Raw genomic sequence first — 230,686 nt, forward strand, 5'->3', positions numbered from 1 at the left:
TGATCGCCGACCATGTCGTTGGCCTCGATGAAGCCCACCCACAGGCAGAAGAAGACCGGCAGCACGATGCGGAACCGCCAGCCGAGCACGAACAGCACGGCCAGCGCGGCGAGCAGCAGGTACAGCGCCGTGTAGGCGAGATCGTTGCCCATCGCCGCGTGGAACGCGCTGAAGATCCAGATCTTCGGGAAGTCGCTGACCGGCTGAGCGAGCTCGCCGTTCCACGCGGAACCCGAGCCGAAGGTGTACAGGCGGGTGCCGAAGTTCGAGGCGAGCAGGCCGAGGGCCGTGACGCCGAAGAGGATGCGGGTGACCGCGAGCCCGTAGAGGGCCTTCTTGCCGTTGAACAGCCAGTCCGAGACGAACGCGGAGATCTTGTCGACGGCCGACAGCAGCATCGCCCAGAATCCCGAGATCATCGACGCGACGAAGGTCAGCAGGCGCGCGGGGAAGGACGCCTGCGGCGCCTCGGGGGCGGATGCCGGAGCGTCCGTCTTCTTCACGGTCTTGGGCGCCTTCGGCGGCCGGGTGTCGACGCTCACTGCTGGGTCCTCTCGAACTGTGCACGGAAGACGTCGGCGAAGTTGCCGCGGTTCTGTCCCTCTTCCTCGATCGGTGCACGCCACCCGGTCGTGGAGAACGTCGGATCGGGACGCTGGGCGTTCGGGTTGTTGCGCTCGGCGTAGGGGACCACGTTCTGCCGGCTCACCCGGTACTGCACCTTGACGACGGCATCCGCTCCCCAGATCGCGTAGGCGACCTGCGTGGCGTAGGCGGTGGCCAGGTGCTCGGCCTTCATGTACTCGACCGTTGAGGGCTTGTCGTCGCCCTCGAGCTTGTCGAACGAGCCGACCATCCAGTCCTCCCAGCCGTCCTTCGCGAAGTCGAGGGCGGCGACGGCCTGCTGCTGCTCGCTGAGGTCGTTGTACGCGTTCATCTGCCCGCTCGCGACCTCGCTGGACTGGATGCCGGCGCGCGGCGGGAAGAGGTTGTAGCGGATCATCGAGAGCTCGACGTCGGTCGCGCTGACCCAGCCGGTCTCGACCTCCTCGCCGTCCTTCTCGATGACGGCGCGGACGTTGAAGTGGTAGTCCCCGTTGATCGGCTCGGGGGCGAAGACGCTCCACGACTGGCCGAACATCGGCAGCATGTAGCTGGCGAGCACGTCCTGCGTGGGGATCTCGCGCAGCGCCGAGTACGGCGCGATCCACAGGAACGACGCGAACACGTGCCACAGGGTGAACAGGCACGCGACGAAGGCGATGAGCTTCACCCACCAGGTCGGTCGTGGTCTGGTCGCGACAGCGACGGCATCCGCCTCCGTGTCGCTCGGAGCCTGATCGGTCTTCGTGCTCATAAGAGTCCTTCTCATCACTGAAGGCCGGGGCCGCCCGAAGAGGGCGACCCCGACCTGTGACAGCGTTTCTGTCTTACTCTGCTGCGACCGTCGCACGCTTGCGTGCGACCAGCGCCGTGCCCAGACCGAACATCAGGAGCAGGGCTCCGAGAACGATCCAGCCGTTGGGCGCCGTGCCGCCGGTGGCGGCGAGGCCGGTGGCCACGACCTTGAACGTACCCGCGACGCTACCCGACTCGGGGCCGGTGAGCGTGACGGTGTGCGTGCCGAGGTCGGTGCCGGCCGGGATCGCCCACGTGAACGTGACCGTGCCCTGAGCGTTGGCCACCTGGGTGCCCAGCGCCAGCGGGTCGGAGTTCATCACGCCGGTGACGACCTCGCCCGGCTTGAAGCCCGTGCCGACAGCGGTCTGCTGCTGGCTGCGCTCCAGGACCGGCGACTTGATCGTGATGCCGAGCTTGCCCTGCGGGTTCGCGGCCGCCGAGGCGTTCGCGTTCGTCGAGGCGGTTGCCGTGGTGGTGGCGGTGGCCTCAGCGCTCGCCGCCGACGTCGCATCAGCCGCGGCCGTCGACGAGGCGTTGTTCGACGAGGTGGCGTTCGCTGCGACCGCAGCTGCGGCGTTCGGGTCGGCGGTCGCCGAGGCGTCCGTGTTCGCTGCGCTGGTCGACGTCGCGTCGGTCTGCGCAGCCGCCTGAGCCGACGCTGCCGCTGCAGCATCCGCCTCGGTCGTCGCAGACGTGGACGCATCCGCGGATGCAGTTGCCGTCGCGGCCGACTGCGCAGCCGCGCTCGCAGTGACATCGGAATCCGCTGTCGCCTGGCTCGTCGCGTCCGCGAGAGCTGCCGCCTGCGCGGCGGCGACTGCCACTGCGTTGTTGTCAGCATCCGCCTGAGCCGACGCTGCGGCGGAAGCCGAGGCGTTGGTGTTCACCTGCGCCGAAGCGTTGGTGTTCGCCTGTGAAGCCGCACCCGGATCAGCCGCAGCCGATGCACTCGCCGCAGCCTGCGTCGAGGCGTCGGTCGATGCGTTCGAGAGCGACGCCGCCTGTGCGGCTGTGCTCGCGTTCGCATTCGCCGCCGCAGACGTGTCTGCGTTGGTGGTCGACGTCGAATCGGCCTGCGCAGCTGCCTGCGCAGCGACCGCCGCATTCGCATTCGCCGCGGTCGTCGAGTTCGCTGAGGCCGCCGTGGACGCATCAGCGATCGCTGCGGCCTCTGCCGCACCAATGGCTGCTGCGTTGGCTGCCGCACTGAACGAGGCGTTCGCGTCGGCGTCAGAGTACGCCGCCGCCTGAGCTGCCGCCTGAGCAACCGCCGCGGTCGACGCATCAGCATTCGCGGACGCAGAGGCCGAGGCCGCCGCATTCGCGCTCGCGGACGCGTCCTGCGACGCATCCGTTGCCGCGTTTGCGATTGCTGCGGCCTGAGAAGCGACAGAAGAGTTGATCTCTCCCGACGCCGACCCGGTCGCACGCGTGTCGTCCGATGCGTCCGCCTGGGCTGCAGCCTGCGCAGAGGCAGCGGCTCCCGCGTTGTCATCTGCATCGGCCGTGGTCGATGCGTCGACCGACGCATCCGCGGTGGCAGCAGCCTGAGCTGCCGACTCCGCGTTCGCGGTCGCTGCGGCCGAAGCCTGAGACGTCGCGTTGGCGAGGGCCGCGGCAACAGCCGCCGCCTGTGCAGACGGGTCGCCGTCTGCAGTCGCGTCTGCCGATGCCGATGCCGATGCCGATGCGTTCGTGTTGACCTCACCCGTGCCGCCCGCGGTGATCGAGACGGTGTCGGTCGCGACGTTCTGCGGGTCCTCGTCGTCAGCCGCGGTCAGCACGTAGTCGGTTCCGACGGCGGTACCCGCGGGGATCGCGTAGACCGTGTTCGCCGGGAAGCTGCCGTCGGCCTCGACCGTGAACGTCACGGGCGTGCCGATCGTGTCGTTCGAGGCGTTGCGCAGCGTGAGGGTCACCGTGGATCCGGGAACCCAGTTCGCACCGACCACCGGCAGGTTGCTTCCGGCCTGAACCGGATCCTGCGCATCGACCGTCGGGTCGACCGCCGCGATCTCGGCCGCGCGCACCGTGGAGGAGGCGAGGTCGAGGTTCAGCGCACCCAGCCCTGGCAGGAGCTCGAAGCTGATGGCGTTGACCGTGAACGATTCGGCGCCGAGGACTCCCGGCTCCTCCTGCTCGTTGATCGTGATCTCGACGACCTCGTTCAGCGCGTCGAACAGCGGGCTCAGCGCGGCGACGACCGGGTTGAGGATGCCGTCGAGGGCCGGGGCGAGACCGCTGGTGACCGTGGTGAGCAGCGTGCTGATGACCGGCGCGAGCGTGGTCGTGAGCAGGTTGATCACCGGCGTCGTGACGAGCGAGAGAACGCCGCCGAGCGGAATGCCCAGCAGATCTCCGTCGACGCCGACGACCGGGCTCCCGGGAATCGCGCCCGTGAGCTGGCCGAGCTTCACGTCGACGGTGATGTCGACATCGGCGTTCAGCAGGAGGGCGGTGACGTGCGCGCCGAGCTCGATGTGGAGGCTCAGGTTGTTGATCAGGTCGGTGACGACCGTCGTAACCTTGGTGGTCAGCGTCCCGAGGGCCGCGGTGACCGCGGAGGTGATCGCCGTGATCGTGGTGTCGTCGAGGACGAGCGTGTTCGGGTCGAGACCGTTGAGGTCGGTCGCCGCAGGCCCGTTGACGATCTTCGCGAGGTCGACCGAGACGAGGCCGTTCGCGAGGTCGATCGAGACGATTCCGTTGGGGTCGGCCAGCGGCTCGGTGATCAGGGTGTTCGTCGCGGCGGTGATCGCCGCGTCGAGTCCGTCGATCGCGATCGTTCCGCCGCCGATCTGCACCTGCAGGACGGCCGGAACACCGAGGTTGAGGTTGACGGCGCTGACCACGGAGTCGAGGACTCCGCCGGTGCCGACGGCCGCGTCCAGCGTGTCGCCCACGCCGTTGAGGACGCCGCCGAGCGACGTCGCGACGGTGCCGACGAGCGGGCTGGAGACGTTGAGCTCCAGATCCGCGACCGTGTACTCCGAAGCGAAGGTCACGTCCGACGCGGTGCCCGTGGCGGTCGCGGTCGATGCGATCGCGCCGAGCTCGATGCCGAGGTTGTCGACGACCTGGTCGGTGATCCCCGCGACACCGAGCTGGTCGAGCACATCGGTCAGGTTGAGCTTCGCGTTGCCGTAGGCGCCGGGGTTGTTGATGTCGGTGGCGATCGTGCCGTCTTGGCTGATCGCACCGGCGCTGGCCGTCGAGGTGTTCGCGGTGGGCGACCCTGCGAAGGAGTTGAGCACGCCGAGCTGACCGAGGTCGAGGAGGCCTGCGCCACCCGGACCCGAGATCAGCGGAAGCTGAAGGCCGCCGCCGAGATCGACGGTCAACCCCTGGAGCAGAGTGACGTTGAGCGGAGTGATCTCCGGCCCGATGTCGCTCGGGTTCCCGCTGACGGCCTGCGAGACATCGAGGATGTCTCCGCCGAGCAGCTCGGTGCGGATGATCTGGCCGAGTGCCTCGGAATCATCGCTCGGTGCGGCGGTGGCGCCCATGGGCACCAGCGCGCTGGTGAGGATGACAGCGCCCGCGGTTGCCGCGGCGATGCCCCCTCCGATTGCCCTGCGTCTGCGCAGGGTCTTCCCCTCAATGTTCTTCATTCGCCTCTCCCGTGTGATGCAGAACTTCGTTCGCGTCACAAGGCCCTCCCCAGGTATCGACATCGAGTCGACAGAGCGCATGCCATGCCAGTATTCCGGTACAACTCTCAGAATGTCCAGCGAATGCACAGAAAACTTCAGAAGTGAAGGATTGTGACGCGGGATGCATCGGCGCAGAGGATCGGCGTTTGTTCTCCTGAGACGAAGAGACGCCCCGCGGGCCGAAGCCAGCGGGGCGTCTCTTCGCGCACGATTACAGGGACAGACCGTGCCCGAACCGGAACAGCGGGTCCGCCGTGTCGAACGGGACGTCGGGGCGCGACGACTCGACGGCGGCCATCGAGCTCGGCACGTCGAACGGCAGCTTCCCCGTCGCGGGGACGGCTCCCGTGAGCACGTCGAGCAGCGCGTCGGCGCCGGCGCCCCAGTTCGCGACGACGGCGCCTGCGGCCTCCACGATCGGCCCGAGGATGGCGGGGCGGTCGAGGAACACGTCGACGACGGTCGGGACGGATGCCGCGACCTCGGCGACGTGGGCGATGACGTCCTCCGGGAAATCGAGCGAGCCCGCGTGGAAGAAGTTCTCGAACATCGAGGCGCGCTGCTCGTACGGGGCCTGCAGACGCAGGATCGCGGCATCCGCCTCCTCGGGTGTCGCGACGACCTCGCCGTAGCGCGCCGCCGCCTCGGGCGCGATGCCCTCGACGTAGAGCTTCAGCCCCGTCCGCAGCGGAAGCACCCCGTCGTTCGACAGCACCGCGACCGAGGCGCGCTGCGCCTGCTCGCCCGCCGCGCGGAACTCCGCGGAGCCGACGATGGCGTCCGCGGCATCCACGTCGACATAGGGGTCCTCGAAGAGCCCGAGCTCGAACTTCTCGCGCAGCAGGCGGCGCGCGGAGACGTCGAGACGAGCCTCCGCGACATCTCCCGAGCGCACGAGGCCGATCAGCAGCTCCGTCTCGTTCTCGCCGCCGAACTGGTCGGCGCCGGCGTCGAGGATCTTCACCATGCGCTCGGCCGGGGTGAGGTGCTCGACACCCCAGGCGCGCGCGGCGAAGTCCGTGCCCATGATCGGGTGGTCGGTGACCAGACCCCAGTCGGTGCAGACGATGCCGTCGAATCCGAACCGCTCGCGGAGCAGCCCCGTGAGCACGCCCTTGTTGAAGCCGAAGCCGACCTCCTCGTACTGCGTGCCGACCGGCATGCCGTAGTAGGGCATGATCTGGCGACCGCCGGCGGCGAAGATGTCCTCGAACGGAAGGAGGTGGTGCTCGAAGTTGTCGCCGGGGTAGACCTGCTCGCGTCCGTAGTCGAAGTGCGGGTCCTCGCCGTCCTTCTGCGGGCCGCCTCCGGGGAAGTGCTTGGTCATGGTGGAGACCGAGCCGGGGCCGAACGACGCGCCCTGGAAGCCGCGCACGTAGGCCGCTCCGAGCTCGCCCGCGAGGGCGGCATCCTCGCCGAAGGTCTGCAGCTGCCGGGCCCAGCGCGACTCGGTGGCGAGGTCGACCTGCGGGTGCAGGGCGACGCGGATGCCGACCGCCGTGTACTCCTGGCGGGCGATGTCGCCGAAGCGCTCGACGAGCGCGGCGTCACGCGTGGCCGCCAGACCGAGGGGCTCCGGCCACTGCGAGAAGGGCCCCGCGAGCATCGTCGCGCCGGGGTTGTCGCTGAACGAGTGCCGCGGGTCGGTCGAGATCGACACGGGGATGCCGAGGCGGGTGGACGCCGCGAGCTCCTGCAGCCTGTTGTGCCAGGCGGCGATGTCGCTCGCCTTCGGCGCGACCCCGAGCAGGTTGAAGTGGTTCATGTGGCGGCCGACCACGTATTCGCGGTTCGAGGGGATGCCGAAGTTCGCGTCGCCCTCGGAGAGCTCACCGCCCTCGCCCATCACGATCATGGTCTGGAAGAAGAGCCCGGCCTTCTCCTCGAGGGTCATCTCGGAGAGCAGCAGCTCGACGCGCTCGTCGACGGGCAGATCGGCGTCGAGCCAGGGGCGTTCGTTCCGTTCGGACATCGTCACTTGACTCCCTTGATGCGGTAGACGAGCACGGCGCCTGCGAGCGCGACGACCGCGCCGAACAGGTACCAGGTGGGGTAGCCGCCGAGCGGGGTCGCGGCACCCAGGGCGATGATGCCGGGGGCGACGGCGGGGGCGATCGACTGCGGAAGGGCGTTGGCGATGTTCAGCACGCCGAGGTCCTTCGCGACATCGTCCGGGTTCGGCAGCACCTCGGTGGCGAGGGCGAGGTCGACCGAGAAGAACGAGCCGGCGCCGAGGCCGATGATGGCCTGGCCGATGATCACGACCGGGATGCTGGGGGCGATCGCGAGGATCACGAGACCGACGACCATGATCACGCCGGCGACGGCGACGAACGGGCGTCGCTTGCCGATCTTGTCGGAGAGGAACCCGCCGAGGGGCGAAGACACGGCCATGGCCGCCATCGAGGCGAGGTTGGCGGCGAGGATGATGCCGACGGCGCCCTGCTCGTCGAGGCCGAACTTGGTGACGAGGTAGAGCGGCAGGAAAGTCGCGATGCCCGCGTAGCCGAACATCACCATGAACTTGGTCAGCCACGTCCAGCCGAAGTCGGGGTGCTTGCGCGGGTTGAAGACGAAGGAGCCGAAGAACATGCCGATCGTGAAGCGCTCGGCGGGCTTCTCGGTGAGCACGCGGTCCTTGAGGATGGCCACGAAGACGATGGCGAGGATCAGGCTGATCACGCCGGGGACCACGAAGCGCTCGAAGTCGCCGGGGAGGAAGTTCACCAGGAAGCTGCCGGCGAGGATGCCGATCGGGGTCGTGATGCCGACGAGACCGGAGACCTTGCCGCGGCTGGAGACGGGCACCTGGTCGGGCAGCGTGGCGTTCGCTGCGGCGAGGACCGCGTTCATCGAGGTCTGCACCAGGCACCAGGCGAGCAGCACCATCCACACCGACGACGCGGCGCCGATGAGGGCGAACCCGCCGAGACCGACGATCGAACCGCCGAGGATCCACGGACGACGCATCCCCCAGCGCGAGGTGGTGCGGTCGGAGAGGCGACCGACGAGCGGGTTGGCGATGAGGGCGAAAGCGGCGCCGACCCCCATCACGAGGCCGAGGCTCCCCTCGGTGTTGGTCGGGTCGAGGTGCTGGACCTTGAAGGCCATCGAGACCATGACCGGGGTGAGCAGGGCGAGGTAGACGCCGAAGTTCACCGCGGCGAGACCGGGCGTGTAGCCGCGGGGGGTCTTCTCGGGGGTGGTTCCGGGGAGCTTGAAGCCGGTGGTTCCGGCGGCTGCGGCGTTCGCAGCCGATGACAGCTCTGTCATGGGAGATCCTTTCGGGCAAGGTTCGGCCGGTCTTCCGCGATCGGCGCGGACTCGACGATACACGAATCTCGACCGTTTGGTAAGTGAATCTCGACCGGTTGGTAATGAGCGAAGATAGAGTGTCCTGGGAGGATGCGATGACGAACACCCGGCATGCTCGTGCCGCTGCCACGAGGCAGCGCATCCTCACGGCTGCCCGCGAGCTCTTCGTCGCCCAGGGCTACCGCTCCACCTCGCTGCGCGACATCGCCGCCGCGGCATCCGTCAGTCATCCCGGTCTCCTCGGCCACTTCGCCTCGAAGGACGACCTGCTCGCCGAGGTCGTCGCGCAGTTCGAGGAGGAGAACGCGGAGGCCGTCAGCGTCCTCACCGCCGCCGCCGAGCCGGGGTCTCTCGTGCTCTCCGAGCTCGCCACCCGCAACGCGGAGACCCCCGGCTACCTGGAGCTGTACGCCGCACTCACCGGCGAGGCGTCGGCGCCGGCCCACCCCGCTCACGAGCGGATGCGCGAGCGCTACGCCACCATGCGCGAGCTGACGGTCGACGCGATGCAGGATGCCGTGGACCATGGCGTGATCTCCGCGGATCGCGAGCTCGAAGGCGAGACGATCCGCCACATGGCCGGGTGGGACGGCCTGCAGCTCATGGCGCAGTACCTCCCGGAGCGCGTCGACGTCGTGGAGATGCTCGAAGAGCGGGAAGGGCTGTGGGCGACGCCGGTCGGATGGCGCGACCCCGAGGAGCCCGAGCCGCCCGCCGAGCCGTCGGGCCCTCTTCCCGAACTGGCGCTCAGCGGCCTCGCCGACGAGGACCAGGCCGGCTACGCGGCCGGCCGCCGACGTCGAGCGCAGATCCTCGTCGACGCCACGCAGCTCTTCGCCCGCAGCGGATACGGAGACACCAGCCTGCGCGACATCGCCGAGGCGGTGGGGGTCTCGAAGTCGACGCTGCTGCACCACTACGCGACCAAGGAGGCGCTGCTGAGCGCGGTGCTCACGGAACGCGACGACGCGATCCGCCTCCAGGACCACGCGACGACCCCCTGCCGCGCGGCCGACCTCCTGCGCGGGATGCCCGCGGGCGCCGCGCACAACGCCGAGGTCGAACCCGGCCTCATCGAGGTGTACGCGGTGCTCTCGTGCGAAGCCGTGCCCGCAGGCCACCCCGCCCACGACTACTTCATCCGCCGTTTCGAGCGCAGCCTGGACTACTTCACCGAGGTGTTCCGGCTCGCTCAGCGCGATGGCGACCTTCCCGAGCATCGCGACCCCGAACGCGAGGCGATCTGGCTCATCGCCCTGTGGGACGGACTGCAGTACCAGTGGCTCTACGACCGCGACGCGGTGGACGTCGCCGTGCAGCTCCGCGCCCACCTGGACGACGTGCTTCCGGCACGCTGAGACGCGTCCCCGCACCTCCGTCCGTCGAGCACCGCCTCGCTCTGACAGGATCGTTCCCATGAGCACTGCGGGGGGCCGAGCGGCACAGAGGGCGAAAGGGCGCCCTCATCGCGGCGGGAAGGGCACGGGGCCCGGTCTGCTGAAGAGCTGGATCATCGTCGCTGCCGTGCTGGTAGGCATCTGGGCGGCGTTCTTCGGCATCCCCTCCGTTGTCAGGATGCTGAACGCCCCGCCCATCTCCGCGGACTTCGGCCTCGAAGACGCCGTCGTGGCCCTGCGCCTGCACGCCGGCGACCACGCCTATCTCGTGCTCGTGAACGAGGCCGGAGAGACGCGGTCGGTGGAGCTCGAGGAGCGGGGTTTCGAGGAGTCGAGGATCGCGTGGTCGGAGGCGGGGCTGAGCGTCGGCGGCCCCGCAGACGAGTACCTGATCCACGAGGACGGGCTCACGAAGCTGCCCCTATCGGGCGCGAAGGAGTCGTCGTCGGAGCGGGCGAGGCTCGCCGTCGCCGACGGCTTCGCGGTGTACACGGGTTCGGCCGAAGGCCAGCAGCTGGCCTTCGTGGATGCCGCCACGAAAGAGATCACCACGATCGACCTCGGGTACGTCAATCCCGCGCTGACCACGTGCGGCGATGATCTCGCCCTGGTCGACGAGTCCGGTGTGCGCATCGTGACCTCGGAGTCGCGCGACATCGACGGGCTCGGCGTGTTCACCGGAGTCCGCACGCTCGTCTGCGACCAGGACCGCGCGCTCGGCCTGGGCGAGATCGTCGACGAGGAGACCTCGGCGCACCAGAGCCTGCAGATCTGGGACCGGGCCACAGGGGACAGACAGGAACTCGAGATCCACTACCCCGAGTCGGTGCTGGGGTGGGAATCGGGCACGCCCTTCGTCTGGGAGGGACGACTGCACTGGGCCGCCGGGGCCACCCTGTGGTCGATCCCGCTCGCCGAGATCGCGGAGTCGAGGTCGGTGGACGCCGAGCCGGCGGCGGATCTGGGCGGGTTCGTGGGTGAGCTGAGCCCGGTCGTCCGCACCGACCAGGGTGCACTGGCGCAGAGCGGAGGCCGCGTCTTCGGCGTCGCCACGGAGGAGGATTTCATCAACCCGAACCGCGGCGAATCGTACGACAAGCTCCTCAGCCTCGCGATCTTCAGCGCGGACGCCATCAGCGGCGAGCGGCGGATCGAGATCGACGTCGACGGCATCGACTTCCCCCGGCGCGACCTCCACGTCACGGCGATCGCCGTGAACCCGGAGTGGGCCGCCGGGCGCTGAGCACGGTCAGCGGCTGACTCCTCCCTGCGATGGAGGGAGTGCACCGAGCATCCGCCACCGCGTTTCGTCTCGTCGCTGCGCTCCTCGCTCAACGACCAGAACCCGACCTCCGAGCGAGCCTCGAACCCGCCCGCCGACACGCCTTCGCCTCGTCGCTGCGCTCCTCGCTCAACGACCGGAACACGACCTCCGAGCGAGCGCGGCTCAGCCCGCGGCGATCACGGCGAGCACGCCCTCGCCGTAGGCCTCGCGCTTCTTCTCACCGATGCCAGTGATCCCGTCGAGCGCCCCCATCGACGCGGGCCTATGCTCAGCGAGGGCACGCAGCGTCGCATCGCCGAAGACGATGTACGCGGGCACACCCTGCTCCCGCGCGGTCTCCGCACGCCAGGCGCGCAGCGCCTCGAACAGCGGGCGATCTCCGGCATCCAGCGCATCCGCCGCACTCGCCTTGCGGGCGCGAGGCGCCGACGTCGGCCGGCCGATGGTGTCTTTGCGCAGCGGCACGGGGGTCTCGCCCTTCAGCACCCCCACCGCGAGCTCGCCGGGGGCCAGAGTGCCGTACTCGCCCTGCGCGACGAGGATGCCGCGGGCGAGGAGCTGCCGCACCACGCTGCGCCAGTCCTGATCGGAGAGGTCGGCGCCGATGCCGTAGGTCGCGATCTTCTCGTGGCCCTGCTGACGGATGCGCTCGGTCGACGCGCCGCGGAGGATGTCGATCAGGTGACCGGCCCCGAAGGCCTGGTTGCGCTCCTTCTTGAGACGCACGATCGTCGAGAGGAGCTTCTGCGCGGGAATGAGGCCGTCGAAGGTCGCGGTGTCTTCGAGGCACGTGTCGCAGTTGCCGCACGGTTGCGACTCCTGACCGAAGTAGCCGAGCAGGTTCTGCCTGCGGCACTCGACGGTCTCGCACAGCGCGAGCATCGCGTCGAGATGCTGCCCCATGCGCATCTTGAACGTGCGGTCGCCGGGGCTCTGGTCGATGAGACGGCGCTGCTGCACCACGTCGCCGAGGCCATAGGCCATCCAGGCGACGGAGGCCTCGCCGTCTCGGCCGGCACGACCGGTCTCCTGGTAGTACCCCTCGACCGACTTCGGCAGGTCGATGTGGGCCACGAAGCGCACGTCGGGTTTGTCGATGCCCATGCCGAACGCGATCGTGGCGACCATGACCACGCCGTCGTCGCGGAGGAACCGTGACTGGTTGGTCGCGCGGACCTCGGCCGGAAGCCCCGCGTGATACGGCAGCGCGTCGAAGCCCTGCGCGGCGAGGTACGTCGCGGTCTGCTCCACCGACTTGCGGCTGAGGGCGTAGACGATGCCAGCGGCGCCCTCCGGCATCGAGCGGATGAAGGCGACGAGCTGCTTGCGCGGATCGACCTTCGGCACGATCCGGTACTGGATGTTCGGGCGGTCGAAGCTCGCCACGAAGTGCCGCGCGGCGTCGAGGCGCAGCCGCTCGGTGATCTCCTGGTGCGTGGCCCTGGTGGCCGTGGCCGTGAGCGCCATGCGCGGCACCCCGGGGAACCTCTCGCCGAGGTCGCCGAGAGCGAGGTAGTCGGGACGGAAGTCGTGACCCCACTGCGACACGCAGTGGGCCTCGTCGATCGCGATGACGCTGAGGGTGCCGCGCTGCAGCAGCGCGGTGGTCTGCGCACTGCTGAGCCGCTCCGGCGCGACGTAGATGAGGTCGAGCTCGCCGGCGACGTACGCGCGCTCGACCTCGCGCCGCTCGTCGATCGACTGCGTCGAGTTGAGGTACGCCGCGTTCACGCCGTTGGCGCGCAGGGCGTCGACCTGGTCGTGCATGAGGGCGATGAGCGGGCTGATCACGAGTCCGGTGCCTTCGCGCACGAGCGCCGGCACCTGATAGGTGATGCTCTTTCCGCCGCCGGTCGGCATGAGCACGACGGCATCCCCGCCGCCGATCACCTGCTCCACGATCTCGGCCTGGTCGCCGCGGAACTCGTCGTAGCCGAAGACCGTGTGCAGCGCCTCCCGCGCGGTGGCGAAGCGGCTGGGCGTCGCCCTGCGCACGGGCGCACCGGATGCCGGGGCGGATGCCGTCACGGGCGTCTGCGGTCCGGGGCCCCAGTCGAGCGGAGGCTCGTACCCTGAGCCCTGCGGCTCCCAGTCCATGGGCTCCGGCGGCTCGCTCGGCTCCCACCCGTCGCCCCAGGGCTCGTCTGCATACGGCAGATCCTCGTACGGGTCACGGGGAGTCTGCGGCATCCCTCCAGCGTAACCACCCCCGCCGACGTCACGCCCCGCGTTCTCCACAGGCGCGGACTCGACGACGCCTCGACCTCCCGCTCAGTTCACGCGCGGGAGGCCAGCCCGGCGTACAGCATCTCACCGGACTGCGGGTCGGTCAGGACCAGCACCGTCTCCCCCACGCGCGGGATCTCCAGCCTCGACACGAGCGCCTGGATCGCCACCGCCTGCGCGCCGACCTGCAGCGTCAGCACGATGCTCGGGTTGTCGTTCACCGTCTGCCCGGTGTCCTGCATCCCGAGCACCGTCGCCTCCTGCGTCGGCACCCCGGCAGCGCGCAGCACGGCGACATTCTCGGCCTGGTGGATCGAGCCCGCCGCCTGCCCCACTGCCGCAGTGAACTCGCTACCCATGAACGCCTTGGTCATCTTGCCCATGAGTCCACGCCCTGCGGCGATGTCGTCGGCGAGCTTCAGCCCCTCCTCCTGCCGTTCCTGCTGTGTCTTCCTGGTGAAGAGTCCCATGATCACTCCTTCTCGTGTTCTCTCTCGCGAATCGCAGGTCAGACGGCACGACGCCTACGCGACGAGCGGAGCGCGACGAGCACAGCGCCCGCACCCAGCAGCAGCGCAGAGGCCACGACGCCCGGGAGCGCCTCGGCGCCGGTCTGAGCGAGCTCACCCTTCGCCGTCGTGTCGGGCTTCTGCGGCGTATCCGGCCGCGGCTCGGGCGCCACCGCCGGCGTCACCGTGATCGTCACCTTCGCCACGTCGCTCTTGTGATCGTGGTCGTCGCACACCCAGTAGAAGAGCTCTGCGACGCCGGTGAAGGCCGCGCCGGGAGCGAAGACCAGGCTCCCGTCGGCGTTCACGGCCTCGAACATCGAAGGGTCGTCAGCGGCCCAGTCGCAGACGACGATCGGATCGCCGTCGGGGTCTGAGTCGTTGCCGAGGATCCCTGCCGGACCGACCGTGAGTCGCGTCGGGGCCTCGGCGCCCTGGCTCACTTCATAGGTGTCGTCTTCGGCGACGGGCGCGGCGTTCTCGGGCTCGGCGGCCGTCACGGTGATCGTCACCGTCGCAGCACCATCGCTGTCCCTCTGAGAGTTCACCGCGTGCACCCGATACGTCCACACGTACGTGCCGACGAAGTCTGGAGCGGGCGTGAAGCTGAAGGCGCCGTCGGCGTTCATCTGACTCAGCAGGTTCGAGTTGGTGAGCGTGGTGACCTGGAGCGGCCCCGCACCGGGTGCCCCCTCGTCATCGTTGATCAGCACGCCGTCCTCCGCGGGGACGGCGAGCGTCGAGCCCTGCACCATCGTGTAGTCGTCGTCTGCAGGGATGGGCGGCGGGATGACGACGACGGCGGCGGCGGGTCCCGTGCCGATCATGAGAGCCACCGAGGCGAGCGCCACGGCACCCACCGTCGTTCCGGCATATTGCTTCCGCCGCGAACGGATGCTGATCTTCATTCTTTGTCCTTAGAGATCGAGGGTCGCGCGGCGAATCTCCCATGTCCGCCCGCTGAGACGTGGCCGGTGATACAGTGGCACACTTTTGATACAGTGGCACATTTCTCGGTCACCGTCAACCGATAGGAAGCGTCTGAGAGCATGGAGGGGCAGCGCACGCGAACGAGGAGGAGGACGCATGGACGCCGACCAGACGCCCATTCCCCCCATCTCGCTCCCCCCAGAGGGCTCGCGCGCCGAGAAGATGCTGCTCGACGTCGTCGCAGAACTGCGACGCCAGGGCAACGTCAACCGATCGTTGCGGCAGATCGCCACCGGGATCGGCACGAGCCATCGGATGCTGCAGTACTACTTCGGCACCAGGGAGCACCTGCTCAGCCTGGTCATGCTCCAGCTGAGCAAGGAGTACATCGCCAGGCTCAGCCCGATCCCGCCCCAGAACCGCGCCGAGCGCATCCAGCGCACCTGGGACATGTTCCGCGACCCGAACAACCGCCTCCAGACGCAGTTGCTCTTCGTCCTCGCATCCTCCGCCGCCGAGCGTCCCGACGTAGAACTCCCGGGCCTCCGCCACGACCTCGACGCCTTCGCACACTACCTCGCCCGACTCGGCGAGGAGGAAGGCCTGTCCCGACAGATCGCCGAGGAGGAGGGCCGCTACATCATCGCGAGTCTGCTCGGCCTGTATCTCGACTTCTTCATCTCGAAGGACAGTGCGCGCGTCGACGAGAGCTTCGCGACGCTCAAGAGATGGGTGCAGAACAGCACGGATGCCGCCGCGCGCCGCTGAACCACTGCGCTCGCACACGACATAGCCGGAGGGAGTGCAGCTCGGACAGGCGGGCGGCTCAGTCCGGAGTCGAGCGGTCGTAGGCGCCGATGAGGTCGTCCAGGAATCGCGAGACGACGGCGCGCTCCTCCTCGCTCATCGCCGAGATCACGTCCTCGACCTCGTCGATGAGCGGCGCGACCATCCGCTCTGCGTCGGCGGCTGCGGCATCCGACACCGTCACGATGAGCTTGCGGCCGTCGGACGGATGCCGCTCCCTGCCGATGTGCCCTCGATCCTCGAGCCTGTTGAGCACGAGGGTCATGGCTGCGGTCGAGATCTCGACCCGATGCGCGAGCTCGGTCGGCGTCGTCGGCCCGGACGAGATGAGATGGTCGACGACCTCGAGTCCGGCGGCATCCAGGTCGAGCCGCTTCGCGAGCGACCTCTCGAATCGCTGCTGCCGCATCGTGAGCTGCTGCACGCGCGACCGGAGGTCGCGCTCCTCCGCTGGTTCGGTCTCGTGGCGCCTCGACGGCGAGTAGCCCCCTCGTCCAGCCGCACGCTGGTTCGACGTCGCATCCATGTCTGTCATAGTAGTATGAATAATTGCTAATTCTATTGATTATCAAGATGTGAGATGACATGGCCGAAACGACCGAACCTCCCTACCGCTGGCGCTGGGCGATCCTCGGGGTGATGCTCGCCGCCGAGATCATGGACATGCTCGACGCGACCATCGTCAACGTCGCCGGACCCTCGCTGGAGACGTCCCTCGGGGTCACCCCGCTCGGACTCCAGTGGGTGATCGGCGGCTACGCCCTCGCCCTCGGCGCCGGACTCATCCTCGGCGGCCGGCTGGGCGACCGGTACGGGCGCCGACCGATGTTCCTGCTCGGGCTCACCGTGTTCACGGCGGCATCCCTCGCCTGCTCGCTCGCGCCGAGCCCCGAGACCCTCATCGCGTTCCGACTCGTCCAGGGCGCCGCGGGCGCATTGCTGCTCCCCCAGGGACTCGGACTGCTGCGCGAGAACCTCTCGGGCGCCGAGCTGGCGACCGCGTTCGGCGTGTTCGGGCCCGCGCTCGGACTCGGCGGCATCCTCGGTCCTGTCATCGGCGGCGGACTCATCGAGGCCGACCTGTTCGGACTCGGCTGGCGCTCCGTCTTCCTCGTGAACCTGCCCATCGGGATCGCCGCGCTGATCGTCGCCTGGCGCATCCTGCCGAAGCGATCCGGCGACCGCAGGGTCACGATCGACCCCGTCGGGGGCGCGCTCATCATCCTGTCGTCCGGCCTGCTCGTGCTCGCCCTCACGTTCGGCCCCGAGCTCGACTGGCCGGTCTGGGCCTGGGTGTGCGTGGTCGTCGGCGCTCTCGGCTTCGTCGTGTTCGGCTGGCAGCAGCACAGCCTGCTGCGTCGAGGAGGGGTGCCGCTGGTCACCGCCACCATGTTCACGCGGCGCGCCTACACGTTCGGGCTCGTGGGCATCGCCCTGTTCTTCAGCAGCCTCACCGGCACGCAGCTCGTGCTGACGCTGTTCCTGCAACAGGGCAACGGCTTCACCGCCGGCGAGGCCGGGCTCGGCAACCTGCCCCTCGCGATCGGGTCCGCGATCGGCGGAGCGCTCAGCGGCGCCTGGCTCGCCGAGAAGATCGGCCGCTCCGTGCTGCAGCTGGGCGCCGTGACGCAGCTCGCCGGCACCGCTCTGCTGTGGTTCGAGCTCCAGCAGCCGGGAGACTTCAGCATCTGGGGGATCGCCCCCGGCATCGTCTTCTTCGGCATGGGCGGGGGAGCGATCATCGCCGCCCTGTTCAGCACGATCCTCGCGGCGGTGAAGGATGACGAGATCGGCTCGGCATCCGGAGTGCTCACCGCGGTGCAGGCGATCGCCAGCGCCGTGGGCGTCGCGATCTTCGCCTCGGTGTTCTTCGACGCCGCAGGGTCGGGATCGCCGTCGGAGGCGTTCCAGCACACCCTCATCGTGCCGGCGATCACGCTCACGATCTTCGTCGCCGTGAGCTTCGCCTTCCCCCGCACGAGCCGGGAGGACGCGCACGGTCTCGCCGACGCCGAGCCCGTGCACTGAGCCCGCTCCGTCACGCCCGGCCCCGTCCGCGCCCGCGGCCCCCCTACGAGACGACGCCCCGTCTGAGAGACGGAGGCCAGGCCGGGCGTCGGCGCGCGGAGCGAGCCCTCCCGCTCCCGGCGGGCGTAGGTTGGACGCAGACCGCAGAAGGAGCTACCGATGACCGATATCGCCGTCACCCGCAACGACGACGCCTCCCGCTACGAGATCACGCTCGACGGCGGCCTCGCCGGCTTCGCGGAGTTCGAGCTGCGCCCCGGCGCGATCCGCTTCACGCACACCGAGATCGATCCGGCGTTCCAGGGGCGGGGGCTCGCCGGCATCCTCGCGAAGGACGCCCTGACGGATGCCGCGGCATCCGGCGAGGCGATCGTGCCGCTGTGCCCGTACATCGCGAAGTACCTCGAGACGCACGAGATCCCCGGGGCGGAGATCCGCTGGCCCGGACGCCGCGACTCATGATCGGTCAGCACCGGCTCATCCTCGAGCCACGGGAGGTGCCCCTCGGCGGCGTGCGCGGCATGAACGTGCTGCGCGCCCTGCCGCACCGCAACCTGCCGACGATCGGCGCCTGGTGCTTCCTCGACCGGTTCGGTCCCGCAGACACGAGGATGCGCGTCGAACCGCACCCCCACATCGGCCTGCAGACCGTGACCTGGCCGCTGGTCGGGGAGATCCGTCATCGCGACTCGCTCGGCAGCGACGCCGACCTGCGCCGCGGGCAGCTGAACCTCATGACCGCGGGGAACGGCATCTCGCACTCGGAGTACTCGATCGGCGAGGAGCCGATCCCGCTGGACGCCCTGCAGTTCTGGGTCGTGCTGCCCGAGTCGGCACGGCACGGCGCCGCCGGATTCGAACGCCACACCGCGCTGCCGGGCGTCACGCTGCCCGCCGTCGACGGAGCGGATGCCGCGGCCACCGTCGTGCTCGGCGAGTTCGCGGGGGCGACGTCTCCGGCGACCGTGCACACGCCGATCGTCGGCGCGGAGATCGTGGTGCCGGCCGGGACGGCCGTGCACCTGCCGCTGCGCGCCGACTGGGAGCACGGGATCATGCTCGTCGAAGGCGCGGCGACCGTGGCGGAGCATCCGCTCACCCTGAACGACACCCTCTACCTCGGCGACTCGCGGGAGAGCGTGGAGGTGTCGAGCGCCGAAGGGGCGCTACTGTTCCTGCTCGGCGGCGAGCCCTTCGAAGACGAGATCGTGATGTGGTGGAACTTCGCAGGCCGCACGCACGACGAGATCGCCGCCGCGAGGGCCGACTGGGAGGCCGCGTCAGCCCGCTTCGGCGAGGTCGAGGGACACGACGTGCGCATCCCCGCCCCTCCCCTGCCCGACGTGCGACTGATGCCACGGGGCCGCCGGATCTGAGGTCGCCTCGCGGGAAGCGTTTCGACTCGCGGCGGGCGTCTCGACTCGCGAAGATCAGCACTGAGCGAGCGAAGCGAGTCGAAGTGTCGCTCAACGGCCCGGGGGCGGTCGCGAGGCCGCGAGTCCCGGGCGTTGAGCGAGGAGCGCAGCGACGAGACGAAACGGGGTGGGGCCCCGGAGGACCCCACCCCGTTCCGACGTGCTACTGCGCGTCGACCGTGAGGATGGTCGACACCGCCGACTCGCCGTACTGCACGAGGCCGAGGTAGCGGGTCCCGGCGGTGAGGCCGCTCCATCCGAGCTGGAAGCTCGTCTTGGTGCCGCGCGTCGCCGCGATCGGGTTCGGGGTGGCCGTGAAGGCGCCCTCTCCGCTCGGCTGCACGTTGGCGACGGTCATGTCCCACGTCATCGGCGCCGAGGTCGAGTACACGTTCGCGACCACCAGGTAGGTTCCGGCCTTCGGAGCCTTCAGCGTGACCTGCTCGTCGGCCGAACCCGTCGCCGACTGCCACTTGTCGTAGTAGCGCAGGTCGTCAGGGCTGACCACGCGGTAGACCGCGAGGTCGAGGTCGCTGCCCGCGTCATCCGACGAGTCGAGGTCGAAGCGCGACAGCGTCGTGCCGGCCGGCACGTCGACCAGCCAGGAGACGTTCTTGTCGGCATCGCCCGACGCCTCGTCGCCCGAGTGCCCATCGACCCGGCCGTCCGGGTCGGCGAGGAGCTCGAACGGGGTGAGACCCGACAGCGTGAGGGCGAGGTCGCCGGTCACGCCGGGGACGATCTCCACCGTGGCGGATCCGTCGACACCGGTGCCCGAGGCCTCGGGCGGAGCGTCCGCCGTCACCGGGAACACCGCGATCGGCGAGCGCACCGTGTTCTTCTTGCTCGTCCACGTCAGCGAGCCGGTGGCCCACTGCTCCACCGGAGCGCTCTGGTTGTCGAAGGTCACCGTGAAGGTGGCCGTCTGCCCCGCACGGTCGAACTTCAGCGTCGACGGCGTCACCGTCGTCTTGACGCCGGGCAGATCGACGGATGCCGTGAACGTGCCCTTCTCGGTGGCCGTGACGGTCCTCGTGACGGTCTGCGCGCTGGCGAGCGAGCCGATCGAGAAGGACGCGATGTTGAGGTCGCTGCCGTCGATCGGGTCGACGCCGTCGAAGGCGCCGAGTCCCTTGCCCTCCAGGAACGCCGCCCAGTCCTTCGCGCCGTTGAGGTACAGCAGGCCCGGGTTGAAGTAGCGCGTCGGATCGACCTGACCCGCGCCCTGCTCGAAGGGGTTCCGGTTCTTCGAACCGTCGGCGTTGACCGTGTCGTAGGCGGTCGTCATCATCGCGGACTTGATCTCCGCCGGCGTGGCCTTCGGACGCTCGCCGAGGTACAGCGCCGCGAGTCCGGCGATGTGCGGCGCCGCCATCGACGTGCCGGAGAGGATGCCGAAGGTCGGCTTCTCGTCCGGCGCGTTGTTCGTCGCCGCGAGGATCGCGACGCCGGGCGCTGCGATGTCGGGCTTCATGATGTCGCTGCCGTCGGCGAGCATCGGGCCACGGCTCGAGAAGCCCGCGATCTGCGGGACGGGAGTCGTGACGCCGGTGGTGTTCTTGCCGACGAGCGAGATCGGACGGTCCTTGCCGCCCTGCACGTAGGCGAGCACGGCCGCACGATGCGCGGAAGCGAGGTGAACCGTCGGAACGGCGTGGAAGTCGTTGTCGAGCGAGTCGGCTCCACCCGGTACGTTCACGAGGACCATGCCCTTGCCGCCGGCGTCCTTCACGACCTGCGACTTCTCGGCGCGGGCGTTGTTGCCGCGGTCGCAGACCACGATGTGCCCCGTGACCTTCGTCGGGTCGAGGGTGCCTGGGAGGCACTGCTGCGCGTTCGCCGCACCCGCTGCCGCGGCATCCCCCGCGTAGATCGACGGACCGGTCACGGTGGTGCCGAACGGCACGCTGACCGAGGCGCCGGCCTGCGCGAACCCGTCGAACGTGACGGTGCCCTCCCAGGTCGGGATGGTGGATGCCGCCACCGTCGTGTACCAGGGCGATGCGTGATCGGCCGTGACGGGGTCGGGGCCGTCGTTGCCGGCGCTCGCCGAGACGAACACGCCCGCGGCCGCCGCGTTGAAGAACGCGATGTCCTCGGGGGCGAGCACGGTCTTGGCCGCTCCGCCGCCGATGGAGTAGTTGATCACGTCGACGCCGTCGGCGACGGCCTGATCGATCGCCGCGACGAGGTCGCTCAACGCGCAGATGTCGTCGGTCGTGACGGCGGGGTCCGGGCCCTCGTAGCAGGCCTTGTACGCCGAGATCTTGGCGCCGGGCGCGACGCCGGAGATCTTGCCGAAGTCGACGTTCTCGATCGACGCCTTCACTCCGAAGTTCCCGGCGGCCGTGCTCGCGGTGTGCGAGCCGTGGCCTGCACCGTCACGCGGAGACAGGTAGTCGTACTGGAAGTCGAAGCCGTCGGCCTGCGCACCGGTGTAGAAGTACTGGCCGCCGATGATCTTGGTCGAGTAGTCGCCCTTGTCCCAGCCCTGGCCTTCGACCATGAGGGACTTGAACTGCCCGCCGTCCGACTTGTCGAAGTAGACGTAGGTGCCGTCGGTGTAGGGCTGGTTGCCCTTGTGGCGGGTGTGGTCGCGCTTCTGCTTCTTGAGCTTCTTGCCCTCGAACGAGGGGTGCTCCGGTGCGATGCCCGTGTCGATCACACCGACCACGATGCCCTCACCCGCGCGGTCGACGCCGCCGGTCTGCTGCCAGAGGCCGCCGCGCCCCTTCTTGTCGTCGCCGAGTCCGAGGAAGGACGTCGACGTCTGCGCGTCGGGGTGACGGATCTCGTCGGGGAACACCTCGTAGACGTCCTTCGACGCGCGGAGCTTGTCGACCTGCTCGCCCGTGAGCTGAGCGCTGAACCCGTTGAGGACGGTCTGGTAGGTGGTGTCCGGCGTGACGCCGACCTCCTGCGCGAGGGTCTGCTGCTCGGTCTCGAGGTGCTGGATGTAGCGCTGCGAGTCCTCGGACTCCGTCTCCAGCTGCTCGCCCTCGACGGGCTTGGTCGCCTTGAGTCCCTTGACCTCGCCGGTGTAGCTCGCCAGCGGGTCGGACTTCATCACGACGATGTAGTGCCCCGGAGTGCCCTCGACGGGGGTGGGATGCGTCACCTCCTCTACTCCTGCGTAGCCGGCGGTGGCGGTTGAAGCGATGAACAGCGTCGCCAGGGTGGTGGCTGCTGCCATCCGGAGGGGTGTTCGACCCATTGGTGCTCCCGATGTCCTATGGTGCAGCCGCGTTGCCGCACCGTCGCTCAAAGTAGTCCCGGAATCCGACTCTCACCAGATCCACAGCCGGTTCCTAGACGATCGGCCAGCCGTCGCCGCCGTTGGTCGACAGTAAGCTGGAGACGTGGCATCCTCCCGCTCCCCCCTGCCGACCCGCGTCCTGCTCGTGTGCGCCGCGATCGGTGTGGCGACCGGCATCCTGGGAGGCATTGCGGGCTGGGTGACCGTCCCCGTGCTCGCCGGTCCCGCCTTCCTCTACGGACTCGTGCTCGGCTCCCACGTGCTGCCCGGCATCATCGCGCAGGAGGTGCTCCGCCGCCCCCTCGTCGCCATCGTCACGCACGTGATCGCCGCGCTCATAGCGAGCGCCTTCAACCCCGCGTGGGCGCTGCGCTTCATCGGCACGGCGCTGCTGTTCGGCGCGATCCAGGAGGGCGTCGCCGCGCTGACGCGCTACCGCTCGTGGGGCGCCTGGCGCTTCTTCGTCTCCGCAGCGGTGATCGGCGTGTTCGTCGCGGTCGTGGTGTTCTTCGCCGCGCACCTGTCGACCATGGAGCCGTGGGCGCAGATCGCGTACCTCGTCATCTCGGTCCTCGGCCCGGTCGCCTGGACTGCGGTGGGCCTCGCCATCGGCGCAGCGCTCAGCCGCGCCGGCGTCGCACGCCGCTAGCGCGGGTCCGCTCCTCCTCGGCCGGTCTCGACGCCAGTTCCCTCGTCCGAGTCTGCAGAACAGGCCGCACCGGTCGAGCGGCCTCATTCGGTCGTGAGCAGCACCTTCGTCGCACGACGCTCATCCATCGCCCGATATCCCTCCGCGGCTTCGTCGAGGGACAGCGTCAGATCGAAAACCGCACCAGGATCGATCTCGCGATCCCAGATCAGTCGGATCAACTCGGGCAGGAAGCGCCGCACCGGCGCGGGCCCGCCGTGCAGATGCACGCTTGAGAAGAACAGCTCGAGCCCATCGATCGAGACGCCATGCGAGACCCCGACGAACCCGACGTGGCCTCCAGCCCGCGTCACGCGGATCGCCTGGTCCATCGACTCCTGTGTGCCGACAGCCTCGATCGTCGAGTGCGCACCGAGCCCGTCGGTGAGCTCCTTGATCCGAGCGACACCTGCTTCTCCGCGCTCCTCGACGATGTCGGTGGCGCCGAAGCGCCGGGCAAGCGCCTGCCGGTCGGCGTGCCGCGAAATCACGATGATCCTCTCGGCGCCGAGCCGGGCAGCGGCGAGGGCGCCGAGAAGTCCGACTGCACCGTCGCCCACCACGGCGACGGTCGTGCCCGGACCGGCCTCGGCGGCGACGGCCGCGAACCAGCCGGTGCCGAGCACGTCGGAGGCCGCGAGCAACGACGGCACCAGATCTGCCGGCGGCTCGCCCGGGATGACGACGAGCGTGCCGTCGGCGAGAGGAATGCGCGCGTACTGCGCCTGGGTGCCGACCGAGCCCATCATCACCTGGTGCACGCAGCGGGATTGATACCCTGCTCGGCAGATCTCACAGGTGTTGTCCGAGGCGACGAACGAGCCGACGACGTGATCACCCGGCGCCACGAGCGAAACCGCGTCGCCGACGCTCTCGACGACACCGATGTACTCGTGCCCCATCCGCTGCGGGCCGTGCAGTTGTTCGATGCCGCGATAGGGCCACAGATCCGAACCACAGATGCAGGTGGCGGTGACGCGGATGATCGCGTCGGTCGGCTCGACGATGACGGGCATCTCGAGTTCTTCGGTGCGCACGTCGCCGGGGGCGTGCATGACTACTCCGCGCATGACGGATCCTTTCGATGGATGGTGATGAAGGTCTCCGACTCGACTCGACGCGGGATCTGTGCGGGCCGGATGAGAAGGACGAAGGCGAGGGCGGAGAGCACGACGGATACCACCGTCACGAGGCCGAGTGGAAGGATGCTGGCCGCCCCGGCGATGCCCACGAACGGAGCGGCGACGCCGCCGAAGCCGAAGCGCACCATCCCGAGCAGCGATGAGGCGGTGCCGGCGATGTCCGGGTACTCGACGAGAGCGATCGTCGTGGCGGGTGGCGAGGTGACGGCGACGCCGCCCGCGAGCAGGAACAGCGACACGAGCACGACCCCCAGCGGCATCCGCGTGAGGCCTGCCGCCAGCAGTCCGAGCGCGCCGACCGCGGTGACGGCGATGCCTGCGATCAGCGTGCCTCGCAGCGAACGCTCTGAGGTCCGGCCTGCGACGAATCCGAGCACCATGAATCCGGCCGAGTTCGCGCCGAAGGCGAGCGCATAGTCGAGAGGCGAGAGTCCATACACGTCTTGCAGCACGAACGTCGCGCCGGAGAGATACGCGAACAGCGCTGCGTAGAGGAAGCCCTGATTGAGGATCGCGCCGAGGAACACGCGGTCGCTGAGCAGCACTCGGAAGTCGTGCAGGGTGCGACCGAGGCCGCCGGTGGTGCGGGAGTCGGACGGCAGGGTCTCCTCGAATGCGAGGAGCGTGATCACGAGGATCGCGGCGCCGATCATCGCAAGGAAGATGAACAGACCACGCCAGTCGGTGACGCTGTTCAGTAGTCCGCCGAGCAGAGGACCGACGATCGCCGCGAAACCGCCGACCACGGTCAGCCGCCCGTAGAAACGGATCAGCGCCCCTCCCGTGTAGACGTCGCGTCCCGCCGCCTGGGCGATCACGATGCCGACACCTCCCGTGAGACCCTGGACGAGGCGCGCTGCGATCAGCAGTTCGATCGAGGGGCTGGCGGCGCACAGCAGCGAGGTCCCGATGTAGGCGATGATCCCGATGAGGAGGATGCCCCGACGGCCGTACCTGTCGGAGAGCGGACCGGCGATCAGCTGTCCTGCGGCGAGGCCGATGAGGCAGGCCGTGACCGTGAGCTGCGCGACCGAGGTCGCCGCTGAGAGCTCCTGCGTCAGTGCGGGCAGCGCGGGAAGGTAGAGGTCCATCGAGATCGGACCGAACACCGTCAGCAGGAGCAGCAGAGTCGGCAGGATCCGGTGCGCGAGCGATCGGGTCGAGGCGGTCATGCTCTTCAGCATCCGCGTGCGCGTGGACTCGTGGGAGTCCCTGTGAAGGGGTGTACCGCCAGGGCGTCCCTCGAACAGCGCGGGGCGGTCTAGCCTGCTGTGCATGGACAATCGAGCCGAGGTGCGGGAGTTCCTCATGTCTCGCCGAGCCCGAGTGACCCCGGAGGCGGCCGGGCTCAGCTCCGGTGGCAACCGTCGCGTCGACGGGCTCCGCCGCAGCGAGGTCGCCGCGATCGCGGGAGTGAGCGTGGAGTACTACGCGAAGCTCGAACGCGGCGCCGTCGCCGGCGCCTCGGCATCCGTTCTCGACGCCGTCTCGCGCGCATTGCAGCTCGATGAGGCCGAGCGCTCTCACCTGTTCGATCTGGCCCGCGCCGCTGACGGGATTCCCACGAGCGGACGGTCTCGAGGCCGTGCGGCGAAGCCCTCCGTTCCACGGCAGAGCCTGCATTGGGCTCTGAATGCGATCGTCGATGCGGTCGCATTCGTGCGCGATCCGCAGCAGAACATCCTCGCCGTGAACGATCTCGGTCGCGCTTTCTACTCTCCCGTGATCGGCGAGAGCGGTCGGACGCCGAACCTCGCACGCTTCCAGTTCCTCGATCCCGCAGCGCACGACTTCTACCCCGACTGGGACATCATGGCCGGCATGTGTGTCGGAGTGATGCGCGCCGAGGCCGGGCGCGACCCGCACAACAAGGCCATGCAGGACCTGGTGGGCGAGCTGTCGACGCACAGCGAGACGTTCCGCCGGCTGTGGGCAGCGCACGACGTGCGCACGCACGGAACAGGAACGAAGAGGTTCCGACATCCGCTGGTGGGCGAACTCGTGCTCGCCTACGAGGAGCTCGCGCTGACGGCGGAGCCGGGGAACGTGCTGCTCATCTACACTGCGGAGCCAGGGTCGCCCTCTGCCGAGCGCCTTCGTGTACTCGCGTCATGGGAAGCCACAGAGTCGCGTGGCGAAATAGGTAAGGCTCAGCTAAGTTAGTAGGGTCCGATCCGCTGACCCGAGGCCGTGCTAGTGCGCCCATCCGCGCCCCTTCTGCGCGTGCGTGACCTCTCGATCACCCACGCGGATGCCGCGCACCCCTCCCCGGGCGACGTCTCGTTCGACATCGCGGCCGGAGAGGTCGTGCTGCTGCTGGGACCGTCGGGCTCGGGCAAGTCGACGCTCACCCTGGCGCTCAACGGGCTCATCCCCCATGCCGTCCCCGCGACCATGACCGGCACAGTGACCGCGGGCGACCTCGACACCGCCGAGACGACGACCGCGTCGCTGAGCACCCGGGTCGCGATGGTGTTCCAGGATCCGGATGCCCAGATCGTCACGGGCACCGTCTACGACGAGGTCGCCTTCGGGCCGGAGAACCTGCTGCTGCCGCTCGCCGAGGTGGAGCGGCGCACCGAAGACGCGCTTCGACGCGTCGGCCTGTGGGACCGGAAGACGGACAACCCCGATCTGCTCTCGGGCGGAGGCCGCCAGCGCCTCGCGATCGCCTGCGCGCTGGCGATGGGCTCGCCGCTGATCGTGCTCGACGAGCCGACCGCGAACCTCGACCCGCAGGGCATCGACGACGTCTACGCGGCCCTCGCCGACGTCGTCGATGCTGGCGACAGGGCGATCCTCCTCGTCGAGCACAACCTCGACGCCGCGATGGGGTTCGTGACGCGGGCGATCGTGCTCGACCGCGACGGACGCGTCGCGTTCGACGGGCCCGCCGCATCCGTGGTGCGCGAGAACGTCGATGAGCTGCTCTCGATGGGGGTGTGGCTTCCGTCGGCGACGCTGGCGGCGCTGCGGATGCGGGATGCCGGCGTCGTCCTCGAACCGCTGCCGCTGACACCCGGCGAGCTCGGGGCCGCGCTCGCCGCCGCCCCCGGGTCGTCGAACGAGGCCTCCCGGTCGTCGAGCGAGGAGCGCAGCGACGAGACGAAAAGCTTCGCGCCGCGCACGACAGGAGTCGCGACGCACAGCATGTCGTCTCGCTCCGCTCGCTCAACGGCCGAGGCGATCGAGACGACCGCGCAGGACGCGCCGCCGATCATCACGGCCAGCGGCCTGACCGTGCGGAAGGGGAAGCGGGAGATCCTGCACGGCGTCGACCTCAGCATCCCCGCCGGCAGCCTCACCGCGATCGTCGGCACGAACGGTGCGGGGAAGACGACGCTGATCCAGGCCCTCGCGGGGGTCGTCCCTCCGCCACGGCGTCGGGTGGATGTCGCGGGCGTCGACCCGGGCACCGCCTCTCCGCGCGAGCTGTCCGCCCGCATCGGATTCGTCTTCCAGAACCCCGAGCACCAGTTCATCGCACCGACGGTGTTCGACGAGCTCGCCCACGGCCTGCGGCTGCGGCGCACGCCAGACGACGAGGTCGAGAGCCTCGTCGCCGAGATGCTCGCGCGCTTCGGCCTCGAGCACAAGGCTCACGTGCATCCGTTCCTGCTGTCCGGCGGCGAGAAGAGACGCCTGTCGGTGGGCACCGCGCTCATCACCAGGCCGCGGGTGCTCGCTCTCGACGAGCCGACGTTCGGGCAGGACAGGGCACGAGCATCCGAGCTGCTCTCACTCCTCGACGACCTGCGCGCCGAGGGCACGACCATCGTCATCGTGACGCACGATCTGCAGCTGGTCGCCGAGCACGCCACTCGCACCGTCATCCTCCGTGACGGGCGCGTGCACGCCGCCGGCCCTACCGCTGAGCTCTTCGACGACGGTCGCGCCTTCTCCGAGGCGGGGCTGCGCCTCCCCGCCCTGCAGCGGATGCTGGCGGGCAGATCATGAGCGCCGCGTTCGATCCGTACGCCGAGATGACGGCGACCTCGCCGCGGCAGTTCCTGTACGGGCTGAACCCCCTCTCCAAGGTCGTGGCCGTGCTGCCCGCGATCCTCGTGCTCGTCTTCGTGCGGGACCTCGCGACACCGGCCGCGTTCCTCGCCCTCTCCTACGTCGTACTGCTCGTCGGCGCACGTCTCACTGGCCGCACCGCGGCGATCCTGTTCGCGGCCGTGCCCCTCGGCATCCTGCTCATCGGCTTCGGGTTCTCGATCTGGGTGGATGCCGGTCTCGTGAGCGACACCGCACCCCTGCTCCGCGTCGGCGACTGGACGCTCTACCAGGGCGCCCTCGCCATCGGCTTCGCCACCGGCCTGCGCCTCGGAGCGATCATCGCGCTGGCGCTGATCGGGGGGCTCACCACCACCGGTCCCGACCTGGTGCGGGCGAGCGTGCAGCAGCTGCGGGTGCCGTACCGGATCGGCTACACGGCCCTCGCGGCGTTCCGCTTCGTGCCCCGCTTCGGCCACGAGCTGTCGGTGATCCGCGCGGCGCACCGCGTGCGCGGCCATCACGGAGGGCGCGGTCCGTTCGCCAGGATCGCACGCGGCTGGGGCTACATCGTCCCCCTGCTCGCCGGCGCGATCCGGCACGCGGAGCGTGTGGCCCTGGCCATGGACTCCCGTGCCTTCGGCGCCCACCCCACGCGCACCGAGCGGCATCTGGTGCCGTTCCGCGGGCGCGACCTCGTCTTCATCGTGGTGGGGATCGCGGCCTCCGCGACGATCCTCGCCCTCTTCTTCCCCTGGAACATCTGAAAGGCGCACCGATGGCGTTCAGCAAACTGGTCAAGCCGCTCTCCTCCGACCTCCTCCACGTGACGGTGCTGCGCACCGAGCGGCTCGCACCGCACTGGGTGAGGGTCACCCTCGGCGGCGGCGAGATCGAGAGGTTCCGGCCGATGGGCTTCGACCAGTGGTTCCGTCTCTTCCTGCCGATCGGCGGCGAAGCGGGGCTCGATCGCGTGCCCGCGAAGGCGAACAAGATGTTCGGATACCTGAAGTTCCTCCGCATCCCCGATGGCGAGCGTCCGGTCATGCGCAACTACAGCGTGCGCGCGTACCGCCCCGCGACCGCCGACGCCGGGGCGGAGATCGACGTCGACTTCGTGCTGCACGGGTCAGCCGCCGAGGGCACCGCCGGCCCCGCGTCGCGGTGGGCCGAGACGTGCGAGCCCGGCGAGCACGTGCTGATCATCGACGAGGGACTCACGTTCAACCCCGAGCGCGGCACCGATCGCGTCGTGCTGGTCGGCGACGAGACGGCGCTGCCCGCGATCTCCTCGATCTGCGCCTCGCTGCCGGCCACGGCATCCGGCACCGCCCTCATCGAGGTGCCGAGCGAGGAGGACGCCCTCGACTTCCCGCACCCGGCCGGCATCGACGTCACCTGGATCGTGCGACCGCACTCCACGGCTCCCGGCACGCTCGCGCTCGCGGCGCTGCGCGAGGGCGACCTGCCCGCGGCCCCCTTCCACGCCTACGCCGCCGGCGAGCAGGCCCTCGCCTCGGGGGTCCGCAAGCACCTCGTCGGCGAGCGCGGAGTCGACAAGAACACGGTCAGCTTCTGCGGCTACTGGAAGATCGGGGCGGCATCCCCCGCATCGAAGGCTGCGCGCGAGGCCTCGGCGGAGCCGCTGGTATGAGCGCGACGGACGGCGGGGCGCACACCCCGGAGACGGATGCCGCGGCCGCCGCTGCGGCGACGGAGAGGCAGCCCTACAACGGTGCAGGATCGGGGACCGCTGCGGCCCCGACCGATCGGCCCCGCGGGGCGAAGGGCGCGCGCTACTCCACGGCCGTGCTGCTCACCTGTGCCGCACTGGGCGTCGCGGGCGGCCTGCTGCTCGCCCCCGCGAACTGGATCTCGACGATCCTCTTCCCCGGGCTGCCGTTCGTCAGCGTCGCGCTGGCGGGGCTGTGGCTCCTCCCCTCGGTGATCGCGCTGCGCCTGCTGCGCCGGCCGCTCGTCGGCATCCTGGTCGGGCTTCTCGCGGGACTCGTGATCGTGCCGTTCTCCGGATACGGATTCGCCAGCGTGCTCACGAACCTGTGGTGGGCGGCGTTCACGGAGCTGCCGTTCGTCTTCGTGATCTGGCGCTACTGGGGCACGTGGATGCACTACGTCGGCGCGATCGTCGTCGGCGTCGTCTACCCGGTGCTGGCGTGGGCATCGTTCAACCTCGGGAGCATGACCGTGGGCCTCCAGGTCACGTTCTTCGCCGTCACGCTCGCCAGCTGCGTCGGCGCGACCGCCCTCGGCATCCTGATCGCCGACCGTCTGCGCCGTGCGGGAGTCGGAGGCCGGACTCCTCAGCCGCGTCCGTAGCCGCGGCGACCGGATTCGGCCTGCACCGGAGCCATCGCGTGCCCCCCTTCTGGGGCACAGCTGCGGATCTCGAGGCCGACACGCCGCTCACCCGGCATCCTCGCCGGCGTGTCGCGTCGCCGCTCCGAAATTGTGCCCGGTCGCCGCTCCGAAGATGTGCTCGGGTGCCGCTCCGAAGCTGTGCCTGACCGCGCGGTCAGAGCGACAGGTGGAGCCGCAGCGCCTCGTCGACCGCACCCAGCAGCTCCGCCGGCACCCAGCCGACCGGCCGCATGATGCGGGCGACCGAGACCGTGCGGATCTGCTCGGCCTGCGCCTTCGAGTCGCGATCGAGTCCCGTCGCGCCGGCGGGGAGGAGCACCTGAAACGGGAACACCTTCTCGGTGCGGGAGGTCAGGGGCACGACGGTCACCGTCGCATTCGAGCTGCGGCTCGCGACGGTGTTGGCGGTGTTGTTGCTCACCACGACGGCCGGGCGAGTCTTTCGCACTTCGGACCCGACTGCCGGGTCGAACGACACGAGGACGATCTGCCCTCGACGCAGCAGAGGGATGGATGCCGCGCTCACGCCGACGCGAGTCCGTCGCTGTCGGCGAGGTCCCACTCGGGGTCGTACCCCTCGGCATAGGCCTCGGCGTAGGCATCCGCGAGGCGGCTCTCACGGAGCAGACGGACGGCATCCTGCACCGCCGCCGATCGCGACGCGTACCGTCCGCTGAGCGCCTCGAGGTCGAGGAACGCCAGATCGCTCTCGCTCAGGCTGAGACTGACCTTGCTGTTCATGACTCCATGCTACTCGGGTAGCAAGGAGTCTGCTACCGGAGTGCCCACCCCGCGACGAGCACAGCTGCGGAGCCCGCTCCCGACACGCCGCTCTACAGCATCCACCCCTCGGCGCGCCCCGCCCCCGCTCCGAAGCCGCGCCCGCCCCCGTGCACGCCCGACGGGACGATGGACATGCAGAAGGGCCCCGGATGCAACATCCGGGGCCCTTCGTGCAGCGTGCGTCAGCGCTTGCCGGCGATCTGACGTCCGACGAGGTCGCGCATGATCTCGTTCGTGCCGCCGTAGATGCGGTGCACGCGGGCGTCGGTGAACGCGCGAGCGATCGGGTACTCCATGATGTAGCCGTAGCCGCCGTGCAGCTGCACACCCATGTCGAGCACCTCCCACTCGCGCTCGGTCGCCCAGAACTTGACCTTCGCGGCGTCCTCGGCGGTGAGCTTGTTGTCCTTGTAGGCGAGCAGCGCGCGGTCGATGTACGCCCACATCGCGTCGGTCGTCGCCGACATGTCGGCGAGGCGGAAACGCGTGTTCTGGAAGTCGGCGATGCGCTCACCGAACGCCTCGCGGTCCTTCGTGTAGGCGGTGGTCCAGTCGAAGGCGGCCTGGGCGGCCGCGGCTGCGGCGACGCCGATCGAGAGGCGCTCGAGCGGCAGGTTCAGCATCAGCTGGATGAAGCCCTGACCCTCCTTGCCGCTGATCAGGTTCTCCTCGGGGACGAACACGTCGGTGAAGCTGAGCTCTGCCGTGTCCCAGCCGTGGAAGCCCATCTTGCTGAGCTTCTTGCCCTGGTCGAAGCCCTCCATGCCCTTCTCGACGAGCAGCAGGCTGAACGCGTCGGGCCGGTTGCCCTCGCCCGTCTTGACGAAGGTCACGACGACGTCGGCCGTGGTGCCCGACGAGATGAACGTCTTGGCGCCGTTGAGGATGTAGCCGCCGTCGACCTTCTTGGCGTTGGTCTTGATGCCGCGAAGGTCGGAGCCGGCGCCGGGGTCGGTCATGGCGAGCGCGCCGAGCACCTCACCGGTGGCCATGCGGGGCAGCCACTTCTCCTTCTGCTCCTGCGTGCCCATGTGCACGAGATACGGCACCGCGAGGTCGTCCTGGATGCCGAAGGCGCCGGCGAGCGAGCCGGCGCCGGCCGCGATGACCTCTTCCATGACGATCGTGCGGAAGCGGTAGTCCTGCAGCATCCCCGCGCCGCCGAACTCCTCGGGCACGGACAGGCCGATCAGGCCCGCCTCACCCGCGGCCAGCATGGTCGCGCGGTCGATCTCTCCTGCGGCATCCCACCGCTCGATGGCCTCGTTCGTCACGTGGCGCTTGACGAAATCCTTGACGAGGTCGCGGAATGCCTCGTGATCCTCTTCGTAGATGTCGCGTTCCATTGCGTCCTCCTGAGCATGTCGTGCGTCTTTGCTCCGGTGATTCTATGCCGGAAACACGGGGCACGGCAGACCATTGTGAGAATGCATCCCACAATCCGTGAGACTGGGTACCGCGATTGTCGGATGCCGCAACAGGGCGTCTCAGTGGGGGTAGTCGGGCGCGGCGGGGAGGCCGAAGAACTCCTCGAGCGTGTGGAATCCGCCCTGGTGATAGGCCGCGGCGAGCTCGACGCCGATGTAGCGCACGTGCCAGGGCTCGGGCTTGTAGCCGCTGATGCCCGTCGCACCGGCCTCGTACCGCACGATGAACCCGTACTCCCAGGAGTGCTCCGCGACCCATGCCCCCTGGGGCGTTCCGCCGAACGCGTCGATGCCGCCGCACGGCGCACACGCCACGAGATCGAGGGCGAGTCCGGTCTGGTGCTCGCTGTGCCCGGCTCGGGCGGAGGCGGCGTCGGCGCTCTGCTGCCCCTCGGCGCGCACGTGCGTGGCGTAGGTGCGCACCTGCAGGTCGTACGAGCGGTAGCCGTTGTTGGCGCCGATCTGGCCGACTCCATCAGCGGCTGCGGCCGCCGCGAGCTCCCCCACGGCCTGGGCGACGTCGGTGCGCGCCTGACCCGATCCGGTGGTGATCTGCAGCGGCGCATCGGTCAGCGACGCCGGCGCGAAGTCGATGGGGTTGAGTGGGCGCGCCTTGTTCACCACGACCCAGACATGCGCAGGGTCATCGAGGGAGATGCAGGGCGCATTGCCTGCGACGACGGCCGCACGGAACCTCTCCCCTCCGCCGAAGCCCGCGATGATCGCCGCGTCGTCGGCGGCGGCGATGGCGTCGAGAACCGCGGGGTCGGAACACGGATCAGCGGCGGGGATCGCGTCGGTCTCGACCGGCGGCACCTCCTGGACCACGCTCGGCTCGGGCATGGCCTGCGGGGCGGACGCGTCGCCCGACGGCACGGTGGCGAGGGAGAGCAGGATGCCGAGCGCCGTCACCGCCAGTCCGACGGGAAGGGCGGGCCCGTGGATCGGGGAGCGCGGCCGTGCATGCTGGGGCTGCCGCGCGGAGTACATGGCTCCATTCTCCCCCATCGCCGTTTCGAACGAATATCCCATCGTGGTTGACGCGAGTGTCGTTTCTATGTTCGAATGAATCATGCGCTGGCAGGGTCAGAAACTCGGAGAGACGGATGCTGCCGCTCTGCCGGGGCTCGAAGACCGCAGCAGCGTGCTGCGCACGGTGACCACGCCCGAGTTCGCGGGGATGACCTTCCACGAGGTGCTGTCGCGCTCGGCGCTGAACAAGGTCCCCGGATCGTCGCGGATGCCGTTCGGGTGGACGATCAACCCCTACCGCGGATGCAGTCACGCCTGCGTGTACTGCATCTCTCCCGACACGCTCATCCTGTGCGCGGATGGGCGCCAACGCCCTCTGCGTGAGCTTGAGATCGGCGATGAGATCATCGGCACCGAAGTGCAGGGCTTCTATCGCCGATATGTGCGCACGACCATCACGGCGAAATGGAGCACCCGAAAGCCGGCCTACCGCGTCACCCTCGCCGACGGCACTCGACTCGAGGCCAGCGGGGACCATCGCTTCCTCACGGATCGAGGCTGGAAGCATGTCACGGATGCCGAGACGGGGCAGCGCCCTCATCTCACCCTGAACAATCGACTGATGGGGTTCGGCATCGGTGCGGACGACCTGTCGATCGAGCATTCGGGCGAGGAGTACCGTCGCGGCTACCTCGCCGGGATGATCCGTGGGGACGGGATGATCTTCCACGGCTCCTATCCGAGCCCACGGCGGACTCGGAGGATTCACCGGTTCCGTCTCGCCCTCATCGACGACGAAGCCCTGGACAGGTCACGCGAATTCCTCCTCGATGAAGGCGTGCCGACGCGGACCCGACCCTTCGCGGTCGCGTCCGCGACCAGAAGCGCGTCGCAGGCGATTCACACGGCAGCGCAAGCACACGTCGAATCGATCGAGACCCTGATCGAGACGCCCGCACACGCAGATCGTGACTGGTATGCAGGTTTTCTCGCCGGCATCTTCGATGCAGAGGGGAGCTGCTCACGCGGTGTGCTTCGGATCTCGAACAAGAATGACGAGATCATCGCCCTCATCGAAGAAGGGCTGCGCGAGATCCGTATCCCCTACGTCGTCGAGGCTCCTCGCGCCAACGGGGTCCGTGCCGTCCATGTCATCGGCGGCCTCCCCAGCAGGCAGCGGTTCTTCGCCGCCGTCCGTCCCGCGATCACCCGGAAGATGTCCATCGAGGGCACGACGGTCAAGACCGTCGCGGATCTGCGTGTGGTCGAGATCACGCCTCTTGACGGAGAACGGGATCTGCTGGACATCACGACGGGCACCGGTGATTTCATCGCCAACGGAGTGATCAGCCACAACTGCTTCGCCCGCGGCACGCACGAGTACCTCGACCTCGACGGAGGAGCCGACTTTGACTCCCAGATCGTGGTGAAGGTCAACGTCGTCGAGGTGCTCGAGAAGGAGCTGCGGCGGGGCAGCTGGCAGCACGAGCTCGTCGCGCTCGGCACGAACACCGACCCCTATCAGCGGGCAGAAGGGCGGTACCGCCTGATGCCGGGGATCATCGAGGCGCTCGCAGCATCCGGCACTCCGATGTCGATCCTCACCAAGGGCACGCTGATCCGACGCGACATCCCGCTCCTCGTCAGAGCGGCCGAACGCGTGCACGTCGACATCCAGATGTCCATCGCGATGTACGACGACGACCTGCAGAAGGCCATCGAACCGGGTGCGCCGACGACGCAGGCCCGCCTCGACACGGTGAAGGCGCTGACGGATGCCGGATTCCGCGTGACCGTGTTCCTGATGCCGATCATGCCGCACCTGACGGACTCCGTCGACGCGCTCGACACGGCGCTGGCACGGATCAGAGCGGCGGGCGCTGCGCGCGTGATCTACGGGGCGCTGCACCTCCGGCCCGGCGTGAAGCCGTGGTTCTTCCAGTGGCTCGGCGAGTATCGGCCCGACCTGCTGTCGTCCTATCGCGGCCTGTACCCCGGCGTGTCCGCGGAGGCCCCCAAGGCCTATCGGCAGTGGCTGGCGAAACGGGTGCGCCCCCTGATCCGCATGCACGGACTCGACGGTCGACACGAAGACGACTATCCCGTCCGCGGCACGCGCCCCGGATTCGCGCCATCGGCGTCGACCGCGGCATCCGCCCCTGCGCAGCCGATGCTCTTCTGAGCGCGACCTCCTCGTCCGGCGGCGACCGCCCTGGCCAATAGGCTCGACCCATGGCAATCGGATCGACGATGCACACCTTCGAGGTGCAGCTCGCAGACATGGACCGCGGCGTCTTCGAGGAGTACGCGTTGCGCGTCGCACGGCATCCGTCGGAGACAGACGCCTACATGCTGACCCGCGTGATCGCGTACGGACTCGAGTACGCGGAGGGCATCGTGTTCGGCGGCACCGTCTCACAGTCCGATGAGCCCGCTGTTCTCGTGCGTGATCTCACCGGTGCGATCACGGTCTGGATCGAGGTGGGCGCGCCGGATGCCGAGCGCCTCCACTACGGCAGCAGGCTCGCGGAGCGCACCGTCGTCTACACGCACCGCGATCCCGCGAAGGTCATGGCCCCCTGGGCAGACAAGCGCATCCACCGCGCCGAGGACATCCGCGTCTACAGCTTCGACCCCGGGTTCATCGACTCGGCGGTGCCCCTGCTCGAACGCCGCAACATGCTGTCCCTGACGGTGACCGAGCAGACGCTGTACCTCTCGCTCAACGGCACGATGCTGACCACCGGGGTGCACGAGCACGAGCTCGCCTAGCGGACGGCATCCGCTCTCTTCGCCACTCCCTGCCCGGCGCGGCCGCCTGGCTGCGCGCTCGGGAGGAGTTCGCACGTTCGGGAGGAGTTCGCACGCTCGGGAGGAGTTCGCACGCTCGGGAGGAGCGACTCGGCGGATCTCTCCTCCCGATCGTGAGATCTCCTCCCGCACGGACGAGATGTCCGTGCGGAAGGCGCGCGCCGCGCATACGAAAGTCGAGGCACGCAGACCGAAGGCCCCGCCCCGCGGATGCGGTGACGGGGCCTTCGATGCGGAGGGTCAGGCCGTGAGGTCGGCCGCCGTCGGCACGCGGCCGGCGATCTCCTCGATCAGGTCGTCGTCCACGCGGGCGTTCTCGAACGGCGCGTCGATCTCGGCGCGCTGCAGCAGCTCGGTCATCCGACGCTGACGCTGACGCGTGATGAGCGTGACGACGCGCCCAGAGCGGCCGGCCCGACCGGTGCGGCCGGAGCGGTGCAGGTACGTCTTGTACTCATCGGGAGCATCGGCCTGGACGACCAGATCGATGTCGTCGACGTGGATGCCGCGGGCGGCGACGTCCGTCGCGACCAGCACGTTCACGCGACCGGAGGTGAGGCGTTCGAGGTTGCGCGTGCGCTTCGCCTGGTTCAGGTCGCCGTGCAGCGAGACCGCGGGGATGCCGGCGTCGTCGAACTGCTCGGCGAGCATGTCGGCGTACGCACGGGTGCGGGCGAACACGAGCGTCTTGCCGGCGCGGTCGACGAGCGACGTGAGGATGTCGGCCTTGTCGCGGTGCTCGATCACGAGCACGCGGTGCTCGATCGTGCTGGATTCCTGGTCTTCACCGGCGACCTCGTAGACGGCCGGGTCGACGAGGAACTCGTCGACGAGGGCCGCGACCTCACGGTCGAGCGTCGCCGAGAAGAGGAGCTTCTGGCTGCCGTCGGCCGTGTGACGCAGGATGCGCTGCACCGGCTCGACGAACCCGAGCTCGCACATGTGGTCGGCCTCGTCGAGCACCGCGATGCGGCAGTCCGAGAGGTCGAGCTTGCCCTGGTTGATGAGGTCCTCGATGCGACCGGGGGTGCCGATCACGATGTCGACGCCCTTCTTGAGCGCACCCACCTGGCGTCCCTGCGGCACGCCGCCGTAGATCTGCGTGGTGAAGAGACCGACGCTGCGGGCGATCGGCTGGATCGTGCGGTCGATCTGCAGCGCGAGCTCACGCGTCGGAGCGAGGATGATCGCGCGCGGCGACCGACCGAACTCACGGCGCTTACCGGCCTGAGACTGCAGCACGCGCTCGACGAGCGGGGCGCCGAAGGCGATGGTCTTGCCGGAGCCGGTGCGGCCGCGGGCGAGGACGTCACGGCCCTCGAGGACGGCCGGGATGCTGGCGGCCTGGATCGGGAACGGCGTCGCCGCGCCCATGCCGACGAGGGTCTCGACGATGTTGGAGCCGAGACCGAGGTCGCCGAAGGTCACGCCGTCGACCTCGACCGCAGCGACGGACTTCGCCTCGAGGCGCTCGTGCACGACGTCATCCGTCGGCTCGAACGCGGCCTTGGGCTTCGCGCTCCAGTCGTTGCGGCTCGGACGCTCGTCACGGCTCGGACGCTCGTCACGACGCGGACGGTCGGTGCGGTAGGCGCCGCCGGTCGAGGGGCGGCTGCGCTCGCCCGGTGCGTCGTAGGAGCGCTGCGTGCGGTCGCGGTCGAACGCGCGACGAGCGCGGTCCGCGTCGTAGGAGCGGGCCGGACGCTCGGCGGAGCTGGCGTCGTTGAAACGGGGACGCTCGGCGCCGCCGCGGTCGTCACGGCGCGGACGCTCGTCACGATCGAACCGAGGACGCTCAGCGCCACGGTCGTTGAAACGGGGACGCTCGTCACGGCCACCGGCACGGTTCGGACGCTCATCGCGATCGAAACGAGGACGCTCAGCCCCACGGTCGTTGAACCGCGGACGCTCGGACGAGCGGTCGTCACGGCGCGGACGCTCGTCACGATCGAACCGAGGACGGTCAGCCCCACGATCGTTGAAACGGGGACGCTCAGCGCCGCCACGGTCGTCACGACGCGGACGGTCGTCGAATCGGCGGCCGCCGCTCGGACGCTCGTCGCGGTAGGTGCCGGGACCGGTGGGCCGCTGGCCTGCGCGGTCGTTGAAGCGAGGGCGCTCCTCACCGCGGTGATGGGGAGCCTCGCGGCGTCCGGACTCGGCGCGGTTGCGGATGCTGCGGGCCTCGTCGCGACCGGCGCGCTCCTGCGCACCCCAGCGCTGCTTCGGGGCGCCGGACTCGGCCTCGGCAGGGCGGTAGCCGCGGTGGCCGGCGCTGCGGCTGCCCGGGCGACGGTCGTATCCGCCGGCTGCGGGTGCGCTGCGGCGGTCGCCGGCATCCGCGCGTCCGCCGCGCTCGTCACGGGCGCCGTCACGCGCTCCGGCGTGGCGGTCGTGGAAGGAGGTCTTCTTGGCGCCGTAGCGCGGCTCGAAGTTGGCGGACGGACGTCCGCCTCGGGGCTTCTTGTTCTTGGGCATGGGGTATGTCCTTCTGAGTTCTCGCACGAGAACAGCGCCGCGCACACGCGCGAGCACCAGCGCCTGAGCGCGGGTCCGGACTGTCAGCGGCCGGGGCCATTCATGTGATGGTTGATTTGCGTCGATCGACGCTCACCATCGGCCCCTGGACTCACACTTCTTGCACAAAAACGTCCGCGCCATGCGCGGGTGTCCGAAGCCGACCGAACGAGTCTACCGGTACAGGCTGAGAGAGTGCTCCGGAGAACCCGGCAGGGCTCACACGCGCGTCAGCGGGAAATGTGGCGGGGGCGGGAGCTCGACATCGATCGTGTCTCCGGCGGCCACCCGCCCGCCCCGGGAGACGATGCCCATCACCCCGGCGAGACGGATGACACGGCCCTCCTCGTCCGTACGGACCACCTGCTTGAGCAGACCGGACTGGAAGTCGTTGATCTGCTGGCACGGATTGCGCAGCCCCGTGATCGTCACGACCGCGTCGCCGAAACGCAGCCGGGTGCCGACGGGGAGCCCCAGCAGATCGATGCCTCGAGTGGTGACGTTCTCACCCAGATCCCCCGGCGCGACCGTATGGCCGTTCTCGCTCAGCGCGTCCAGCAGCTCTCCGTGGATCAGATGCACCTGCCGGACGTTCGGCTGCGACGGGTCCGCGGCCACACGCGACCGGTGCTGCACGGTCGCACCGCAGTGCGCATCGCCTTCGACTCCGAGGCCCTCGAGCAGAGTGATCGACTCTCGCGTCGACTTGCTGAATCCGTGCGCGGCGTTGGAGTGGACGGCGACGACACGAGACGGCATCCCCTCATTGTTCCACCTCGAGGTCCCCTCTCCGGAGTTCCGGTGCCACCGAGACCGTACGATTGCGGAGTGAACTCCGCACTCCCCACCGGCACGCAGGTGCAGCTCCAGCTCGCCGACGTCACCGCCCAGATCGCGCAGGTCGGCGCCTCCCTCCGCTCTCTCCGCATCGGAGGGGTCGACGCGGTCGCCCCCTATCCGCTCGACCAGCCGACGCCGTCCTGCTCCGGAGTGGTGCTGACCCCCTGGCCCAACCGCGTGCGCGACGGCCTCTGGAACGACGGCGACGTCTCCCGTCAGCTCGCGATCACCGAGCCCAAGCTCGGCAACGCGAGTCACGGGCTGCTCCGGTTCACCTCCTACGTGATCGAGCAGACGGATGCCGCCAGCGCCACCCTCCGCGCGACGATCGTGCCGCAGACCGGGTACCCGTACCTCATCGACACCGCTGTCGCCTATGCGCTGCAGGCCGACGGCATCCGGGTCACGCACACGCTGACGAACCGCTCGTCCGAGGCGGCGCCCGTCGCACTCGGCACCCACCCGTTCGTCACGATCGGCGACGTCGACCCGCACGACCTGGTGCTGAGGATCCCCGCGTCCACCGCCTTCGACACCGATGACAGGATGCTGCCCACCGGCACCCGCCCCGCCGATCCGGCCCTGAGCGACGGGGTCCGCCTGGGCGATGTCGCCCTCGACACCGGCTTCACAGACCTCGCGCGCGATGCAGACGGGCTCGTCCGCCACTCGCTCACCGCACCGGACGGACGCCGCGTCACGCTCTGGCAGGGCGCGGGCTTCGACTACGTGCAGGTCTACACGACGCCGGGCTACCCCGGTCAGTCGCTCGCCGTCGCGATCGAGCCGATGACCGCACCCGCCGATGCGCTCAACAGCGGTCTCGGCATCCGCCGACTCGCGCCAGGCGAGACCTGGACGCTCGAGTGGGGCATCACGCTCGGCTGAGTCTCCGTCGGCGTGCGCGGGAGCACCCGTTCACAACTCCTCACAGAACGTGCGAGAGGGGCCCGGATCCTCAGGATCCGGGCCCCTCGCGTCATTTCATGAGGAGTTGTGAACGCGACGCGGAGGTCACTCCCCGCGTTCGCGCAGCTCCCGCCGCGTCAGCTGCGGTGCGTGCGGCAGCCCGTCGGAGGTCGCGGTCGCGGTCGCTCCAGCGGATGCCGCGTCGGACTCCCCGCCGATGCCGGCCGTCGCGGGCGTCCCGCCGACTCCGGCCGTCACCAGCTCCCGGTCGTCGCCGGCCGCGCCGGCATCCGGGCCCGACTTGCGCGCCCGGCGGCGCTCCTTCGCACCCTCGACGAGGTTGTACAGCGTCGGGAGCACGATGAGCGTCAGCACGGTCGACGAGACGAGTCCGCCGATCACGACGATCGCGAGCGGCTGCGAGATGAAGCCGCCGTGCCCGGTGATGCCGAGCGCCATCGGGATCAGCGCGAAGATCGTCGCCAGCGCCGTCATGAGGATCGGGCGCAGACGCTTCTCGCCACCGGCCATCACCGCCTCCGCGGTCGACAGCCCCTTCTCCCGATACTGGTTGACCAGGTCGATGAGCACGATCGCGTTCGTCACCACGATGCCGATGAGCATCAGCACGCCGATCAGGGAGGCCACGCCGAGCGGCACCCCGGTGATGATCTGCAGCAGGATCGCACCGGTCGCCGCGAACGGCACCGACACGAGCAGCAGCAGCGGCTGACGCAGCGACTTGAACGTCGCCACCATCACCACGTACACGATGAGGATGGCCGCGAGCATCGCGAGGCCCAGCTGCGAGAACGAGTCGGCCTGCTGCGTCGCGACGCCGCCGACCTCTGCCGCTGCGCCGTCGGGCAGCTCAACCGCGGCGAGCGCGGCCGAGACCGAGGCGGTCGCGACGGCGAGGTTATCGGATGCCGGGGGCACCGTCACGGTGGCGGTGCGCTTGCCCTTCTCGGTCGTGATCGAGGTGGGGCCGTTGCGCTCCTCGACGGTCGCGATGTCCTGCAGCTGCACGATGCCGGCCGGGGTCGGGATCGCGAGCTCCTTCAGGGCCAGCGCCGTCGTGGGCGGCTCGGGCGCCGCGATGTACACGGTCAGCGCGGTGTCGTCGATCTCGACGGATCCGGCCTGCTGCGGACGCATGGTGTTCGACACGATGGTGCCGACGGCGACCTCGGAGAGACCGCGTTCGGCCGCTGCCTGACGGTCGACGACCACGGCGAGGTACGGCAGAGCGGCGGCGAGGTTGTCGGTCACCTGTCCGACGCCGTCGCGTCCCTTGATCTCGTCGACGACCGCGGCGGTCGCCTTCTCGAGGTCGGCGGAGTTCGACGCGGTGACGGAGACCTCGATGTCACTCGACCCGAGACCGGCGGATGCCGCGACGGCGACGTCTCCGACGTCCTTCAGACCGTCGATCGACTTCTGCACCTCGGCGCGCAGCTTCTCCTGATCGGCGTCGCTGTCGGTGAGCACCGAGAACGTCACTCCGGCGCCGCCGGAGAACGCATCGCGCAGCGCCGATCCGCTGGAGCCGATCGAGGCCTGCACGTGGGTGATGCCGTCGATGTCGAGGAGGGCCTTCTCGACCTTCATCGCCGCGTCCGACTTCGTCTCGAGGCTCGCGGTCGGGCCGAGATCCTGTGTGACCGTCATCGTGTTCTGGCCGGAGTCGCTGAGGAAGTTGACCTTCATCAGCGGGGCCGCGGCGAGCGTGGCGCCGAGGACGACCACCGCGATGATCACGGTGATGCCGGAGTGCTTGAGCGTCCAGCCGAGGATCGGCCGGTACGCGCGCTGCAGTCGCGTCGGAGGAGCGTCCGGGTGCTCGGGGTCGATCTGCACGCCCTGCTCGTCGAGCAGCGGCTTGCCCGGTCGGAGGAACCAGTAGGCCAGAACGGGCACGATCGTGAGGGCGACGAGCAGCGATGCGACCATCGCGATCGTCACCGTCATGGCGAAGGGTCGGAACAGCTCGCCGACCATGTCGCCCACGAAGACGATCGGCAGGAACACCGCGACGGTCGTGATGGTGGATGCCGTGACGGCCGCGGCGACCTCGCGCACGGCGAGACGGATCGCGTCGCCCTTGTCGGCGTCTCCGACGTAGTGGCGCTTGATGTTCTCGATGACGACGATCGAGTCGTCGACCACGCGCCCGATCGCGATGGTGAGCGCGCCGAGGGTGAGGATGTTGAGCGAGTAGCCGAACGCCTGCAGCCCGATGAACGTGATCAGCACGCTGGTCGGGATCGAGATCGCGGTGACGAGCGTCGACCGGATCGACAGCAGGAACACGAGGATGATGATCACGGCCATGACGAGGCCGAGGAGTCCCTCGGTCGCGAGGGTGTCGATCGACTGCACGATGAACGGCGCCTGATCGAACACGATCGTGAACTTCGCGTCGGGGAACGCCTCCTTGATGTCGTCGAGGGCGGCGATCACGCCGTGCGAGACCTCGACGGTGTTGGCGGCGGGCAGCTTGGTGATCGAGATGGAGAGTGCGTCCTTGCCGTCCACGCGCGAGATCGAGGAGACGGGGTCGTTCTCCTGCACGACGGTGGCGACCTCGCCGATGGTCGTGTCGGTGCCCACGAGCGGGAGTGCGGCGATCTCGTCGACGGACGTGATCTTCGCACCGGTCTGCACGGTGAGGGTCTGGCCGTTCTCGGTGATGTCGCCACCGGGGAAGAGCGTGCCGTTCTGCTGCAGGGCGGAGCTGATCGCCTGGGAGCTCTCGCCCGCGGCGGCGAGCTTGAGGAGGTCGGGGGTGATCGTGATCCGCTGTCCGACGCCGCCGACGATCTGCGCGGCGTTGACGCCCTTGACGTCTTCGAGCTTCGGGATCGCGACGCTCTGCAGCTCGGCCTGGGCGTTGTCGGCATCCGCGAATCCGGTCACGGCGACCTGGATCACCGGGAAGTCGTCGATCGACACCGACAGCACCTGCGGGGTGACGTCGTCGGGCAGCGTGGAGGAGATGCGGTTGATCGCCTGCTGGATCTTCTGCTCCGCGGTCGCCAGGTTCGTGCCGTAGGTGAACGTCGCCTGCACGATCGAGGCGTTCGTCGTGCTGGTCGCGGTCGTGCCCTCGAGCCCCGGGACTCCCTGGATGGCCGACTCGATCGGAGTGGACACGTCGTTCTCGACCACCTCGGGCGATGCGCCGGGGTAGGTCGTCATGACCATGAGGTTGGGGAGCTCGAGAGAGGGGATGAGCTCCTGTTTGAGGTTCGTCAGCGCGAGGCCGCCGAACACCGCGGCGACGATCGTGATCAGCGCGATGAGCGCGCGGTTCTTCAGGCTCAGGACGGCGAGTTTCGACAAGGCGGTTCTCTCGGTTAGGCGGATGCTGCGGCTGGTGTCAGGATTCCGGCGAGGGCGTCGCGGATGAGGCCCTCGCCGAGCGGTTCGTCGTGGATCTGGGCGTGCCAGAGTACGCCGTCGATGAAGACGGCAGCTGCCCTGGCTCGGTCCGGACCGTGAACGGGTGCGATGAATCCGACCACCTCGTCGGACCAGTGTCGTGCGAGTTCGCGCACGCGGGGATCGTGGACGGCCGCGGTGACCACCGCGCGGTCGGCCTGCACGGCGCGCGCGTCTTCGAGCCCCTGATGGATCAGGTGCGCGAGACCGGCGGGGGTGACGCCGTCGGCGACGACGGCCTCGCGCGTGATCTCGATGCGCTCCTCGACCTCGGCGACGAGCGCGCCGAGGGCCGCATCGCGCAGGTCGTCGAGCGTGGCGAAGTACTGGGTCGTGGCGCCGAGGGGCACTCCGGCGCGCGCGGCGACCTTGCGGTGCGAGACCGCGTCGACCCCGATCTCGACGATGAGCTCGGCGGCGGCGGTCACGATCTCGCGACGGCGCGCCTCAGGGTCGCGTCTGCGGCGCGTTCCCTCGGTCATCCGAACCCCCTGTACGTGCGTACATGTACGTTTGTACAGTTTCGGATTGTGAGGACGCTGGGAGATCAGGTTCGAGAGCACCCGGTCGTTGAGCGAGGGAGCGCAGCGACCGAGACGAAACGCCCGCACCCGCACGACACTCCGTTTCGTCTCGCTGCGCTCGCTCGACGACCGGAGAAGGGCAGCACTCCCGGTCGTTGAGCGAGGGAGCGCAGCGACCGAGACGAAACGCCCGGGAGTGCTACGCCACCTGGCCTCGTTCGAAGTAGGCGACGAGGTCGGGATCGAGCGCGGGGACCTCGATGGCCGAGCCGTCACCGCGGAGGGACTGCGTGGCGAGGATGCCGGCGGCCACGGCCTCACGGGCCGCGACCGGTGACGTCTCGGTGAGCCCGCCGTCGCGCACGAACCGCAGGAACTCGGCCACGAGCAGCGCGTCGGCGCCGTCGTGTCCGGCATCCGGCACCTCGGGGACGATGAACGTCTCGTCGGCGTCCGCGGCGCCGCGGTGGCGTCGGTTCCACAGCCTGACCTCGCTGCCCGCGGTGTCGCCGAAGTTCTCGATGCGCCCCTCGGTGCCGATCACCGTGTAGTTGCGCCAGTAGTCGGGCGTGAAGTGGCACTGCTGGTACGAGGCCATGATGCCGCCGGTGAGCCGCATGTTGACCATCGAGATGTCCTCGACGTCGACCACGGGGTGCAGCCCGGTGAGCGAGGCGGGGGGCCAGTTGTCGAGGCTGAACCAGTCCGGCATCCGCTCCCCCGTGCGCTCCCGGCGGTCGGCGATGTCGCCGTACACGCTGAGCTCGCCCATCGCCGCGACCCGCTCGGTGTAGGCGCCGGCGAGCCAGTGGATGATGTCGATGTCGTGCGCGCCCTTCTGCAGGAGAAGGCCCGTGGTGCGCCGACGGTCGGCGTGCCAGTCCTTGAAGTAGTAGTCGCCGCCGTGCCCGACGAAGTGGCGCACCCATACGGCCTTGACGTCGCCGATCCGCCCGTCCTGGATGAGGCCGCGCATGAGCGTGATCACGGGCATGTGCCGCATGTTGTGGCCGATGTAGAGGCGGCTGCCGGTGCGGCGGGCGGTCTGCAGCATGGCGTCGGCGTCGGCGAGGTCGATCGCGAGCGGCTTCTCGCAGAACACCGCGACGCCGGCTTCGAGCGCGCGGATGCTGAGCGCCGCATGCGTGTCGTCGGGGGTCAGCACCATCACGGCGTCCACGCCCGAGGCGAGGAGCTCGTCGAGGGAGTCGGTCACGAGAGCGTCGGGGACGAGGCGGCGGGCGTCGACGCGGGCGCGCTCCGACGGGTCGCAGATCGCGGTGATGCGCGACCCCTCGTCGGGCCGCTGCACCTCCTCGCGGAGTGTGGCGCGCGCGCCGAAGCCGATGATGCCGATCTTGAGATCCACAGTGGTCCTTCTGAGAGTGATGCGGGCTGAGGCGCGACGCCGTCAGCGGGTTGCCGGGGCGTCGAGGTCGGTCGACCCGCCGGGGAAGAGCGACCATTCGAACTCGTGGAGCCGGCCGGGCCGGTCGTCCACGCCGAGAGCACGGTCGATGATGATGCGGGCCTGCCGCTCGTAGAAGTCGGTCGGGCCGACGGTGGTGAGCGTGGGGGCGATCAGACGCGCGTCCGGGGTGTTGCCGACGCCGATCACCGCGACGTCGTGGGGCACGCGCAGGCCCAGCATGTGGGCCGCGTTGATCGCCGCGATCGCCGCGAAGTCGGTGGTGGCGTAGATCGCGTCCGGCCGGTTCTCGCCGGAGAGGAGCCGCACGGCCGCCGCGAAGGCACTGGCCTGCGTCTCGGCGTAGGTCTCGACCCAGCGCGGGTCGACCTCGATGCCCGCCGCAGCCATCTTCTCGACGTACGGCGTGTACCGCGTGACCTGCGTCGACGCGAGGCGCACGGCGCCCTCCGCCGCGAGGCACCCGATCGCCGTGCGCCGCTCGAGGAGGTGGTCCATGGCGATCTCGCATCCGGGTATCGCGTCGGAGCGCACGACGTCGAACCCCTGCGGCTCGAGGTGCTCCGAGAAGACGACCAGCCGCTGACCGCGGCTCACCAGATCGCGCAGCTTCTGCGTCGCGGCCTCGTCGAGGCCGACGCCGTCCAGGTAGGCGACGTCGCTCTCGACGCGGTCGAGAGCCGCATGCCAGTCGCCGTCCGCGAGGATCAGCGTCGTGAGGCCGTGCCTGTTCGCCTCGACGTTCACGGCATCCGCCACCGCCAGCGACCACGGGTCGCTCAGCATGTGCAGAGACAGCTGCACCATGCCGCTGCGACCGGTGCGGATGGCCCGCGCGGCGCTGTTGGGACGGTAGTTGAGCTCTTCGGCGGCGGCGAGCACCCTGGCGGCGGTCGCCTCGGCGGCGCCTGCCCCCGAGGCGCCCGCACGTCCGGACAGCACGTACGAGACCGTGGCCGTGGAGACCCCCGCGCGCTCCGCCACCATCCGCAGCGTGGGGCGGCGGGAGTCGTTCTTCGTGCGCGGCATGTGTCAGCCCTTCGATCCGCTGAACGCGATGCCCTGGATGAACTGCCGCTGCAGGATCATGAAGGTCACGAGCATGGGCAGGGTCGCCAGCAGCGAGCCGGCCATCAGCACCGGGTAGTCGGTGCCGTGGATGCCGACGAGCTGCGAGAGCCCCACCGACAGCGGCATCTTGGCCGGGTCGGTCGTCACGATCAACGGCCAGAGCAGATCGTTCCAGGACCACAGCACAGTGAACACCACGAGAGCGATGATGCCAGGCTTCGCGAGCGGAACCATGATCCGCCAGAAGGTCTGCCACGGATTCGCCCCGTCGATGCGCGCCGCCTCTTCGAGTTCGGCGGGCATCGACATGAAGAACTGGCGCATCAGGAAGGTGCCGAAGGCGCTGAAGATGCCGGGCACGATCAGCGCCTGCAGGGTGTTGAGCCAGCCGAGCGACTGGACGATCTCGTACTGCGGCAGCAGGTAGAGCTGCGAGGGGACCATCAGCACCGACAGGAACACGACGAACAGCGCGTTGCGACCGGGGAAGGGGATGCGGGCGAACGCGTACCCCGCCATGGTGCACAGCACGACCTGTCCGACCGTGCGGCCGACCGTGAGGAGCACCGAGTTCAGGAACATCTGCGCGAACGGCATCGAGTCGAAGACCTCGGCGAAGTTCGTGAAGACCCACTCCCTCGGCAGGAACGACGGCGGAACCTGCACCGAGTCGGACAGCGTCTTGAACGAGGTCAGCAGCTGCCAGATGAACGGGAACACCATCAGCACGGCGCCGACGAGCAGCACGATGTGCACGGCCCAGAGGCCGGGGTTCTTCGGCTTCCCGACGCGGCCGCTCGCACGGCCGGCCGGTGCGCCGATGACGGCGCGGGTGTCGAGCGAGACGTCACTCATAGTGCACCCACCTCTTCTGCAGACGGAACTGGACGACCGTGAGCAGCAGGATGATCACGAGGAGCAGGAAGGCGATGGCCGCGGCGTACCCGCGGTCGTTGTCGAGGAAGCCCGCTTCGTAGAACAGGTAGACCACGGTGCGGGTGTTCGGCATCGCCGGGTTGCTGCGGCCGAGCATCATGTAGATCAGGTCGAACACCTGCAGCGCGCCGATCACGCTGATCACGCTGACGAAGAAGATCGACGGCGACAGCAGCGGGATCGTGATGGAGAAGAACTTGCGCACGGGGCCGGCCCCGTCGAGGTCGGCAGCCTCCATGATCGTGTCGGGGATGCCCTGCAGCCCCGCGAGGAAGATCACGATGTTGGTGCCGAGCCCCGCCCAGATGCCGACGACGGCGATCGCGACGAGGGCGGTGTTCGGGTCGGTGAGCCAGCTGCGGCCGTCGATGCCGATCGCTCCGAGCGCCGCGTTGAGCACTCCGTAGTCGCCGTTGTAGATCATGCGCCACACCAGCGCGATCGCGGCGGGCATCGTGACGACGGGGATGAAGTACAGCGTCCGGTAGGCGCTGCGCCCCTTGAGCCCGGTGGTGTTCAGCAGGGCCGCGATCGCGACGGCCAGGGGGATGCCGATGAGGGCGATGACCGTGTAGATCGCGGTGTTGCGGAGGGCCCCGATGAGCTCGGGGTCCTGGAAGAGACGGGCGTAGTTCTCGATTCCCACCCACTCCGAGCCCCCGAAGGGTCCCGACTTCGTGAACGAGATGATGAGGGTGCGCACGGTCGGCCACAGGTAGAAGACCGCGATGCCGAGGGCGGTCGGTCCGATGAAGACCAGCGCCCACCAGGGGGAGGCCCCGGGGTTGCGCCGTCGGCGGCGGATGCCGGGGCTGGGGACCGCCGGCATCCGCTCTTCCGACGTGCGCGCGTGGGGCGCGACGACGCTCATGCGCGGCTACTTCTGCTCTGCGTCCAGCGCGGCCTGCATCTTCGCGGCGAGGTCCTTGAGGCCGGCCGCGGGCGTCACGGCGCCCGACCAGACCTGCGACAGGATCTCGCTCTCGATGCTCGTCCACGCCGACGTGTTCTTCGAGACCGGGTAGGGCACCGCGGTGTCGAGGGCGTCGATGTAGACCTGCAGGTCGTACTGCGGCAGGGCGTCGACCCAGGCCTGCTGGGTGCCGTTGAATGCGGGGATCACGGTGCCGGTCTCGGCCTGGATCTTGGCGGCCTTCTCACCGGAGGCGAAGGCGGCGAACTCCTGGGCCTCTGCGAGGTGCGCGCTCTTCGCGTTGGCGACGTTGCCGACGCCGTGGATCACGCTCTGGTTGCCCTCGGGGCCCGCGGGGAGCGGTGCGACGTTCACCTTCGCGCCGATGTCCTTGTTGTCGGCGTAGGCGATCGCCGCCCAGGAGCCGTTCTGGAACATCGCGACCTTGCCGGAGAGGAAGAAGTCCTCGGGGTTCGTGTCGGTCATCTGCTGCGCCGTGGGAGACGACCCGGCCTCGATGAGGTTGGTCCAGAGCTCGATGCCCTTGAGCGCCTCGGCCGAGCCGTAGCCGCTCTTCGTGCCGTCGGCCGAGATGACCTCCCCGCCCGCCTGGGCGATCGAGTTGTAGTAGTTCTCCTGGCCGTACTGGCTGGCGGCGACGCCGTACTGGCCCTTGGACGGGTCGGTGAGCTTCGCGGCGGCGGCCGTGAAGTCGTCCCAGGTCCAGCCCGCGCTCGGGTACGCGACCCCGGCGGCGTCGAAGAGCTCCTTGTTGTACCAGAGGGCGACGGTGTCGAAGTCCTTCGGGGCGCCGTAGAGCTTGCCGTCGTAGGTGTAGAGGTCGATGAGGCCCTGCGGGTAGTCGGAGGCGTCGATGCCCGAGTCGTCGAGGGGGGCGAGCTGCCCGTTGGATGCGTACAGCTGGAAGTTCGGGCCGTTCATCCAGAACACGTCGGCCGCGGATCCGCCGGTCGCCGCGGTCTGGAGCTTGGTGAAGTACTCCTTGTACGGCGTGACCTGGATGTCGATCGTGACGTTCGGGTGCTCCTTGGTGAACGCCGTGGCGATCTCCTCCATCGCGGGCTTCTGGTTCTCGTCCCAGATCCCGTAGCTGAGGGTGATGTCGCCGCCCGACGATCCGGAGTCGCCCCCGGTCGAGGGCGAGCACGCGCTGAGCGCGAGGACGGCGACCGCGGATGCGGCGAGGGCGCCGACGGTGCGGCGGGGAAGGCGAGCCATGGTGTCTCCTTTGACGGTGCGTGGGTGCGCGGGGGTTCGGGTTTCTGGACCCGGGCGAAGAGGTCTGTTAATCGATTAGCAGTTAAACGATTAGCAAGAATGTACCCGGTCACGCGTCACGAGCGCAACCATCAGTTGCAGGGGCCCCGCCCGCGGCATCTCCTCCTGCCGCCGACGCCTCACCCGGCAGGCGGGGCATCGAGCAGGAAGAGGAGGGACGGCGGCGCTAGAGGGCGGCGCCGAGGGCGAGGCCGAGAGCGGCGGCCAGGAGGCCGAGCAGCAGCATGCCGATCGCGTTCAGAGCGGATGCCGGGCGCTCGCCGTCGCGCCACAGCGCGACCGTGTCGAGCATCGCCGTGCTGAACGTCGTGTAGCCGCCGAGCAGACCCGCCCCGAGCAGGAACGCCTGGTCGGGAAGAGCCGAGGTCACGAGCCCGAGGGCGAAGGAGCCGCTGAGGTTCACGACGAGGATGCCCCACGGGAACCGGCGTCCGGCGAACCGGGCGACGCCGAGGTCGACGAGGTAGCGCAGCACCGCTCCGACCCCTCCGGCGAGCGCCGCGGCGGCGAACATCAGCGGGTTCATGCGGCGACTCCTGCCCGGGGTCGGCCCAGCCTGAGCCCGAGGGCGACCGCCGCGACGCCGAGCACGAGGGATCCGGCCGCGTACGCGACTGCCGCGAGCGGAGCATCCGTCCAGAGCTGGACCGTGCCCGTCATGAACGCACTGTAGGTCGTGAAGCCGCCGAGCACGCCGGTGCCGAGGAGCAGCCGCAGATCGGTGGCGCGCGGCAGCCGCGCGGTGAGGATGCCGATCAGGAACGCCCCGACGACGTTCGCGATGAGCACCGGGAGTACACCGGCATCCGTCAGCAGGAGTCCGAGCGCGAGCCGTGCCGCCGTGCCCACGGTGCCGCCGAGGGCGACGAAGAACACACGGCGGAGGTTCACCCGTGCAACTGTAGTCGCGCGGACCAGGGCGCGTTTCGTCTCGTCGCTCAACGACCCGGCAGGGAGACACCCCACCGGTCGTTGAGCGAGCGCAGCGAGACGAAACGCACCCGGCGCGGGCCCGAGTCGTACGCAGCATGAAACGTCTCGTCTCGTCGCTGCGCTCCTCGCTCAACGACCGGCGGAGCAGCGCGGACTACAGGTTCGCCTCCGCGTAGACGCGCAGCGCGTCGCGGACGAACTCCGCGCCCTGGGCGCCACCGGCCGAGGTGGCGTAGTTGGCGCCGAAGCGCGGGTCGGCGACGTACATCTCACCGAGCCCGATCACGTACGCCTTCACGTCACCGCCGGGAACAGCCGCGGGGGTGCCGGGGATGCCGGTCAGCCACTCGACGTGGCGGCGCGCGACGTCTTGAGCCTCGGCGGATGCCGGGTCGATGCCGCTCTCCGCGGCGGCGATCCAGTCGCGTCCGAGATCGGACACGCGACGCTGCCAGTCGGAGCGCTCGGCGTCCGTCATCCCCCGCCACCAGCGGTCGCTGTCGGCGTAGGCCTTCTTGCCCCAGCGCTCCTCGACTTCGTCCTTGTACTGCGTGTGGTCGAAGCCGTCGAACATGTTCTCTGCCATCAGTTCTTCACCTCCTCTCAGTGCGTCGATGGTCGATTCGACCGACGCGATCTGCCGCGCCAGCCTTGCCTGCTCCTCGCGCAGCAGCGCGAGGTGCGTCTCGAGCGCGGAAGCCTCGGCCCGCTCCTGGGCGAGCACCTGCGCGATCTGCGGCAGGCCGAGGCCGAGCTCGCGCAGCAGCAGGATGCGCTGCAGCCGCACGAGCGCCTGCTCGTCGTAGTGCCGGTACCCGTTGGACGCGATGCGCGACGGCGTCAGCAGCCCGATGTCGTCGTAGTGACGCAGCGTCCTGCTGGTGGTGCCGGCGAGACTCGCGATCTCCTGGATGGACCAGTCACGAGCGGTCATTTCGCCCTCCTTCCGTGTCGATGCCTCCACGATAGAAGTTGACGCAACGTCAATGTCAACCGCACGTCAGAACCGGGATGCCGGGATGTCACGCAGACAACCGAAAAACGTAACGTCTTCGACATGTCCTCGACCCGACGGGGTCGCTACGGTCGAGGAGTGACCACCACGCACCCGCTCGACCTCGCCCCCGCGCACACTCCGGACGCCTTCGCCCACGAGTTCCTGCTGAACCTGAACTTCGACCGGGGCGTGACCCTCGCCGAGTCGAGCGCGAACGACCGCTATCTCGCCCTCGCCCACACCGTGCGCGACTATCTGATGGCCCGTTGGCTCGACGATCTCACCCGTCAGAAGCAGACCCAGGCCAAGGGCGTCTGCTACCTCTCGGCCGAGTACCTGCTCGGCCGTCAGCTCGACAACAACCTCCTCGCCGGCGGGCTCACCGACATCGCCGCGCAGGCCCTCGAGGGACTCGGCCTCAGCCTCGACGAGCTGCGCGGCCACGAGGTCGAGCCCGGTCTCGGCAACGGCGGGCTCGGCCGCCTCGCGGCCTGCTTCATCGACTCGCTGGCGACACTCGGCGTGCCCAACATCGGCTACGGCATCCGCTACGAGTACGGCATCTTCCGGCAGACGTTCATCGAAGGTCAGCAGGTGGAGCAGCCGGATGCCTGGCTCGCACTGGGCTCGCCGTGGGAGTTCGCCCGCCCTGAGGACGCGCAGACCGTCTCGTTCGGCGGACGCACCGAGAAGTACGACGACGACGGCGTGACCCGCTCCCGCTGGATCCCCGCGTGGAACGTGCAGGCCGTGCCGTACAACTACATGGTCCCCGGCTTCGAGAACGGCCGCGTGAACACCCTCCGCCTGTGGAGCGCCGTCGCGACGAACGCCTTCGACCTGCGCATCTTCAACTCCGGAGACTACGAGGAGGCCGTGCGCGCGCAGACCTACGCCGCGAACATCTCGAAGGTGCTCTACCCCGAGGACTCCACCCCGCAGGGCAAGGAGCTGCGCCTGCAGCAGCAGTACTTCTTCGTGGCGGCATCCATCCACGACTTCCTCGACAACATGCTCGCCGAGGGGTACGACCTGAACCGGCTGCCCGAGCGCGTGATCTTCCAGCTCAACGACACCCACCCGGTGATCGCGGTGCCCGAGTTCATGCGCGTGCTGATCGACGAGAAGAAGCTGGAGTGGGATGCCGCGTGGGCGATCACGCGGCAGTGCTTCGCGTACACGTGCCACACGCTGCTGCCGGAGGCGCTCGAGGTCTGGCCGGTCGACCTGCTCGGCAGGCTCCTTCCGCGGCACCTGGAGATCATCTACCGCATCAACGAGGAGTTCCTGGATGCCGTGCGCGAGCGCTACGGCGACGACGAGCTCCGCATCCGCAACATGTCGATCATCGCCGAGCATCCGGTCAGGTCGGTGCGGATGGCGTACCTCGCCACGGTCGCCGGAGCACGCGTGAACGGCGTCGCCGAACTGCACTCGCAGCTGCTGCGCGACAAGGTCCTCTCCGACTTCAGCGACTTCTACCCCGAGAAGTTCACGAACGTCACCAACGGCGTCACGCCGCGGCGGTTCCTCCGGCTCGCGAACCCCTCGCTCTCCTCGCTCATCACCGAGACGATCGGCGAAGGCTGGGTGACCGATCTGGAGCGCCTGCGGGAGCTGGAGCCCTTCGCCGACGACGCGTCGTTCCTCGCACGGTTCGCCGAGGTCAAGGCGGCGAACAAGAGGCGCCTGGGCGAGGTGCTGCGTGAGCGCGACGGCGTCGACGTGAGCGACGGGCACATGCTCGACGTGATGGTGAAGCGCCTGCACGAGTACAAGCGGCAGATGCTCAAGGTGCTGCACATCGTGTCGCAGTACGAAGGGGTGGTCTCGGGGCGGCTCTCGGCATCCGACCTGCAGCCGCGCACCGTGATCTTCGGGGCGAAGGCGGCGCCGGGGTACGCGATGGCGAAGCGCATCATCCATCTGATCAACGCCGTGGGCTCCGTCGTGAACGCCGACCCGCGCCTCGACGGCCGCCTGAAGGTGATCTTCCCGCCGAACTACAACGTCACCCTCGCCGAGCGGGTGATCCCCGCAGCCGACCTGTCGGAGCAGATCTCCCTCGCCGGCAAGGAGGCCTCCGGCACCGGCAACATGAAGTTCGCGCTCAACGGCGCGCTCACGATCGGCACCGACGACGGTGCGAACGTCGAGATCCGCGAGCTGGTGGGCGATGACGACTTCTTCCTGTTCGGCATGAGCGAGCCCGAGGTGTCGGCGCTGTCCGACCGCGGCTACCGGCCGAGCGAGTTCTACCAGGCCGACGAGGGGCTGCGCAGGGCGATCGACCTGATCGCCTCCGGAGCGTTCTCGCGCGGAGACCGCTCGGTGTTCGAGCCCGTCGTCTCCAACCTCCTCTACGAGGACCGCTTCATGGTGCTGGCCGACTACGCCTCCTACATGACGGCGCAGGAGCGGGTGGATGCCGCGTACCGCGACGCCGACGGATGGAACCGCTCCGCCGTGCTCAACGTCGCCCGCACCGGGTTCTTCTCGTCTGACCGCTCGATCCGCGACTACATCGACCGCATCTGGCATACGCCTCCCGTGATCTGACCGCCGTCTTCTCGGTCGTTGAGCGAGGCAGCGCAGCGACCGAGACGAAACGTCCCACTTGACAGACTCGCGTTATATCGTGTTACTCTTCTTAGACGCGATATAACGCGATTCCGAACAAGGAGAAGCACATGACCGAGAAGTGGCTCATCGCCCCTGGCGAGGAACGCGTCATCGACATCGAGAACATCAGCCGACTGAAGATCGGGCTCGTCGGCGGGCAGGTCGACGTGATCGCCCACGACGAACCCGGCATCCGCATCGAGGTGCACGGCGTCACCATCAAGGACCTGCGCATCGAGTCCTCCGACGGCGAGGTCGAGATCGACCACCCGCAGCTCGGCTGGGACAACTTCCTCGAGGTGTTCCGCAACTTCGGCTCCGGCGGCCCCAAGGCCGAGGTCAGCGTGGCGGTCCCCCGTGCGATCGCCCTCAACCTCGGCGTCGTCAGCGCGGGCGCGCTCGTCTCCGGCATCCGCAACGACGCCCGCCTCAACACCGTGTCCGGCGACATCATCGTCGACACCCTGATCGGCGACCTCACCGTGAACTCGGTCTCCGGAGACGTGCAGGTGCGCGGCCTGACCGGCTCGATCAACGCCAACAGCGTCTCGGGCGACGTCGCCGCCACGGGCACGATCCGCAAGGCGACCGTCGACAGCGTCTCCGGCGCGACCCTGATCGACGCCGCGGGAGACGTGAACTCGATCAACGTGAACACCGTGTCGGGCGGCACCACCGTGCGCCTCGACGAGTCGCTCGCCGCGAACTACGTGGTCCGCTCGATGAGCGGTCGGATCCTGATCGACGGCGTCGAGCGCGGATCCTCCGGCCCCAGCAACTACACCGGTTCCACGGGCGAGCTCGCCGGCCGCTTCGTCGACCTCCGCGCCAACTCGGTGTCGGGCGGCGTCACCGTGCTGCGTCGCGCGACCGCGTCGATCGCGAACGACGAGGAGTGGGACTCGTGAGCCCCGCGGTCTTCTCCCACGGCGACCTGCGCCTGTACCTGCTGTCACTCCTCGCGGAGTCCCCGCAGCACGGCTACGGGGTCATCCAGGCGCTGACGGATCGCACCGGGGGCACGTACACCCCGAGCGCCGGCACCATCTACCCGCGACTCGCGAAGCTCGAGGAGGAGGGCCTGGTCACCAAGACCGTCGACGGCCGCACCACGATCTACGCGATCACGGATGCCGGACGCGCCGAGCTCGCATCGCGCGAGGGCGACCTCGCCGGCATCGAGGCGGGTCTCACCGACTCCGTGCGGCTGATCGCGAACGAGGTGCGGCAGAGCGTGAAGGAGGCGATGAAGAGCCTCAGGGCCGACCTCGCCAGCGCCGAGCACGACGACCGCCAGGCGTCCAAGTCGCGCCCCCGCACGCCCGTTGACGACGAGCGCATCCTCAGCCGCGAGGAGATGCACAGGGCGGATGCCGTCATCAACGCGTTCCGCGCACGGGTGCGCACCGACCTCCGCACGCACATCGCGAAGGGCGGGACCCTTCCGGCGTCCGTCGTCTCCGATCTCGAAGACGGCCTGGATGCCGCCGCGAAGGGCGTGACCGCCGCCCTCGCCGGCCTGGGGCGCTGAGCGTCAGCCCCACACCGGTCGTCGAGCGAGCGCAACGGCACGAGACGCGGATTCAGTCGTATGACTGGATCCGCGTTTCGTCTCGGTCGCTCAACGGCCGAAGCCGAGGCGGGCTACTCGACCCAGATCTCCTTCTGGTCGTCGGGCACCGGCTCCTCCAGCGGGACGACGAGCACCGAGCGGTGCTGCCGGTGCGCGAGCCGCGCGGCGACGGAACCGGTGAAGAACTCCCTGATCGACTCGCCGATCCCGCGCTTGCGGGTTCCGACGACGATGAGCTGGGCATCGAGCTTGTTCGCGAGCTGCTTGATCGCGAGCGCCGGGTCGCCGACGAGCTGCCGTGCGGTCCAGGTCAGTCCCGTGCCGTCGAGTGCGGCGGAGGCGGTCGCCTGCACGGCCTCGAACTCGGCGGCTCCCGCTTCGAAGTTGATGTCGATCGGCGCCGAATGCACATAGCCGTCCGGGTCCTCGTACGTGACGAAACGGGTCACGTCGACGTGCACGACCACGAGCGGAGCGCCGAGCAGACGCGCGTACTTGACGGCCTCATCGAGGACGTGCTGTGACTGTCCGGGCTGCAGCCCGACGATCACCGCCTTCTGCAGGGCCGCGTTCTGCACGGCTTCCTCTCGTGGAGCAGAGGTGTTGTCGGTCATGAGGATCGCTCCCTTCACCAGGCTGGCCTCGGCCAGAGGGTCTTACCCGCGTGCTATTCTGAATGCTACTCTTACCGGCTTCAGGCCGGTGTCCTGAAACGCGTCGGGCCCCGTGTAGCCCGCAGCTAACTCGTGAGGGGGTCTCGCGCATGGGCCGTGGCCGTCAAAAGGCGAAGCACACCAAAATCGCCCGCGAACTCAAGTCGTTCAGTCCGTCAGTGAATTACTCGGCACTGGAACGCGAGCTCGGGCACCCGAGCGACGACTCGGAACCCGAGTACGTCGACAAGTGGGCAGATGAGTATGCCGACGAAGACGAGGACGAGCTAGAGAAGGCCTGACCGCCTCAGCTCGTCGTCTCCCCCGTGCGTTGCGCGGGGGTTTCGTCGTGCCCGGATGCCGGAGCGGATGCCGTGACCCGCGGCATCCCCTCGCCTTCCGGCCCCGTTTCGCGCCGACTCGTCGGCCGGGCTGTTCACGCCGCTCTGCCGCCCGGCCCGTTCGCGCTGCTCATCGCTGCACACGCTGTCGACACGTCTGCCGCGCCTACAGACTTCCGCAGCGCAACTCGCAAACCGACCGCGCGTGCGGACTCCCGCAGCGCAACCCGCGACACCTGCCGAAGGCACGGCATCCGGCACTATGTCAGCGCTCCCTTCCGTGTCGGGGAGACCGCATGTTTCGATTGCATTTCACAGCTTGTGAACGCAAACATTTTCTGATTTGATGTGCAATGTGATCGACGCCGCCCGCGGCGCCTGGCCCCCGCCCTGGGGCGATCCGCATGAACCTGACCTCAAAGAGGAGAACAGCATGGCACTCACCCCCCGCTTCACTCGCACCGCGGCGATCGTCGCGGTCGGTGCGGTCTCGGCCTTCGGCCTCGCGGCGTGCTCGTCCGGTGACACCGGCAGCGACGCATCCGGCGAGCCGATCACGATCGAGTACGTGCACCGCCTTCCCGACGGCGACGGCATGACCAAGGTCTCCGACATCGTGAAGCGCTGGAACGACGACCACCCCGACATCCAGGTCAAGGCCACGAAGTTCGACGGCAAGTCCAGCGACATGATCCTCAAGCTCGAGACCGACATCAAGGCCGGCAACGGCCCGTGCCTCGCGCAGACCGGCTACTCCGAGGTCCCCCAGCTGTACGTCAAGGGCCTGCTGCAGGACGTCGCATCCGAAGCCAAGAAGTACGAGGACAAGTTCTCCGCCGGCGCGTTCAGCGGCATGAAGGTCGGCGACGCGATCGTCGGACTCCCGCAGGACACCGGACCCCTCGTGTACTTCTACAACGAGACCGCGTTCGCGGCCCTCGGCCTGGAGGCCCCGAAGACCCTGGACGACCTGACCGCCGACTCGGCCACCGCCGCCGCCGCAGGCAAGTACGTCACCGCGTTCACCCCCGACGAGGCGCTGAACTGGCTCGCCGGCCAGTCCGCCGCCGCAGGCGACACCTGGTTCTCCACCTCGGGCGACAAGTGGAAGGTGGATGCCGAGGGCGAAGGCTCGCAGCGCGTCGCCGCGTTCTGGCAGGGCCTGCTCGACAACAAGCAGACCCTCGCGACCGAGCGCTGGGGCGAGGGCTTCACCGCCGCCCTCAACGACGGCAGCCTGATCGGCCACGTCGGCGCGGCCTGGGAGGCCGGCTTCCTGCTCGACTCGCTCGACGGCACCCCGGCCGAGGGCCAGTGGCGCGTCGCGCAGCTCCCCGACTTCGGCGCAGGCGCGCTGAGCGGCCCCGACGGCGGCTCCGGCGTCTCGGTCATGAAGGGCTGCAAGAACCCCAAGGAGGCCATGGAGTTCAACGCCTGGCTCAACACCCAGGTCGACGACCTGGCCTCGCAGGGGCTCGTCGTCGCCGCCAAGGGCAGCGTGAAGACCCCCGAGAAGATGCTGCGCCAGTTCGGCGGACAGGACGTCCTCGCCGAACTCGCGACCGCGACCGAGAACCTCAACCCGGACTTCCCCTACGCTCCGGGCTTCTCGACCCTGTCGACGATGAACGAGACCGCGGCCGCGGCCGTCGCCGGCACCGCGAAGGTGGCCGACATCTTCACCACCGCCCAGGAGACGGCCGTCGCCTCGCTGAAGGACCTCGGCCTCCCGGTCGCGGAATGACCCTCGGACAAGGCATCATCTGATGATCGACGGCGGAGTGCACACCACCACGGTGCACTCCGCCGTCGTCATGAAGCGAGAGGCGAAAGCATGGTCACCGTGACCGACAGCAGGGTCATCCCGAAGACCCCGACCCCGGCATCCGCACCCGCACGACGGCGGCGCTCCGGCATCCGACGCGAAGGACTCACCGGCTGGCTGTTCATGCTGCCGTTCGCGATCCTGTTCGTCGTCGTGTTCCTGGTCCCGATCATCGTGTCGGTGCGCTCGGCCTTCTTCGCCCAGGTCCCCGCGGGCGACGGACTCTACGGCGGCGGCGAGCTCGTCGACACCTTCGTGGGACTCGACAACCTGGTCATGGCCGCGACGAACAGTGCGTTCTGGGCCGGCATGGGCAGGGTCGTGCTGTTCGCGGTGATCCAGATCCCCGTCATGATCATCGGCGCCCTCGCTCTCGCGCTGCTGCTGGACTCCTTCATCGTGCGGCGCCCCGCACTGTTCCGTCTCTCCTTCTTCCTCCCCTACGCGGTGCCTGGCATCATCGCCGCGATGATGTGGCTGTACCTCTACACGCCCCAGGTCTCGCCGTTCCTGCCCTACCTCCCCGAGGGCACCGACCTGATGTCGCCCCAGACGATCCTGTTCTCGATGGCGAACATGACGACCTGGACCTACATGGGCTACAACATGCTGATCTTCCTGTCGGCGCTGCAGGCCGTGCCGCGCGACCTGTACGAGGCCGCGCGTCTCGACGGCGCATCCGGGTTCCAGGTCGCGATGCGCATCAAGGTCCCCCTCGTCCGCGGCGCCGCGCTGCTCGCCGTGCTGCTGTCGATCATCGGCACGATCCAGCTGTTCAACGAGCCGGTCATCATGGAGGCCGCGAACTCGTGGATGGGCAAGGACTTCACGCCGATGATGCTCACCTACAACTCGATGATGGGCGAGATCTCGCCGTCGGGCAGCGGCCCGGCATCCGCCTACTCCCTGCTCATGGCCCTGATCGCGGGCGTGCTCGCGGTCGTCTACGCACTGCTGCAGCGCCGGAAGGGTGACGCCTGATGACCACCACACGACTCCTCACGGTCGCCCCGGCATCCGCTCGCCGAGCGCGCAAGCCGCAGTCGGCGGATGCTCCACCCCCGTCGATCGCGCCCGGCCCCCTCGCGCGGACCTTCGGCATCATCGCGCTCGTCATCGCGACGCTGTACTTCCTGGTGCCGGTGTACTGGCTCATCGTCGCCTCGACCAAGAACAACACCGACCTCACGTCGACCTTCGGCTTCTGGTTCGCCGACTGGAACCTCGGCACGAACTACGACAGCCTCATGGGCTGGACCCAGGGGCTGTTCTGGCGCTGGGTGGGAAACTCGCTGTTCTACTCGGTGAGCGCCGGCGTCATCGGCACCCTGTTCGCGGTGATGGCGGGCTACGCGATCGCGAAGTTCGCGTTCCCCGGCAAGAGGATCGCGGTCGGCGTTATCATGGCGGGGCTGCTGCTGCCTGTCGCCCTGCTGACCGTGCCGCTGTACATCGAGTTCCACTCGCTGGGGCTCACGAACACGGCCTGGGCGATCATCATCCCCTCGGCGGTCTCGCCGTTCGGCGTGTTCCTCGGCATGGTCTACGCGCAGTCGTCGGTGCCGACCGAGCTGCTCGAGGCCGCGCGCATCGACGGCGCAGGAGAGGCGCGCATCTTCTTCACGATCGTCCTGCGCCTGCTCGGGCCCGCGATGGTGACGATCTTCCTGTTCATCTTCGTGGCCACGTGGAACAACTTCCTGCTGCCGCTCATGATGATCTCCAGCGCCGACCTGAAGCCCGTCACCCTCGGCCTCTACGGCATGATGAGCTACTTCTCCCCCGACAAGGGCGCGGTCATGCTCGGCGCCCTGCTCGGCGTCATCCCGCTGATCATCCTGTTCTTCACCCTGCAGCGGTACTGGCGCTCCGGCCTCGCGGCCGGCGCCGTGAAGGGCTGAGCCCCCTCCCCACGTGCGTGGCGGGGAGACCCTCCCCTCATCCCCGCCACGCCGGTTCGGGAGGAGAACGCGCGTTCGGGAGGAGAAAGCACGTTCAGGAGGAGCCTCCGCGCGGGATCCTCCTCCCGAGCGTGAGAACTCCTCCCGAAGCAGCGTCTCCTCCCGAGGGGGAGTTCTCCTCCCGAGCAGGGGCTCCCCTCCCGAGCAGGAGCTCCCCTCCCGACAGGGCGGATGCCGCGGCATCCGGCTCCTGTTAGAGTCGGGCTGTGGGAACAATATGCTCTGCGCCCGTGACGGGGCGCTTCTTCACCTTCCGCGACCGCCGCGCCTGACGGCGCGCTCGCATCCGCTCGATTGAGCGCGCCGTCCCTCCGAGACGTCATCACGCACCTCGGACGGGCGCTTCCGCATACCCGCGACCCGGCCTCTCCGCGGTGCTCCAGAACCTTCCCTTGGAGCGCTCCCATGCCTCGTTCCCTTCACGGCGGCCGCCATGAACTCGGCCAGAACTTCCTCATCCACCGACCGACCATCGACACCGTCATCGCCCTCGTCGACGCGACCACCGGGCCCATCCTCGAGCTCGGGGCTGGTGACGGCGCCCTCACGCGCCACCTCGCGTCGACCCGCCGGCCGCTCACGGCGATCGACCTCGACGAGCACCGGGTGCGGCGCCTCGCACGCGCCCTCCCGCGCGTGCGCGTCATGCACGCCGATGCGCTGAGGCATCCGCTCGACGCGCCCGTCGTCGTCGGCAACGTCCCGTTCCACCTCACGACGCCGATCCTGCGGCGCCTGCTCTCGGAGCGCCGGTGGGATCACGCCGTGCTCGTCACCCAGTGGGAGGTCGCCCGCAAGCGCGCCGGCGTCGGAGGCGGCACGATGATGACAGCGCAGAGCGCGCCGTGGTTCGAGTTCTCCCTGCGGGGGCGGGTGCCCAGTTGGGGATTCGCGCCGCGCCCCGGCGTCGACGGCGGCATCCTCACGATCACCCGTCGCGGATCGCCCCTCGTGCCGCACGCCGAGAGACGCGCGTACGAGAGGTTCGTCCGTGACGTGTTCACCGGGCGCGGCACCGGCATCGAGAGCATCGTCAGGCGGATCGCGCCGGTGAGTGCCATGACCGTTCAGCACGCCCTCGCCGCGGCGAAGGTGCCGCCTCGTGCACTGCCCCGTGACCTGGCCGCCGCGCACTGGGCATCGCTGTGGGCGGCGGTGCGCGGCGCGCGATGACCGCCTCCTCGGTGCGGCGTGGTGCGGTGCGGTGCGGTGCGACGGATCAAAAGTGCATCCGCCGGGCCAGCCCCAACGGCATTTCTGATCCATCTTCGCGCGACGCGGGAGCGGGACGGAACGAGACGGGACGGGACGGAACGAGACGGGACGGAACGGGACGGAACGAGACGGAACGAGACGGAACGAGACGGAACGGGACGGAACGCACGACGCGGCCCGGAGGAATCGTCCTCCGGGCCGCGTCGTGCTGCGGATCTGCGGGTCAGCTCAGCCGACGCCGCCTCGTCCACAGCACCGCACCGAGGGCCAGAAGACCCAGAGCGGATGCCGCCACGGCCGACCACAGCGAACCATCGGCTCCCGTCGTGGCGAGACCCGCCCCGGAGCCCGTGCCCGCACCGGGCGCGGACGTGACCGCCAGCCCGGCCGATGCGAGTTCGACGCCCTCGGCATCCGTCGCGACGAGCGTGTGGGCGCCCGCCGGGGTCGAGGCGGGAACCGTGATCGACAGCACCGCCTCGCCGTCATCGGACACCGTCGCCTCGCCGACCTTCACCGGCTCGGAGTGCAGCCACAGCTGCACGAGCTGACCGGGCTCGAATCCACCCAGCTGCACGGTCAGCGTGCCGCCGGAGCGCACCGTCCCGACCGACGGGGTGACCTTCGGGTCCTTGGCCGGCTTGGCCTTCTTGACCTTCAGCTCCGCGCTCGCGAGCTCGGCTCCAGAGCCGTCCTTCACGATGACGCGGTGCTTCCCGACTGCGGCATCCGCAGGGATCAGCAGCGGGGTGGTGAGCGCTCCGTCGGCGTCGACCGCGGCATCCGCGATCTTCACGCCGTCGAGCCAGAACGACACGGTCGAAGACGGGGCGAAGCCGGTCAGAGTGGCCCCGACCGTCTCTCCCGCCCGCACCGAATCGGCGTCGAGAGCGAGCGCCGGGTCGGTCGCGGGGGTGCACTCGCCCAGGTCGTCGGCCGGACGCGCCTTCGGGGCGTGGCCGTCCTTCGGCGCGGGCGTGCCGTAGATCGCCATCTCGGCGATCGCGGCGAACTGCGTTCCCGAGATCGACGAGGTCGCGGTGACCCTGACGTACCGTGCCGACACGGAGGCGAAGTCGACGTCCTGCCAGTCGGCGACGTTCTTCCACTCCCCCGTGGCGACGTCTGTGAACGTCGCGCCGTCGGTCGAGACCGCCACCTGGAAGCCCTTGATGGGGCCGTTCTGGTTGGCTCCGCGACGCAGGTACGAGATGCCGTCGACCTGCTCGGCGCTGCCGAGGTCGAAGGTCACCACGTGCGGGTACGACGTGGCGTTCGCGCTCCAGCGGCTGTGCCAGAAGGTGCCGGCCTCGCCGTCGAGCATGTTCGCGGCCTTTCCGTCCTCCCCCTCGGTCTCCTCGGAGTTCGCGGATGCCGTGATCTGCGCGTTCGGGATGCGAGCACGTGACGCGACCGAGGTCTGCTGCACGGTCGACACGGTGCGCACGTCGCAGTCGACGAGGTACGTCGCCGAGATGCCGATGTCGACCGCGGAGCCGGCCGCCGCGGCGGGCGCCGTGATCAGCCAGGTCGTCTCGACGCTCGCGCCGGGGGCGACCTCGTCGAACAGGTTCGACGAGCCGTCGGCCACCTCGACCGTGTACCCCTCGGGCAGCGCGAGCTGCACGCCGATGTTCTCGGCGGTCAGCGCCTCGCTGTTCGTGAAGGTCGTGGTGAACGTCGCCTGCGCTCCGGGGCTCAGCACGGCGGTGCCGCCGGAGACCGTCGCGCACGGCGTGCCGCCCGCGGTCGGTCCGAGGTCGGTGACCGTGAAGTCGTCGAGCACGAAGTCGACGTCGGGTCCGCCCGTGCGCTCGAGTCCGACCCAGGTGTAGTCGCCGCATCCGACGATCACGTCCTGGCTGAACGCCGTGGTCTCCAGCGCCTGGGCGATCGGCGTGCGGCTCAGCGTGGTCGAGGCGACCTCGCCGCCCGCGACGACATCCGTGCCGGTGAGCCAGCGGTAGGCGCCGCTCGCTCCCGCCTGGTAGTCGAAGCCGATGCGGTACGTGTGCCCGGCCTGCAGCGGCACGAGCGTGGGGTCGGTCCGGTAGACGATGCCGTTGTTCTCCGAGTGCGACATGAGCGAGTGCTCACCGGTCAGGGTCGAGTCGACCGCGAGACCCGCGAGCGCACCGCCGGGGGCGAACGGGGATGCCGTGTTGCGCCAGTCGCTGCTCGTGTACGGGTCGTGACGGCGGGAGATGCTCGTGCGGGGGTCGTTGATGCCGCCGGAGCTCCCCTTCACGAACGGCCCCCACCCGGCCTGGTTGCCCTCGAAGTCGTTCGAGTAGACGGTGCCCGCGGCTGCGGGAGCCGTGGTGTCGGTCATGATGCGCGCGTTGTCGATCCGCACCTTCGCGTCACCCGCGGCCGCAGACACCGAGACCGTCACCTGCCCGGAGGCCGGAGCGAGGAACGATGCCGTGCCGCGCTGGTAGTACTGCCCTGCCTTTGAGTCCGCAGCAGTGTAGTTGAACGTCGGGGAGAGGTTCCAGGTGCGCTGCACGGCGCCGGCACCGGTGTCGACCGCCACAGTGACGTCACGCGTCGCCGTCGGGTCGATCTGCACCTGCGCGGAGAACGAGTAGCGCTGGCCGGGGGTGAGCCCGGTCACGGTCTGGCTGATCGACGAGGCCGCCGCACCGAAGACCGCGATGTTGTCTCCGCGCGACTTGTTCTTGGCCGTGCCCTCGTTCGTGCGGGCCAGGGTCACATCGCCGCTCGGGTGCCAGACGTCGAGCGAACCGGAGTTGAAGCCGGGGTCGTCGAGGCCCGCGTCGTGGTACGTCACCGCGGCGCGCTGCGCTCCGCCCTGAGGCACGACGACGTAGGCCACGCCCTTGTCGCCGCTGATGGTGAGCTTTCCGCCGACCGCGTTCACCGTGCCGACCTTGACGCGGCCCTGGTCGCCCAGAGTGAAGACGTCGAAGGCGGTGTTGCCGCTGAAGGCGTCGGTGAGGCCGAACGTCTTCTCCCCGCCCGATGCGGAGTAGAAGTACATCTTGTCGGCATCTACCGGGGATCCGGCATCCGCGTTGGAGGCCAGCGACTGCCACGGCAGCAGGTAGGAGTCGCCGCGGAGCACCGTGGCGCCGTCCATCGTGATGACGCGCGTGCTGCCGTCCATCGAGATCTTCACGTCGTCGGTCAGCGTCGCGGCCTGCCCGGCCGTGTAGCTGAGCAGATCGAAGTGCTGGATGAACTTCGTCGGCAGGCTCTGGGTCCAGACGTTGTCGATGAAGCCGTCCCAGTTCTGGTTGCCGACCCAGCCCTCGGCGTCGACCAGGCGCTGCTGGCCGAGGAGGGCGTCGTTGTTCCAGATGTCGGCCTGGCCGTTCTGGATGAAGCGCACCATCGTGGAGTTGATGCCCTTGTTGGTCACTCCGCCATAGCTGAGGTCGTTGGGCCAGTGCGACCAGACCGTGTTGTCGACGAACTTGTCGCCCCACTCGGTCGCGACCTCGAGGCCCATGCCGTGCAGCTCGTCGGCGAGTTCCTCGGCGACCCAGCCGTTGGAGAAGTAGACGTCGATGTACACGCCGCTGAGGCCGGGGACCGCGTCGCGCAGCTGCTGGAACCGGTCGAGCACACGGCCCGAGCCGAGGTCGGCCTGCTGGTTGATGTAGTACGACTGGTCGAGCCAGTTCCAGCCCGGCTTGTAGGGTGCGGCGCCGTCGATGATGGCCGAGTCGAAGGCGTTCGCCTGCGGGTACATCTCGGTCGCGTTGACGTGCACGCTCATGTCGGCGTTGAGCTTCGCGCCCTCGTCGACGAGGTGGTTGAGGTCGCCCACGCCGCCGGCGCGCTCGTTGAAGTTGTCGCCGTAGTCGGTGTTGGCCGAGTCGTGGCCCTCGCTGCCGAAGCCCTTGTTGAGCACCCACTGCCCCAGGCCGTCGGTCTGGTTCGCGATGCGCTTGGTGTTGTCGAGCGTGAGGTCGAAGTAGTTCGTCGCACTGGAGGCGAAGTTGAACGGGATGCGGCTGACGACGCGCTCCGCGACCCTGTCGGCCCCGAGGCGCGGGGTGTCGACCTCGCGGTAGCGGATGCCGGCGTCCTGCCAGTCGACCGCTCCGTCGCCGTTGCGGTCGCCCGCGAACAGCACGGTGACCTTCGGCAGCTCGTATGTGGTGACGCGGCCGTCGACCGCGGTCGTCGGGTGGATCAGCCACGTGTTCGAGCCGATCTCGGCCGTGCGCCCGTCGGCCTCCGTCACGCGGGTGAGGAGGCGGCTGTTCCACGAGGGGGTGCTGCCTGATGCCTGCGTGGTGGCGTTGGTGATGACGCTGCCGACGACCTCGCCGTTGCCGAGGAACGCGAAGGACGCGCCCTTCTGCCCCGTCGCCGTCGTGCCGCTCAGAGCGATGTGCTCGTCGGCGTTCTTCGTGCTGTCGGGGCTGATCACGGTGCGGTCGAGCACCGAGCCGGCATCCGATGCGCTGGTCGACAGGAACGCGTTGTCGGGCAGGCCGAGGGTCGTGACCGGCGCGGTGCCGTCGACGCCCGTGACCGCGAAGGCGACGGTGCCGTCAGCGGCGACGCGGATGCTGCTGCGCACCGTCACGTCGACGCCGGTCAGGACCGAGACGTAGTCGATGCCGGATGCCGTCGACGTCGCCGTGGTCGTCGAGGCGTAGGAGGTGCCGTTGACGGCCCACTTGCCGCCCGACGTGCGCTGGCCGCCGATGGACGAGCCGCCGACCGCGTACCCCAGGATCTGCGGGAAGGTCTTCGACACGGTGGCCGTGGTGCCGCCGTTCGCGATCTGCACGGTCGCTCCGGCCGGCGGGGTGCCGGGGTCGGTGACGATCGGCGGAAGGGCCTGGTCGGAGAGGACCTCGATCTCGCCGGCGCCGCCGCCGTTGCCCGCGGGGTCCTGCGCGTCGAGCACGACGAGGGCGACGTAGCGCCCGGTCTTCGCCGTCGCGAGCTCGATGCGCTGCTTCTCGGTGTTGGCGGTGGGGGCGTGCAGGGTCGCCGTCCCCACGGCCGCACCCCACCCGCCGTCCTTCGGCGAGGTCGTCGCGACGGACGCGTCGTCTGTGACGTACACCTCGACGTTCTTCGCGTCGATGCGCTGGCCCTTCTTGCCCGAGTAGTCCAGCGCCTTCACGGAGATCGACCGCTGCAGGTCGATCGCCAGCCAGTGCGGAGCAGGGGCCGGGACCGTGTACCGCGAGACCCACTGCGTGGCGTAGTCGCCGTCGAAGGCCCCGAGGGCGGTGCCGTCGAGAGCAGGGGGCGCAGGGTACGCGTCCGACTCGCTGGACACCGCCGCCAGGCGGTACTCGGTCTTGGGCACGGGGATCAGGTCGGCTGCCTGTGCGGGAATCGCCTGCACGGCGACTCCGCCGAAGACGAGCACGCTGGTCAGCAGTGAGCTGACCGCGCGCGTCGCGCGGGGTGGTCGGGTATGAGTCGACACGTCTTACCTCTCGAACGGGAGGTGCTCGGAGAGAAAGACGCTCCGATGCGCCAGGGTGGAGTCATCGCTCGCACGATGTTTGCGCAATCACTCTATGGGAGCGGGTATTGATATTTCAATACTTTCCGGGGACGCGAGCGCAAACATTTACACGATCGACATCGGCCGCCTCGCACGTCGGGGCTCGCACGGCATCCATCGTTCGACGGAGAACGTCGTCAACCGTCCTCGCGATGTCACCGCTCTCCCGCCCCTGTGGAGTGGAGGACATGACCGACTCCTCCGCGCGCCAGCGCCTCTCCGACCGTCTGACCTCACGACGAGGGGCCTGGATCTCCCTGGGGCTCGTCCTCCTCATCATGACCCTGCTCTTCGGCGCGTTCGGCTCGGCGAAGGCGCCAGGGGGCAACGCCCAGGCGCCCGCCGCATCGGAGTCGTCCGAGGCGGCGGCGCTCCTCGACCGGTTCCCTGACGCCGACCGGCAGTCGGTGCTGGTGGTCGCGTCACGCGACGACGGACGCGCGCTCACCGACACCGACATCGACGATCTGGAGAACCTCCTCCCGGTGCTCGAGCCGCATGCCGACGCCGAACCGACGGGCCCGATGGTGAGCGACGACGGCAAGGCCGCCGTGATCGCGACACCGGTCCTCGTCGGCGACACGAATGCGGAGACGGCGGAGACGATCGACGCCCTGCGCACCGCCATCGCCGGAGACGCGCCCGAAGGGATGAGCCTGCAGGTCACGGGAGGCCCGGCCTTCGGGGCCGACGTCGCCTCCTCGTTCGAGGGAGCCGACTTCACCCTCCTGCTCGTGACGATCCTCATCGTCGCCGTACTGCTGATCGTCACCTACCGCTCGCCGGTGCTGTGGCTGATCCCGCTGGTCGTCGTCGCGCTCGCGGACGGCCTGGCCGGACGCATGACCGCGGCGGCGGCATCCCTGTGGGACCTGCAGTTCGACGCCGGCATCATCAGCGTGCTCGTGTTCGGCGCGGGCACGAACTACGCGCTGCTGCTCATCTCGCGCTACCGCGAGGAGCTCCTGCTCTCCGACGACCACCGGCAGGCGCTGAGCACCGCCTGGCGCAAATCCGCCCCGGCGATCGTCGCCTCGAACGCGACCGTCGTGCTGGCGCTGCTGACCCTGGTGCTCGCGGTGATCCCCGGCACGCACGGCCTCGGCATCACCTCGGCGATCGGGCTGCTCATCGCCCTCGGCTCCGTGCTGCTCCTGCTGCCGCCCCTGCTGGCCGTCTGCGGTCGCGGGGTTTTCTGGCCCTTCGTCCCTCGTCCAGGAGCCGCCGTCCGCCACGGCGGCGGCTGGCGACGGGCGGCGACGCAGGTCGTGCGGCGCCCCGTGGTGAGCCTCCTGTCGGGAGTCGCCCTGCTCGCGGTCATGGCGGCCGGCCTCTTCGGCACGGCGGTCGGGCTCGACCAGCTCGACAGGTTCCGCGTGCAGTCCGAGTCGGCGACGGGACTCGCGGTGGTCTCCGCGCACTTCGCGCCGGGGGAGGCCCAGCCGATCCTCATCGTCTCGCACAGCGACGAGGCCGACGCCGTGATCGCCGCGGCGGAGGACGTCGACGGCGTGGTGCGCGTGAACCCCGCGGGGACCACGGATGACGGCTCGCTGACGAAGATCAGGGTCATCAGCGAGTACGGCCCGAGCACCACGCAGAGCCTGGATCAGATCGCCGCACTGCGCGACGCGGTGCACGCCGTGGACGGCGCCGACGCGGTGGTCGGCGGTGCGGTAGCCACCGACCTCGACGCCAGAGAGGGCGGCCAGCGCGACCTCCTGCTCATCGCCCCGCTGGTGCTCGCCGTGAGCGTGGTGGTGCTGCTGGTCCTCCTCCGCTCCGTCATCGCCCCCGTGCTGCTGCTCCTCGTGAACGTCGCGAGCGCCCTCGCCGCGATCGGCGCCGGCGCCTGGCTGAGCCGGGTGCTCTTCGGGCAGCCCGCGCTCGATCTGCAGGTGCCGCTCCTCGCGTTCCTGTTCCTCGTCGCTCTCGGCATCGACTACACGATCTTCCTCGTGCACCGTGCGCGCGCCGAGGCGTCCATCCACGGCACCCGCGACGGCATGGTCGAGGCGATCGCCCACACCGGAGGCGTGATCACGAGCGCCGGGATCGTGCTCGCCGCCGTGTTCGCCGCCCTCGGCGTGCTGCCGCTCGTCACCCTCGGTCAGCTCGGGCTCATCGTGGGCGTCGGCGTGGTGGTCGACACGCTCGTCGTGCGGACCGTGATCGTCCCGGCGATCTTCGCCCTCGTGGGCGACCGCATCTGGTGGCCGGGGCGGCCTGCGGTCAGGAGCCGATGAACTCCTCCGGCGGGCCGAACGACGGCTGCTCGCGGATCTCGACGGCCGCACCCAGGCCGTCGAGATCGAGCACCACGACCTCGTTGGCCCCCTCGCGCCAGAGCGGCGCCGGCGCGTACAGCGTCTCCTGCGGACCGATCTTCCAGTAGCGGCCGAGCAGGAAGCCGTTCAGCCACACCATGCCCTTCGAGCCGCCGGGGAAGGCGAGCCACGCGTCGAGGGGTTCGGCGACGTCGAGGCGGGCCACGGCCACTCCGTCGGAGGAGGGGGTTCCGGACGCGGCATCCGGAGCCCCCTGCGGCACGATGCGGTGGGTCCAGCCGTTCACGAAGCGGCGTCCGACCATGACGGAGCCCATGATGCCCTTGCCCTCGCCCGTGCGGGGGCCGTAGTTGATGCGGCCGAGGCTCTCCACGATGATCGTGAGCACGCCGCGACCTCCGGAGGCTGGAAGCGCGAGCGACGTCTGCGCATCGCGGTCGAGGGTGCCGAGCCGCGCGTCATCGAGGAAGACCGTGGCGCGGTCGTGCAGCCCGTCGATCGTGAGCGTCGCATCCGCGGGGAACGACACGGGAGCCTCGTAGACGACCAGGCCGTCTTCGGCGCCGAGCTGTTCGAACGTGCGCGGCATCGGCGTCGAGCCTCCGGCCGTCGGAAGCGCGCGCACGACATCGAGAAGAGAGCGCACGGGCACGAGCGGTGCGGATGCCGCGGCCTGGCGTCGCGGGTCCGCGGGGATCTCCGGCAGCTCGCCGTCGTGGAAGGGGGCGAGCATCGCGCGCAGCGCATGGAACTTGTCGTTCAGCGTGCCGTCCTCGCCGATCGGGGCGTCGGAGTCGTAGCTGGTGACGGTCGGCTGCAGCACCCGGTCATGGTTCGCGCCGTTCCACAGCCCGAAGTTCGTGCCGCCGTGAGCCATGTACAGGCTGACCGAGCCGCCCTCGGCGAGCAGATCGCCCACGGTGCCGCCCATGCTGGCCGCGGAGCGGACGTGGTGCCGCTCGCCCCAGTGGTCGAACCAGCCGCCCCAGAGCTCGCTGCACATCAGCGCCTCGTCGCCGCGGCGCAGCTCGACCGCCTTCGCCACACCGGTGCCGAAGGTGAAGGTCGTCATGGCTCCAGGGACGCTGCCGTGCTCGATCATGTCGGACGTGATGCCGTCGGCCGTCGTGAGCATCTCGACGATGCCGCGCGCGCGCAGTCCGTCGCGCAGGTGCACGAGGTGGGCCGCGTCGCTGCCGAAGGAGCCGTACTCGTTCTCGATCTGCACCGCGACGATCGGCCCGCCGTGCGCCGCCTGCAGAGGGGCCAGTCGCGGGATGAGCTCGTCGTACCAGGCGTCCACCGCCGCGAGGTACGCGGGGTCGCTGGTGCGCAGGGCGTCCACCCGACCGGAGAGCCAGAACGGGATGCCGCCGTTCGACCACTCGGCGCAGATGTAGGGGCTGGGCCGCACGAACACGTCGAGGCCGACCTCGCCGGCGAGGCGGATGAAGCGCTCGATGTCGCGCCAGCCGTCGAACCGCACATCGCCCTCGGTGCGCTCGTGGAAGTTCCAGGCGACGTAGGTGTCGACGGTGTTCGCGCCCATCGCCGCGAGTCGGCGGAGGCGGTCCTCCCACTGGTCGGGGTGGACGCGGAAGTAGTGGATCGCGCCGGACAGGATGCGGTGAGGCGCACCCCGGCGGATGAGCTCACCGGCGCGCCAGGACAGGGCGGGACCGGAGGAGGGTGCCGCGGGCGCCGGGTCGGCGAGAGTCGCGGTCGGGCCGTCGACAGCGGCGGCGAGAAGGTCGGACATAGCGCTCCAAAGACGAGTGTTTGCGTTCACATTATCGCATCATGACCCGCCTGAGTTACTGAGATTCCGCCGATTGATCGCTACCATTGAGACATGTCACCTCGCCGTCACCAGGAAGACAGGGCCCCGAGTCAGGTCGATGTCGCCAAGCTCGCGGGCGTCTCGACGCAGACCGTGTCCCGCGTGATGTCCGGCCAGGACAACGTGCGGGCCGACACCGCCCGACGGGTTCTCGCCGCCGTCGACGAGCTCGGCTACCGCGTGCACGCCGCCGCGGCATCCCTCGCATCCGGGCGCACCCGGGTGCTCGGCGTGATCGTCGTGTCGACCGACCGCTACTCCTCCGCGGCGCTCGGCGTCGGCATCCAGCAGGCCGCCGCCGCCAACGGCTACACCGTGTCGACCGCCGCCGTCGCCGACCACGCATCGACCGAGGCCTTCCTCGAGGCGTTCGACCGGCTGGAGCGGCAGGGCGCCGAGGGCATCATCCTCGGCGTGCCCGTCGAGCTGGAGACCCCCGCCATGCGGATGCGCATGGAGCGCACTCCGGCCACGCGCAGCGAGCGCACCTCGCTCGACGAGGACGCTCCCCTCGCCGTCGACCAGCGCGCCATCGCCAGGCTCGCCGTCGAGCACCTGCTCGACCTCGGCCACGAGACCGTGTGGCACGTGTCCGGCGACGACTACTGGACCGAGACGCAGCAGCGCAGCGAGGCCTGGGAGCAGACGCTCCGCGACCGCGGCATCGTCCCTCCGCCCGTGATCCCCGCCGACTGGACCCCAGAGTCCGGCTACCGCGCCGGCCGCACGATCGCGGCGATCCCCGAGGTCACCGCGGTCTTCGTGTCCAGCGACGAGATGGCCTTCGGCCTCATCCGCGCCCTGCACGAAGCGGGCCGCAGCGTGCCGGAGGACGTCTCCGTGGTCAGCGTCGACGACATCGCCCTCGCGGCATACGCCTCCCCCGCCCTCACGACCGTGCGTCAGCCGTTCGAAGACATGGGCCGCGCCGCCGCACTGCGCCTGATCGCGCAGATCGAGGGGCACGACGCGATCGGGGACATGCCGTCCACCGATCCGCAACTCGTCGTCAGGTCGTCGACCGCTCCGCCGCGCGCCTGACCGGGCGCACCGTCACCAGCGCCCGTACCGGCGCTCCCACTCGTCCTCGATCGTGCGACGACGTCCGGCGATCCAGCCGAACGGGCACGCGACGACGAGCGCGCCGGCGAGGAGCAGCAGCGGAACCTGCCACCCTCCTGTCGTCTCGTGCAGCAGGCCGATCGTCAGGGGGAACAGCGCGGCCACGCCGTAGCCGAGGCTCTGCACGAAGCCGCTGAGGGCCACGGCGCTCTCGGGAGTTCGGGCGCGGATGCTCAGCAGCACCAGGCTCAGCGGGAACATGATCGCGGTCAGTCCGAAGATCATGACCCACAGCGCGAGGGCTGCGGTCGGGAAGAGCAGGAGGCCCGCGAGGCCGACGAGCCCCGCGCCGACCGCGAAGAAGAACAGCGGCCTGGTGGCCTGATACCGCACCACGAGGATCGGCACGAGCATCGAGCAGGGCAGACCGACGAGCGCGAACGCCGACAGCAGGAAGCCCGCCGTCGCCGGGGTGACGCCGCCGATGTCGACGAGCATCGTCGGCATCCAGGCGAACGACGCGTACGCCATCGACGAGGATGCCGCGAACACGACCGCGAGCGCCCAGGCCAGCGGCAGCCGCCACAGCCTACCGAAGATCCGCGGGTTCGCCGACGCCGTGGTGATGGGGCCGGTCGCGACGGCCACGGCATCCTGCGCCGACGCCTCGCGGACGATCGCCGGCCGGTCGCCAGCGGGCTCCTCCGCCACATCCGGGGTCGTGCGGTTCGTGACGAGCATCGTGATCCACGGGATGAGCGCGACCGCGGCGAAACCGCCCCAGATGCCGAGCGACACGCGCCAGCCGAGCGTGTCGGCGATCGGCACGGCCACCAGCGGCGGCAGGAAGGTCGAGACCGCCATCGTGGTCGAGTAGACCGTCATCATGACGCCGAGACGGTCGGGGAAGTACTTCTTCACCAGTGGCGGGAGCAGCACGTTGCCCGAGCCGACGCCGGCGAACACCACGGCGGTCGCGGCGAGCAGCGTCGTCGAGTCCACCGCGAAACCGCGCAGCAGGAGCCCGGCGGCCATCAGCCCGATCGCGAACACCGCGACCCGCTCCAGCCCGAAACGACGCTCGAACAGCGGGGTCACGATGCCGAAGATCGCGAAGCACACCGGAGGCGCGGCGCCGATCAGACCGACGACGACGGGCGACATCGGGAAGTCCCGTGCGATGTGGTCGATCACCGGAGACAGCGACGCGACCGCGGATCGCAGCGAGAACGCGACGAGCACGATCCCGAGCAGGGCCAGTGCCCGACCCTCCCAGAGCGGCCGGCTCGCAGGCGTACCCAGGGATCCGGTCATCAAGAGGTCTGCGACCCCTCCACCCACGCGAGGTACTCGTCCGACACGGTGCCGGTCACGTAGCGTCCATCGAAGCAGCTCATGTCGAGCTCGGTCACCGCCGAGCCCTCCGTGATCGCGGCCTTGAGGTCGTCGACCTCCTGGTACACGAGGTGGTCGCAGCCGAGCACCTCGGCGATCTCGGGGATCGTGCGGCCGTGCGCGATGAGCTCCTGACGCGACGGCATGTTGATTCCGTAGACGTGCGGATGCCGCACCGGAGGCGCCGCGGAGGCGAAGGTCACCGAGCTCGCGCCGGCATCCCTGGCCATCTGGATGATCTCCTTCGACGTCGTTCCCCGGACGATCGAGTCGTCGATCAGCAGGACGTTCTTGCCCTGGAACTCGGTCGACATGGCGTTCAGCTTCTGCCGCACGCTCTTCTTGCGCACCGCCTGGCCGGGCATGATGAAGGTGCGGCCGACGTAGCGGTTCTTGTAGAAGCCCTCGCGGTACTCGATGCCGAGCTTGCGGGCGACCTCCATCGCGGCGGGGCGCGACGAGTCGGGGATCGGCATGACGACGTCGATCTTGTCCATCGGCACGTGCTTGGCGATCGTGTCGGCGAGGCGGTCGCCCATGCGCAGGCGCGACTCGTAGACCGAGATGCCGTTCATGACCGAGTCCGGACGCGCGAGGTAGACGTACTCGAACGCGCAGGGCGCCAGGGTCGGGTTCTGCGCGCACTGCCGGGAGAACAGCTCGCCGTCGTTCGTGATGAACACGGCCTCGCCGGGCTCGACCTCGCGGACGACCTCGTAGTCGCCGTTCTCGAGCACGAGCGACTCGCTGGCGACGACCCATTCGTCGCGGCCCTCCGCGCCCTCCACGGTGGACGGACGGCGACCGAGGATCAGCGGACGGATGCCGAAGGGGTCACGGAACGCGAGCAGACCGTAGCCGGCGATCACGGCGATCACGGCGTACGCGCCCTCGATGCGCTCGTGGGTGCGCTCGACGGCCTCGAACACGCGCTCCGGGTCGAGGTCGACCGTCGAGGTGGTGTTCTGCAGTTCGCCGGCGAGTACGTTGAGCAGCAGCTCGGTGTCGCTGGAGGAGTTCAGGTGGCGGCGGTCGCGCTGGGCCATGTCGGCCGTCAGCTCGCGCGTGTTCGTGAGGTTGCCGTTGTGGATGAGGATGATGCCGTAGGGCGCGTTCACGTAGAACGGCTGCATCTCCTCCTCGTTCGACGCCGTGCCCTTCGTCGCATAGCGCACGTGGCCGAGGCCGACGTTGCCGAGGAGCGCGCGCATGTCGCGGGTGCGGAACGCCTCGCGCACCATCCCCTGCGCCTTCGCGTTGTGCATGACGCCGTTCGACTCTGCGGTGGCGATGCCCGTCGCATCCTGGCCGCGGTGCTGCAGCAGGAGGAGAGCGTCGTAGATGTCCTGGTTGACCGGGGCCGTTCCGACCATTCCGACGATGCCGCACATGGGGTGGTTATTTCATCCGTTTCTTCAGTGGGAGGAGTAGGCGCCCACGAGGCGCACCGCTCCGCCGTCGACGCCCTTGGCGCCCTGTTCGAACTCGCCGGCCGGACGCGCGCCGAAGCCCACGGTCGCGACCTGCCAGGCGGGCATGCCCTCTGCGGCGAGCGCAGCGATGGCAGCATCCTTCTTGTCCTGCGCGATCACCGCGAGGAAGCCGATGCCGAGGTTCCAGGTGCCCTCCGCCGACTCGAGCGTGGAGCCGGCGATGTCGCTGAGCACGCGGAAGACGGGGCTGGGCGACCACGTGCCGCGGTCGACCTCCGCCCAGGTGCCCTGCGGGAGCACGCGCGCGAGGTTCGCCGCGATGCCGCCGCCGGTGACATGGCTGAGCGCGTGGACGCCGCCGCCGAGCGCGTCGATGAGGCGCAGCAGCGGGAGCGTGTAGAGGCGCGTCGGCTCCAGGAGCGCTTCGCCCCAGGTGGTGCCGAAGTCGGCCGCGGTGTCGGCGTAGCTGATGCCGGCGCCGGTGACGATGTGGCGCACCAGGGAGTAGCCGTTGGAGTGCAGGCCGCTGGACTGCACGGCGAGGACGACATCGCCGTCCTGCACGCGCTCGGCGCCGAGGATGGCGTCGGCCTCGACCACACCGGTCGCAGCGCCCGCGACGTCGTAGTCGCGCGGTCCGAGCAGACCGGGGTGCTCTGCCGTCTCGCCGCCGACGAGCGCGGTGCCCGTGGCGGAGCAGGCCTCGGCGATTCCGCGCACGATGTCGGCGATGCGCTGCGGCACGACCTTGCCGCACGCGATGTAGTCGGTCATGAAGAGCGGCTTGGCGCCCACCACGACGATGTCGTCGACGACCATGCCGACCAGGTCCTGCCCGATCGTGTCGTGCTTGTCGATCGCCTGGGCGATCGCGACCTTGGTGCCGACGCCGTCTGTGCTGCTGGCCAGCAGGGGCCGGCGATAGCCGAGCAGCGCGCTGGCGTCGAAGAGGCCGGCGAATCCGCCGACACCGCCGAGCACTTCGGGTCCGTGCGTCGCGCGCACGGAGGACTTCATCAGCTCGACGGCGAGATCGCCTGCAGCGGTATCGACGCCGGCTTCGGAATAGGGATTGGTGGGGGAGGCAGCCACCCCTCGATCCTACCGTCAGCCGCGACCCCCGAACTCCGGAAGACGAAGAGCGGATGCCGCGCTCTCCCCATACGATGGGGCCATGTCCGACAAGCCGCAGTGGCTGATCCGCGAAGACGCGAGCGTGCCGGTGCTCGTCGCGCTCGCGCTGCGGCAGTCCCTCGGCATCCGCACGCCCTCCGACCTGCCCAGCCTGCGGGATCTGCCGGTGCGCGCCCCGGATGCGGTCGACGCCGCTCCGCTCGTCGAATCGCAGTGGCGGGACTACTGGGATATGACCGTCGAGCCGCGCGCGCATCACTCCGGCGTCCCGCTCGAGCTCGTCGACGGGTTCGACACGCTCGTCGCGCTCCCCGCGACCGGCGCCGAGGAGCTCACCGCGGCGATCACGCCGTTCGCGGCATCCGCCCTCGACTACGCCAGATCGGCGCACGACCGCTACGTCTCGTCGCTGCACGGCCCCTCGGCGGGCAAGCCGGGCACCGGCGGAGACTCCTACCGGGCGTACGCCAGCGCCATCGCCGAGTTCGAGCGCGAGGTGGGGCGCCGCGCGCACTCGTTCGAGCTGAACGTGCAGGTGCTGCCGCTCTCGCAGCGGGGCATCTGGTGGATCGGCGCGCTGTCCGTCGCCGTGACCGACGGTCTGCGGCGCGACGTGGTCGCCTTCGACGGGGCGATCCGGCCGATCATCGCCGAACTCGCCTGAGGCGAGGGTCTCGGGTCAGTCGTTCTCGATGATGGTCTCGCGCTCGACGCGGACCACCCGGTCTCTGCGGCGCGCGACCCGCTCCGCGATGAGACCGGCGACGCCGCCGAGGGCGAGGCCGATCGGCGCGGTCCACAGCAGCAGGAATCCGAAGACCTGGCCGGGAGGGTAGACGACGTCGAGGGCCTCCGAGGGCTGGAAGCTGCCCGCGAACGTGAGGATGCCCGCGACGATCACGCCGACGACGACGCCGATGCCCATGAACACGCCGTAGCGCGGCACGCGGCGCACGGTCGCTTCGACGGTCTGCTCGGATTCGCTGGGGGCCATGCATCCATTGTCCCACCGCGGGGCCGTGGTGCTCGCCCCCTTCTCCGTGCCGTCGCGGCGCCTCCGTCGGAGCCGCACGGGCCGAGGAGCCGGATGCCGACGCGAGTCGCCCTCCCCGCGCGGGCGAGGAGGGCGACTCGCGGCGCTCAGGCGTCGGCGGAGGCCTCGACGGCCGCGGTCTCGCCCTTGCCGCGACGGGCGATCAGTACGCCGCCTCCGGCGATCAGTACGACGAGCACCAGACCGCCGACGATCCAGGGCCACACCGGCGCCCCCTGCACATCAGGGACAGCCGTGACCGCGGTCGCCGCCGCACTGCCCTCCGACTCGCTCTTCTCCGGGGCGACGGGCGCGGAGCCGCAGTCGGCGCCCACGGGGATGACGGCGCTCACCGGGTCGAGCTCCTCGCCGGCCGCGTAGGTGCCGAACGCGGCGGCTCCGGCGTCGGTGAGGGTAGTGGGCACGGCGTCGAGCGTGATCACGCCGTCGGCGAGCGCGGCATCCGGCACCGCGAACTCCGCGAGGCGAACGCCCTGCTGATCGACGACCTCCCCGGACTGCGTGGTGCCCGCGATGTCGAACACGAGGTAGCCGGTGGATCCGGCGAGCTCGACCCTAGCGTTCGACAGCGTCGTGTTCAGCGCGCCGTCGTGACCGGTGAAGGCGATGCCGCCGCCGTAGCCGATGAGGCCGGCACCGCTCTCCCCGTCGAAGGTCCCCGTGCCGTTCGCCCACACGAACTGCGGGTACTCGTACGCCACGTCGGTGAGTGTCCACCCGCCCCTGGCGATGCCCTCGATGTAGGTGCGGAACGACTCCTTGTAGCCCCAGTTCAGGGTGGCGCCCTCGACGGTGCACGCGCCGATCGCCGCCGTCGTCCTGGCCAGGGTGAACGCCAGCCCGCGGTCGACCGAGCCCTGCAGCGTGAGGGTGTGGTCGCCGTCGGCGAGGGTGGCCGGGAGGGTTCCGGTCCACGAGGCGATGCCCGCGGCATCCGCCGTCACGGTGCCGAGCACGACCGGAGTCGAGTACACGACCACCTTGATGCCGGTCTCGCCCGGTCGGAACCCGGATGCCGAGATCGTGGCCTCCTCGCCGGCCTGGAGCGCGGCGAGGTCGTCGGCGCTGATGTCGATCCCGGTCGACGTCGGCGGGGTCTGCGGAAGCGGCTTGGCCTTGACCACCGCGGCGGCGACGACGGTCCCAGTGGTCCCGGCCGGTGCGGCCGCGGCCGATCCGATCGTGAACGTCACGGGGTCGAGAGCTGTCGAGTAGCCGGCGAGCACCTGGTCGCGCCCTGCGGACGTGAGCGCCGCGGGCGCCGCGCTGTACGTGACAGCGCCGTTCGCGGAGATCCGCGCCGCCCGCGAGAGGTCGAGCGTCGCGAAGGCGACCTGCGTGCCCCCGCTGGTCACGAAGAGCGTCGCGGCATCGGCCGAGGTTATCCGGATCTGCGGCTGCGAGACCGTCACGTCGAGCACGCCGTGGTGCCCGGTGAACCGCACAGCGCCGACGTACGAGACCGTGCCGAGGCCGGTGCCCTGGTCGTAGGTGCTGCCCGTCGCCTGACCGAACTGGAACTGGCCGCCGGAGCGGGTGGCTCCACCCGACACCTCGATCGCACCCTGGGCGATCGGACCGGTGACGTAGCTCGTGAAGGAGGAGGAGACGGCCCACTTCAGCGCGCCACCGGGGACGGTGGTCGGCGGCGTGGTCGGGGTGGTCGGGGTCTCGGGCTCCGGCTGGGTGAGAGCCTTCCACTGCTCGGGACTGATCGCGACCGTGGAGCGCGCGAAGATCGTCGCTGCCGACGGCACCGAGTGCTGCCGCCACACGATCACCTCGTAGGTCTTCGCCGGGTCGAGCTCGGCGGCCTTCGCCGTGAGGTCGACGGAGAAGGCCCCGGCGGTGATCTTCTGCACCCACTGCATCGCGAGGAATCCACCGCCGGCCGTGACCTCGGCCTCGGTGCCCGCCTCGATCAGCGCGACATAGGCGCCGGTGACGTCGCCGAGTCGGGATCCGGATGCCGTGACGGTCAGACCGTCAGCCGCCGTCGCGCTCTTCACGCTCGTCGAGAGCGAGGAGGCGAGGCCGTAGTCGAGGGCGACGCTGCGCTCCTGGTCGGCGTTGACGACCCCGCCCGCGCCGTACGTGTAGACACCGTACGAGCCCGGAGTCGCGGGCGTGTCCTTCAGCGTCAGCGTCGCCTGGAACGACCCGTCGGCGGCGATGTCGGCCCACTGCGCCCGGATCGTCGGCTGGTACTGAGCGGGCACCTGATTCAGCACGCTCTCGGCGAGAGCCCACGCCTGCGTCCCCACCGAACGGGTCGAGGACGCCGCACCCTTCGACGGCTGCCACGTCGCGGCGAAGTTCCCGAACACCACATACGTGCCCTGCGGCAGCGTCGACGGAATCGGCGCCCCACGACCACCCACATTCGCCGCCGGGTCATACCCCGTGCCCTTCACGACCACCCTGTCACCTGCCTTGAGCGCGACACCGGTCGCCGGGGTGACACCGTCGGCGAGGAACACCGAGAGAGACGGAGATGCCGGAGGCGTCGTACCCGGGTCGGTACCGGGGTCAGTGCCCGGATCGGTACCGGGATCGGTCCCGGGGTCAGTGCCCGGATCGGTTCCAGGAGCGGGGCCGAAGACGGCATCCCACTGCGCGCCGCTGATGCTGACGGCGCCGCGGCCGTAGATCGTCGTCGCGTCGGGGTTGGAGTGCTTCGCCCAGACGAGCACCTCGTAGGTCTGGGTGCGGTCGAGCGTGTCGGCGGATGCGGTCAGCGTGAACGCGCTGGCGCCGGTCGTGACGACCGGCATCGTGAACGCCGCGTACCCGCCGCCTCCTGTCAGCCCTCCTTCGGTTCCCGTCACGATCAGCGCCGCATACGCTCCCGTGGCATCGGCGGGGAGGCCCGAGGCCTGCACCTGCACGGAGACGCCGCTGGAGTCCGCCGAGCCGACGCTGACGGAGACGATCCCGTCGGCGGCGAGCGCAGGCTGCGCGGCCGCGAGTCCGGCGACGATGAGGAAGAGCGATATCAGGGCGGCGAGGCCTGCGCGGAGGCGCGTGCTCGCCGTGGGGGCTGGGGCTGTGTCGTTCACGGATTCTCTCCGGACTCCGGGGCGCGCGGGCACACGCGCCGGCGGTGCCGCTGTGCAGTCGGGCGGGAAGGGTAGATGTTGGTTAGGCTTAGCTAAGTTGCATCATCTCCGACAGTAGACGGACGGCGCAGGGCGCGTCAACTTTTAGGTTAGCCTTGCCTAATGCGTCGTACTCTCGTCGTCCTCCTGGTCTCCACGCTCGCCTTCGGCCTCTCCGCCTGCGACGGCACCGGAGCACCGGCCTCCCCCGCGGTCTCACAGGACGACTGCCCCGCGGCATCCGTACCCCTGGCCTCGCTCGACCTCGTGAAGGACGTGCGCGCCGCGAAGGGGCAGTCGACCGCCTGCCTTCCCAGCCACGCCATCGAGCCCGTCGCCGACGAGACCGCCCCGAAGCTCCCCGTGACGGTGACCGACAGCGAGGGGCGCGAAGTGACCGTGACGGATGCGGACCGCATCCTGCCCATCGACATCTCCGGCACGATCTCATCGACCGTGTTCGCCCTCGGCCTCGGCGACCGCGTCGTCGGACGCGACTCGTCCACCGACTTCCCCGGCACGGAGGAACTGCCCGTCGTCACGAAGTCGGGCCACACCCTCAACGCCGAGGCCATCCTCGAGCTGGCGCCCACCGTGGTCCTCACCGACACCACGATCGGCCCGAAGGAGGTCAGGCAGCAGCTGCGCGACGCCGGCATCGCGGTCGTCGTGATCTCCAGCGATCGCAGGCTCGACACCACCGACGAGCTCGTCACGGAGATCGCCGCGGCGCTCGGCGTCCCCAGCCGCGGGAACGCCCTGATCGAGCGCCTCGACGCCGGACTCGACGACGCGATCACCCAGATCGCCGAGGTGACCCCCGCTGCGGAATCCGACCGGGCGCGGATGCTGTTCCTCTACGTGCGCGGCAGCGCGAACGTCTACTACATCTTCGGTGAGGACTCGGGCGCCGATTCGCTCATCGACGCGGTCGGCGGGATCGACGTCGCGGGCGAGATCGGCTGGCAGGGCATGAAGCCGATGACGGCGGAGGCGCTCGTCGAGGCGCAGCCCGATGTGATCGTCATGATGACCGACGGACTGGAGTCGGTCGGCGGCGTCGATGGCCTCATCGAACGCATCCCCGCCGTCGCCCAGACCCCGGCCGGCGCCCACCGCCGAGTGATCGACATGGCCGACACCGAGGTGCTCAGCTTCGGCCCGCGCTCCGCCGACGTCGTCCTCGCGATCGCCCGCGCCCTCTACGCCCCCGAGACGACGAAGTGACCGGAGAGGTCGTCACCCCGACGCCGACGACGCACCGGGGCCTGCGGTTCGCGCTCGTGCTGATCGGGCTGATCGCGGCCCTCGTCCTCACGTGCGTCGCGTCGATCACGAGCGGTCAGTACCAGCTGTCGCCGTCGGGCCTCGTCGGGGTGCTCCTGCACGGCATCGGCATCGACACCGCGTGGGCTCCCGACAGCGCCACGGACTACGGCGTCATCTACAGCATCCGACTCCCCCGCCTCGTGCTCGGCCTGCTCGTCGGCGCCGCCCTCGCCGTCTCCGGGGTGCTCATGCAGGCGATCTTCGGCAACCCGCTGGCGGATGCCGGAGTCGTCGGCGTCTCCTCCGGCGCGGCCCTGGGCGCCGCGGCGAGCATCACCCTCGGGCTCGCGTCGTTCGGGATGTGGACGACACCGGCGTTCGCATTCCTCGGCGGGCTCGTCGCCGTGATGGCGGTCTACCTCATCAGCCGATCCGGCGGGCGCACCGAGGTCGTCACGCTGCTCCTGACCGGCATCGCGATCAACGCGATCGCCGGCGCCGGGATGGCCTTCCTGACGTTCCTCGGCACGACGTCGACGCGCGAGCAGATCGTCTTCTGGCAGCTCGGGTCGCTCAACGGCGCGCTGTGGTCGCACTCGGCGCTCGTCGCCCCGCTGGTCGCCGTCGGCGTGATCGTCGCGCTCGTCGTCGCACCGGGCCTCGACCTCTTCGCACTCGGCGAGCGCACGGCCAGGCACCTCGGCCTCAACGTCGAGCTGCTGCGGATCGTGGTGATCGTGACCGTCGCCGTTCTCGTGTGCGCGGCCGTGGCCTTCGCGGGGATCATCGGGTTCGCCGGACTCGTCGTGCCGCACCTCATGCGCATGATCATCGGCCCCGCGCACCTGCCCCTCGTGATCGCATCGGCGTTCGGCGGGGCGCTGCTGATCTCGCTGGCCGACCTCGTCGCGCGCACCGCCGTACCTCTCGCCGACCTTCCGATCGGCATGATCACGGCGCTCGTCGGCGGCCCGTTCTTCCTCTGGTTGCTGGTGCGCACCCGACGGCGCTCGGGAGGTTGGGCATGACCGTGCGTCTCAGCGGCACCGGCATCACGGTGCGCGTGGGCGAGGGGCGGACCATCCTCGACGACGCCGCGATCGACGTCAGGGCTGGCGAGGTGCACGCGCTGGTCGGGCCCAACGGGGCGGGCAAGTCGACGCTGTTCGGCGTGCTCGCCGGTGACGTCTCCGCCGCGGGAGCGGTGGCGCTCGACGGACGCCCGCTCGGCGGCATCCGTGCGCAGGAGCTGGCCAGACAGCGCGCCGTGCTGCTGCAGGAGAACGCGGTGACCTTCCCCTTCACCGTCGAGCAGGTGGTGCGGATGGGGCGGGCGCCGTGGGCGCGCACGCCCTCGTCCGCCGAGGACGACGACATCGTGATCGCCGCGATGACGGCGACCGAGGTCCTGCCCCTGGCCCTCCGCGCCGTGACGTCGCTCTCCGGCGGCGAGCGCGCTCGGGTGGCCCTCTCACGCGTGCTCGCTCAGCGCACCGGCATCCTGCTCCTCGACGAGCCGACCGCCGCCCTCGACCTCAAGCACCATGAAGACGTGATGCGCCTGATCCGCGAGCAGGCCGCCGACGGCGCGGCGGTGGCGATCGTGCTGCACGATCTGAACGCGGCCCTCGCCCACGCCGACCGCGTCACCCTCCTCTCGAACGGACGGGTGGCGGCATCCGGCATACCGTCCGAAGTGCTCACCGCCGCCAGGATCGAGCAGGTCTACGGGCAGCCGGTCGACGTCTTCCCCCACCCCTCGACGGAGATTCCCCTGGTGGTGGCGCGGCGCTGAACCGGGCGGGTGCGACCGGGTCAGGGACGCAGGGGCAGCACCTCGCCCAGGTCGGCGCGGGTGCCGGATGCCTGGACACGACCGGATGCCGCGGCATCCGCCCATCGCTCCGTCCCGGTCGCGACGGCGATCCAGGTGGCGGCGTCCATCTCGACCACGTTCGGCGGGGTCCCGCGCGTGTGCCGTGGGCCCTGGATGACCTGCACGGCGCCGAACGGCGGGACGCGCACCTCCACGGTGCCTCCCGGCGCCTTCTCGTCGAGCAGCTGCAGCAGATAGCGCACGGCCGTCGCCAGGGCGGTGCGCGGCGGCTTCTCACCCGCGGCATCCGCGGCGCCGACGGCGGCGAGCGCCGCACGTCCGTCGATGATGTCGATCCTCTTCGGGGGCATGGGATCAGGGTACGCGGCGGGGGCGCCCGCTCGGCGGCGCCGGCGCTTGTCGGGAGCGCACAAGATCCGCGCCCCGTCCCTGCCCGCAGGCTTAGGCTCGAAGCGATGACTCCGAACGAGACCCTGCACGGGGCGCGCGCCGAGCTGATCGCGGCGGCGCAGCGCAGCGCGCGCTGGGCGGCGCCGTTCCCTCCGACCGACGACGGCGCGCACGCGGCATCCGTCCTGGTGCTGTTCGGCATGCTCGACAGCATTCCCGCCCGCACCGACGAGCTGACGGTGGCGGCCGACCTCGACGTGCTGCTGCAGCGACGGGCGGCGACGCTCTCGTCGCACCCCGGCCAGGTGTCGTTCCCCGGCGGGCGCAGGGAGGAGCAGGACGCGGATGCCGTCGCCACGGCGCTGCGCGAAGCCGAGGAGGAGACCGGACTCGACCCGGCAGGCGTCGAGGTGCTCGCGACACTGTCGGAGCTGCCCCTCGCCGCGAGCAACCACCTCGTGACCCCCGTGCTCGGCTGGTGGCGGTCGCCGTCGCGGGTCGTCGCGGTCGATCACGCCGAGACCGTCGAGGTGTTCCGCGTGCCCGTCGCGCACCTGCTCGACCCCGACATCCGCTTCACGTCGACGATCAGCCGCATGGGCCGCACGTGGAAGGGCCCGGCGTTCGACGTGGACGGCACGATCGTGTGGGGCTTCACCGCGATGGTCTTGGACGCGCTGTTCGACGCCACCGGCTGGACCATCCCCTGGGACCCCACGGTCGAGCGGCCCGTCACGGTCTGAGCCACCCGCTCGGGGGCTTGAGCCGCACCGGGCCGAAATCCGGACGCGCGGCCTCGGTAGTCTGGACGGGTGAAGATTCTCGTCCTCGGTTCCGGTGCCCGTGAGCACGCGATCATCCTCGCCCTGCGGGCCGAGCCGACGGAGCACGAGATCTTCGTCGCCCCAGGCAACGCCGGCATCGCGCAGGACGCGACCCCTGTCACGGTGGACCCGCTCGACGGCGCCGCGGTGACCGCGTTCGCCAACGAGCACGCGGTCGACCTCGTCGTCGTGGGGCCTGAGGCTCCGCTGGTCGCCGGCGTCGCCGACGTGCTCCGCGCGCACGGCGTCCCCGTGTTCGGACCGGGCAAAGCCGCAGCCCAGCTCGAGGGGTCGAAGTCGTTCGCGAAGCGGATCATGGATGCCGCGGGCGTCCCCACCGGCCGCGCCGTGCGCGCCGCCACCGTCGCCGAGGTCGAGGCCGCGTTCGACGAGCTCGGCGCCCCGCACGTCGTCAAGGCCGACGGTCTCGCCGCCGGCAAGGGCGTCATCGTGACCTCCGACCGCGCCGAGGCGCTCGCGCACGCGGAGCACTACCTGCCCTCCGGCCCCGTGCTCGTGGAGGAGTTCCTGTCGGGCCCCGAGGTCTCGCTGTTCTTCCTCAGCGACGGCGACACCGTGCGCGCGCTCAGCCCCGCGCAGGACTTCAAGCGTGCTCTCGACGGCGACGAGGGCCCCAACACGGGCGGCATGGGCGCGTACTCGCCGCTGCCCTGGCTCGATGAGCAGTTCGGCAGCGAGCGCGCCTTCGTCGAGGAGGTCACGCGCGACGTGGCCCTTCCCGTCATCCGCCGGCTGGATGCCGAGGGCACACCGTTCATCGGACTGCTCTACGCGGGCCTCATCCTCACGCCCGCCGGGGTGCGCGTGATCGAGTTCAACGCGCGGTTCGGCGACCCCGAGACGCAGATCGTGCTGCCGCGCCTGGTCACCCCGCTGTCGGAGCTGCTGTTCGCCGCGGCATCCGGCACCCTGGAGGACCAGCCGGAGCCCGTGTTCAGCGACGACGTCGCGATCACCGTCGTCCTCGCGAGCGAGGGCTACCCCGAGGCGCCGCAGACCGGGCGTCCGATCGAGGGCCTGGCGGATGCCGCGGCCGTCGAGGGCGTCCGCCTCGTGCACGCCGCGACCGCCAGCCCCGACGCCCCCGGGGGCTCGCTCGTCGCGACGGGTGGCCGGGTGCTGAACGTCGTCGCCGTGGCATCCGACTTCCGCACCGCGCGCACCCGCGCCTACGAGGCGATCGCGAAGATCTCCCTCGACGGGTCGCACTACCGCACCGACATCGCCGCCCGCGTCGCGGAGTAGGCGCGCGGCGCCGTGCCGCGGCATCCGTTCTTCGGATGATCGCGCGTTTCTCGGAGGATTCCTGCCTGATCGTCCGAGATTCCTGCCATTCTCCGAACTCCCGCACGCTCACTCTTGACAGCCCTGGCTTTCTTCAAGAAAGTTAGCGGATGCCGCTCCGCTCCGACTGGTCCTCGGCGACCTGCCCGATCGCCCACTCCGCCGACGTGCTCGCCGACCCGTGGGTGCTGCTGATCCTGCGCGAGATGTTCTCCGGACGCACGCGCTTCGACCAGCTGCGCGCGGCCACCGGAGCCGCCGACTCCGTGCTCTCGCGGCGACTCACGGCCATGACCGACGCGGGTCTCGTCGAGCGCGAAGACCCCGCGGCGGCGCGCGCCGGCTATCGGATGACGGATGCCGGACGCTCCACGCTTCCGATCCTGCACGCCTACGCCCGCTTCACCCAGGCCACCGACCCCGATGGGCCCTGGGGCCTCACGGTCACGTGCGGCCGGTGCGGGGCGACCGCGGCATCCGTCGACTGGTGCGCGGTCTGCGCCGCTCCCCTCGACGCGGACAGCACCCGATGGTCACGTCGCAGCATGGGCGGAGAGCCCTTCGCCCTCACCGGATCGAGCACGGCACCCGGCTCCACCGGGGCGAGCTCCCCCTCCGAAGTCACCGCATCGAGCGCCGCATGACCGCCGAGTCCGTCGAGGAGCCGACCGGCACCCGCCGCCGCATCCACCCCGCCTGGATCGTCGCTCTCGTCGCCCTGATCGCGCTGATCGGCGCCGCGGGATTCCGCGCCGCCCCCGGCGTGCTGATGCTCCCGCTCCAGGAGGAGTTCGGGTGGACCACGGCGGAGCTCTCCCTCGCCGTCACCGTCAACCTCCTGCTGTTCGGCCTCACCGCTCCGTTCGCCGCCGCGCTCATGCAGCGCTTCGGCATCCGCGCCGTGACCGTCACCGCGCTGCTGGTCATCGGCGCGGGGTCCGCGCTCAGCGTCTTCGTCGCCACCCCGGCGCAGCTGATCCTGACGTGGGGTGTGCTGATCGGCCTCGGCACCGGGTCGATGGCCCTCGTCTTCGCCGCCACCATCACCGACACGTGGTTCGCCACCCGTCGCGGACTCGTCTCCGGCGTGCTCACCGCGGGCAGCGCGACCGGCCAGCTCATCTTCCTGCCCGTCATCGCGGCGACCGCCGAGGGCGTGGGCTGGCGGGCGGCGTCGCTCATCATCGCGGGAGGCGCTCTCGCCGTGGTCCCGCTCGTGTGGATCTTCCTGCGCAATCGACCGGCCGACCTCGGCGTCGGCCGGTACGGCGAGACGGCGCCGGTCGCGGCATCCGCCCCTGCTCCCCGCGGTAGCGCCTGGGGCGCGGCTCGACTCGCCCTCACGACGCTGCGCGACGCCGCCCGCACCAAGACGTTCTGGGCGCTGGCGATCGGCTTCGCGATCTGCGGCGCCACCACCAACGGCCTCATCGGCACGCACTTCATCCCCAGCGCCCACGACCACGGGATGCCGACGACCACGGCGGCCGGCCTCCTCGCCGTCGTCGGCGTCTTCGACATCGCGGGCACCGTGCTCTCGGGGTGGCTGACCGACCGGGTGAATCCCCGCATCCTGCTCGCGGCGTACTACGCGCTGCGCGGGGTGAGCCTGCTGTTCCTGCCGAGCCTGCTGTCGGCGTCGGTGCAGCCCAGCATCGTGGTGTTCATCGTGATCTACGGCCTGGACTGGGTCGCGACCGTGCCGCCGACGATCGCCCTGTGCCGCGAGGTCTTCGGCGAGCGGGGTCCGCTGGTCTTCGGCTGGGTGTTCGCCGCGCACCAGGTGGGTGCCGGCATCGCGTCGGTGCTCGCGGGCATGGTCCGCGACCACACCGGCCAGTACACGATCGCCTGGTTCGCCGCCGCCGGCCTGTGCGCCGTCGCGGCCCTCGTGAGCGGCACGATCCGCCGGCATCCCACCCCCGAACCGGACCCCGTGACGGTCGACACGACCCCCTGACCCGCTCCGCTGCGCACCCGAGCACAACTTCGGACCCCGCCGCTCCCGTGCACAACTTCGGACCCCACACCCACACCACCCCGGGCACAACTTCGGACCCCACACCCGACACGCCGCCCGGACCGACCTCATGCCCGGCGTGCCGGCCCGGATCTCCGAAGCCGTGCCCGACGACCGAGCCCACCACCTCCGAAGCCGTGCCCGCAGGCTGGCGGAGCACGCCAGGGATGCCGCGGACGCGGCTCAGAGCACCTTCGAGAGGAAGTCCTTCAGGCGCTCGTTCTTCGGGGATCCGAACAGCTCGGAGGGAGGAGCCTCCTCCACGACCACGCCGCCGTCCATGAACACGGTGCGACCGGAGACCTCGCGGGCGAAGCCCATCTCGTGGGTGACGAGCACCATCGTCATGCCACCGGACGCGAGATCGCGGATGACCTGCAGCACCTCGCCCACCATCTCGGGATCGAGGGCGCTGGTCGCCTCGTCGAAGAGCATGATCTCGGGATCCATCGCCAGCGCGCGGGCGATGGCCACACGCTGCTTCTGACCGCCGGAGAGGGATGCCGGCTTCGCATCCGCCTTCTCCTTGAGCCCGACCCGGTCGAGCAGGGACAGCGCCCGTGCCCGGGCATCCGCCTTCGACAGCCGACCGAGCTCGATCGGCGCGAGTGTGATGTTCTCCAGCACGGTCATGTGCGGGAACAGGTTGAAGTGCTGGAACACCATGCCGATGCGCTGGCGCACCTCGTCGAGCTTGACGCTCTTGTCGGTCAGGTCGACGCCGTCGATGATGACGTGACCCGAGGTGGGCTCCTCGAGCTTGTTCAGGCAGCGCAGCAGCGTGGACTTGCCCGAGCCGGAGGGACCGATCACGGCGATGACCTCGCCGTCCTCCACCCGGAGGTCGATGCCCTTGAGCACGTGGTTGTCTCCGAAGGACTTGTGCAGGTCCCGGACTTCGATCTTGCTCATGCGGTGAACTTCCTCTCCAGGCGGTTGGCGAGCAGCGTGAGCAGCGTGATCACGACGAAGTAGATGAGGGCGACGATCGTCAGCACCTGTGCAGACAGGTAGGTCGAGGCGATGATCTGCCGCGACTGGAACGTCAGCTCGGCCAGGCCGATCACGCTGATCAGCGACGTGTCCTTGAGGGTGATGATGCCCTGGTTCACGAACGACGGGATCATGATGCGGAACGCCTGCGGCAACACGACCTTCTGCATGGTCTTCCAGTGGCCGAGGCCGAGCGAGCGCGAGGCCTCGTTCTGGCCCGGGTCGACGGCCTGGATGCCACCGCGGATGATCTCGGTCATGTACGCGCCGGTGTTGAGCGACAGGGTGATCGCTCCGGCGACGAACGGGTTGAACGTCAGCCCGGGGAACAGCTGCGGGATGGCGAAGAACACGAAGAACGCCTGCACCAGGATCGGGGTTCCGCGGAACACGAAGACGTACGCCGTGGCGAGCCAGCGGAACAGGAAGAACCCGGAGATGCGGCCGAAGCCGAAGACGATGCCGAGCACGAACGCGGCGACCAGCGCCACGAGGGTCGCGAGGATCGTGAGCCACAGACCGCTCATGAGCGCCGGCCAGTACTTCACGGCCACCGAGATGATGTCGGTCGGCTGCGCCGACTCCTCGCCGCCGGAGAGGTACCGGTCGACGATCGTCTCGTACTCGCCCGACTTCTTGAGGTTCGCGAGGCCCTTGTCGAACATCTCGACCAGTTCGGGGTTCTGCCCCTTGTTCACCGCGAAGCCGTACTCGCCGCCGAGCTCCGGGTCGCCGACCAGACGGAAGCCCGACCCCTGCTGGATGCCGTAGGCGAGCACCGGGAAGTCCTCGAAGTAGCCGACGGCCTGGCCCGCCTTGACGGCGTCGACCATGTCGGTCGTGTCCTGGTACGGCGTGATGGTGAAGCCGTACTTCTTCTTGTTCTCCTCGGCGAAGGTCTGCCCCTGGGTGCCGGTCTTCACGGCCACGGTCTTGCCGTCGAGGTCCTCGAGCGACTGGACGTCGCTGTCCTTCATCACTCCGAGCTGGATGCCGCTGGTGAAGTAGGGGTCGCTGAAGTCGAAGGTCTTCTTGCGCTCGTCGGTGATCGACATGCCGGCCATGACGGCGTCGACCTGGTTCGCCTGGAGCGCCTGGACGGCGGCGTCGAATCCGAGCTGACGGATCTCCACCTCGAAGCCCTGGTCCTTCGCGATCGCGCGGAGCAGGTCCATGTCGATGCCGACGAGCTGGCCGTCGGAGTTCGTGAACTCGAAGGGCGCGAAGGTGGTGTCGGTGCCGATGACGTACTTCTCATCGGCGGCGGTCGCCGCGGTCGGCGCGACGAGGAGGGCGCCGACGGCGAGGAACGCCGTGAGGACGGCTGCTCCCGCGGTGCGCCCGAACCTGCGCAGGCGCGCGGAGGCGGAGGAAGGATTGCGGATCACGACGGATGCTCCCGGGATCGACGACGACGACCGGTTGGCCGCCGACCAACAACCCTAGCCTCCGGTCGCGTTCTCGCACGCAGAACCGGCACAAGGGCCGGTGGGCTGACTACAGCGTGATCCAGTAGCGGCGCAGCAGCGCGTGCCCGCGCTCGGTCTGGTCGCTCACGTCCTGCAGCACACCGCCGGCGCCCTCGATCGTGCGGGCGGAGGCGACGTTATCGTCATCGCAGGTGACCAGCACGCGGTCGAGCCCGATCTCGCGTGCACGGTCGAGCGCGAGGGCCAGCGCCTTCGACGCGTAGCCCTGGCGGCGACGCGACTCCCGCACCGCATAGCCGATGTGCCCGCCGGCCTCGCGGAGCCACTCGTTGAGGTCGTGGCGGAACGAGAGGAATCCGATCACCTCGGCGTCGTCGACGATCCAGTAGAGGTCGTTGTGCACGCGATCCTCGGGAGGCGCGATCGAGGTGTCGGCGAGCCGTGCGGCATCCGCGATCAGCTCGTCGAGGGTGACCCGCCCCGGGATGACAGGGGCCTGCAGACCCGAACCGTCGATGTGACCTCCGCCGAACTCCGCCACGGCGGCGGCCCAGCTGTCGTAGAGGTCGGTCGTTGGTCGGATGAGCGCGATCGTCATCACCCGATGACATCACACGCGCTCGCTCCTGCCAAACCCGTCCGCCCTGCCGGCCGCCGACGCCCCACCCGACACCGACGCCCCACCTGTCTGTCGTGCGTCAGGTGGGGCGTCGGAACTCGGAGGGGGACGTCGAGACGCGGATGCCGGGAATCCGGTGCCGCGTCAGGGCGTCAGCCCTTCCCTCCCGGTGCGGCCGCGGGCTCGGACTCGTAACGCCCGAGGAACAGCGACGCGACGAGGGCGACGACCATGACGCAGGCCGGCAGCAGGATAGCCTGCGCCATTCCCGCGGAGAACCCGTCGGCGACCTGCGGGGGCAGCGCGCCTCCGGTGCCGATGCCTCCGGCCGCGTCGGACAGTCCGGGGAGGTTGGCCTCCAGCCGCGACTGCATGAACGCCGCGATGGATGCCGAGCCGATCACCGATCCGATCGTGCGGGTGGTGTTGTAGATGCCCGCACCGGCGCCGGCCTGGCGCGGCGGGAGCTTGCGGGTCGCCGTCGTCGCGAGGGGACCCCACATGCCGGCGTTGCCGATGCCCATCAGGGCGGACGGGAGCAGGAACATCCAGATCGGGGTGTCCATGTTGATCAGCGCCGAGTACCACACGAGGGCGACGCCGACGCAGAGCAGACCGGGCACCAGGATGATGCGCGGATCGACGCGATCGAGCAGCTTGCCCGCGAGCGGCGCGAGCGCGCCGGACAGCACCGCCATCGGGATCATCAGCAGCGCCGCCTCGGTCGGGGTGAGGCCGCGTGCGATCTGCAGGAAGAACATCATCGGCAGCGACATGCTCGTCACGGTGAAGCCGACCGCGGCGATCGCGACGTTGGCTCCCGAGAAGTTGCGGTCGCGGAACAGGTCGAGGGGCACCAGCGGCTCGCTGCGCGTGCGCGCCTGCTGCACGATGAACAGGGCCAGCACGACGAGGCCCGCGATGATGAGGCTCCACACGGAGATCGGGCCCCAGATGACGCCCCACTTGAACTTCTCGCCCTCCTGCAGTCCGAAGACGAGGAGGAACAGGGCGACGGCGCTGAGCACGACGCCGAGCACGTCGAAGCGATGCGGGTGCGTGGCCAGCTTGGGCACGTAGATCCACGCCAGCACGAAGCCGATCACGCCGACGGGCAGGTTCACGAAGAAGATCCACTCCCAGCCGAGGCCGTCGACGAGCAGGCCGCCGACGAGCGGGCCGACGAGCGTCGCCACACCGGCGGTCGCGCCCCACAGCCCCATCGCCGCTCCCCGGCGCTCGGCGGGGAACGTGCGCGTGATGACCGCCATCGTCTGCGGCGTCATGAATGCGGCGCCGAGCCCCTGCACGGCGCGGGCCACGATCAGCCCTTCGAGCGTCGTCGACAGGCCGCACCACAGGGAGGCGAGCGTGAACACCGCGAGGCCGATGAGGTAGATGTTCTTCGGCCCGAAGCGGTCGCCGAGGCGCCCGGTGATGAGCAGCGGAACGGCGTAGGCGAGGAGGTAGGCGCTGGTGACCCACACGACGTTGTCGAGGTTGTTCGTCGTCGGGTCGAGCGCGGCCTTGATGGCCGGGTTCGCCACCGAGACGATGGTCGTGTCGACGAGGATCATGAAGAAGCCGATGACCAGCGCCCACAGAGCGGGCCAGGGGCTCTTCGGCCGGTGGCCGACGGAGTAGGTGCCGGTGGACGGCCCAGAAGACGAGGGGGCGGATGCCGCGGCCCCGGTGGATTGAGATTCAGTCATTGCTGTGCGGCCTTTCGCTGGGCGAGATAGCGTTCGGTGTCTTCGAAGGCGTGCGGTCCCCAGGGGAACGCGGCGGCCTCGAGACGGGTGAGGAGGGAGTCGAGCCAGCGGAGCTCTGCGTCGAGCAGCATCTCCTGGCGTTCGAACTCGACGAGGACCTGTTCGGGGACCCCGTTGGCGCGGGCCCCGCGCAGCCCGTCGCTGTGCTGCGTGTGGGCATCGGCGAGAGCCGCCCGGCGGATGCGGAGGCTGTCGATCGCGTCTGGTCGTTCGAGGTTGTGCGCCTCGGCGAGCGCGATGCGGAAGTCGGACGGACGGTCGATGCGCGACAGCTCGCGCCGCACCCAGCCGATGACCGCCTCACGGCCCTCGGCGGTCAGCGTGTACGTGGTGCGCTCCGGCCTGTTGCCGTCGCGGTCCACGCCGACCTCGTCGAGCAGCCCTGCCTTCTGGAGGCGCGCGACCGTGTGATAGAGCGTGCCGTTCGTGATCGTGAGCAGACGGTCGTCGCGGCGCGCGCGCATCAGTCGCACCATCTCATAGGGGTGCATGTCGCCCTCGCGCAGCAGCGCGAGCACCATCACCCCCATCGGGGTGAGCTTGTCGACGGCATCCGGCATTGTTAGTCCATTCCAATTAGTCCACGTGGACTATACGCCCGAAACGGCCCCGACGGCAAGCTCGGATCAGCGCAGCGCCACCTCGAGCTGCGCCTCGGTGAGCGGACGGTCCGCGTAGACCAGACGCATCACCGCGGGGTCGGGGTTTCCGGCATCCGGACCGCGGTGCACCAGCTCGAGCCCCAGCTTCTCCGCGACATGCGCCGACGCCGCGTTGTGCTCGACGAGATAGGCGATGAGCGGCCACTCCGGAACGCGTTCGCGCGCGAGCTCGACCCCCGCCCGCGCGAGCTCGGTCGCATACCCGCGCCCGTGGTGGTCGGGCGCGATCCGGTACCCGACGTTCCACACCGCGCCCTCGGTGCCGAACCCCCGCACCGAGCTTCCGCCGTTGCCGACCATCTCCCCGGTCTCGCGCAGCCGCGCCACGAAGGACCCGAGTCCGGCATCCGCCCACCCCTCCTCCCACCTCCGCATCATCGCCAGCGTCGGCTCCATGTCGAGATGCCGCAGGGACGGGAAGTGGGTCCACACGCGGGGGTCGTTGTGGATCGCGAAGACCTCATCGAGGTCGCTGGGTGTCGGTCGCGTGAGCACCAGACGCTCGGTGAAGAACTCCTCAGGCATGCCCTCACGCTACGACCACCCTCCGACACCGGGATAATGGCTGGGTGAGCGAAGCACAGAGCATCCCCGGCTGGCGGCACGTCTACTCCGGCAAGGTCCGCGACCTGTACGCCTCGGAGGATGCGGCGGACACGCGCATCCTCGTCGTGGCGTCCGACAGGGTGAGCGCGTTCGACTACGTGCTGTCCCCCGGCATCCCTGAGAAGGGAGCCCTGCTCACCCGCCTCAGCCGCTGGTGGTTCTCCGCTCTCTCCGATGTGCCGAACCATCTCGCGGAGGGCGAGATCCCGGCGTCCGTCGCCGATCGCGCCATGCTCGCGCAGTCCCTCGAGATGCTGCCGATCGAGTGCGTCGTGCGCGGCTACATCACCGGCACCGGCTGGGCCGAGTATCAGGAGAGCGGCACCGTGTGCGGCATCCCGCTGCCCGCCGGTCTGCAGAACGGCGACCGCCTGCCCGAGCCGCTGTTCACCCCCGCCTACAAGGCGCCGATGGGCGAGCACGACGAGAACATCACCTTCGAGCGGGTCGTCGAGCTGGTCGGCGCCGAGCGCGCCGCCGAGCTGCGAGACGTCTCGCTGGCCGTCTACGGCCGGGCCGCCGCGATCGCCGAGGAGAAGGGCCTGATCCTCGCCGACACCAAGTTCGAGTTCGGGACGGATGCCGACGGCGTCCTACGCCTCGCCGACGAGGTGCTCACGAGCGACTCCTCCCGGTACTGGGACGCCGAGGCCTGGGCCGTCGGCACCACTCCGAGCGCGCGGATGGCGAGCTTCGACAAGCAGATCGTGCGCGACTGGCTGGCGCTGCACTGGGACAAGCAGGGCGAGCCGCCCGCCCTCCCGAAGGACGTCGTCGAGCGCACCGCGGCCCGCTACCGCGAGCTGATCGAGCGCCTCGGAGCCTGAATCGCGGCATCCGGCGTGGTTCCTGAGCGAGCGGAGCGAGTCGAAGGACACCCAGGCAACACTCAGGAATCGGTAGTGTGGCTCCAGCACTCCGACACCCCCGACCCTGAGGAGCCCGCAATGCCCCTGTGGAAGCTGCACGGAGACGGCCGCACCGTCGCCCCCGGCGCCGTCGTGCGCCCCGATGAGCGCCTGAACTGGCCCGGCACGATCGCGATCGGCGTCCAGCACGTCGTCGCGATGTTCGGCGCGACGTTCCTCGTCCCCATCCTCACCGGGTTCCCGGTGTCGACGACCCTGCTCTTCTCGGGCGCGGGAACCCTGCTGTTCCTGCTGCTGACCCGCAACAGGCTGCCCAGCTACCTCGGCTCGTCGTTCGCGTTCATCGCGCCGATCACCGCGCTCAACGGCGGCAAGGCCCTCGAGTCGGCCGAGCAGATCACCCAGGCGCTCGTCGGCGTCGTCGCCGCGGGTGTGCTGCTCGCCGCGATCGGCTTCCTCGTGCAGGCCGTCGGCACCGGCTGGATCGACAAGCTCATGCCCCCGGTCGTGGCCGGGTCCATCGTCGCCCTGATCGGCTTCAACCTCGCGCCGGCCGCCTGGGGCAACTTCCAGAAGCAGCCGGAGCTCGCGACGGTCACCCTCGCCGCCGTCGTGCTCTTCAGCGTGCTGTTCCGCGGGTTCCTCGGCCGCATCTCGATCTTCCTCGGCGTGGTCGTCGGCTACATCGTCGCCCTCTTCACCGGCCAGGTGAAGTTCGACGGCGTCGCGGAGGCCGCCTGGATCGGCCTGCCCGACTTCCACCTCGCCGCCGTCGGCGACCCGAAGGCGTGGGCGCTGGTGCCGATGTTCCTCCCCGTCGTGCTCGTGCTCATCGCCGAGAACGTCGGCCACGTGCGCGGCGTCGCGACCATGACGAACGACCCGGAGATCAACAAGCACACCGGGCGCGCCCTCGTCGCTGACGGCCTCGCGACCACCCTCGCCGGCGGCTTCGGCGGCTCGGGCACCACCACCTACGGGGAGAACATCGGCGTCATGGCGGCGACCCGCGTCTACTCGACGGCGGCGTACTGGGTGGCCGGCATCGTCGCGATCCTCCTCGCGTTCTCGCCGAAGGTCGGCGTCATCTTCAACAGCATCCCCGCCGGCGTCCTCGGCGGCGTGACGACGGCGCTGTACGGCCTCATCGGCGTCATCGGCATCAAGATCTGGGTCGACAACCGCGTGGACTTCTCGCGTCCGGTCAACCAGTACACGGTCGCCGTGTCGTTCGTCATCGCGATCGCCGGCTTCATGATGAGCTGGGGCACGTTCCAGCTCGGCTCCATCGTGCTGGGCACGGTCGCCGCTCTGGTCATCTACCACCTGGGCAACGCGATCGCCCGCTGGCGCCGGAGCGGCGCCGACGACGGCGGCCCCATCCCCGCGGTCGGCCCGCTCGGCGGCGACCCCGCCTGACCCGCCTGGAGGGGGACGGATGCCGCGGCATCCGTCCCCCTCCACGCACCTCAGGCCACCGTGCCCGTGTCGGGGCACACCGCACCGGACGCGCGCGGACGCGGCTCGCCCCGCCGCGGAGGCATCGCCAACGGCAGCGGCTCCTTCGGCTCCGGCAGCCCGTAGCTGCGGCGGACCCAGCGCCGAGCGTCCTCCAGCGGATAGGTGTCTCCGAAGACGGCGAACTTCACGAACACGCCCTCGAGCAGGCTGCGCAGCATGACCTCCTCGAGACCAGGGTCTGCCGCGCCGCGCGCGCGGAACAGGTCGCGCACGGCGTCTTCCGTCGCCGTCACCGCATCGGCGTGACGCCGCTCGGATTCGGCGAACAGCCGGTGCGTCGCGGGCTGCTGCTGCATCGCGAGGACAGCCCGCTGCAGGGGCACCGCGAAGGCCGTGGCCATGAGGGCGCCGTCGATCACGGCGGCGAGCGCCTCGTCCGGCGTGCCGTCGACGCGGGCGAACGAGAGCACGGTCTCGAACCAGCGGTCGATCACGGCGGAGACCAGCTGCTCCTTGCCGCCGAAGTGGTAGTTCACGAGCCCCTGGGCGACGCCGGCCCTGGAGGTGATCTCGGCGATGCTGGCGCCGGCCACTCCTCGCTCGGAGAACACGGTGATCGCGGCCTGGAGGATGTTCTCCCGCGCCCTCTCCCTGGCGATGCGGTTCTGCTCATCGGAGCGTGCCACGAGGCATCCTCCTCTGCGATGCGGACGAGTGTCTTTGCTGAACGGCCCCCACCGTATAGATTACTCACTGAATAATCGTTCAATCTATGAGGATCGGTCAGATCCCCCACTTCCAGGAGCCCCCATGCATCCCCTCGCCCGCGTCGATCTCAACGACCTCGGCTCCCTGATCGAGTGGCTCATCTCGCAGTGGTGGGTGTGGGCGATCGTCGGCGCCGTGGTGCTCTTCTTCATCGTGGTCTGGCTCATGCCCGGCTTCAAGGTCAAGGCCGATGAGAAGTTCTCCACCACCGACACCGAGGCCAACGAGATCGCTCTCGGCCTCCTGCAGATCGTGAACCTCCCGTCCGGGCACTGGAACGACCCGACGGCGTCGATCCTCGGCGACCGCGAGAAGAAGGTGCTCGTCGACCAGTGGGGCGTCCCCACGCGCCAGGACTGGCTCGACAACATCGAGCGCCTCGTCACCGTGCGCCGCCGCCGCGAGATGTGGGTCCTCTACCTCGCCGTGCGCGCGCAGCTCGCCGAGCAGCTCGGCCGCGTCCCCAAGGCGAAGGAGTGGCTGAACGCGATCGTCGCCGAGGGCGGGGACAAGCGCGATGCGCGCACGTTCGTCACCTCGATCGAGTACACCGAGGGCCTCATCCGCAAGCGCGTCGGCAAGGACATCGTCACGCCCGACCTGTTCGTGAAGACCCTCGACGGCTACGCGCTCGGCCAGGCCGTGGGCATGACCACGTGGGGTGTGGCGCTCGGACACGGCGACGTCGCCGAGGCGCGCCAGATCATCCACCGCATCAACGTCGAGGGCCGCCCCGCCTTCTCGTCGTGGGCGGACTTCGGCCTCAGCTACATCGCCGGCCGCGTGATGCACTGGAGCGACGGCAAGGTCGAGGAGAAGTCCTTCGACAAGTTCGGCGACGGGTGCGTCGACTTCCAGGCCGCGGCGACCGCGAAGCGCAACGGTCCGTGGGCGACGCTGTCATGGAGCCTGTGACCGTAGACCTCGACCCCCTTCGACGAGGGGCCGGCTTCCGCGACATCCTCGCGTACGAGCGCATCTGCCGCACTCCGCTGCACCGCCGCTTCGTGTTCATCCTCGTCGCGGTGCTGCTGTTCGCCGTGGCGATGCTCGGGGCGCTCTGGTTCCTCGGGCGCAGCGACATCCTCGCCGTCGCGCCGATCCTCGGGGTGTTCGTGGTGGGCTACACGGTGCTCGCCGCCGTGGGGTTCGTCTGGTACGCGATCGGGCTGGGCCGCAGAGTCAAGGTGGCGGCGTTCGCCTGGCGCAACGGCTGGGCCTACGCCGATCTCCTGGAGAGCACGCGGCGCCCCGGCGCGGCGTTCGCCCGCGTGAACCGAGGACAGGAGCGCGCGGTCGTCGCCTGCGACGACGAGCGGATGCCGTTCGAACTGGGCATGCACCACTCGGTGGCGCGCGGCCAGGAGGCGGCGACGATCCAGCGCCCCTTCGCCTTCATCGAGCTGCCGCTGCCGTCGTCGGTGCCCCACATCGTGCTGGCGAACCGCCGACGCAGCATCATCCCCACCCTCGGTCTCGGCCGTGGCGCGGCGAAGATGCAGCTCGAGGGCGAGTTCGCGTCGGTGTTCCGCCTGATCGTGCCCGAGGGATACCAGCAGGACGCGCTCTACATCTTCACGCCCGACCTCATGGCCCGCGTGCTCGATCTCGGCTCCGGCGCGGAGATCGAGCTCGTCTCCGACCGTCTCTACGTGTATCTGCCGGCGCGGACGCGCTTCGACCGCGCCGACACGATGGCCGCGGCCGTGGTCCTCGCCGAGGAGTTCCACCGTCGCTTCGCCGCGCGCACCGAGCTGTATCGCGACGACAACGCCGGCGAGCTCGCCGCCAGGGCCGGCGTCTCGGTCGGCCTGCGCGGACAGCGCCTCGGCGGCAGCGGCGTCTCGGTGATCGCGATCGCCGCGACAGCCGGCGTGCTGCTGCTCTCCGCCGGGGTGACGGCGTTCTCGCTGTTCGGCGGAGACATCCTGCGCACCCTCACCGGGTGATCATGACCCACGGGTGCGGACCTGCCTGGAGGGGCGTCAGGTCCGCACCCGTGTTCCCCCCTCTTCCTCGACGGACGTCAGACTTCGACGTCCGTCGAGCCCGGCCGACACCTTCGGCCAGGCTGAGCGCACGCAATTGTTTACCTGAGTACAAGAATTCGAGGGCACGCCGTCGCCGACCTTGACCCGCTCGAATCGACGCGGTTACCGTGAGCGGGCTTCGGCACGGCGGCGGCGCAAGGAAGCCCGTCCTCCGGATCGGAGTCCGCTCGCCGACCGGGCGTGCGGCATCGCTCAGATCGAAAAGGATCATCCATGCGACTCACGAGAACACTCGCGCTCGCCGCCACCGCGGCAGCAGCGCTCTGCATCGGCGCGGTCATCCCGGCCGCCGCTGCGACCAGTCCGGACGACGGCTCCGACGTGCCCACCTTCCAGGAGTTCGCCGCGTCGACCTTCCGGGACGTCGACGGCAGCTACATCGTCAACGGAGACGAGGTGATCTCCAACCGCGGCGAGCTGCGGAAGTTCTACGACGTGCTCGTGGGCCCGGCGACACCCATCGACGGCCTCATCGTCAACACGGTCAGCGGCACCGACGACAAGTGGTCGGCGCAGCAGGTCGGCAACCTCACATACTGCGTCAGCACCGCCTTTGGCACCCGTCACGCAGACGTCGTGAACGCCATGGCCAGCGGCGCCGCGCTCTGGGAGGCCGCATCGTCGAAGATCAAGTTCCAGTACGTGAGCAGTGCCGACGGCAACTGCACGACGCGCAACAAGTCGGTCGTGTTCTCGGTCGAGCCCGTGCAGACGACGCAGTACATCGCCCGCGCGTTCTTCCCGAGCACGCCGGACCGCCAGCAGAACGTCCTCATCGACGACTCGATCTGGAGCTCGGGCTCCTGGACCCCGACGAACATCCTCGGCCACGAGCTCGGGCACGTCCTCGGGTTCCGGCACGAGCACACCCGTCCGGAGTCCGGCACCTGCTTCGAGGACAACAACTGGCGCCCGCTGACCCCGTACGACTCGGCGTCGATCATGCACTACCCGCAGTGCAACGGCTCGTCCGACGACCTGTCGATGACCAGCACCGACCGCGCGGGCATCGTCGCGCTGTACGGAAACTGAGGCTCATCGCCCGAACACGGCGTGACGTCTCAGCGGGGTCCGGCCCATTCGGCCGGGCCCCTTCTGCGCGCAGACGCGGAGAGACCGCCGCCGGGAGCGCCGCTGCCACGCCTCACGCCGAGGCGCGCACCACCAGCTCGGTCGGCAGGATCGTCGACCGCGGAGCCTCGCGCCCCGCGAGCACGTCGAGCAGGACGGATGCCATCGCCTCGCCCTGCGCGTACATCGGCTGCTGCACGGTCGTGAGCGGCGGGTCCACCGCGACCGCCACCTGAGAGTCGTCGAACCCGACGATCGCGACGTCTTCGGGGATCCGGATGCCCGCCGAGCGGAGCACGCGCATCACGCCCCTGGCCATGAGGTCGCTCGCGACGAACACGGCATCGGGGAGCGGCGAGCCCGCGGCGAGAAGACGTCGGGCGGCTTCCGCCCCGCCTTCCTCGGTGAAGTCGCCGTCGAGCTCTGCGGCCGGGGGGATGCCGGCATCCGCCAACGCGTCCCGGAAACCCTGTACGCGGTCGACCGCCGCGGGCATGCTGAGCGAACCCGAGATCGTGGCGATCCGCCGGTGGCCCCGGTCGAGCAGATACTGCGTCGCCATGCGGCCGCCCAGCACGTTGTCGACGTCCACCACGTAGTCTCCGGGACGCGCGCGCACCGGGCGTCCGCCGAACACGACGGGGACGGCCTCGGCGATGCGGTCGACGAAGGAGTCGCTGGTGTGGTGCGACACGATGATCGCCCCGTCGACGCCTCCGTTGCGCACGAATCCGGCGGTCTTCGCGCCGCCCTCCTCGCTCGCGATCAGGAGGTTGAGGATGTAGTCGGACCTCGTCATCCTGGCGCTGATGCCCGAGACGATCGTCGCGAAGAACGGGTCTCCGAAGAAGCGCGTGGTGTCCTCAGGCACGACGAGGGCGATCGCGTTCGTCTGCCTGCTGGCGAGCGTGCGGGCCGCGGGGTTGGGCACGTAGTGCAGCTCGGCGATCGCGTCCTGCACCGCGGCGAGCGCCTCGGGGCTCACGGACGTCGAACCGTTCACCACGCGGGACACGGTCGAGCGCGACACCCCCGCCGCCGCTGCGACTTCCTCGATCGTCGCCCTGACCATCGCCTGCTCCCCGCTCTGATGCTGTCGCGGCGGCAGCCTCAGACGGCGCGCGCTGCGATGATCCGAGCGTACTGGAGGCCGGAGTCCTTGACGACGCGCTCCTGGGTGTCGTACTCGACCCGCACGATGCCGAAGCGCTTCTCGTACCCCCACGCCCACTCGTAGTTGTCGAGCAGGGACCAGTAGAAGTAGCCGCGCACGTCGACGCCCGCATCGATCGCGTCGCGCACCGCCGAGACGTGCGCGACGAGGAACGCGGTGCGATCGGCATCCGGCACCGTGTCGCCCTCGCGGACGTCGTCGTAGGCGGCGCCGTTCTCCGTGACGTACAGCGGGATGCCGGGGGCGTACTCCGACCCGACCCGCTGCAGCAGACGCGTCAGGCCCTCGGGCTGCACCTCCCAGCCCATGCCCGTCCGGGGCAGCCCGCGCTCGACCCAGTGGATGCCCTCGTGCGAGGGGAACGGGGAGGCGACGGCCCGCTCGGTCGGGGCGTCTCCCGCCGGCGGCTCCTCGGCCGGGGCGGTGCCGGCGAGCAGCTCGCCGTGGTAGTAGTTCACGCCGAACGCGTCGAGCGGAGACGAGATCGCCTCCATGTCGCCCGGCTGCACGGCCTGCTCCCACCGGGCCACAGCCGAGGAGTCGACGGTGCGGAAGTCGCGGATGACGTCGGCGGGGTAGGCGCCGCGGAAGATCGGTTCGAGGAACCAGCGGTTGAACTGCCCGTCGATGCGGCGGGCGGCGTCGACATCGCCGGGGGCATCGGGGTCGGCCGGATCGGCCACCGTGAGGTTCAGCGTGACACCGAGGTCGAGGGAGGAGTCGCGCGAGCGCAGCTCCTGCACGGTCTTCCCGTGGGCGAGCAGCAGATGGTGCGCGGCGAGCATGCCGTCTCCGACATCCATCCGCCCTGGGGCGTGGATGCCGGCCGTGTACGACAGGAACGACGAGCACCACGGCTCGTTGAGCGTCGTCCAGTACCGCACCCGGTCACCGAGCGCGTCGTGCATGGTGCCCGCGTACTCCAGGAAGCGGTCGACGGTGTCGCGGCTGGTCCAGCCGCCCTGCGCCTCCAGCGCCTGCGGCATGTCCCAGTGGTACAGCGTGAGCCAGGGCACGATGTCGGCATCCAGCAGTTCATCGACCAGCCGACTGTAGAAGTCGACGCCCTTCTCGTTGACCGCGCCGCCGTCTGGCCTGACCCGCGACCACGACGTGGAGAAGCGGTACGTCTGCAGCCCGAGCTCCTTCATCAGCGCGACGTCCTGCGGGTAGCGGTGGTAGTGGTCGCACGCGACGTCGCCGTCGTCGCCGTTGATCACCGCGCCGGGCACGCGCGCGAACGCATCCCAGATCGAGGCCGTGCGGCCGTCCTCGAAGGCGGCGCCCTCGATCTGATAGGCCGCAGTGGCGGCGCCGAACAGGAACTCCTGAGGGAAGGGGCGGGTCATAGGGGTCATCCTTTCACCGCGCCCGCCATGATGCCACTGACCAGCTGCCGACCCGCGAACACGAAGAGCAGCAGGAGCGGGATGGTCGAGAGCAGCACTCCGGCGAGCACGATCGAGTAGTCGACGAAGTGGTTCGACTGGAGCAGGGAGAGCGCGACGGGCAGGGTCGGGTCCTGCCGGTCGAGCACGATGAACGGCCAGAAGAAGTTGTTCCACGCCGACACGAACGTGAACAGCGCGAGCATGGCCGCAGCGGGACGGGCGGCCGGCACCCCGATGGTCAGGAACGTCCGGAACGAGGAGGCGCCGTCCATGCGCGCCGCCTCGATGAGCTCGTCCGGCACGGCCTGGGTGAGGTACTGGGTCATCCAGAAGACGCCGAATGCGCTGGTGAGAGCGGGAACGATGATCGCTCCGGGAGTGCCGGTCCAGCCGAGCTCGCTGAACAGCACGTACAGCGGCACCACGCCGAGCTGCGTCGGCACGGCCATGGTCCCGACGACGAAGGCGAGCAGCCAGCCGCGGCCCTTGAACTTCAGCTTCGCGAACGCCCAGCCCGCGAGCGTGGAGAAGAACACGACGGATGCCGCGATCAGGGCGGACGTGTAGATCGAGTTCCACAGCGCGCGCCAGAAGTTCACGGCCGGGTCGTTCACGACCTCCAGGGCGTTCTGGATGAAGTTGCCCCCGGGGATCCAGGAGCGGTTCGGGTCGCGCAGCGTGTACGCGTCGCCCGAGCCGATGAGGAAGGACCAGTAGAAGGGGAAGAGGCTGCTCAGCAGCACCACCCCGAGGGCCCCGTACACGAACCACCCCGGTCGGGAGCCGCGGATGCGGCGGGTGCGACCGGCTCCTCTCCTCGGCGACACGGGCGCCCGGTCGTCTGCGGCGTCGCCGGCGGCGGCATCCGTCCTGTCGATCACGGTCATGAGCGCTTCCCCTCGCTGCGCACCAGGGCGCGGGTGATGAGCAGGTTGATCGCGCCGATGACGAGCACGATGAGGAACAGGATCCAGGCGAGCGCCGAGGCCCTGCCGAAGTTCCACTCGCCCCAGCCGATGTTGTAGAGGTACAGGGTGATCGTCAGCCACTGGCTGTCTGCGCCGCCGGTGCCGTACTGGTCGTACATGCGCGGTTCGTCGAAGATCTGCAGCCCGCCGATCGTGGAGGTGATGATCACGAAGATCAGGGTCGGCCGGAGACTCGGCAGCGTGATCGCGAAGAACTGGCGCACGGCGCCGGCCCCGTCGACCGTCGCGGCCTCGTAGTAGTCGCGCGGGACGGCCTGCATCGCGGCGAGAAGGATGAGGGTGTTGTAGCCCGTCCAGCGGAAGTTCACCATCGTCGCGATGGCGATGTGGCTCGCGAAGGCGTTCGAGTGCCACGGCACGGGGCCGAGGCCGATGCCCTCCAGCAGGCTGTTCACCAGACCGTACTTGTCGCCGAAGAGATTCGAGAAGATGAGGGCCACGGCGACCGGCGCCATCACGTAGGGCACCAGCACGCCCATGCGCCAGAAGGTCTTGGCCCGGATGTTGCGGTCGAGCATCGCGGCGATGAACACCGCGGCGATGAGCTGCGGGACGCTCGACAGCACGAAGATGCTGAACGTGTTGCGCAGCGCGATCCAGAACTTCGGCTGGCCGAGCACATAGGCGTACTGCTCGAAGCCGATCCAGGTTCCGGTGCCGCGCACCTGATCCCAGTCCATGAACGAGATCACGGCGGTGTAGGCGATCGGGAACAGCCCGACGATCAGGAACAGGATGAAGAACGGGGAGATGTAGAGGTAGGGCGAGAGCCTCAGGTCCCAGCGCGAGAGCCGCGCTGACCCGAAGCCGAATCGCCTCGGCGGTGCAGTGGTGGTCATGTCGAGTCCTCAGTCGTGGGGTCCGGGCCGTCGGGCGGGGGCAGTCTCCCCGCGGGTCGTCGAGCGAGCGCAGCAGACGACACGCGCCCGCTCGACGACCCGGGAGTCCGGCTACTTCAGCGCCTTGACCTCTTCGGTCCACTGGGTCCAGGACGCATCGGCATCCTGCGTGCCCTCCTCGACACGGGTCAGGGCCTTCTGCATCGCGTCGTTGATCTGGAAGTAGAAGGCGCCCTTGAACGGGGCGACCGTGACGGCCTGTGCGCGCTCCGAGAGGATCTGACCGGTCGGGGCGTCGTTGAAGAACGCGTTGGTGGCGCCGAGCAGCGCGTCATCCGTGAGCGCGTCGTTCTGGCTCGGGAAGGTGCCCGCGTTCGAGAACGCCTTGATCTGCTGCTCGGGTGCGGTCAGCCAGTCGGCGAGCTCCTGCGCGGCCTTGACGTTGGCGCCGTTCGCGGGGACGGTCAGGTACGACCCGCCCCAGTTGCCACCGCCGCCGGGGAAGACGTTGGCGATGTCCCAGCCGGTGACGTCCTTGGCGTTGCCCTCGATGACGCCGAGCATCCATCCGGGGCAGAGCATGGTCGCGAAGGAGCCGTTGGCGAGCCCCGCCATCCAGTCGTCCGACCACTGGCCGAGGTGCGCGGACTGGGTGGCGGATGCCGTGAGCACCTGGTCGTAGATGTCCTTGACCTCGTCGTTGTCGGTGGCGATGATGTCGCCCGACTTCGGGTCCTCGTAGGCCGCCTCGACCTGGTTGATCATGCCCTGGTAGGTGCCGCCGGCCGAGTCGAAGAAGGCCTTGCCGGTGGCGTCGGTGTACTGCTGGCCGACCTCGAAGTAGCGCGCCCAGTCGCCCTCGAGGAGCTTGGCGACCTCGTCGCGGTCGGTGGGGAGCCCCGCGGCGGCGAACAGGTCGCTGCGGTAGCAGACGCCCTCCGGGCCGATGTCGGTGCCGTAGCCGATGAGGTTGCCGTCCTTGTCGGTGGCTGCCGCGGTCTTCCAGTCCAGCCAGCGGTCCTTGAGGCCGTCGTCGACGGGTGCGAGCAGGTCGGAGTACTTCATGACCTCCGGCAGCCAGTCGACCTCGATGGCCTCGATGTCGGCGAGGCCCTTCTTGCCGAGCTTCTGGAAGTAGTTCTCGCGGGCCTCGTTGCTGGTCGCGGCCCTGTTGTGCACGATCTTCACGTTCGGGTGCTCGTCCATGTACTCCTGGAGGAGCTCGTCGGTGTAGCCGAAGTCGTTGAAGGTCGCGACGGTGAGGGTGATCTCGCCGCCGGATCCGCCGGACTCGGCGGCGCCTCCGGCGCAGCCGGCGAGAGCGAGGGCGGAGACGGAGGCGACGGCGGCGACCGTCGTCAGTCTGCGTGCATGCGTATTCACGGGGCACTCCTTTGTGTGCGTGGTGGGGATGTTCGTGGTGCGGGGTGATCCGTTCGTGGGAGCGCTCCCACGAACTTCTGAGCACTCTATGGGAGCGCTCCCACGAGTGTCAAGCGCGGACCGGTGCCTCCGAGAGCCGGTCACTCGCCCGAGATCCGGTCCTTTCCCCCGCCGTCATCCGCATCTCGGGCCAGCATCCGGATTCCGGCGGATGCCGGCGGATGCCGGCGGTTCCGGCGGATGCCGGCGGATGCCGGCACGCCGAGTAGCCTTGACCGGTGCCCGAACTCTCCCCCGCCCTCACCCGTGCAGAAGCACTGATCCGCTCCATCCCGGACTATCCGGAGCCCGGCATCGTCTTCCGCGACATCACGCCCCTCCTGGCCGACGCCGAGGCGCTGCGCGTGACGACCGAGGCGATCATCGAGCCCTTCGCTGGACAGTTCGACGTCGTCGCCGGCATCGAGGCGCGCGGGTTCATCCTGGCCGGGGCCGCGGCGATCGCGGCCGGAGTGGGGCTCATCCCGATCCGCAAGGCCGGCAAGCTCCCTCGCCCAGCGGCATCCGTCGACTACGCCCTCGAGTACGGCACCGCGACGATCGAGATGCACGACGACCTCCCCGCGGGGTCGCGCGTGCTGCTCATCGACGACGTGCTCGCCACCGGCGGCACCCTCGCGGCGGGCCGCGAACTGGTCGAGCGCCTGGGCAGCCACGTCATCGGCATCTCGGTGCTGTTCGAGATCGACGGGCTCGGCGGCCGCGAGGCCATCGGCGACCTGCACACCGTCTTCCACGCCTGACCCGCCCTCCACCCAGCGGCGTCGACGTCGCGTGCACTCGCCGAGTGCACGGCATCCTCGCGTCAGCATCCCGTCCATTCGGCGATATCCCGTTCCCTCGGCGACATCGCGTGAGGTCGGCGGGGGCCCGCGAAAAGGCGGTGCGCGCGAGCCGGTAGACTGAAACCGCCCGTCCTCCCACGACTTCCGGAGCCGTCATGCCCACCATCGTCGTCGACGTCATGCCCAAGCCCGAACTGCTCGACCCGCAGGGGAAGGCCGTGTCCGGAGCATTCACCCGCCTGGGCGTCGAGGGCTTCACCGCCGTTCGCATCGGCAAGCGCTTCGAGCTCACCGTCGAGGGCGAGGTCACCGACGAGGTCCTCGCCGAGGCCCGACGCATCGCGGACGAGGTGCTCTCCAACTCCGTGATCGAAGACGTCGTCGGCATCGAGGTCGCCGAGTGACCGTCCGCATCGGGGTCGTCACCTTCCCCGGTTCGCTCGACGATCGCGACGCGCAGCGCGCCGTCCGCATCGCCGGCGCCGAGCCCGTCGCCCTCTGGCACGGCTCGCACGATCTCGACGGCGTCGACGCGCTCGTCCTCCCCGGCGGCTTCAGCTACGGCGACTACCTGCGTGCAGGCGCCATCGCCGCGCTCTCGCCGATCATGTCGGAGGTCAAGGATGCTGCGGCCAAGGGCATGCCGATCCTCGGCATCTGCAACGGATTCCAGATGCTCGTCGAGGCGCACCTGCTGCCCGGCGGCCTGATCCGCAACGACCACCAGCACTTCGTGCGCCGTGACCAGCGGCTCACGGTCGAGAACTCCGACACCGCGTGGACGAACACGTTCCGCACGGGTCAGGAGATCGTCATCCCGCTGAAGAACGCCGACGGCGGCTACATCGCCGACGAGGAGACGCTCGACCGCCTCGAGGGCGAGGGCCTCGTCGCCTTCCGCTACGCGGGCGTGAACCCGAACGGATCTCTCCGCGACATCGCCGGCCTCACGAACGAAGCCGGCAACGTCGTGGGGCTCATGCCGCACCCCGAGCACGCCACCGAGCCCGGCTTCGGCCCCGACACGGCGGCCGCCATGCGCTCCGGCGTCGACGGCGTCGGCTTCTTCGCGAGCGCGATCGCCGCGGTCGCGCGCGTCGCCGCCTGATCAGCATTCCGAAGACGGATGCCGCAGCTGCGGCATCCGTCTTCGTCGTTGCGGGGCCCGGTCAGTAGGTCGGGAGGCTGCTCGTCGGCGGGACCCGGCCAGTCGGCGGAGCCCGCTCAGTCGGCGGGGCCCGGTCAGTCGGCGGAGCCCGCTCAGTCGGCGGAGCCCCCGGTCAGTCGGCAGGGAGGCGGAAGGGATCGTCGCCCGCGGCCGCGAGCAGGTACCACGCCGTCGTCCCCGTGTGCAGGCTCGCGTAGTAGAGGTCGCCGAACCCGGAGTCCAGGCCGTCGCTCGAGGTGGCGACGATGCCCTTGCCGTCGCCGTTCGGGGCGTCGCGCTGCGCCAGGCGGATGCTGCTCAGCAGACTCTCCGCGCGATCGGCGTCTCCTGCGCCGGCGCGGAGCCGGAGCGACAGCGCCAGGTGACCGGCACCCTCGAACCACACCTTCGAGACGTCGACGTCGCTGATCGAGGGCCCCTGGTACGGACCGTCGGTCGCCATGAGGTTCGTGAGGGTCCAGTCCAGCGCCGCTCCGTAGCGGCTGTCTCCCGTGGCGAGCGAGCTCCAGGTCTGCGCGTCGAGCGGTATCGGATGCGTGTTGACGGTGGAGCCGTCGAGAAGGGTGCCGGTGTCGACGTGTCCGTCCTGCCCCTGCATCGCGGCGACGAATCCGGATGCGACGGCCGCCCTGTCGGCCCACACCGCGTCGCCGGTGAGCTGCGCCAGCTGGGTGAAGAAGCCCGCCACGTCGGCGTTGTGCTCCGTCGACTTCCAGGTCAGGGAGGCGCCGGCATCCGTCTGCCCTCCCGTGTACCCGTAGGGGGCTCTGGTCATGTCGGCCGTGTTCGTCTGGATCCACCCGCCGATCCGCAGCGCCCCGTCGAGGTACCGCTGGTCCCCGGTCGCGTGGAAGAGCCGAGCGAGGGCCATCCCGACCCAGGCCTCGTTGCCGGTGAAGGTTCCGGGCCCGGTGATCTCCACCCGCCCCTGTCGGATCCCGTGCGGTTCGTAGGAGGTCCTGACGCGGCCGTCGCCGATGGGGTCGTTCGCCTGCACGAAGAGCAGCGTGTCGCCGATCGTCCGCGCGCGGCGGAGGTCGTCGGGCAGCCCTCGGGCGGTGTATGCGATCACGACCAGGGCGTCGTCATACACGAACGACGGCGTGAAGTCCCAGCTCGGGGTGGTGAAGAACCCGCCCTGGTAGCTGCGGGGCAGGCAGTGTCCGTCGCCGTCGCAGAACTCGTCGACGCGCGCATCGAGGAACTCGTAGGCCCGCGCGACCGACAGCGCGGGGTCGAGCGGGGTCACGTCGGCCGCCGAAGGGTCGTGCATCGTGACGACGGCGGATGCTGCCGGCGCCGCTCCCCCGACCGCAGCCGCGACGACGAGCGCGGCGACGACGGCCCACAGCGCGGAACGACGCGGAGAACCCGGCATGGAGACCTCTCGGACTCAGCCGCGGTCCACGGGCGCGGACGCGCGGACGACCAGGAGGTCGTGTTCAGAATCCTGGCATGCTGGTTGACAACGGGGTAGCGGCGAAGGTCCAGCATCCCCTGTCCGTTCGTCGAATGCCGACGCCGCGACCGAGGAGACGCCATCGCGATCAGTTCTCCGCGGACTAGCCGAGTGCGGGCGGCCACACGCCGATCAGCACGGCCATGACCACCACGGTCACGAGTTCGTGCGCAATGTTCATGGTGGTCAGCGCGGTCGGGCGCCCCTCGAACGCGTCGTGGGTGATGAAGCGCGCGGCGGTGAATCCGGCCCACAGCGTGACCGCGGTGATGATCGCGCCCCAGAAGAACAATCCTCCGTAGAAGTGCCAGGCGATGGCGGATGCTCCGGCCAGCACCCACGCCGTGATGAAGCTCACGATCACGGTCGTGATGATCGCCATCGTCGCGCTCGATCCGGGGCGGTCCATGTCGACGTTCGCCAGCTTCGACCACCGCGTGCCGAACACCTTCGGCGCGTACCAGATCGACCCGACGAGCATGCTCGACGCGGTCGCCAGAAGGACGGCCCAGTAGTTGATCTCGGGAACCATGACAGCCTCCACTCGTCGGATGCCGCCACACTACTCCCCGGCATCCCCCTGGCCGCGGGTCGCCTCGCCGACGGTGGGACACGCCTGCACGATCCCGCGACGCCGTCCCGCCTGCGCGATCCCGCCTCCACTCCGCCCACACGGATGCAACAAGCCCCTGACCCGCGGCGGAGAACCCCCCGTCGAACCGATTCGATTCCTGCTCTGGCGAGAATGTAAGCGTTTGCACTAGCCTGATCCCATGGCACAGCTTGAGCAGATCGCAGCCCCCGGTTCCGAGTGGTGGCGCAGCGCAGTCATCTACCAGATCTACCCCCGCTCCTTCGCGGACGCCTCCGGCGACGGCATCGGCGACCTGCCCGGCATCACGAGCCGCCTCGACTCCCTCAGGGAGCTCGGCGTCGACGCGATCTGGCTGAGCCCGTTCATGACGAGCCCGCAGCGCGACGCCGGCTACGACGTGGCCGACTACCGCGACGTCGACCCGCTGTTCGGCACTCTCGCCGACTTCGATGAGATGCTCGCGCAGGCCCACTCCCGCGGCATCCGCGTCGTCGTCGACCTCGTCCCGAACCACTCCTCCGACCAGCACGTCTGGTTCCAGGAGGCCCTGAAGGCGGCCCCCGGCAGCCCCGAGCGCGCCCGCTACATCTTCCGCGACGGCAAGGGCGAGAACGGCGAGCTCCCCCCGAACAACTGGGAGTCCGTGTTCGGCGGCGGCATGTGGGAGCGCATCACCGAGCCCGACGGCACGCCAGGCCAGTGGTACCTGCACATCTTCGACGCCACGCAGCCCGACTTCGACTGGACCAACGAAGAGGTCCGCGAGGAGTTCCGCTCCATCCTGCGCTTCTGGCTCGACCGCGGCGTCGACGGCTTCCGGGTCGACGTGGCGCACGGCATGATCAAGGCCGAGGGGCTGCCCGACTACACGCCCCCCGCAGACGCCGACTCGATGGGCGGCGGCGAATCGGACGTGCCGTACTGGGGTCAGGACGGCGTGCACGACATCTACCGCGACTGGCACAGGGTGCTCGCCGAGTACGACGGCGACCGGGCGCTGTGCGGTGAGGCGTGGATGCCGACGCTGAAGCAGACCGCTCTCTGGGTGCGCCCCGACGAGATGCACCAGACGTTCAACTTCCCGTACCTGATGACCCCGTGGGACGCGAAGGCTCTCGGCGACGTCATCCGCGAGTCGCTCGACGACTTCGGCGCCGTCGGAGCCCCCAGCACCTGGGTGCTCTCCAACCACGACGTCGTGCGGCACGCCTCGCGCCTCGCGCTGACGGCCGACAACCCGCAGGGCGAGGGCATCGGCCCGAACACCCCGCACAAGCCCGACACGAAGATCGGCCTGGCCCGCGCCCGCGCGGCGACCACGCTGATGCTCGCCCTGCCCGGTTCGGCGTACCTGTACCAGGGCGAGGAGCTGGGTCTGCCCGAGGCGATGGAGATCCCCGACGAGTTCCGTCAGGACCCGACGTGGTTCCGGACCGACGGCGAGCGCTATGGACGCGACGGATGCCGCGTGCCGCTGCCGTGGGAGGCGGATGCTCCGGCGTTCGGCTTCAACGACACCGGCCTCTCGTGGCTGCCGCAGCCGGCCGACTGGGCGAGCTACGCGCGCGACACCGAGGAGGGCGATCCCGTCTCGACCCTGTCGCTGTACAAGGAGCTGCTCGCCGCGCGCCGTGAGCACGGCTTCGGCTCCGGCTCGCTGGTGTGGGAGGACGCGGGGAAGGATGCCGTGGCCTTCCGCCGCGGCGACGTCCACGTGCTCGCCAACCTCGGCACTGCGCCGCTGCCCCTGCCCGCCGGCGCCGCCGTGGTCCTGAAGAGCCAGCCCTTCACGGGCGACGCCCTCCCGGTCGACACGGCCGTCTGGTACACCACGGCCTGAGCCGACTCCCCCGTTCCGGTCGCGAACCAGGTCCTCTGCACCGTCAGATCACGACCGGGTCCGCGACCGGAACGAGGAACCCCGAAAGGAACACCCATGGCGAGCATCGATGAGGTCGCCCGGCTCGCCGGGGTCTCGACGGCGACCGTGTCGCGCGCGCTGAGCGGCCGCGGGCACGTCTCCGAGTCCGCGCGCCTGCGGGTGCAGGAGGCGGCATCCGCCCTGGGCTACGTGGTGTCGTCGCGAGCCTCCAGCCTGGCGTCCGGACGCACCCGCAACATCGGCGTGATCGTGCCGTTCCTCGACCGGTGGTTCTTCAGCACCGTGCTCTCCGGCGTCTCCGCGGCGCTGATGCGCGAGGGCTACGACATCACGCTGTACAACATCACCGCCGACAAGGACGTGCGTCGCCACGTGTTCGACACGTTCCTGCGCCGCCAGCGGGTGGATGCCGTCATCGCCGTCTCGATCGAGCTCGACGACGACGAGACCCAGTACCTGCTCGACCTCGGCCTGCCCGTCATCGCGATCGGCGGTCCGAACCCGAAGCTCGACACCCTCACGGTCGACGACGTCGCCGTCGCGCAGCTCGCCACCGAGCACCTGATCGGCCTCGGCCACCGCGACATCGCGCACATCGGCGCGAACCCCGAGTTCGACATCGACTTCCACATCCCGACCAACCGGCGCCTCGGCTTCGAGAAGGCGCTGGCGAAGGCCGGCATCCCGCTCAACCCGGCGTTCCTCGAACCCGCCGACTTCACCGTCGAGGGCGGATACCGCGCGGCCAAGCAGCTGCTCGGCCGGCCTGGTCCTCGTCCGACCGCGGTGTTCGCGGCATCCGACGAGATGGCGATCGGCGCGATCCTCGCCGCGCGCGACCTCGGGTTCGGCGTGCCGGAGGACCTCTCGATCGTCGGCATCGACGGCCACGAACTCGGCGAGTTCTTCCGCCTGACGACGGTCGACCAGTTCCCGCTGGGCCAGGGCGAGAGGGCGGCGGATGCCGTGCTCGCCAAGCTCGCCGCCGACGGCGCCACCCGCGCGCCCGTCGCGCTGCCGTACGAGCTGAACGTCCGCGGTACGACCGCGCGCCTGCTCTAGCCTGTGCGAAGGAAGGGGAATGGTGGGGCTGCGCTCCCCCCGACGCGCAGCCCCACAGCTGTCCCCCACCCCAGCGGGGACAGCGCTGGATTCCAGCAGATGACTAGCCCTCCGCATAGTCACCCGCTTAACAGATACACGTGGCGCGCGTCCATGACGCGAAAGTTCGAATCTCGCTCTCCGCAGCGTCGAAGAGCCCGCGCGGCGACCCCGGAAGGTGGGCGTGAGCGTGTCCTCGGCTAGGATGACTGTGCGTCTCGTGGGGATTCGCATGCGTGGGGAATGAAATCTGGGGGGTTTCGTGAAGCTTCATTGGAGTGCGCGAAGAAGCACTGATCCGCTGTCTTCGACCGGCCGCGTGAGCCGTCGAGCCGTTCGCGTCCGACAAGGGCTGGCCATCATCGTCGGGGCGATCTTGGCGGCGTCCGCGTTGGCGTCGGTTCCGACATCCGCCACGGCTGAGGTGACGATGCCGAAGGCGCCGCTGCTGGAACGCACGTCCGACGTGGTGACATCCGATCCGCTGCCGACCGTGCAGATCGACTCCGGGTACGTGTGGGCGCAGGCGACTATCGGGAACGTGGTCTATGCGGGGGGCAGCTTCTCGAACGCCAGGGCACCACTGGCTGATCCCGGCACGAACCTCACACCGCGCAGCAACATTCTGGCCTACGACATCACCACCGGGGGCCTGCTGCCGTTCGCGCCGCAGGTGAACGGAGTGATCAAGGCCGTTGCGGCCTCGCCTGACGGCAGCCGTCTCTACATCGGCGGCACGTTCACGCAGGTCAACGGCGCGACGCGATACAACTTCGCGGCGCTCGACGCCAAGACGGGCGAACTCGTCCCCGGGTTCGCGCCGGCGGTCGGCGGTACTGGCGTCTACGCCATCGCGGCGACGACCGACAGCGTCTACGTCGGAGGCTTGTTCACGCAGGCCAACGGCGTGGCGCGCAAGAACTTCTCGGCTTTCGCGACGACGAATGCCGCGCTGCGTCCGTGGGCACCCACCAGTGACCGGCAGGTGGACACGATGATCATCGAACCCGGCGGGCAACGTGTGCTCGCCGGCGGGCGTTTCGACAGCGTCAACGGCTCGATCCAGCGCGGTCTCGTCGCGCTCGACCCTGTCACCGGCGGGACCGACACCGCATGGGCTGCCCCCAAGACGGTGAAGAACTCCACGCCGATGAGCGTGAACACGACCGGCTACTCGGGGATCTTCGGCCTCACTGCCGATGCCACGACGGTGTACGGCACCGGCTGGTCGATGGGAGACAAGCCCGAGGTGCGAGGAAACCTCGAAGGCGTCTTCGCAGCCGAGGTGGGCAGCGGCGCGATCCGCTGGGTGGCCGATTGCCACGGAGACAGCTACGGGGTCTACTCGACGGGCAAGACCGTCTACACGACGAATCACACGCACACCTGCGAGAGCGCGAATCTCTGGCCCGAGCAGAGCCCGCGGACGTGGCGCTACTTCACCGCGTTCACCCCCTCCGCGGAGGGCACGCTCTCTCGAAGCCAGTTCCTCAGCGGCACCTACTCCGACTGGAGTGGCACCCCTTCCCCTTCGGCGTATGCCGTCACACCCGACTTCGCCGTCGGGACCGCCACCGGCCTCGGCCAGGCGGGGCTGTCGATCACGGGCTCGGGCGACTACGTCGCGGTTGCAGGCGAGTTCACCAGCGTGAACAACAAGCGCTATCAGGGCATCGTGCGCTTCTCGACGAAACCGGCGGGCGGGGCCGCTCAGGGCCCGTACCGGAAGGACGCGGCCTGGGCTACGCCGAAAGTCTGGTCCGATGTTCCGGTCCGGGTCTCGATCGAGACGAACTGGGATCGCGACAACCGCGATCTCACCTATCAGCTGATGCGTTCGGGCACGGCCGAGCCCGTCGCACAGACCGTCGCCACGTCCGTCTGGTGGGACAAGGGCACGGTGACGCTCGACGATCCGACCGCGGTCGCGGGCTCTACCTACACGTACACCGTCCGAGCCGTGGATGCCGATGGGAACTCCGCGCTGAGTCTTCCCGTCACGGTCACGGCGACGAACGCCGACACGTCGACCTATGCGAAGATCGTGCGACGTGACGGCGCTGACGCCTACTTCCCGCTCGGCAACGCGAAGACCGACTACATCAGCGGCGCCGCGCTTCCGTTCGGCACCGGCGTCACGACCACGACAGCAGGAGCTGTGGCGGGGACGACTCCGGCGGCCTCCGTCTTCAACGGCACGACGAGCGGTCGCGTCTCCTCTGCGACGCCGGCGAAGGGCGACGACAACTTCTCCGCGGAGGTCTGGTTCAAGACGACCACCACCAAGGGAGGGAAGCTCTTCGGCTACGGCTCGTCGCAGACGGGAACCTCGAGCTCCAGCGATCGCAACCTCTACATGCAGAACAACGGACGGCTTCGTTTCGGGGTGTATCCGGGCAGTGAGCGAGGGACGCTTGCCAGCACAGCGGCGTACAACGACGGCAAGTGGCATCATGTCGTCGTGTCCATGGGGCTGAAGGGCACGGTGCTCTACGTCGATGGAAAGGTCGCGGCCCAAGACGAGGCGATCACCGCCGCGCAGAAGAACTACAGCGGGTACTGGCGGCTCGGCTGGGACGGCAGTCTCGCGTCGTGGCCCACCCCTCCGACGTCCGCTGCATTCGCCGGGAGTCTCGACGAGTTCGCGGCCTACCCGACGACGCTGAGCGCTGCGCAGGTGACGCAGCACTACGCCGCAGGCATGGGCTTCAAGGCCCCGCAGGCGTCGTGGACGACGACGACCGCCGGGCCGGAGATGACGTTCAGCGGCGAGGCGACGTTCGTCGACGCCGGGCAGAAGATCGTCAACGCCGCGTGGGACTTCGGGGACGGCACGACCGGAACCGGGCTCCCGACTGCGACCCACGTCTATGCCGTCTCAGGCTCCTACACGGTCACTCTGACCCTCACCGACAGCCGAGGGCTGACCGGGAGCCTGAGCAAGCAGGTGACGGTCACTGCAGCGAACGTTCTCCCGACCGCCGACTTCGTGGCGACCGCCTCGGAGTTGTCGGTATCCGTCGACGCATCCGCATCCGTCGACTCTGACGGGTCGATCTCTTCGTACGCCTGGGATTGGGGCGACGGCGGTGCCGCGGGAGTCGGCGCGACGGCGACCCACTCGTACGCGACGGCCGGCACCTACACGATCACGCTCACCGTGACAGATGACCGCGGCGGTGAGGCCGTCAAGACCGCCGATATCGTGGTCGCGGAGACGCCGTCGATCGCACGCGACGCGTTCGAGCGCACCGGCGCCTCTGGCTGGGGCACCGCCGACATCGGCGGCGCGTGGACGCTGACAGGCGGCGCGGCATCCGCGGCATCCGTCTCTGACGGCGTTGGCAGGCTCACACTCGGCGCGGGCAGCACTCGCAATCTGACCCTGAACGCGGTGTCGGCAAAGAACGTGACCCTCTTGGCCGACTTCAGCCTCGATGCAGTCCCGGCGACGGGTTCGACGTATGTCGGGCTGATCGCCCGGTCGAGCGCGACCGACGGCTACACGACGCGAGCCTGGCTGAACGCCAACGGGACGGTGTCGCTGGTGATCCAGCGCGGCTCGACAGTGCTCTCCAGCTATCTGGTGCCTGGGCTGACCCGGGGCGCGAGCGACGTGTTCACCCTGAAGGTCGACGTGTCGGGAGACACCTCGACGAAGATCTCCGCGAAGATCTGGAGGCAGGGTACGCCCGAGCCTTCGGCATGGCAGATCGAGGCGACCGACGCGAAGGGGATCCTCACGGCCGGCGCCGTGGGAGTGCACGGAAGCCGAGCCGGCTCGGCCACAAGCACAGGGGTCGTCACCGTCGACGGTTTCCGTGTGGCCGACAACGGATGAGCGCCCTCTCGATTCGAGCATCGTTGCCCATCGACTCGCCGTCGCTCGGCGCTGTCCACACTCCACCGAGCGACGGAAGAGGGAACTTTCGCGAGATCGCGTCACGTTCTCGTTCTGCCGTGATCTTGTTCTCTGTAAGGGGCCAAACCCCGAGCCCGATTCCCCGATCGGATACCGCACAGGCTGTCCCCGCCAGTGCACATCACCGGCCTTCACGCCCGGGGGGAGGGGGCGACACGTCGCCGTGTCGCCCCCTCCTATCTCTCGAGGCCGCGTAACGCGGGCCTACTCGGCGGTGAAGCTCCTGCTCATCCAAGGACCGTAGTCGCCTGTTGCGGGATTCGCGTAGCGAAGTCGCATCTCATAGGTGCCGGGGTTGACAGCGAGATACTCGTTCCAGACGCCGCTCGACGGCACTCGGATGGTCTGCACAGGTGTGGCTCCGACGATCTCTCGCTGCAGGACGGTTCCGGGGACGTCTGCCAATCCGAAGTGGAAACGCGCTGCCACGACAGTCGCTCCGGATGCCGGATCCGTTGGCGTCGGCGCCTGCGAAACGGTGTAGGAGAGCGAGGCGCCGGTCGGCGACTGCACGCCGTTCGCTGTCTGCCGGGCCGCGACCGAGTAGCCACCCGGGGACTCTCCGACGAGGTGAGCCTTCCATGAGCCATCGCTTCTCGCGGTCGCCGAGGCGATGACCGTCCCGCCGCTCATCACCTCGACGCGTGCGCCGGGCACGGCGTCGACGCCTGCCACCCATGGGTACATGCGTCCGTCGAATTGCGTGAGCCCGGCAGTGGGCGCAGGCGGAGCAGGGGCGATGGGAACCACGGGAGCCGGCGGGTTCGTTCCACGCTGCGGAGGGCTCGGGATCGCCGAAGGGGAACCGAAGGATGACGGCGATGGCGAGGGCGTCTGTGACGCCGTGGGTGAGGGCGTGGCCGAGGGCGAGGGAGAGGGCGGGTCGTCCGATGCAACCTCCGCCGGCCCGGCGCTCTCACCGATCTCGCCATCGACGCCCGCTCCGGTGAACGTGCGCACGCCGAGATAGACGGCTCCCGCGATCATCACCGCCACAAGGGCCCAGATGAGGAAGACGAGCCACGGTCGCCTCTTGCGGTCCTCATCCTTCACATCAGGCGTCGTGGCAGATGGAGCGATCGCTCCCTCCGCCGAGGCCAGCGCCGCCGACATAGGCGGCGCCTGAGTGGCGGCGACGTAGCCCGCCGCCCCTGCGGTGCCGGCGACAGCGGGCACCACGGTGAGCGCGAGGGTGGCGAGGTTCTTCGCCTCCGTCAGCGCGCTGGGACAGGTCGCACAGGTGGCCAGATGGCGATCGAGAGAGGCTGTCGCTCGCGCGGAGAGCGCACCGCGCGTATACGCGCCCATGTCCTTGAGAGCCGCCCGGCAGTCCGGCGTGCTCGCACTCGTCAGCTGGGCGCTGATCCACGCATCGCGCAGGCCCCGCTTCGCCCGGACGATCAGCGCCGATACCGCATTGGGGGCAAGACCGAGGAGCACGCTGATCTCCCGCGGCTTCAGCTCGTCGACCTCGCTGTACCAGAGGACCTCCTGCCACCTCTTGGGCAGCTCCTTGAACGCGGCGAGGGCGGCTCCACCCTCGAACTCGGCAACCGCCTCGAGCTCCCCCTCTTTCGCATCGGGGTCCACGACGTACTCAAGCTCGGAGATGTTCACCGAGGTGTCGCGGTTGTACCAACGCCGCCCGACGTTGCGGACCGCCATGATCAGATACGGACGAAATCCCGAGGTCGGCCCGCCGCCCGCCCTGATGGCGCGCAGCACCCTGGCGAACGCCTCGGAGACGATGTCCTCCGCGTCGAGGGACACGAAGGTCCTGGCGACGGAGAACGCCGGCCCTGCATGGCGCTTCCAGAGTTCGCCGTAGGCGCGCGAGTCTCCTGATCGCACCAGCTCCACGAGATGATCGTCTGAGTCGACGACCGCGCCCTCACCTGTCATCCCCGACCTCCCCGTCGCAGAGCGTCTCGCACGTTGCCCGAACAACCGCCGATGAGAGGTCACTGAGGGCGAACCCCCGAACCGCTGCACTTAGTATACCGGTACTCATTCTCCCCTGACCTTGATCGGCGTGACCCATGACGAGCGGCCGGGCGGTGCGCTCTGGCACCCGCCCGGCCGGTTCAGCCCTTCTCGTAGCCTCGTCAGACTCGACGCGCCCGCCTGCGCTGCCATGCGATGCCGCCGACGGCGATCACCGTCATCGCCACCGCCGCCACCCAGAACGAGAACGACCCGACGCCGCCCGTGAGCGGGATCTGCGGGACCTCGGTGAGCTGATTCACGATCCCCGCGCCCCCCGCGACCGCGGTGCCGTCGACGTACACGAAGAGCGGCGCCGAGAGGAGCGCATAGCCTGCGGGCGCCTTCGTCTCGGTGAGCCGGTACCAGCCGTCTTCGAGTGCGGTCACCCTGAACCGCCCGGTGCGGCTGTCACGATCCGCGCCCGTGCAGTCCGCATCGGATGCCGCGACGCAGTCGACGACCGTCGACTCCACGGCACCGGCGACCGGTGCACCGCCATCGGACTCGACCTCGACCAGTGCCCACTCCGACCCTGCGAGGAAGTCCGTCGTCAGATGCGGCCCGATCTTGTTCCAGGACAGGCTCGAGAGAGTCCTCACTCCGGCCGGGTCGCAGACCTCCGCCGGCAGAGTCGTTCCGGTTCCCGGGGCGACGCAGGCCGTGTTCACGAGCGTCTCGGACTCACCCACCAGACCCTGCAGCGGGAGGTCGTACTCGACGACCGCCTCGCCGCCGACGGGGAGGGAGGGGATGGTGAGACCGCCGGCGCCGTCGGTGGCGAGCGGGACCGAATGCGAGAGCTGGCCGTCGTCGAAGAGCTGAGCGAGGTCGGCCTTGTCATCGGTCAGCGGCAGGTCAGAGAGGTCCACGTTGCCGATGTTCGTCACGACGATCCGGTATCGAGGGCTGTCCTCCACCGTGAACACCGGAAAGTCGCTCGCGTCCTGGGCGTCGTGCCAGGCGCCTGCGGCATCCTGTACGTACTTCTTGAGCGTGACCGCCGGATTCGGCGTGACCGCGAAGGCCGCGGACGTGCGCATCCTCAGCTGAGTGTCGGAGGAACGTCCGACCGCGAGGTTGACGAACGTGTCGCTGCCCTCGCTGCCCGTCGTGACAACCGGCACCGTGAAGCTCTGCGTGGCGCCGTAGGCGAGCGACGGGCCGATCACGCGCACCGCGGTCGCCGACGCGGTGAAGGTGGTCGTCCACCCGACCGTGTTGCCGGTCACCGTGGCGAAGCCGCCGTTGCTCGGGTCCTTGGGATCCTCGTTGAGCGTCGCCGGAGCGGCCGTCGTGTAGTACACCGTGGCGCCGGCGACCGCGGTCACCGGTCCACTCAGCGCATAGGTACCGTTGAACAGCGTGCCGCGACCGTCGCCGTTGTAGGGAAGGATGTCGACGACATCCGTCTTCGCCGCCGCGACCGGGTCGAAGGACTTCATCTCGACCGTCCACGAGTCAGAGGCCACGCCGTTCACCGAGGGCACCGACGCACTGGCGGCCGTCTTGGTGAGCGTCGTGTATCCGGCCTTCGGCACGACGAACTGTGCGGATGCCGTCGCGCTGAGGCCCTGGCTGGTCGCCGTGGCGCTGTTCGTGTAGGTGGCCCCTGGGGTCGCCGAGGCGGGGACCGAGGCCTTGAACGTGATCACGTCGAGCGGCGACTTGTTCACCGTGACATTCGGGATCGTCCACGTCAGCGTCACTCCTGTGGCTGGCGTGCCGGAGACGACGGGTGTGAGCGTGGAGCTCCCCGCCACGTAGTCGAGACCGATGGGAAGGGTGTCAACGACGACGACCTGCGCGGGATTACCTGTGCCGGCCGGCGAGTAGAGCCCGTACCGCAGCACGTAGTCGACCACGGAACCAGGACCCGCCTCCTTCTGCACGACCTCCTTCTCGAGGAGCGGCGTCGACCCGATGATCCGTAGCACGTCGCGACCGGCCGCCGCATAGGGGTAGCGCGCGCCGGGAGTGGCCGTGCCGGACGCGGGCTTGTCGGCGACGTTCAGGGATCGGTTCGGGGAGTTCCAGGTGCCGTCGAGCTTGTAGGAGCCCCAGGACCAGACGTCCATCCCGACGGGAGTGGACGCCTTGATGGTCTGGTCCACGCGCAGGCTGATGAGGCCGCCAGAGGAGGTGAGGCCCTGATCGATCATCGACTGCGTCTGTACGACCATGACGGCCTTCACCGTCGTCAGGTTCGCCGGAAGAGTCGTCGTCCATCCGTTGAGCGCCGGTGCGTCGCTGCCGCAGCCCGTCCAGGCGTTGGGATTGTAGCTCGCGCTCGCCGGATCGAGCAGGCCGCCTGCCGTGCCGGTGTAGTACCAGTAGGTGACACCAGTCACCGGTGTGCTCGGATCGGGGTCATTCATGTACGCCGAGTTGAAAGTCACGTACTTCGTGTCGAGAGCGATGCACATCGCGTTGCCCACCTTCGCCGCGACTCCCGCGTTCGACGTGACCGTCGCCCCGGCATACGTCCGGTACGTGTCAGTCCACACCGTGCCCTGTGACAGAGCCCCGATGGAGACGAAGCCGTGCGTCCATACACCGCGGGTGTATGCCATCTTGTTCGTGTTGTTCGCCGCGCTGTCGACCGACGTCACAGCCGGGTTACCCGCGGCGACATAGGTCGGCGCCGTCGCGCTCAGGTTGAAAGTGCCCGGACTTGAGTAGGTGAATTTGAACTTGACGACACCCGACGCGATCACGTCCATCCCCGGCGGAAGCGCCGCACCCGTGCTGTCCGTTGTAGGGAACGGACCGGAGTAGTTCAAGTTGGACAGCGTCATCCGGTACTTCCCCGCGCCGAGCGACGTGAGGCTGCAGGTGGGGAAGCGCGTCGTCTGGGACGCAGCATGGGTCGCATCCGAGTAAGGGAACCCCATGTACGTGGTGTCGATCGGCGCACACCCCGTGCCGTCGAGCGAGATCGTCTCGCCGTTGGACGCGGAGAGGGTCAGGTCGTAGCTCACCGATGACGGGCCGGGAAGAGAGCCCGTCGAATGACTGAGCGACCAGCCGAACGACAGGAGCTGCTGCGTGCCCGACTGCGTGCTCTTCGCACCGCCATCGAACTTCGCGTCCATCACGAACTTGTTGTCGATGGGGATCTCGGGCAGCGTCGCCGTCTTGCCGAGGAACGATCCGGTGACCGTGACCTTGTCGCCGCTGTTCCCCACAGGGACGAGGCCGGTGAAGGCGACCTGCGCCGTGCCGAGATTCCGCGTCCCGATGTTGCAGACGAGCGTCTTGCCGTCGGCCGACACGCTGGATGCCGGTGTCACACCGCTCGTGAGACAGATGTCGGGCAGCCGCGTGAAGGTCGCGTTCTGGGCGACGAAGGTCACCACATTGTTGTCGACGGGAGCGTTCGACGGCGCGGGGCTGTCGTCGTTGATGTCGAACCGCCACACGGCCGACAGGCTGCTGGACCCCGAGGTGACCGTCGCCGGCGGGTTCTCCCAGGCGCCCGTGAACTCGTACGCCACGATCGCAGCCTGCGCCGACGACGTTTGCCCGCCGAGCGCCGCCAGGGCGACGATCATCATCACCGAGAACGCCGAGATCGCACTCCGGACGAGGGCGCGACGCCGCGTCATCCTCTTCCTCATCATTTTCCTGCTCAACATCACTCTCGCCCCTCCGGCTCGAAAATCTGTGTCGTCTCTGCTGTCCCGCGTCTCACTCCGCGCCTGCGGTACGGCGGTCGGGTAGATCCACCCGCGGGCTGGTCCTCGTCGACGCCATGCTCGCTGGCCATGTCGCCCTCTGGGGTCGTCCTCCGGGCCTTCGCCTGGCGAGCGTCGACGTAGCCCTGCCAGATCACGTAGGCGGCGATGAGCACGAGACCGAGCCCGCCCCAGACCGCCCACCATGGGAACCCGGGAATGGACGGGGCCTCACCCGCGTTCCGGATGTCGTGCTCCGGCGTCGGAGTGATCCTCTCCGCCGTGACGACGATGCGATGCGTGTTGATGCCCAGTGGCGTGCAGGTGATCAGGGTGAGGAGGTCGGAGCCGGCCTCCGCACGGATGGTGCTGTTCTCCTGCGGCTCGATGATCGTGATGTCGCGCACGCGATATGTGAGCGTCTTGCCGAACGTCTCGACGATGATGCGGTCGCCCACGACCACCTTGTCGAGGTCGGTGAACATCGTGGCGTTCGCCAGTCCCCGGTGCGCGGTGATGACCGAGCGGGTGCCCTCTCCGCCGATCGGGAAGTGCGAGCCCTCCAGATGACCCGCACCACGGCTGAGCACCGCATCGCTCGTGCCGTGGAAGACAGGGAGATCGACGTCGATGGCAGGGATCTTGACTCGTGCCATGAGACCTTCGGCGTTCGCACTGAGGATGGAGTCGTAGTCGAACTCTCCCCCGTCGAGTGCACCATCGCCGACGGGGACGTTCGCGTTCTTGTTGAGCTGCACACCGGCGCTCAGCGCGTCATTGTACGCGCGAGCCTCTCGCAACTGCTCGCTCGCGTCGGGCTTGACATCGCGGACCTCGGACTCGTAGCTCACGAGCACCCGCGACTGGTTGTATGAGGAGACCCAGGCCGCCGTCATCGGGTACAGTCCCGCGACCACGCCGCCGAGGGCGAGCATGGCGATGCACAGCGTGAGCCAGCCCGGCTTCCACCTGCGTCTCACGTCAGGAAAGGCGTCGAGAGCCCCGCCGTCATCCTGCAGCGCGACGCTCCCCGCGTCTTCGACTATGGTCATCTCCCCATTCCTCCCCGGATGGTTCGTGTGATCGACGGTTCTCCGGGTCGGGCGGATATCCACCCGACCCGGAGGTCCGCTGACTAGTTCTTCGCCTCAGAGCGGCGACGGTGCTTCAGCAGGAGCAGGCCGATGGCCACGCCGAGAGCGCCGATCCCCGCGGTGATGAGGATGACCTGGCCTGCGGCACCGGTCATCGGGAGCGAGGGCACCGTCTGCTGGGTGTTCTCGATCTCGACGTTGTCCGCCGGCGTCGTGGTTCCGATCTTCACGGCGACCGCGGTGAACGGGTCGGCCGGCAGGACGAATCCTGCCGGTGCCGCGATCTCCTTGAGCACGTAGCAGCGCTGCTGGGCGTCGATCGCGGGGTTCACGCTGTCGCTGACGAACAGCCCGGCGATCGAGATCAGACCGGTGCCCGCCGAGGTGAACTCGGTCTGGCCGCTGACGGTGATCGCCGATCCGGTCGGCTGCGCCGTGGAGCAGTCGGCCGCGTACGGGTCGACCGCGTTGTACACCTCGAAGACCGCGCCGTTCAGCGTGCCCTGGGCGCCGGTCGTGCCCGCGACGCGCTTCTGCACCTCGAGGCTGCCCCAATAGGTCTTGACCTCGTTGGACGGCAGCGGCGGCTGACCTGCCGGGTCGAATCCGGGGTTGTTCGGCCACAGTTCAGCCTGGTTGGTGATCGTCCCGTCGCCGACCGAGACGACCTTCCCGGCGAAGATGACCTGGATCTCCGAGCCCACGTGAGCATTGGGACCCTCGTTGAGCCAGGCGATGCCCGCCGCGGTGAAGTTCATCGTGACCTGCTGGCCCACGACATCGATCGTGTAGAACGACGGGTCGAGCGCCACGCCGTCTGCGGTGACGACAACATCGGCCGCAGCGACGGGCTCTAGTCGGGTGTCGAGCGTGTCGCGGATGGCGAAGCCCGTCCATGCCTGCTGCATGGTCGGCACCGGCACGGTCACCGGGAAGCGGATGACGGAGCCGAGGCCCGTGTCCTGCTGCGGGTCGACGGTCTTCTCGATCGTGCCTTCGCCGTTCTTCGGGTACGCGTGCACGTCGTACACCCATCCGCTCTGATAGGGCATGGGGACGGTGAGGATGAACGGGATGGCGCGGTCGACGATCTGCGCCGGTGCGGAGGTCTCGCAGACCTGGTACGCGCCGATGGGGAGCGACACGGTGGCGGTTCCCTGGGCGTCGGTCGCCGGAAGGGCCACCGGCGCGCCGAGGGTGTACCCCGCCGGCGCGGTGCATGCCGTGCCGGGGGTGATCGCGTTCAGCCCATCCCAGTTCGACGCCACGTTCAGGTCCAGCGGCGTGCCGTTCAGCAGCAGCGGGTACGCGGTGAAGACGACATCGGCGACCGGATCCGTGAAGTCGCCAGCGGCAGGCGCCTGGCTGATGTCTCCCTCGACGGTGCCGTTCTGGTGCAGGTACTTGTGCACGGTCAGCGAGCCGGTGCGGCTCGGGTCGATGTTGCCGTAGTCCTGGGGCGCAGCGTAGGCGGCTGTGCCTGCGCTGAGCAGCGCCCCCAGTCCGAGTGCGGTCGCTCCCAGAAGCGCCAACGCACGACGTGTGTTGTTTCGTTCAGTCACCTGAACCTCTCCCTCCCTGTTGGCCGTTCGGCCCTTCACGGCCCTTGCGTCATGAGCGCGCAATGAACCTCTTCGCCGTACCGGATACCGAGTGGAAGAGATCGTGACGCGACTTCTCCGTTTTCATCGTCGTCAGAGAACTTCCGGATTTGCTTCGTCAACCACGTCACGATCTCCGCGGGAGCGGATCGTGTGGAGTAGGCGTGTTCCTCTCCCCGGCTACACGCCCTCCGGGCGCTGGGGCGCCCCGAGCGACCGGGGTCCGGGTCAGTCTCCCCTGGACGGATCCCGGTCGCTCTTCTTCGTCTTCTCCTCGCGAGATCGCGTATGCCCTGCACTCGACGGCAGCAGAAGGGCCCGGCGCCTCCGTATCGGAGGCACCGGGCCCTTTGCGCACGTCAGCGGCGACAGGTCTTTCGACAGCGAAGCGGTCAGAGCGCGGGCGCTGTGGCAGCGTTCTGGCAGGAGTTCGCGGCACCGTCGCCGCCGCCACAAGACGCGAACCTCGTGAACTGCTCCAGTATCTGCGTTCGTTTCGCCTCTGGGAGGGCATCCCAGGCGAGAGGGAGATTCACACGACCGTTCGCGGTGTCCTGCACGCTGTAACGGGAGACGGAACCGCGATCGTCACCCGTTACGTGCTTCACGTACAGTTCGCCGTTCGCGCGGAGCGAGAAGAACCCGTCCTGCACGAGCGTGCCAGGCTCGGAATCCGGTCCCGCGGTGCTCGGATCGGAGACCTTCGTGTGGACCGAGTACACCCACTGGCGCCAGTTCGTCACTTCCTGGCCGCGGATCAGAGGCAGGAGGCTCAGACCGTCGTGATCGCTGAAAGTCGTGTTCTTCTCCGAGATGCTTGGCTGCATCGCTGCGAACGTCGGCATCAGATCGACAGACTGGGTGAGTTCGGTGCGAACGATGCCCGTCGCCGTGTCCGCTCCCGCGACGACGAGCGGCACCCGCAGATCTGTCTCGTATGGCGAGCCCTTGCCGATCTTGTAGCCGCTTGCGCCGTTGTCGATCAGGCCGAGATCGACGCCCTGACCCAGGTGGAATCCGTTGTCCGACGTGAACATCACATAGGTCGACTCCCACAACCCGTTCTTCTCCAGCTCGCTGCGCACGGCTCCGATCAGCTCGTCCAACGACTGGGCCATCCGCACTCGGTCGCGCAGATACTGCTGCAGCTCACATGCGTCGTCCTTGCCATCAGGTTTGGCGAACGGAATCTCACGGAGATCCTTCGCGCAGTTCAAGCCCTCGTTTCCGGGGAGGGATTCGATGAGGATGCTGGTGCACGTCCTCCGCGAGCCGCTGGGCTGCGTGCCGCAGTCTCCGCCAGGGAACTCTCCCGCGGGGTTCATGCCCTTCGGGAGATCACGGGGGGCGGGCACGAAACTGCGCACGTCCGTGCGGTTCAGGTTGCCCGCGTGCGTCGTGAACGGGACGAAAGTGGCGTTGAAGCTCTGGCCCGTACGCGCCATATACGGGATGAACGCATGAGCACGCGCGATCTGAGTGTCTGTGCCGTACAGCTCGTTCTTGACTGCCGCTCTGCCGGGAATCCCGATAGCGAAATCCATCTCGCCGTAGGCGCCGTCGCTGTACGGGCGCCACATGGTCCATCCCGGAGGCCGCCGCACCACATCACCGACGCCGAACGCGCTGTTGTAGCCGTTCAGGTACTTCCCCTCCAGCATTGTGTAGTACCCACGGTCCTGCGCTTGAACCGCATAGGTGAAGCGCTCGTTGTCACGGTTGGCGCCGGACTGCTGGAGCCCCCTGCGGAAGGCTTCGACACCTCCCATCGTGCCCGCGTTCTGATACACACCCGTGTTGTGCGGGAAGCGTCCCGTCAAGATCGAGGAGCGCGACACGCAGCACAACGAGTTCGTCACGTAGTAGTTGTCGAACGACACTCCATCGGCCATGAGCCGCTGCAACTCGGACATGTAGGGCACAAGGTCCCAGGAGAAGTCGTCAGCCATGATCATCACGACGTTCTTCGGCGTAGCGTCCGCAACGGCAGGCACAGCAGTGATGGTCCCACCGCCGACCACCGACAGAATCGCCGTGATCATCGCCAACCACACGGGTCGTCTGCGGCGTCGAGCGCCGCGAGTTGTCGTCCTCACGTGGATTCCCCTCTCGTCCGGGGAAGCACGTCTTCACGCCCAGGGAGAGTCCCCTGTTCATCGCCCGGGCTGTACAAGGATACGGTGCCTGTCGCCAGGCACCTCCTGCGCAGGGAACCCCTTGGCCGGATATCCACTCCCGCGGAGGACACACTGATCGGGCTCGTCGACCTGCAGGTCGACGAGCCCGATCAGTTAGTCAGAGCGCGTCATCGCATCGCCTCTCGCCGCCGTCGCGACAGGAGCAGGAGCCCCAGGCCCAGCAGCGCCGATCCGCCGATGCCCCCTGCAGCCCACACGACGCCACCGGTGATGGCGAGGCCTGCTGCAGACACCTTGGTATCGGTGCGGCAGTCGGCATCGGTCGCGCCCGTCGAGCAGTTCCCTCCCGACCCCGGCGGCGTCACGACGACGTTCTTGATGTCGCCGATCTTGCGCAGGGTGACCGAGTACGAGACGGTGACGCTCTGTCCCACGTCGAGCGCGCCCTGCCAGCTGAGAGCCGGAGCGCTGTAGGTCGCCCCGCTGCTGGCATCGGCGTTGTAGGTGCCAACGGCGAGCGCCGAGCTCAGGTCATCGGTGAACGATGCGGGGCGTGCGTTCGTGTACGGGACACGACCGGTGTTCGTCACGGTGATCGTGAAGGTGACCTTGTCGCCCACCCACGCCTGCGTGGTCGATACATTCTTGTCGACACGGTAGGAGGCGACGGGGGTCTCCGTCACGCATCCGCCTGGCTCCGCGCAGCCGCCGCCGGGCCCGGAGGCCGTGACCGCGTTGCGCAGGATCTGATCACCGGTAGCGGGCTGGTTCACCGTCACCGAGTATGTGACCGTGACCGTCTCGCCCACGGCCAGAGCCCCCGTCCACGACAACAGGCCACCAGCGACGATCGCTCCGCCGGTCGCGTCGCCGTTGTACGTGGCGTCGTCCAGCACACCGGAGAGGTCGTCGTCGAAGACGGCGGGAGCGGCATCGGTGTAGGGAACCTGCCCGATGTTGGTGACGGTCACCGTGTAGGTGACGACTCCGCCGATGACGACGTCAGCGACGTCAGCCTGCTTCTGCACCGTGTACGACGCGATGGGCGTCTCGGTCGCGCAGGCATCCGGCACGCACTCACCACCGGGCGCCGACGGGGCGACGACGTTGCGGAGGAGGAAGTCTCCGTCGACCGGATCGTCGACGGTGACCGAGTACGTCACCTGGAGCGTCTCGCCGACCGCGAGGGGACCCGACCAGGTCAGCGTGTCTCCGGCGATGGAGCCACCCACCGACACATCGCCGTTGTACGAGGCGTCGTCGAGGACCCGCGAGAGATCGTCGGTGAAGGATGCGGGAGCCGCGGCCGTGTAGTCCAGGGCGCCGGTGTTCGTCACCGTCACCGTGTAGGTCACCACGTCGCCGGGACCGGTCGTCGCCGGTTCCGCGGTCTTCTCGATGGAGTAGGATGCCGCGGGGACGTTCGCCACGCAGGCGGGATCCGTCGAGCCCGCCGCACAGTTGCCACCCGAGCCCGGAGGCGTGAGAACGGTGTTCGACATGCTCCTATCACCGGTGGCCGGGCTGTTGACCGTCACGGAGTAGGTGATCGTCACGGTTGCTCCGACGGCCAGCGGCCCCGACCAGGAGAGCACCGGAGCGGTGTAGCCCGTCCCTGCGCCGCTCGAGCTGGCCACGTCGTTGTTGTACGTCGCATCGTCGAGCACGGCGGAGAGGTCATCGGTGAAGGATGCGGGATCAGCCGCCGTGTACGGCACCTGGCCTGTGTTGGTGACGCTGATCGAGTAGGTCACGACGTCGCCCGGAACCACGCTCACGGCATCCGCCTGCTTCACGACGCGGAACGAACCCAGCGGAGTGGTCGTGGTGCAGACGCCGTCGCAGCTGCCGCCGGGACCCGTCGGGACGACGACGTTCTGCAGGGAGAAGTCGCCGGTGATCGGATCGTCGACGGTGACGGAGTACGTCACCGTCTCCGTCTGCCCGGCCGCGAGGGGTCCGGACCAGGTCAGAGTGTTACCGGCCACGCTGCCGCCGGTGGTGACGTCGCCGTTGTAGACGGCGTCATCCAGAACACCGGAGAGATCGTCCGTGAAGGATGCCGGATCGGCATTGGTGTAGTCCACGTCTCCGGTGTTCGTCACCGTGACGGTGTAGGTGATGGTCTCGCCCGGTCGGGCGGACGCCGCGCTGGCGGTCTTGGCGACCGTGTACGAGGCGACAGGAGTGTTCGTCACGCACTCGGCGGCCGGGTCGCAGCTGCCGCCCGGCGTGGTCGGAGTGACGACGTTCGCGAGGTCCTGGTCTCCGGTGAGCGGATCGTTCACCGTGACGGAGTAGGTCACCGTCGCCGTCTCGCCGACAGCGAGCGGACCCGACCAGGTCAGGAGAGAACCGGCGACAGAGCCGCCCGCGGAGACGTCGTTGTTGTAGGCGGCATCGTCCAGCACTCCGGAGAGGTCATCCTGGAACGATGCAGGGGCGGCCGCGGTGAACGCCGACTGACCCGTGTTCGTCACCGTCACCGTGTAGGTGACGGTGTCTCCCGCCATCGCTGAGGCGACATCCACGGTCTTGGCGACGGTGAACGACGACACCGGGGTGTCGGTCGTGCACGCGCCCTCGGGGTCGCACTCGCCCCCGGGAGCCGTGGGCACGACCGCATTGCCGAGGATGAGATCGCCGGCAGGGGGATCGTCCACCGTCACCGAATAGGTCACAGTCACCGTCTCCCCGACCGCGAGGGGCCCGGACCAGGTGAGAGTGTTCCCGGCCACACTGCCGCCGGCGGTGACGTCGCCGTTGTAGACCGCGTCATCCAGAACCCCGGAGAGGTCATCCGTGAAGGAGGCGGGATTCGCCGCCGTGAACGCGACCGCCCCGGCGTTGACCACGGTGACCGTGTACGTGACGACTCCACCCGGAACCACGGTGTCGACGTCGGCCGCCTTGGCGACCGTGTACCCCTGGATCGGAGTCACCGTGCACTGCTCGGTGGCGGGGTCGCACACCGGCCCCGGCGGTGTACCGGGCGGGACGAGGAAGTTCGCCGCCGAGTTGTTGCCGCGGTCGCCAAGCGGGTTCACGGTCACCGTGTAGGTGACCGTCGCGGTGGCTCCCGGAGCGAGGGTCCCGCCCAGGCTGAGGATGCCGCCGGCAGGGCCCGTGGCTGTCACCGAGGGGGTATCGGATGTCGGGCCGCTCGTGAGCGTCGCGTCATCGAGGACGTCACCGAGGTCGTCGTCGCGGAGCACGTCGACCACAGTGGCTCCGGTGTTGACGACCGTGATCGTGTAGGCGAGCTCGGTGCCCGTCCGCACGGGCGTCTCGGACGAAGACACCGTCTTGGTGTAGGTCACGCCGGTGATCGGCGTGGACGTGCAGGTCGGCGCCTGCGGGTCGACCGGGGTGCAGACTCCGCCGGGAGGCGGATCCTCCCCCGGAGTGAGGAGGAAGTTGGAGGCGACGCTGTCGGCGCGCTGGTCGTCGGGCAGGATCGTCACCGTGTAGACGACGGTGTACGTCGCGCCGACGGGGACCGATCCGGTGATGCTGATCTCCGCCCCGTTGCGGACCACGGCGAGGCCGTTCGGCGAGGTCGGCTCGGTCGTGACGACGGCGTCATCCAGGACATAGGTGAGATCGTCGATCGCGTTGACGGTCGCCGCAGTCTGGCCGTCGTTGTCGAAGAAGAGGGTGTAGGTGATGGTCGAGCCCGCGACGACCGGGTCCGACGACGGTGTGGCCGTCTTCCACTGCGTGAGCGCGGCGCCGGGGATGCGGACCGTGTCGCAGCTCGGCGAGCCGGGGACGGTGTCCCCGGCGGGGATGCACGCGGAGTTCCGCAGAACCTGGTCACCGTCGCCGGTGTACGTCACGGAGTAGGTGATGGTGGCCTGCTGTCCGGCCCCGAGTGCTCCGCTCCACGACATGGTGTTGCCCGTGCGTGTGGCGGTGCCTGACGAGGCGGTCAGAGTGGCGTCCTCGAACGTCGCGTCGTCGAGGACTTCGGTCAGGTCGTCGGTCGCCGTCGCCGGGGCGGCGGCGGTGTAGACGCCGGGGCCGGGGTTGGTCACGACGACGGTGTAGGTGACCGTGTCGCCGACCGCGGGGAGGTCTGTCCGGTCGGCCGACTTGTCGATCGTCAGGCGGGGCAGCGGGAAGCTCGTGACCGCGCAGGGCTGTCCGGTCGCGGCATCCACCCCGCCCGGGGCGGGATCGCAGGTCGGAGGAGTCGGGTCGCCCGGGTCGTTGGGGCGCCACGCCACGTTGCGGGCCGTTCCGTCGCCACCGCTGCCGATGGTGACGGAGTAGGTGAGGTTCACGGAAGCGCCGGAGGCCAGTGCGCCCGACCACGAGAGCAGAGGCTGCACGTAGTCGATCGTGCCGGGCACGCTCGAGGTCGCGTCGTTGTTGTAGGTCGCGTCGTCGAGGACTCCGGTGAGATCGTCGAACACGGTGGCCGGGTTCGACGGTGTGAATGCGCCTGCACCCGTGTTCGTCGCCGTCACCGTGTAGGTGACCACATCGCCGGGGCGCGTGTCGGCGCTCGCGTTCGAGGTCTTGACGAGGCTGAGGCCGAGATCGCATGACGTCGTGGCCGACTGGTTATTGCTGCTCACGGGGTCGGCCTCGTTGCCCGCGACCGATGCGGTGTTCGTGAGACACGTGCCGAGAGGGGTGTTCGTATCGGCCGCGATGGTGAATGTCACGCTCTGGCCAGGGTTCAGGCGCCCACCGCTCGCCGTGATCGTGCTCCCGGCGATCGTCGCGGTGACGCTTCCGGTCACGGTCGGATTGCTCAGCCCCGCGGGCAGCGTGTCGGTGACCGTCCAGCCGCTGGAGACGCCGGCGCCGTTGTTGGTGACCGTCACCGAGTAGCTGATCCGATCGCCCGACTCGTACGTGGGCGGGCCGGTCTTGACGACGGCGAGGTCTGCCGGGAGGCCGGGGATCGACGTGCCATCGTTCAGGGTCGAGCTCGGCCCGGGCACCACGGAGACCACCCGGAAGGTCGGGGTGGCGGTCGCGCCGTTCAGCACCTCGAGCTGCACGACGTCGCCCGTCGAGTTCGAGGAGAAGCCGAGGTTGCCGTTGCCAAACGTCCACACTCCGCCGTATCCGCCGGCCCCAGGCGGTATCACCGCGGGGAACACCGCGATCGCACCCGTGGTGACGTTGAGCCGCCTGATGTCGCCGGCGGCGTTCGCTCCCCAGGCGAATCCGTCCTTGAAGGCGAAGTCCTGGACACCGGGCTGCTGTCCGAAGTCGATCGTCTGCACGATGGCGCCGGTCGTCGCGTTGATCACCCGCATCGTCGTGTTCGGTCCGGAGTCGGAGACGTAGTAGAGACCGGTGGCCGGGTTGAAGGCGCCGGCGAAGAAGCGGGTCGATCCGGTCGCCGGGTGGGTGTAGATCGTCGTCCCCACGCGAGTGACCACGCCGCCCTGCCCGATGCGTACGAGTGCGCCGATAGGCAACGCGGCTGTGCCGTTGCCGCTGACGATGCCGTACATGTAGCTGTTCGCCGGGTTGAATCCGATGGCGTTGTACGAGACAGGAGCGGGACCGCCCTCGTCCGTGAACGCGAAGGTTCCGGTGCCGGTGGTCTCCGCGCGCTGGAGTTGGGACGGCGCCCCCTGCGCGATGTACACCACCGGCGCCGCAGGATCGAACGGGTCACCTGGCGCAGCCTGCGCGGCAGAGGGGAGCACGAGACCTGCAGCGACAAGGCTGCTCGCCAGTAGTGCGCTCGAGAGTACGCCTGAGGTCACCGCCCGGATCCGCGCGCGGAAGGACTTTCCGCGCGCACCGATCACTGCCTTCTTCGCCATGTCAAAGCTCCCCACTTCGCACGATCGCCTGTGCCGCTGGGGGCTCACACAGTCAATCCTCAGGTTTTATGAAGTTGGCCTCAAGCTACACCGAAATGCCGATATCCGAAATGGGAATCACACAGTTGTTATCCACGCGACACTCTCGGATCAGACCTGCGTGCCGATGTACGTCGCGAGGTCATTGGTGCTGTCGACGTCTACAGCGGGAGCGGGGACGCTGACGGAGATCGTCGTCGTCGATACGTACGGCAGAGGGTTCACCGCGTCGGGCACGGGCGCCGCCGCGGCATCCAGGACGATGGCGCTGCTCGCCCCGATCGTGATGGGCGCGATTACCGTGCAGGAGAAGGAGAAGTCCGTCGAGTAGTACGGGCTCGGATTGAGCGCGACGGCAGGCACGACCTGGCCGACAGACACCGTCGGGCAGCTGAGATTCGCGTCGATCGAGGAGATCACGAGATCGCCGCCGACGAAGTGCGTGGTGATCTGGACGGTCGAGCCCGCCGGCACCGCGGACGTCGCGGACGGGCCGTTGTCGACGGTCAGGACCATCGAACCCGCGTTGCCGTTGACGATGTTCGAGGGCGTCACAGCGGCACGGGCATCCACGGTTCCGGCGGGCTCTGGCGTCACAGTGGGTGTGGGAGTCGGGGTGGGAGTCGCCGTGGGGGCGCTGGTGACGGGGGCGATGGGCTGCTCCATTGTGCCCTCACTACACTGCTCGGTCTCGGCGGTCGCCGCGGATGCGGAAGACGGCGACAGGGAGGACATGCCGACCACCGCGATGGCACCGATGATGAGCGCACCTGCGATCAACGGCCTTCTCTTCCGCATCAGCGGATACAGGAGAGCGGCCACTCCGAGAACCAACAGTCCGACCGCGAGGAGCACGAGCGGGGTGAGGTCGCGCGGACCAGTGTTCGCAAGGCAATCGATCATGAGGGGCTCCTGTGGCTCAGCGCTGGCCCGGCCCCGTCGTGCCGACACCGGGTACGAGCCACGTGGCTCTGACGACAGAAAGGACACTGGCGCTACTCACTAGACCCGCGCATCCGCCGTTCATGACGCGAAAGCCCCCGACCGATCGCTCCTCACCCCGTCCGACCAGGTGCGATACCCGCCATCGAGGTTGCGCACATCCCGACCGTGCTGGAGGAGCATGCGGGTCGCGATGTGTCCGCGCAGGCCGACCTGGCAGTGCACGACGAGCGGGCCCGCCGGGAGCTCTCCGAGGCGCTCCCGCAGTTCGTCGAGGGGGACGTTGATCGCTCCGGGCATCGCGCCGGCCGCGAACTCCGCCGGTGTTCGCACGTCGATGAGCGACGCGCCCTCCTCGCGCGCGGCGGCAAGCTCGTGCCACTGCACCGAGGGAGTCGTCCCCGTCCTCGTGTTCTCGGCCACGTATCCGAGGATGTTCACGGCATCCTTCGCCGAGCCGAACTGCGGCGCGTAGGCGAGCTCGAGGTGCGCGAGCTCCGACGCGACGAGTCCGGCGTGCACCGCCGTGGAGATGACGTCGATGCGCTTGTCGACGCCATCGCGTCCCACGACCTGCGCGCCGAGGATACGATCGGATGCCGGATCGGCGAGCAGCTTGATCGACAGGGTCTCGGCCCCCGGATAGTATCCGGCGTGCGAGCCGGGATGCACGTGTACGACGTAGAAGTCGCGGCCCTCCGCACGCAATTGCTTCTCGCTCCGCCCGGTCTTCGCCGCCGCGAGACCGAAGACCTGCACGATCCCCGTCCCGATCGCGGGCCGCGCGGATTCTTCGCGCCCCGCGATCACGTCGGCGACGAGCCGCCCGTGCCGATTGGCCAGCCCTGCCATGGTGATGAGCGCCGCACCCCCGCCGATCAGTTCCGCCTTCTCGACCCCGTCCCCCACGGCGAACACATGCGGATCGCTCGTCCGGCAGTTCTCGTCCACGCTGATGCCGCCCGTCTCGCCGAGGAGCAGGCCGGCGTCGGCGGCGAGCCGAGTCTCGGGCACCACACCCGACGCATCGACGATGAACTCCGCCTCGACGACAGAGCCGTCGCTCAGTTCGACGGCGTCGTCGTGCACCGCGATCACCTCGACGCCGAGACGCACATCGACGCCGCGACTCCGCACAGCCTCCATGACGGGCGCGGCCATCTCCGGGTCGAGAGGCGCCAGCAGCTGTCCCCCTCGCTGCACCAGGGTGACCTTCGCCTCGCGTGCCACGAGATTCTCGACGGCTTCGAGACCCGTGTACCCGCCACCCACGACGACGACACGAACCCCCGCACGAGAGACGGCGGCCTCGATCGCGACGGCATCCTCGACCGTGCGGAGACTGCGCATCGGAACACCGCCAGCCGGCTCGTCGCGCCGCGGACGGGCTCCGGCGGCGAGGACGAGCAGGTCGTAGCCCTCCTCGATCGTGGCTCCGTTCGCGAGATCGAGTACCTCGACGACCCTGCGGTCGGTGTCGATGCGGGTCACCTCGTGACCGACCCGCACGTCAAGGCGGAAGCGCCGGTGCAGCGACTCGGGAGTCTGCAGAAGCAGCGCCTCGCGATCGGTGATCACCCCTCCGACGAAGTAGGGCAGCCCGCAGTTGGCGTACGACACCTCGGGTCCCCGCTCGAAGACGACGATATCCGCCGTCTCGTCGAGACGTCGGAGGCGAGCGGCCGTCGACATCCCTCCGGCTACACCGCCGACGATGACGACCTTGAGCCCCCGTTCCGCGCTCATCGCTGGAACAGCCTGGAGAAGAGGCCGCCCTGACGCTGCTCCTTCTCATGACCAGCGCACCACTGGGACGCGGGCACCGTGCGTCGTACGGAGTCGACGTGCTGTCCGCACCCTGCCCAGGTCGTCTTCCCGCACGTCTTGCAATCAACTGGACGACACATGATCCCTCTCCGCTCTTATACCCCCATGGGTATCTCCTGATATACCCTAAGGGGTATAGTTGCACCTGTCCAACCGAGCGAAAGGCGAGCATGACCAGCACAGATCCCGAGGTGCAGCGGAAGATCCTCAACCGTCTCAAGCGCGCGCAGGGTCAGCTCGCCGCGGTGATCGGTGCGGTTGAACGTGAGGAGGACTGCAGAACCGTCGTCACTCAGCTCTCCGCGGTGAGTTCGGCCCTCGACCGGGCGGGGTTCCAGATCATCGCCACGGCGATGAAGGACTGCCTCGGCGAACAGGGGGAGGATGCCGACGCCGACGCCCTCGCCGACGGTACGATGTCCCTGAACGAGCTCGAGAAGCTCTTCCTCTCACTCGCTTGAGTCCTACCCCTGGAGCCACTCCATGACCGCCTCCGTGCCCTCCGTCCTGTTCGTCTGCGTGCACAACGCCGGGCGCTCGCAGATGGCCGCCGGCTTCCTGCGCGACATCGCGGGCGACCGCATCGAGGTCCGCTCGGCAGGCTCCCTGCCCGCCGAGCAGATCAACCCGATCGCCGTCGAGGCGATGGGCGAGCTGGGCATCGACATCACCGCGGAGTCGCCGAAGGTGCTCACCACCGAGGCGGTGCAGGACTCCGACGTGGTCATCACGATGGGATGCGGCGACGCGTGCCCGTTCTTCCCCGGCAAGCGCTACGAGGACTGGGCTCTCGACGACCCGGCCGGTCAGGGCATCGACGCTGTGCGGCCGATCCGCGACGAGATCCGCCGCCGCATCGAGGCCCTCGCGGGAGAGCTCCTCGCCTGACGGCCTCGGCCGCCGAGAGCCTCAGGCGCGCAGCGCCGACGCGACGGACCTCGGCCCCACCGCGAGGTGCACGAGCGTCGTCGCCGCCAGCACGACGGCCGAGATCAGCAGCAGCCGATCGGGGGCCACGCCGATCTCCAGGGCAGCCCCGCCCAGGCCGCTGCCCAGCGCCGATCCCAGCGCCATCGCGCTGCCGTTGAGGGCGAAGACGAGCGCCGCCGAGTCCGGAGCCATCGCGCTGAGGCGAGCCTGCAGCGGAACGCCGGAGCCGCCGTTGCCGACCGCGCACGCGAAGAACCACACGATCGCGGCGACCGTGCCCAGCGCGCCGGGCAGCAGCAGTCCGAGCGAGCCGAGCAGCGCGGAGGCGATGAGCAGCCCCAGGATGCCGGTGACGACCTGCACGGGCGGGCGTCGGTCGGTGAGCCTGCCCGTGAGCACGTTGCCGACCAGGCTCAGCAGGCCGTAGCAGAACATCACCAGGACCATGACGAGCCCGCCGCCCACCCTCGGACCCACGATGAGCGTCGCATAGGTGAAGCAGAGGTAGCTCGCGCACATGATGCCGACGGGCACGACGAGCGCGGCCAGAAGACGCGGCTCCCGCAGCGGCTGCAGCGTCTCCCGGAGCGAGCGCGGAGGCAGGCGCAGCCGCGGGACCCGGAGCAGGATGCCGACGAGCGCGGCCGAGCCGACGGCGACGACGAGGAACAGCGGAATCCGCCAGTCGCTCTGCCCGAGCAGCAGGCCGAGGGGCACGCCGAGCGCCGTGGCGGTCAGCCACCCGCCGAGGACGAGCGAGAGGGCGCGCCCTCGGCGCTCCGGAGGCGTCTTCGCCACCACGTAGGCGCTGATCACGGCGTTGAGCAGAGCGCCGCCGAGCGCCGAGACCACCCGCCCTGTCATGGCGATCGCGTAGGTGGGGGCGAGCGCGACGACGAGGTTGCCGATCACGAAGACCCCGAGTGCGCCGACGATCGTCGCCTTGCGCTCCCACCCTCCGGTGATCGCGCCGAGCACGGGTCCGGCGAGGGCGCTCGTCAGGGCGAACACCGCCATCAGCTGACCTGCCGCCGCCGGTCCGACGCTCAGGTCATCGGCGATCTGCGGGAGCAGGCCCGCGAGGACGTAGCCGTCGATGCCCATCGAGAACGTGGCGACGGCGAGCCACACGAGCGCTCCGACGCCTGCGCCACGGGCGCCATCGGCCCTCTCCCCCTCGACGTCGCGCACCCCGCCATCCAATCAGAGTCGGCGCCACCACGACCGCGACGCCCCGACGTCAGGCGTCCTGCTGATACACGTCGGGCACGCCGTCTCCGTCCTCATCGAGAGCCTCCCTCTCGGAGATCGCACGGTAGCGGCGGTTCCTCAGGCCGAGGAGGACGGATGCCGCGAGCGCCGCGATCACCGAGGCGCCGAGGATCGCCGTCTTCGCCGCATCGTGCGCGACCCCCGCGGGGAAGCTCAGCTCGCCGATGAGCAGCGACACCGTGAACCCGATGCCGGCCAGCATCCCCACCCCGACGAGGTCGACCCAGCGCAGTCCGTCGCTCAGGCGGCTCCGCGTCACGGTCGTGGTGATCCAGGTGGCCGCGACGATGCCGAGCGGCTTGCCGATGACGAGAGCGCAGACGATCGCGATGGTCACCGGATGGGTCACGGTCTGCACGAAGCCGTCGCCCACCACCGTGACCCCGGCGGCGAAGAACGCGAAGACGGGCACGGCGAACCCCGCGGAGAGCGGGCGGAACCGGTGCTCGAACTCCTCGGCGAGACCGGCGTCGGAGGAGCCGTCTGCGGGCTTCACCGGGATCATGAAGGCCAGCGCCACGCCGGCGATCGTCGCGTGGATGCCGGAGGCGTGCACGAACGCCCAGACCGCGACGCCGATCGGGAGGAGGACCACCCACGCCGCGAACCGGTGACGGAGGAAGAAGCCGCGGCGGCGCTGCGCGAGCGCCGCGTAGAGGGCGAGTCCGAGGAGAGCGGCGGGCAGCGGCATCGGATTGAGGTCGTCGGTGTAGAAGACGCCGATGATGACGATCGCGATGAGGTCGTCGACCACCGCGAGCGTGAGCAGGAAGAGCCTCAGCCCGCTCGGCAGGTGTGAGCCGATGATCGCGAGGACCGCCACGGCGAAGGCGATGTCGGTCGCCGTGGGGATCGCCCAGCCGCGCAGCAGCACGGGGTCGGGGCCGACCACGGCGAGGTAGATCACGGCCGGAACGACGACCCCGCCGACGGCCGCGATCACCGGCACGAGCGCGGTGCGCACGTCGCGGAGGTCGCCGACGACGAACTCGCGCTTGAGCTCGAGCCCCACGAGGAAGAAGAAGACCGCGAGCAGCCCGTCGGCGGCCCACGCGCCCAGGCTCAGCTTGAGGTGCCAGGGCTCGTAGCCGATCTCGAGGTCCCGCAGGGCGAAGTACCCGTCGGCGAAGGGCGAGTTCGCCCATACGAGGGCGATGCCCGCCATGACGACGAGCAGGATCCCCCCGACGCTCTCCTTGCGCAGGAGCGCGCCGATGCGGCGGGCTTCGCGGTGACTGCCGCGCGCAGGGAAGGTCTGAGGGGCGACGTGCGGAGGGATGGTCATGGGATCTCCCGGGGTCTCGACAACGATGTGTCGACCAGGCTTCCCGACTCTCCGCCGCCCAGCTTACCGGGCGCCGAGCGGCATTCCCTGGGAGGTCATGCGGCGGCGATCACGCGGAGGGAAGCGCGCGCACCCTGTTGTTGCGCGGGTTGTGCTCCAGCTCGACCAGACCGAGCGCTTCGAGGAGCGGAGGCACGTACATGCCGAACCGGCCCCGGTACCCCTTGCGCTGCCCGTACCAGCCACCCACCGGGTTGTCGGCGGAGCGACCCCACGCCTCGACCGTGTCGGGCGCGGCATCCTTCTTCTCGTCCGCTGCCCCCAGCGCGACCCAGTCTCCGCGGCGCAGCAGCTCGGCGTGCAGGTCGTCGACCGCACGGGCGAGGTACGTCAGCTTCGTGGAACCGACCTGGCACACGAGGAGCGCGGGATCGGACTCGTCGTCGCGATGGATCGTGTACTCCGACGAGAGCGGAGCGGTCTTCAGCCGCCACGGGTCGGATGCCGTGCCCGTACCGGACCAGTGCTGCTCTGTCATGCGCGATTCCTCTCGACGGCGTACTGCCGGGGATCGGACGGACCCCCGGCAGTACATTGTGCTCCTCCGGACCGCTGCGGCGGCAGCATCCGGAGGGAATCCGTCACTTCGCGACGATGAGCCCCTTCGTCGCCTCCTGCGCGCGCTGGAACCGGCGCTGCACGTCGGGCCAGTTCACGATCTCCCAGAACGCCGTGACGTAGTCGGCGCGCACGTTGCGGTAGTCGAGGTAGTAGGCGTGCTCCCAGACGTCGAGCTGCAGCAGCGGGGTGACGCCGAGGGGCGCGTTGCCCTGCTGGTCGAAGAGCTGGAAGATCACCGGACGCGCGCCGACGCCGTCCCAGGCGAGTACAGCCCAGCCGGAGCCCTGCACGCCGAGAGCCGTGGCCGTGAAGTGCGCGCGGAAGGCGTCGAGCGAGCCGAACGCGTCGTCGAGGGCGGCGGCGAGCTCGCCCTCGGGGGAGCCGCCGCCGTCGGGCGAGAGGTTCTCCCAGAACACCGAGTGGTTGATGTGGCCGCCGAGGTTGAAGGCGAGGTCCTTCTCGAGCTTGTTCACGGCGGAGAGGTCACCCGTCTCGCGTGCGGCGGCGAGCTGCTCCAGGGCGGTGTTCGCGCCGGTGACGTACGCCTGGTGGTGCTTGGAGTGATGCAGCTCCATGATCGTTCCGGAGATGTGCGGTTCGAGGGCCGAGTAGTCGTACGGCAGTTCGGGGAGGGTGTACGGAGCGGACATGCGTCTTCCTTTCGATGGAGGTTCGGGGGTCAGTGCTCGCCGCCGGGAGGCAGCGCGTGGAATCGACGGTCGACGTAGACGAGCGGACGCCCTGGGCGGCCGTGCCGCACCTCGAGCACCTCGGCGATGACGACGGTGGAGGAGCCGACGGGGACGCTCTGGATCGGACGGCAGCGCAGGGCGACCCTCGCCTCCGGAAGATACGGCTCCCCGGTCGGGAGCGTGCGCCATCCTTGCTCGGGGGTGAACCGCTCCGACCCGCTCACGGCGAAGTTCTGCGCCAGAGCGGAGTGCTCGTCGTCGACGAGGTGGACGACGAAGCCGTCGGCCGCGAGGATCGCCCCCGCGCTGCCGGTCGCCCTGGTCACCGAGAACACGATGGCGGCGGGGTCGACGGCGACGGAGGCGACGCTCGACGCGGTCAGGCCGACGGGCCCGGCGGGGCTCGCCGCCGTGATGATCGCGACGCCGGCCGGATGCTGTCGGAAAGCGGCTTTGAGGCCCTCGCCGACCTCGGTGGGGACCGGAGCCGCCGGTCGCGTGTCGTTCATCGTCATCGGGCGCGCACCGTCCGATGCGGGGCGCGTGCTTCTCGTGTTCGGGTCACATCTGCAACGCTAAGACCTCAAGTACACTTGAGGTCAAATCGAGCGAAGGACGCCCCGATGAGCGCAGACACGGACCGCACGCCGCACGGCCCCGACGAGCCCCTGACGATCGGCGAGATGAGCAGACGCACGGGCGTCGCCCCCTCCGCGCTGCACTTCTACGAGGGCCTCGGACTCATCGCCTCCACCCGCACCTCCGGCAACCAGCGCCGCTACGCCAGGCACATGCTCCGCCGCGTCTCCCTCATCACCGTGGCGAAGCGCCTCGGCATCCCCCTCTCCGACGTGCAGGAGGCGTTCGCCGACGTCCCCCTCACGCAGACGCCGAGCCACGCCGACTGGCAGCGCGCCTCCCGCCGCTGGAAACGCGAGCTGGAGAAGCGCCGCGAGGGCATCGAACGGCTCGAACGCGAACTCACCGGATGCATCGGCTGCGGCTGCCTGTCCATGAAGGCCTGCGGGCTGCTGAACCCCGACGACACCCTCGGCAGCCAGGGCGCCGGCCCCCAGCGCCTGCGCGAGGACTGAGCTCGACGCTCGCCCCGGGCGCCGTCGAGCGCACCCGACCCGCCGGTAGGCTCGGGCCATGACGATCGACCTCGAAGCGCTCTACATCGACCTGCACCAGCATCCTGAGCTGTCGTTCCAGGAGACCCGCACCGCCGGCATCGCGGCGCAGCACCTTCGAGATCTCGGCCTCGAGGTCGAGGAGGGCGTCGGCGTCACAGGCGTCGTCGGCGTGCTGCGCAACCCCTCGTCAGGCTCAGGGGAGTCCGGAGACGGCCCCGTCGTCTGGATCCGGGCCGACATGGACGCCCTGCCCGTCGAGGAGCAGACCGGACTGGCGTACGCGAGCACGGCGAAGGGCGTCGACCCCGCGGGCACGACCGTCCCCGTCATGCACGCGTGCGGCCACGACATGCACGTGACGGCCATGATCGGCGCGGTCGAGAAGCTCGTCGCCGAGCGCGCCGACTGGAGCGGCACCCTCGTCGTGCTCATCCAGCCCGCCGAGGAGTACGGAGCAGGGGCGCGCGCCATGCTGGACGCCGGCATCCTCGACCGCTACCCGAAGCCCGACATCGTGCTCGGACAGCACGTCACCCCGCTCCCCGCCGGGATCATCGGCGTGCGCGGCGGCACCCAGATGGCGGCATCCGACGGCCTCACCGTGACCCTGCACGGACGCGGAGGCCACGGCTCCCGCCCGCACGCGACGATCGACCCCGTCGTCATGGCGGCCGCGACCGTCATGCGGCTGCAGACCATCACCTCGCGCGAGATCGACCCCCAGGGCGTCGCGGTCGTGACGGTCGGCTCGATCCACGCCGGCCTGAAGAACAACATCATCCCCGCAGAGGCGAAGCTCGAACTCAGCCTGCGCTACCCGGACGAGGACGCGCGGGAGAAGGTGCTCGCCAGCGTCGAGCGCATCGTGCGCGCCGAGGCCGCGGCATCCGGCGCCGAGCGCGAGCCGGAGATCCGCACCGACCACACGCTGCCCGCCACGATCAACGACGAGGAGGCCACGGCGCGTGTGACCGCCGCGCTGCAGCGGGTGCTCGGCGAGGCGTCGGTCATCGACCCCGGCATGTTCACCGGCAGCGAGGACGTCTCGTGGTTCGCGAGGGATGCCGGAGTCCCGCTGGTGTTCTGGTTCTGGGGTGGCGCCGATCCGGCGAAGTTCGCCGCGGCGAACGCCGCCGGACGTGTGGCCGAGGACATCCCGACCAATCACTCGCCCTACTTCGCCCCCGAGATCCACCCGACCATCGAGGTCGGCGTCACCGCCCTGTCGACGGCGGCGCGCGAGTTCCTGGGCTGAACGGTCTCCCCGCCCGGTCGTTGAGCGAGCGAAGCGAGACGAAACGCCGCACCCCGTTTCGTCTCGTCGCTGCGCTCCTCGCTCAACGATCGGACGGGGGACGTGTCGTCGCGCTCTCGCCCAGCGCGACGACACACCCGTCGCGTCATCCGGCTACTGGATCTGCCACTTCTGGACGGCGCTCGCCGACACGGCCTGCTGCGTCAGCCCCGTGCCGTTCGTCGACGCCGTCGCGGTGAGCAGGAGCCCGCTCTTCACCGACGTGAGCGTATACGTGCCGTCGGACTGAACGGCCGCGGTCCAGCGCTGGTTCGTCCCGCCGCTGCAGGTCCACTGGATGATCTTGGCCCCCGCGGCGACCGACCCTCCGTCGACGTCGGCGCACATCCCCGACTCGACGTTCTTCACCTCGTACGAGCCGTCGGCCTGCCGGGTGAACTGCCACTTCTGGTTCGCTCCCGTGTTGCTCGTCCAGATCACCAGCTGCGTTCCGGCCGTGGTGCTGTGGTTGGGGTTGTCGATGGACTTCCCGCCCGAACTGATGGTCCGGATGCCGTCGAGCGCTCCCGTCGATGCGACCGGGGTCAGGGAGAGCGTCTGCTCTGCGGCGCTGCGGGTGCCTCCGACCGCGGTTCCTGCGGCGGTCCAGCTGCGGACCGGGGTGGTCTCGGCGAGGCGTCCGGTCGTGGCGGACACCGAGATGACGAGTCCGCTGTAGCGGTTGACCAGACGGACGGTGCCGTCCGGCGCATTCGTCGTGGCCGAGCGGTTCTGCACGACCCACCACTGCTGACCCGCAGACGGGGATGCCGCGGCCACGGCCGTGAGCGGGGCGCCCCAGGCGCGTCCGGCCGACGACTGCGACGACACCCCGAGCAGGGCGCCCGTTGCGTCGTTCGCGACGGTGAACGCCCCGTCTCCCGTCGGCGAGAACCTCCAGGTCGACCGGCCGTTGTCGGCTGTCGCGGAGGTCACGCTCGTGTCGGAGGTCGACTGCACCAGCATCCGTCCTCCCGAGCCGATGCGGTAGGTTTTCGTCGTGTCGACGGGGGTCGCGACCGTGCCGCCGAGCGAGACGTTGACGTACTCACCCGACTTGCCGCCGGAGCATCCGAACGAGCAGTACATCCGGAAGTCCTTGCCGACGATGGCCGAGCTGGTCTTGCTCACGGGGTCGAGGAACCAGCGGTACCAGGATGCCGTGTGATACGCCCCGGTGTCTCCGATCAGGGTCCACTTCTGCGAGGACAGGTCGTCGGTCGCGTAGATCTGCTGCGGGGCGTTGCCGCTCTGATCGACGGCCTGCGGCTCGCCGATCCAGAGGCCGAGGTAGGCGTTCCAGGCGACGTCCATCACGAAGAGCGGAGAGGTCGGCGGAGTCGTGCCCGCGGCGACCTGCTGGGCCACCGTGCCGGGGGTCGACGGCGAGTACTCGGCGCCGACGGGCGTGTACCCGTTGGCGTTCGAGGTCGTCACCGGCACCATGTTGCTCTCCTTGCCGCCGATGCCCGGCTGCGACCACTGGCCGTCGTACCACTTCTGCCAGCTGCTCGGGGCCATCTTTCCGGAGATGGGGGCGCGAGCGACGTGCGCATGGAATGCCGCCCAGCTGCCGTTCTTGTTCACGATCCGCGAGCCGTAGAAGACGTAGAAGTAGCCGGACGCGGCATCCACGACGAGCCGGGGGTCGCCGTCTCCGTAGTGGTAGGTCTGCTGCGGGAAGTCCGTGCTGCTGCCGCGTGTGGTTCCGAACGGCGAGGTGATGATCCGGTCGCTGATGGTCCAGGTCCTGCCCTGATCCCTCGACACGGCGAGGTCGATGCCGTCGAAGTGGATGCCGTCGCCGTAGGGCTGCGGGGTGAACTCGTTGTGCACGAGGCCGTACCAGTCGCCCGAGTCCGGATCGACCCAGACCCCGGCGAGGTCGCAGAAGTTGCGCTGGGAGTACGTGGTCGTGCTCGGCGCGTACGAGGACACGAGTCCGGTGGGGCTGTTGTTGCAGCGCCAGGTGGTGTCCTTGTTCGAGTCGTTCGCGTTGGCCGGATTCACCGAGTCGGTCAGCGCGCTCGACAGGGTCGCGGTGTCCATGTTCGTGCCGGTGTAGAACGACCATCGTCGCTCCTGTGTCGCACCGTAGAGGGCGTGCGCCTGTTGGAAGTAGTAGGTGCCGTCCTTGTCGATGTAGCTCGCGGCCGGGGTGTCATCCGGCTTCGTCCAGGTGCCGGTGCTGCCCACCGTCACCGTGTACGTCCCGGTCACGGCCGCGCCCGCCGGCACGGACGCGAGGCCCGCCAGCAGAATGCTCGCACCCGCGGCTGCGATCAGTGAAAGTCGTCTTGTCCACGCCATCGTGTCCCACTCTCCGTTGAATGTTTGCGTTACCACTGAGAGCGCGATCTTCTCGCTGTTTTTGGACTGTGTCAATGTTTGAGAAAGGCTAAGCGCAAACAGTTTCTCGAACACCCGCCGTGACGGCACCTGTGAGGGCGCGGCATCCGTCCGGCATCCATGCGTTTATCGGACGGATGCCCGTTTCTCGGACGATCCTGCGCGGATCGTCCGAGAAACGGGGGATCACCCGAAGAGCGGATGCCTGTCGTCAGCCCTTCGAGACCAGGAACTCCCTGAAGTCGGCCGCGGCGAGCATCGCGCGGACTCCGGCGGTTCCACCGGTCGCGCACGACGGATCCGTCACCGACACCCTGGCCTGGTCCCACGACGAGGTGCGCTGCCCCGTCGCGGTGATGGTGCAGCCCGAGGTGCGGAGCGTGACCCGGTACCAGGAGTTCACCTGCACGCCGCCGGGCACCCCGGTGTCGGCGAGCGGCGTCCACGACCCGTTCGCCTTGCCGAGCGACAGCCGTCCGGTGCTGCCGTCGACGCCGGCGAAGTAGCCCGTGTACGCATCGGGGCCGACTCCGGGAGAGGTCATCCGCGCGAGCACGCCGGCGTTTCCGCTCGGCGCGGTCAGCGACGTGAGCCGCACGTCGGACGACACCGTGTACGCGTCACCGGCGATCGGAGACGCGAACTTCGGACCGTCGGTCGCGGATGCCGACTGACGTTCGATGCCGCCGGCGATCGTCGACCAGCTGCCGCCGTACCCCGTCCACCCCGTCGAGGCGCCGGATGCCCACGAGTCGGCGTAGGCGGCCGCCGTCGACGCGCCGGCCTGGGTGACCTGGAGGTTGCGGAACGACGCCGAGCTCAGGTGCGTGCGCACCCCCGCCTGACCCGAGGCGAAGCATCCGGCGTCGGTCGCGGTCGCCGTGGTGGATGCCGTGCCGTTGTCGGGCTTGATCGTGGCGGTGATCGTGCAGCCGACGATGCTCGCCGTGAGGTGGTACCAGGTGCCGGCGCTCACGCCGCCGGTCACGTTCTGCAGGGCGAGTGAGGTCCAGTTGTTGTTCTGCTTGCCGATGAAGATCGTGCCGTTGGTCTCGACGCCGACGTAGTACCCCGCGTGCGCGTCGGCGCCGACCGCTGGTGCGCGGGTGCGCAGCAGCACGCCGGCCTGACCGGTGGTGTCGAGGCGGATGTCGGTGTCGAGCGTCACGTCGGTCCATCCCGTCGAGCCCACCAGGGACTTCGGTCCGCTGGAGGCTCCGGCCTGGGAGTAGACCCCGCCGCTCACCGACCATGCGCCGCCGTACGTGGACCAGCCCATGTCGTTGCCGGAGTCGAACGGCGCATAGAGGGGAAGAGCGCCCACCGGGCCGGTGCCGAACCGCACGTCGCACCTCGTGGTCGACCCGGCGACGAACTTGGGGGAGACCATCATGATCGCCGACCCGGATGCCGTCGGCACGATGCTCGGGCTGTAGTTGGCGCAGTGCTTGCCCGGTCCGTTGTTGTAGTCGCCGGTGGGGTCGATCGTCATCGGCGCCGATACCGCCTCCCAGGCGCCGACGCCGAGGTTGGTGTTGGTGAACACCACGCGTCCCGACTCGGGCTTGACGACCGTCGTCGGACCGTCCGCCCCCGTGACGACCCGCTGGCCGGACATGATGAGGGTGCCGTTCGGACCTCCGGCCGGACTCCACGCGAGTGCGGGGGTGTGCAGCAGCTGACGGCCGTCCGCCGTCTGCACGAGGGTGCCGAGGTCGGTCGCCGACCCCCACGAGGCTCCGTCCGGCGAGGTCTTCAGGTAGACGCGACAGGTCTGGTCGGCGTTGCCCACCGAGTCGCGGCACAGCTCGTAGCCCAGCGCGTAGGTGCCGTTGGGCAGCTTCCGCACGATCGGCATGCCGGGGCGCGAGCTGCTGTCCCCCACCGCGACGACGTCCGTCTGGCTGCCCCAGGTCGCGCCGCCGTCGGACGACGTCGTCATCACGAGCTTCTGGCTGTAGCCGGAGGAGCGCAGACGCTCATCGGAGAAATGGCAGGCGAGGTCGCCGTTGGCGTTCAGCACGATCTCCGGCTCCCACAGGCCCGTGGACACCTGGTTGGGCGCCCCCGACTTCGTCACGCAGTTGCCGCGGCGGATCCAGGTGGCTCCGTAGTCGGTGCTGATGAAGGTCTGCACCTCCTGATTCGACCAGTTCACGTTGTCCCAGGCGTTGCCCGCGGCGATGATCGTGCCGGCGGGCAGACCTCCGGCTGCCTGCGGCAGCTCGTACATCGATCCGAAGTAGATGCCCCACCCGGCGGTCGGCGAGTAGAGGGTGCTCAGCGTCGACCAGGTCTGGCCGCCGTCGGTGCTCCGCTTGACGACGGAGTGGGTGCGCACGCCGGTGTCGTTGACGCTGTACATCACCAGCAGGTCACCCCGCCGGCTCTGGTCTGCGCTGGCGCCCAGCCGGATGATGCGCGGGTAGTCGTTGTTCTCCGCGCCGCTCGGCGACGACGGCGCTGCGACCACCGAACCCGGTGAGGCCGAAGCCGCCGTGGGGAGGGCCACCAAGCCCGCCGCCCCCAGCACCGCCGCCGCGAGGACGGCCGTCAGACGGGAGGGTCGTCGCCGCCCCGTGGATGATCTCTGCATGACGCTGCTCCTTCTCTTCGTCGAGACGGACGTTCGCCGTCCCGGTCTAGGTGTGCGCGATCCCGCGCACCACGAGCCCTTCTACGCGGAGATTTCCGCCCGCCGCACGGATGCCGGTGGCGCCCGTGGCGTGAGGGAGGACGTCCGCGACGTCGATGATCGGCACGCCGTCGAGTTCGACGGCGATGCGCTCTCCGCGCAGCCTCACGACGACACGGTGCGGCACCTCGGAATCGATGTCCGCCGCTGCGGAGGCGAGGATGCGCTCGTCGTAGTCGTGCCGGGCCAGCACCACCCGGTCGACGTGCAGCTGCACGGAGTACCCGAGCAGGAAGTTCACGCCGAGTCGGGTGTCTGCGCCCTCTCCCCCCTCGGAGAGGGCGCTCGCCCTCACCAGGAGGTCTCCGTGTCCGCCGCTCTCGGTCGCCGTGAACACGAGCGCCGCCTCGATGTCGACGTCCGCGCGCGGGGTCGGATCGAGGAGGGCCTTGCCGTAGCCCGAGAGCGCGCCGTCGACCGGGCCCGCGTCACCATCGCCGAGTCCCGGCGAGACCGTGATCAGCTCGATGACGGGCCTGCCTGCCACGGCGGAGATCCGCAGCGGGTTCTCCCCGTGCGTGAGGCGGATCTCCGTCGTCACGACGTGACCGTCGTGCCGCACCGGAACGCGGGTGCTCTCCCCTCCGGCATCCACCCCGATGACGTCTCCGGCGGAGAACACCCCCGCGAGCTGCAGGGAGAACGCGCCCCCACGCGCGGCGTGCAGGCGGTAGCCGGCGGACTCCCCTGCGGCGAGCGCGAGGCTCTCGCCCTGCGTCGACGGGGCGTCGGGCGTGAGCGCGGCCCAGAGCCTCCCCGGCACCGGAACGACGGCCCGGCGATCGGACTCATCGGGAGTGGTGTCGGTGAGGGCGACGTGGCCGATGCGCACGCCGCCGCCCCGCGCATGCACGCCGACGAGGGCGGGGGCGTCGAGCGGCGCAAGCTCCAGCGGCTGACGCCGTCCGTCGAGGAAGACCTCGATGCGGTCGTGGTCGGCGACGATCCTCCACGTGTGCAGCGCGGCGTGCGCGAAGCCTGGCGGGAGCGGTGCATTCCCTACCGGCTCCCCGCCGTCGATCGCGTGCACGCGATGCGCGTCCCGATCGATCCCGACCACGATCCGACGGCCGTCCTCCGTCTCGAGCATCACTCCGTGCTCGGCGGCATCGAGCACCGTCAGCGACACCTCGGCGGTGAGCGCGGGCACGGCCCCGATGCGCCAGAGCGCAGCGGCGTCCAGCGCGCCGGTCAGCACGGCGGAACGATGACCGGCGGCCAGCATCCCTCCCTCGACCTCCCAGGACGCGGCGTCGCCGTCGTTCCAGGCGCAGCGGTGCGTCGGCTCCGCGGGGGCGGGGGCCTCGCGCGACGGCCCGAGCACGAGCAGCCGACCGCCGCCCCACACCTGACGGTCGATGTTCAGATGCCGGGTCAGGTCGGGGTTCATGTTGTGGAACACGAGGTACGTCGACACCAGGTCGGGGCCCACGATGCTGCAGCTGTGCCCGAGCCCGGTGTACTCCGGGTCGGTGCTGACCACCAGCGGATTCAGCGGCCCCGGACTCCACCCGGTGAGCGGATGATCGCTCGACGCCGCGTCGATCCGGTAGCCGGCGCTCAGGTAGTGGTTGCCCGTGAGCGTCATGTGGTACCTGCCGTCGCGCTTCGCCACGAAGGGACCCTCGGTCCAGCCGTTCATGTGGATGCCGGTGAGCACGGGCTCCCCGAACTCGGTCGGCGAGGGCATCTCGCACCCCCAGATGCCCTCGTCGCCCGCCCAGTAGAAGTACCGGCGACCGTCATCGTCGATGAGCACGTTGCCGTCGATCGCGTGCCCGACGTTCCCGCTCACGTCGACGAACGGACCGGTGGGGCTTTCGCTCCGCAGCACGTGGTGTCCTTGACCGGACGGCGAGGTGTACATGTGGAACTCCCCGTCGGCGTAGACCACCTCCGGCGCGAACGGGACCAGTCCGGGGAAGACGTCCGGCGCGATCGTCGGGCCCTCCGGCGCCCAGTGCAGGAGGTCGTCGGAGCTCCAGCAGTCCACCTGCGGGGTCGTCGAGTAGAGGTAGTAGCGGCCGTCATGGCGGAGCACGAAGGGGTCGGCGTAGTCGCCGTCGCGGGCGATCGGGTTCTCGTAGACGGCCACGGTCACTTGATCCCGCTGATCGCGAACGAGTCGACGAAGTGCCGCTGCATGAGGCTGAACAGCACGACCACGGGGAGCACGGCGATGACGGACGCCGCCATCACCATCGGGAAGTCGGTCTGCTCGGCGTAGTAGCCGGTGAGCGAGGCGACCACGAGCTGCACGGTCGACTTGTCGGGCGAGTTGGTGAAGATGAGCGGACCGAGGTAGTCGTTCCAGGTCGCCATGAAGACGATGATCACGTTGGCGGCGATCGCCGGTCGGCACAGCGGGAGGAAGACGCTCCAGTAGATGCGGAAGTACCCCGCTCCGTCGAGCTTGGCGGCGTCGAGCAGCTCGGTGGAGAGTCCCATCATGTACTGCCGCAGGAAGAACAGCATGAGCACGTTGCCGAGGGTGCCCGGCACGATGAGCGGCAGCAGGGTGTCGATCCAGCCGACCTCCGCGTAGACGAGGAACTGCGGGATGAGCGTGACGATGACCGGCACCATCATGGTCGCCAGCAGCAGGGTGAACAGCAGCCCCTTGAGCGGGAAGCTCAGCTTGGCGAACGCGAACGCCGCCATGGTGGTCGAGAAGGTGCCGATCGCCACGACGAGCAGCGTGACGATGGCGCTGTTCAGCAGGCCCGAGGCGAGGGGCACCACGTTCCACACGTCGACGTAGTGCGAGAAGTCGAACGGGTCGGGGATCCACTGCGGCGGGAACTCGAAGACCATCTTCGACTCCTTGAGCGAGGTCGACACCATCCACAGGAACGGCAGCACCATGGTGAGCGCCCCGAGCAGGACGAGCACGAAGAAGACGACGGTCGTCGCGCGACGTCGCGCCGTGAGGGTTCGCAGAGTGGCCATGTCGGTTCAGTCCTCCGTGTGTACCCAGCGCCGGGACACCCGGAACTGGATCAGTGTGATGACGAGGATGACGAGCGCGAAGAACACCGCGACGGCCGAGGCGTAGCCCATCTGATTCGAGGCGAAGGCCTTCTCCCAGATGTAGTAGGTGATGGTGGCCGCGCTGTAGTTCGGCCCGCCGTTCTTGGTGAACAGCTGCACCTCGACGAAGGTCTGCAGTGAGCCGACGATGCCGACCACGATCAGGAAGAAGGTCACGGGGGAGAGCATCGGCAGGGTGATCGAGAAGAACGTCCGGATGCCGGATGCGCCGTCGAGCCGCGCGGCCTCGTAGTAGCTGTCGGGGATGTTGTTGAGGGCGGCGAGGTAGTAGATCGACGTGATGCCGATCATCTTCCAGACGATCATGATCACGATCGTGACCTTGATCCAGGCGGGGTCTCCCAGCCAGTCGGGCCCGCGGATGCCGAACCAGTCGCTGAGCCCCTGATTGATGGGACCGAACTGGTAGTTGAAGAGCCACTTCCACATCACCACGAGCGCGACGATCGACGACACGTAGGGCAGGAAGTAGAGCACCCGGAAGACCTTGTTGCCGGGGGTGCGGCGGTGGCTGGCGATCGCGAAGAACAGCCCGAACACGAGGTAGAACGGGATCGGCAGCAGCATGAAGAGGGTGTTGCCCGAGGCGATCCAGAACTTGCGGTCGGAGAGGAACGCCGTGAAGTTGTCGACTCCGACGAAGTGCTGCTCGCCGCTCAGCACGTTCCAGTCGGTGAAGCCGGCGTAGACGGCGACCGAGACGGGGACGACGAAGAACAGCAGCAGCTGCAGGGTGATCGGCGCGACGAAGACGACGCTCCAGGTGCGCTCATGGCGCGCCTGTCTGGACGCTCTCCTGGGTGCCGTCATGGGCGGGCCTCTCTCGTGAGGGGTCGTCCGGGCCGGTGCACGGCCCGGACGACCCTGTCCGTCTGGTGCTACTTCGCCGTCGCGATCGCGTCGTCGAGCGCGGTCTGCATCTCCGCCTCCACCGACTTCGTGTACTCGGCGGCGGTCACCTCGCCCCGATAGACGCTCGCCACGTTCGACGAGAACACGTTCCACCAGTCGCCGTTGTAGGTGAAGGTCTGAGTGGGTCGGTGGCCGACCTCCTCGATGATGCGGATGAACTGCTGCTTGTTGGCCGGCGGCTTGTCCATCGCCAGGTATTCGTCGTTCGTCATGTCGATGAGGTTGGGGACCGCCTGGCCCTTCTCCATGTTCGTGCGCTGCGCGTCTTCGTTGAAGGCGAGGAACGCGGCGAGGTTCTCGGCGTCTGTGGGGTTCTTGCTCGCCTTCGACACCGCGAAGCCGACGCCTCCGTACCAGGTCGCCTCCGACGAGGTGGGCGTCGGGACGGGCCACGGCATGAGGTCCCAGTCGAACGTCACCTCGTCCCAGAACTGCCCCTGGCTCCACGGGCCGATTCCCATCATTCCGATCTTGCCGTCGATGAACCGCTGGAAGCTCCCCAGCGAGCTCTCCTCCTCCGAGCTCGGCGCCACTCCCTCCTTGAGGGAGAGGTCGGCGACCCACTGCAGGGCCTCGACGAACTTCGGGTCGGTCACGGAGACCTTCGTGTGATCCGCGTTCAGCCAGTCGGCGTCGTTCGACCACACCGCGGACTCGAGCGAGTACGGGGCGGTGCCGTAGGTCTTGTCCGCGCCCTCCCCTGAGGTCAGCTTCTTGGCGTTGGCGACGAACTCGTCCCAGGTCCAGGGGACCTCGGGGTCGGGATCGGGGATGCCGGCCGCCGCGAAGAGATCCTTGTTGTAGGCGAGGGCGAAGGGGCCGATGTCCTTGGGCAGCGCGTAGATCGCCCCCTGCCCCGGCGTCGTGCCGTCGAACTTCCAGAGGTCGATCGCGTTCTTCCACACGTTGTCGGCGTCGAAGATCTCGTTGTCGGCGACGTAGTCGCTGAGATCGGCGATCACGCCGTTCTTCACGAGCGGCTGCAGGTTCTCGCCCACCATGTAGAAGACGTCCGGCGTCTTCTTGGCGGCGATCATGGTCTGCAGCTTGGTCTGGAAGTCGGCCGCGGGCACGCTGATGTAGTCGACCTTCACCCCCGGGTACTTCTTTTCGTACTGCGCGATCATGTCCTTGAAGACGTCGACCTCCTGCGGGGACCCCCACCCCATGAAGGTGACCGTGCGGTCGCCGGACTGCTCTCCCGAGCCCCCGCCGGAGCATCCGGCCAGAACCAGGGCGGTGGCCGCGACCAGAGCGACTGCTGCGGTGCGTGTTCTCATCTGCCTCTCCTGAATGTGTGAGGAGCCGCCGGTCTCCCTCGACCGCGGCGCTGCGGGTATCCGGCCTGGGAGGACCGGCGGGAACTGCTCTGTTCGGGACGCTAATGTATAGCGCTGTAAATGTCAAAGGATTCTTCCTCGCGTTCGGCCCTAAGATGGCGGAATGGCGACAGGCAGGTCCGGCGGACGGGTGCGATTGCAGGACGTGGCGACCCTCGCCGGCGTCTCGATGAAGACCGTGTCGAACGTCGTCCACGACTACGAACACGTGTCGGACCGAATGCGCGAGCGGGTGCAGGCGGCGATCGACGAGCTCGGGTACCGCCCCAACCTCACCGCGCGACGCCTGGCGACGGGCCGCACCGGGATGCTCGCGCTCGCGATCCCGGAGATGGATCAGCCGTACTTCGCCGAGATCGCCCGCTGCGTCGGCGAGGAGGCCGGCCGCCGCGGCTACCGGATCATCGTGGAGCAGACGCTGAACGACGTCGAGGCCGAACGCGCCGTCATCCGCGACCGCGAGGAGGGACTGGTCGACGGGGTGATCTTCCACCCCGCCCGCATCGACACCCTCGAGATCGCGCGCCTGCGCCCCGACACCCCGCTCGTGCTGCTCGGCGAGGCCGCGCGCCCGCTCACCGCCGACCACGTCATGATCGACAACGTGCGGGCGGCCCGAGAGGCCACCGAACTGCTGCTCGCGACAGGGCGGCGCCGGATCGCCTTCCTCGCCTCGGTGCGCACGGAGATCGCGGAGTCGACGCACCTGCGCCTGCTCGGGTATCAGGAGGCGCTGATCAGCGCCGGCATCCCGCTCGACCCTGCGCTCGTGATCGAGAGCGACGGCTTCGGGATCGACGACGGCGTGCGCGCCCTGACCGCCGCGCTCGACAGGGGCGTCGCCCCCGAGGCCGTCCTCTGCCGCGACGACCTCTTCGGGCTGGCCGCGATGAGGGCGCTGAGCAGCGCCGGACTGCGCGTCCCGGAGGACGTCTCGGTGCTCGGCTGGGACGACACGTCGTTGGCCAGGTACGCGACGCCGGCCCTGTCATCCGTGTCGCCGGACAAGCGCGCGATCGCGGCGTCGGCGCTCGATCTGCTCGAGGACCGCATGAACGGCTACGACGGCATCGGGCGCCACCTCCTCGCGCCGTACACGATCGCCGACCGCGGCACTGTGGCTCGACTGCCTCTCTGAGGCATCGCGCCGACGCATCGGCGTCCATCACTGGATTGCATCTTTCTAGCGCTGCAAGTTTTGGATATGCTTCCTGCCATGCCACAGGAAAGCCTCGCGTCGGCCAGCAGCCAAGACGGCCGGTACCCCCGCCCGCAGCTCGTCCGCGCCTCATGGGCCGATCTCTCCGGCCCCTGGCGGTTCGCCGTCGACCCGGATGACCGCGGGATCGCGGAGGGCTGGGCGCAGGATCCGGCGGAGATCGCCGGGGAGATCATCGTGCCGTTCCCCCCGGAGTCGCCCGCGTCGGGCATCGGCGACACCGGGCTCCATCGCGTGCTCTGGTACCGACGCACCGTTGCCGCGGCCGAGGTGGCTGAGGCAGGTCACGAGGGAGGCCGCACGCTGCTGCTGCACTTCGGCGCGGTGGACCACCGGGCCGACGTCTGGATCGACGGCGCCCACCTCGGAGCGCATGAGGGGGGCCACACGCCGTTCACGGTGGTGGTGCCGGAGAGCGCGGCAGCCGGCTTCGACCTCGTCGTGCGCGCAGAGGACGACCCCCTGGACCTCGCGCAGCCCCGGGGCAAGCAGGACTGGGAGGAGCGGCGCCACGTCGTCTGGTACGACCGCACCAGCGGCATCTGGCAGCCCGTGTGGCTGGAGTCGGTGCCCGCCCGTCACGTGCGCAGGCTCACCTGGAGCACCGATCCGGATGCCGCCGTCGTGCGCCTCTCGGTCGAGCTCGACGGCCACCCGTCGCCGGGAACCCGACTCTCGGTGCGCATCACCCGCGGAGAGGAGGTGGCCGCGGCACAGGTGACGGAGCTCACCGGACCCCGCCAGACGCTCACGCTCTCCCTCCCCGCACTGCGCAACGGCCAGGCACGGGATGCCTGGCTGTGGACCCCCGAGCATCCACTGCTGCTCGACGCGGCGGTGGAGCTGCTGCCGCCGCACGGCGATTCCGACCGGATCGGCTCGTACCTCGGCATCCGCTCGGTGGGGACCGACGGCGGCCGGGTGCTCGTCAACGACCGGCCGGTCGCCGTGCGCGCGGTGCTCTCCCAGGGCTACTGGCCGCAGTCGCATCTCGCGGCCCCGGACGCCGACGCCCTGCGACACGAGGCGCAGCTCATCAAGGACCTCGGGTTCACCTCGGTGCGCGTGCACCAGAAGATCGAGGACCCGCGCTTCCTCTACTGGACCGATCGCCTGGGTCTTCTCGTGTGGGCTGAGATGCCGAGCGTGTACGAGTTCTCCGCGCTCGCGGTCGAGCGGCTGGTGAGCGAGTGGACGGCCGTGGTTCGGCGGGACTCGTCGCACCCCAGCATCATCGTGTGGGTGCCGCTCAACGAGAGCTGGGGGGTCGACCGGATCGCACAGGTCTCCGAGGAGCGCGAGCTGGCCCGCACGCTCTACCACCTGACGAAGACGCTCGACGGCTCCCGTCTGGTCGTGTCGAACGACGGGTGGGAGCACACCCGCTCCGACCTGTTCACCGTGCACGACTACGAGAACGACTCCGCGGTGCTGCGGGCGCGCTACGGCACATCCGATGCCGTGCGGCAGACCCTCGACGGCATCGCCCCGAACGGCCGGCGCATGCTCGTGGGCACGCCGGAGGAGTCATCCGACACCGCCGGACGGCCCCTGCTGCTCAGCGAGTTCGGCGGCGTGAGCGTCGACCGCGCCGCCGACGGCACCTGGGGCTACCGGACCGTCGCCTCGGACGAGGCACTGGAGGCGCATCTCTCCACGCTGTTCTCCGCGGTCCGGGACTGCGCCCCGCTGGCCGGATGGTGCTACACGCAGCTGACCGACACGGCGCAGGAGACCAACGGACTCACCGACGAGAACCGCGTGCCGAAGATCCCCGTCGATCGACTTCGGCGGATGATCACCGGCGGCGCCGAGCTGCCCGCCGCATCCCCCGTCTTCCACGCCTAGCCCCGCCCCGCGCTCCCGGCTTCCGAACTTCGGACGCATGTCGCTTTTTCGGACGATTCCGCGCGGATCGTCCGAAAAACGGGTGATCGTCCGAATTTCGGATGCGGCGGCAGGCGGATGCCGGGTCAGACGCCGATGATGCGCGGAGGGGGCGGGGGCGCCAGCTGACGCCGCGGCACCCCGTGCGCCTCGCGGTGCAGGCGCTCCATGCGACTGTCGAGCTCGGCCGCGGCATCCGCAGCATCCGTCAGGCTGTCGACGAGGTGCGAGGGCACCTGATTCGAGAACTTGTAGTAGATCTTGTGCTCGAGGCTGGCCCAGAAGTCCATCGCTATCGTGCGGAACTGCACCTCGACCGGCACCGACAGCGCCCCCGTGGAGAGGAACACCGGCACCTCGAGGATGGCGTGCAGGCTCTTGTACCCGTTGGGCTTGGGGTTCTTGATGTAGTCCTTCACGATCCGCACGGTGATGTCGTCCTGCGCGGTGAGCAGATCGAACAGCCGGTAGACGTCGGCGATGAAGCTGCAGGTCACGCGGACACCGGCGATGTCGGTGATCTCCTCGCGGATGCGGTCGAAGTCGGGCTCCTCGATGCCCTTGCGCGCGATCTTCTCCACGATGCTGTCCGGCGACTTCACCCGGCTCTTCACGTGCTCGATGGGGTTGTACGCGTGATCGTGGGTGAACTCGTCGCGCAGGATCGAGATCTTCGTCTCGACCTCGCGCATGCCGAACTCGTACTCGCGGAGGAAGCGCTGGAACTGATCCCTGAGCTCTTTCGCCTCGGTGATCGCGCTCTCGTCGACGGAAACCGTGCTCATGCTCACGACGCTACGCACTCGTGATCGGAAATCCCTGTGCATCGTCGATGAACGGCGCTCAGGCACCGGCGGTGCGCGACTCCGCGGTCAGCTCGATTTCGCCTCTCGCGTCGACGAGCTCCTGTCCGGTGACGAGCCCGGGGAGGCCACGGCCGAGACGCGTCGTGAACAGCAGCACGACGGACGCGAGGATGAGGAGGGACGAGATCCCGTCGAAGGCGTCGCCGAGCAGAGGCAGGGCCCCGATGCCGCCGATGCCCGCGACCCAGCGCAGCGGACGGGTCAGCGCCACCGGCATCCGCGACCCGGCGTAGCGCAGCTGCACCGCCAGGTCGCCCACCGACCGCCCGCTGATCAGGATGATGAGCAGCCACAGCCCTGACGCCGCCGAGATGCCCATCACCTCGGCGAGGCGTCCGTCGAGGACGGTCTGCCGATCGTGCAGGACGTACTCGAACCACAGCTGCGTGACCACCGCGACTCCGTACATCACGAAGCCGTAGGCGAGGGCGTCGCAGAGCATCGCGATCGCGCGACGTCCGCGCGTCACGGGTCGCGGCTCGCCGGCATCCGCACGCACGCGCACGCCGCGCAGGGAACGCGGCACCACGAGCGCGAACACCGAGCCGAGCACCGCGCCCGTCGTGTTGGTCATCAGGTCGCCGACGTCGAAGAACCGGTAAGCGCAGGGGTACAGGCCCCAGACGCCGGTCAGCTGCGTGGTCTCGATGAGGAGCGAGAGACCGAACCCGACAGCGAGGGCGGTGGGGATGCCGCGGGCGCCGAGCACCCGCAGGAAGACCCCGAGCGGCACGAACAGCAGCACGTTGAAGACGAGCTGCAGCAGCGCGGGGTGGCGCAGCGGGTTGCCCGGCGCGGCGAGCGCCTTCTGCACGTCGCGCACGACCTCCATCGGGTCGGTGATCATGCCGACGCAGCGGATCGTCTCGGGGTCGGGCAGCGGCAGCAGCGTGTAGGTCCAGATCGCCCAGAAGTAGACGAGGGCGGCGAGCCAGAGCAGGGTGCGGCCGAAGCTCAGGCTCCCACGGCGGCGGTAGCTGATCGCCACGAACGGCACGAAGAGCAGGATGCCGAATCCCACTCCGATCGCGATCGCGATGAACCCCAGAAACACTTGATCCCCCACGGGATCCCAGTCTATGTCGCCCCCGTAAGGATTCCGTTAGGGCGGCGCACGCGGGGTGTAGGGATTCCGTGAGGATGTCGTGAGGAGCACGGGGAGTGGCGTAGGCTCGCCCGACGTGTCAGACGAATCCCGGGAGAATCCGGACGCACCGCAGATCGCCAAGCGGATCCTCATCGGAGACCCGCTGACGAGCGAGCAGGCCGACAACCAACTGCTCCCCAAGCGCATGGCGCTGCCGATCTTCGCGTCCGACGCGTTGAGCTCGGTCGCGTACGGTCCGCAGGAGATGCTGCTGACGCTCGCGCTCGGCGGGCTGGCGTTCCTCACCTTCGCGCCATGGGTCGCCGCAGCCGTCGTCGTCCTGCTGATCGTGGTCGTGCTGAGCTACCGCCAGCTCATCAAGGCGTACCCGTCCGGCGGCGGCGACTACGAGGTCGCGTCGAAGAACCTCGGCGAGATCCCCGGAGTGATCGTCGCGGCCGCCCTCCTGGTCGACTACATCCTCACCGTCTCGGTGTCGATCGCCTCCGGAGTCGACAACATCATCTCCGCGGTCCCCGAGCTCGACCCGCTCCGGGTGGAGCTCGCGGTGGGCTTCGTCGTCCTCATCGTCATCGTGAACCTGCGCGGCGTGCGCGAGGCGTCCACGGTGTTCGCGATCCCGACGTACCTGTTCATCGGCTCGGTCGGCGTCATGATCGTCACCGGTCTCATCCGCACCTTCCTCGGCGACGCCCCCGTGGCCGACAGCGCCGCGTATCAGATCCAGGGCGAGCACCTCGCGGATGCCGCCATCATCCTGCTCATCCTGCGCGCCTTCTCGAGCGGATGCTCCGCCCTCACCGGCGTCGAGGCCGTGTCCAACGGCGTGCAGGCGTTCCGCGCCCCGAAGATCCGCAACGCCCAGACGACCCTGGTGATGATGGGCTCCATCGCCGCCCTGCTGTTCGCCGGTCTCACCGCCATGGGGCTCATCACGAACGTCCACTACGCCGAGAACGCCTGCGACCTGATCGGCTTCGACTGCTCGAAGCCGCAGCCCAGCGTGATGGCGCAGATCGCCGCCGCGACCTTCGGCGGCGGCAGCATCCCGTTCTTCATCGTGCAGGCGGCGACCGCCTGCGTGCTGCTGCTCGCGGCCAACACCGCGTTCAACGGCTTCCCGCTGCTGGGCGCCGTGCTCGCCCGCGACGGCTACGCGCCCAAGTCGCTGAACACCCGCGGCGACCGCCTCGTGTTCTCGAACGGCATGATCGTGCTCGGCATCGCCGCGATCATCGTGCTGGTGGTGTTCCAGGCGAAGCTGACCACCCTCATCCAGCTGTACATCATCGGCGTCTTCGTGTCGTTCTCGCTCGGGCAGATCGGCATGGTGCGGCACTGGAAACGGCTGCTGCGGCAGACGGACGGCAGCGTCTCGGCATCCGATCGCCAGGGCGCGAAGGTGGGCCTCGTCATCAACACGATCGGCGCGACGCTGACGGTCTTCGTGCTCGTGATCGTGACGATCACCAAGTTCACGCACGGCGCGTACCTCGTGTTCATCGCGATCCCGGTCCTGGCGTTCCTGATGCTGGGCGTGAAGCGGTACTACCGCGACGTCGAGCACGAGATCGCGATCGACGACATCACGAAGTTCGGCGCCACGGGAGACGTCGCGCTCGTCCTCGTCAGCAAGCTGCAGAAGCCCGTCGTGAAGGCCGTCGACTACGCGATCGCCGCCAAGCACGGCAAGACGATGGCGATCCACGTCGCCGTCTCCGCCGAGGAGGCCGCCGCGCTCCAGAAGGAGTGGGAGGATCACCTGATGCCGATCCCGCTCGTGATCGTGGAGTCGCCGTACCGCTCCTTCGCGCAGCCCATCGCCGGCTTCATCAAGAAGTACCGGGCGAAGCACGGATCGTCGGTCGTGACGGTCTACCTGCCGCAGTACATCGTGGGCCACTGGTGGGAGACGTTCCTGCACAACCGCCGGTCGAGGCGCATCGCCAACCAGCTGATGCTCATCCACGGCGTCTCCATCACGCTCGTGCCGTGGCTGCTCGACTCGTCGGAGCTCATCTACGGCCGCCGTTCGCGTCCGCTGCCGGGCCAGGAGCGCGCCGGTCGCCCCGTCGTCGTGAACGGACGACGCGCCCACCGCCCCGAGGGGCCGCCGTCGGAGGACCCGACGGCGAAGAAGGGCGCGAACGAGGCCTGAGGCTGGTGCTCAGCCAGCGACGAGGCTGAGCACCAGCGCCGCGACGACCACGGTCGGCACGGCCACCGCTGCACCCCAGAGCATGAAGCGGCCCCAGCGGATGTCGACGCCGAGGGAGACGACCCGGTGGTGCCAGAGCAGGGTGGCCAGTGACGCCCACGGGGTGATGAGCGGCCCGAGGTTCACGCCGATCAGCAGAGCCATGAGCGCGACGGGTCCGTGCGCGGAGGGTTCGAGGATCAGGTAGGCCGGGAGGTTGTTCACGCCGTTCGCCGCCACCGCTCCCGCCGCCGCGAGCCCCAGGAGTTGGCCGGGGCCGTCACCCGACGACGCGAGCGCGTCGAGGAACCCCAGGATGCCCTGCGCGTGCGCGGTCTCCACCAGCACGAACAGCGCACCGGCCAGGCCGAGCGCACGCCACGGGATGAGTGACAGGCGCAGCACATGCCTTCGGCGGACGGCGAAGAGGACGACGAGGGCGCACGCCGCGGCCGTCGCGGGGATCCAGACCTCCGTCATGACGGCCAGTAGCGGCATGAGCACGATCAGCACCCCGGTGGCGCTCCAGAACAGGATGCGGTCGGAGGGCGCGCCGCCCGTGGGCACGCGGTAGGCGGCGAACAGCGTGCGGCGATGCGCGATGGTGAGGATCGCGACCGGGATCGCGATGCCGACGAGCGTGGGCGCCCAGCTGAGCGCGAGGAACGCCCCCGGATCGCCGCCCATGCGCTGCGCGGCGAGGAGGTTGGTGAGGTTCGAGACGGGGAGCGCGAGGGATGCCGTGTTCGCCAGCCACACGGTGGCGAGGGCGAACGGCAGCGGGCTCACCCCGATGCTCTGCGCCAGGACCACCACGACCGGGGTGACGATCACGGCGGTGGTGTCGAGCGACAGGAACACCGTGCTCACGACGGCGAGCGCCACGACGGCGGCCCACAGGCCGATCACCCACCCTCGACCCCAGCGGGCGAGATGCTGGGAGAGCACGTCGAACACGGCGGCATCCCTGGCGAGCTCGGCGACGACCGTGATCGCGATGACGAAGCCCATGACCGGCGCGATGCGCAGTCCGAGCGCCTCGGCGTCGTTCGTCGGGAGGAGCCCCGTGAGCACGCAGACCGCCGCGACGGCGACGAGCGCGAGGATGATCACCGTCCCCGCGCTGATCCGTCGAGTCGGTGCGCCCACCTCGCGAGTGTAGACCTCCTCAGCGCGCCTCGAGAACGCCGCCCAGGATGCCGGCCGCCTCGGCGAAACGGGCCGGATCGGCGCTCGCGTAGTTGAGCCGCACGAAGGGCCCGGACGGCTCCGCGGGGAACCACTCGGCGCCGGGGGCGACGATCAGTCCGCGGACCTCGCACTCGCGGGCGATCTGCCCCACGTCGGACCCCTCGGGCAGCCGCACCCAGAGGTTCAGCCCGCCGACGGGCACGGTCTCGACGGTCGCGAGCGGGGCGTGCTCGGCGAGGCACGAGAGCATCAGGTCGCGCCGGGAGCGCAGCTGCTCGCGGAGGCCGCGGAGGTGCGTGCGCCAGCCCGGCTGCGTGACCACCTCGAGCGCGGCGACCTGGAGCAGACCGCTGACGTACATCGATCCCGCCGCGCGGTCGCCCAGGATGCGCTCCCTGGCCGGTCCTCGCGCGATCACCGCCGCGACGCGGAGCGCCGGCGACACGCTCTTCGTGAGCGATCGCAGGTACACGACGTGTCCGTCGTCGTCGAGCGCGGCGAGCGGACGCGGCTCCGCATCGATGCCGAGATCGTGCGCCCAGTCGTCTTCGATGAGGAAGGCGCCGTGTCTCCGCACGCTCTCCAGCACCGCGTGCGCGGTCTCCGCCGGCCACTGCGCGCCGGTCGGGTTCGCGAACGTCGGCTGCGCGTAGAATGCGCGGGCTCCGGTCTGCGCGAACGCCCGCTCCACGGCATCCGGGTCGGGCCCCGCCGGTCCCGAGGGGATCGGCACCAGCACGACCCCGGCCTGCTCCGCCGCGAGCATGGCGCCCCAGTAGGAGGGCGACTCGATCAGCAGCGGCCGGCCCGGCCCGACCACCGCGCGGAAGATCGAGCTCAGTCCGCTCTGGCTGCCGGAGATGATCAGCGCGTCCCGCGCCGCCGCCGGGGTGACACCGGCAGGGGCGGATGCCGCGAGCTCCCCGGCGAACCACGCCTGCAGATCAGGGACACCCGCCGCCGGCGCCCTGGTCATCGCGATCTCGGTGCGGGAGACGCGCGCGAGCGCCTGACGCACCAGACGCTCGGGGAGCAGCTCGACCGCGGGATACCCCGCGTGCAGTCCGATCGCGTCGGGGGCGGCGACGCGCTGCGCCGATGCGAGCGCTGACGTGCGGTTCGGAGGAGCGCCGAGGGCTCCGGTCTGCCAGCCGTAGTCGACCGACCGCGCCGCGCGCACGGCGCGCACGAACGTGCCGACGCCCGGCCTCGACTCCACGAGCCCCAGGCCCACGAGCCGGCGCATCGCCTTCTGCACCGTCACGGGGCTCGCGCCGTACTCGGCGGTCAGCGCGCGGTTCGACGGCACCCGGGCCCCCGGAGGGGCAGCGGCGATCCATCCGCGCAATCCGGCGACGATTCGGTCGGTGCTATCCTGACTCATGAAAGATCAGAGTAGCGTTATCCTCGATCAGCCGAAAGCGCTATCCTCGCGCGCCGGCCTCTGGTGGGGTCTCCTCGGCATCCTCGCGTTCTCGTTCACGGTGCCGTTCACCCGCATCGCCGTGGGCGGCCTCTCCCCTCTCTTCATCGGCGCCGGACGCGCGGTCGTCGCCGCCGGACTCGCGGCGATCGCGCTGGCGGCGACCCGACAGCATCCGCCGACCCGTTCGCAGTGGGCGCGCCTGGCCGTCGTCGCCGGCGGTGTCGTCGCCGGCTTCCCGCTGCTCACCTCGTTCGCGCTGACGATCGCCCCCGCCGGACACAGCGCTGTCGTGATCGGCCTGCTCCCCGCGGCGACCGCCGTCATGGTCGTGCTGCGCACGAAGGAGCGACCCGCGGCATCCTTCTGGGTCTTCGCCATCCTGGGCGCGGCCGCCGCCGTCGCCTTCGCATCGCTGCAGAACGGCGGTTTCGGCGGGCTGCAGTGGTCGGACCTGCTGCTGTTCTGCGCCGTGCTCGCCGCGGCGATCGGATACGCGGAGGGCGGCCTGCTCGCACGCGAGCTCGGCTCGTGGCAGACGGTCTCGTGGGCGCTCGTGCTCGCCGCACCGCTGATGATCGCGCTCACCACGGTCTCGGTCGCCGCCGATCCTCCGAATGCCACGCCCGTCGACTGGCTGGCCTTCTCCTACCTCGCCGTCGTGAGCATGTTCCTCGGCTTCTTCGCCTGGTACCGCGGCCTCGCGATCGGCCCGATGGCGCAGGTCAGCCAGGTGCAGCTGGCCCAGCCCGTGATCACGATCATCTGGGCGGCGCTCCTGCTGCACGAGCAGATCGGCTGGGCGACCGTGCTCGGCGGTCTGGCCGTGATCGCGTGCGCCGCGCTGGCCGTGCGCACCCGGCTCACCCCCACGCGATCGACCGAGGAGTCCTGATGCGCCACACGCCCCGCTACCTGATGACCGACCAGGAGGAGGTCAAGCGGCTCATCCGCGGCAACCCGTGGGCGACGTTCGTGTCGCCGGCATCCACCGGCCTCGTCGCATCGCACTACCCCGTGCTGCTCGACGAGGACGAGAGCGGCATCGTGATCGCCAGCCACTTCGGCCGACCCGACGAGCAGCTGCACGAGCTCGGCGCGCACGAGGTGCTCGTGATCATCCAGGGACCGCACGACTACGTCTCGCCGAGCCTCTACGAACCGGGAGACCTGGTGCCCACCTGGAACCACGTGACCGCACATCTCTACGGCACGCCCGTGATCCTGGACGAGGAGGAGAACTACGCGATGCTCTCCCGCCTCACCGACCACTTCGAGCAGCACAGGGCGCACGGCCGCAGCCTGAGCGACGACGAGGAGGGCACGCGCCGTGCGGCCAAGGGCACGGTGGGCCTGCGCATGCGGGTCACCCGGTTCGACGCCAGGGCGAAGCTCAGCCAGAACAAGCAGCCGGAGGTGCGCGAGCGCATCACGCGGCGGTTCGATGAGACCAACGGCCCGCTCGCCCAGGAGATGCGGCGCATCCAGGGGTGACCGCGCGGCGTCTCACCCGTCGCGGCGTGCGTCCCGTGCACGGCGCGGCTGGCGGGCGTCCTCCTCGATGCTGAGCATCCGCACGCGGGCGCTGCTGCGCTGGCGCGGGAGCCTGCGCAGCCGTGCGGCGCGCAGACCCCGCCAGCGGCCGGTGAGCAGCTGCACGTAGAGGGTGGCGACTCCGGCGATGAGAAGACCGCACAGGTTGACGAGGAGCTGGATCGCCGAGCCCCGCGCCTCGTCCCAGGCGCCGACCGCGAGGGTGAGCCCGATCGTGCCCACGGCCGGCACCGTGGTGATCGAGATGAACACGCCGACGAGCGCCGACGACTTCGCCGTCGTCAGGGAGAGCACCCCCGCGATCCCCGCGAGGATGGCGATCACGAACGACCAGGCGTCAGGGGCGACGATGAACTCCGTCGCGGTTCCCGTCGTCGCCTGCGCGAACGTGATCACGCCGAGTCCGTAGAGGAGCGCCCACACGGCCCAGGCGATCGCCGCGCACGCCGCGAAGCCGCCGAGGAGCGTGCCCAGAGCCGGCGCGACGATCCCCCGGCGACGGCGCACGAGCGCATAGGAGATCGCGGCGAGGGGAGCGAACTCCGGTCCGACGACCATCGCCCCGATGATGAGGATCGGCTGATCGAGGATCCGGCCGACCCCGGCGATGAGCGTCGCGAGCAGCAGGAAGACGAAGAACGAGACCGAGGGCCGGGCATCCTCCTCGGCGTGGCTCGCGAGCTGCGCCCACAACACGCCGTCGGCGGGATGCCCCGGCGCGACCTTCTCCGCACGATCGGCCGCGTCGGAGACGACGACCAGCGGCTCGGACACCACGATGCCGCCCTCCTCCGGCACGCCGAGGTGCCGGAGCGAGCGCATGATGTTGTTCGCGTTCTCCCTGGTCATCTCGAACAGGATCACGTCGCCGTGACCGTCGAGCGCGGCGCCGGGGACCACGATCAGCCCGCAGACGGTGGGATCCTGCGCGAGGCTCTCGCGAACCTGTGCGGAGAGCGGGCGGGCGACGCTGACGCGGACGGAGAGCATGCCCCTATTGTGCTCGCCTCGGCCTCACCGCGCCGCGACGGCGAGCGCATGCGCATACGCCGCCCGCCACACGCGGTCGAATCCGGCACGGTCGCTCACGCCCTGACGGCAGGCGACGGCGGCGTCCTCCAGCGCCTCCGCCAGGGTGTCGAGGCGGCGCTGCCGCGCACGCTCGTCGGCCGTGTCGTCGCCGAGCCCCGATCTGCTCGACGAGAGCGTGATCGTGCGGCTCCGGATGCCACGGGAGCGACGGGAGAGGAGGATGCCGACGGGCAGGAGCACGACGGCGAGCGCGATCGCAGCGAGCAGGGGAGGCGCACCGACGGCGCACAGGGCCACCCACGCGACGACGCTGCCGCCGAAGGACAGTGGCGCGTACAGCCGGTTCGCCTCGGCCAGCCGGCGCTCGGCATCCGAGGAGTCGGGCGGATAGATGGCCAGCACGCAGGCGACGGTGCCGTAGTGGCTCACGCTCCGCGACAGGTGCCCCCACCGCGGGACGCGGGCGACCGCGGCGGGGGCGGGTGCGGGTGCGGTCGTGAAGCGGGGACGGTGGATGAGGGACATGCCATCCACACTCCTCCGCGCGCCATCGCGAGGCGCGGATCCAGACGGAACCCGAACGGCTCCCTCCCGTTTCCATGCGGAACGGCAACACGAAGGGCCTACAGTTGCGTCCGTGACCAGGAGCAACCGCCTTTCGCTCGCCCCGCTGTACCTCGCCGGATTCACCACCGCCTTCGGCGCCCACGGCGTCGCATCCGTGCTCGGTTCCGAGTCGGAGGACATCGGCTTATCGCTCCTGGCGTTCGGGCTCGTCCTTGCTCTCTACGACGTCGCCGAGGTGATCCTGAAGCCGGTCTTCGGCGCACTCAGCGATCGGATCGGGGTGCGTCCGGTGATCATAGGCGGCCTCATCGCCTTCGCGCTCATCTCGACCGTGGCGATCGTCACGACGACTCCGCTCGCCCTCGCGCTCGTCCGACTCGGGCAGGGCGCCGCCGCCTCCGCCTTCTCGCCGGCGTCGTCCTCGGCGGTCGCCCGACTGGCCGGAAACGACCTGCTGGGACGGTACTTCGGCCGATACGGCTCGTGGAAGAGCGCCGGATACCTGCTCGGCCCGATCCTCGGTGTCCTGCTGGCTCACACCGCGGGGATCGAATCGGTTTACGTCGTTCTCGCCGTTCTCGCTGCCGCCTCAGCCCTCCTCGTAGCCATGCGGATGCCGCGGCTCGCACCGCTTCCGAGGGCGCGGAGCACGATCGCCGATCTCGGCCGCCAGCTCCGCGATCCGTCCTTCCTGATCCCGACCGCCGTGCTCGCCACAAGCACCGCGATCCTCGGAGTCGCGGTCGGCTTCCTCCCCCTGCTCGCCGTGCAGATGGGTCTCCACCCCCTCATCGGCGCTGCTGCGGTCGCAGTCGTCGCGCTCGCGTCGGCCGTGCTGCAGCCTCTCATCGGGAGTGCACGAGACCGCGGCACCATCGCAACCGGCACCGGCACCGGCGTGGGGCTGGGGGCCGCTGTCATCGCTCTCACGATCATCGCGTTCCTCCCTTCCGTCGTGACGCTGTTCCTCGCATCGGTCCTGATCGGTGCGATGCTCGGAATCGTGACTCCGCTCGCGTTCGCCCACCTCGCCGCGACCACGGCGCCCGAGCACATGGGGCGCACGATGGGCAGCGCTGAACTGGGCCGCGAGGTCGGCGATGCTGCAGGTCCGCTGCTGGTCGGCACCGTCGCCACCGTGGCGAGCGTGCCGATCGGCCTCCTCGCGCTCGCAGGGGTGGCCGGAGGCGTCGCCGTGACCGGCCGCGTCCTGACACCGTCGAGGCGGCGGCGCACCTGACGAACTCGTATCGCGTCGGAGACCGGATGCCGTGAGCATCCCGCATGCGTCGACCTGGACGCCGTAGGGGAACCGTGAGGATCGCGGCGGCGCCCCTCGCACAGGAGTTTGATCGACTCTCGTGCTCGACATCATCTACATCGCGCTGACTCTCGCGCTGTTCGCCCTCGTCTCCCTCGTGGCCAAGGGGGTGGAACGACTGTGATCTTCTTCGAGATCGCCGCCGCGGCTCTCGCCGTGGCCGCCGTCGTCTACCTCGTGGTCGCCCTCGTCGCCCCGGAGAAGTTCTGATGGGCGGGGAGATCTGGTTCGGCGTCGCACAGGCGGTCGCCGTGATCGTGGTGCTCGTGCTGCTGTACCGCCCGCTGGGCGACTACATGGCGCACGTGTTCAGCACCCCCAAGGATCTGCGCGTCGAGCGCGGCATCTACCGCCTGATCGGCGTCGACTCCTCGTCGGAGCAGACGTGGCGGGCCTACCTGCGGGGCGTCCTCGCGTTCTCGGTCGTCGGACTCCTCCTCGTCTACGGCCTGCAGCGGCTCCAGGCGTTCCTCCCCGAATCGCTCGGCCTTCCGGCCGTGCCGGAGGGACTCGCGTTCAACACCGCGGCATCCTTCGTCGCCAACACGAACTGGCAGTCATACTCGCCCGAGACCACGATGGGCTACACCGTGCAGCTCGCCGGTCTCGCCGTGCAGAACTTCGTGTCGGCCGCGGTCGGCATCGCCGTCGCCGTCGCACTCGTGCGCGGATTCGCCCGCCGCGGCTCCACGACGATCGGCAACTTCTGGGTCGACCTCATCCGCGGGCTCGGGCGCATCCTGCTCCCGATCGCGCTGATCGGCGCCGTGGCCCTGATCGCCGGAGGGGTCATCCAGAACTTCGCCGGCTTCACCGACGTCACCATGGTGTCCGGGGGCGCGCAGACGATCCCCGGAGGCCCCGTCGCCTCGCAGGAGGCCATCAAGCTCCTCGGCACGAACGGCGGCGGCTTCTTCAACGCGAACTCCGCGCACCCCTTCGAGAACCCCACCGGGTGGACGAACCTGCTGGAGATCCTGCTCATCCTCGCGATCCCGTTCGCACTCCCCCGCACGTTCGGACGCCTGGTCGGCGACGACCGGCAGGGGTACGCGATCGCCGCGGTCATGGGCACGATCTTCCTCGTCTCCACCTTCGCGCTCTCGGCACTGGAGCTCGCCGGTCGCGGCAGCGCCCCGGAGCTCGCCGGAGCGGCGATGGAGGGCAAGGAGCAGCGCTTCGGCATCCTCGGCTCCGCCCTGTTCGGCAGCGCATCGACCCTCACCTCGACCGGGGCCGTGAACTCGATGCACGACTCCTACACGGCGCTCGGCGGCATGATGCCGATGCTCAACATGATGCTCGGCGAGGTCGCCCCCGGCGGCGTCGGCTCTGGTCTGTACGGGATGCTCGTGCTCGCGATCATCGCCGTGTTCGTCGGTGGACTGCTCGTCGGCCGCACGCCGGAGTACCTCGGAAAGCGCATCGGCCCGAGGGAGATCAAGCTCGCCAGCCTGTACATCCTGGTCACGCCGACCCTGGTGCTCGCCGGCACCGCGCTGAGCTTCGCGATCCCCGCCGTCAGGGCGGACGTCGAGGCCACGAGCATCTGGAACCCCGGGGTGCACGGCATGAGCGAGGTGCTCTACGCCTTCACCTCCGCCGCCAACAACAACGGCTCGGCGTTCGCGGGGCTCACCGCGAACACCCCGTGGTTCAACACGGCGCTGGGCATCGCGATGCTGCTCGGCCGGTTCCTCCCGATCGTGCTCGTGCTGGCGCTGGCCGGCTCGCTCGCCGCTCAGCAGCACGTGCCGGAGACCTCCGGCACCCTGCCCACCCACCGGCCGCAGTTCGTCGGCCTCCTCATCGCCGTGGCGGTCATCGTCACCGCGCTCACCTACTTCCCGGTGCTCACCCTGGGCCCGCTCGCCGAAGGACTCGTCTGACATGACGCTCATCACCACACCCGCAGAACACACGGATGCCGCGGCATCCGCTCCCGCCCCGAAGCCGCGCTCGTTCAGCTGGGGCCAGCTCGTCGAGGCGCTGCCCGGCGCCCTGCGCAAGCTCAACCCCGCCTCTCTCGTGCGCAACCCCGTCATGCTGCTGGTCTGGGCCGGCGCCGCGTTCACGACCGTGCTCGCGATCGCCGAGCCGTTCCTGGACGGCCCTGCCGAGTCCGGCGGCACGGCGGTGCCCCCGATCTTCACGTGGGGCATCGCGATCTGGCTGTGGTTCACGGTGCTGTTCGCGAACGTCGCCGAGTCGGTCGCCGAGGGGCGCGGCAAGGCCCAGGCGGCCAGCCTGCGCAAGACGCGCACGAGCACCATGGCCCGTCGCGTCGCACACTACGACCAGGCGACGGATGCCGCGGCCGAGCGCTCCGAGATCGTCGAGGTGTCGTCGGCCGAGCTGCAGCGCGACGACGTCGTGATCGTCACGGCGGGCGAGCTGATCCCCGGCGACGGCGACATCGTCGCGGGCATCGCGACCGTCGACGAGTCGGCGATCACGGGCGAGAGCGCCCCGGTGATCCGCGAATCGGGCGGCGACCGCAGCGCCGTGACGGGCGGCACGCGGGTGCTGTCCGACCGGATCGTCGTGCGCATCACCTCGAAGCCCGGCGAGACCTTCGTCGACCGCATGATCGCGCTCGTCGAGGGTGCGAGCCGTCAGCGCACACCCAACGAGATCGCGCTGAACATCCTGCTCGCGAGCCTGTCGATCGTGTTCGTCGTCGTCGTGCTCGCGCTCAACCCGATCGCGTCGTACGCGGCGTCTCCCGTCAGCATCCCGGTGCTGATCGCCCTGCTCGTCTGCCTCATCCCGACCACCATCGGCGCTCTGCTCTCCGCGATCGGCATCGCGGGCATGGACCGCCTCGTGCAGCGCAACGTGCTGGCGATGTCCGGTCGGGCCGTCGAGGCAGCGGGCGACGTGACGACGCTGCTGCTCGACAAGACCGGCACCATCACGTACGGCAACCGGCGTGCGCACGAGGTCCTGCCCCTGCCGGGCGTCGACGCCGATGAGCTGCTGCGAGTCGCCGCGCTGTCATCCCTCGCCGACCCCACCCCCGAGGGCGCGTCGATCGTCGAGCTGGCGACCGCGCGAGGCATCCGCGTCGCCGAGCCCTCGGACGCCGTGGTCGTGCCGTTCACGGCGCAGACCCGCATGTCGGGGCTCGACCTCGTCGACGGCACGCAGATCCGCAAGGGCGCAGGCTCCGCTGTCGCCGCATGGCTGGGCGGGACGGCGGATGCCGAGCTCACCCGCCTCGTCGACGGCGTCGCGCAGAGCGGCGGGACCCCGCTCGTCGTCGCCGTGACCGCAGCCGACGGCGACGCCCGCATCCTCGGCGTCGTGCACCTCAAGGACATCGTCAAGGACGGACTCCGCGAGCGCTTCGACGAGCTGCGCAGCATGGGCATCCGCACCGTCATGATCACGGGCGACAACCCCCTCACGGCGGCGGCCATCGCGAAGGAGGCCGGTGTCGACGACTTCCTCGCCGAGGCCACCCCCGAGCAGAAGCTCGAGCTGATCCGCCGAGAGCAGGAGGGCGGGCGCCTGGTCGCGATGACCGGCGACGGCACGAACGACGCCCCCGCGCTCGCTCAGGCCGACGTGGGCGTCGCGATGAACACCGGCACCTCGGCCGCGAAGGAGGCCGGCAACATGGTCGACCTCGACTCCGACCCGACCAAGCTCATCGACATCGTCCGCATCGGCAAGCAGCTGCTCATCACGCGCGGCGCGCTCACGACGTTCTCGCTCGCGAACGACATCGCGAAGTACTTCGCGATCATCCCCGCGATGTTCATGGGCGTGTTCCCCGGTCTCGCGGCGCTCAACGTGATGCAGCTGCACTCACCGGCATCCGCCGTGACCAGCGCGATCATCTTCAACGCCATCGTGATCGTCTTCCTCATCCCGCTCGCCCTCCGCGGCGTCGCCTACCGGCCGGCGAGCGCATCGCAGATCCTGCAGCGCAACCTGCTGATCTACGGCCTCGGCGGCGTCATCGCGCCGTTCATCGGCATCAAGCTCATCGACCTCGTCGTCAGCCTCATCCCGGGCTTCTGAAAGGCGCACACCATGTCCTCCACCCGCACCGCCCTGCGCACCACCGGCGTCGCCGTCCGTGCCATGCTCGTCCTCACCCTCCTCCTCGGCGTCGGCTACACGCTCCTCGTCACCGGCATCGGCCAGCTGCTGCTGCCCTGGCAGGCGAACGGCTCCGCGCTCCCCGGCGACAAGGGCAGCGCCCTGATCGGGCAGTCCTTCACGGATGCCGAGGGCAACGCCCTGCCGCAGTACTTCCAGTCCCGCCCGTCGGCCGCCGGCGACGGCTACGACGCGGGCGCGTCCAGCGGCAGCAACCTGGGGCCGGAGAACCCCGACCTCGTCGCCGCGATCCAGGAGCGCAAGACGGCCATCGCCGAGCGCGAGGGCGTGGATCCGGCGCAGGTGCCGGCCGACGCCGTGACGGCATCCGCCTCCGGTCTCGATCCGCACATCAGCGTCGCCTACGCCCTGCTGCAGGCGCCCCGCGTCGCCGCGGCGCGCGGACTCTCGGAGCAGGAGGTCACGGACCTCGTGGAGTCTAGGATTCAAGGGCGGGATCTGGGATTCCTCGGCGAGGAGCGCATCAACGTCGCCGAGCTCAACCTCGCACTCGACGAGCGGGAGACCGAATGACGCCAGAGCGGACGGACCGCGAGCGGATGCCCCGCCGCGGTCGTCTTCGCGTGCTGCTCGGCGCCGCGCCAGGAGTCGGCAAGACCTTCGAGATGCTCGCCGAGGGTCGGCGCCTGCTGCAGGAGGGCCGCGACGTCGTGATCGCGGTCGTCGAGACCCACGGCAGGGCGGCCACCCTGGCGCAGACGATCGGCCTCCCCGAGATCCCCCGGCGCACGGCGGTGCACCGCGGCGTCGAGCTCACCGAGCTCGACCTGGAGGCGGTGCTCGAGAGGTCGCCCGAGATCGCCCTCGTCGACGAGCTCGCCCACACGAACATCCCTGGCTCCGCTCATCCGAAGCGCTGGCAGGACGTGGATGCGCTGCTCGACGCCGGCATCGACGTCATCACCACCGTCAACGTGCAGCACATCGAGTCGCTCAACGCGGTCGTCGAGAAGATCACGGGCATCGCCCAGCAGGAGACGCTGCCGGATGCCGTGGTCCGCGGCGCCGACGAGATCGAGGTCGTCGACCTCGCGCCGCAGTCGCTGCGGGATCGGCTCTCCGCTGGCCTCGTCTACCCCGCCGAGCGGATCGACGCGGCCCTGTCGAACTACTTCCGGCTCGGCAACCTCACGGCGCTGCGCGAGCTCGCGCTGCTGTGGCTCGCCGACGAGGTCGACAGCGCCCTGCGCACCTACCGCGCCGAACAGGGCATCGAGGGCACCTGGCAGGCCCGCGAGCGCGTCGTCGTCGCGCTCACCGGCGGCCCCGAGGGCGAGACCCTGCTGCGCCGCGGCGCACGCATCGCCGCACGTTCGGCCGGAGGCGAGCTGCTCGCCGTGCACGTCACCGCCCAGGACGGACTCCGCGACGAGACCCCCGGCGCCCTCGCGGCCCAGCGGTCGCTCGTCGAGTCGCTCGGCGGCAGCTTCCACCAGATCATCGGCGACGACATCCCCGGCACGCTCGTCGAGTTCGCGCAGGGGGCGGACGCCACGCAGCTGGTCATCGGCGTCAGCCGGCGCAGCCGCCTCACCGCCGCCCTCACGGGACCGGGCATCGGCTCGGAGATCATCCGCCGCTCCGGCGACATCGACGTGCACATCGTGACCCACGCCGCCGCCGGCGGAAGAGTCGTGCTGCCCCGACTCAAGGGCGGAGCGCTCGGCTGGCGCCGAGAGGCCCTGGGCTTCGCCACCGCCCTCGTCTTCGGCCCGCTGCTCTCCTGGGTGATGTTCACCTTCCGCAGCCCGGAGTCGATCACCGCCGAGGTCCTCGCCTATCAACTGCTCGTGGTCGTCGTCTCGCTCGTCGGCGGACTGCGTCCGGCGGTGTTCGCCGCCGTGCTCTCCGGGATCACGCTGGACTTCCTCTTCGTCGCGCCGCTGTTCACCATCACGATCGCGCACCCACTGCACGCCCTCGCGCTCAGCCTGTATGTCGTCATCGCGATCCTGGTCAGCCTCATCGTCGACCAGGCCGCCCGCCGAGCACGCACGGCCCAGCGCGCCGCCGCCGAAGCCGAGCTGCTCGCCGCGGTCGCCGGCAACGTGCTCCGCGGAGACAACGCCGTGCTCGCGCTGGTCAGCCGCACGCGCGAGGCGTTCGGACTGAGCGGCGTGCGACTGCTGTCGCCGGAGGGCGAGCTGCTGGCCAGCGACGGCGAACCCGTGGCCGACGGCCGGGCGACGACCGTACCCGTCGGACTGACCGTCACCGGGGCGCCTCGGGCCCTCCTCGAACTCAACGGCGCTCCGCTCGACGGCCCCGAGCGGCGACTGCTCGACGCCATCGTCGCGCAGCTGTCGGCGGCGATGGAGCACACCGACCTGCGCGCGACCGCACGCGAGGCCGAGGCGCTGGTCGAGACCGATCAGGTGCGCAGCGCCCTGCTCTCCGCGGTCAGCCACGACCTGCGCCGCCCGCTCGCCTCGGCGGTCGCGGCGATCGGCGGGCTCCGCGGGGCGCACGAGCTGTCGGCATCCGACCGCGACGAGCTGCTCGCCACGGCCGACGAGAGCCTCGCCACGCTGTCGACCCTCGTGACCGACCTGCTCGACGTGAGCCGCGTGCAGGCGGGGGTGCTCGCCGTGTCGGCCACGCGGATGGATGCCGCCGGCACCGTCCTCGCCGCGGTCGACGAGCTGGGCCTGGGGCCGGCAGATGTCGAGCTCACCCTCGACCCCGACCTCCCCGCGCTGTACGCCGACCCCGTGCTGCTCCAGCGCGTGATCGTGAACGTGCTCGCGAACGCCCGCCGCCACTCGCCCGACGACACCAGGGTGATCATCTCCACCAGCGCCCTCGGCGACCGCGCGGAGATCAGGGTCATCGACCGCGGAGACGGCGTGCCCGTCGAGCGCCGCGACCGCATGTTCCAGCCCTTCCAGCGCTTCGGCGACACGGACAACACGACCGGCCTCGGCCTCGGTCTCGCCCTGTCGCGCGGGTTCACCGAGGGCATGGGCGGTAGCCTGACACCCGAGGACACCCCTGGAGGCGGACTCACGATGGTCATCTCCCTGCCGCTGGCCGCAGGACTCCCCGAGCCGGAGACGGAATGAAGCTTCTCATCGCCGACGACGACCCGCAGATGGTGCGGGCGCTGCGGATCACCCTCGCCGCCCACGGATACGAGGTCGTCGTCGCCCCCGACGGGGCCGCGGCCATCGCCGCCGCCGCCCAGACCCACCCCGACCTCATCATGCTCGACCTCGGGATGCCGCGGCTCGACGGCATCGAGGTGATCCAGGCGCTGCGCGGCTGGACGAACGTGCCGATCATCGTCGTCTCCGGGCGCACCGGCTCCGCCGACAAGGTCGAGGCGCTCGACGCCGGAGCCGACGACTTCGTCACCAAGCCGTTCCAGGTCGACGAGCTGCTCGCACGGCTGCGGGCGCTCTCCCGCCGCAGCGTGCCCGCGGGCGGCGAGTCGACCGTCGGCTTCGGCGACGTCGTCGTCGACCTGGCCACCAAGACGGTCACGCGCGCCGGTGCGCGGGTGCACCTGACCCCGACGGAGTGGCGGATGCTGGAGCACCTGTCACGGCATCCCGGCGCCCTGGTCACGCGGCAGGACCTGCTGAAGGAGATCTGGGGCAGCGAGCAGGTCTCCGACTCCGGGTACCTGCGGCTCTACATGTCGCAGCTGCGCAAGAAGCTCGAGGCCTCCCCCGGCGCGCCGGAGCACCTGCTCACCGAGTCCGGGATGGGCTACCGGCTCGTGCTCTGAGGCCCCTTCTCGCCTGAGACCACTCCTCGTCTGAGGCCTCTCTACGTCTGAGGCCGCTCTTCTGCGCCCCAGACCCGGAAGGTCAACCGAGATCCGGATGCTTCGGTCGACGGCATCCGGATCTCGAGCGATCCGCCGGCTACCGGGCGGACCCGGCGCACCGGACAGGGCGTCCGGGCGGGGAGAACCTATGCCGCGGATGCCGGCGCCGCAGCGGGAGCCCAGTGGAAGCGTTCGATAAAACCGGAGAGCCCGGGAACGCGATACAGGCCGAGCAGCAGCAGGTAGCCGAGCATCCCACCGGCGACGTTGGAGAGCAGGTCGTTGACGTCGGCGATGTGCCCTCCGGCGAAGTACTTCTGCGCAGCCAGCTGGATCAGCTCGATGCCGAGGCTCGTGCCGACCACCGCCAGGAGCACCTTCCCCCACGTCGGCTTCGCGAGCAGCAGCGGGACGAGCATCCCGAGCGGCACGAACACCGCCACGTTGATCAGCGCGTCCTCGATCTCGTAGTCGGCGAAGGGGATGAGTGCGAGTCCGGGGGTCCAGTCATCCGGGCCGATGATGGGGTTCACGAAGATCGGGAAGACCGTGTTCCCGACGATGCCGGCGGCGTACACGGCCAGGGCGGCGGCCACCAGCGCCCGCGGAACGGAGAGCAGCCGCTTCGCCACCAGGCGCCACAGCAGCAGCCCGAAGATCACGATGCCGAGGGGGATGACCACCGGCAGCACCGGAACCTGAACCTGCTCATAGACGCCTTGCACGATCGTCAACGCTAGCCGACTTCGTATGTGAGGTTTCCGAAGGCGCTACGCCATCGCGGCGTCGATGAGGACCTCGGCTGCTCCGCGCGCCTGCACGGCGACCTGCGGATCGGCGGAGATCGCCGCGGTGCTCTGGGCGCCCTCGGCGAGGATCGAGAGCTGCGCGGCGAGGGATGCCGGGGCGCCCGCCTCGACGACGAGGCCCGCCATGTACGCCTGGAACGAGGCCTTGTGCTCGCGGACGATCGTCGCGACCTCGGGGTTGGTGCCGCCGAGCTCGCCGAACGCGTTGATGAAGGCGCAGCCGCGGAAGTCGCCGGTGCAGAACCAGTCCTCCAGGTAGCCGTAGACCGCGAGCAGCCGGGCACGCGGATCCGTGCCGGCATCCGCCACCGCCGCCGCCAGCGACGACTCCCACTCGCGGTGCTTGCGCTGCAGCACCGCGGCGACGATGTCGTTCTTCGCGGGGAACAGGGCGTACAGCCGCCGCAGCGACACGCCGGCGGCAGCGCGGAGCTCGTCCATGCCGACCGCCGCGTAGCCCTTGCGGTAGTAGAGCTCCTCGGCAGCGGAGAGGATGCGCTCGCGGGCGTCGTCTTCGGTCATGCCCCCAGTGTACTTGACATGAGAACGATCGTTCTCTAGATTGGAGCACATCGAGCGAGAACGATCGTTCTCACCGAATCGAAAGGACACGATCATGGGTTACATCACCGTCGGACAAGAGAACAGCACCCCGATCGAGCTGTACTACGAAGACCAGGGAGCAGGCCAGCCGGTCGTGCTGATCCACGGCTACCCGCTCGACGGCCACAGCTGGGAGCGCCAGACCCGCGAGCTCCTCGCCCAGGGCTACCGGGTGATCACCTACGACCGCCGCGGCTTCGGCCAGTCCTCGAAGGTGAACTCCGGCTACGACTACGACACCTTCGCCGCCGACCTCAACACGGTCCTCGAGACCCTCGATCTGCGCGACGTCGTGCTCGTCGGCTTCTCGATGGGCACCGGAGAGCTCGCCCGCTACGTGGCGCGCTACGGCCACGACCGCGTCGCGAAGCTCGCCTTCCTCGCCTCGCTTGAGCCCTTCCTCGTACAGCGCGACGACAACCCCGAGGGCGTCCCGCAGGAGGTCTTCGACGGCATCGAAGCCGCCGCCAGGGGCGACCGCTTCGCGTGGTTCACCGACTTCTATAAGAACTTCTACAACCTCGACGAGAACCTCGGGTCGCGCATCAGCGAGCAGGCCGTCACCGGCAGCTGGAACGTCGCCGTCGGCAGCGCCCCCGTCGCCGCCTACGCCGTGGTCCCGGCGTGGATCGAGGACTTCCGCGGAGACGTCGACGCCGTGCGCGCCGCCGGGAAGCCCACGCTGATCCTGCACGGCACGAAGGACAACATCCTCCCCATCGACGCGACCGCCCGTCGCTTCCACGAGGCCGTGCCCGCCGCCGACTACGTCGAGGTCGAGGGCGCCCCGCACGGGCTGCTCTGGACCCACGCCGACGAGGTCAACGCCGCTCTGAAGGACTTCCTCGCGAAGTGATCGGATGCCGCGGCGGCGCCCCCGTCGCGGCATCCCCCAGGTCGCACAGCCGGTCCCGTCCTTCGCGGATCGGCGACCGGGTGTGCGACCGGAGCGGAGGAGGACCGCTCAGCCGCGCATCGCGACGCCGCGACGCCAGTAGCCCATGAAGGCCACCTGCCCGCGGTCGACGCCGAGGTCCTTCACCAGGTGCCGGCGCAGCGTGGTGACGACGCCGCTCTCACCCGCGATCCAGAAGTAGCGGTCGGCCGGCGCATCGGCCGCGGCGATCTCCTCGCCGAGGCCGGAGTAGTCGGGGGTCTCCCACAGGAGATCCTCGCCGTCGATGTCCTGCACCTCGAGGGCCGACGGGGCGTCGCCGAGATGGGCGAGCACCGCGGGCATCAGCGCCGATCCGTGCAGCTCGCCCTCGGCCCGGGGCAGCCAGGTGACCTCGACGCCCGAGGGCGCATCGATCGAGAGGATGTCGGATGCCGTCGGCACCTCGATGAACGCGGTGCCGCGGAGCTCGCGCGGGGCGTCCTCCAGGATGCGGGCGATCGCCGGCGCCGCGGTCTCGTCTCCGGCCAGCAGCACCGACCTCGCGGTGCCCGGCGCGAACTCCGCCCCGCCGTGCACGCTCGCGGGGATGCCGCGACGCGGCCCGACGATGAACACCGGCTGGCCGACCTCGGCGGAGCTCGCCCACGTCGACGCGGGGCCGGTGAGGCCGGGTTCGAGATGCAGCACGAAGTCGACGACCACCTCGGTGCCGGCATCCGTCACCCTCAGCTCGCGCACGGAGTAGGTGCGCATCGACCCGCGCTCCTCCTCCGGCACGGCGAGGTAGGAGCCCCACCAGTCGTCGGAGTCGCGGTCGATCGCCGGGATCGCATGCGGCGTGGGCGGGAAGATGATCTTGATCCGCGCGTCGAAGACGTCGCCGGGCGTGCCGAACTCGTCGAGATCCTCGCCGCCGAAGGTGATCCGCACGAAGTTCGGCGACACCCGGTCGACCGCGCGCACCTCGGTCAGGGCGAGCGCGTAGGTCGGACGGGCCTTGGTCTCTGCAGCGGTGGTGGTCTCAGCGGACATGATGCCTCCCGATGGGTGTGACGAGCGGTGTCCCCGACACCGGGTCGATGGTGACGTGGTTGGCGAGCCCGAAGACCTCGCGGACCAGCTCGGCGGTGACGACCTCGTGCGGGGTGCCGACGGCATGCACGCGGCCGTCCTTCATGGCGACGAGCTCGTCGGCGTAGCGGGCGGCGAGGTTGAGGTCGTGCAGCACCATCACGATCGTGGTGCCGCGCGAGACGCTGAGGTCGGTGAGCAGATCGAGCACCTCGACCTGGTGCGCGACGTCGAGGAAGGTGGTCGGCTCGTCGAGCAGCAGGATGTCGGTCTCCTGCGCCAGCGCCATCGCGATCCACACGCGCTGACGCTGGCCGCCGGAGAGCTCGTCGACGCTGCGGTCGGCGAGCTCGGTCGTTCCGGTCGCGGCGAGGGCGTCGGCCACCACCTCGTAGTCGTGCGCGGTCCAGCGCGACAGCATCCTCTGGTGCGGATGCCGGCCGCGTCCGACGAGGTCGGCCACGGCGATCCCCTCCGGAGCGACGGGCGACTGCGGCAGCAGCCCGAGGACCCGCGCGACCTCCTTGGTCGGCCGCGCGTGCAGGGACGTGCCGTCGAGCACGATCTGCCCCGAGGTCGGCGAGAGCAGGCGCGCCAGCGCGCGCAGCAGCGTCGACTTGCCGCATCCGTTCGCCCCGACGATCGTGGTGATCCTGCCGGGGGCGATCTGCAGAGCGAGCCCGTCGATGATGGTGCGGTCTCCGTAGGCGAGGGTCACGGCCTCGGCCGACAGGGTGTGCGCCTCGGTCACAGGGAGCCTCCCGAGCGGTTGGTGCGGATGAGCAGGTAGATCAGGTACGGAGCGCCGAGCACGCCGGTGATGACGCCGACCGGGTAGCGCTCCCCGAAGGCGAACTGGCCGATCAGGTCGCCGCCGAGCACCAGCACGGCGCCGACGAACGCGCTCGGCAGGAGCAGGTTCGCGCCGGGCCCGGTGAGGCGGGCGGCGATGGGACCCGCCATGAACGCCACGAAGGCGATCGGCCCCGTGGCCGCGGTGGCGAAGGCGAGCAGCGCGACCGCACCGAGGATGAACAGCAGACGCGTGGGGGTCACGCGCACGCCGAGCCCCGCGGCCGAGTCGTCGCCCAGCTGCATCGCGCCCATCGCCCTGCCCTGCAGGAGCATGAGCGGCAGGATCACCGCGGAGGCGATCGCGAGGGGGATGACGCGCTCCCAGGAGGCGTTGTTCAAGCTGCCCGTGAGCCACTGCATCGCCGTCTGGATGTCCCACTGCGCCGCCCGCGACAGCAGATAGGAGATCACGCTCTGCAGCATGGCCGCGACGCCGATCCCGATGAGGATCAGCCGGGTGCCCGCGAAGCCGCCCTTGATCGACAGCAGGTAGATCGCCCCGGCGGTGAGCAGCGCCCCGCCGAGCGCGAGGAGCGAGACCGCCGGCCCGCTCAGCGAGAGCACCACGATGCCGATGACCGCAGCGGCTCCCGCACCGTCGGCGATGCCGATGATGTCGGGGGAGGCGAGCGGGTTGCGCAGGAGGGTCTGGAAGCAGACCCCGGCGATGCCGAACGCGAAACCGGCGAGCACCGCGAGCACCGAGCGCGGCAGCCGCAGCTCGCCGACGGTGAAGGAGGCGCCGGGGACCGTCTGCCCGAGGATGACGCGCACGACCTCGCTCGGACCGTAGAAGGTGTTGCCCACCATGAGCGCGACGGCCAGCAGCGCGAACACCAGGACGCCCAGCGCGATCGTCGTGCGCGCATGCCTGCGGTGGCGGGAGCGGCGCCCCGCGATCACGGCGGCGGCGCGGTCGGTCGCGGCGAGCACCGCGGTCTCGGTGGCGGTCACAGTTCACGCACCTTCTGGCGGCGGACGATCCAGATGAAGAAGGGGGCGCCGAGGACGGCGGTGATGATGCCGACCTGGATCTCCTCGGACGAGGGGGCGATCACGCGGCCGATGACATCGCTCGCGAGCAGGAGCGCGGAGCCGGTGAGAGCCGAGAACGGCAGGAGCCAGCGGTGGTCGGTGCCGATGAGCATCCGGCAGGCGTGGGGCACGATGAGGCCGACGAAACCGATCGGACCCGCGATCGCCGTCGCCGCGCCCGCGAGGATCACCGCACCGAGCGCCGAGACGAGTCGCGTGCGGAACACGTGCTCGCCGAGACCGGCGGCCATGTCGTCGCCGAGGGCGAGGGAGTTCATGCCCCGCGCGCTGGCGATGCAGATCAGCGCGCCCGCCGCGAGCACGGGAGCGGTGATCGCGATACGCGGCCATTCGGCGCCGCCGACGCCGCCGACCTGCCAGGACTGGAACGCCGGGAGCAGATCGACGCGGGGCAGCATGATCGCGCTGATGAGCGAGGCGAACGCCGCCGAGGTGGCGGCGCCCGCGAGAGCGAGCTTGAGCGGCGTCGCTCCGCCGCGGCCGAGGGAGCCGACCGTGTAGACGAAGGCGGCGGCCGCCGCCGCGCCGACGATGGCGAGCGCCATCTGCCCGTACGGCTCGGTGAGGCCGAAGAACGCGAGGCCCACGACCACCGCGAGAGCGGCGCCGTTGGTGACGCCGAGGATGCCGGGGTCGGCGACCGGGTTGCGGGTCACGGCCTGCATCGCGGCACCCGAGAGAGCGAGGGCGGCGCCGACGAGGATCGCCAGCACGGTGCGCGGGACGCGCTTGACGATGGCGGCCTGCGGGATCGTCTCATCGTGCCCGGAGAGGGCGGCGAGGATGTCGGACAGGCCGACCTCGCGCACCCCGAAGGACACGGAGAGGATGCCGAGCACGACGATGAGTGCGACGCCGGCGAGGAGCCAGGCGGTGCGCACCACGACCGGGCGCCGCAGGTCTGCGGCGCCCGGTCTCCCGCTGGTCGCGGTGGTGATGGTGGAGCTCACGATGAGGTCGTTCCGCTGACGCGGACCCGATGTCAGCTCGCGGCGAGCGGCTTCGCCAGCACGGCGAGGTAGTCGTCGAGACCCCACGGGATCGACAGCGGCGACGGGTTGGCTGATGCCGCGAGCGGCGTCGCGTCGCCGAGCACGGCGATGCGCCCCTCGGCGATGGCGGGGATCTTCGACAGCAGCGGGTCGGCCTGGAGCACGGGGATGATCGACTCGTCGCCGTAGACGACGAAGACGTCGACGTCCTGGAACTTCTCCGCCTCCTCCGAGCTCACCGTCTGGTAGAACTCGGTGCTGTCGGCGCTCTCCTCGACGATCGAGGGGTACGGCAGTCCGAGGTTGTCGTGCAGGTAGCCGGGGCGCGTGTCGACGGCGTTGTAGAAGCCGATCTGGCTGAGGTCGGACGCGTCGATGTAGGAGAACAGCAGCTTCTTGTCTTTGAGCACGCTGTGCGCCTCGAGCGCGGCATCCGCCTCGGCCTTCAGATCGCCGATCAGCTTCTCGCCCGACGTGGAGAGGCCGATGGCCTTCGCGTCGAGACGGATCATGTCGTCGATCGAGGTGCCCCACGCGACGTCGGGGTAGGCGACGACGGGCGCGATCTTGGAGAGCGTGTCGTACTGCTCCTGCGTCAGACCGGAGTAGGCGGCGAGGATCACGTCGGGCTTGGTGTCGGCGACGGCCTCGTAGTCGATGCCGTCGGTCTCGTCGAACAGCACGGGGGTGTCGGCGCCGAGCTCGTCGAGCTTGTCCTCGACCCAGGGCAGCACGCCGTCGCCGTCATCGTCGCCCCAGGTCACCTTGGCCATGCCGACGGGCACGATGCCGAGGGCGAGCGGGACCTCCTGGTTCGACCAGGCGACCGTGGCGACCCGCTCGGGCTGCTTCTCGATCGTGGTCTCGCCGTAGGCGTGGGCGATGGTCACGGGGAACGTGCCGTCGGCGACGACCCCTGAGGAGTCGGCGGAAGACGTGGGCGCACCTCCGGAAGTGGTGGACCCCGCGCAGGCGGTGAGGCTCAGGGCGAGCGCGGCGGCTGCGCCGAGGGCGAGGAGACGGGAGGTGCGCACAGGCGTTCCCTTCGGTTCGGGTGAGGGGGCGTGGCGCTGTTCGCGCCGGAAGGCTTTGGTAAGCCTGGCCTAACCTAACACAAACGTTTAGGTCACCCTAACTCTCCCGTAACGCAGAAACCGGCCGGACCCGTGAGGGTCCGGCCGGTTCAGGAAGTCAGCGCGCGCTCAGAGAGCGCGGATGTTCGCCGCCTGCATGCCCTTGGGGCCACGCTCAGCGTCGAATTCGACCTTCTGGTTCTCGCGGAGCTCCTTGAAACCGGAGCCGGCGATAGCCGAGTAGTGGGCGAAGAGGTCGTCCGAGCCGTCATCAGGAGCGATGAAGCCGAAGCCCTTCTCCGCGTTGAACCATTTCACAGTGCCAGTGGCCATGTGTTTCTACTTTCTGTTGAAATGACCGCTTTCGCAGTCTGCGCCGCGGCGGAACATCCACCGCGCGCGCTCCGTCACCGTACCACGCCCGGCTGACAGTCTGCTCGTTCATTCCCCCGGGACGAAGAAGCAGCCCGAGGCGTCCGTGGTCGTGGCCGCCATCAGGTCGTCCATCTCATCCATCCGGCGCTGCGTCATCACGAAGGTCTGCGGGTCGGACAGGAAGGCGATGAACACCAGACCCGCCCCGCTCGGCGGGTCGAAGCTGTAGCTGCGGCGCAGCATCAACGGGCGTCCGATGTGCGACGGGTGCGCACGGCGCGCGTGGCTCGCCGCCGGGGTGAGCAGCCTCCCGTCCGCGGTCTTCGCGAACAGGTCGACCTCGTCGTCGGGGCCGCCGCCCGACAGCGGGGCGCCGGTGTCGCGCGAGCGCCCGACGGCCTGCTCCTGCGCAGCCACGGGCTGCGCGGTGAACGACGCCGAGATGAGCATGCGACGGACCACCAGGTGCGTGTCGTGGTGGGCGGCATCCGTCCAGACCCCGGCCTCGCGCAGCTCTGCGGTGCGCGGGTTGACGATCCCGTCGATGAAGCCGGTCGAGGTCCGCGCCGTGCCGTGCGGGGTCGGGGCGTCGCGGTAGCCCGCCTGCTGCCACACGATCCTCGCGCTGAGAGCCGCGACCACCGCGTCCGCGGCATCCCGCGCTCCGGATGCCGTCTCGGCGCACACCTGCACCGCGAGGTCTCCTCCCGTCACGATGGCGGGATCGTCGTGCGCGAACGCGGGGAGGTCGGATGCCGCGGCGGCGCGCTCCGGCCACAGCGTCAGCGCGTGCACCGGGGCGTAGCCCACGGTCACCGTCACCTCGCCGGCATCCGGCGGGGACTCGACGCGCGACGCGGCGGCGACCAGCGCGGGGAGAGCGGCCGACTCCACCCCGTCGAGCGCGAGGACGCGCAGCGCGAGGTGCCGCTGCGGCACGTCGGGGAAGGTGATGCCGGGGCGCCGGTCGGCGTGCGGCGCCGGCGATGCGGATGCCGTCGGGGCTCCCTCCGCGGTCGATGCGTCTCCGTCGACCCCGCGCAGCAGCCAGCCGGTCGCGCCCGCGGCGACCGCGGTCCCTGCGGCGACGGCGGCCCCGACGAAGAACCCGCGGCGGGTGGGCCCCGTTCCCTCGTCAGCCATCCGCGTCCCCGAGCTCCAGCCCGGCCGGTCGCGGAAGCGGCGCGTCGTCGGTGAGGAGGATCACGAGGCGCTCGTCGTCTCCGGCATCCATCCGGCGCAGCCGTCCGTCGCCGTCGAGCCAGAGCCTCGTCACCACGTCGCCCCCGCCGTCGACGCTCGGCAGCCGGAACACCTGCTGCTGCTCACCGTCCACCTCGACCTCGCCGAGGTGACGCGCATCGGACTGCCGCAGCAGCTGCGCGTTCTCCGGCCGGTCGGCGGCGAGCGCGAAGACCACCGACAGCGCGGGGTCGGGGGCGGCCTCGGTCTGCCACTGTCCGTCGACCTGCCGCAGGAACGCCGTGGGCGAGAACGCCACGGTCTCCTCCACGGCCAGTGACGAGGGCCCGCGGAGCATGGCGCCCCACGCGGCGTGGCCCACCGGATCGAGGGTGACCTCGTACTCGCGGTGATCCACGTCGTCATCCGCGAGCATGGTGATGTGCAGCACGACATCGCCTCTGCTGGCGACCTGGAACCGCGTCTGCGCGAGCAGCTCCGACTGTGCGACCGTCAGCGGCTCACCCTCGTCAGACAACCCGGCCTGGCACCCGGTCAGGAGCAGCACGGATGCCGCGACCGCCGCGACGGCGGCGAGCATCCGCCTCACGACCCCGACTCCGCCAGAAGATCGGCCGACGGCACCGACACGGCGCTGAGATCGGGCATCTCGACCGTGCGCGGCAGCGTGCGGGGCGTGTCGTCGACGTCGTCGAGTCCGGGGCGCTGAGGCGGCAGGGCGACCTTCGAGAACATGATGCCCGCCGGCCCCGGCGCCTGCGTGAACGAGCCCGGCGCCGTCGCGCATCCGCTCAGCCCCGCGGGAACGGTCGTCGCAGAGGCGTCCAGGGTGAAGCAGTTGTCCGAGCCCGCGGCCCGCTCGTTCGGCGCGAAGGCGACGTCGAGAGCGTTCCCCGCGAAGACGTCACCCGCGAGAGAGGTGCCGGTGGGGGCGAAGTCCTCCGACGACGTCACCCACACCCCGGCCGCGCTGTGCCCCGTGATGAGGTTCGCCGTGACGACGGCATCCACCGTCCCGCCCAGTCCGACGCCGACGCCGAACGCGCCGCCCGCCTGCTCCGGCGTCCGCGCCTCGTTGTTGTCGGCGATCACGTTGCCGACGATCTGCACGCCCGCGGTCGGCCCGTGCGCCTCGAGGTAGTTGCTGAGCACGCTGATGCCGATGCGGTTGCGCACGATCCTGTTGCCCGTGATGACGACGCCCGATGCGTTGGCGAGCTCGAGCCCCGCGGCGTTCATCGTGATGACGTTGTCCTGCACGAGCGCTGCGCACTGCTCGCACTGACCCACATAGATGCCCGAGTCCGAGCCGCCGCTGGCGAGGTTGTCGCGGATCACCCCGTCGGTGCGGTTGAAGGCGTAGATGCCGTACAGGCCGTTGTTGTTCGCCGTGACCCGCTGCACCAGATAGCCGGGCACCGGCGGCGGGCTCTGATCGGGGAGGTAGCCGTCGGGGCCCCGCGCGATGCCGGCGCCGTTCTCGTCGGTGACACCCGTGATGAGAACGCCGTTCTGCAGGAAGTTGCGGACGGTGAGGTTCTCGACCGTGATCCGCTCCCCCGTGCCGACGACGCCGTTGCTGCGGGTGAGCTCGCCGTCGAGGACCACCGCGTTGCGATCCTCGCCCCGCACGGTCACGTCGTCGCCGCGCACGTCCAGGCTCTCGGTGTAGGTGCCGGGGGCGATCAGGATGATGCCCCCGTCGGCGACGAGCGCGCCGGCATCCGTCAGCGACGCGTCCTGCGGGACGCGCACGACGTCCTTCTTCTCCTGGGGATCGGGGGACGCTCCGGCCGCGCAGCCGACGAGGGATGCCGCAGCCAGGAGCACTGCCACCAGGACGGGGGCGACTCTCTTCACGTGAGCACGCTACCGGCGAGGACGCGACGCCTCGGGCGCCACACCGGCCTGTGACCCCCGAAAGGGGTCACAGAGCTTGAGCGCTGATCGGGAACTCGCGCCGGCCCGACGTCAGCGGCTGACGAGATCACCCGCGGCGAGTGAGCGCTGAGCCACCACGGCCGCCTCCGTGCGCGTGCTCACGCCGAGCTTGCGCAGCACCGCCGACACGTGCACGCTCACCGTCTTGACGCTGATGAAGAGCCGCTCGCCGATCTGCCTGTTACTGAGTCCCTCGGCGATCAGGTCGAGCACCTGGTGCTCTCGCGCGGTCAGCGCATCGGCATCCGACGCCGCACTCGTGCCGAGCCCCGCGGCCGCCGCGAAGGCCGCGACGGAAGACTGCAGCTGCACGTGACCGAGCCCCTCGGCGATCTCGGCCGCCCTGCCCAGAAGGGAGGCGGCTTCGACGCGGTCACCCGCGGAGACGAGCAGGCGCGCGAGCGCGAGTCGGGTGACCGCGCGGAACACGACCGGCACGTCGTCGCCGTCGGCGAGCGCGATCGCCGCGCGGAGACCGGACGTGCTCGGCGCGAGCAGCGCGTCGAGGAGAGCCGACCAGGAGTCGCCCCTGAGCTGCTCGCCCTGCGCATCCCAGGCCGCGCGCACGGCGGCGACGGCGGCGGTCACGTCGACGCCCTGTGCCCGCAGCTCGGCGATGATCCATCCCGACTGCAGCATGAGGCGCCGCTGGTGCAGCAGCACGGGGCCGTCGTCGCGGAGCATCGCGAGGATCGCATCGAGCGCGCCGGGGAGATCGCCCCTGCTCTCGGCGACCGCGACCGTCATGACGGTGATGTCGTACCAGATCTGCCGCTCGACGGTGCCCGTCTCCTGGAACGCGGACAACGACTCGTTCAGCAGCTCGGCAGCCTCCTCGTGCCGCCCGCGCCACGACAGCACCCGCACGCGCGTCATCGTGGTGTACATGCGGAACACCCGCAGCGTGTTCTGCGAGAGCTCGCGGCGGAGCATCTCCTCCACGCGCTCGATCTCGCCGAGCTCGAGCAGCGGCACGGCCATGTTCTGCGTCATCACCGAGCCGGAGGTGCGCTCGACGCCGAAGGTGCGCGACCGCGCCAGCCCCTCTTCTGCGAGCGCGACGGCCTCGCGGTACCGGCCGAGCAGCGTCAGCAGGTCGGAGTAGTTCACGCGGTAGCGCAGCTCGGCGGTCGAGCCTTTGGCGAGGGTGCGGGCGAGCTCGTACTCGCGGGCGCCGACGTCGAGGTCTCCGCCGTGGGCCGAGGAGGCCGCCCGCACGTTCGCGGCGATCGAGGCCTCGTCGTCGGACCCCGCGCGGGCCGCGAACTCCCCGGCCTCGACGCCGAGCGCGTACCCGCGGTCGAGGTCTCCGGCGATCATGTACCTGCTCGCGAGGTTGTTGAGGATCGTCGCACGCAGACGGTCGTCGTCGACCCTCCCGTCGAGCACCGCCAGGGACTCGTGCAGCAGGGCGATCGCGCCAGGACGCCCGAGATTCATCGTGTAGTACGCCTTGTCGCGCAGCAGCCGCGCGTGCAGACGAGGATCGACCGCGGCCGGATCGAGCTCGCCGAGAGCCACGTTCACGACGGCGAGCGCGCGTTCGCCGTCTCCGGCGTTGCGCAGGATCGACCCCAGCACCAGCAGCAGGTCGAGCCGTTCGATGTGCGCGGCCTCCGCGGCATCCGGAACCTGCGCCCACAGGCCGAGCGCCAGCTCGCCGAACCGCGCCGCACTCGCGAAGGCGAACCGGGCCTTCGCATGGCGCATGGCGTCGACGGCGGCGATCAGCGCCCTTCGGTCGTCTTGCGCGAGCTGCCAGTGGTACGCGAGGGCCGCGGCATCGGCGCTGTCGCTGCCGTCGCACTGCGCCTCCAGCGTCTCGGCGTACGCCCGATGCAGCCGCGCGCGCTCACCGGGGAGGAGGTCGTCGTGCACGGCCTCTCGCAGCAGCGCGTGACGGAAGCGGTAGTCGTCGTCTGCGACCACGAGGATGCCGCTGCGCGTCGCCTCCCGCACGGCCTCGTCGAGCCGGTCGTCGGGCACGGTGGCGAGCTCGACCAGCAGCGGATGGGACAGCGGACGCTCGGCGCCGGACGCCACCTGGACCACGCGGCGGGCGTCGTCGGAGAGGCGGTCGAACCTCGCGAGCAGGAGATCGCGCAGCCCGTCGGGGAGAGGGCCCTTCGAGCATCCGGCGATCTCCTCCACGAAGAACGGCACCCCCTCGGCCCGCTCCTGGATGCGGTCGAGAGCCAGCGCGCTCAGGGCATGGCCGGTGATCTGCTCGGCGATCTCCCGCACGGCGTCGATGTCGAGGCGCTCCAGGGACACGCGCTCGAGGAGGCGCGCCCTGGTGGCCTCGCCGATGAAGCGGCTCACCGCGTCGCCGCGGCGCACATCGTCGGAGCGGCAGGTCAGCAGGAGGAGGATGCGCCCCCGCCCGAGGGCGCGCAGCAGGAAGGAGAGGATCGCGAGGGTGGATTCGTCGGCCCAGTGCAGGTCTTCGACGACGAGAACCTGCGGAGCGCGTTCGGACGCGCACTCGATGAGGCTCGCGATCGCGTCGCGCAGCCGTTCGGGGCTCGTGCTCGCCCTGTCGTCGGACGTGGAGGCGAGCTCGGGCAGAAGCATGCCCAGCGCGTCGGCGCCGGCCCCGACGACCTCGCGCACCCGCTCGACGCCGACCGTCTGCACGATCGAGCGCAGGATGCCGGTGAGCGGACCGTACGGAGAGCGCGCGGTGCCGAGATCGAGACACCAGCCGACGTGGATGTCGGCCCGGTTCTCGATCTCGTCGGCGAACTCGCGCAGCAGCCGGGACTTGCCGATGCCCGCCTCACCCTCGACGAGGAGGGCGGTCGGCACCCCGCCGCTCGCGCGCTCGAAGAGCAGGCGCACGTGCGCGAGATCGGCGTCGCGGCCGACCATCGGAGCGCTCGGAGCGAGAGGGGGCATGGACTCATCGTGCCACTCCCGTCGGACATCCGGGGCTGCTGTCGGCAGAACGATCGTCACCGTGCGGCGACCGGCTCGCAGGTCGTCGGCGACGGGCTCTGCGCACGCGTGCGCGAACCCGCGGCGAGACGACCCAGCATCCGCCGGATCACGCCCTGCGGGCGGGCGACGATCTGATCGGCATGCTCGGCGATGAACCGCGCGCGCTCAGCGGAGCGCTCCATCTGCTCCTGCTCGAACCGGGTGATCTGCTGGCTGAGGTACGGGTGCTCGTACATGGGGGTTCTCCTCTGTGGGTGTATGCCTACACTCCGCTCTGAGGCGGGACCCCGGCATCGGGCACCTTCCCTATCTTTCGGACGGGGGGTGCCTAGGCGCGTCCGTCTCCCGAACCGGGGGCGCCCCCGGCCGCGCTCGTGACACGGCGCTGACGCACCCAGGCGCCGATGATGAAGCGCGCGTCGTCGCTCTCGAGATCCACGCCGATCGACTCCGCCGCGCGCGCGAGCCGGTAGTACACGGTCGCGCGGTGCACGCCCAGCCGATCGGCCAGATCGGCGACCCTGGCGCCGTGCGCGACGTACGCCTCGAACAGGGCGAGGACGTCGGGGGGCGCGTCGGCGAGACGGCGCAGCGGCTCGGGGAGCAGGTGGGCAGGCGGCTCAGCCGCGAGGAGCGTGACGATCGACGCGGCGACCGGATCGGCGGTCCACGACGCGGACCTGCTCTCGCGCGATCGCGCGACGCGCACGGCGACCAGAGCCTGCTCGTACGACTCCCAGCTCAGCGAGAGCTCGCCCACCGGGGAGCCCACCCCCAGGACCCCCTGGAGCGGCTCGCTCACGTCGGCCGCATCCGTCTCCCTGATGATGGCCGCCACGACGTTCTCCATCGCCTCACGAGTCGGCTCGTTCCGGAAGCCGAGGAGGATCAGCGCCTCGGGCGACGTCGGCACGAAGCTGTACGCGTCGATCATGGGGGTCGTGATCGACCGGAGCAGCGCCCGCGAGATCACCTCCCTCGACGGAGGGCCGTCCCAGGGAGACCACTCGGCGCTCAGAGACAGGCAGAGCGCGACGAAGTGGCGCGAACGGGTGAACATGCCCAGATCGAGGAGCTCGTCCGCCGCCCTCCGACGGCTCGGCTCATCGGGGGCGAGGAGGCCGAGCATCTCCGATTCGACCTCGGCGTTGACCGCCGCGATCGACTGCGAGACGCTGACCAGGAGCGCCCGCAGCGTGTCGGCGGTCTCCAGCACGAGGAACGCCTCGCTCGGGGTGAGCGGCCGGGTGAGGGTGATCCAGAGGAACCCGAGCACCTCGTAGCGGGAGCGCACGGTGATCACCAGCCGCTCGTGCTCCATCCCGAGCTGCGGCTCGACGCCGAGCACCCGCGGGACGAGCTGCGCGTGCAGGCGCCACGCCCTCATCTCGGCCGCCAGCGCCGGCGCGGGACGGCGCGCGGTGAGGGTGTGCAGCCTGGCGGGATCGAGATCGTCGAAGTGCGCGCTGCTGGCGAGCAGGGTCCACTCGGCATCCTCCAGCACCACCGACCGCTGCAGCGCCATCGCCAGCCGATCGACGGTCTCCTGAACGGCGTCGAACATCGCACCTCCGCTCCCCGACCGGCGGGACGACTCCGATCCTACGCCGCGCTCGACGCCGCCGTCACTCGACGATCCGCCCGCCCTTGAGCACGGCCGCGACGTCGGTGAAGCGCCCGATCTCGTCGAGGTGAGCGCCGGGCACCGCCACCAGATCGGCGAAGCGCCCGGGGGCGACCGCACCGACGTCCGCAGAGCGTCCGAGGCACTCCGCCGCGACGCTCGTCGCCGACTGCAGCGCCTGCATGGGCGTCATGCCCGCCTCCACGAACTCCGGCAGCTGACCGGCGTTGCGCCCGTGCGGGAAGACGATGGCATCCGTGCCGTAGGCGATGCGCACCCCGGCCTCGACCGCGAGGCGCACGGCGGCCCGCGCCGACGTCCCGACGCTCGCGGTCTTCTCGCGCACGCCGATCGGATGCTCCTCGCGCTCGGCGTGCTCCTCCACCCAGTTCAGCAGGTAGGTGGTCGGCACGTAGTAGGTGCCGTGCTCGATCATCGCCGACATCGCCGTGTCGCCGAGCATGGTCCCGTGCTCGATCGTGCGGGCGCCGGCGCGGATGGCGCGCAGCGCACCCTCCTCCCCGTGCGCGTGAGCCGCGACGTAGAGGCCGTACAGCGCCGCCTCGTCGACGCAGGCGCGCAGCTCCTCCTCGGTGTACTCGGGCGCACCGGGCACCGTGCCCGAGGCGTACACCGCACCGGTCGCGATGATCTTGATCACATCGGCGCCCCGATGGGCGATGCGGCGCACGGCCGAGCGCACCTCGTCGACGGAGTCGGCGACGCCGAAGCGGAAGGACGTGGGCAGCGGGATGTCGAGGGCGAGGTCCGTGATCTCACCGCCGCCGGAGCTGCACGTGACGTAGGCGCCCGCGCAGACCATGCGGGGCCCCTCGCAGATCCCGGAGTCGATCGCGTCGCGCAGATCGCAGTCGACGAAGGCGCGGAAGCTGCCCACGTCGCGGACGGTCGTGAAGCCCGCGCGCAGCGTCGCCCTGGCATGGCGCACCCCCAGCAGCGCGTCGCGCGCGGGGGAGCCGGTGAGATACGGGCTGTAGCTGCCGCGCTCCAGCTCGCCGATCAGATGGGTGTGCAGGTCGATCATCCCCGGAGCGACCAGGTGGTCGCTGAGGTCGAGCACGTGCTCGCCGCCGTGCCGGGAGGGCGACCAGGGCTCGACCGCGGCGATCCTCTCGCCGTCCAGCACGATCGCGTGGTCGGCGAGCACCTCTCCGGCGAGCACGTCGGCGACCGCTCCGGCGCGGATCACCCTGATGTCCGTCGCCGCGCTCATCGGACGACCTCCACACCGTCGACCGCGACGAGTCTTCGGCCGAAGCCGATGCGCACGACGATCATCGCGACGGCGACGGCGGCGCCCACGATCGCGAACGCGGCGAAGTAGCCGGTCTCGTTCTCGCCCGGCACGAACCCCTCGCCGGTCACGCCGGCCGCGGCGATCCCCATGGCGACCGCGAGGTAGTGCACCGAGAGCATCCTGGTCTCGAACCCCGGGGGTGCGACGGCCGTCGCGAGGGACAGGCCGGAGGGGGAGACCACGACGTCGGAGGCGCCGAAGACGAACACGATGAAGACGAGGACGATGATCGGCGTGAGCCCTCCGGCTCCCGAGGCGACGGCGAGCCACCCCATGCCGATGGCGCATCCGGCGAACGCGACCGCGAACTTCACGGCGAGGGAGGGCTGGCGATCGCCGAGTCGTCCCCACACCGCGGCGAGGATCGGCGCCACGAGGATCGTGCAGAGGGGAGCGATGCCGAGCACCGTGGACGGCGGCAGCTCCACGCCGAACACGACGCGGTCCGTGCTGGCCTCGGAGTGGATCGCCACGGTCGTGTAGAGCTGCTGGTAGAGCATGGCGAACACGCCCGTCGCGACGAAGAACGGGAGGTAGCGGATGACCCGCCCCTTCTGCTCGCGGGTGAGATCGCGGCGCGAGAGCAGCTTCACCAGCGCTCCGACCGCGAGGACGAGGGCCCCGAGGCCGACGATCGTCGCGGGGTTGAATCCTGCCGCGACACTGCCCACCACCAGGACGATCGCGAACGCCACCGCCACGATCGGCCACACGAGGGCCCAGCCGCGGACGCCGGTCACCGGGACGGGCGGCGCCGTCGCCTCTGTGCCGCGTCGGAACGGCAGGTAGATGAGGAGTCCGATCAGGATGGCGGCCGCCGACGCGAGGAAGCCGAGTCGGAAGCCGACGGCCGACTGCAGCACGCCGCTGAGGGTGATGCCGATGAGCGCGCCCCCTGCGCTGCCGAGATAGTAGACCGTGAAGCCCGCCTCCCGGTGCGACTCGTGCGCGTCGAGTGTGCCGCCCAGCACCACGCCCTCGCTCACCCACATCGAGGCGGCGCCGAACGCGATGGCGATGAGTCCGATCGTGAGCCCGATGGCGCCGGGGACGATCGCGAGGGTCAGGTAGCCGGCGAACGCGAGCACAGCGCCGTAGCGGAGTCCTCGCCCCGCGCCGAGCACGTTGTCGGCGAGCCATCCCATGAAGATGGTGGCGAGGAAGGTCGCGGCGCTCGACGTCGACACGATCGCGATCGCGACGGCCGGCTCGAGAGCCAGGCCCCCCTCGCTCGCGGAGAAGTACACGTAGTAGACGAGGATCGTCTGCATCCCGTAGAAGGAGAGGGCGTCGAAGCCGGCGAAACCCGCCACGGGGAACATGGTGCGAGGCAGGCCGAAGAACGTGCGCCCGACGGGTGGGGCGTCTGTCGTGCTGCTGAGGGTCATTGCGCCTCCATCGGAGCAGTGGTGCCGCCGCGCGGCTTCAGGGTTGTCGAGAGTCAATCCGATCCCCGAGGCGCCGAGGATGCGACAGACGTCGGAATGTCCGGCAGAACCTGCGACAGATGTCGCCTCCACCGCCATGATCCACCCGCGACCATGGTCGGATGAGCATCGACGCAGATCTGCCCTTCACCCGAGACGAGTACGCCGATCGCCTGCGACGTCTGCGGGCGGCGATGGCCTCGGCCGACGTCTCCGTGGCGGTCCTCACCGCTCCGGACACGATGGCGTGGCTCACCGGCTACCGCAGCCGGTGGTACCGCCAGCACACGTCGACGTCGATGCCCCCTGCGCAGTGCGTGGTCCTCCACGTCGAGGAGGGCGCCCCGTTCCTCATCGAGGCCGGCTATCACGAGGAGCTCGCCCGCACGACGACCGTGCTCGACGACATCCGCACCCTCTCCACGACGGACGAGACCAGGGAGTCCACTCTCGGCGAGTACGTCGCCTTCCTCGCCGAGCAGCTGCGGCCGTGGGCGGGGAGCCGCGTCGGCATGGAGCGGTGGAGCTGCATCCCGAGTCCTGCCGTCGCCGATGTGGTCGACGAGATGCTCGACGGCCTCGGATGCCGGGTCGTCGACGTGACCCTGCCGTTCCGGGGCGTCCGGCGCCTCAAGAGCCCCGCGGAGATCGGGAAGATCGAGGCGGCGCAGCACGCGGCGGATGCCGGCATCCGCGCGATCCTCTCCGAGGCGACGCCCGAGACGACCGAGCTCGAGGCCTGGGGCCTCTACTCCCTCGGCATGGTGCGCGCTGGCGGCGAGCCTGCTGTGCTGCACGAGACCGTCGCCGCAGGGTCCTCCGTGTCGGCGCTGCACCGGCTGAGCGGGCACACGCGCCTCGGCTCCGGACCGGTCGTCCACCCCGACATGGCGTCGGCCGTCGACGGCTATCACGCCCGCGCGACCAGGCCGCTGATGTTCGGCGCGCCGTCGGCGGAGCACAGGCGGGAGGTCGCCGTCGCCGCAGAGGCCTACGAGATCCTCGCCGAGCACGGCAGGGTCGGCGAGCCTTGGCGGGTGCTGCTCGACGCGCTCAGACGCCACTTCGCCGACAGCGGCGTCGAGGGGTCGGGAGCCGGAGGGTACGAGCTCGGCCTCTCCGTCGCTCCGACGGACTGGGTGGGCGAGTTCTGCTGGTCTCTCGGCGATGACAGGGACGACGTGATCGAGGCGGGACTCGTGACGAACTTCGAATCGTGGAACTCCCTGATCCTCGTCGACACGGTCGTGTTCGAGCAGGACGGCCCCCGCTTCCTCTCCTCCCTCCCCCGCGAGATCCTGGAGTTCTCGTGATCGGGGCGCCGTGGATCCGCGAGTTCGAGATGCCCGTCGCGCACGGGAGTCTGCGCGTGCGCGAGTGGGGCGACCCGCACGGTCCGCTGGTGGTGTTCCACCACGGGACCCCGAGCAGCTCGATCGCCGTGCCCGGCGGATGGAGCGGACCGGCATCGGCGGGTGTGCGGCTGTGCTCCTACGACCGCCAGGGCTACGGCGGCTCGCCGACCCTCCCCGGTCGGACGGTCGCGGATGCCGCGGACTGGAGCGCCCGCATCGCCGACGCCTGCGGGGCCGACCGCTTCGCCGTCATGGGCACCTCCGGCGGAGGCCCGCACGCCGTCGCGGCGGCGGCCCTGCTCCCCGACCGGGTGACGGCGCTCTGCGTCGACGTCGGGATCGGCCCGTCCGGGTTCGGCTTCGATGCGTCGACAGGCATGGTGCCGGAGACACTCGCGGAGATCGATGCGGCACGGCGGGGCGAGACGGCACTGCGTGCGTACGTGGAGTCGCTCGGCGACGGCGCGGACGCCCTGAGCGACTGGGTCGAGCGCCTGCCCCCGAGCGACCGCGAGGTGCTCGGCCGCGCAGACGTGCAGCATGAGGAGTCCGTCGAGGCCGACGAATGGGCGGCGCAGGGCGTCGAAGGCTGGATCGAGGACGATCTCGCCCTGTTCGCGCGCGAGTGGTCCTTCGACGCCGCGGCGATCACGGCGCCGACGCTCCTGGTGTACGGCGGAGCGGACGTGCTCGTGCCGTCCGCGCACGGAGAGGCCTGGCTCGCGCTGATCCCCCACGCGGAGCTGCGGATCGTCGCGGGCGGCGGGCACTGGCTGCGCGATCACGAGGTCGGCGCCCTGCGCTGGTGCGCAGCGCAGGGCGCGGCGACTCCCGTCTTCTGAGCTCAGTGCGCGGGAACGGGCATCACCGTGTTGCTCCGGCGCGCCTCCTCAGCGAGCCACACGATCCGGTGCGTGGCGAGGCTCTCGGCCGGTCCGGAGAGCAGCAGCGACCTGTCCCCCGTGCGCACGGCCGCGAGGAAGGCCTGGACCAGCGCGTCGTCGGCGCCGCCGTGGCCGTCGGCCGCGCTCGCCGCCCCGCGGGACTCGGGCACGACCTCGTACTTCTCGTCGCGCACGAAGTCGTGCACGAGCAGCGTCCTGCCGTCGCCCTCGATGCTCCCCGACGTGCCGAAGAGGCGCGTCTTGCGGAAGTCCAGTTCGGTGAACGCGGTCACGGTGAAGGATGCCGTCACCCCGCCGCTGTACTCGATGTTCACGACCTGATGGTCGACGACGTCGTTCTGACCGTCGAACACGCAACGCCCGTACGGGCCGTCGCGGAGCGCGCGCTCCACCCCCTCCGGGGTGACGTCCGTCGTGAGCACCGCGAGGGGCCAGCGCTCGAACGTCTCGTCGCCGAGGAAGCCGCGGTAGATCGTCGTCGCGGAGTACGCGCAGGAGTTCTGCAGCGGGCAGTCGAGGCACCGCGCCGTGGCGTCGGCCGGCTTGTTCTCCGGCCGGAAGTGCAGGAGGCTCCCGAACGACGACACGCGCTCGGCCGGCAGCCCGACGATGTACGAGAGCCAGTCGATGTCGTGGCTGCTCTTGGTGAGCAGCATCGGCCCCGACTCCTCCTCGCGGGCCCAGTTGCCCCGCACGTACGAGTGCGCGAAGTGCCACCAGCCGATCGGCTCGAGGTGCTCGACCGACACCAGCCGGCCGATCGCGCCGTCGTCGAGCAGCCGCTTGAGGGTGTGCGAGTAGTCCGAGTACCGCATGACGTGGCACACCGCGAGCATCACCCCTGCGGCATCCGCGGCGGCGACGATGCGGCTCGACTCCTCCTCCGTGGGGGCGATCGGCTTCTCCAGGAGGAGGTGGTACCCGGCTCCGGCGAGGCCGATCGCGGGCTCGGCGTGCAGGCGGTCCGGCGTGGAGACGACCACGGCATCCGCGATCCTCTCCTCCCGCGCGGCGAGGTCCTGCCAGGTGCCGAAGCACTCGATCGGCTGATCGGCGAACTCGGCGAGGAACACCCGCAGCCTCTCCGCATCCGGCTCCACCACGGCGGTGATCGTCGCCCCGTCCGCGACGGCTCGGCGCGCGTATCCGGTCCCGCGCGATCCGGCTCCGACGATCGCGAGACGGAGGGGGGCGTGGGCGGTCATTTGAGGGCTCCTTGCACGAGGCCGGCGACGAACTTTCGCTGGAAGATGAAGTAGAGGACGACGATCGGCGCGATCACGATGATCGTCCCGGCCGCGAGCAGCGGGATGTTCTCCCCGTACTGCTGCACGAACGTGCCCAGCCCGGACGGGGCCGTGCGGCGCGAGGGATCGCGGATGAGGATGAGCGCGAGGAGGAACTGGTTCCACGCCCACATGAACGTCAGCAGCGCGTACGTGATGATGGCGGGCTTGGCGCCGGGGATCAGGATCTGCACCAGGGTGCGGAACCGACCGGCGCCGTCCAGCTGGGCGGCCTCGATGATCTCGGCGGGCACGGATTCGAAGTGCGTCCGCATCCAGAAGATCCCGAACGGCATGAACGCTCCGACCAGGGGGAGGATGACCGCCCAGTACGTGTCGATCAGGCCGGTCGACCTCATCGAGAAGTACAGCGGCACGACGATCGCCTCGTACGGGAGCGTGAGCCCCGCGATGAAGAAGGCGAACAGCACGCCCTTCGCCGGCATCCTCATCGTGCCCATCGCGTAGCCGGCGAGCGTGGCGCACACCACCGAGATCGGGACGACCACGACCGCGATGATCGCGCTCGATGCGAGGAGGGATCCGAAGCCGGCCATGCTCCACGCCGTGGCGAAGTTGCCCCACTGCGGATCGCTGGGCCAGGTGAGTCGGGGGACGAGCGTGTCGGCCGGCTGGAGAGCCGCGGACACCAGTGCGAGGAACGGGATGACGACGCTGAGCACCGCGACGAGCAGGAACACCGCCGACAGCACGCGGGAGGCGGAAGATCTCATGCGCTGCGCCTTCCCACTCGGCCGATCACGGCGACGAAGACGAGGATGATCGCGCTCAGCACCGTCGCGAGGGCGCAGGCGAGCCCGACCTCGTTCGAGGTGAAGACGAGCTTGTAGATCAGCACGCCGGGCACGATCGTCTGATCGCCGGGGCCGCCCCCGGTGGTGACATAGACGATGTCGAAGCTCGCGAGGGCGGAGATCAGCGTCACCGTGACGGCCACGACGATCTCTGCGCGCACCCCTGGCACCGTGACGTGCCAGAACTGGCGGATCGGTCCGCAGCGGTCGAGTCGCGCCGCCTCGTAGAGCGAGGGGTCGATCTTCTGGATGCCGGCGAGCAGGAGCATCATGCACAGCCCGGTCGTGACCCAGGTGCCGATGATGCCGACGGCGGGGTACGCCCAGGTGAAGTCGCCGAGCCACGCCCTCGCGACATCGCCGAGGCCGATGGCGGTCAGGAACTGGTTGATCGGCCCGTCTGCCGCATAGAGATAGCGCCAGACGACGCCGACGGCCACCAGCGGGAGGATCTGCGGCAGGAAGAGCACGGTGCGGATGAACCCGGAGCCGCGCCTCGGGCGCGCGGCGATGACCGCCGCGATGACGAGACCGAGCACGAGCGGGAACGCGGTGTAGAACACGATGAATCCGAGGCCGTTGCGCAGGGCGACGAGGAGCCGGTCGTCCGTGAACACGCGGAGGTAGTTCCCGATGCCGGCCCAGGTGGCGGCCCCGATCCCGTCCCAGTTCCAGAAGGAGAGCCAGATGCTCTGCACCCAGGGGGCGATCGTGAACGTGCCGTAGAAGACGAACGCCGGGAGCAGGTACAGGAGCGAGCTCCACCCGCGGCGGGGCCGACGGGTGGGGCCGGCCGCGAGACCGGACCCCTCCCGCCGGGGAGACAGCGACGTGGTCATGGATCAGCCGGCGTGGGCGGCGGCCCAGTCGTCCTGGACCGAGGTGAGGAAGTCGTCGACCGAGGTCTGTCCGGCGATGAGCTTCTGCGTGCCGGCCTTGAGCGTGTCGTTCATGGTCGCCGTCGCGTTGTTGTTGAACGCCACGAGTCCGTTCGCCTCCGCGACCCGCGCCCAGGCCGCGACGATGTCGCCCTGCAGGGTTCCCTCGTCCGCCACCGCGACCGTCGGGTCATCGGGCATGAAGCCCTGCGCGAACTGCTGGGCGCTCGCCTCGGGAGACCGCAGGAAGTCCAGGAACGCCGCCGCCTCGTTCGGGTGCGCGCTCTTCGTGGAGATCGCGTAGGCGACCGAGGTGCCGATCCCCGTCACGTTCTTGCCGGGGAACGGGAGGAAGCCGGCATCCGCTCCCAGCCCCTCGGCGATCTTGCCGGCGTCCCAGATCCCGTCGACGAGGAACAGGCCCTTGCCCGCGATGAAGTTGTCGACGGCGCCCTGGAGGTCGGTGCCGTTCACCGTCGTCGGATCGCCGAGGTAGCCGGCCTTCTGCCAGGAGACGAGGGTGTCGACCGCGGTGCGGTTGGCGTCGGTGTCGAACGTCTCGCCCTTGTGGCCGAAGGCCCAGGCGTTGGCGTCGTCGGCGCCGCCCTCGCCCTGGCCGAGCAGCTGCACCACGAATGCCGCGTGCCCCTCCGCGTTGCCGAGCTGGACGGGGAGGATGCCGGAGCCCTGGGCCGCGGCGAGCGCGCTCTCGAAGTCGCCCAGGGTGGTGGGGGCGGTGATCCCGAGCTGAGCGGCCAGGGCCTTGTTGTAGTAGGTGCCGACGAGCGAGAAGCCGGCGGGGGCCGCGTAGAGGTCTCCGCCTTCGCCGAGGGTGGAGCCGTCGTCGGCGACGCGCCACTGGTTGAGCTGGTTGGTGGGGAAGAAGTCGTTCCACCCGTAGAGGTCGGCGTAGTCGTCGAGGGGCAGGACGAGCTTGTTCTTGACGGTGTTCGCGACCGCGTTCAGGAGGACGATGTCGGGGGACTTGTCGCCTGCGAGGTTGAGGTTCACGCTCTGGTTGTAGTCGTCGTAGTTGGTCTGGGAGTACTCGATCGTGATGTTCGGGTGCTCCTTCTCGAAGGCGGCGATCGTGGCCTCGGTCGCCGCGCCGGACTCCGGCGTCGACATGAGCGTGAGGGTGATGTCGTCGTCGGTGAGCGTGGTGCTGGCGTCGACGGCGGCGCCGCTGCCGTTCGTCGCCGGACCTGGCGCGCAGGCGGTGAGGGCGAGGCCGAGGAGGGCGCCGGCGGCGAGAGGCGCGAGCACGAGTCGGGTGCGTCGTTGCATGTGAGTGTCGCTTTCTGGTGAAAAGGGGGAAAGGGTATTTCGCAACTCTCTGTTGTAATTCACAAGATAGGTCAGCCCCCTCGCACTGTCAAGCCGGGGTTGCCGGAATGTGATAGTCAGGACAGGTGACCACCCAGGCGCTCGGCACCGACCTCGCAGCGATGCGTCGGCTCAACGACCACGCGGTGCTGACCACCCTGTGGGACGCGTCCTCCCCGATGACGGCCAGCCAGCTGGCGACATCGACCGGCCTGTCGCGCACGACGGTCGAGACCGTGCTGTCGGGGCTCGTCGAATCCGGTCTGGCCGACTCCGAGCAGCTGCGCCCGACGCGCGCCGGCCGTCCGGCGCGCGGGTACCGGTTCGCCGCCGATCAGGGCGTCGCCGTGGGGATCGACGTCGGCCCGCACGGCATCTCCGGCGTGGCCGGCGACCTGCGCGGAACGGTCAGCGCGGCCCACCGCCGCCAGGAGCACGACCTGTCGAGCGGAGAGCATGCGGCGGCCGCGATCATCGCGCTCGTGACCGAGCTGCTCGACGAGTCGACGACGGCATCCCACGAACTCGTCGCGCTCACCGTCGGCATCCCCGGCATCGTGGATGCGGACGGTCGCCCGGTGAAGACCACGGTGGTGCCCGACTGGCTGACCAGCGACATCGACGCGCAGCTGCGCGCCGCCTTCCCCGGCGCCAGGATCGCCTTCGACAACGACACCAAGCTCGCCGCGCTCGCCGAGATCGAGCACGGATCGGTCGGGGCGGATGAGACCGCCGTGCTCCTCCGCATCGGGAACCGGATCTCCGCGGCATCCATCGTCGACGGCCGCGTCGCCCGAGGGGCGCACGGGGCGGCCGGCGAGATCGGAGCGCTCGGCAGGGTCGCGTGGCCGGAGGCGCAGCAGAGGCTGGCCGAGCGCGCCCCCGACGGCCTGGAGCAGCTGTTCACGGCCTCTGCGGCGCCCGGCACGGAGAGCGCGGATGCCGTCACCGGGTTCGCCGCCGACATCGCGGACGGCCTGGGCGCCCTGGTCCTCGCGATCGATCCGCACGTCGTCGTCGTCAGCAGCAGCATCCCCGGCGCCTCCGCGAGACTCGCGGCGGCGCTGGGCTCCGAGCTCGCCGGACGGTCGCTCTTCCTCCCCGACGTGCGCACCTCCACCCTCGGCGCGATCGCGCCGTCGGTCGGAGCGCTGGCCGTCAGCGCGGCGAGCGTGAAGGAACAGCTCTTCGCCCGCGAGTATTGACAATTACGCAAGAGTTCGGGTTAATTACCTCGCAGGACGGTGCGCACCGCACCGCGTCCACGCACTGATCACCGACGATCACCGAGGAGAACCCCATGTTCCATCGAAAGACATCCCGCGGCGCCGCCGCCGCAGCCGCGTTCGCCGTCGCGGTCACCGCCTTCACGCTCGCCTCCCCCGCCGCTTTCGCGGCCGACACCCCGCCGAATCCCGTCGACAAGCCGGGCTACACCCTCGACTTCAGCGAGGAGTTCACCGGCACGACGCTCGACACCTCGAAGTGGCTGCCGAACTACCTCCCGCACTGGGTGCCCGCCGCCGACATCGCCGACACGGCGGCGCGCTACACGATCTCGAACGGCACGATCAAGCTCCGCGTCGACCAGGACCAGCCGCCGTGGAACCCCGACCAGGACGGCACCGTCGTCTCGTCGGCGATCCAGACCTTCAACCAGAACAACTGGCACAAGTTCAACTCGTCGGCGGTGAACCGCAACAACCTGCCCACGTTCAACGGCTACTCCACGAAGTACGGCTACGTCGAGGTGCGCGCCAAGAACTCGAACGCCGGGGGCGGAGGACACCAGGCCCTCTGGCTGGTCGGCACGAACACCACCGGCGGCCAGTCCGAGATCGACATGATCGAGACGTTCTTCAGCACTCCGAACAGCTGGCGCATCGCCGCCTACGGCTGGGGCGACCCGAACTTCCTCGGATCGTGGTCTCTCGACACCGTGCCCGTCTCGGGCTCTCCGACCACGGAGTTCCACATCTACGCCATGGACTGGACGCCGACCCAGCTGCGGTTCTACTACGACGGTCAGCTCGTGAAGACGCTCAACGACGCCCCGAACACCGCGATGGGCATCATCATGAACATCTACACCGGTGCGGGCTCCGGCCAGCCCAACAGCGTCTGGCCCAAGCAGTGGGAGGTCGACTACCTGCGCGTCTACAAGGACAACGCCGGATACTCGGAGGCCGTCTCCCCCACCTGGAAGCTCATCAACAACCGGCACAGGGCCGGCGCCGTCAACGTCGAGCCCAACGACGGCATCGTGCGCTTCGGCGAGGTCCCCAGCACCTACTGGAGCGCCCAGTGGGTGCCCGAGACCACGGCATCCGGCACCACCAAGTACCGCAACCGGTGGACCAACCAGTACCTCTACGTGAGCGGCTCGACCGTTCGCCACGGCACCGCGGCGACGGCGGGAACCGCCGCCGAGTGGTCGACGCCGTCCGCCGGCAGCGGGTACACGCGCATCCAGAACGCCTCCGGCGCCCTGCACGTCGAGAACGGCACGGGCAGCGTCGAGTTCGGGAACGTGCCGACCACGTGGTGGTCGTCGCACTGGCAGCTCAACGCCGCTCCCGCCAACTGACCGACCGAGAGACCCGGGGAGGGCCGCACAGCCCTCCCCGGGAGGAGGAACCCATGCAGAGAACCACCGCGAAGGCCCTCGCCGTCCTCGTCTCGCTCGTGATCGGATCGGTCGCGCTGTCCGGATGCACGGACAGCGGCTCGTCGACGGCATCCGAGGGCTCAGCGGCCATGCCGAGCGCGAGCCCCACACCGCACTTCGATCCCGACGACACCCTGTGGACGATCGCGTCGACAGGGGAGCGCCTGACCCTCGACGACCCCGACGTCCAGGCGCTGCAGCAGGTCGTCGCGCTGCACTCCGGAGCATCCGACAACCGGACCCCGAGCACGGTCGCCGACTCCGTCGCGGCGGAGGAGCGGTTCTTCTCGCCGCTCTTCCTCGACAAGCTGGCGGGCGAGGACTACGCGGATGCCGTCACCGCCATGTACGTCGACAACGACCTGTCGATCGCGCAGACCGGAGTGGCCTGGACCGCCTCGACGATCGACGCCGACCGGCAGCACGCGACCGTCGGATTCGAGTCCCTCTTCACAATCGTCAGCGCCTCCGACGGATTCCTGCACGAGCTCGGCGCCGACACCGGAGACGAGTTCGCCCAGCCCCGCGAGTACACCCTGACGAAGGTCGAAGGCGCCTGGCTCATCGACGACATCGCGAAGGGCCCGCTGCGCGCCGCCGCCGCGACTCCCTGAACCTGCTCGGCAGGGCGGATGCCGTCACCCGAGTAGCGTTGTGCCATGCGCATCCCCGTCGCGATCAGGGCCGCCAGGCGCTCACCCCTGCTGCAGGTGGTGAAGTCCGCCGCGGCGACCATCGCCGCGTGGCTCATCGCGGGGGCGATCTTCCCGGAGCAGCTGCCCGTGTTCGCGGCGATCGCCGCGCTGCTGGTCGTGCAGCCCAGCGTCAACCAGTCGCTGTCGAAGGCGCTCGAGCGCAGCATCGGGGTGATCGCCGGCGTCGTGATCGCGCTCGCGCTGGGCTGGCTGCTGGGCTCGCCCGCGTGGATCGTGCTGCTCGCGATCGTCGTCGCCATGCTCGTCGCCTGGGCCTTCCGCGCCTCCCCCGGAACCGGCAACCAGATCGCCATCTCGGCGATGCTCGTGCTGGCCCTCGGCTCGTCGACACCCGCCTACGCGCTGTCGCGCATCGTGGAGACGCTGATCGGCGTCGGCATCGGCATCGTCGTGAACGCCCTCATCGTGCCGCCCGTGCTCACCGGACCCGCACGGCGCGACCTCGGGCTCCTCGGCCGCGAGCTCGCCGCCTGCCTCGACCGCCTGGCCGCAGCCCTGCCCGCACCGCAGTCACCCGCCCGCCTGCAGGAGCTCATGCTCGAGGTGCGGCTGCTGCGGCCGATGAAGGACGCCGCCGAGGCCTCGATCGCCGCAGGAGAGGAGTCGCTCACCCTCAATCCGCGGCGCTCGGCCCATCGCGACGAGCTGCGGGAGATGCGCGCGCTGCTGGAGCGGCTGTCGCCGATCGTGACCCAGACCATCGGCATGACCCGCGCCTACTTCGACCACTACGACGACACGATCGGCGAGGAGCCCGCGGTGGCGGCGATCGCCGAGCAGCTGCGGCGCGCCGGCCACGACGTGCGCCTCGCCGTGCAGCTCGCGGAGGTCTCGCCCGAGCCCGAGGCGCTGACCTCGGCGATCCCTGCGCTCACCGCTCCGCTCGTGATCACACCGCCCTCCTCCGGTCACTGGATCCTCATCGGTTCGCTCATGGAGGATCTCCGCCGCATCCACGGCGAGCTCCTCGGCGAGGGCTGAGCGCGCCGCGTCGCGCCGACACGGGTGCGCCAACACGGTCGTGGACCGACACGGTGATGCCGCGGCATCCGGTCGCGGCATCCTCCGGTCGCGGCATCCTCCGGTCGCGGCATCCGAAATTCGGACCGATGCGCGGAATTCGGATGATCACGGCGCGTGCGTCCGAGAAAAGCGCCGTCATCCGAAATTCGGACGGCCCCGGACGGACCCGGACGGCCCCGGACCGCGCCACGACTCGAGATGGATGCGAGGGACGCCGCGGCCCCGAGCCCTACCCTGGAGACATGGAACTCGCTGACGCCCTCGCCGAGCTCGCGGCGCTGGAGGATCCGAAGGTGCGCGCGGCGAACGAGAAGCGCGGCGACGATCACGGCATGAACCTCAGCCGCCTCCGCGCGGTCGCGAAGAAGGCCAAGACCGACCAGCCGCTGGCCCGCGAGCTGTGGGAGACCGGAGAGACCCCGGCCCGGCTGCTCGCGCTGCTGGTCTGCGCCCCGCGGCAGTACTCCGCGGAAGACCTCGACGGGATGCTGCGCGAGCCGCAGCCACCCAAGGTCAACGACTGGTTCGTGAATTACGTGCTCAAGAAGACGCCGCTCTCCGACGACCTGCGAGAGGGGTGGCGGCACGACCCCGCCGACACCGTATCCGCGGCAGGGTGGTCGCTGACGTCCGTGCGGGTCGTGACGCAGCCCGACGGCCTCGACCTCGGCGCCCTGCTCGACGAGATCGAGCGGGAAATGAAGGATGCCGCACCCCGGACGCAGTGGGCGATGAACGAGACGCTGGCGCAGATCGGCATCCACCATCCGCACCTGCGCGACCGCGCCCTCGCGATCGGGAACGATCTGCAGGTGCTCGCCGACTACCCGACGGCGCCGGGGTGCACGTCTCCGTTCGCCCCGATCTGGATCGCCGAGATGGTCCGCCGGCAGGGCTGACCCTAGGCGATCGCCGCCTGCTCCCGCGTGCTCTCCACCCGTCCGCGGATGAAGATCAGCAGCACCAGTCCGACGATGATCACGACGATGTTGCCGAGACCGGCGATGCCGGCGAGCGCACCCTCGGCGGGGTGGGCGGACTGCAGGAAGATGCTCGGATCGGTGGTGGCGTGCAATAGGATCGGCACGATGATCGTTCCGGTCACCCGCATCGCGAGGTACATGCAGATCCCGAACGCGAAGGTGTAGCCGAGCTGGACCAACGTGGGGAGCAGCGCCTGACCGGACAGCAGGTTGCCGGCGTGCAGACCGGCGAAGACCGCCGCGGAGACGACGGCGACGGCGATCTCCCGGTAGCCGGCCTTGCGGAGCAGGTTCACGACGAGTCCGCGGGTGAGCACCTCCTCGGCGAAACCCACGAGGAGCCCCGCCAGCAGCCAGGCCGGCACGACGCCCGCCTCGGTGTCGGCGTAGTCGATCGTGGCGAAGCGCAGGATGTTGAACAGCAGGACGGCCGCGACGGCGATCCACATCCAGCCGCTGCCGCGGATCGGCTGCGGTCCGAAGATCTCGCCGAACCAGCCGACCGACCAGATGAACGCGATCAGCAGCAGCGCGCCGACCGTCACGGGCAGGACGTAGAAGACGACCACGGCCGCGGCGCTCTGCGGGTCCGTGATCCCCTCGGCCAGCGGTCCGAAGAGGAGCGACAGCCCCTCGTACAGCACGAAGTAGACGGCCGCGAGCACGAGCGCCCTCCACCAGCCGCCGCGCTCCCAGAATCCGCGCCACCCCGATGCCGCCGCGTGCTCCGCCATGTCGCCTCCCTCTCGCCGCGAGAATCGCGATCCCCTTCACGCTATAAGAACCGGAATATCAGCTCCAGGCACCCCGCCCGGCGACCCCTCACTACGCTGACCCCATGAGCACGCACATCGCCGCAGAGCCCGGCCAGATCGCCCCCATCGTCCTGTTCCCCGGAGATCCGCTGCGGGCGAAGTGGATCGCCGAGACCTTTCTCGACGACGCGCAGCTGTACTCCGAGACGCGCGGGATGCTGGGCTTCACCGGCACCTGGGAGGGGCATCGCGTCTCGGTGCAGGGGTCGGGCATGGGCCAGCCCTCGATGGCGATCTACGCGAACGAGCTGTTTGACTCCTACGGGGTGCAGACGGTCGTCAGGGTCGGGTCGTGCGGCGCGCTGACCGAGAAGCTGAAGGTGCGCGACATCATCATCGCGAACGGGGCGTGCACCGACTCCGGCATCAACCGGGTGCGCTTCCACGGTCTCGACTACGCCCCCGTCGCCGACTTCTCTCTGCTGCGCGCCGCCGTCGAGGCGAGCGAGTCCGAGCCGCCGGGGTCGAACGTGCACGTCGGACTGCTGCTCTCGAGCGACCAGTTCTACAGCACCCGCCCCGAGCTCACCGAGCCGTTCGTGCAGCACGGCGTGCTGGGCGTCGAGATGGAGACGAGCGGCCTCTACACGCTCGCGGCGTACTACGGTCGGCGAGCGCTGAGCATCTGCACCGTCTCCGACCACATCGTCACGGGCGAGGAAACCACCGCGCTGGAGCGCGAGCAGACCTTCGGAGACATGATCCGCATCGCACTGCAGGCCGCGACCACCTGAGGGTCGCGGCCCTCCTCTCGCGCGGCTCCTCTCGCGCACCCCCTCCCTGCCCTCACGTTCGGGAGGAGAACTCACGCACCGGCTGAGGATCCGCCCGCATTCCTCAGCCCGAGGGTGCTTTCTCCTCCCGAACGCGCGAGCGGCGCACGCGACGACGAGACCCGAACGCGCGAGCGGCGCACGCGACGGGGCACCCAGCGCACGCGCCAGGGAACCCCCGGACGCGAGGAAGGCCGCCGCGACGGATCGCGACGGCCTTCCTCAACTTCGGTCAGTCGATCTCGACGGCCTCAGCGGTCGCGCGGCGGCGACGCATCAGCACGAGCGCTGCACCCAGGAGGAGCAGCAGACCGGCCGCTCCGCCGAGCACCCACGGCACCGCACCACCCGTGACCGCGAGGCCAGGGGCCACGATCGGAGCAGGAGGCGCGAAGCCCGCGTCGAGCGTCGGCAGGTCGACCTCGCCCGGCAGCGCCGAGTTCGATCCCGTCGCCGGAGTGGTGAAGGTCACCCGACCGGTCTTGGGGTCGGCATCCGAGTCCTTGTCGTCACCGCCGGCGTTCGCCGAGGTGAGCGGGTAGGTCGTTCCGCCGATGACCACGGAGGTCGGGAACTCGATCGAGTACTGCGTCGACGGCTTCAGATCGGTGAACACATAGAACCCGGTCTCGTCGGTCGTGGTCGTCGCCACGAGGACGCCGTCCTTGTCGTAGAGCTTCACCTCGACGCCCGCGACGGGCTTCTCGGTCGGGTCCTGCACGCCGTCGCGGTCAGCGTCGATCCAGACGTAGTCGCCGACCGAGACCTTCACGGGCGCGTAGCCCGCATCGATCGTCGGGTCGTCGGCCTCGCCGGGCTCCGCCGAGTTCTGCCCGTCGGCCGGCGTGGTCACGGGTGCGCGACCCGTCGTCACGGCCGGGTTCGAGTCCGCTCCGTCGCTCTCGCCCGCGCCGGGCGTGGTGAGGTGGTGCTCGACGCCGTCGACGGTGACCGAGAGCGGGAACTCCACGATGAAGTCCGTCGAGTTCGGCAGGTCGGTGAAGACGTAGTAGCCGTTCGCGTCGGTCGTGGTGGTCGCGATGACCGTCTCACCGTCGGGCGAGAGCAGCTTCACCTCGACACCGGCGACGGGGGACTCACCCTCGTCCTGGATGCCGTCTCCGTCGGCGTCGAGCCACACGTAGTCGCCGATCGAGACCAGCACCGGCACGTAGCCCGCGTCGATCGTCGGGTCGTCGGCCTCGCCGGGCTCACCCGAGTTGCCGCCGCCGAGGGGCGTCGTCACCGGGGCGCGGCCCGTGTCGACGGCCGGGTTGGAGTCGGTCGCCGACCCACCCTGCGTCGGCGCGGTGAGCACGTAGCGCACGCCGTCGACCGTCACGGTCGTCGGGAACTCCACGACGTAGTCGACGCCCGGCGCCAGGTCGGTGAATGCGTAGTAGCCGTTCTCGTCGGTCGTCGTGGTCGCGATGACCGTGGCGCCGTCGGGCGACAGCAGCCGCACGGTCGCGCCGGGAACCGGCTTCTCGCCCTCGTCCTGCTGGCCGTCGCGGTCGGCGTCGAGCCACACGTAGTCGCCGATCGAGACCGGCGGGGCGATGAAGCCCGCGTCGATCGTCGGGTCGTCGGCTTCGCCGGGCTCCGCCGAGTTCGCTCCGGACGCCGGCGTCGTGATCGAGACGCGGCCCGTCTCCGGGTCGGCATCCGAATCCGCGGCGTCGTCATCGCCCGCGTCGCGCTCGGTGAGCGGGTAGGTGATGCCACCCACGGTCACCGTCGTCGGGAACTCGATGATGTAGTCGGTCGAACCCGGCAGGTCGGTGAAGACGTAGTAGCCGTTCGCGTCGGTCGTGGTGGTCGCGATGACCGTCTGGCCGTCGGCCGACAGCAGCTTCACCTCGACCCCTGCGACGGGCGTCTCACCGGCATCCTGCACACCGTCCTTGTCGGCGTCGATCCACACGTAGTCGCCCACCGAGACGATCGGCACGTAGCCCGCGTCGATCGTCGGGTCGTCGGCGTCGCCAGGAGTGCCCAGGTTGTCGCCGGACGCGGGCGTGCGCACCGGCGCGGCGCCCGTGTCGACGGCCGGGTTCGAGTCGGATGCCGAGGCACCCCTGCTCGGCGCCGTGAGACGGTACACGTCGCCGTCGACCGTGACCGTCGTCGGGAAGACGACCGTGTAGTCGCTCGATGCACGCAGATCCGTGAAGGAGTAGTAGCCGTCGGCATCCGTCGTCGTGGTCGCGATCACCGCTCCCGTCGAGTCCTTCAGCTGCACGGTGATGCCGGCCACCGGAGGCTCTCCTGCGTCCTGCTGCCCGTCGTTGTCTCGGTCGATCCAGACGTAGTCACCGATCGACACCGGCGTCGGGACGAAGCCGAAGTCGAAGGAGTGGTCGTTGCGTCCGGCCGCGGGCGAGGTGACGTTCGCGACGACGGTCGGAGTGCCGCCGACGTCGACGGTCACGCCGTTGCTGTCGATGCCGCGGTTCGACCCCGCGGCTGCGCCCGTCGGCGTGGTGCCGGCGAGCGGGCCGCCCGCGGCGAAGTCCGCCGGGCGGTCGAGACGGATCTGGTAGTCCGTCGCCGGCAGCAGACCGTCGTCGGTGTCGAACCAGTACTCGCCGTTCGCGTCGGTCACGGTGGTCGCGATCAGCGTGCCGGCCGTGTCGTAGAGCGACACCTGCACACCGGCGACCGACGGCTCGTCCGCATCCTGGATGCCGTCCTCGTCGGTGTCCAGCCAGATGCGGTTGCCGATCTGCTGGGTCGCCGCGAGCACGAGCGCCTCCATGTCGGCCAGTCCCTGCGCCTTCTGGAAGTCGTCGGTGACGAGCACGTTCGCGGAGCCGGTGCTGCCTGCCGCCTGGTTGCCCGTCGCGGGGTTGAAGGCACGCAGGCCGTTCGAGAACAGCCCGGTGGCATCCATCTGGTTGATGACGAGTCGGTCGGTGCCCGGCACGTGGACCATGCCGCCGAACGCGGCCTCGTTGTGGAAACCGCCGAAGTCGTCGAAGTCGCCGCCCCGGGGCTGGCTGCCCCGGCAGTCGAAGTCGAGCGTGGAACCGGAGGCGCACACCCCGACGATGTCGCCGGCGGTGACGTAGTTCGAGTAGGCGCCGAGACCGTTGGTGCGGGTGCCGTAGTAGAGCAGCGAGCTGTACTGGTCACCACCGCGGTCGCGGAAGGCGAGGATCATGTCACCGGCGGCGGTGAACTCGATGTCGGAGAGCATCGGCTGCGGCACCGAGAACTGCCCCGCGAGTCCGTTGGCCGCCGGGTTGATGGGCGTCGAGGCGGCGCCGGCGTTGATGCACGCCTGCGCGACGCCGTCGCTCCACGGCAGCCAGTCCACGAAGCGGCACGAGGCGTCGACGGCGAGGTTGCCCGAGACGACGCCGCTGTGGCCGGGGGCCGTCGTCGGGTCGCCGGAGTAGACCACGCCGGTGGGGCTGAGGATGCCGGAGGCCGAGATGTCGTACTCGATCACGCTCGCCTGCATGGTCACGCCGCACACGGCGCCGACGTAGATCTTGCCGGCGTTCTCGCCGATCGCCATCGGCGCCCAGTCCTGATCCGCCGCACAGGCGACGGCCGGGATCGGGAGCGTCTGCACCGGAGCAGGGTTCGGGGCCGTCTGCACCGGGTACACGACGACCGAATCGGTGTGCATGTTCACCGCGAGGAGGTACTTGCCGTCCTCCGTGACCTCCACGTCGCCGAGGCTCTCACGGCCCACCGCGGTGCGGAAGTCGAAGTCCTGGGTCTGGTGACCAGCGCCGTTGACGCTGGTCATGTCGTGCACCGTGGTGCCGGCGTCTGCGACCGTGGCGTAGACCTCGGTGGCTCCCGACCACGGGTCCACCCGGTAGATCGCACCGGGGCCGCCCGCACCGTAGACCGAGCCGCGCTTGGCGTAGGCGCCGGCGTAGAGCTTCTGCGCCTTCTGGTCGAGGCCGATGCCGTACACCGACCCCGTCGTGACCCGCGAGGTGACGCCGGTCGGGGCGCTGTTCAGGCGGTAGGGGACCTGGTAGATCTCGCGGCCCTCACCCGCGCCCGGCCAGATGCTGTCGGGCTGGATGGCGGAGAAGATCGTGGCGTTGGAGGGGCCCAGCGTGCTCACGTCGACGTAGCCGACGCTGAGCGCGGCATCCGCACCGCCCGACACGTCGACGAACGACGTCGCCGGGGCGAACTGCGGCTCGGTGTGCCCGTCGAGGATGCGCGCCTCGGTGTAGGTGCCGGTGTTCGGGTTGGTCACCTCGATGCGGTACTTGCCGCCCACGAGCGTGTTGCCCGCGTCCGCTCCGCCGAGCACGACCTGACCGGCCGCGTTCGTGGAGCGCGTGAACGTGTGGTTCTGCGGATCGGTGAACCGCACCGTCACCCCGTTGAGCGCGGCGTCGGCGGCGTCTCGCGTGCTGTTCGCGTTGACGTCGTTCACCACGGTGAGCGTGATCGTCCCGTCTCCGGCCGCGGCGACCGCCGGCGGCGCGACGACGATGGACAGTGCGGCCGCGGTCGTCAGCGCGGCCACTCCAGCGAGTGTCTTCTTCACGTGTTTCTCTCCCCCGCGCCCGATTCCCCAATCGGCCGCGACTCTCGTTTCGAGTTCCCCAGAAGACTTGTGCCCACCGACATACTGGCGAGCACATGGCCTGCTGTGCCAAGGTGAGGCTCCCTCTGACCCCCGTGAGGGGTCAGAGGGAGCCTCACGCCGTTTCGATCCGCCCGATCAGGCGCGACGCCGGCGCGCACGCACCAGCATCGAGCCGCCGAGCAGGAGCACGGCCATCGCGCCGAGCGCGACGCCGGTCAGGTCTGCCCCACCGGTGTTCGCGAGCGATCCGCCGGTGCTGCCCTTGCCGCCCGCGCCACCCGTGGTGCCCCCACCGGTTCCCGGCGTGGTCGGGCAGGCTGCCGTCGTGAACGGGATCGTCGCGCTCTCGACCCCGTCGACCGTCTGGTCGACGAAGTACTGCGTGTTGCACGTCAGACCGGAGGTGAGCGACCAGGCGCCGTTCTCGCCGACCACCGCGGTGGCGACGACGTCGCCCTTCGTGTTGCGGACGGTGATCGTCGCGCCCGAGGTGCCGGTTCCGGTCGCGCCGGTCGGCGTCGTCCCGGTCACGGCCGGAGCGGCAGGGACGACCGCGGTGTCCTCGTCGATGCTCGAGTACTGCGAGGTGAACCCGTTCGCATCGACGGTCTGCACGCGCAGGAAGCCCGTCGTGTGCGTGGTGGGGATCGACACGGACGCGCCGGGAGCGACACCCGTGATCTCGCCCAGGTACTCCTCGGCGTTGTCCGCCGCCGTCCAGTAGACGTGGAGCGTCACGGGAGCTGCCGCGGTGTTGTTGCCGATGAGGTTCGCCGGCTGGACGGCCGTGAACGTGGCGGTGGTGCCGTCGTAGCGCACCGTCTCCGGACGGAACGTCTGCACCGTGTTGTTGCTCACCGAGTCGCCGACGTTCCAGAGGAACCAGAAGCCGCTCTCCTCGATCACCGGGTCGGTGCCGCCGCGGGTGTTCGCGCCGAAGGTGTTGCCGATCACCGGCAGCGTGCCGATCGCGTTGTGCACGATCGGAGCCTGGGAACGGTCACGACCGCCGAAGCCGTCGATCGAGTTGCCGATGATGCTCCAGCCCACCGGGGCGTCGGCGCTCGCAGCGTTCGCGGAGTTGTAGATCGCCCAGTGGTTGTCGACCGTGGCCGGGAGCGTCTCGTCGGTCAGATCCTGGATCAGGGTGTTGTTCTGCACGATGTTGCCGGTACCGGGGGCGTCGATGCGGATCGCCGAGCGCGAGATGTCCGCGATCAGGTTCTCGATCGTGTTGTCCGCGATGACGACGTCGGTGGCGCCGGCGCCCTGCACGCGGATGGTATCGACGGCCCAGATCACATCGAAGGTGTTCCCGGTCACGTCGACGTTCGTGGTCGTGTCCCCCAACTGCAGCGCGGCGAACACGCCGTCGCTGATGTTCGTGAACGAGTTGTCGGCGAAGGTCGCGTCGGTGAGCGTTCCGCCGAAGACGACGGAGCCCGCGTAGGAGACGTCGTTGCCGGAGAAGACCAGTCCGTTCCAGTCGGCGGTGTTGTTGCCGATCGTGCGCGAGATGTTCTTGCCCTCGTTGCCGCCGAACGTCGTGCCCGTGATGCTCGTGTCGGTCAGCGTCTGACCGGCGCCGTCGAAGAACAGGCCGTTCTTCCCGGGTGACTGGATCGTCGAATCGGCGACAGTGAGGCCGGTGACCGTGGCGTTCTGGTCGAGCCACACGCCGTGCGTCGGCGATGTCTCCGCAGGGTTTCCGAGAACGCTGTTGCGCACCGTGAAGCCCGTGACGGTCGAGTCGTTGTCGATGAACACGTGAGCGTAGGTCTCGACGCCGCGGCTGGCGAGGCCGTCGATCACGGTGTTGGTCACGGTCGCGTCGTGCTCGACGATGATGCCGCCGTACAGAGGGCTCTGGATCACGAGATCGGTCAGCGTGGTGTCGGCCGCCCCGTCGAGGAGCAGCACACCCACCTCCTGCCAGTTCGTGTCGTTGTCCTTGAGCTCCACGTTCGTGACGGTCGTGCCGGTGCCGCTGATCACGATGCCGGACTCGGCCGCGCGCAGGTTGGCGAGGTTGCTCAGCGAGACGTCGTCGGATGCGACGTAGATGCCGGCGGCGAACGAGCCGTCGATGTCGGTGATGCCGTCGAGGTTGGTGAAGTCGATCGAGACGGGAACCTCGGAATCGATGAGGAAACGCGCACCCAGGGTGTCCCACGAGGACCCAGGAGGAGTCATGTCGGTCGTGAGCATGCTGTTCGCCGAGCCGCCGGTGAGCGACAGCTCGCCCGTGCCCGCGAGAGCCGCATCGAAGACGATGCGCACACCGTCGGGGTTCGTGGAGGCGTTCGCGGCCTCGAGCGCTCCGCGCAGCGTGCCGGGGCCGCTGAGCCCGAGGCTGGTGACCGTGATGACGTCCTCCGCCGCGCTCGCAGCGGTGGCGGGCAGCAGGACCCCGCCCAGAACTGTGACGGCTCCGACCGCCCATGTCATCGATCGGGTGAATCCCCGACCCCTCGTGCCACGGCTGCTCGCCGTCCGACGCGATACGTGCTCCATACCTTGCCCTCTCCCTCGGTGATGTATCGCCCGTCTCCGATCGCGCAGCGAAACGAGTCCATGGGGGACTCAGGAGCCTGCGGGGATGTCGAAGCGGACGCATGGCGCGCACTGGGGGGCGCGCTCGGTGGGGAGTCAAGCAGGATGCCGCATCGACGCGTCATATCGGACGTGCAGGTGACCCCTGCCGGGGGTCAATTCCACCGTGAGGCGTCACTTCCCCCGACCCCGGCGGCACACGAAGGCGGTAGGCCGGCATCCGTCCGGTAGGGGATGATCGAAGGATGCTCCTCGATCACACGGCCGTACCCGACGGATCCGATGCGGATGCCGTGTACCTGGCGTTCGTCGAGTGGGCCGAGTCCACCGGCATCAGCCTCTACCCCGCGCAGGACGAGGCGGTCATCGAGATCGTCTCCGGGAACAACCTGATCCTCTCGACCCCGACCGGCACGGGGAAGTCGCTCGTCGCGGTCGGGGCGCACTTCGCCGCCCTCGTGTCCGGCCGGAGGACGTACTACACCGCCCCGATCAAGGCTCTGGTCAGCGAGAAGTTCTTCGCGCTGGTCGACATCTTCGGCGCCGCGAACGTCGGCATGATCACGGGCGACTCCTCCGTGAACGCCGATGCCCCGATCATCTGCTGCACGGCCGAGATCCTCGCGAACCTGGCTCTGCGTCAGGGCACGGATGCCGAGGTGGGACAGGTCGTCATGGACGAGTTCCACTTCTACGCCGACCCCGACCGCGGCTGGGCCTGGCAGGTGCCGCTGCTGGAGCTGCCGCAGGCGCAGTTCATCCTGATGTCGGCGACGCTGGGCGACGTCACCGAGCTCGCCGCCGACCTCTCCCGACGGACGGGCCGCGACACGGCATCCGTCACCGGCGTCGAGCGGCCGGTGCCCCTGCACTTCTTCTACGAGACGACGCCGATCCACGAGACGATCGACGATCTGCTGAGCACCGGCCAGGCGCCGGTCTACATCGTTCACTTCTCGCAGGCCGCAGCCATGGAGCGCGCGCAGGCGCTGTCGAGCACGAAGGTCGCCACGCGCGAGCAGCGCGACGAGATCGCAGCGCTGATCGGGGAGTTCCGCTTCACGACCGCGTTCGGCAAGACGCTCTCCCGGTTCCTCCGTGCGGGCATCGGCGTGCACCACGCCGGCATGCTGCCGAAGTATCGCCGGCTCGTCGAGCAGCTCGCCCAGCGCGGGCTGCTGCGCGTGATCTGCGGCACCGACACCCTCGGCGTCGGCATCAACGTGCCGATCCGCACCGTGCTGCTCACGGCGCTCACGAAGTTCGACGGCACCCGGATGCGGCAGCTGAACGCGCGCGAGTTCCACCAGATCGCGGGCCGGGCAGGACGCGCGGGCTACGACACCGCGGGCACCGTGGTCTCGCAGGCGCCCGAGCACGAGAGCGAGAACGCCGCCGCCATCAAGAAGGCGGGCGACGACCCGAAGAAGAAGCGCAAGATCGTGCGCAAGAAGGCGCCGGACGGCTTCGTGTCGTGGGGCGAGCCGTCGTTCCGCAAGCTCATCGACGCCGTGCCCGAGACGCTCACCTCGCACATGCAGATCACGAGCGCGATGATGCTGAACGTGATCGCCCGCGGCGGCGACGTCTTCGGGAATATGCGCTCACTGGTATACGACAACCACGAGCCCAGGAGACGCCAGCGCGAGCTCGCGCTGCGGGCCCTCGGCATCTACCGGACCCTGCTCGAATCCGGCGTGGTCGAGCAGACGGATGCCGGCGAGATCCGCCTCACCGTCGACCTGCAGCCCAACTTCGCGCTCAATCAGCCGCTGTCGCCGTTCGCCCTCGCCGCCTTCGAGCTGCTCGACCCCGACTCCGCCGGTTTCGCGCTCGACATCATCTCGATCGTGGAGTCCACGCTCGACGACCCCAGGGCCATCCTCGGGCAGCAGGAGTTCCTCGCCCGCGGCGAGGCGGTCGCCGAGATGAAACGGGAGGGTATCGAGTACGACGAGCGGATGGAGCTGCTCGAGCAGATCACCTATCCGAAGCCGCTCGACGAGCTGCTGAGCGCGGCGTTCGAGACGTTCAGCGCGGCCCAGCCGTGGATCCGCGACTTCGAGGTGCATCCGAAGTCCGTCGTGCGCGACATGTACGAGCGCGCCATGTCGTTCGGGGAATACGTCGCCTACTACAAGATCGCCCGCTCGGAGGGCGTGGTGCTCCGCTACCTCTCCGACGCGTACCGCGCGGCGTCGCAGACGATCCCCGAGGAACTGAAGAACGACGACCTGCGCGACCTCATCGAGTGGCTCGGCGAACTCGTGCGGCAGGTCGACTCGAGCCTCCTCGACGAGTGGGAGGAGCTGGTGCACGGGCACCCCGTCGACCACGAGGACGGTCCGGTGGTCCCCCCAGCGCCCAAGCGCCTCACGAGCAATGTCAGGGCCTTCCGCATCCTCGTGCGCAACGAGCTGTTCCGCCGCGTGCAGCTCGCCGCCAGGGAGGACGTCGAGTCCCTCGCCGAGCTCGACCCGCACTTCGGCGCCGACGCCTGGTCCGACGCCCTGGACGCGTACTTCGCCGACCACGACGACATCCTCACGGGCGCCGACGCCCGCAGCTCCTCGCTCATCCTCGTCACCGAGGGCGCGTCCGAGTGGACCGTGCGGCAGATCCTCGACGACCCAGCGGGCGACCACGACTGGGGCATCTCGGCGACCGTCGACCTCGCGGCATCCGACGAGGAGGGCGCCGCCGTGGTGACCGTGACCGGGGTCGACCGGCTGTAGCCGTCACCCCGACCACTGAGAGGTCAGTGCTGCTGCGCCTCCCGAGCCCCGGAGGGCAGCGCTCTCACCCGCTCCCGCGCTCGCGTCAGGGGGAGCAGCGGGTCGAAGAGGATGCCCAGGCCCAGGCGCACCAGCAGCGCGTGCATGCCGAGGCAGATCGCGATGACGACCGCGGTGAGCACGAGCGGCTCGACGGCCTCGATCAGCGGGACGGTGCGGATGCCGGTCGACCGCAGCGCTCCGTCGAGCAGGGCGAGCGGGATCATGTGGATCACGTAGATCGGCAGGGTCCGCCGCCCGATCCAGCGCAGCGGTCGTGCGACGGCCTCCACCCGCCGGTCGAGGAGCACGCACGCCGCGACGCCGAACGCCACGGCGAGCACCGACAGCAGGGGCCAGACGCCCGGCCACTGACGCATGCCGAGCACGCCGACGGCCGCGGCCGCCGCGATGTATGCCGCGGCGAGCATGAAGGCTCGGCGCAGGCCCGTCGTCGCCGCGAAGCGCTCGACGAGCTCGCGGAGGCGCAGTCCCGCGAGGAAGAAGAACAGGTTCTGCAGGACCTGCCACAGGTTGCCGAGGTCGGGGAGCACTCCGGATGCCGCCACCGCCGACACCACGAAGGCCGCCGGCAGCAGCACCGCCGTCGGCACGTGCCTGGTGAACCGCGCCACGGCCAGATACACGGCGAGCGCGAGCAGGTACCAGAGGTTGGTCGGGCTGAAGGTCAGCTGCGCGAGGAGCTCCCCGGCGTCCTCCGCTCGGGCCGTGTCGAAGTCGGGGGTGAGCGCGAGCATCGCGGTCTGGATGAGGACCCAGACGACGTAGACGAGGGCGAGGCGGCCCGCGCGCATGCGCCAGCTCCCGCCGCTCGGCGCGGTGACGGCGCGCCAGGCGAACATCCCCGAGATGAGGAAGAACAGCGGCATACGCAGCGGCAGCAGCTGGGCGTTCAGCGTGGCCCAGGCATCGGTGACCGGCCCGGCGTCCTGCATCTCGATCGCGTGCTTGGTGACCACGTGCCAGAGCACCACGAGGACGATGCACACGCCCTTCGCGACGTCGGGCCACCCCTCACGCTGTCGCATGGTCCCTCCGGGTCGTCGCACTGCGCTCGCTCGACGCCCGACGGTCGGCCGCAGCCTGCACGAGCCTGTCCATGAGCTCGGGGTACGGCACCTCCGCCGCCGCGAACATGCGCGGCACCTGCGAGGCCGCGGTGAGCCCCGGCATCGTGTTGACCTCGTTGAGCACGGGTCCGTCCTCCGTGAGGAAGAAGTCCATGCGAGCCACCCCGGCGCAGCCGAGCGCGTCGAACATCGCCACGGCCGTGCGCGTCAGCGCTCCCGCCTCGGCCGGCGTGAGCACGGCGGGGACGGTGAACCTCGCGGTGCCGTCGTACTTCATCGCCGTGTCGAAGAGCCCGGTGGCGTGGATCTCGAGCGGCGGGGCCGCCCAGCGCACTCCCCCGGCCTCGCGGATCACGGCCACGTCGATCTCGCGACCGCGCATGACCTCCTCGATGAGGATCCTGTTGTCGAACCGCGCCGCGGTGCGCAGCGCATCGAGCAGGTCGCCGGGCTCGCGCACGAGGCCCACGCCGTAGCTGGATCCGGCGGAGACCGGCTTCACGACGACCGGTCCCTCGTACTCCACGTCGCCGAGGTCGGATGCCGAGATCACGTACCCCGGCGCGGTCGCGATGCCCGCCGCCTCCGCCACGAGCTTGGTCGCCCACTTGTCCATGCCGATCGCCCCCGCGCGCAGGTCGGAGCCGACGACGGCGACTCCGGCGAGCGCGCACAGGGCCGCGAGCGCTCCGTCCTCGCCGAGCGCACCGTGCACGGCGGGGAACACGACGTCGGCCCAGGCGAGCGCGGGCATGGCCGCGGCGAGCGACTCGGCAGGGGTGGCGACGGGCGCGGCATCCCACACCCCGTCGCGCGAGATCGTGACCGTGCGCACCTCGTGGCCGATCGACCGCAGCGCCGTGGCGACCGCCGCCGCCGAGGCGAGCGACACCTCGTGCTCGGAGTTCTGTCCTCCGCCGATGACCAGTACCCTCATGCCCTGCTCCTCTCCACTCGCGGGCCGATGCCCGTCACGATCGTGTGCGGGATGGTCCCCGCCCAGCGCGCCCACTCCTGCACGCTGGGCACGGCCCCGCCCTCCGGTCCGAACACGGTCGCCGTCTCCCCCCTGGGGAACTCCCGGCTCCCCGTGTCGACGACGATCTGGTCCATCGACACCCTCCCCACGATCGGATGCCGAGACCCCCCGATCTCGACACCCGCCCCCTCCGTCAGCTCGCGCGGGATCCCGTCGGCGTACCCGACGCCGATCACGCTGAGGTGCGTCTCCGCCGGGGTGACGTACGTCCCTCCGTAGCCGATCGCCGTGCCGGCGCGCACGAGCGCCGAGTGCACGACGGATGCCGTCAGCCGCGACGCCCCGTGCAGCTCCACGGTGCCCGACGGGTCGATGCCGACGAGGCCGGCGCCCACCCGCACCAGGTCGAAGTGCGTGGCGGGGTCGGTGAGCGCGCCCGAGGTCGCGGCGAGGTGCGTGACGAGCGGTCCGAAGCCCGCACGCAGCACGGTGTCGCGTCCGTGCCGCATCCGCAGCACCGCGGCGGCGTTCGCCCGCGGATCCGCGTCGTCGGCCAGGGGCAGATGCCCCATCACACCGACGATCTCGATGCGGCCGGCGGCGGCCCGCGCGACGCGCAGCAGCTCCGCCCAGTCCTCGACGGGGCACCCGCCGCGCGACATGCCGGTGTCGAGGTGGAGGTGCACGCGCACGGGCGCCGCGGCGTCCCCGGCCAGCTGCCGCAGCTCCTCGACGGAGCCCACGGCGATGTCGACCCGGTCGGCGGCGGCCTGGGCGGCATCGACGCCGGACGGGTTCAGCCACGCCAGGATCGACACGTCGAGTCCCGCGTCGCGGAGCGCGGTCGCGTCTGCGGCATCCGTCACCCCCAGCCAGTCGGCGCCGGCGTCGACGGCCGCCCTGGCGACGGCGACGGCGCCGTGCCCGTAGCCGTCGGCCTTCACGACGGCCATGATCCTGGCGTCGGTCGCCGCGCGCATGCGGTCGACGTTGGCCGCGACCGCGGCGGGAAGGGTGGTGAGCGTCGGCGCGTGCAGACGCGACAGGGGGGTGGTGAGCGTCATGGTCATCGCTGGGTCCTCGGATCGGCGGTGGGGTCGTCGTACATGAGCGGGCAGCCGTTGGCCGGAGCCGACGGACGCAGCTCGAAGTGCCACGGCTCGTTGCCGTAGATCTGGCACAGGCCGAACTCCGCACCGTGGCGCGAGAGCCAGTCCTGACCGGCGACGGGGCCGAGGTCGATCGCCTTGCCGGAGACGTGCTCCGACCGCTCGGGTGTCGCCACCCAGCGCGCGGCCTCCTCCGCCGAGCCGTACTTCGCGACGGCGTCGGCGAGCAGCTCGTCCTGGTAGGCCGGGGAGCGCCAGCCGCTGTTGACGTGCAGGCGGATGCCGTCCTCCTCGGCGGCGGTGGCGGCCGACCGCACGGCGGCGAGCAGGTCGGCGTCGAGGTTCGACACCGCGGGGGTGTCGGCGAACACCGAGATCCGGTCGGCCTCCTCGATCTTGCCGTCCTGTTCGTCGACGGTTCCGTCGGTGGCCGCCGCGCCTCCTGGGGCATCGATGGTGGCGGATGCGGGGGCGGACGCCTGCTGGGCGATCACGGCGATGAATCCGGCGACCAGGGCGGCGAGGAGCGCGAGGCCGAGCACTGTGGTGAGGCGTCGCTGTCTGAGGGAGCGGCTGTCGTTCATGATTCCAGTGAAGAAGGGAGCCTGTTGCCACGGCGTATGCGGTTTTCCATATGCTCCCGATATGCCCGGTTGCGTAAGCTCTCAGCCATGCGCGTGCTGATCGTCGAGGACGAGCCCTACCTCGCCGAGGCGGTTCGCGATGGACTGCGCCTGGAGGCCATCGCCTCCGACATCGCCGGAGACGGCGACACCGCGCTCGAGCTCCTCGCCGTCAACTCCTACGACCTGGCCGTGCTCGACCGCGACATCCCCGGCCCCTCCGGCGACGACGTCGCCCGGTGGATCGTGGCCTCGGGCAGCGGCATCCCGATCCTGATGCTGACCGCCGCCGACCGCCTCGACGACAAGGCCTCCGGCTTCGAGATCGGCGCCGACGACTACCTCACCAAGCCGTTCGAGCTGCGGGAGCTCGTGCTGAGGCTGCGCGCCCTCGACCGGCGCCGCCAGCACAACCGCCCGCCTGTGCTCGAGGTCGCGGGGCTGCGGCTCGACCCGTTCCGCCGCGAGGTGTTCCGCGACGGACGCTACGTCGCCCTCACCCGCAAGCAGTTCGCCGTGCTGGAGGTGCTGGTCGGCGCGAACGGCGGTGTCGTCAGCGCCGAGGAGCTGCTGGAGCGCGCGTGGGACGAGAACGCCGACCCGTTCACGAACGCCGTGCGGATCACCGTCTCGTCGCTGCGCAAGCGCCTGGGCGAGCCCTGGCTGATCCTCACCGTGCCCGGGGTCGGGTACCGCATCGGGACGGATGCCGATGCCTAGGCGCCGCGGCATGACGGCCCGCATGAAGCTCACCCTGAGCTACGCGGGGATCGTCGTGGTCTCGGGACTCCTGCTGCTCGCCGCCGTGGGGCTGTTCCTGCTCCGCTACGTGCCCGACGTGCAGTTCGTCACCAACATCGCCGAGCACGTGCCCAACCGGTCCGACCTGATGCGGGCGTTCGTGCCCGTCGCGATCCTGGTCATGATCGTGCTGCTCGCCATCGGCTGGGCGGGCGGCTGGTGGCTGGCAGGGCGGATGCTGGCTCCGCTGAACCGCATCGGCTACGCGGCGCAGCTCGCCGCGCAGGGATCCCTGTCGCACCGCGTGGCTCTGGAAGGGCCGCGCGACGAGTTCCGCGACCTCTCCGACGTGTTCGACTCGATGCTCGACCGGCTCGAGCAGAACATGGCAGAGCAGCAGCGCTTCGCCGCGAACGCCTCGCACGAGCTGCGCACGCCCCTGGCGATCTCGCAGACCATGCTCGACGTGGCCCGCGCCGATCCCGACCGCGATGTGGACGAGCTGATCGACCGCCTGCAGGAGGTCAACGTCAGGGCCATCGAGGTCACCGAGGCTCTGCTGCTGCTCAGCCGCGCCGATCGTCGGGCGTTCACCCGCGAGATCGTCGACCTGTCGCTGCTCGCCGAGGAGGCCGCCGAGTCACTGTTGCCGCTGGCCGAGAAGCTCGGGGTCGCCATCGACGTCGCGGGCGATGCGGCGATCGTGCTCGGCAACCCCGCACTGCTGCAGCAGCTGATCATGAACCTCGTGCACAACGCGATCGTGCACAACCTCGCCGCCGACGGCGCCGTCACGGTGCGCACGCACACGCAGGAGCGGGCGCTCGCCCTGGTGGTGGAGAACACCGGCCCCCACCTGCCCCCGCACGTCGTCGCGGCTCTCGCCGAGCCGTTCCAGCGCGGAGCCGAGCGCGCCCGCGACGCCGACCACGTGGGCGTCGGCCTGGGGCTCGCGATCGTGCAGCGCATCGCGGAGGCCCACGACGGCTCCCTCGTGCTGACCGCACGCCCCGGCGGCGGCCTGAACGTGACGGTGTGGCTCCCGCATCCGCTCCCCTACCCGCTGCAGGGGCACCCGGTCGCGTGAGCCCGCGGGGTCACCAGGGGCTGGGCTCGTAGTCCTTCAGGAACACGCCGTGGATGTCTTCGCCGGCCTCGCCGCGCACGATCGGGTCGTACACGCGGGCGGCGCCGTCGACGAGGTCGAGCGGGGCGTGGAAGCCCTCCTCCGCCAGGCGCACCTTCGTGAAGTGCGGGCGCTCGTCGGTGATCCAGCCGGTGTCGACGGCGGTCATCAGGATGCCGTCGGTCTCCAGCATCTCTCCGGCGCTGGTGCGGGTGAGCATGTTCAGCGCGGCCTTCGCCATGTTCGTGTGCGGGTGACCGGGGCCCTTGTAGCGGCGGGAGAACTGCCCCTCCATCGCCGAGACGTTGACCACGTACTTCCGGTGCGCGCTCGACGCCGCCATCGACGGACGCAGGCGGCTGATCAGCAGGAACGGCGCCGTGGTGTTGCACAGCTGCACCTCGAGCATCTCCAGCGGGTCGACCTGGTCGACCGACTGCACCCAGCTGTTCACACGGTTGACGTCGGGCACGAGCCCGCCCGCATCGATCGCGGTGCCGTCGGCGTGCTTCTCCAGCGACGATGAGCCTGGAGCCATCGCGAGCCGGGCGAGGTCCTCGGCCGTGAGCGCCTGACCGCCCTGCGCGGCGACGGTGCCGCCGAGGGCCGCGACCGAGAGCAGCGGATGCGCGTCCACCGAGGCCTGCAGGGCCTGCGGGTGCTGGTCGTTCGTGTGGCCGAAGGTCTCCATCTCGGGCAGCGGTCCGTCGGGCAGCGGCTGCAGCTCGGCATCCGCCAGCAGCGAGTACGCGCCGGGCGAGCGCCGCACGGTCTGCGCGGCGTTGTTGATGAGGATGTCGAGGGGCCCCTGCGCCGCGACCGAGTCGGCGAGACCGATCACCTGCGCGGGGTCGCGCAGGTCGATGCCGACGACGCGCAGACGGTGCAGCCAGTCGGCCGAGTCCGGCAGTGCCGAGAATCGGCGGACGGCATCCCTCGGGAAGCGCGTCGTGATCGTGGTGTGCGCGCCGTCGCGGAGCAGCCGCAGCGCGATGTGCATGCCGATCTTCGCGCGGCCTCCGGTGAGCAGCGCGCGCTTGCCGGTGAGGTCGGTGCGGGCGTTGCGCTTGCCGTGACTGAACCGTGCGCAGTCGGGGCAGAGCTGGTGGTAGAACGCGTCGACGAGCGTGTACGGCTGCTTGCAGATGTAGCAGTTGCGCGGCTTGATGAGTTCGCCGGCGATCGGGGCGTCGACCACGCTCGTCGCGAGGTCGTTGCCGCGGGTCTCGTCGTCGATGCGGTCGGGGGCGCCCGTCGCGGTGCGCGCGACGACGGCTTTGTCGGCCTCGGCGACCGCATCGCGGATCTCCTTGCGACGCACGCGCTTGACGGCCTTGAACATCGCGGCGGTCGCGTGGCGCACGGCCACGAAGTCCGGATGCTCGTTGTCGATCTCGTGCAGCTCGGCCAGCACTCGCAGCGTGGTCGCGAGATCGTCGGGGTCGACGCCCGGTCCGAGGAGGTCAGCGGGGTCGGGGGCATCGGTCATTGTGCTGATTTTACGCGAGTGTCCTGGGGGCGGCATCCGCTCCCGTCGCGAATGATCCCGGTATCCGCTCCGAATACCGGGAGTTCTTGCGACGGGAGCGACGCGACGCGTCAGGCGTGCTGACGGCGGAGCGCGGTGAGCACGGCGCCGTTGGCGCCCGCCCATCCGCCGAGCGTCGCCGGGACGATGGGCGGAACACGATGGAACGTCGCCCGCTCCCGCACGTAGCGCTCGGCGAGCGTCACCAGATGATGCGGCGCCTGGGCGAGCCCGCCGCCGATCACGATGCCCCCGGGGTCCACAACCGCGCAGAGCGTGAGGATGGCTTCGGCCAGAGCCGACGAGGCACGGCGCACGATCGCTGTCGCCGCGCCGTCGCCCGCCGCGAACGCGTCGAGCAGCGCCTCCGGTCCACCGCGGCCACCGGCATCCGCCCACGCCGCATCGAGCGCGGGGGCTCCGATGATGGTCTCCAGGCACCCGCGGCGACCGCACGAGCACTCGCCGCCCATCGGGTCGATCGTGACGTGTCCGAGCTCCCCCGCCGACCCGTGGGCACCCGTGACGACCCGTCCGTCGACCACGTGCGCGCCGGCGATCCCGGTGCCGAGGGCGAGCACGAAGACGTCATCGATGCCGGCGCCCGCGCCCCACGAGGCCTCGGCGACCGCCGCCGCGTGCCCGTCGTTGATCACGTCGACCGGCACGCCGAGCGCGGACTCGAGCTGGCGGCCGAGGGGGGCTCCGTCGAGCGCGGGGATGTTGGTCGACCGGATGACGACGCCGTTCTCCTCGTCCACGATGCCGGGGATCGAGAGCACGAGGCGGGCCAGGGAGTGCTCGCCCGTCACCGTCTCCGCGATGGCCGCCAGCGCCTCAGCCGGCGAGGCGGTGGGCGTCGCGTTCCTGCCGCGCGCGAGCGGCGTCGGCGGCTGCGACATCGACGCGTCGGCGCTGGCGAGGAGGTGCTTGACGCTGGACCCGCCGACGTCGAGCCCCAGCACGACCGCGGTGCCGCGGTCGCTCATCCTGCCCCTGCTCCTATGCGCGTCGGAGGCGAGCGCCGTCACGGGGCGGTCACCCGGGCGGCCGCTCGGGCCTCCCGTCGCAGCGCCTGCTTGTCCGGATCGGGCACGGGGACCGAGGCCAGGAGGCGACGGCTGTAGGGATGCTGCGGAGCCAGGAGCACGTCGTCGGCCGAACCGGTCTCGACGATCTCGCCCTTCAGCATCACGGCCACCCGGTCGGAGATCTCGTGCACGACCGCGAGGTCGTGGCTGATGAAGAGGCAGGAGAAGTGCATCTTCTCCTGCAGGTCGCGCAGCACCTCGAGCACCGCGGCCTGCACCGAGACGTCGAGGGCCGAGGTCGGCTCGTCGGCGATGATGAGCTCCGGCTCCAGGGCGATGGCGCGGGCGAGGCCGATGCGCTGACGCTGTCCGCCCGAGAGCTCGTGCGGGTACCTGGTCGCGTAGTTCGCGGGGAGTTCGACGGCGTCGAGCAGCTCGGCCACGCGGGTGCGGCGCTGCGCGGCGGTCGTCGGCATCTTCCGCCGCTGCACGAGCATCGGCTCGGAGATCGCCTCTCCCACCGTCATGCGCGGGTCGAGGCTCGACCCCGGGTCCTGGAAGATCGCTCCGACCCTGCCGCGCAGCTCGCGCTCGCGCCGCCCGGAGACGCCGCCGCGGCCGACCTTCTCGCCGAACAGCGTCATCCCGCCGCTCGACAGCGGCAGCAGCCCCAGGGCGGCGCGGCCGAGCGTCGACTTGCCCGAGCCGGACTCGCCCACGAGACCGACGATCTCGCCGGGGGCGATGCTCAGGCTCACGCCGTCGAGCGCGAGGAAGGGCCGTCCGCCGCGACGATAGGTCACGCTGGCGGCATCCAGTTCGAGCACGGCGTCGGCGAGCTCGCGCTCGGGCTCCCGCTCCACGACGCTCGCCGCGTCGGGCAGCGAGGGCACGGCGCTGAGGAGCTTCTTCGTGTAGTCCTCTCGGGGCGCGGTGAGCACGGTGCGGGTGTCGCCGACCTCGACCATCGTGCCGCGGAACATCACGGCGACCCGGTCGGCGATGTCCGCCACGACGCCCATGTTGTGCGTGACGAGGAGGAACGCGGTACCCGATTCAGCCGCGAGGCGGCGGATGAGATCGAGGATCTCCGCCTGCACCGTCACGTCGAGCGCTGTCGTCGGCTCGTCGGCGATGATCAGCTGCGGCTCGCACGAGAGGGCGATGGCGATGACGACGCGCTGACGCTGACCGCCGGACAGCTCGTGCGGATAGCTCTTCGCCCGGCGAGACGGATCGGGGATGCCGACGCGTCCGAGCATCTCGACCGCGCGCTCCCACGCGTCGGCCTTCGAGACGCCGCCGTGGTTGAGGATCGCCTCGGTGATCTGATCGCCGATGCGCATGCTCGGGTTGAGCGCGGTCATCGGCTCCTGGAACACCATCGAGATCTCGGCGCCGCGGATGCCGTTCATCTCGGCTTCCCTGAGCGGAAGGAGCTCTCGTCCGGCGAGGCGGATCGAGCCGGTGACGGCGGCCGTGCGCGGCAGCAGCTTGAGGATGGCCATCGCCGTGACGGACTTGCCCGAGCCGGACTCGCCGACCAGCGCGAGCACCTCGCCGGGTCGGACCTCGAGGTCGATGCCCTTGACGGCATCCACGGCGCCGTCCTCGGTGCGGAACGTGACCTTCAGATCGGAGATCTGCAGCAGTGCGTCGCTCATGCGGCACGCCCCTTCACGTCGAAGAAGTCACGGAGTCCGTCTCCGATGCTGTTGAACGCGCAGACCGTGAGCACGATGCAGAAGCCTGCGGGGAAGATCAGCCACCAGGCGCCCGCGTACGTGTACGTGATGCCGCTCGTGAGCATGGCGCCCCAGTCGGTGGCCGGCTTCTGCAGCCCCATGCCGAGGAACGAGATGTAGGCGACGAGCAGGATGGCGTCGGCGACCTGGAACGTCGCGTTCACGACGATCGTGCCGACCGTGTTGGGCACGATGTGCTTCAGCACAGCACGGGAGTGGGTGCCGCCCATGGCCCGCAGCGCCAGCACGTACTCCCGCGACTTCAGCGAGATCGATTCGGCGCGCACCAGACGCGCGGGGACGAGCCAGGACACCAGCCCGATGACGCAGATCATCAGCGGGACGCTCGGACGCAGGATCGCGGAGAGGATGAGCAGCAGGAAGGTCGCGGGGATCGCGATGCCCGCGTCGACGACGCGCATCATCACGGTGTCCACCGCGCCGCCCACGTACCCGGCGATCGCTCCCCAGAGGGTGCCGATCACGGTCGCGAGGACCCCGGCCGCGAGCCCGATGAGGATCGAGATCTGTCCGCCGACCATCAGGCGACCGAGCACGTCGTAGCCGACGTCGTCCGTGCCGAGCGGGTGCCCGGCCGAGCCGGGCGGCAGCATCGTGCTGCGCAGATCGGTGTGGATCTGATCCGTCGGATGGATCAGCGGCCCCACGAAGCAGAAGAGCAGGAACAGGGCGATGGTCACGATCCCGAAGACCGCGAGCTTGTTCTGCAGGAAGCGGCGCATGCCGCGCTGGCGCGGGGTCAGCGTGCGCATCACGATGGTCGTCGTGCTCACGAGAGCTCCTCTCGGGTGCGCGGATCGAGCAGCGCCTGGATGATGTCGGCGAGCAGCGATCCGATGACCGTCGCGAGCGCGATCACCAGGATGCAGCCGATCAGCACGGGGTAGTCGGAGGTCTGCGCCGAGGTCCAGAACAGCAGGCCCATGCCGGGGTAGTTGAAGAGCGATTCGACGACGATCATGCCGCCGAACATGACCGGCAGGTAGTAGCCGAGCATGGCGATCACGGGGGTCAGGGAGTTGCGCACCACGTGACGGGTGATCACCACGGGGATCGGCGTGCCCTTCGCCCTGGCGGTGCGGACGTAGTCCTCGGAGAGGTTGTCGATGGTCGCGGAGCGCATGTAGCGGGAGAACGTCGCGATGATGCCGAGCGCCGCGGTCAGCACCGGCAGCACGAGACCCGCGGGATTCGCCAGCACCTCGCCGACGGTCTCGCCCTGCGGCGCCTGTGCCGGCACGAGCCGCAGCCACTGGGCGAACACGATCACCAGGATGAGCCCGAGGAAGAACGACGGGGTCGAGTAGATGATGAAGTTCCAGGTGGTCAGCGCGTAGTCGGCCGCCTTGCCGCGGCGCACGGCCTGGAAGATGCCCATCGGGATCGCGATGATCAGAGCGAAGATCATCGAGATCAGCGCGAGGATCAGCGTCTTCGGCAGGCGCTGGCCGATGGCGTCGGCCACGGGGCGGTTCAGCTTGAACGAGTCGCCGAGGTCGCCCTGGACCAGCTGCCCGAGGAAGTTGAGGTACTGCTGCCACAGGGGCAGATCGAAGCCGTTCTCCTTGTTGAAGGCATCGATCTGCTCCTGCGAGGCCTGCATGCCGAGGATGCCGGCTGCCGGCCCCTGCGGCATGGCGAGGTGGAGCAGCGCGAACACGATCAGCGTCACGATGAGGATGACGATCACGCCCTGGCCGACCCGTCGCAACAGGTACCACCAGAACCGCGGGCCGCCGGCCCTCTCCTTCTTCTGCTGCGCGCTCTGCGCCGCTTCCACCACGCTCATGTCACCTACTCGTTACTTGGCCCAGGACCAGCGCTGCGGCAGGAACGACGCGCCCGGGTCCTGGTGGGCGATGTCGAGTCCGTCGCGGACGACGGAGACCTGGTAGACCGGGTTCGGCATCCACATGACCGGGAGGTCGGTGGCGAGGAACGCGGAGTACTTCTTCGCGATCTCGGGGTCGGTCGAGAAGGCCATCGCCTGCACGAGCTCCTCCGCCTCGGGGTTGTCGTACTGGCCCGCGTTCCACTTGGTGTCCTTCGCGAAGACGCGCTCACCGGTGGCGTAGGGCGGGAAGTACCAGCTGCCGGCCGTGCCGAAGAAGACGAGCTCCCACGTGCACGCGCTGCCGGTCTTGCACTCCTGCGCCTGGGTGAGGACGGTGTCCAGCGGCTTGGAGTCGATCGTCATCT

The 230,686-nt window shown here is 69.8% G+C and carries 181 protein-coding genes (2 of these 181 running past the window's edge); 72 read left to right on the forward strand and 109 right to left on the reverse strand.

Annotation, left to right across the window (positions count from 1 at the left end; genetic code table 11):
• From MRBLWH10_RS14605 to MRBLWH10_RS14625, 5 genes are all read right to left on the reverse strand, one after another.
• Positions 1 to 542, reverse strand: the start of a protein-coding gene (locus MRBLWH10_RS14605; protein ID WP_341940461.1) for an HTTM domain-containing protein. 601 nt of this gene lie to the left of the window's left edge; 542 of the gene's 1,143 nt are visible here — the first part of the coding sequence; it begins with the start codon at positions 540 to 542; its stop codon lies off the left edge, out of view.
• Positions 539 to 1,357 (reverse strand): DUF5819 family protein, encoded by an 819-nt coding sequence (locus MRBLWH10_RS14610; protein ID WP_105673834.1) that lies wholly within the window; start codon positions 1,355 to 1,357, stop codon positions 539 to 541. Before MRBLWH10_RS14610 ends, MRBLWH10_RS14605 begins: the two co-directional genes overlap by 4 nt.
• A gap of 73 nt (positions 1,358 to 1,430) precedes the next feature.
• Positions 1,431 to 5,012 carry a choice-of-anchor G family protein gene (locus MRBLWH10_RS14615; protein WP_341940462.1) on the reverse strand — a complete coding sequence of 1,194 codons (3,582 nt, stop codon included), beginning with the start codon at positions 5,010 to 5,012 and terminating at the stop codon, positions 1,431 to 1,433.
• Between the two features lie 253 nt (positions 5,013 to 5,265).
• Positions 5,266 to 7,026, reverse strand: coding sequence for a glycoside hydrolase family 3 N-terminal domain-containing protein (locus tag MRBLWH10_RS14620; RefSeq protein ID WP_341940463.1), 1,761 nt, complete (start codon positions 7,024 to 7,026; stop codon positions 5,266 to 5,268).
• Positions 7,027 to 7,028: 2 nt separating this feature from the next.
• Entirely contained in the window at positions 7,029 to 8,327 is a 1,299-nt protein-coding gene (locus tag MRBLWH10_RS14625; protein WP_341940464.1) for an MFS transporter, read from the reverse strand.
• Between the two features lie 137 nt (positions 8,328 to 8,464).
• Between MRBLWH10_RS14625 and MRBLWH10_RS14630 the strand changes: the two genes are divergently transcribed.
• Positions 8,465 to 9,727 (forward strand): TetR/AcrR family transcriptional regulator, encoded by a 1,263-nt coding sequence (locus MRBLWH10_RS14630; RefSeq protein ID WP_341940465.1) that lies wholly within the window; start codon positions 8,465 to 8,467, stop codon positions 9,725 to 9,727.
• Between the two features lie 58 nt (positions 9,728 to 9,785).
• Positions 9,786 to 11,009 (forward strand): hypothetical protein, encoded by a 1,224-nt coding sequence (locus MRBLWH10_RS14635; protein WP_341940466.1) that lies wholly within the window; start codon positions 9,786 to 9,788, stop codon positions 11,007 to 11,009.
• Positions 11,010 to 11,213: 204 nt separating this feature from the next.
• On the opposite strand, the gene recQ is transcribed toward MRBLWH10_RS14635, so the two are convergent.
• From recQ to MRBLWH10_RS14650, 3 genes are all read right to left on the reverse strand, one after another.
• Positions 11,214 to 13,241 carry a DNA helicase RecQ gene (gene recQ, locus MRBLWH10_RS14640; RefSeq protein WP_341940467.1) on the reverse strand — a complete coding sequence of 676 codons (2,028 nt, stop codon included), beginning with the start codon at positions 13,239 to 13,241 and terminating at the stop codon, positions 11,214 to 11,216.
• A gap of 86 nt (positions 13,242 to 13,327) precedes the next feature.
• Positions 13,328 to 13,747, reverse strand: coding sequence for a hypothetical protein (locus tag MRBLWH10_RS14645; protein WP_341940468.1), 420 nt, complete (start codon positions 13,745 to 13,747; stop codon positions 13,328 to 13,330).
• A gap of 38 nt (positions 13,748 to 13,785) precedes the next feature.
• A complete protein-coding gene (locus MRBLWH10_RS14650) occupies positions 13,786 to 14,694 on the reverse strand; it encodes an Ig-like domain-containing protein (RefSeq protein WP_341940469.1) in 909 nt (302 codons plus the stop codon).
• 178 nt (positions 14,695 to 14,872) lie between these two features.
• Between MRBLWH10_RS14650 and MRBLWH10_RS14655 the strand changes: the two genes are divergently transcribed.
• On the forward strand, positions 14,873 to 15,484 hold the full coding sequence (locus MRBLWH10_RS14655) for a hypothetical protein (protein WP_341940470.1): 612 nt from the start codon (positions 14,873 to 14,875) through the stop codon (positions 15,482 to 15,484).
• Between the two features lie 58 nt (positions 15,485 to 15,542).
• On the opposite strand, the gene MRBLWH10_RS14660 is transcribed toward MRBLWH10_RS14655, so the two are convergent.
• On the reverse strand, positions 15,543 to 16,049 hold the full coding sequence (locus MRBLWH10_RS14660) for a MarR family transcriptional regulator (RefSeq protein WP_341940471.1): 507 nt from the start codon (positions 16,047 to 16,049) through the stop codon (positions 15,543 to 15,545).
• A 59-nt stretch (positions 16,050 to 16,108) separates the two neighbouring features.
• On the opposite strand from MRBLWH10_RS14660, the gene MRBLWH10_RS14665 reads away from it, so the two are divergent.
• The 3 genes from MRBLWH10_RS14665 (at position 16,109) to MRBLWH10_RS14675 (ending at position 18,927) form a co-directional block, all read left to right on the forward strand.
• The gene (locus MRBLWH10_RS14665; protein ID WP_341940472.1) at positions 16,109 to 17,551 is read left to right on the forward strand and encodes an MFS transporter; all 1,443 of its coding nucleotides are present in this window, start codon (positions 16,109 to 16,111) and stop codon (positions 17,549 to 17,551) included.
• Between the two features lie 159 nt (positions 17,552 to 17,710).
• Positions 17,711 to 18,013, forward strand: coding sequence for a GNAT family N-acetyltransferase (locus MRBLWH10_RS14670; protein WP_105673810.1), 303 nt, complete (start codon positions 17,711 to 17,713; stop codon positions 18,011 to 18,013).
• Entirely contained in the window at positions 18,010 to 18,927 is a 918-nt protein-coding gene (locus MRBLWH10_RS14675; protein WP_341940473.1) for a pirin family protein, read from the forward strand. Before MRBLWH10_RS14670 ends, MRBLWH10_RS14675 begins: the two co-directional genes overlap by 4 nt.
• Before the next feature lie 202 nt (positions 18,928 to 19,129).
• Here MRBLWH10_RS14675 and MRBLWH10_RS14680 read toward each other — a convergent pair whose 3' ends face one another.
• Entirely contained in the window at positions 19,130 to 22,159 is a 3,030-nt protein-coding gene (locus MRBLWH10_RS14680; RefSeq protein WP_341940474.1) for a S8 family serine peptidase, read from the reverse strand.
• Between the two features lie 166 nt (positions 22,160 to 22,325).
• On the opposite strand from MRBLWH10_RS14680, the gene MRBLWH10_RS14685 reads away from it, so the two are divergent.
• Positions 22,326 to 22,871, forward strand: coding sequence for an ECF transporter S component (locus MRBLWH10_RS14685; RefSeq protein WP_341940475.1), 546 nt, complete (start codon positions 22,326 to 22,328; stop codon positions 22,869 to 22,871).
• Between the two features lie 83 nt (positions 22,872 to 22,954).
• On the opposite strand, the gene MRBLWH10_RS14690 is transcribed toward MRBLWH10_RS14685, so the two are convergent.
• Positions 22,955 to 23,980 (reverse strand): alcohol dehydrogenase catalytic domain-containing protein, encoded by a 1,026-nt coding sequence (locus MRBLWH10_RS14690; RefSeq protein WP_341940476.1) that lies wholly within the window; start codon positions 23,978 to 23,980, stop codon positions 22,955 to 22,957.
• A complete protein-coding gene (locus MRBLWH10_RS14695; protein ID WP_341940477.1) occupies positions 23,968 to 25,224 on the reverse strand; it encodes a multidrug effflux MFS transporter in 1,257 nt (418 codons plus the stop codon). The genes MRBLWH10_RS14690 and MRBLWH10_RS14695 overlap by 13 nt, the downstream gene beginning before the upstream one ends.
• Positions 25,225 to 25,327: 103 nt before the next feature.
• Between MRBLWH10_RS14695 and MRBLWH10_RS14700 the strand changes: the two genes are divergently transcribed.
• From MRBLWH10_RS14700 to MRBLWH10_RS14720, 5 genes are read left to right on the forward strand one after another with little or no spacing between them, the layout of a single operon-like run.
• Complete coding sequence (locus tag MRBLWH10_RS14700) at positions 25,328 to 26,215, forward strand: helix-turn-helix transcriptional regulator (RefSeq protein ID WP_341940478.1); 888 nt, start codon at positions 25,328 to 25,330, stop codon at positions 26,213 to 26,215.
• Between the two features lie 33 nt (positions 26,216 to 26,248).
• The gene (locus MRBLWH10_RS14705) at positions 26,249 to 28,009 is read left to right on the forward strand and encodes an ABC transporter ATP-binding protein (RefSeq protein WP_341940479.1); all 1,761 of its coding nucleotides are present in this window, start codon (positions 26,249 to 26,251) and stop codon (positions 28,007 to 28,009) included.
• Positions 28,006 to 28,818, forward strand: coding sequence for an energy-coupling factor transporter transmembrane component T (locus tag MRBLWH10_RS14710; protein ID WP_341940480.1), 813 nt, complete (start codon positions 28,006 to 28,008; stop codon positions 28,816 to 28,818). The genes MRBLWH10_RS14705 and MRBLWH10_RS14710 overlap by 4 nt, the downstream gene beginning before the upstream one ends.
• 11 nt (positions 28,819 to 28,829) lie before the next feature.
• On the forward strand, positions 28,830 to 29,705 hold the full coding sequence (locus MRBLWH10_RS14715; RefSeq protein ID WP_341940481.1) for a siderophore-interacting protein: 876 nt from the start codon (positions 28,830 to 28,832) through the stop codon (positions 29,703 to 29,705).
• Entirely contained in the window at positions 29,702 to 30,388 is a 687-nt protein-coding gene (locus MRBLWH10_RS14720) for an ECF transporter S component (RefSeq protein WP_341940482.1), read from the forward strand. The genes MRBLWH10_RS14715 and MRBLWH10_RS14720 overlap by 4 nt, the downstream gene beginning before the upstream one ends.
• Positions 30,389 to 30,584: 196 nt before the next feature.
• On the opposite strand, the gene MRBLWH10_RS14725 is transcribed toward MRBLWH10_RS14720, so the two are convergent.
• The 4 genes from MRBLWH10_RS14725 to MRBLWH10_RS14740 all read right to left on the reverse strand — a co-directional run bounded on the left by MRBLWH10_RS14725 (position 30,585) and on the right by MRBLWH10_RS14740 (position 33,630).
• Positions 30,585 to 30,956, reverse strand: a complete 372-nt coding sequence (locus MRBLWH10_RS14725; RefSeq protein ID WP_341940483.1) for a type II toxin-antitoxin system PemK/MazF family toxin — start codon at positions 30,954 to 30,956, stop codon at positions 30,585 to 30,587.
• Positions 30,953 to 31,171 (reverse strand): ribbon-helix-helix domain-containing protein, encoded by a 219-nt coding sequence (locus tag MRBLWH10_RS14730; RefSeq protein ID WP_105673794.1) that lies wholly within the window; start codon positions 31,169 to 31,171, stop codon positions 30,953 to 30,955. Before MRBLWH10_RS14730 ends, MRBLWH10_RS14725 begins: the two co-directional genes overlap by 4 nt.
• 224 nt (positions 31,172 to 31,395) lie before the next feature.
• Positions 31,396 to 32,559 carry an acyl-CoA dehydrogenase family protein gene (locus MRBLWH10_RS14735; RefSeq protein ID WP_341940484.1) on the reverse strand — a complete coding sequence of 388 codons (1,164 nt, stop codon included), beginning with the start codon at positions 32,557 to 32,559 and terminating at the stop codon, positions 31,396 to 31,398.
• Between the two features lie 141 nt (positions 32,560 to 32,700).
• Positions 32,701 to 33,630 (reverse strand): M15 family metallopeptidase, encoded by a 930-nt coding sequence (locus MRBLWH10_RS14740; RefSeq protein WP_105676730.1) that lies wholly within the window; start codon positions 33,628 to 33,630, stop codon positions 32,701 to 32,703.
• A gap of 82 nt (positions 33,631 to 33,712) precedes the next feature.
• Here MRBLWH10_RS14740 and MRBLWH10_RS14745 point away from each other — a divergent pair, with 82 nt between their 5' ends.
• Both MRBLWH10_RS14745 and MRBLWH10_RS14750 read left to right on the forward strand, forming a co-directional pair.
• Positions 33,713 to 35,794: an intein-containing Rv2578c family radical SAM protein gene (locus MRBLWH10_RS14745; RefSeq protein ID WP_341940485.1), complete on the forward strand. Its 2,082-nt coding sequence runs from the start codon at positions 33,713 to 33,715 to the stop codon at positions 35,792 to 35,794.
• Between the two features lie 50 nt (positions 35,795 to 35,844).
• On the forward strand, positions 35,845 to 36,384 hold the full coding sequence (locus MRBLWH10_RS14750; protein WP_223587221.1) for a YaeQ family protein: 540 nt from the start codon (positions 35,845 to 35,847) through the stop codon (positions 36,382 to 36,384).
• A gap of 279 nt (positions 36,385 to 36,663) precedes the next feature.
• On the opposite strand, the gene MRBLWH10_RS14755 is transcribed toward MRBLWH10_RS14750, so the two are convergent.
• Both MRBLWH10_RS14755 and MRBLWH10_RS14760 read right to left on the reverse strand, forming a co-directional pair.
• Entirely contained in the window at positions 36,664 to 38,901 is a 2,238-nt protein-coding gene (locus MRBLWH10_RS14755; protein ID WP_341940486.1) for a DEAD/DEAH box helicase, read from the reverse strand.
• 258 nt (positions 38,902 to 39,159) lie between these two features.
• On the reverse strand, positions 39,160 to 39,699 hold the full coding sequence (locus MRBLWH10_RS14760) for an MOSC domain-containing protein (RefSeq protein ID WP_341940487.1): 540 nt from the start codon (positions 39,697 to 39,699) through the stop codon (positions 39,160 to 39,162).
• Positions 39,700 to 39,768: 69 nt separating this feature from the next.
• Between MRBLWH10_RS14760 and MRBLWH10_RS14765 the strand changes: the two genes are divergently transcribed.
• The gene (locus MRBLWH10_RS14765; protein WP_341940488.1) at positions 39,769 to 40,668 is read left to right on the forward strand and encodes an aldose 1-epimerase family protein; all 900 of its coding nucleotides are present in this window, start codon (positions 39,769 to 39,771) and stop codon (positions 40,666 to 40,668) included.
• A gap of 126 nt (positions 40,669 to 40,794) precedes the next feature.
• Here the strand turns inward: MRBLWH10_RS14765 and MRBLWH10_RS14770 are convergent, their stop codons facing one another.
• From MRBLWH10_RS14770 to MRBLWH10_RS14815, 10 genes are all read right to left on the reverse strand, one after another.
• Positions 40,795 to 44,034, reverse strand: a complete 3,240-nt coding sequence (locus MRBLWH10_RS14770; RefSeq protein WP_341940489.1) for an efflux RND transporter permease subunit — start codon at positions 44,032 to 44,034, stop codon at positions 40,795 to 40,797.
• 14 nt (positions 44,035 to 44,048) lie between these two features.
• On the reverse strand, positions 44,049 to 44,615 hold the full coding sequence (locus MRBLWH10_RS14775) for a TetR family transcriptional regulator (protein ID WP_341940490.1): 567 nt from the start codon (positions 44,613 to 44,615) through the stop codon (positions 44,049 to 44,051).
• Positions 44,616 to 44,856: 241 nt separating this feature from the next.
• A complete protein-coding gene (locus tag MRBLWH10_RS14780; protein WP_341940491.1) occupies positions 44,857 to 46,026 on the reverse strand; it encodes a Gfo/Idh/MocA family oxidoreductase in 1,170 nt (389 codons plus the stop codon).
• 42 nt (positions 46,027 to 46,068) lie between these two features.
• Positions 46,069 to 47,115: a LacI family DNA-binding transcriptional regulator gene (locus MRBLWH10_RS14785; RefSeq protein WP_341940492.1), complete on the reverse strand. Its 1,047-nt coding sequence runs from the start codon at positions 47,113 to 47,115 to the stop codon at positions 46,069 to 46,071.
• 3 nt (positions 47,116 to 47,118) lie between these two features.
• Entirely contained in the window at positions 47,119 to 48,012 is an 894-nt protein-coding gene (locus tag MRBLWH10_RS14790; RefSeq protein WP_219844632.1) for a carbohydrate ABC transporter permease, read from the reverse strand.
• Positions 48,005 to 48,964, reverse strand: coding sequence for a sugar ABC transporter permease (locus MRBLWH10_RS14795; RefSeq protein WP_341940493.1), 960 nt, complete (start codon positions 48,962 to 48,964; stop codon positions 48,005 to 48,007). The genes MRBLWH10_RS14790 and MRBLWH10_RS14795 overlap by 8 nt, the downstream gene beginning before the upstream one ends.
• A gap of 6 nt (positions 48,965 to 48,970) precedes the next feature.
• Positions 48,971 to 50,245: a sugar ABC transporter substrate-binding protein gene (locus tag MRBLWH10_RS14800; protein WP_341940494.1), complete on the reverse strand. Its 1,275-nt coding sequence runs from the start codon at positions 50,243 to 50,245 to the stop codon at positions 48,971 to 48,973.
• A 226-nt stretch (positions 50,246 to 50,471) separates the two neighbouring features.
• Entirely contained in the window at positions 50,472 to 50,831 is a 360-nt protein-coding gene (locus MRBLWH10_RS14805; protein ID WP_341940495.1) for a CrcB family protein, read from the reverse strand.
• A complete protein-coding gene (locus MRBLWH10_RS14810) occupies positions 50,828 to 51,196 on the reverse strand; it encodes a CrcB family protein (protein ID WP_341940496.1) in 369 nt (122 codons plus the stop codon). The genes MRBLWH10_RS14805 and MRBLWH10_RS14810 overlap by 4 nt, the downstream gene beginning before the upstream one ends.
• 196 nt (positions 51,197 to 51,392) lie before the next feature.
• Positions 51,393 to 52,172: a MerR family transcriptional regulator gene (locus MRBLWH10_RS14815; protein WP_341940497.1), complete on the reverse strand. Its 780-nt coding sequence runs from the start codon at positions 52,170 to 52,172 to the stop codon at positions 51,393 to 51,395.
• Between the two features lie 159 nt (positions 52,173 to 52,331).
• Here MRBLWH10_RS14815 and MRBLWH10_RS14820 point away from each other — a divergent pair, with 159 nt between their 5' ends.
• The 3 genes from MRBLWH10_RS14820 to MRBLWH10_RS14830 all read left to right on the forward strand — a co-directional run bounded on the left by MRBLWH10_RS14820 (position 52,332) and on the right by MRBLWH10_RS14830 (position 56,388).
• Positions 52,332 to 54,794, forward strand: a complete 2,463-nt coding sequence (locus MRBLWH10_RS14820) for a glycogen/starch/alpha-glucan phosphorylase (RefSeq protein WP_341940498.1) — start codon at positions 52,332 to 52,334, stop codon at positions 54,792 to 54,794.
• Positions 54,795 to 54,925: 131 nt separating this feature from the next.
• Positions 54,926 to 55,765, forward strand: coding sequence for a DUF4097 family beta strand repeat-containing protein (locus MRBLWH10_RS14825; RefSeq protein ID WP_105676711.1), 840 nt, complete (start codon positions 54,926 to 54,928; stop codon positions 55,763 to 55,765).
• The gene (locus MRBLWH10_RS14830) at positions 55,762 to 56,388 is read left to right on the forward strand and encodes a PadR family transcriptional regulator (protein ID WP_341940499.1); all 627 of its coding nucleotides are present in this window, start codon (positions 55,762 to 55,764) and stop codon (positions 56,386 to 56,388) included. The genes MRBLWH10_RS14825 and MRBLWH10_RS14830 overlap by 4 nt, the downstream gene beginning before the upstream one ends.
• 113 nt (positions 56,389 to 56,501) lie before the next feature.
• On the opposite strand, the gene MRBLWH10_RS14835 is transcribed toward MRBLWH10_RS14830, so the two are convergent.
• Complete coding sequence (locus MRBLWH10_RS14835; RefSeq protein WP_341940500.1) at positions 56,502 to 57,044, reverse strand: universal stress protein; 543 nt, start codon at positions 57,042 to 57,044, stop codon at positions 56,502 to 56,504.
• Between the two features lie 149 nt (positions 57,045 to 57,193).
• Between MRBLWH10_RS14835 and MRBLWH10_RS14840 the strand changes: the two genes are divergently transcribed.
• From MRBLWH10_RS14840 to erm, 5 genes are all read left to right on the forward strand, one after another.
• Complete coding sequence (locus tag MRBLWH10_RS14840; RefSeq protein ID WP_045256918.1) at positions 57,194 to 57,385, forward strand: DUF3073 domain-containing protein; 192 nt, start codon at positions 57,194 to 57,196, stop codon at positions 57,383 to 57,385.
• A 472-nt stretch (positions 57,386 to 57,857) separates the two neighbouring features.
• The gene (locus tag MRBLWH10_RS14845) at positions 57,858 to 59,168 is read left to right on the forward strand and encodes an extracellular solute-binding protein (protein WP_341940501.1); all 1,311 of its coding nucleotides are present in this window, start codon (positions 57,858 to 57,860) and stop codon (positions 59,166 to 59,168) included.
• 90 nt (positions 59,169 to 59,258) lie between these two features.
• Positions 59,259 to 60,230, forward strand: coding sequence for a sugar ABC transporter permease (locus MRBLWH10_RS14850; protein ID WP_341940502.1), 972 nt, complete (start codon positions 59,259 to 59,261; stop codon positions 60,228 to 60,230).
• Entirely contained in the window at positions 60,230 to 61,150 is a 921-nt protein-coding gene (locus MRBLWH10_RS14855; RefSeq protein WP_105676707.1) for a carbohydrate ABC transporter permease, read from the forward strand. The genes MRBLWH10_RS14850 and MRBLWH10_RS14855 overlap by 1 nt, the downstream gene beginning before the upstream one ends.
• Before the next feature lie 465 nt (positions 61,151 to 61,615).
• A complete protein-coding gene (gene erm, locus MRBLWH10_RS14860; protein ID WP_341940503.1) occupies positions 61,616 to 62,383 on the forward strand; it encodes a 23S ribosomal RNA methyltransferase Erm in 768 nt (255 codons plus the stop codon).
• A gap of 265 nt (positions 62,384 to 62,648) precedes the next feature.
• Here erm and MRBLWH10_RS14865 read toward each other — a convergent pair whose 3' ends face one another.
• Positions 62,649 to 67,850 (reverse strand): endo-alpha-N-acetylgalactosaminidase family protein, encoded by a 5,202-nt coding sequence (locus MRBLWH10_RS14865; protein WP_341940504.1) that lies wholly within the window; start codon positions 67,848 to 67,850, stop codon positions 62,649 to 62,651.
• 269 nt (positions 67,851 to 68,119) lie between these two features.
• Here MRBLWH10_RS14865 and MRBLWH10_RS14870 point away from each other — a divergent pair, with 269 nt between their 5' ends.
• A complete protein-coding gene (locus MRBLWH10_RS14870; RefSeq protein ID WP_341940505.1) occupies positions 68,120 to 70,177 on the forward strand; it encodes an MMPL family transporter in 2,058 nt (685 codons plus the stop codon).
• Here MRBLWH10_RS14870 and MRBLWH10_RS14875 read toward each other — a convergent pair.
• Positions 70,164 to 71,978, reverse strand: a complete 1,815-nt coding sequence (locus MRBLWH10_RS14875) for a beta-galactosidase family protein (RefSeq protein WP_341940506.1) — start codon at positions 71,976 to 71,978, stop codon at positions 70,164 to 70,166. The two genes, MRBLWH10_RS14870 and MRBLWH10_RS14875, sit on opposite strands and share 14 nt — an antisense overlap.
• A gap of 93 nt (positions 71,979 to 72,071) precedes the next feature.
• Here MRBLWH10_RS14875 and MRBLWH10_RS14880 point away from each other — a divergent pair, with 93 nt between their 5' ends.
• Complete coding sequence (locus MRBLWH10_RS14880) at positions 72,072 to 73,100, forward strand: LacI family DNA-binding transcriptional regulator (RefSeq protein WP_341940507.1); 1,029 nt, start codon at positions 72,072 to 72,074, stop codon at positions 73,098 to 73,100.
• Positions 73,101 to 73,112: 12 nt separating this feature from the next.
• On the opposite strand, the gene MRBLWH10_RS14885 is transcribed toward MRBLWH10_RS14880, so the two are convergent.
• From MRBLWH10_RS14885 to purM, 3 genes are read right to left on the reverse strand one after another with little or no spacing between them, the layout of a single operon-like run.
• Positions 73,113 to 74,435 (reverse strand): MFS transporter, encoded by a 1,323-nt coding sequence (locus MRBLWH10_RS14885; RefSeq protein ID WP_341940508.1) that lies wholly within the window; start codon positions 74,433 to 74,435, stop codon positions 73,113 to 73,115.
• Positions 74,435 to 75,907: an amidophosphoribosyltransferase gene (purF, locus tag MRBLWH10_RS14890; protein ID WP_105676697.1), complete on the reverse strand. Its 1,473-nt coding sequence runs from the start codon at positions 75,905 to 75,907 to the stop codon at positions 74,435 to 74,437. Before purF ends, MRBLWH10_RS14885 begins: the two co-directional genes overlap by 1 nt.
• A gap of 24 nt (positions 75,908 to 75,931) precedes the next feature.
• The gene (gene purM / locus MRBLWH10_RS14895; protein WP_105676696.1) at positions 75,932 to 77,041 is read right to left on the reverse strand and encodes a phosphoribosylformylglycinamidine cyclo-ligase; all 1,110 of its coding nucleotides are present in this window, start codon (positions 77,039 to 77,041) and stop codon (positions 75,932 to 75,934) included.
• A gap of 82 nt (positions 77,042 to 77,123) precedes the next feature.
• Here purM and MRBLWH10_RS14900 point away from each other — a divergent pair, with 82 nt between their 5' ends.
• On the forward strand, positions 77,124 to 77,747 hold the full coding sequence (locus MRBLWH10_RS14900) for a zinc-binding alcohol dehydrogenase (protein ID WP_341940509.1): 624 nt from the start codon (positions 77,124 to 77,126) through the stop codon (positions 77,745 to 77,747).
• A gap of 15 nt (positions 77,748 to 77,762) precedes the next feature.
• Here the strand turns inward: MRBLWH10_RS14900 and MRBLWH10_RS14905 are convergent, their stop codons facing one another.
• Both MRBLWH10_RS14905 and MRBLWH10_RS14910 read right to left on the reverse strand, forming a co-directional pair.
• A complete protein-coding gene (locus tag MRBLWH10_RS14905; RefSeq protein WP_105676693.1) occupies positions 77,763 to 78,077 on the reverse strand; it encodes a potassium transporter Trk in 315 nt (104 codons plus the stop codon).
• 146 nt (positions 78,078 to 78,223) lie between these two features.
• On the reverse strand, positions 78,224 to 81,196 hold the full coding sequence (locus tag MRBLWH10_RS14910; protein WP_341940510.1) for an HtaA domain-containing protein: 2,973 nt from the start codon (positions 81,194 to 81,196) through the stop codon (positions 78,224 to 78,226).
• 162 nt (positions 81,197 to 81,358) lie between these two features.
• Between MRBLWH10_RS14910 and MRBLWH10_RS14915 the strand changes: the two genes are divergently transcribed.
• Genes MRBLWH10_RS14915 through MRBLWH10_RS14925 form a run of 3 tightly spaced genes read left to right on the forward strand, consistent with a single transcriptional unit; the run spans position 81,359 to position 84,299 of the window.
• Positions 81,359 to 82,462, forward strand: coding sequence for an ABC transporter substrate-binding protein (locus MRBLWH10_RS14915; protein WP_341940511.1), 1,104 nt, complete (start codon positions 81,359 to 81,361; stop codon positions 82,460 to 82,462).
• Positions 82,459 to 83,532: an iron ABC transporter permease gene (locus MRBLWH10_RS14920; RefSeq protein WP_341940512.1), complete on the forward strand. Its 1,074-nt coding sequence runs from the start codon at positions 82,459 to 82,461 to the stop codon at positions 83,530 to 83,532. The genes MRBLWH10_RS14915 and MRBLWH10_RS14920 overlap by 4 nt, the downstream gene beginning before the upstream one ends.
• A complete protein-coding gene (locus tag MRBLWH10_RS14925; protein WP_341940513.1) occupies positions 83,529 to 84,299 on the forward strand; it encodes a heme ABC transporter ATP-binding protein in 771 nt (256 codons plus the stop codon). Before MRBLWH10_RS14920 ends, MRBLWH10_RS14925 begins: the two co-directional genes overlap by 4 nt.
• Positions 84,300 to 84,319: 20 nt before the next feature.
• Here the strand turns inward: MRBLWH10_RS14925 and MRBLWH10_RS14930 are convergent, their stop codons facing one another.
• On the reverse strand, positions 84,320 to 84,691 hold the full coding sequence (locus MRBLWH10_RS14930) for a sterol carrier family protein (protein WP_341940514.1): 372 nt from the start codon (positions 84,689 to 84,691) through the stop codon (positions 84,320 to 84,322).
• 105 nt (positions 84,692 to 84,796) lie between these two features.
• Between MRBLWH10_RS14930 and MRBLWH10_RS14935 the strand changes: the two genes are divergently transcribed.
• From MRBLWH10_RS14935 to MRBLWH10_RS14950, 4 genes are all read left to right on the forward strand, one after another.
• Positions 84,797 to 85,474, forward strand: a complete 678-nt coding sequence (locus MRBLWH10_RS14935; protein ID WP_105673229.1) for a CoA pyrophosphatase — start codon at positions 84,797 to 84,799, stop codon at positions 85,472 to 85,474.
• Between the two features lie 69 nt (positions 85,475 to 85,543).
• Positions 85,544 to 86,821: a phosphoribosylamine--glycine ligase gene (purD, locus tag MRBLWH10_RS14940; RefSeq protein WP_341940515.1), complete on the forward strand. Its 1,278-nt coding sequence runs from the start codon at positions 85,544 to 85,546 to the stop codon at positions 86,819 to 86,821.
• Between the two features lie 149 nt (positions 86,822 to 86,970).
• Complete coding sequence (locus MRBLWH10_RS14945) at positions 86,971 to 87,504, forward strand: helix-turn-helix domain-containing protein (protein WP_341940516.1); 534 nt, start codon at positions 86,971 to 86,973, stop codon at positions 87,502 to 87,504.
• Positions 87,501 to 88,820, forward strand: a complete 1,320-nt coding sequence (locus MRBLWH10_RS14950; protein ID WP_341940517.1) for an MFS transporter — start codon at positions 87,501 to 87,503, stop codon at positions 88,818 to 88,820. The genes MRBLWH10_RS14945 and MRBLWH10_RS14950 overlap by 4 nt, the downstream gene beginning before the upstream one ends.
• 243 nt (positions 88,821 to 89,063) lie before the next feature.
• On the opposite strand, the gene MRBLWH10_RS14955 is transcribed toward MRBLWH10_RS14950, so the two are convergent.
• From MRBLWH10_RS14955 to MRBLWH10_RS14980, 6 genes are all read right to left on the reverse strand, one after another.
• Positions 89,064 to 89,792 (reverse strand): amino acid ABC transporter ATP-binding protein, encoded by a 729-nt coding sequence (locus MRBLWH10_RS14955; protein ID WP_105673225.1) that lies wholly within the window; start codon positions 89,790 to 89,792, stop codon positions 89,064 to 89,066.
• Entirely contained in the window at positions 89,789 to 91,261 is a 1,473-nt protein-coding gene (locus MRBLWH10_RS14960) for an amino acid ABC transporter substrate-binding protein/permease (protein WP_341940518.1), read from the reverse strand. Before MRBLWH10_RS14960 ends, MRBLWH10_RS14955 begins: the two co-directional genes overlap by 4 nt.
• Positions 91,262 to 91,370: 109 nt before the next feature.
• A complete protein-coding gene (locus MRBLWH10_RS14965; protein ID WP_105673223.1) occupies positions 91,371 to 91,901 on the reverse strand; it encodes a GNAT family N-acetyltransferase in 531 nt (176 codons plus the stop codon).
• A 173-nt stretch (positions 91,902 to 92,074) separates the two neighbouring features.
• Positions 92,075 to 93,634, reverse strand: coding sequence for a DHA2 family efflux MFS transporter permease subunit (locus tag MRBLWH10_RS14970; RefSeq protein ID WP_341940519.1), 1,560 nt, complete (start codon positions 93,632 to 93,634; stop codon positions 92,075 to 92,077).
• The gene (locus MRBLWH10_RS14975) at positions 93,631 to 94,254 is read right to left on the reverse strand and encodes a PadR family transcriptional regulator (RefSeq protein WP_341940520.1); all 624 of its coding nucleotides are present in this window, start codon (positions 94,252 to 94,254) and stop codon (positions 93,631 to 93,633) included. Before MRBLWH10_RS14975 ends, MRBLWH10_RS14970 begins: the two co-directional genes overlap by 4 nt.
• A gap of 66 nt (positions 94,255 to 94,320) precedes the next feature.
• Entirely contained in the window at positions 94,321 to 94,881 is a 561-nt protein-coding gene (locus tag MRBLWH10_RS14980; protein WP_341940521.1) for a GNAT family N-acetyltransferase, read from the reverse strand.
• A 44-nt stretch (positions 94,882 to 94,925) separates the two neighbouring features.
• Here MRBLWH10_RS14980 and MRBLWH10_RS14985 point away from each other — a divergent pair, with 44 nt between their 5' ends.
• A complete protein-coding gene (locus tag MRBLWH10_RS14985) occupies positions 94,926 to 95,789 on the forward strand; it encodes a phosphoribosylaminoimidazolesuccinocarboxamide synthase (protein ID WP_223587243.1) in 864 nt (287 codons plus the stop codon).
• A 120-nt stretch (positions 95,790 to 95,909) separates the two neighbouring features.
• On the forward strand, positions 95,910 to 97,250 hold the full coding sequence (locus MRBLWH10_RS14990) for a solute carrier family 23 protein (RefSeq protein WP_341940522.1): 1,341 nt from the start codon (positions 95,910 to 95,912) through the stop codon (positions 97,248 to 97,250).
• A gap of 50 nt (positions 97,251 to 97,300) precedes the next feature.
• Here MRBLWH10_RS14990 and MRBLWH10_RS14995 read toward each other — a convergent pair whose 3' ends face one another.
• Positions 97,301 to 97,978 carry a TetR family transcriptional regulator gene (locus tag MRBLWH10_RS14995; protein WP_341940523.1) on the reverse strand — a complete coding sequence of 226 codons (678 nt, stop codon included), beginning with the start codon at positions 97,976 to 97,978 and terminating at the stop codon, positions 97,301 to 97,303.
• A gap of 124 nt (positions 97,979 to 98,102) precedes the next feature.
• Here MRBLWH10_RS14995 and MRBLWH10_RS15000 point away from each other — a divergent pair, with 124 nt between their 5' ends.
• From MRBLWH10_RS15000 to MRBLWH10_RS15010, 3 genes are all read left to right on the forward strand, one after another.
• The gene (locus tag MRBLWH10_RS15000) at positions 98,103 to 98,975 is read left to right on the forward strand and encodes a DUF1266 domain-containing protein (protein ID WP_181155837.1); all 873 of its coding nucleotides are present in this window, start codon (positions 98,103 to 98,105) and stop codon (positions 98,973 to 98,975) included.
• Positions 98,963 to 100,009: a hypothetical protein gene (locus MRBLWH10_RS15005; protein ID WP_341940524.1), complete on the forward strand. Its 1,047-nt coding sequence runs from the start codon at positions 98,963 to 98,965 to the stop codon at positions 100,007 to 100,009. The genes MRBLWH10_RS15000 and MRBLWH10_RS15005 overlap by 13 nt, the downstream gene beginning before the upstream one ends.
• 315 nt (positions 100,010 to 100,324) lie before the next feature.
• Positions 100,325 to 101,143: a M57 family metalloprotease gene (locus MRBLWH10_RS15010; RefSeq protein WP_105673214.1), complete on the forward strand. Its 819-nt coding sequence runs from the start codon at positions 100,325 to 100,327 to the stop codon at positions 101,141 to 101,143.
• A gap of 112 nt (positions 101,144 to 101,255) precedes the next feature.
• Here MRBLWH10_RS15010 and MRBLWH10_RS15015 read toward each other — a convergent pair whose 3' ends face one another.
• From MRBLWH10_RS15015 to MRBLWH10_RS15035, 5 genes are all read right to left on the reverse strand, one after another.
• Positions 101,256 to 102,254 carry a LacI family DNA-binding transcriptional regulator gene (locus MRBLWH10_RS15015; protein ID WP_341940525.1) on the reverse strand — a complete coding sequence of 333 codons (999 nt, stop codon included), beginning with the start codon at positions 102,252 to 102,254 and terminating at the stop codon, positions 101,256 to 101,258.
• A 38-nt stretch (positions 102,255 to 102,292) separates the two neighbouring features.
• Positions 102,293 to 103,705 (reverse strand): GH1 family beta-glucosidase, encoded by a 1,413-nt coding sequence (locus tag MRBLWH10_RS15020; protein ID WP_341940526.1) that lies wholly within the window; start codon positions 103,703 to 103,705, stop codon positions 102,293 to 102,295.
• A 5-nt stretch (positions 103,706 to 103,710) separates the two neighbouring features.
• Positions 103,711 to 104,634, reverse strand: a complete 924-nt coding sequence (locus tag MRBLWH10_RS15025; protein ID WP_341940527.1) for a carbohydrate ABC transporter permease — start codon at positions 104,632 to 104,634, stop codon at positions 103,711 to 103,713.
• Complete coding sequence (locus MRBLWH10_RS15030; RefSeq protein WP_105673210.1) at positions 104,631 to 105,575, reverse strand: sugar ABC transporter permease; 945 nt, start codon at positions 105,573 to 105,575, stop codon at positions 104,631 to 104,633. The genes MRBLWH10_RS15025 and MRBLWH10_RS15030 overlap by 4 nt, the downstream gene beginning before the upstream one ends.
• A 111-nt stretch (positions 105,576 to 105,686) precedes the next feature.
• Entirely contained in the window at positions 105,687 to 106,958 is a 1,272-nt protein-coding gene (locus MRBLWH10_RS15035) for an extracellular solute-binding protein (protein WP_105673209.1), read from the reverse strand.
• A 278-nt stretch (positions 106,959 to 107,236) separates the two neighbouring features.
• Here MRBLWH10_RS15035 and MRBLWH10_RS15040 point away from each other — a divergent pair, with 278 nt between their 5' ends.
• The 3 genes from MRBLWH10_RS15040 (at position 107,237) to purQ (ending at position 108,911) form a co-directional block, all read left to right on the forward strand.
• Entirely contained in the window at positions 107,237 to 107,761 is a 525-nt protein-coding gene (locus MRBLWH10_RS15040; protein WP_223587248.1) for an adenine phosphoribosyltransferase, read from the forward strand.
• Positions 107,762 to 107,958: 197 nt separating this feature from the next.
• Entirely contained in the window at positions 107,959 to 108,207 is a 249-nt protein-coding gene (gene purS / locus MRBLWH10_RS15045) for a phosphoribosylformylglycinamidine synthase subunit PurS (protein WP_105673207.1), read from the forward strand.
• Complete coding sequence (gene purQ, locus MRBLWH10_RS15050) at positions 108,204 to 108,911, forward strand: phosphoribosylformylglycinamidine synthase subunit PurQ (protein WP_105673206.1); 708 nt, start codon at positions 108,204 to 108,206, stop codon at positions 108,909 to 108,911. Before purS ends, purQ begins: the two co-directional genes overlap by 4 nt.
• Before the next feature lie 172 nt (positions 108,912 to 109,083).
• On the opposite strand, the gene MRBLWH10_RS15055 is transcribed toward purQ, so the two are convergent.
• Positions 109,084 to 110,349 (reverse strand): hypothetical protein, encoded by a 1,266-nt coding sequence (locus MRBLWH10_RS15055; RefSeq protein WP_341940528.1) that lies wholly within the window; start codon positions 110,347 to 110,349, stop codon positions 109,084 to 109,086.
• Between the two features lie 184 nt (positions 110,350 to 110,533).
• Positions 110,534 to 110,962 carry a DUF1761 domain-containing protein gene (locus MRBLWH10_RS15060; protein WP_105673204.1) on the reverse strand — a complete coding sequence of 143 codons (429 nt, stop codon included), beginning with the start codon at positions 110,960 to 110,962 and terminating at the stop codon, positions 110,534 to 110,536.
• A 241-nt stretch (positions 110,963 to 111,203) separates the two neighbouring features.
• Here MRBLWH10_RS15060 and MRBLWH10_RS15065 point away from each other — a divergent pair, with 241 nt between their 5' ends.
• From MRBLWH10_RS15065 to MRBLWH10_RS15075, 3 genes are all read left to right on the forward strand, one after another.
• Positions 111,204 to 112,865 carry a glycoside hydrolase family 13 protein gene (locus MRBLWH10_RS15065; RefSeq protein WP_341940529.1) on the forward strand — a complete coding sequence of 554 codons (1,662 nt, stop codon included), beginning with the start codon at positions 111,204 to 111,206 and terminating at the stop codon, positions 112,863 to 112,865.
• Positions 112,866 to 112,961: 96 nt separating this feature from the next.
• Complete coding sequence (locus MRBLWH10_RS15070) at positions 112,962 to 113,969, forward strand: LacI family DNA-binding transcriptional regulator (RefSeq protein WP_105673202.1); 1,008 nt, start codon at positions 112,962 to 112,964, stop codon at positions 113,967 to 113,969.
• 469 nt (positions 113,970 to 114,438) lie between these two features.
• Positions 114,439 to 117,849, forward strand: a complete 3,411-nt coding sequence (locus tag MRBLWH10_RS15075; protein ID WP_341940530.1) for a PKD domain-containing protein — start codon at positions 114,439 to 114,441, stop codon at positions 117,847 to 117,849.
• A 285-nt stretch (positions 117,850 to 118,134) separates the two neighbouring features.
• On the opposite strand, the gene MRBLWH10_RS15080 is transcribed toward MRBLWH10_RS15075, so the two are convergent.
• The 8 genes from MRBLWH10_RS15080 to MRBLWH10_RS15115 all read right to left on the reverse strand — a co-directional run bounded on the left by MRBLWH10_RS15080 (position 118,135) and on the right by MRBLWH10_RS15115 (position 136,945).
• A complete protein-coding gene (locus MRBLWH10_RS15080) occupies positions 118,135 to 119,832 on the reverse strand; it encodes a sigma-70 family RNA polymerase sigma factor (RefSeq protein WP_341940531.1) in 1,698 nt (565 codons plus the stop codon).
• A gap of 203 nt (positions 119,833 to 120,035) precedes the next feature.
• Positions 120,036 to 123,521, reverse strand: coding sequence for a SpaA isopeptide-forming pilin-related protein (locus MRBLWH10_RS15085; RefSeq protein WP_341940532.1), 3,486 nt, complete (start codon positions 123,519 to 123,521; stop codon positions 120,036 to 120,038).
• A gap of 29 nt (positions 123,522 to 123,550) precedes the next feature.
• Entirely contained in the window at positions 123,551 to 124,642 is a 1,092-nt protein-coding gene (locus MRBLWH10_RS15090) for a class C sortase (RefSeq protein ID WP_341940533.1), read from the reverse strand.
• Positions 124,643 to 124,725: 83 nt separating this feature from the next.
• A complete protein-coding gene (locus tag MRBLWH10_RS15095; protein ID WP_341940534.1) occupies positions 124,726 to 126,246 on the reverse strand; it encodes a SpaH/EbpB family LPXTG-anchored major pilin in 1,521 nt (506 codons plus the stop codon).
• A 431-nt stretch (positions 126,247 to 126,677) separates the two neighbouring features.
• The gene (locus MRBLWH10_RS15100) at positions 126,678 to 128,327 is read right to left on the reverse strand and encodes a sulfatase-like hydrolase/transferase (protein ID WP_341940535.1); all 1,650 of its coding nucleotides are present in this window, start codon (positions 128,325 to 128,327) and stop codon (positions 126,678 to 126,680) included.
• A gap of 263 nt (positions 128,328 to 128,590) precedes the next feature.
• Positions 128,591 to 134,218: a hypothetical protein gene (locus MRBLWH10_RS15105; protein WP_341940536.1), complete on the reverse strand. Its 5,628-nt coding sequence runs from the start codon at positions 134,216 to 134,218 to the stop codon at positions 128,591 to 128,593.
• A gap of 150 nt (positions 134,219 to 134,368) precedes the next feature.
• Positions 134,369 to 135,160 (reverse strand): hypothetical protein, encoded by a 792-nt coding sequence (locus tag MRBLWH10_RS15110; RefSeq protein WP_341940537.1) that lies wholly within the window; start codon positions 135,158 to 135,160, stop codon positions 134,369 to 134,371.
• A 120-nt stretch (positions 135,161 to 135,280) separates the two neighbouring features.
• The gene (locus tag MRBLWH10_RS15115) at positions 135,281 to 136,945 is read right to left on the reverse strand and encodes an FAD-dependent oxidoreductase (protein WP_341940538.1); all 1,665 of its coding nucleotides are present in this window, start codon (positions 136,943 to 136,945) and stop codon (positions 135,281 to 135,283) included.
• Positions 136,946 to 137,196: 251 nt separating this feature from the next.
• Here MRBLWH10_RS15115 and MRBLWH10_RS15120 point away from each other — a divergent pair, with 251 nt between their 5' ends.
• On the forward strand, positions 137,197 to 137,487 hold the full coding sequence (locus tag MRBLWH10_RS15120) for a metal-sensitive transcriptional regulator (protein ID WP_341940539.1): 291 nt from the start codon (positions 137,197 to 137,199) through the stop codon (positions 137,485 to 137,487).
• 22 nt (positions 137,488 to 137,509) lie between these two features.
• Entirely contained in the window at positions 137,510 to 137,914 is a 405-nt protein-coding gene (locus tag MRBLWH10_RS15125; protein ID WP_105673201.1) for an arsenate reductase ArsC, read from the forward strand.
• A 21-nt stretch (positions 137,915 to 137,935) separates the two neighbouring features.
• Here MRBLWH10_RS15125 and MRBLWH10_RS15130 read toward each other — a convergent pair whose 3' ends face one another.
• The 5 genes from MRBLWH10_RS15130 to MRBLWH10_RS15150 form a co-directional block, all read right to left on the reverse strand.
• On the reverse strand, positions 137,936 to 139,147 hold the full coding sequence (locus MRBLWH10_RS15130) for an MFS transporter (protein ID WP_341940540.1): 1,212 nt from the start codon (positions 139,145 to 139,147) through the stop codon (positions 137,936 to 137,938).
• Between the two features lie 49 nt (positions 139,148 to 139,196).
• Positions 139,197 to 140,513 (reverse strand): Na+/H+ antiporter NhaA, encoded by a 1,317-nt coding sequence (gene nhaA, locus MRBLWH10_RS15135; protein WP_341940541.1) that lies wholly within the window; start codon positions 140,511 to 140,513, stop codon positions 139,197 to 139,199.
• A gap of 109 nt (positions 140,514 to 140,622) precedes the next feature.
• A complete protein-coding gene (locus MRBLWH10_RS15140; RefSeq protein WP_341940542.1) occupies positions 140,623 to 141,051 on the reverse strand; it encodes a DUF6855 family protein in 429 nt (142 codons plus the stop codon).
• A gap of 103 nt (positions 141,052 to 141,154) precedes the next feature.
• On the reverse strand, positions 141,155 to 141,784 hold the full coding sequence (locus tag MRBLWH10_RS15145; protein WP_341940543.1) for a superoxide dismutase: 630 nt from the start codon (positions 141,782 to 141,784) through the stop codon (positions 141,155 to 141,157).
• A gap of 29 nt (positions 141,785 to 141,813) precedes the next feature.
• Positions 141,814 to 142,341, reverse strand: coding sequence for a flavin reductase family protein (locus tag MRBLWH10_RS15150; RefSeq protein WP_341940544.1), 528 nt, complete (start codon positions 142,339 to 142,341; stop codon positions 141,814 to 141,816).
• 108 nt (positions 142,342 to 142,449) lie between these two features.
• Here MRBLWH10_RS15150 and soxR point away from each other — a divergent pair, with 108 nt between their 5' ends.
• Complete coding sequence (gene soxR / locus MRBLWH10_RS15155) at positions 142,450 to 142,920, forward strand: redox-sensitive transcriptional activator SoxR (protein WP_341940545.1); 471 nt, start codon at positions 142,450 to 142,452, stop codon at positions 142,918 to 142,920.
• A 58-nt stretch (positions 142,921 to 142,978) separates the two neighbouring features.
• Positions 142,979 to 144,217: an amidohydrolase gene (locus MRBLWH10_RS15160; RefSeq protein ID WP_341940546.1), complete on the forward strand. Its 1,239-nt coding sequence runs from the start codon at positions 142,979 to 142,981 to the stop codon at positions 144,215 to 144,217.
• A gap of 153 nt (positions 144,218 to 144,370) precedes the next feature.
• Here the strand turns inward: MRBLWH10_RS15160 and MRBLWH10_RS15165 are convergent, their stop codons facing one another.
• The 6 genes from MRBLWH10_RS15165 to MRBLWH10_RS15190 all read right to left on the reverse strand — a co-directional run bounded on the left by MRBLWH10_RS15165 (position 144,371) and on the right by MRBLWH10_RS15190 (position 154,543).
• Positions 144,371 to 146,566: an RICIN domain-containing protein gene (locus MRBLWH10_RS15165; RefSeq protein WP_341940547.1), complete on the reverse strand. Its 2,196-nt coding sequence runs from the start codon at positions 146,564 to 146,566 to the stop codon at positions 144,371 to 144,373.
• 250 nt (positions 146,567 to 146,816) lie between these two features.
• Positions 146,817 to 149,201 (reverse strand): family 16 glycoside hydrolase, encoded by a 2,385-nt coding sequence (locus MRBLWH10_RS15170; RefSeq protein ID WP_341940548.1) that lies wholly within the window; start codon positions 149,199 to 149,201, stop codon positions 146,817 to 146,819.
• Positions 149,202 to 149,247: 46 nt separating this feature from the next.
• Complete coding sequence (locus tag MRBLWH10_RS15175) at positions 149,248 to 151,401, reverse strand: family 43 glycosylhydrolase (RefSeq protein WP_341940549.1); 2,154 nt, start codon at positions 151,399 to 151,401, stop codon at positions 149,248 to 149,250.
• The gene (locus MRBLWH10_RS15180; protein WP_341940550.1) at positions 151,398 to 152,249 is read right to left on the reverse strand and encodes a carbohydrate ABC transporter permease; all 852 of its coding nucleotides are present in this window, start codon (positions 152,247 to 152,249) and stop codon (positions 151,398 to 151,400) included. The genes MRBLWH10_RS15175 and MRBLWH10_RS15180 overlap by 4 nt, the downstream gene beginning before the upstream one ends.
• A gap of 6 nt (positions 152,250 to 152,255) precedes the next feature.
• Entirely contained in the window at positions 152,256 to 153,161 is a 906-nt protein-coding gene (locus tag MRBLWH10_RS15185) for a sugar ABC transporter permease (RefSeq protein WP_341940551.1), read from the reverse strand.
• 68 nt (positions 153,162 to 153,229) lie between these two features.
• Positions 153,230 to 154,543 carry a sugar ABC transporter substrate-binding protein gene (locus MRBLWH10_RS15190; RefSeq protein WP_341940552.1) on the reverse strand — a complete coding sequence of 438 codons (1,314 nt, stop codon included), beginning with the start codon at positions 154,541 to 154,543 and terminating at the stop codon, positions 153,230 to 153,232.
• A gap of 163 nt (positions 154,544 to 154,706) precedes the next feature.
• Here MRBLWH10_RS15190 and MRBLWH10_RS15195 point away from each other — a divergent pair, with 163 nt between their 5' ends.
• Positions 154,707 to 155,741, forward strand: coding sequence for a LacI family DNA-binding transcriptional regulator (locus MRBLWH10_RS15195; RefSeq protein ID WP_341940553.1), 1,035 nt, complete (start codon positions 154,707 to 154,709; stop codon positions 155,739 to 155,741).
• Positions 155,742 to 155,819: 78 nt separating this feature from the next.
• Positions 155,820 to 157,670: a glycoside hydrolase family 2 TIM barrel-domain containing protein gene (locus tag MRBLWH10_RS15200; protein WP_341940554.1), complete on the forward strand. Its 1,851-nt coding sequence runs from the start codon at positions 155,820 to 155,822 to the stop codon at positions 157,668 to 157,670.
• Between the two features lie 125 nt (positions 157,671 to 157,795).
• Here the strand turns inward: MRBLWH10_RS15200 and MRBLWH10_RS15205 are convergent, their stop codons facing one another.
• Positions 157,796 to 158,494, reverse strand: coding sequence for a GTP pyrophosphokinase family protein (locus MRBLWH10_RS15205; RefSeq protein ID WP_105673243.1), 699 nt, complete (start codon positions 158,492 to 158,494; stop codon positions 157,796 to 157,798).
• Positions 158,495 to 158,552: 58 nt separating this feature from the next.
• On the reverse strand, positions 158,553 to 159,641 hold the full coding sequence (locus tag MRBLWH10_RS15210; RefSeq protein ID WP_341940555.1) for a VanZ family protein: 1,089 nt from the start codon (positions 159,639 to 159,641) through the stop codon (positions 158,553 to 158,555).
• Positions 159,642 to 159,867: 226 nt separating this feature from the next.
• Between MRBLWH10_RS15210 and MRBLWH10_RS15215 the strand changes: the two genes are divergently transcribed.
• Positions 159,868 to 161,841, forward strand: a complete 1,974-nt coding sequence (locus MRBLWH10_RS15215; RefSeq protein ID WP_341942599.1) for an APC family permease — start codon at positions 159,868 to 159,870, stop codon at positions 161,839 to 161,841.
• Positions 161,842 to 161,850: 9 nt separating this feature from the next.
• Here MRBLWH10_RS15215 and MRBLWH10_RS15220 read toward each other — a convergent pair whose 3' ends face one another.
• Positions 161,851 to 163,029 (reverse strand): SLC13 family permease, encoded by a 1,179-nt coding sequence (locus tag MRBLWH10_RS15220; protein ID WP_341940556.1) that lies wholly within the window; start codon positions 163,027 to 163,029, stop codon positions 161,851 to 161,853.
• 19 nt (positions 163,030 to 163,048) lie between these two features.
• Positions 163,049 to 164,455 carry a PLP-dependent aminotransferase family protein gene (locus MRBLWH10_RS15225; RefSeq protein ID WP_341940557.1) on the reverse strand — a complete coding sequence of 469 codons (1,407 nt, stop codon included), beginning with the start codon at positions 164,453 to 164,455 and terminating at the stop codon, positions 163,049 to 163,051.
• Here MRBLWH10_RS15225 and MRBLWH10_RS15230 point away from each other — a divergent pair.
• Together MRBLWH10_RS15230 and MRBLWH10_RS15235 are read left to right on the forward strand one after the other, a co-directional pair.
• The gene (locus tag MRBLWH10_RS15230; protein WP_341940558.1) at positions 164,454 to 165,389 is read left to right on the forward strand and encodes a DMT family transporter; all 936 of its coding nucleotides are present in this window, start codon (positions 164,454 to 164,456) and stop codon (positions 165,387 to 165,389) included. The two genes, MRBLWH10_RS15225 and MRBLWH10_RS15230, sit on opposite strands and share 2 nt — an antisense overlap.
• Positions 165,389 to 165,988 (forward strand): FMN-binding negative transcriptional regulator, encoded by a 600-nt coding sequence (locus tag MRBLWH10_RS15235; protein ID WP_341940559.1) that lies wholly within the window; start codon positions 165,389 to 165,391, stop codon positions 165,986 to 165,988. The genes MRBLWH10_RS15230 and MRBLWH10_RS15235 overlap by 1 nt, the downstream gene beginning before the upstream one ends.
• Before the next feature lie 12 nt (positions 165,989 to 166,000).
• Here the strand turns inward: MRBLWH10_RS15235 and MRBLWH10_RS15240 are convergent, their stop codons facing one another.
• Both MRBLWH10_RS15240 and MRBLWH10_RS15245 read right to left on the reverse strand, forming a co-directional pair.
• Positions 166,001 to 167,038 carry a DUF389 domain-containing protein gene (locus MRBLWH10_RS15240; protein ID WP_341940560.1) on the reverse strand — a complete coding sequence of 346 codons (1,038 nt, stop codon included), beginning with the start codon at positions 167,036 to 167,038 and terminating at the stop codon, positions 166,001 to 166,003.
• Between the two features lie 24 nt (positions 167,039 to 167,062).
• Entirely contained in the window at positions 167,063 to 167,605 is a 543-nt protein-coding gene (locus MRBLWH10_RS15245) for a DUF6611 family protein (protein ID WP_341940561.1), read from the reverse strand.
• A gap of 112 nt (positions 167,606 to 167,717) precedes the next feature.
• On the opposite strand from MRBLWH10_RS15245, the gene MRBLWH10_RS15250 reads away from it, so the two are divergent.
• From MRBLWH10_RS15250 to MRBLWH10_RS15280, 7 genes are all read left to right on the forward strand, one after another.
• Positions 167,718 to 168,887, forward strand: a complete 1,170-nt coding sequence (locus tag MRBLWH10_RS15250) for an MFS transporter (RefSeq protein ID WP_341940562.1) — start codon at positions 167,718 to 167,720, stop codon at positions 168,885 to 168,887.
• Positions 168,888 to 169,088: 201 nt separating this feature from the next.
• Entirely contained in the window at positions 169,089 to 169,178 is a 90-nt protein-coding gene (locus MRBLWH10_RS15255; RefSeq protein ID WP_105673176.1) for a potassium-transporting ATPase subunit F, read from the forward strand.
• Positions 169,178 to 170,857, forward strand: coding sequence for a potassium-transporting ATPase subunit KdpA (gene kdpA / locus MRBLWH10_RS15260; RefSeq protein WP_341940563.1), 1,680 nt, complete (start codon positions 169,178 to 169,180; stop codon positions 170,855 to 170,857). Before MRBLWH10_RS15255 ends, kdpA begins: the two co-directional genes overlap by 1 nt.
• 1 nt (position 170,858) lies before the next feature.
• Positions 170,859 to 172,997 (forward strand): potassium-transporting ATPase subunit KdpB, encoded by a 2,139-nt coding sequence (kdpB, locus tag MRBLWH10_RS15265; protein ID WP_341940564.1) that lies wholly within the window; start codon positions 170,859 to 170,861, stop codon positions 172,995 to 172,997.
• A gap of 12 nt (positions 172,998 to 173,009) precedes the next feature.
• Positions 173,010 to 173,612, forward strand: a complete 603-nt coding sequence (gene kdpC / locus MRBLWH10_RS15270; protein ID WP_341940565.1) for a K(+)-transporting ATPase subunit C — start codon at positions 173,010 to 173,012, stop codon at positions 173,610 to 173,612.
• 26 nt (positions 173,613 to 173,638) lie between these two features.
• Positions 173,639 to 176,161: an ATP-binding protein gene (locus MRBLWH10_RS15275; RefSeq protein ID WP_105673242.1), complete on the forward strand. Its 2,523-nt coding sequence runs from the start codon at positions 173,639 to 173,641 to the stop codon at positions 176,159 to 176,161.
• Positions 176,158 to 176,829 (forward strand): response regulator transcription factor, encoded by a 672-nt coding sequence (locus MRBLWH10_RS15280; RefSeq protein ID WP_105673172.1) that lies wholly within the window; start codon positions 176,158 to 176,160, stop codon positions 176,827 to 176,829. Before MRBLWH10_RS15275 ends, MRBLWH10_RS15280 begins: the two co-directional genes overlap by 4 nt.
• Before the next feature lie 188 nt (positions 176,830 to 177,017).
• Here the strand turns inward: MRBLWH10_RS15280 and MRBLWH10_RS15285 are convergent, their stop codons facing one another.
• Complete coding sequence (locus MRBLWH10_RS15285) at positions 177,018 to 177,596, reverse strand: VanZ family protein (RefSeq protein WP_341940566.1); 579 nt, start codon at positions 177,594 to 177,596, stop codon at positions 177,018 to 177,020.
• A gap of 45 nt (positions 177,597 to 177,641) precedes the next feature.
• A complete protein-coding gene (locus tag MRBLWH10_RS15290) occupies positions 177,642 to 178,202 on the reverse strand; it encodes a TetR/AcrR family transcriptional regulator (RefSeq protein ID WP_223587270.1) in 561 nt (186 codons plus the stop codon).
• Between the two features lie 94 nt (positions 178,203 to 178,296).
• Here MRBLWH10_RS15290 and MRBLWH10_RS15295 point away from each other — a divergent pair, with 94 nt between their 5' ends.
• On the forward strand, positions 178,297 to 179,139 hold the full coding sequence (locus MRBLWH10_RS15295; protein WP_341940567.1) for an alpha/beta hydrolase: 843 nt from the start codon (positions 178,297 to 178,299) through the stop codon (positions 179,137 to 179,139).
• Positions 179,140 to 179,247: 108 nt separating this feature from the next.
• On the opposite strand, the gene MRBLWH10_RS15300 is transcribed toward MRBLWH10_RS15295, so the two are convergent.
• The 14 genes from MRBLWH10_RS15300 to MRBLWH10_RS15365 form a co-directional block, all read right to left on the reverse strand.
• The gene (locus MRBLWH10_RS15300) at positions 179,248 to 180,213 is read right to left on the reverse strand and encodes a siderophore-interacting protein (protein ID WP_341940568.1); all 966 of its coding nucleotides are present in this window, start codon (positions 180,211 to 180,213) and stop codon (positions 179,248 to 179,250) included.
• Positions 180,203 to 181,003 (reverse strand): ABC transporter ATP-binding protein, encoded by an 801-nt coding sequence (locus MRBLWH10_RS15305; protein ID WP_341940569.1) that lies wholly within the window; start codon positions 181,001 to 181,003, stop codon positions 180,203 to 180,205. Before MRBLWH10_RS15305 ends, MRBLWH10_RS15300 begins: the two co-directional genes overlap by 11 nt.
• Complete coding sequence (locus tag MRBLWH10_RS15310; RefSeq protein WP_223587272.1) at positions 181,000 to 182,061, reverse strand: iron chelate uptake ABC transporter family permease subunit; 1,062 nt, start codon at positions 182,059 to 182,061, stop codon at positions 181,000 to 181,002. Before MRBLWH10_RS15310 ends, MRBLWH10_RS15305 begins: the two co-directional genes overlap by 4 nt.
• Positions 182,058 to 183,113, reverse strand: coding sequence for an iron ABC transporter permease (locus MRBLWH10_RS15315; RefSeq protein ID WP_341940570.1), 1,056 nt, complete (start codon positions 183,111 to 183,113; stop codon positions 182,058 to 182,060). The genes MRBLWH10_RS15310 and MRBLWH10_RS15315 overlap by 4 nt, the downstream gene beginning before the upstream one ends.
• Before the next feature lie 32 nt (positions 183,114 to 183,145).
• A complete protein-coding gene (locus MRBLWH10_RS15320; RefSeq protein WP_341940571.1) occupies positions 183,146 to 184,189 on the reverse strand; it encodes an iron-siderophore ABC transporter substrate-binding protein in 1,044 nt (347 codons plus the stop codon).
• 168 nt (positions 184,190 to 184,357) lie between these two features.
• Complete coding sequence (locus tag MRBLWH10_RS15325; RefSeq protein ID WP_017831237.1) at positions 184,358 to 184,561, reverse strand: cold-shock protein; 204 nt, start codon at positions 184,559 to 184,561, stop codon at positions 184,358 to 184,360.
• Between the two features lie 108 nt (positions 184,562 to 184,669).
• Positions 184,670 to 185,746: a Dyp-type peroxidase gene (locus MRBLWH10_RS15330; protein WP_341940573.1), complete on the reverse strand. Its 1,077-nt coding sequence runs from the start codon at positions 185,744 to 185,746 to the stop codon at positions 184,670 to 184,672.
• Entirely contained in the window at positions 185,739 to 186,386 is a 648-nt protein-coding gene (locus MRBLWH10_RS15335; protein ID WP_341940574.1) for a hypothetical protein, read from the reverse strand. The genes MRBLWH10_RS15330 and MRBLWH10_RS15335 overlap by 8 nt, the downstream gene beginning before the upstream one ends.
• A 5-nt stretch (positions 186,387 to 186,391) precedes the next feature.
• On the reverse strand, positions 186,392 to 187,666 hold the full coding sequence (locus MRBLWH10_RS15340; RefSeq protein ID WP_341940575.1) for a right-handed parallel beta-helix repeat-containing protein: 1,275 nt from the start codon (positions 187,664 to 187,666) through the stop codon (positions 186,392 to 186,394).
• A 111-nt stretch (positions 187,667 to 187,777) separates the two neighbouring features.
• Positions 187,778 to 190,645, reverse strand: a complete 2,868-nt coding sequence (locus MRBLWH10_RS15345) for an AAA family ATPase (protein WP_341940576.1) — start codon at positions 190,643 to 190,645, stop codon at positions 187,778 to 187,780.
• 56 nt (positions 190,646 to 190,701) lie between these two features.
• Positions 190,702 to 190,923 carry a hypothetical protein gene (locus tag MRBLWH10_RS15350; protein WP_223587279.1) on the reverse strand — a complete coding sequence of 74 codons (222 nt, stop codon included), beginning with the start codon at positions 190,921 to 190,923 and terminating at the stop codon, positions 190,702 to 190,704.
• Between the two features lie 92 nt (positions 190,924 to 191,015).
• Positions 191,016 to 192,251 carry a helix-turn-helix domain-containing protein gene (locus MRBLWH10_RS15355; protein ID WP_341940577.1) on the reverse strand — a complete coding sequence of 412 codons (1,236 nt, stop codon included), beginning with the start codon at positions 192,249 to 192,251 and terminating at the stop codon, positions 191,016 to 191,018.
• A gap of 61 nt (positions 192,252 to 192,312) precedes the next feature.
• A complete protein-coding gene (locus MRBLWH10_RS15360; RefSeq protein WP_105673161.1) occupies positions 192,313 to 193,545 on the reverse strand; it encodes an amidohydrolase family protein in 1,233 nt (410 codons plus the stop codon).
• Positions 193,542 to 195,017 (reverse strand): oligopeptide:H+ symporter, encoded by a 1,476-nt coding sequence (locus MRBLWH10_RS15365; RefSeq protein WP_341940578.1) that lies wholly within the window; start codon positions 195,015 to 195,017, stop codon positions 193,542 to 193,544. The genes MRBLWH10_RS15360 and MRBLWH10_RS15365 overlap by 4 nt, the downstream gene beginning before the upstream one ends.
• Before the next feature lie 161 nt (positions 195,018 to 195,178).
• On the opposite strand from MRBLWH10_RS15365, the gene MRBLWH10_RS15370 reads away from it, so the two are divergent.
• Together MRBLWH10_RS15370 and MRBLWH10_RS15375 are read left to right on the forward strand one after the other, a co-directional pair.
• Positions 195,179 to 196,369 carry a M24 family metallopeptidase gene (locus MRBLWH10_RS15370; protein ID WP_341940579.1) on the forward strand — a complete coding sequence of 397 codons (1,191 nt, stop codon included), beginning with the start codon at positions 195,179 to 195,181 and terminating at the stop codon, positions 196,367 to 196,369.
• Positions 196,366 to 197,253 (forward strand): alpha/beta hydrolase, encoded by an 888-nt coding sequence (locus MRBLWH10_RS15375; RefSeq protein ID WP_341940580.1) that lies wholly within the window; start codon positions 196,366 to 196,368, stop codon positions 197,251 to 197,253. Before MRBLWH10_RS15370 ends, MRBLWH10_RS15375 begins: the two co-directional genes overlap by 4 nt.
• A gap of 2 nt (positions 197,254 to 197,255) precedes the next feature.
• Here the strand turns inward: MRBLWH10_RS15375 and MRBLWH10_RS15380 are convergent, their stop codons facing one another.
• From MRBLWH10_RS15380 to MRBLWH10_RS15395, 4 genes are read right to left on the reverse strand one after another with little or no spacing between them, the layout of a single operon-like run.
• Positions 197,256 to 198,521 (reverse strand): Gfo/Idh/MocA family oxidoreductase, encoded by a 1,266-nt coding sequence (locus MRBLWH10_RS15380; RefSeq protein ID WP_341940581.1) that lies wholly within the window; start codon positions 198,519 to 198,521, stop codon positions 197,256 to 197,258.
• Positions 198,518 to 199,336, reverse strand: coding sequence for a carbohydrate ABC transporter permease (locus MRBLWH10_RS15385; protein ID WP_341940582.1), 819 nt, complete (start codon positions 199,334 to 199,336; stop codon positions 198,518 to 198,520). The genes MRBLWH10_RS15380 and MRBLWH10_RS15385 overlap by 4 nt, the downstream gene beginning before the upstream one ends.
• The gene (locus MRBLWH10_RS15390; protein ID WP_341940583.1) at positions 199,333 to 200,256 is read right to left on the reverse strand and encodes a sugar ABC transporter permease; all 924 of its coding nucleotides are present in this window, start codon (positions 200,254 to 200,256) and stop codon (positions 199,333 to 199,335) included. Before MRBLWH10_RS15390 ends, MRBLWH10_RS15385 begins: the two co-directional genes overlap by 4 nt.
• Before the next feature lie 3 nt (positions 200,257 to 200,259).
• Positions 200,260 to 201,582, reverse strand: a complete 1,323-nt coding sequence (locus MRBLWH10_RS15395) for an extracellular solute-binding protein (protein WP_341940584.1) — start codon at positions 201,580 to 201,582, stop codon at positions 200,260 to 200,262.
• Positions 201,583 to 201,707: 125 nt separating this feature from the next.
• Here MRBLWH10_RS15395 and MRBLWH10_RS15400 point away from each other — a divergent pair, with 125 nt between their 5' ends.
• From MRBLWH10_RS15400 to MRBLWH10_RS15420, 5 genes are all read left to right on the forward strand, one after another.
• A complete protein-coding gene (locus MRBLWH10_RS15400; RefSeq protein WP_341940585.1) occupies positions 201,708 to 202,826 on the forward strand; it encodes an ROK family transcriptional regulator in 1,119 nt (372 codons plus the stop codon).
• A gap of 95 nt (positions 202,827 to 202,921) precedes the next feature.
• Positions 202,922 to 204,208 carry a glycoside hydrolase family 16 protein gene (locus MRBLWH10_RS15405; protein WP_105673152.1) on the forward strand — a complete coding sequence of 429 codons (1,287 nt, stop codon included), beginning with the start codon at positions 202,922 to 202,924 and terminating at the stop codon, positions 204,206 to 204,208.
• Between the two features lie 53 nt (positions 204,209 to 204,261).
• The gene (locus MRBLWH10_RS15410; RefSeq protein WP_341940586.1) at positions 204,262 to 204,903 is read left to right on the forward strand and encodes a hypothetical protein; all 642 of its coding nucleotides are present in this window, start codon (positions 204,262 to 204,264) and stop codon (positions 204,901 to 204,903) included.
• A 45-nt stretch (positions 204,904 to 204,948) separates the two neighbouring features.
• Positions 204,949 to 205,986 (forward strand): FUSC family protein, encoded by a 1,038-nt coding sequence (locus MRBLWH10_RS15415; protein ID WP_105673150.1) that lies wholly within the window; start codon positions 204,949 to 204,951, stop codon positions 205,984 to 205,986.
• 284 nt (positions 205,987 to 206,270) lie between these two features.
• Positions 206,271 to 206,927 (forward strand): DNA alkylation repair protein, encoded by a 657-nt coding sequence (locus MRBLWH10_RS15420; RefSeq protein ID WP_341940588.1) that lies wholly within the window; start codon positions 206,271 to 206,273, stop codon positions 206,925 to 206,927.
• Positions 206,928 to 206,929: 2 nt separating this feature from the next.
• Here the strand turns inward: MRBLWH10_RS15420 and MRBLWH10_RS15425 are convergent, their stop codons facing one another.
• Positions 206,930 to 207,745: a CPBP family glutamic-type intramembrane protease gene (locus tag MRBLWH10_RS15425; protein WP_341940589.1), complete on the reverse strand. Its 816-nt coding sequence runs from the start codon at positions 207,743 to 207,745 to the stop codon at positions 206,930 to 206,932.
• A 104-nt stretch (positions 207,746 to 207,849) separates the two neighbouring features.
• On the opposite strand from MRBLWH10_RS15425, the gene deoD reads away from it, so the two are divergent.
• Complete coding sequence (gene deoD / locus MRBLWH10_RS15430; protein WP_341940590.1) at positions 207,850 to 208,560, forward strand: purine-nucleoside phosphorylase; 711 nt, start codon at positions 207,850 to 207,852, stop codon at positions 208,558 to 208,560.
• Between the two features lie 271 nt (positions 208,561 to 208,831).
• Here deoD and MRBLWH10_RS15435 read toward each other — a convergent pair whose 3' ends face one another.
• Together MRBLWH10_RS15435 and MRBLWH10_RS15440 are read right to left on the reverse strand one after the other, a co-directional pair.
• A complete protein-coding gene (locus MRBLWH10_RS15435; protein WP_341940591.1) occupies positions 208,832 to 213,124 on the reverse strand; it encodes an SdrD B-like domain-containing protein in 4,293 nt (1,430 codons plus the stop codon).
• A gap of 177 nt (positions 213,125 to 213,301) precedes the next feature.
• On the reverse strand, positions 213,302 to 215,614 hold the full coding sequence (locus MRBLWH10_RS15440) for a hypothetical protein (protein WP_341940593.1): 2,313 nt from the start codon (positions 215,612 to 215,614) through the stop codon (positions 213,302 to 213,304).
• A 350-nt stretch (positions 215,615 to 215,964) separates the two neighbouring features.
• On the opposite strand from MRBLWH10_RS15440, the gene MRBLWH10_RS15445 reads away from it, so the two are divergent.
• Positions 215,965 to 218,454 carry a DUF3516 domain-containing protein gene (locus MRBLWH10_RS15445; RefSeq protein WP_341940594.1) on the forward strand — a complete coding sequence of 830 codons (2,490 nt, stop codon included), beginning with the start codon at positions 215,965 to 215,967 and terminating at the stop codon, positions 218,452 to 218,454.
• A gap of 23 nt (positions 218,455 to 218,477) precedes the next feature.
• Here MRBLWH10_RS15445 and MRBLWH10_RS15450 read toward each other — a convergent pair whose 3' ends face one another.
• Genes MRBLWH10_RS15450 through MRBLWH10_RS15465 form a run of 4 tightly spaced genes read right to left on the reverse strand, consistent with a single transcriptional unit; the run spans position 218,478 to position 222,256 of the window.
• Entirely contained in the window at positions 218,478 to 219,542 is a 1,065-nt protein-coding gene (locus tag MRBLWH10_RS15450) for an acyltransferase family protein (protein ID WP_341940595.1), read from the reverse strand.
• Complete coding sequence (locus MRBLWH10_RS15455; protein WP_341940596.1) at positions 219,529 to 220,521, reverse strand: D-alanine--D-alanine ligase; 993 nt, start codon at positions 220,519 to 220,521, stop codon at positions 219,529 to 219,531. Before MRBLWH10_RS15455 ends, MRBLWH10_RS15450 begins: the two co-directional genes overlap by 14 nt.
• Positions 220,518 to 221,633 carry an alanine racemase gene (alr, locus tag MRBLWH10_RS15460; RefSeq protein ID WP_341940597.1) on the reverse strand — a complete coding sequence of 372 codons (1,116 nt, stop codon included), beginning with the start codon at positions 221,631 to 221,633 and terminating at the stop codon, positions 220,518 to 220,520. The genes MRBLWH10_RS15455 and alr overlap by 4 nt, the downstream gene beginning before the upstream one ends.
• Positions 221,630 to 222,256 carry a M15 family metallopeptidase gene (locus tag MRBLWH10_RS15465; RefSeq protein WP_341940598.1) on the reverse strand — a complete coding sequence of 209 codons (627 nt, stop codon included), beginning with the start codon at positions 222,254 to 222,256 and terminating at the stop codon, positions 221,630 to 221,632. The genes alr and MRBLWH10_RS15465 overlap by 4 nt, the downstream gene beginning before the upstream one ends.
• An 87-nt stretch (positions 222,257 to 222,343) precedes the next feature.
• On the opposite strand from MRBLWH10_RS15465, the gene MRBLWH10_RS15470 reads away from it, so the two are divergent.
• Both MRBLWH10_RS15470 and MRBLWH10_RS15475 read left to right on the forward strand, forming a co-directional pair.
• Positions 222,344 to 223,015, forward strand: coding sequence for a response regulator transcription factor (locus tag MRBLWH10_RS15470; protein WP_105673140.1), 672 nt, complete (start codon positions 222,344 to 222,346; stop codon positions 223,013 to 223,015).
• Positions 223,016 to 223,025: 10 nt separating this feature from the next.
• The gene (locus tag MRBLWH10_RS15475) at positions 223,026 to 224,123 is read left to right on the forward strand and encodes a HAMP domain-containing sensor histidine kinase (RefSeq protein ID WP_341940599.1); all 1,098 of its coding nucleotides are present in this window, start codon (positions 223,026 to 223,028) and stop codon (positions 224,121 to 224,123) included.
• Positions 224,124 to 224,133: 10 nt separating this feature from the next.
• Here MRBLWH10_RS15475 and MRBLWH10_RS15480 read toward each other — a convergent pair whose 3' ends face one another.
• The 6 genes from MRBLWH10_RS15480 to MRBLWH10_RS15505 form a co-directional block, all read right to left on the reverse strand.
• A complete protein-coding gene (locus MRBLWH10_RS15480; protein ID WP_341940600.1) occupies positions 224,134 to 225,651 on the reverse strand; it encodes an SDR family NAD(P)-dependent oxidoreductase in 1,518 nt (505 codons plus the stop codon).
• Between the two features lie 110 nt (positions 225,652 to 225,761).
• Positions 225,762 to 226,679 carry an ROK family protein gene (locus MRBLWH10_RS15485; RefSeq protein ID WP_341940601.1) on the reverse strand — a complete coding sequence of 306 codons (918 nt, stop codon included), beginning with the start codon at positions 226,677 to 226,679 and terminating at the stop codon, positions 225,762 to 225,764.
• A 38-nt stretch (positions 226,680 to 226,717) separates the two neighbouring features.
• Positions 226,718 to 228,385 carry an ABC transporter ATP-binding protein gene (locus MRBLWH10_RS15490; protein ID WP_341940602.1) on the reverse strand — a complete coding sequence of 556 codons (1,668 nt, stop codon included), beginning with the start codon at positions 228,383 to 228,385 and terminating at the stop codon, positions 226,718 to 226,720.
• Positions 228,382 to 229,260: an ABC transporter permease gene (locus tag MRBLWH10_RS15495; RefSeq protein ID WP_223587300.1), complete on the reverse strand. Its 879-nt coding sequence runs from the start codon at positions 229,258 to 229,260 to the stop codon at positions 228,382 to 228,384. Before MRBLWH10_RS15495 ends, MRBLWH10_RS15490 begins: the two co-directional genes overlap by 4 nt.
• On the reverse strand, positions 229,257 to 230,276 hold the full coding sequence (locus MRBLWH10_RS15500) for an ABC transporter permease (RefSeq protein WP_341940603.1): 1,020 nt from the start codon (positions 230,274 to 230,276) through the stop codon (positions 229,257 to 229,259). Before MRBLWH10_RS15500 ends, MRBLWH10_RS15495 begins: the two co-directional genes overlap by 4 nt.
• A gap of 12 nt (positions 230,277 to 230,288) precedes the next feature.
• Positions 230,289 to 230,686: the 3' portion of a peptide ABC transporter substrate-binding protein gene (locus MRBLWH10_RS15505; protein WP_341940604.1), read on the reverse strand. It continues 1,411 nt past the right edge of the window; only the last 398 of its 1,809 coding nucleotides appear in the window; the start codon falls outside the window, past its right edge — the gene reads right to left on this strand; the stop codon is at positions 230,289 to 230,291.

It is taken from the genome of Microbacterium sp. LWH10-1.2, assembly GCF_038397765.1.
Taxonomy (GTDB): Bacteria; Actinomycetota; Actinomycetes; order Actinomycetales; family Microbacteriaceae; genus Microbacterium; species Microbacterium natoriense.

Excerpts from the sequence above, each read along its gene's own strand:
- MRBLWH10_RS14610 (WP_105673834.1), bottom strand. The coding sequence starts at position 1,357 with ATGAGCACGAAGACCGATCAGGCTCCGAGCGACACGGAGGCGGATGCC.
- MRBLWH10_RS14615 (WP_341940462.1), bottom strand. The coding sequence starts at position 5,012 with ATGAAGAACATTGAGGGGAAGACCCTGCGCAGACGCAGGGCAATCGGA.
- MRBLWH10_RS14620 (WP_341940463.1), bottom strand. The coding sequence starts at position 7,026 with ATGTCCGAACGGAACGAACGCCCCTGGCTCGACGCCGATCTGCCCGTC.
- MRBLWH10_RS14625 (WP_341940464.1), bottom strand. The coding sequence starts at position 8,327 with ATGACAGAGCTGTCATCGGCTGCGAACGCCGCAGCCGCCGGAACCACC.
- MRBLWH10_RS14630 (WP_341940465.1), top strand. The coding sequence starts at position 8,465 with ATGACGAACACCCGGCATGCTCGTGCCGCTGCCACGAGGCAGCGCATC.
- MRBLWH10_RS14635 (WP_341940466.1), top strand. The coding sequence starts at position 9,786 with ATGAGCACTGCGGGGGGCCGAGCGGCACAGAGGGCGAAAGGGCGCCCT.
- recQ (WP_341940467.1), bottom strand. The coding sequence starts at position 13,241 with ATGCCGCAGACTCCCCGTGACCCGTACGAGGATCTGCCGTATGCAGAC.
- MRBLWH10_RS14645 (WP_341940468.1), bottom strand. The coding sequence starts at position 13,747 with ATGGGACTCTTCACCAGGAAGACACAGCAGGAACGGCAGGAGGAGGGG.
- MRBLWH10_RS14650 (WP_341940469.1), bottom strand. The coding sequence starts at position 14,694 with ATGAAGATCAGCATCCGTTCGCGGCGGAAGCAATATGCCGGAACGACG.
- MRBLWH10_RS14655 (WP_341940470.1), top strand. The coding sequence starts at position 14,873 with ATGGACGCCGACCAGACGCCCATTCCCCCCATCTCGCTCCCCCCAGAG.
- MRBLWH10_RS14660 (WP_341940471.1), bottom strand. The coding sequence starts at position 16,049 with ATGGATGCGACGTCGAACCAGCGTGCGGCTGGACGAGGGGGCTACTCG.
- MRBLWH10_RS14665 (WP_341940472.1), top strand. The coding sequence starts at position 16,109 with ATGGCCGAAACGACCGAACCTCCCTACCGCTGGCGCTGGGCGATCCTC.
- MRBLWH10_RS14670 (WP_105673810.1), top strand. The coding sequence starts at position 17,711 with ATGACCGATATCGCCGTCACCCGCAACGACGACGCCTCCCGCTACGAG.
- MRBLWH10_RS14675 (WP_341940473.1), top strand. The coding sequence starts at position 18,010 with ATGATCGGTCAGCACCGGCTCATCCTCGAGCCACGGGAGGTGCCCCTC.
- MRBLWH10_RS14680 (WP_341940474.1), bottom strand. The coding sequence starts at position 22,159 with ATGGCAGCAGCCACCACCCTGGCGACGCTGTTCATCGCTTCAACCGCC.
- MRBLWH10_RS14690 (WP_341940476.1), bottom strand. The coding sequence starts at position 23,980 with ATGCGCGGAGTAGTCATGCACGCCCCCGGCGACGTGCGCACCGAAGAA.
- MRBLWH10_RS14695 (WP_341940477.1), bottom strand. The coding sequence starts at position 25,224 with ATGACCGCCTCGACCCGATCGCTCGCGCACCGGATCCTGCCGACTCTG.
- MRBLWH10_RS14700 (WP_341940478.1), top strand. The coding sequence starts at position 25,328 with ATGGACAATCGAGCCGAGGTGCGGGAGTTCCTCATGTCTCGCCGAGCC.
- MRBLWH10_RS14710 (WP_341940480.1), top strand. The coding sequence starts at position 28,006 with ATGAGCGCCGCGTTCGATCCGTACGCCGAGATGACGGCGACCTCGCCG.
- MRBLWH10_RS14715 (WP_341940481.1), top strand. The coding sequence starts at position 28,830 with ATGGCGTTCAGCAAACTGGTCAAGCCGCTCTCCTCCGACCTCCTCCAC.
- MRBLWH10_RS14720 (WP_341940482.1), top strand. The coding sequence starts at position 29,702 with ATGAGCGCGACGGACGGCGGGGCGCACACCCCGGAGACGGATGCCGCG.
- MRBLWH10_RS14730 (WP_105673794.1), bottom strand. The coding sequence starts at position 31,171 with ATGAACAGCAAGGTCAGTCTCAGCCTGAGCGAGAGCGATCTGGCGTTC.
- MRBLWH10_RS14735 (WP_341940484.1), bottom strand. The coding sequence starts at position 32,559 with ATGGAACGCGACATCTACGAAGAGGATCACGAGGCATTCCGCGACCTC.
- MRBLWH10_RS14740 (WP_105676730.1), bottom strand. The coding sequence starts at position 33,630 with ATGTACTCCGCGCGGCAGCCCCAGCATGCACGGCCGCGCTCCCCGATC.
- MRBLWH10_RS14745 (WP_341940485.1), top strand. The coding sequence starts at position 33,713 with ATGCGCTGGCAGGGTCAGAAACTCGGAGAGACGGATGCTGCCGCTCTG.
- MRBLWH10_RS14750 (WP_223587221.1), top strand. The coding sequence starts at position 35,845 with ATGGCAATCGGATCGACGATGCACACCTTCGAGGTGCAGCTCGCAGAC.
- MRBLWH10_RS14755 (WP_341940486.1), bottom strand. The coding sequence starts at position 38,901 with ATGCCCAAGAACAAGAAGCCCCGAGGCGGACGTCCGTCCGCCAACTTC.
- MRBLWH10_RS14760 (WP_341940487.1), bottom strand. The coding sequence starts at position 39,699 with ATGCCGTCTCGTGTCGTCGCCGTCCACTCCAACGCCGCGCACGGATTC.
- MRBLWH10_RS14775 (WP_341940490.1), bottom strand. The coding sequence starts at position 44,615 with ATGACCGAGGGAACGCGCCGCAGACGCGACCCTGAGGCGCGCCGTCGC.
- MRBLWH10_RS14785 (WP_341940492.1), bottom strand. The coding sequence starts at position 47,115 with ATGCCGCGCACGAAGAACGACTCCCGCCGCCCCACGCTGCGGATGGTG.
- MRBLWH10_RS14790 (WP_219844632.1), bottom strand. The coding sequence starts at position 48,012 with ATGAGTGACGTCTCGCTCGACACCCGCGCCGTCATCGGCGCACCGGCC.
- MRBLWH10_RS14795 (WP_341940493.1), bottom strand. The coding sequence starts at position 48,964 with ATGAGCGTCGTCGCGCCCCACGCGCGCACGTCGGAAGAGCGGATGCCG.
- MRBLWH10_RS14800 (WP_341940494.1), bottom strand. The coding sequence starts at position 50,245 with ATGGCTCGCCTTCCCCGCCGCACCGTCGGCGCCCTCGCCGCATCCGCG.
- MRBLWH10_RS14805 (WP_341940495.1), bottom strand. The coding sequence starts at position 50,831 with ATGAACCCGCTGATGTTCGCCGCCGCGGCGCTCGCCGGAGGGGTCGGA.
- MRBLWH10_RS14815 (WP_341940497.1), bottom strand. The coding sequence starts at position 52,172 with ATGACCGCTCGTGACTGGTCCATCCAGGAGATCGCGAGTCTCGCCGGC.
- MRBLWH10_RS14825 (WP_105676711.1), top strand. The coding sequence starts at position 54,926 with ATGACCGAGAAGTGGCTCATCGCCCCTGGCGAGGAACGCGTCATCGAC.
- MRBLWH10_RS14835 (WP_341940500.1), bottom strand. The coding sequence starts at position 57,044 with ATGACCGACAACACCTCTGCTCCACGAGAGGAAGCCGTGCAGAACGCG.
- MRBLWH10_RS14840 (WP_045256918.1), top strand. The coding sequence starts at position 57,194 with ATGGGCCGTGGCCGTCAAAAGGCGAAGCACACCAAAATCGCCCGCGAA.
- MRBLWH10_RS14845 (WP_341940501.1), top strand. The coding sequence starts at position 57,858 with ATGGCACTCACCCCCCGCTTCACTCGCACCGCGGCGATCGTCGCGGTC.
- MRBLWH10_RS14850 (WP_341940502.1), top strand. The coding sequence starts at position 59,259 with ATGGTCACCGTGACCGACAGCAGGGTCATCCCGAAGACCCCGACCCCG.
- MRBLWH10_RS14855 (WP_105676707.1), top strand. The coding sequence starts at position 60,230 with ATGACCACCACACGACTCCTCACGGTCGCCCCGGCATCCGCTCGCCGA.
- erm (WP_341940503.1), top strand. The coding sequence starts at position 61,616 with ATGCCTCGTTCCCTTCACGGCGGCCGCCATGAACTCGGCCAGAACTTC.
- MRBLWH10_RS14870 (WP_341940505.1), top strand. The coding sequence starts at position 68,120 with ATGACCGACTCCTCCGCGCGCCAGCGCCTCTCCGACCGTCTGACCTCA.
- MRBLWH10_RS14875 (WP_341940506.1), bottom strand. The coding sequence starts at position 71,978 with ATGTCCGACCTTCTCGCCGCCGCTGTCGACGGCCCGACCGCGACTCTC.
- MRBLWH10_RS14880 (WP_341940507.1), top strand. The coding sequence starts at position 72,072 with ATGTCACCTCGCCGTCACCAGGAAGACAGGGCCCCGAGTCAGGTCGAT.
- MRBLWH10_RS14885 (WP_341940508.1), bottom strand. The coding sequence starts at position 74,435 with ATGACCGGATCCCTGGGTACGCCTGCGAGCCGGCCGCTCTGGGAGGGT.
- purF (WP_105676697.1), bottom strand. The coding sequence starts at position 75,907 with ATGTGCGGCATCGTCGGAATGGTCGGAACGGCCCCGGTCAACCAGGAC.
- MRBLWH10_RS14900 (WP_341940509.1), top strand. The coding sequence starts at position 77,124 with ATGTCCGACAAGCCGCAGTGGCTGATCCGCGAAGACGCGAGCGTGCCG.
- MRBLWH10_RS14905 (WP_105676693.1), bottom strand. The coding sequence starts at position 78,077 with ATGGCCCCCAGCGAATCCGAGCAGACCGTCGAAGCGACCGTGCGCCGC.
- MRBLWH10_RS14915 (WP_341940511.1), top strand. The coding sequence starts at position 81,359 with ATGCGTCGTACTCTCGTCGTCCTCCTGGTCTCCACGCTCGCCTTCGGC.
- MRBLWH10_RS14925 (WP_341940513.1), top strand. The coding sequence starts at position 83,529 with ATGACCGTGCGTCTCAGCGGCACCGGCATCACGGTGCGCGTGGGCGAG.
- MRBLWH10_RS14930 (WP_341940514.1), bottom strand. The coding sequence starts at position 84,691 with ATGCCCCCGAAGAGGATCGACATCATCGACGGACGTGCGGCGCTCGCC.
- MRBLWH10_RS14935 (WP_105673229.1), top strand. The coding sequence starts at position 84,797 with ATGACTCCGAACGAGACCCTGCACGGGGCGCGCGCCGAGCTGATCGCG.
- MRBLWH10_RS14945 (WP_341940516.1), top strand. The coding sequence starts at position 86,971 with ATGCCGCTCCGCTCCGACTGGTCCTCGGCGACCTGCCCGATCGCCCAC.
- MRBLWH10_RS14950 (WP_341940517.1), top strand. The coding sequence starts at position 87,501 with ATGACCGCCGAGTCCGTCGAGGAGCCGACCGGCACCCGCCGCCGCATC.
- MRBLWH10_RS14955 (WP_105673225.1), bottom strand. The coding sequence starts at position 89,792 with ATGAGCAAGATCGAAGTCCGGGACCTGCACAAGTCCTTCGGAGACAAC.
- MRBLWH10_RS14965 (WP_105673223.1), bottom strand. The coding sequence starts at position 91,901 with ATGACGATCGCGCTCATCCGACCAACGACCGACCTCTACGACAGCTGG.
- MRBLWH10_RS14970 (WP_341940519.1), bottom strand. The coding sequence starts at position 93,634 with ATGACTGAATCTCAATCCACCGGGGCCGCGGCATCCGCCCCCTCGTCT.
- MRBLWH10_RS14975 (WP_341940520.1), bottom strand. The coding sequence starts at position 94,254 with ATGCCGGATGCCGTCGACAAGCTCACCCCGATGGGGGTGATGGTGCTC.
- MRBLWH10_RS14980 (WP_341940521.1), bottom strand. The coding sequence starts at position 94,881 with ATGCCTGAGGAGTTCTTCACCGAGCGTCTGGTGCTCACGCGACCGACA.
- MRBLWH10_RS14990 (WP_341940522.1), top strand. The coding sequence starts at position 95,910 with ATGCCCCTGTGGAAGCTGCACGGAGACGGCCGCACCGTCGCCCCCGGC.
- MRBLWH10_RS15000 (WP_181155837.1), top strand. The coding sequence starts at position 98,103 with ATGCATCCCCTCGCCCGCGTCGATCTCAACGACCTCGGCTCCCTGATC.
- MRBLWH10_RS15005 (WP_341940524.1), top strand. The coding sequence starts at position 98,963 with ATGGAGCCTGTGACCGTAGACCTCGACCCCCTTCGACGAGGGGCCGGC.
- MRBLWH10_RS15010 (WP_105673214.1), top strand. The coding sequence starts at position 100,325 with ATGCGACTCACGAGAACACTCGCGCTCGCCGCCACCGCGGCAGCAGCG.
- MRBLWH10_RS15015 (WP_341940525.1), bottom strand. The coding sequence starts at position 102,254 with ATGGTCAGGGCGACGATCGAGGAAGTCGCAGCGGCGGCGGGGGTGTCG.
- MRBLWH10_RS15020 (WP_341940526.1), bottom strand. The coding sequence starts at position 103,705 with ATGACCCGCCCCTTCCCTCAGGAGTTCCTGTTCGGCGCCGCCACTGCG.
- MRBLWH10_RS15025 (WP_341940527.1), bottom strand. The coding sequence starts at position 104,634 with ATGACCGTGATCGACAGGACGGATGCCGCCGCCGGCGACGCCGCAGAC.
- MRBLWH10_RS15030 (WP_105673210.1), bottom strand. The coding sequence starts at position 105,575 with ATGACCACCACTGCACCGCCGAGGCGATTCGGCTTCGGGTCAGCGCGG.
- purS (WP_105673207.1), top strand. The coding sequence starts at position 107,959 with ATGCCCACCATCGTCGTCGACGTCATGCCCAAGCCCGAACTGCTCGAC.
- MRBLWH10_RS15055 (WP_341940528.1), bottom strand. The coding sequence starts at position 110,349 with ATGCCGGGTTCTCCGCGTCGTTCCGCGCTGTGGGCCGTCGTCGCCGCG.
- MRBLWH10_RS15060 (WP_105673204.1), bottom strand. The coding sequence starts at position 110,962 with ATGGTTCCCGAGATCAACTACTGGGCCGTCCTTCTGGCGACCGCGTCG.
- MRBLWH10_RS15065 (WP_341940529.1), top strand. The coding sequence starts at position 111,204 with ATGGCACAGCTTGAGCAGATCGCAGCCCCCGGTTCCGAGTGGTGGCGC.
- MRBLWH10_RS15070 (WP_105673202.1), top strand. The coding sequence starts at position 112,962 with ATGGCGAGCATCGATGAGGTCGCCCGGCTCGCCGGGGTCTCGACGGCG.
- MRBLWH10_RS15075 (WP_341940530.1), top strand. The coding sequence starts at position 114,439 with ATGCCGAAGGCGCCGCTGCTGGAACGCACGTCCGACGTGGTGACATCC.
- MRBLWH10_RS15080 (WP_341940531.1), bottom strand. The coding sequence starts at position 119,832 with ATGACAGGTGAGGGCGCGGTCGTCGACTCAGACGATCATCTCGTGGAG.
- MRBLWH10_RS15085 (WP_341940532.1), bottom strand. The coding sequence starts at position 123,521 with ATGACGCGGCGTCGCGCCCTCGTCCGGAGTGCGATCTCGGCGTTCTCG.
- MRBLWH10_RS15090 (WP_341940533.1), bottom strand. The coding sequence starts at position 124,642 with ATGACCATAGTCGAAGACGCGGGGAGCGTCGCGCTGCAGGATGACGGC.
- MRBLWH10_RS15100 (WP_341940535.1), bottom strand. The coding sequence starts at position 128,327 with ATGATCACGGCGATTCTGTCGGTGGTCGGCGGTGGGACCATCACTGCT.
- MRBLWH10_RS15105 (WP_341940536.1), bottom strand. The coding sequence starts at position 134,218 with ATGGCGAAGAAGGCAGTGATCGGTGCGCGCGGAAAGTCCTTCCGCGCG.
- MRBLWH10_RS15110 (WP_341940537.1), bottom strand. The coding sequence starts at position 135,160 with ATGATCGATTGCCTTGCGAACACTGGTCCGCGCGACCTCACCCCGCTC.
- MRBLWH10_RS15115 (WP_341940538.1), bottom strand. The coding sequence starts at position 136,945 with ATGAGCGCGGAACGGGGGCTCAAGGTCGTCATCGTCGGCGGTGTAGCC.
- MRBLWH10_RS15120 (WP_341940539.1), top strand. The coding sequence starts at position 137,197 with ATGACCAGCACAGATCCCGAGGTGCAGCGGAAGATCCTCAACCGTCTC.
- MRBLWH10_RS15125 (WP_105673201.1), top strand. The coding sequence starts at position 137,510 with ATGACCGCCTCCGTGCCCTCCGTCCTGTTCGTCTGCGTGCACAACGCC.
- nhaA (WP_341940541.1), bottom strand. The coding sequence starts at position 140,513 with ATGACCATCCCTCCGCACGTCGCCCCTCAGACCTTCCCTGCGCGCGGC.
- MRBLWH10_RS15140 (WP_341940542.1), bottom strand. The coding sequence starts at position 141,051 with ATGACAGAGCAGCACTGGTCCGGTACGGGCACGGCATCCGACCCGTGG.
- MRBLWH10_RS15145 (WP_341940543.1), bottom strand. The coding sequence starts at position 141,784 with ATGTCCGCTCCGTACACCCTCCCCGAACTGCCGTACGACTACTCGGCC.
- MRBLWH10_RS15150 (WP_341940544.1), bottom strand. The coding sequence starts at position 142,341 with ATGACGATGAACGACACGCGACCGGCGGCTCCGGTCCCCACCGAGGTC.
- soxR (WP_341940545.1), top strand. The coding sequence starts at position 142,450 with ATGAGCGCAGACACGGACCGCACGCCGCACGGCCCCGACGAGCCCCTG.
- MRBLWH10_RS15160 (WP_341940546.1), top strand. The coding sequence starts at position 142,979 with ATGACGATCGACCTCGAAGCGCTCTACATCGACCTGCACCAGCATCCT.
- MRBLWH10_RS15165 (WP_341940547.1), bottom strand. The coding sequence starts at position 146,566 with ATGGCGTGGACAAGACGACTTTCACTGATCGCAGCCGCGGGTGCGAGC.
- MRBLWH10_RS15170 (WP_341940548.1), bottom strand. The coding sequence starts at position 149,201 with ATGCAGAGATCATCCACGGGGCGGCGACGACCCTCCCGTCTGACGGCC.
- MRBLWH10_RS15180 (WP_341940550.1), bottom strand. The coding sequence starts at position 152,249 with ATGGCCACTCTGCGAACCCTCACGGCGCGACGTCGCGCGACGACCGTC.
- MRBLWH10_RS15185 (WP_341940551.1), bottom strand. The coding sequence starts at position 153,161 with ATGACGGCACCCAGGAGAGCGTCCAGACAGGCGCGCCATGAGCGCACC.
- MRBLWH10_RS15190 (WP_341940552.1), bottom strand. The coding sequence starts at position 154,543 with ATGAGAACACGCACCGCAGCAGTCGCTCTGGTCGCGGCCACCGCCCTG.
- MRBLWH10_RS15195 (WP_341940553.1), top strand. The coding sequence starts at position 154,707 with ATGGCGACAGGCAGGTCCGGCGGACGGGTGCGATTGCAGGACGTGGCG.
- MRBLWH10_RS15200 (WP_341940554.1), top strand. The coding sequence starts at position 155,820 with ATGCCACAGGAAAGCCTCGCGTCGGCCAGCAGCCAAGACGGCCGGTAC.
- MRBLWH10_RS15205 (WP_105673243.1), bottom strand. The coding sequence starts at position 158,494 with ATGAGCACGGTTTCCGTCGACGAGAGCGCGATCACCGAGGCGAAAGAG.
- MRBLWH10_RS15215 (WP_341942599.1), top strand. The coding sequence starts at position 159,868 with ATGGCGCTGCCGATCTTCGCGTCCGACGCGTTGAGCTCGGTCGCGTAC.
- MRBLWH10_RS15230 (WP_341940558.1), top strand. The coding sequence starts at position 164,454 with ATGAAAGATCAGAGTAGCGTTATCCTCGATCAGCCGAAAGCGCTATCC.
- MRBLWH10_RS15225 (WP_341940557.1), bottom strand. The coding sequence starts at position 164,455 with ATGAGTCAGGATAGCACCGACCGAATCGTCGCCGGATTGCGCGGATGG.
- MRBLWH10_RS15235 (WP_341940559.1), top strand. The coding sequence starts at position 165,389 with ATGCGCCACACGCCCCGCTACCTGATGACCGACCAGGAGGAGGTCAAG.
- MRBLWH10_RS15240 (WP_341940560.1), bottom strand. The coding sequence starts at position 167,038 with ATGCTCTCCGTCCGCGTCAGCGTCGCCCGCCCGCTCTCCGCACAGGTT.
- MRBLWH10_RS15245 (WP_341940561.1), bottom strand. The coding sequence starts at position 167,605 with ATGTCCCTCATCCACCGTCCCCGCTTCACGACCGCACCCGCACCCGCC.
- kdpA (WP_341940563.1), top strand. The coding sequence starts at position 169,178 with ATGGGCGGGGAGATCTGGTTCGGCGTCGCACAGGCGGTCGCCGTGATC.
- kdpB (WP_341940564.1), top strand. The coding sequence starts at position 170,859 with ATGACGCTCATCACCACACCCGCAGAACACACGGATGCCGCGGCATCC.
- kdpC (WP_341940565.1), top strand. The coding sequence starts at position 173,010 with ATGTCCTCCACCCGCACCGCCCTGCGCACCACCGGCGTCGCCGTCCGT.
- MRBLWH10_RS15275 (WP_105673242.1), top strand. The coding sequence starts at position 173,639 with ATGCCCCGCCGCGGTCGTCTTCGCGTGCTGCTCGGCGCCGCGCCAGGA.
- MRBLWH10_RS15280 (WP_105673172.1), top strand. The coding sequence starts at position 176,158 with ATGAAGCTTCTCATCGCCGACGACGACCCGCAGATGGTGCGGGCGCTG.
- MRBLWH10_RS15290 (WP_223587270.1), bottom strand. The coding sequence starts at position 178,202 with ATGACCGAAGACGACGCCCGCGAGCGCATCCTCTCCGCTGCCGAGGAG.
- MRBLWH10_RS15295 (WP_341940567.1), top strand. The coding sequence starts at position 178,297 with ATGGGTTACATCACCGTCGGACAAGAGAACAGCACCCCGATCGAGCTG.
- MRBLWH10_RS15300 (WP_341940568.1), bottom strand. The coding sequence starts at position 180,213 with ATGTCCGCTGAGACCACCACCGCTGCAGAGACCAAGGCCCGTCCGACC.
- MRBLWH10_RS15325 (WP_017831237.1), bottom strand. The coding sequence starts at position 184,561 with ATGGCCACTGGCACTGTGAAATGGTTCAACGCGGAGAAGGGCTTCGGC.
- MRBLWH10_RS15330 (WP_341940573.1), bottom strand. The coding sequence starts at position 185,746 with ATGGCTGACGAGGGAACGGGGCCCACCCGCCGCGGGTTCTTCGTCGGG.
- MRBLWH10_RS15335 (WP_341940574.1), bottom strand. The coding sequence starts at position 186,386 with ATGCTCGCCGCCGTCGCGGCGGTCGCGGCATCCGTGCTGCTCCTGACC.
- MRBLWH10_RS15345 (WP_341940576.1), bottom strand. The coding sequence starts at position 190,645 with ATGCCCCCTCTCGCTCCGAGCGCTCCGATGGTCGGCCGCGACGCCGAT.
- MRBLWH10_RS15350 (WP_223587279.1), bottom strand. The coding sequence starts at position 190,923 with ATGTACGAGCACCCGTACCTCAGCCAGCAGATCACCCGGTTCGAGCAG.
- MRBLWH10_RS15355 (WP_341940577.1), bottom strand. The coding sequence starts at position 192,251 with ATGTTCGACGCCGTTCAGGAGACCGTCGATCGGCTGGCGATGGCGCTG.
- MRBLWH10_RS15360 (WP_105673161.1), bottom strand. The coding sequence starts at position 193,545 with ATGAGCGCGGCGACGGACATCAGGGTGATCCGCGCCGGAGCGGTCGCC.
- MRBLWH10_RS15365 (WP_341940578.1), bottom strand. The coding sequence starts at position 195,017 with ATGACCCTCAGCAGCACGACAGACGCCCCACCCGTCGGGCGCACGTTC.
- MRBLWH10_RS15370 (WP_341940579.1), top strand. The coding sequence starts at position 195,179 with ATGAGCATCGACGCAGATCTGCCCTTCACCCGAGACGAGTACGCCGAT.
- MRBLWH10_RS15380 (WP_341940581.1), bottom strand. The coding sequence starts at position 198,521 with ATGACCGCCCACGCCCCCCTCCGTCTCGCGATCGTCGGAGCCGGATCG.
- MRBLWH10_RS15385 (WP_341940582.1), bottom strand. The coding sequence starts at position 199,336 with ATGAGATCTTCCGCCTCCCGCGTGCTGTCGGCGGTGTTCCTGCTCGTC.
- MRBLWH10_RS15390 (WP_341940583.1), bottom strand. The coding sequence starts at position 200,256 with ATGACCACGTCGCTGTCTCCCCGGCGGGAGGGGTCCGGTCTCGCGGCC.
- MRBLWH10_RS15395 (WP_341940584.1), bottom strand. The coding sequence starts at position 201,582 with ATGCAACGACGCACCCGACTCGTGCTCGCGCCTCTCGCCGCCGGCGCC.
- MRBLWH10_RS15405 (WP_105673152.1), top strand. The coding sequence starts at position 202,922 with ATGTTCCATCGAAAGACATCCCGCGGCGCCGCCGCCGCAGCCGCGTTC.
- MRBLWH10_RS15410 (WP_341940586.1), top strand. The coding sequence starts at position 204,262 with ATGCAGAGAACCACCGCGAAGGCCCTCGCCGTCCTCGTCTCGCTCGTG.
- MRBLWH10_RS15415 (WP_105673150.1), top strand. The coding sequence starts at position 204,949 with ATGCGCATCCCCGTCGCGATCAGGGCCGCCAGGCGCTCACCCCTGCTG.
- MRBLWH10_RS15420 (WP_341940588.1), top strand. The coding sequence starts at position 206,271 with ATGGAACTCGCTGACGCCCTCGCCGAGCTCGCGGCGCTGGAGGATCCG.
- MRBLWH10_RS15425 (WP_341940589.1), bottom strand. The coding sequence starts at position 207,745 with ATGGCGGAGCACGCGGCGGCATCGGGGTGGCGCGGATTCTGGGAGCGC.
- deoD (WP_341940590.1), top strand. The coding sequence starts at position 207,850 with ATGAGCACGCACATCGCCGCAGAGCCCGGCCAGATCGCCCCCATCGTC.
- MRBLWH10_RS15440 (WP_341940593.1), bottom strand. The coding sequence starts at position 215,614 with ATGACATGGGCGGTCGGAGCCGTCACAGTTCTGGGCGGGGTCCTGCTG.
- MRBLWH10_RS15445 (WP_341940594.1), top strand. The coding sequence starts at position 215,965 with ATGCTCCTCGATCACACGGCCGTACCCGACGGATCCGATGCGGATGCC.
- MRBLWH10_RS15450 (WP_341940595.1), bottom strand. The coding sequence starts at position 219,542 with ATGCGACAGCGTGAGGGGTGGCCCGACGTCGCGAAGGGCGTGTGCATC.
- MRBLWH10_RS15455 (WP_341940596.1), bottom strand. The coding sequence starts at position 220,521 with ATGAGGGTACTGGTCATCGGCGGAGGACAGAACTCCGAGCACGAGGTG.
- alr (WP_341940597.1), bottom strand. The coding sequence starts at position 221,633 with ATGACCATGACGCTCACCACCCCCCTGTCGCGTCTGCACGCGCCGACG.
- MRBLWH10_RS15465 (WP_341940598.1), bottom strand. The coding sequence starts at position 222,256 with ATGAACGACAGCCGCTCCCTCAGACAGCGACGCCTCACCACAGTGCTC.
- MRBLWH10_RS15470 (WP_105673140.1), top strand. The coding sequence starts at position 222,344 with ATGCGCGTGCTGATCGTCGAGGACGAGCCCTACCTCGCCGAGGCGGTT.
- MRBLWH10_RS15475 (WP_341940599.1), top strand. The coding sequence starts at position 223,026 with ATGACGGCCCGCATGAAGCTCACCCTGAGCTACGCGGGGATCGTCGTG.
- MRBLWH10_RS15480 (WP_341940600.1), bottom strand. The coding sequence starts at position 225,651 with ATGACCGATGCCCCCGACCCCGCTGACCTCCTCGGACCGGGCGTCGAC.
- MRBLWH10_RS15485 (WP_341940601.1), bottom strand. The coding sequence starts at position 226,679 with ATGAGCGACCGCGGCACCGCGGTCGTGCTGGGGCTCGACGTCGGCGGG.
- MRBLWH10_RS15490 (WP_341940602.1), bottom strand. The coding sequence starts at position 228,385 with ATGAGCGACGCACTGCTGCAGATCTCCGATCTGAAGGTCACGTTCCGC.
- MRBLWH10_RS15500 (WP_341940603.1), bottom strand. The coding sequence starts at position 230,276 with ATGAGCGTGGTGGAAGCGGCGCAGAGCGCGCAGCAGAAGAAGGAGAGG.